This window comes from Bradyrhizobium sp. SZCCHNS3016, assembly GCF_032484535.1.
Lineage (GTDB): Bacteria > Pseudomonadota > Alphaproteobacteria > Rhizobiales > Xanthobacteraceae > Bradyrhizobium.
Genome location: NZ_JAUETE010000012.1, coordinates 1 through 230,686, shown reverse-complemented (window position 1 = coordinate 230,686; position 230,686 = coordinate 1). Strand labels below are relative to the sequence as shown.

Below are 230,686 nucleotides of genomic sequence, written 5' to 3'. Positions count from 1 at the left end.
CTGCTCGGGCACCGTCAACTCGCCTTCACCGCCCTCGATGGCGATGGAGCCGCCCGCCGGCAGCAGTAGGCCGGCAATCAGCCGCAGCAGTGATGTCTTGCCCGCACCATTGTGTCCGGTCACCGCCAGCGCCTCGCCCGCGACCGTTTCGAACGCAAGGCCTGCGAACACCTCGCGGCCGCCGCGCACGCATCTGACGTCGCGGCCGAACAGTTTCGGCGACTGTGTTGGAGAAAGCTGCATGGCCCGTCGTGACAGCCCTTACGAAATTGATGGCTAGCGCGTGAGAATTTGTGGGTGATGCCACGTCGCGGCTTGCTTGTGGCTGTGGCGGCGCAGTTAGAAAGCTTCTATAAGCCCGACCTTGATGCAGCACACAATCGCCCGCTGCAAGCCATCCGGCGCCTCGCGCTGACGGTTCTTAAATACCCCCTCCGGGTATACAGATCAATTGGGATTTCCACGCATGACCTCGCTCGACAGCTTCAAGTGTCGCAAGACCCTCAAGGTCGGAACGAAGAGCTACATTTACTACAGCTTGCCCACAGCCGAGAAGAACGGTCTCAAGGACATCTCCAAGCTGCCCTATTCGATGAAGGTGCTGCTCGAGAATCTGCTGCGCAACGAGGACGGCCGCACCGTCACCAAGGACGACATTGTCGCGGTGTCGAAATGGCTGCGCAAGAAGTCGCTGGAGCACGAGATCGCCTTCCGTCCGGCGCGCGTGCTGATGCAGGATTTCACCGGCGTGCCTGCGGTGGTCGATCTCGCAGCGATGCGCAACGCGATGCAGAAGCTCGGCGGCGACGCCGAGAAGATCAACCCGCTGGTGCCGGTCGATCTCGTCATCGACCACTCGGTGATCGTGAACTACTTCGGTGACAACAAGGCGTTCGGCAAGAACGTCGCCGAGGAGTACAAGCAGAACCAGGAGCGTTACGAATTCCTGAAGTGGGGCCAGAAGGCGTTCTCGAACTTCTCCGTCGTGCCACCCGGCACCGGCATCTGCCACCAGGTCAACCTCGAATACCTCGCGCAGACCGTCTGGACCAAGAAGGAGAAGATGACCGTCGGCCGCACCAAGGGCACCTTCGAGGTCGCCTATCCGGATTCGCTGGTCGGCACCGATTCGCACACCACGATGGTCAATGGTCTGGCCGTGCTCGGCTGGGGCGTCGGCGGCATCGAGGCTGAGGCCTGCATGCTCGGCCAGCCGCTGTCGATGCTGCTGCCCGACGTCGTCGGCTTCAAGCTGACCGGCGCGTTGAAGGAAGGCGTGACCGCGACCGACCTGGTGCTGACCGTCACCCAGATGCTGCGCAAGCTCGGCGTGGTCGGCAAGTTCGTCGAGTTCTTCGGCCCCGGCCTCGACCATCTCTCGGTCGCCGACAAGTCGACCATCGCCAACATGGCCCCCGAATATGGCGCGACCTGTGGCTTCTTCCCGGTCGACGCCGCCACCATCGACTATCTCAAGACCTCGGGCCGCAAGGGCCCGCGCGTCGCGCTGGTCGAGGCCTATGCCAAGGCGCAGGGCCTGTTCCGCACCGCCAAGTCGGCGGACCCGGTGTTCACGCAGACACTGACCCTCGATCTCGCCGACGTCGTGCCGTCGATGGCTGGTCCGAAGCGTCCCGAGGGCCGCATCGCCCTGCCGGCGGTGGCCGAGGGCTTCGCCACCGCGCTGGCCGGCGAGTACAAGAAGAGCGATGCCGCGCAGCGCTTCCCCGTTGAGGGCAAGGACTTCGACATCGGCCATGGCGATGTCGTCATCGCCGCCATCACCTCCTGCACCAACACCTCGAACCCGAGCGTGCTGATCGGCGCCGGCCTCTTGGCCCGCAACGCCGCCGCCAAGGGCCTCAAGGCCAAGCCGTGGGTGAAGACCTCGCTCGCCCCGGGCAGCCAGGTGGTCGCCGAGTACCTGGCTAACTCCGGCCTGCAGAAGGACCTCGACAAGGTCGGCTTCAACCTGGTCGGTTTCGGCTGCACCACCTGCATCGGCAATTCAGGCCCGCTGCCGGAGGAGATTTCGAAGTCGATCAACGACAACGGCGTCGTCGCGGCGGCCGTGCTGTCGGGCAACCGCAACTTCGAAGGCCGCGTCTCGCCGGACGTGCAGGCCAACTACCTGGCCTCGCCGCCGCTGGTCGTGGCCTACGCGCTCGCCGGCACCGTGACCAAGGATCTTTCGGTCGAGCCGATCGGCATCGGCAAGGACAAGAAGCCAGTCTACCTGAAAGACATCTGGCCGACGACCAAGGAGGTCAACGACTTCGTCAAGAAATTCGTCAAGGCGTCGATCTTCAAGAAGCGCTACGCCGACGTGTTCAAGGGCGACACCAACTGGCGCAAGATCAAGACGGTCGAGAGCGAGACCTATCGCTGGAACATGTCGTCGACCTACGTGCAGAACCCGCCGTATTTCGACGGCATGAAAAAGGAGCCCGAGCCGATCAAGGACATCGTCGAGGCCCGCGTGCTGGCGCTGTTCGGCGACAAGATCACGACCGACCACATCTCGCCGGCCGGTTCGATCAAGCTGACCTCGCCCGCCGGTAAATTCCTCAGCGAGCACCAGGTCCGCCCGGCCGACTTCAACCAGTACGGCACGCGCCGCGGCAACCACGAGATCATGATGCGCGGCACCTTCGCCAACATCCGCATCAAGAACTTCATGCTCAAAGGTGCCGACGGCAACATTCCGGAAGGCGGCCTGACCAAGCACTGGCCCGACGGCGAGCAGATGTCGATCTACGACGCCGCGATGAAGTACCAGGAAGAGGGCGTGCCGCTGGTGGTGTTCGCCGGCGCCGAATACGGCAACGGCTCGTCGCGCGATTGGGCTGCGAAAGGTACCCGGCTGCTCGGCGTCCGCGCCGTGATCTGCCAGAGCTTCGAGCGCATCCATCGTTCGAACCTGGTCGGCATGGGTGTGCTCCCGCTCACCTTCCAGGAAGGCACGTCCTGGTCCTCGCTCGGCCTGAAGGGCGACGAGAAGGTCACCATCAAGGGCCTGCAAGGCGACCTGAAGCCGCGTCAAACCCTGATCGCCGAGATCGTGTCGGCCGACGGGGCGGCGCAGCAGGTGCCGCTGCTCTGCCGGATCGATACGCTGGACGAGCTGGACTACTATCGCAACGGCGGCATCCTGCACTACGTGCTGCGCAAGCTCGCTGCTTAACCAAAGCGCGACGCGACAGTTTGGCTCACTCTGAAGTGAGTAGCAGGTGATGAAGGAGGCGGCCTATGACAAAGGCCGCCTCCTTTTCGTTTGCAATCTATTAACTACGAGGGCGGCTTTGCAGATCATTGACGCGGCAGGGCGCAGCGGACCATGTTCCAGACAGGACAGTGACGATGAGTGGACAGATGTCGTGGTGGTCGCGCGCGGCGCTGAGTGTCTGTGCGGTCATCGCTTTCGTCCGGCCGGCCGCGTCCGATCCGCGTGCGGTGATCGAACTCTTCACGTCCCAGGGCTGTTCATCCTGCCCGCCGGCCGACAAGATCCTCGGCGAGCTCGCCAGAGATCCCTCGGTCATCGCGCTGTCCCTGCCGATCGACTACTGGGACTACCTGGGCTGGAAGGACACGCTGGCCGACTCCCGCTTCACGGCCCGGCAGCGGGCCTATTCCAGGGCGCGTGGCGATCGCGAAGTCTATACGCCGCAGGCGGTGGTCAACGGCTCCGTGCATGTGATCGGCAGCGACCGCGAGGCGATCGAAGGCGCCATCGAGGAGACCGTCCAGGGTGGCAGCGTGATGTCGGTGCCGGTGAGGCTGTCGGTCGACGGCCAGGACCTCACTGTCTCTGTGGCCGCGGCCAACGACCAGATGCCGCGCAAGCACGGCGAGGTCTGGGTCTGCTCGATCTCGCGGGTGGTCCCGATCTCGGTCGGCCGCGGCGAGAACAGCGGCCGTGATCTGACCTATTACAACGTCGTTCGCGGTCTTCAGAAGCTGGGTGACTGGAATGGGTCGCCGGTCAGATGGAGCGTGCCGCTGGAGAAGATCGCCCGCGAGGGCGTCGATGGCACCGTCGTCTATGTGCAGGACGGCAGTCGCGACCGCCCCGGAGCGATGCTCGGCGCCGCCTTTTCCGAGTTGCCATTGGTCGGACGGGCTTCAGCAACGGCGCGTGGTCCCGAGCGCTGATCTTCCGTCGTCCTGATCTTCGTTTCCGTTGACCTGCGGTAGGCGCGTCACGTCCATGGGACGGAGGCGCGCCACAACATGTTCCGTGCAGCTCACGCCAAAAAAGCAAAAGGACCAACTTGCGTTGGCCCTTTGCCTTACTTGTGAATGGACCCGATCCTGACGACCCCGGGGGGCTGGGGGCTGAGGAATCCGGAACCGAAAGGACCGGGCCAACGCACACGAATCTTATGCCTAAGGTCGGGGGCGGTCGGTGGGCGGAAAGACGGCGCGATTATGATTCTGCTAACGATCCCGTGACGCTTGCGTGTTCGCGGAGTTCGCGCGGTTGGCATGCGCGGCCGAACTTCAACAATGAAAACGGCCCCTTGCGGCTTCCGGCGGATGGCGCGATCATGTCACACAGATGACAGGAGGACGCTCATGAACCTCACTCCGGAGGATGCCGACCCCAGCGAGAACCGCGCGGCGGCGCGCAACGCGGCCGCGGCGCCCAACCGGGTGACGTTCGATCGCCTCGAGCTGAATCGTATCCTCAACCTCTACGGCCGCATGGTCGCCGACGGTGAGTGGCGCGACTATTCGATCGACTTCCTGCGTGACCGGGCCGTCTTCTCCGTGTTTCGCCGGGCGTCCGAGGTCCCGATCTACCGCATCGAGAAGGACCCGCGGCTGGCGCGCAAGCAGGGCATGTACAGCGTGATCTCGGCCACCGGCCTGATCCTGCGCCGCGGTCATGAGCTCGAGCGCGTGCTGCTGGTGATCGCGCCGAAGCCGGCGCTGGTCTGATCCCACGCGCTCCGGCTGATCATGACATTCCGACTGGCGTTGCTTACGCCGGGACGTCGCTGCTCCCGGCCCCGAGCGGGCGCTGCATCATCACAGTATCGAGCCAGCGGCCGAATTTCAGGCCGACGCTCGGGTGGGTGCCGATCATCTGGAAGCCGCAGGCGGTATGCAGCCGGACCGAGCCGGCATTGCCGGAGTCGCCAATGACGGCGATCATCTGGCGAAAGCCTCCCTCCTCACAGGCGTCGATCAGCCGCCGCATTAGTCGCATTCCGATGCCACGACGCTGGCTGGCGGGGGCGAGATAGATCGAGTTCTCCACCGTGAAGCGATAGGCCGGGCGAGGCCGGTAAGGCCCCGCATAGGCATAGCCGACCACCTCTCCGTCCAGCAGGGCGGCGAAATAGGGAAAGCCGTCGTCGGTGAGCGCCCGGAAGCGGCGCGTCATTTCCGTCAGATCCGGAGGGTCGAGCTCGAAGGTGGCCGTGCCCTCGCGGACGGCCTGGCCGTAGATGGCGGTGATGGCGGGAAGGTCGGCCTCCCGGGTGGGCCGGAGCTCAATGTCGGTCATGGTGGAAACATACCAAAGCGGATGCGGCGATCAATCCGGCCTCGCGGCATGGCTGCCGTCGCGCCCGCGCCGCGGTCGCAATTGGCTTGCGCAAACGAAAAGCCCCGGCGGTGAGGCCGGGGCTTCGAAGGTCGCTCGTGTGAGCCGCTGGATCAGTCGCGCTGGCCGAGCAGTTGCAGCAGCAGCGTGAACAGGTTGATGAAGTTCAGGTACAGCGACAGGGCGCCGGTGATCGCTGCGCGCTCGGCGATGTCGCCGCCCGCGGAGGCGTAACCGTAGATGTACTCGTTCTTCAGACGCTGCGTATCCCAGGCGGTCAGGCCGGCGAACACGAACACGCCGATCACCGAGACGATGAACTGCAGCATCGAGCTCGCCAGGAACAGGTTCACGAGGCTCGCCAGCACGATGCCGACCAGGCCCATGAATAGGAACGAGCCCATGCCGGTCATGTCGCGCTTGGTCGTATAGCCGTACAGGCTGAGCGCGCCGAACGTCGCCGCGGTGATGAAGAACACCCGCACGATCGAGGTGTGGGTGTACACGAGGAAGATCGACGACAGCGAGATGCCCATCAAGGCCGAGAACACCCAGAACAGGATCTGCGCGGTCGACGGCGCCAGGCGGTTGATGCCGGCCGAGATCGCGAACACCATGACCAGTGGGGCCAGGATGAACAGCCACTTCAGCGGGCTCACGAACATCGCGTAGCCGAACTGCGTCAGGTACGCGTTGCCGAACTTGAATACGCCGGCAGCCGGATCGCCGGTCACCGACGCCATGTAGACGCCCAGCGCAGCGAGGCCGGTGATGGCCAGGCCGATGCTCATGTAATTGTAGATGCGCAGCATGTAGGCGCGCAGACCGGCGTCGACGGTCGCGGCATCGGCGCGCCCGGCCACCCGGCCAAAGGGTGAAGCATAATTGCGGTCTAGGTCCGACATGGTCGATTCCCGTTGGTTGCCCGGCGGTCCGGTCCTGGCAGGACCTTTAGCCGGTTCTCGAAAAACCCTATCTCATACCCGCTGCCACAGATATTAAATTTGCGTCATCGGCAAAATCGCCATCTTTTGGCAGGTCTCTGAGCCCATTCCCTAGATGGGAAACTAGCATATCCGCCGCAAGCTTCCACGCGCGGCTGAATGTCGCTCCGCGCGCGTCCCAGCCGTATAAATCGCGTTAACCGTGCGGCATGAGCGCGCAAGCCGCTAGAGATTCCGAAGGACCGTCGCCGGCTTCTGGTTGAGCGCAAGCAGGGTGCCGGCCAGACCGAGGCCGACCGTCACGATCAGCGCGGTCAGGACGACCAGCGCGGCGCTGCCCGCCTGCCAGGCGAAGCTCAAGGTCATCAGCCGGGTCACGATCAGCCACGCGGCGACCGACCCCGCGACGACGCCGAAGGCGGCGGTGGCGAAGCCGATCATCAGATATTCCAGCGCGTAGGCGCCGAGCAACCGCAGCCTGGTGGCGCCCAGCGTCTTCAGGATCACGGCATCGTAGACCCGGTGGCGGTGGCCGGCGGCCAGCGCGCCGCCCAGCACCAGGATGGCCGAGATCAGCGTCACCGCGCTGGCGCCGCGGATGGCGAGCGCAAGGTTGGAGACGACCGAGCCGACCGTCTCCATCACCTCGCGGACCCGCACGCTGGTCACCATCGGGAAGGCGTCGGCCACCTTGCGGATGACGCGCGCATCCTCGACGGCATCGGAGCGCGCCTCGGTCAGGGTGGCGACATGGGTGTGGGGCGCGCCCTTGAAGGCATTCGGGGAGAACACCAGCACGAAATTGATGCCGAGCCCCTGCCAGTCGATGGTGCGCATGTTGCCGATCCGCGCCGTGATGTCGCGTCCGAGCACGTTGACCACGATGTCGTCGCCGAGCTTGAGGCCGAGACCGTCGGCGATCCGCTTCTCGATCGAAACCAGCGGCGGACCGCTGTAGTTCTCGCCCCACCACGCGCCCTCGACGACCTTGGATCCCTTGGGAATCTCGGCGGTATAGGTCAGGCCGCGGTCGCTCTGCAGCACCCATTCGGTGTCCGTCGTCGCCTTGAGGTCCTCGGCGCGCACGCCGCGGGCGGAGACGATGCGCCCGCGCAGCATCGGCACGTCTTCGACTGCCGATTGCGGGGCGAGGTCCCTGAGGAAGCCGCGGAAGCGGTCGGCCTCGCCCGAGGGGACGTCGATGAAGAAAAACGACGGCGCCTGCTCCGGTAGCTGTGCCAGGAACTGGCGTCGCAGATTGCCGTCGATCTGGGTGATGGTGACCAGCACGGCGAGCCCCAGCCCGAGCGACAGCACCACGGACGGTGTCAGCGCGCCTGGGCGATAGATATTGCTGACCGCCAGCCGCAGCATCGGGAAGCGGCTGCGCGGCAGGGCGCGCGCAATCGCCATCACCGCGGCGGCAATGCCGCGCAACAGCACGAACACCAGCGCGGCGGCGACGACGAACACCGCGGCGATGCGCTTGTCGTAGGACAGGCCGATCACCACCGCGATCAGCAGCGCGACTGTGCCCGCGATCAGCATCAGATAGCTCCAGCGTGGCCGGTGCCATTCGGCGATGACCGCCTCGCGGAACAACGCCGCCACCGGCACGTCACGCACGCGCCCGAGCGGCCACAGACCGAACGCGAGTGCGGTGAGCAGGCCATAGACGAAGGACAGCGCCAGCTCGTCCGGATGAATAGCCGGGATCACGGGCAGCGGCAGGATGTTGCCGAACAGCCCGACGATGGCAAACGGCAGGGCTGCGCCGGTGCAGAGTCCGATGATCGAACCAATCGTGGCGAGCACCATCACCTGCACGAGGTAGATGCCGAACACGTCGCGGCTGGTGGCGCCGAGCGCCTTGAACGCCGCGATCACCTCGGTGCGGCGGTCGACATGGCTCTTGACCGCATTGGCGACGCCGACGCCGCCGACCAGCAGGGCGGCGAGACCGACCAGGGTCAGGAACTGGGTGAAGCGGCCGATGGTCCGCTCCAGTTGCGGCGAGGCGTTGCTGCGGCTGCGGATCTCCCATCCGGCCGACGGCAGTGTCAGGCGGGTATCGGCGATGAAGGACGCCGCGGCGTGATCGTCCTTGGCATTGTCGGGCAGCCTGACCCGGTAGGTCCAGCGCACGAGACTGCCCGGCTGCAGCAGCGGCGTCGCCCGCAGACCCGCCTCGCTGATCAGGAAGCGCGGCCCGAGGCCGATGCCGCCGGACAATTTGTCGGGCTCGGCCTGCAGCGCGCTGCGAATCTGGAAGCGGACCGTGTCGATCGTGACGATGTCGCCGACCTTCAGGTCGAGCCGGGCCAGCAGCGCCGGATCGGCTGCAGCTCCGTAGACGCCGTCGCGCTCGGCCAGGATGTCGGCCATCGGCAGATCGGGCTGGAGCTCGGCGTTGCCGAGCAGCGGATAGGCGTTGTCGACGGCCTTCAGCTCGACCAGGGCCAGCTTGGCGTCGCTGGAGCGCACCATCGCGCGCAGGGTTGCCGCCAGCGACAGCTGTCCACGCGAGCGCAGGAAGTCGATCTCCTCCGGCTTGGCCTCGCGCTGAAACAGCGAAAAGGCAACGTCGCCGCCGAGCAACGTGCGGCCTTCGCGAACCAGGCCGTCATTGAGGCTCGCCGCCACCGAGCCGACGCCAGCGATGGCGAGGACGCCGAGCGCGATGCAGGCGATGAAGACATAGAAGCCGCGCAAGCCGCCGCGCAGCTCGCGCAACGCGTAACGAACGGGCAGGAGGGCGATCCGGCCGCTCGCGACCGGTTCTGACATGGCGCTCATGCGTCAGCCGGCTCGCGGGCGTCGCTCTCGCTTTCGATCCGCCCCGAGCGCAGCCGCACGACGCGGTCGCACCGGTGCGCGAGGCTGCTGTCGTGGGTCACCAGCACCAAGGTCATGCCGCGCTCGGCGTGCTTGGTGAACAACAGATCGACGATCTGCCGTCCGGTGGTCTCGTCGAGATTGCCGGTCGGCTCGTCGGCCACGAGAATTGCAGGATCGGGAGCGAGGGCGCGGGCCAGCGCCACGCGCTGCTGCTCGCCACCCGACAGCTGGGTCGGATAGTGATGCAGCCGGTGGCCCAGCCCGACCGAGTCGAGCTCGCGGGCCGCGCGCTCGGCGGCGCCGGCGTGGCCGGCCAGCTCGAGCGGCACCGCGACGTTCTCCAGCGCCGTCATGGTCGGGATCAAATGAAAGGACTGGAAGACAATGCCGACCTGGCGGCCGCGGAACCGGGCCAGGGCGTCCTCGTCCAAGACATTGAAAGCGGTCCCGTTGACCACCACCTCACCGCTGTCAGGACGTTCCAACCCCGCCATCACCATCAGCAATGTGGACTTGCCAGAGCCCGACGGTCCGATCAGACCGATCGTCTCGCCCTGTCCGACCCGCAGGCTGACGTCCTTGAGGATATGGACCCGCGCCGCGCCGGTGCCGAGCGAGAGGTTGACGTTCGAGATGGTAATGGTGTCCGGCGCGAGGCCGGCCAAACGCGAGGTTTCGATGAGACTGTCCATGGCTCGGTCATATGGCAACTCCGCAAGCCGGGTCGAGAGGCGCGGACACATCTTCGTGCACATACTCGTGTTGATGCTCGCCTTGATGACAGTCGGGTCCGCGTTCGCGGCTGCCGAGGCTGTCAAGCCGATCAAGCTGGTCGTTCTCGGCGATTCCTTGAGCGCGGGACTCGGCCTGTCTGCCTCAGATGCTTTTCCAGCCAAGCTGCAGAGGGCCTTGCAGGCCCAGGGGCTGCCGATCGACCTCACCAACGCCGGCGTATCCGGGGACACCTCGTCCGGCGGCCGCGACCGGCTCGACTGGTCGGTGCCGGAGGGGACCGAAGCGGTCATCGTCGAACTCGGCGCCAATGACGCGCTGCGCGGCATCGATCCCGCCGTGACGCGCAAGGCTTTGAGCGAGATCGTGACCCGGCTGAAAGCCAGGGGCATCGCCGTCATGCTCTGCGGCATGCTGGCGCCGCCGAACTACGGCAGCGACTATGCCGCGAAATTCAACGCGATCTATCCCGAGCTCGCCAAGGAATTCGGCGTGCCGCTGTATCCGTTCTTGCTCGACGGTGTCGCCGCCGACCCCAAGCTGAACCAGGCGGACGGCATTCACCCCACCGCAGCGGGCGTCGACATCATCGTGTCCAGGCTGTTGCCTACGGCGGAAGCATTCCTGCGTCCGCTTCGTGGGCAATGACGGAACGGAGCCCTGCGCCGATCATTTGCGATAGCCTTAAGGGCCGGGTTTTCCGCAGCTTTTACCGGCGTTAACCCACCTTCCGTCGCGGAGTCATATAAGTTCGGTAGGAATTATGCATTGGCGATTCGTCGTCGATCATTTCTCGAAGGCATGATCTCGTCAATTTTCGAGATCAGCCTCCAGCATCGGGAGTCCTGAAACGATGCCGCGTCTGTTTACTGGACTGGAAATCCCGGCCGAGGTTGGCCACACGCTTTCCGGTTTGCGGGGTGGCCTCCCCGGCGCCCGCTGGATCGATCCCGAAAATTACCATGTGACGTTGCGTTTCATCGGTGACATCGACGGCGCCTCCGCCAACGAGATCGCCTCGATGCTGTGGCGGGTGAACCGCAAGCCGTTCGAAGTGACGGTGCAAGGTCTCTCCAGCTTCGGCGGCCGCAAGCCGCGGGCGGTCGTCGCCAACATCGCGCCGAGCCGGCCGCTGATCGAGCTGCAGGCCGAGCTGGAGCGGCTCATGCAGCGGATCGGGCTCGATCCCGAGGGACGCAAATTCGTGCCGCACGTCACGCTGGCGCGGCTGCACGATGCGTCGAGCCAGGACGTCGCCGACTATCTCTCCGTCCGCGGCTATTTCCCGAGCCGCGTGTTCATGGCCGAGCGCTTCGTGCTGTTCTCGTCGCGTGCCTCGACCGGCGGCGGGCCCTATGTGGTCGAGGACGCCTACGATCTCTCCCCGGGATGAGGTCTGCAGCGCGGTCGTTCAAGCCGGCCGTTCGCTGAGGCCAAGAGCGAAGACGAGCGTCGTTAGCCCCGGGCTAACGATCACGGCGGCGTTTGCGTGCCATATACCAAGACATCACGGCTCCGACGCATGGCGGCTTCCACCATTTGCGGATTGCATTTTCCGTAAGTCTCATGACCTAGAGTGGACTCATGCTGTCCACTCCGTCAGACGCGTTCCGCGCGCAATATCAGTCTTTGGTCGATACCGGTGCGATCGAGCCCGACCCCGCCCAGGCCGAGGTCGCCGACGCGCTGGCGGCGCTGGAGCGCCGGCTCTCCACCTACAAGCCCTCGCGCAAGCAAGGCTTGTTCGGTCGCCTTTTTGCCGACAAGAGCGAGCCGCCGAATGGCCTCTATGTCCATGGCGAGGTCGGCCGCGGCAAGACCATGCTGATGGACCTGTTCTTCCAGAACTGTCCGGTTGAGCTCAAGCGCCGCGCGCATTTCCACGAATTCATGGCCGAGGTGCATGAGCGCATCTACGGCTACCGCCAGAACATCGCGCGCGGCGAGCTCGCCGATGCCGATGTGATCGGGCTCACGGCGCAGGCGATCTTCGACCAGGCCTGGCTGCTCTGTTTCGATGAATTCCATGTCACCGACATCGCCGACGCGATGATCCTGGGCCGTCTGTTCGCCAGGCTGTTCGAGCTCGGCACGGTGGTGGTGGCGACCTCCAACGTCGCGCCTGAAGACCTCTACAAAGGCGGCCTCAACCGCTCGCTGTTCCTGCCCTTCATCAAGCAGATCGCCGACCACATGGACGTGATGCGGCTGGACGCGCGCACCGATTTCCGGCTGGAGAAGCTGGCCGGCGTGAAGATGTGGCTGGTGCCGGCCGATGTCGACGCGCGGGCGGCGCTCGACAAGGCCTGGGCGCGGCTCACGGGTCATGCCAAGTGCAAGCCGCGCGACATGACGATCAAGGGGCGCATCCTGCATGTCCCGTGCTCCGCCAACGGCGTCGCCCGCTTCGGCTTTGCCGATCTGTGCGGAAAGCCGCTGGCAGCCTCGGACTATCTGCGGCTCGCGCACGACTATCATACGATCCTGATCGATCATGTTCCGGTCATGGATCTGGCCGAGCGCAATGCCGCCAAGCGCTTCATCACCCTGATCGATACGCTCTACGACAACGCCGTGAAGCTGATCGCCTCCGCCGAGGCTGACCCGGTTTCGCTCTACATCGCGACCGAGGGCGTGGAGGCCATGGAGTTCAAGCGGACCACCTCGCGCCTGATCGAGATGGGCTCGGACTCCTATCTGGCCCTGCCGCACGGGCGGAAGGACTCGGCGGCATCTGGGACTTCCACGGGGTTGGTCGAAACCTGACAACCACCGGAGCTTTGGCGAGCGCCTGCCGCCGGGCACACAGCCGCGAAAAGGCCACGTCAATCATGCTGAAAGGATCATCAGCGCCCGTCGCCCGGTCCTGATCGAAATCAAGGCACGCCCGCCAATTGGCCATAGCGTGACTTGAACGGCCCGGGCGAAAGGGATAACCACCACTCGACTTTTCAACCTCCCTCACTCCTTCGGGTTCAAAGGAAAATTTGCCATGGCGCGCGACAAGATTGCTTTGATTGGCTCCGGTCAGATCGGCGGAACGCTGGCTCACCTCGTTGGCCTCAAGGAGCTCGGCGACGTCGTGATGTTCGACATTGCCGAAGGCGTTCCGCAGGGCAAGGCGCTCGACATCGCCCAGTCGTCGCCGGTCGACGGCTTCGACGCGCACTATACCGGGGCCAACTCCTATGAGGCGCTCGACAACGCCAAGGTGTGCATCGTTACCGCCGGCGTGCCGCGCAAGCCCGGCATGAGCCGCGACGATCTGCTGTCGATCAACCTCAAGGTGATGGAGCAGGTCGGCGCCGGCATCAAGAAGTACGCCCCGGACGCCTTCGTCATCTGCATCACCAACCCGCTCGACGCGATGGTCTGGGCGCTGCAGAAGGCCTCCGGTCTCCCGGCCAAGAAGGTCGTCGGCATGGCCGGCGTGCTCGACTCGGCGCGTTTCCGCTACTTCCTGGCCGATGAGTTCAACGTCTCGGTCGAGGACGTCACCGCCTTCGTGCTCGGCGGTCATGGCGACACCATGGTGCCGCTGACCAAGTACTCGACCGTTGCCGGCATTCCGCTGCCCGACCTCGTCAAGATGGGCTGGACGTCGCAGGCCCGCATCGACGAGATCGTCGACCGCACCCGCAACGGCGGCGCCGAGATCGTCAACCTGCTGAAGACCGGCTCGGCCTATTACGCCCCGGCGGCGTCGGCGATCGCAATGGCCGAGAGCTACCTGCGCGACAAGAAGCGCGTGCTGCCCTGCGCGGCGCATCTCAACGGCGAGTTCGGCGTCAAGGACATGTATGTCGGCGTGCCCGTCGTGATCGGCTCCAAGGGTGTCGAGCGCATCGTCGAGATCGAGCTCGCGGGCAAGGACCGCGAGGCGTTCGACAAGTCGGTTGCCGCAGTCCAGGGCCTGGTCGACGCCTGCAAGAAGATCGCGCCCGACCTGCTCGGCCGCTGATCAGGGGTCATTCACGGGGCGTAATCTCGCCCACATCGAGTTGCAGGATGTTTGGTATATGGTATACCAGGCATCCTAACAACAATTCTGGTCGTCACCCCATCGCGGGTTCGGGGAGCAAGCGCTTATGAACATTCACGAATATCAGGCCAAGGCACTGCTGCACGAGTTCGGCGTGCCGATTTCCAAGGGCGTGCCGGTTCTCCGTCCGGAGGACGCGGATGCGGCGGCGAGGACGCTCGGCGGCCCGGTCTGGGTCGTGAAGAGCCAGATCCACGCCGGTGGCCGCGGCAAGGGCAAGTTCAAGGAGGCCTCGGCCGGCGACAAGGGCGGCGTCCGCCTCGCCAAGTCGATCGACGAGGTCAACACTTTCGCCAAGCAGATGCTGGGCGCGACGCTGGTGACGGTGCAGACCGGCCCCGACGGCAAGCAGGTCAATCGCCTCTACATCGAGGACGGCTCGGATATCGACAAGGAGTTCTATCTGTCGCTGCTGGTCGACCGCGAGACCTCGAAGGTCGCCTTCGTCGTGTCGACCGAAGGCGGCGTCAACATCGAGGACGTCGCTCACGAGACCCCTGAAAAGATCGTCACCTTCTCGGTCGACCCGGCCACCGGCGTCATGCCGCATCACGGCCGTGCCGTCGCCAAGGCGCTGAAGCTCTCCGGCGATCTCGCCAAGCAGGCGGAGAAGCTCACCACCCAGCTCTACAATGCGTTCGTCGCCAAGGACATGGCGATGCTCGAGATCAACCCGCTGGTCGTCACCAAGCAGGGCCAGCTCCGCGTGCTCGACGCCAAGGTGTCGTTCGACTCCAACGCGCTGTTCAAGCATCCCGAGGTCGTCGCGCTGCGCGACGAGACCGAGGAGGACGCCAAGGAGATCGAGGCCTCGAAGTACGACCTCAACTACGTCGCGCTCGACGGCACCATCGGCTGCATGGTCAACGGCGCCGGCCTTGCCATGGCGACGATGGACATCATCAAGCTCTACGGCATGGAGCCCGCCAACTTCCTCGACGTCGGCGGCGGCGCCAGCAAGGAGAAGGTCGCGGCGGCGTTCAAGATCATCACCGCCGACCCGAACGTGAAGGGCATCCTGGTCAACATCTTCGGCGGCATCATGAAGTGCGATGTCATCGCCGAGGGCGTCGTGGCCGCGGTCAAGGAAGTGGGTCTGAAGGTGCCGCTGGTGGTGCGCCTCGAAGGCACCAATGTCGATCTCGGCAAGAAGATCATCAGTGAGTCCGGTCTGAACGTGCTGCCCGCCGACAATCTCGACGACGCCGCGCAGAAGATCGTCAAGGCCGTCAAGGGAGGCTGAGCGCCGGTCCAGGCGCTCGCTCATTCCTCACCGCAACGCTTTTAGAGAAAGCACGATGTCCATCCTCATCGACAAGAACACCAAGGTCATCTGCCAGGGCTTCACTGGCAAGAACGGCACCTTCCACTCCGAGGCGGCGATCGCCTATGGCACCAAGATGGTCGGCGGTACCTCGCCGGGCAAAGGCGGCTCGACCCATCTCGGCCTGCCGGTGTTCGACACCGTCAAGGAGGCCCGCGAGGCCACCGGCGCCGACGCCTCGGTGATCTACGTGCCGCCGCCGGGCGCCGCCGACGCGATCTGCGAAGCGATCGACGCCGAGGTCCCGCTGATCGTCTGCATCACCGAAGGCATCCCGGTGCTCGACATGGTCCGGGTGAAGCGCTCGCTGCAGGGTTCCAAGTCGCGCCTGATCGGGCCGAACTGCCCGGGTGTCATGACCGCCGGCGAGTGCAAGATCGGCATCATGCCGGCCAACATCTTCAAGCCGGGTTCGGTCGGCATCGTGTCGCGTTCGGGCACGCTGACCTACGAGGCGGTGTTCCAGACCACGTCGGAAGGTCTCGGCCAGACCACCGCGGTCGGCATCGGCGGCGACCCGGTCAAGGGCACCGAGTTCATCGACATGCTGGAGATGTTCCTGGCTGACCCGAAGACGACCTCGATCATCATGATCGGTGAGATCGGCGGCTCGGCCGAGGAGGACGCGGCGCAGTTCATCAAGGACGAAGCCAAGCGCGGCCGCAAGAAACCGATGGTGGGATTCATTGCCGGTGTCACCGCCCCTCCCGGCCGTCGCATGGGTCATGCCGGCGCGATCATCTCGGGCGGCAAGGGCGATGCCGGCTCGAAGACGGCCGCGATGGAAGCGGCTGGTATTACAGTGTCTCCGTCGCCCGCACGGCTCGGCAAGACGCTTGTCGAAAAGTTGAAATCCTGATTCAGGACTTAGTGCTTTTCGGCGCGAATATTTACAATAAATAAGGTAAACGGTCCTAACCGGAGCCTGATCCGCTTTGTCAGCGGGTCAGGCATTGCGCCGTTTTGATTGGGCGCATCGAAATTACCAGGACGCCATCATGTCTCGCCAAGACGCGAACGCCGCCTTCGCCCTGTCGTCTTTTCTGCAGGGCACCAATGCCACCTACATCGATGAGATCTACGCCCGCTACGAGAAGGATCCCGCCTCGGTCGATCCCGAGTGGCAGGAATTCTTCAAGAGCCTGAAGGATGCGCCGACCGACGTGCAGAAGAATGCGTCGGGTCCCTCCTGGGCGCGCAGCAACTGGCCGGTCGCCCCGCGCGACGAGCTGACCTCGGCGCTCGACGGCAACTGGGCGGTGGTCGAGAAGAAGGTCGGCGAGAAGATTGCGCAGAAGGCGCAGACCAAGGGCGTCGAACTGTCGCTGGCCGACGTCAACCAGGCCACCCGCGACTCCGTCCGCGCGTTGATGCTGATCCGCGCCTACCGCATGCGCGGCCACTTCCACGCCAAGCTCGATCCGCTCGGCATCGAGGCGCCGCGCAACCGCGAAGAGCTCGACCCGCGCTCCTACGGCTTCACCGAGGCCGATTTCGACCGCAAGATCTTCCTCGATCACGTGCTGGGCCTCGAATACGGCTCCCTGCGCGAGATCGTCGCGATCTGCGAGCGCACCTATTGCCAGACGCTCGGCGTCGAGTTCATGCACATCACGAATGCGGCGCAGAAGGCCTGGATCCAGGAGCGCATCGAGGGGCCGGACAAGGAGATCTCGTTCACCCGCGAGGGACGCCGCGCCATCCTTCAGAAGCTGATCGAATCCGAAGGCTTCGAGAAGTTCTGCGACGTCAAGTTCACCGGCACCAAGCGCTTCGGTCTCGACGGCGGCGAGTCGCTGATCCCGGCGCTGGAGCAGATCATCAAGCGCGGCGGCAATCTCGGCGTGAAGGAGATCGTGCTCGGCATGCCGCATCGCGGCCGCCTGAACGTGCTGACCCAGGTCATGGGTAAGGCGCACCGGGCGTTGTTCCACGAATTCAAGGGCGGCTCGGCCAATCCCGACGCGGTCGAAGGCTCCGGCGACGTCAAGTATCACCTTGGCGCCTCCTCGGACCGCGAGTTCGACGGCAACCGGATCCATCTGTCGCTGACTGCCAACCCGTCGCATCTCGAGATCGTCGACCCCGTGGTGCTCGGCAAGGTCCGCGCCAAGCAGGATCAGCACGGCGATCCGCCGGACATGCGCATCTCGGTGCTGCCGCTGCTGATGCATGGCGACGCGGCGTTCGCCGGCCAGGGCGTCGTTGCGGAGTGCTTCGCGCTGTCCGACCTGAAGGGCTACCGGACCGGTGGCTCGATTCATTTCATCGTCAACAACCAGATCGGCTTCACGACCTATCCGCGCTATTCGCGCTCGTCGCCCTATCCGTCCGACGTCGCCAAGATGATCGACGCGCCGATCTTCCATGTGAACGGCGACGATCCGGAGGCGGTGGTGTTCGCGGCCAAGGTCGCCACCGAGTTCCGGCAGAAGTTCCACAAGCCGGTCGTCATCGACATGTTCTGCTACCGCAGGCATGGCCACAACGAGGGTGACGAGCCGGCTTTCACCCAGCCGGTGATGTACAAGAAGATCGCCGGTCATCCGTCGACCCTGGAGATCTACTCCAAGCGCCTGGTCGCCGAAGGCGTGATGACCGAGGGCGAGGTCGATAAGGCCAAGGCCGACTGGCGCGCCCGTCTCGACGCCGAGTTCGAGGCCGGCACCTCCTATCGTCCCAACAAGGCCGACTGGCTCGACGGCAAGTGGGCAGGGTTCAAGTCTGCCGACCAGGAAGAAGAAGCGCGCCGCGGCGTGACCGGCGTCGAGCTCGGCCGTCTCAAGGAGATCGGCCGCAAGATCACCAAGGTGCCGGACGGCTTCCGCCTGCACCGCACGATCCAGCGCTTCCTCGAGAACCGCGCCAAGGCGATCGACAGCGGCATCGGGATCGACTGGGCGACCGGCGAGGCGCTGGCGTTCTGCTCGCTGCTCCTGGAAGGCCACAAGGTTCGTCTGTCCGGCCAGGACAGCGAACGCGGCACCTTCTCGCAACGTCACTCGGTCTTGATCGACCAGGAGGACGAGAGCCGCTACACGCCGTTCAACCATCTGGCGCCGGAGCAGGGCCATTTCGAGGTCATCAACTCGCTGCTCTCGGAAGAAGCCGTGCTCGGGTTCGAATACGGCTACTCGCTTGCCGAGCCCACTGCGCTGACGCTGTGGGAGGCGCAGTTCGGCGATTTCGCCAACGGCGCCCAGGTGCTGTTCGACCAGTTCATCTCGTCGGGTGAGCGCAAATGGCTGCGCATGTCCGGCCTCGTCTGCCTGCTGCCGCATGGCTATGAGGGCCAGGGCCCCGAACATTCGTCCGCCCGCCTTGAGCGCTATCTGCAGATGTGCGCTGAGGACAACATGCAGGTGGTCTATCCGACCACGCCGGCGAACTACTTCCATGTCATGCGTCGGCAGCTGCATCGCGAGATCCGCAAGCCGCTGATCGTGATGACGCCGAAGTCGCTGCTGCGCCACAAGCGCGCGGTGTCGCGGCTCGAGGAGCTGGCCAAGGGAACGACCTTCCACCGCATCCTGTACGATGACGCCCAGATGCAGGCGGACGACAAGACCAAGCTGGTGCCGGACGATCAGATCCGCCGCATCGTGCTGTGCTCGGGCAAGGTCTATTACGACCTGTACGACGAGCGCGAGAAGCGCGGGCTCAACGACGTCTATCTGATGCGCGTCGAGCAGCTTTACCCGGTACCGCTCAAGGCGCTCGTCGCCGAGCTCGGCCGCTTCAAAAACGCCGAAGTCGTCTGGTGCCAGGAAGAGCCGCGCAACATGGGCGCCTGGCATTTCATCGAGCCGTATATCGAGTGGGTGCTGAACCAGACCGGCGGCAAGAGCAAGCGTCCGCGCTATGCCGGCCGCGCCGCGTCGGCGGCCACCGCCACGGGCCTGATGTCGAAGCATCTTGCGCAACTGAAGGCGCTGCTCGACGAAGCCCTGAACTGAACCTGCCTATAGAGGCGCCCCGCAAGCCATGCGGGGCGCAAGTACATCGCGTTGATCGTCCGTCCCGCATCGCTTGCTCGCTGCAAGGCGATGGCGGACGGACTTTATGGCCGCACGGGTTATTGAGGATAAAAGACCATGACTGAAATTCGCGTTCCGACGCTGGGTGAATCCGTCACCGAAGCTACCATCGGCCGCTGGTTCAAGAAGGCTGGCGACGCGGTTGCCGTCGACGAGCCCCTCGTCGAACTCGAGACCGACAAGGTCACGATCGAGGTGCCCGCGCCGTCGGCCGGCACCTTGGGCGAGATCATCGCCAAGGATGGTGAGACGGTCGCCGTCGGAGCGCTGCTCGGCCAGATCACCGATGGCGCCGCGGCTGCCAAGCCGGCCGCTGCTGCTCCGGCTCCGGCAAAGCCCGCTGCCTCCGCGCCGCCGGCTGCGGCACCTGCGCCGGCCAAGGCGCTGCCAGCCGATACGCCGCAGGCCCCGTCGGTGCGCAAGCTCTCGGCCGAGAGCGGCGTCGATGCCACCACCGTGCCCGGCTCGGGCAAGGACGGCCGCGTCACCAAGGGCGACATGCTGGCCGCGATCGAGCGCGCCGCCTCGGCGCCGACTCCGGTCAATCAGCCGGCCGCCGCCGTGCAGGTGCGTGCGCCGTCGCCCGCTGACGATGCGGCGCGCGAGGAGCGCGTGAAGATGACCCGGCTGCGCCAGACCATCGCGCGCCGCCTCAAGGACGTCCAGAACACCGCGGCCATGCTCACGACCTTCAACGAGGTCGACATGACCAACGTGATGGCGCTGCGCAGCCAGTACAAGGACGTGTTCGAGAAGAAGCACGGCTCGAAGCTCGGCTTCATGGGCTTCTTCACCAAGGCGGTGGTGCAGGCGCTGAAGGACATTCCGGCGGTCAACGCCGAGATCGACGGCTCGGACCTGATCTACAAGAACTACTATCACATCGGCGTCGCCGTCGGCACCGACAAGGGCCTGGTCGTGCCGGTCGTGCGCGACTGTGACCACAAGTCGATCGCCGACATCGAGAAGGGCATCGCCGATTTCGGCCGCCGCGCCCGTGACGGCCAGCTCAAGATCGACGAGATGCAGGGCGGCACCTTCACGATCACCAATGGCGGCATCTACGGCTCGCTGATGTCGACCCCGATCCTGAACGCGCCGCAGTCCGGCATTCTTGGCATGCACAAGATCCAAGAGCGGCCGGTGGTGGTCGGCGGCAAGATCGAGGTGCGGCCGATGATGTATCTGGCGCTGTCCTACGACCATCGTGTCATCGACGGCAAGGAGGCGGTGACCTTCCTGGTGCGCGTCAAGGAGAGCCTGGAGGATCCGGCGCGGCTCGTGCTGGATCTCTGAGCAACGTCATATCTGATGCTCGAGAGGCGCGCCGAAAGCGCGCCTCAAACCTAACGGGGGCCATCATGACCGATCGAGTTGCAGTGATCACCGGCGGCAGCCGCGGCATCGGCCGTGCGACCGCTATTGCGGCCGCATCGCGCGGCTTCAAGATCGTGGTCGGCTACGCCTCCAACGAGGCGGCGGCGCAGAGCACGGTGGCCGCGATCGAGGCCAAGAACGGCAAGGCCATCGCGGTCAAATGCGACGTCGGCCGCGAGCACGACATCCTCGCTCTGTTCAAGGCGGCCGACAAGTTCGGCACCCTCGGCGCTCTCATCAACAACGCCGGCATCGTCGGCCCCACCACGCGCGTCGACGAGATGAGCGCGGAGCGCATCGAGCGGTTGATGGCGGTCAACGTCACCGGCAGCATCCTGTGCGCACGTGAGGCCGTGAAGCGGATGTCGACGCGGCATGGTGGTCAGGGCGGCGTCATCATCAATTTGTCGTCGGTCGCGGCCAAGCTCGGCTCGCCCAACACCTATGTCGACTACGCCGCCTCGAAAGGCGCGATCGATTCCTTCACCGTCGGCCTCGGTCACGAGGTCGCGAACGAAGGCATCCGCGTCGCGGCGATCCGCCCGGGCCTGATCGACACCGAGATCCATGCCTCCGGCGGCGAGCCCGATCGCGCCCACCGCCTTGCCCCCATGGTGCCGATGAAGCGCGTCGGCACCGCGGAGGAAATCGCCAATGCCATCGTCTGGCTGCTGTCGGACGAGGCCTCCTATGTCACTTCGGCCATTCTCGACGTGTCGGGCGGACGCTGACGACCGTCGTCATCTTTGACTGCAAGCTTACGGAACATTCGATCATGGCATCTTACGATCTCGTCGTCATCGGCACCGGACCCGGTGGGTATGTCTGCGCCATCCGCGCGGCGCAGCTCGGCATGAAGGTGGCCGTAGTCGAGAAGAACGCCACCCTCGGCGGCACCTGCCTCAACGTCGGCTGCATGCCCTCGAAGGCGCTGCTGCATGCCTCCGAGCTGTTCGAGGAGGCCGGGCACTCCTTCGCCAAGATGGGCGTCAAGGTGTCGCAGCCCGAGCTCGATCTGCCGGCGATGATGAACTTCAAGCAGCAGGGCATCGACGGCAACGTCAAGGGCGTCGAGTTCCTGATGAAGAAGAACAAGATCGACGTGCTCGTGGGCAAGGGCAAGATCCTCGGCACCGGCAAGCTGCAGGTGACCGGCAATGACGGCGCGGTGCAGACCGTCGAGACCAAGAACATCGTGATCGCGACCGGCTCGGACATTGCGCGCCTGAAGGGCATCGAGATCGACGAAAAGCGCATCGTCTCGTCGACCGGCGCGCTGTCGCTGGAGAAAGTGCCTTCGAGGCTGCTGGTGGTCGGCGCCGGCGTGATCGGGCTCGAGCTCGGCTCGGTGTGGCGCCGCCTCGGCGCCAAGGTCACCGTGGTCGAATTCCTCGACCGCATCCTGCCCGGCATGGATGGCGAGATCGCGAAACAGTTTCAGCGCATCCTCGAGAAGCAGGGCTTTGCGTTCAAGCTCGGCGCCAAGGTCACCGGCGTCGATACGTCCGGGGCTACGCTCTCGGCGACCATCGAGCCCGCCGCGGGCGGAGCGGCTGAAAAGATCGAAGCCGATGTCGTGCTGGTGGCGATCGGGCGCGTGCCCTACACCGACGGTCTTGGCCTGCAGGAGGCCGGCGTGGTGCTCGACAATCGCGGCCGCGTCCAGATCGATCACCATTTCGCGACCAGCGTGCCGGGCGTCTATGCCATCGGCGACGTCGTCGCCGGGCCCATGCTCGCGCACAAGGCCGAGGACGAGGGTGTTGCGGTCGCCGAGATCATCGCCGGACAGGCCGGCCATGTGAACTACGACGTCATTCCCGGCGTGGTCTACACGACGCCGGAAGTCGCGTCCGTCGGCAAGACCGAGGACGAGCTGAAGCAGGCGGGCGTCGCCTATACCGTCGGCAAGTTTCCGTTTACCGCGAACGGTCGCTCCAAGGTCAATCAGACCACTGACGGCTTCGTGAAGATCCTTGCGGATGCGAAGACGGATCGCGTGCTTGGCGCCCATATCATCGGCCGCGAGGCCGGGGAAATCATTCACGAGGCCGCCGTATTGATGGAGTTCGGTGGCTCTGCCGAGGATCTCGCGCGCACCTGCCACGCGCATCCGACGCGGTCGGAGGCCGTCAAGGAAGCCGCGCTTGCGGTGGGCAAGCGGGCCATCCATATGTGATGGACGCCCGGAGACGCCTTCGGTGGGTGCGACAAAACGCCCGCTGGTGACGCTGAACCGAACGGCAAGGCGCGAGGTCGTATCGTCATAGCGGCCTCAACCCGCGGGGCCTGGCGGAGATGGAGTCCGATGCTGCGCCGCCTGCTTCAGCCGTTCTGGGTTCTGCTTGCGATCATCTTCCTGATCGAAGCTTGGTTGTGGGACCATCTCGAGCCGATCGTGGCGCGCATCGTCGCCGCGATACCACTGCGTAGCTTCAAGCACTGGCTGGCCGCGCGCATCGAGACGTTGTCGCCGGCGCTGACCCTGATCGTCTTCGTCGTGCCGGTCGTGCTGCTGTTTCCGCTCAAGCTGATCGGCATGTGGCTGCTGATGCACCAGCAGTGGAAGTTTGCGCTGGCCACGATCGTGTTCGGCAAGATCGTCGGTGTCGGCGTCACCGCCTTCATCTTCGATGTGACGCGCAGCAAGCTGCTGCAGATGTCCTGGTTCGCGTGGCTCTACGAGGCCGTGCTCGCGCTGCGCAGGAAAGCCGCGGCGCTGGTCGATCCGATCAAGCAGCGCATCCGCGAGATCATCCGCGGCAATGCCGATGGCTGGTCATCGCGCGTGCTGCGCGTGATCATGCGCTTCCGCAGGAGCGTGCAGCAGGCGCGCTGACCTCGGACGTCATCACGCGGCTTCGTTCGACCGGGCCACATTCTTCGTCATTCCGGGGCAATCGGCTGCGTGCAGTCGCAACGCGGCTGCGCGCTGACGATTGAACCCGGAAGCTCGAGATGAAAGAGAACGAACGCAAGCCAAGCTCGAGATTCCGGGTTCAAGGCCTGCGGCCTTGCCCCGGAATGACGGCTTTCCTGACTAATGCAGATGCAGCAGATGCGGCTGGAACAGGCCGAGCAACGTCATGGCAATACCGATCAGCGCGAGCCCTCCGGACGCCCAGGCCAGCACGAGCATGCCCGTGATGATCGTCGCTGACGCCAGCACGATGCCGATCTGGAAGGCGGCCGACGCCAGCTCATAGTGGTGATATTTCGCCGTCGCCTCGTCGCGTTCGTGCTCGGCATGCTTGGCGCGCTCGGCGAGTTGCTCGCTGCCTTCGCCGGTCTCGGGCTCGGAGCGATAGCGCGCGGCATTCTTCTGCCAATCGTCGATCTGCTTCTGCAACGCCGCCTTGGCTGCCTCGTCAGGCAGCGCCGGCAAGCTCAGCTTGCCCTGCTCGGCGGCGGTCTGCACCACGGTGCGGCGAACTGTCTTGGCCTGGAAGAAGGCCCAGAGGTTCGAGGCCTCGACGTTCTTGCTGATCGATTCGGTCTGCGCGCCCTTGCCGAGCGTCTCCGAGAGCGCCAGGAACAGGGCTATGACGGCGATCAGCAGCGCGATCTTCTTGTTTTCGCCCGACGCATGCTCGGCATGCTCCGCATGCTCCATGCTCTCATGTGCGCTCATCTGTTCCCCTCCGGATCAAGCAACCAAGACGATTGCCGGAACCGGGCGGACAGCGCAAGCGAAACGATATGAACGAAAGATGTCACCGCCGCGGATGCGCTGACGCATACACCTGCAGCAGGCGCTCCGAATCGATGCCGGTATAGACCTGGGTCGTCGACAGCGAGGCGTGGCCGAGCAACTCCTGGATCGCACGCAGGTCGCCGCCGCGCGACAGCAGATGCGTCGCGAAGGAATGGCGCAGCGCGTGCGGCGTGGCGCTGTCGGGCAGGCCGAGCGCGCCGCGCAGCCGCTCCATCGTCAGCTGGATGATGCGCGGGCTCAACGGGCCGCCCTTGGCGCCGAGGAACATCGGCCCGTCCGCAGACAGCGGATAAGGACAAAGCTTGGCGTACTCGTCGATCAGCTGCAGCACATTCTGCAGCACCGGCACCATGCGGGTCTTGTTGCCCTTGCCGGTCACGACCAGCACGTCGCCTTCGCCCGGCCGTGGCACCTCGCGGCGCTTGAGGCCGAGCGCTTCGGAGATGCGTAGGCCGGAGCCGTAGAGCAGGGCCATCACAGCGGCGTCGCGCGCCAGCACCCAGGTCTCCCGGGTCTCGCCGGCGCGCTCGTCGGCATCGGCGAGCCGCTTGGCGGCATCCATCGGCAGGGGCTTGGGCAGGCTCTTGGCGATCTTTGGCGCGCGGATTCCGGAGAGTGCGCCGACCTTGCCCTTGCCCTCGCGCTCGAGGAAGCGGCCGAACGAGCGCAGGCCCGCCAAGGTTCGCATCAGGGAGCGTCCGGCGATGTCGTCGGCGCGGCGCATCGCCATGAAAGCGCGGATGTCGGCCGCCTCCAGCCCGGCGAAGCGCGCCAGCGTCACCGGCTCGCCCCAATGGGTGCAGAGGAATTGCAGGCACTGCCGCAGGTCACGGGCATAGGCCTCGACCGTCTTCGGCGACAGCCGGCGCTCGCTGCGCAGATGCGCCAGCCACTGCATCATGACCCGTACCACGCCCTCGTCGGCGCCGATGAGGTCGGTTTGCTCGGGCTTCTCCGCCGCTGATGTCGTGGTCGCAGCCATCGCGAACAGCTCGATCTCGTCTCGTCGAGTCATGTATATCGCACTGTCGTCCTTTATCGTTCGCTAACTTTGCCGGGCGGCTTTCGCTTCAGCCAGAGCAAGGCTATCTCCGGCCTCATGGACCGCCCGACCGATCTCTTTCCAGGTGCAGCCAGCGCGACCGGCGTGGTCGACGTGCTGGTTCCGGTCGCGCTGGACCACACTTATTCCTACCGTGTGCCGCGCGGCATGGATCTGAAGCCTGGCGATGTCGTCGGCGTGCCGCTGGGCCCGCGCGAGGTGCTGGCGGTGGTGTGGGCCGAGAATGCCAATCCCGATCCGCGCCTGCACAACCGGCTCAAGGATGTCAGCGAGAAGCTCGAGGTGCCGCCGCTCAAGCCCGAGCTGCGGTCCCTGATCGACTGGGTCGCCAATTACACGCTGTCGCCGCGCGGCATGGTGCTGCGGATGTCCCTGCGCATGGGCGAGCATCTCGGCCCGGAGCGCGTTCGCCTCGGCGTCCGGCTGGTCGGCGAGCCGCCGAAGCGGCTGACACCGGCGCGGAGGCGGGTGATCGAGGCGGTGTCGGACGGCCTGCTGCATGGAAAGTCCGACCTCGTCCGCGAGATCGGCGTCTCCAGCAGCGTGATCGACGGCCTGGTCGATGAGCGGACCCTCACGGTCGAGGCGATGCCGCGTGCGCTGGCGCCGCCGGCGCCCGACCCGTCCTTCGTGCAGCCCGAGTTCTTCGACGCGCAGCTGGCCGGCGCCGAGGCGATGCGGGCGCTTGCCGCCAAAGGCGGCTTCCAGGTTGCGCTGCTCGACGGCGTCACCGGCTCCGGCAAGACCGAAGTGTATTTCGAAGCGGTGGCCGAGACGGTGCGCCGCGGCCGGCAGTCGCTGATCCTGATGCCCGAGATTGCCCTGACCGGCCAGTTTCTTGACCGTTTCGCGCGCCGCTTCGGCGTGCGACCGCTGGAATGGCACTCTGAGCTCACCCCGCGCAACCGCCAGCGCAACTGGGCTTCGATCGCCGCCGGCGAGGCGCCGGTGGTGGTCGGCGCGCGCTCGGCGCTGTTCCTGCCCTATGCCGATCTCGGCCTCATCATCGTCGATGAGGAGCACGACCAGGCTTACAAGCAGGACGAGGGCGCGCATTACCACGCCCGCGACATGGCCGTGGTGCGCGGTCATATCGCCAAATTCCCGGTGGTGCTGGCGTCCGCGACACCCTCGGTCGAAACCGAGGTCAATGCCCGCAAGGGCCGCTACCAGCGCGTGGCGCTGCCGTCGCGGTTCGGCGGCCAGCATATGCCGCATATCGAGGCCATCGATCTCCGGCGCGAGCCGCCGCCGCGCGGCCGCTACGTCTCGCCGCGGCTGGCGGGCGAGATCCGCACCGCGATCGAGCGCGGCGAGCAGGCGCTGCTGTTCCTGAACCGCCGCGGCTATGCGCCGCTGACCTTGTGCCGCGCTTGCGGGCATCGCTTCGCCTGCACCATCTGCGACGCCTGGCTGGTCGATCACCGCTTTCGCCAGCGGCTGGTCTGCCACCATTGCGGCTTCTCGATGCCGCGTCCGCCGACCTGTCCGCACTGCGCGGCCGAGGAATCGCTGGTCGCGGTGGGGCCCGGCGTGGAGCGGCTGCAGGAGGAGGCGGCGGCGCTGTTTCCGGAGGCGCGCAGCATGGTGCTGTCGAGTGATCTGATCACCTCGATCGAGACCATGCGCGCCGAGCTGACGGAGATCGCGGAAGGCCGCGTCGATCTCATCATCGGCACCCAGCTCGTCGCCAAGGGGCATAACTTTCCGCGGCTCAATCTCGTCGGTGTGGTCGATGCCGATCTCGGCCTCGGCAATGGCGATCCGCGCGCCGCCGAGCGCACCTGGCAGCTCCTAAACCAGGTGATCGGCCGCGCCGGCCGTGAGCAGGGGCGAGGCCGAGGCTACCTGCAGACCCACCAGCCCGAGCATCCCGTCATGAAGGCGCTGGTCGCCTGCGACCGCGAGGCCTTCTACACCAGCGAGATCGACGTCCGCGAGCGCACCGGCTATCCGCCGTTCGGGCGGCTCGCGAGCCTGATCATCTCGGCCGGAGACCGGCCCACCGCAGAAGGCTTTGCCCGCCGGCTGGTCGCGTCGGCGCCGCGCGAGGAGGGTGTGCTGCTGCTCGGCCCGGCCGAGGCGCCGCTCGCGGTGATAAAGGGCCGCTACCGCTTTCGGCTGCTGCTCAAGTCGGCACGCAATTTCGACCTGTCGGATTATCTGCGCCACTGGCTGGCGCATGCCGAGAAGCCCAAGGGCAATCTCAAGCTCGAGGTCGACGTCGACCCGCAGAGCTTCCTGTAGCGCTCGGCGCGCTCTCCACCGTCATCGCGAGGAGCGACGCGACGAAGCAATCCAGAGTCCAGACCCGGCCCTGGATTGCTTCGCTGCGCCGCTGCGCTCGCAATGACGCGTAAATAGATTCTGGTGCCTTACGACACGACCTCAGCGGTGACGCGGCCGACGCCGGCGCGGGTCAGGCCGATGGCGCGGGCGGCGCCGGTCGAGAGGTCGAGCACACGGCCACGGATGAACGGACCGCGGTCGTTGACGGTGACGATGACGCTGTTGCCGCCATGGGTCACGCGCAGCTTGGTGCCGAACGGCAGCGAGCGGTGCGCGCAGGTCATGGCGTTGGCGTTCATGCGCTGGCCGGAAGCAGTGCGGCTGCCGGACTCGTTGCCGTAGTACGACGCCATGCCGGAGAAGCTGCGGCCGGTACCGGACGACGGCGTGACCGCTGCGTTGGAGTTCATCCACGAGGAGCCGTTGGACGACCATCCGTTCGAGAACGAGTCGGCCGCGGGCTGAGCAGCATGGCGCGACATGTGGTGATGGTGGTGGCGAGCGTGGTGCTGGTGGTGCCTGGACCGGGCCGAGGCTTCGGTGGCGCTGCCGCCGACGATCAGCGTCACGGCAACAGCGAGCGCGGTGCGCGAGCCGGCGATCTTGCCAGCCGAGATGTTCTTCAGTTTCAGCATCTGTGTCCCTCGAACAGTATTGCCGCGTTCTGCGGCCAGTGAACCCCCGTCAGGTGTTGAGGCGGGCGCCGTTTGGTGGGGCAATGAGGCGTGAATGGGGCAGTAGAAATTGTTTCGCTCTGATCGAAACATCTTGCATCGCGGTCTACTCATCACGGAAAATTCCGTAATCCGTTGCTTTAACGTTTCCTTAACAATCAAATACTTTCAAATACTGTTGAGTTAAGTTCTCGCTTAGGACGCCAAGATGTCAGCAAGTAATGTCGATGCGGGCCGGCCGGCGGCCGCCGGGCACCGCCGACGGGAGTCAAGGCCAAACCCGCATGGCGGCCATGCAGCAACAGCTGGAACCTTGTCCAAAGTGATTGGTATTGGGGTCGGGTCGCGTGTTGGGCGCGATCAGCGTGGCCGTTGGACGGGCGCTTACGCTCCGACCGCGGCGCGGCAACAAGGTGCCGAATAGCGGGCCACCGCTTGTTGCGGCTGCGCGTACGCTATGTTAGCAAAGCGCCGCTTTTCGTGATCAAGCTGCTCCCGCGGCGATCGAAAATCAAAGTCCTGCTTGAATTCCAAGGGCTTAACTGGTTTGCGCCGCAGCGGCGCGCCGGTGTCCCTCTTGTGGGTTGGGCACATATAAAAAGAGCACGTCTGTGGCTGCTGAAGATCCCTCCGTATCCGGTGTGTCCGGTCGTTACGCGACGGCCCTGTTTGAACTGGCCCGTGACGAAAAGTCCGTCGATGCGGTCAAGGCCGATCTCGACAGGTTCAATGCCCTCCTCGATGAGAGCGCCGATCTCAAGCGCCTTGTCCGCAGTCCGGTGTTCGGTGCGGACGTGCAGCTCAAGGCGCTCAATGCGGTGCTGGACAAGGCCGGCATCGCCGGCGTCGCCGCCAACGTGCTGCGCGTGCTGACCGCCAACCGCCGCCTGTTCGCGGTGACCGACGTGATCCGCGCCTTCAATGCGCTGGTCGCCAAATACAAGGGAGAGGCCACGGCCGACGTCACCGTCGCCGAGCCGCTCTCGGAGAAGAATCTCGACGCCTTGAAGGCCTCACTGAAAACGGTGACCGGCAAGGACGTCGCGCTCAACGTGAAAGTCGATCCAGCGATTATCGGCGGGCTCGTCGTCAAGCTCGGCAGCCGCATGATCGATAGTTCGCTTCGCACCAAACTCAACTCGATCAAGCACGCGATGAAAGAGGCAGGCTGATGGACATCCGCGCCGCGGAAATTTCCGCGATCCTCAAGGACCAGATCAAGAATTTCGGGCAGGAAGCCGAAGTCACCGAAGTCGGACAGGTGCTGTCCGTCGGTGACGGTATCGCCCGCGTCTACGGTCTCGACAACGTCCAGGCCGGTGAGATGGTCGAGTTCGAGAACGGCACCCGCGGCATGGCGCTGAACCTCGAGACCGACAACGTCGGCGTCGTCATCTTCGGCGCCGACCGCGAGATCAAGGAAGGCCAGACCGTCAAGCGCACCCGCGCCATCGTTGACGCTCCGGTCGGCAAGGGTCTGCTCGGCCGCGTCGTCGACGCGCTCGGCAATCCGATCGACGGCAAGGGCCCGATCCAGGCGACCGAGCGCAAGCGCGTCGACGTCAAGGCCCCCGGCATCATTCCGCGCAAGTCGGTGAACGAGCCGATGTCGACCGGCCTCAAGGCGATCGACGCCCTGATCCCGGTCGGCCGTGGCCAGCGCGAGCTGATCATTGGTGACCGTCAGACCGGCAAGACCGCGATCGCGCTCGACACCATCCTGAACCAGAAGCCGCTGAACGTCGCTGGCGCCCCCGAGAGCCAGAAGCTGTATTGCGTCTATGTCGCGATCGGCCAGAAGCGCTCCACCGTCGCTCAGTTCGTCAAGGTGCTCGAAGAGCAGGGCGCGCTGGAGTATTCGATCGTCATCGCCGCAACCGCGTCCGATCCGGCCCCGATGCAGTATCTCGCCCCGTTCACCGGCTGCACCATGGGCGAGTACTTCCGCGACAACGGCATGCACGCGGTCATCATCTATGACGATCTGTCGAAGCAGGCCGTCGCCTATCGCCAGATGTCGCTGCTGCTGCGCCGTCCGCCGGGCCGCGAGGCCTATCCGGGCGACGTGTTCTATCTGCACTCGCGCCTGCTCGAGCGGGCCGCCAAGCTCAGCAAGGACCATGGTCTGGGGTCGCTCACCGCGCTGCCCGTCATCGAGACCCAGGCCAACGACGTGTCGGCCTACATTCCGACCAACGTCATTTCGATCACTGACGGCCAGATCTTCCTGGAGACCGATCTGTTCTTCCAGGGCATCCGTCCTGCCGTGAACGTCGGTCTGTCGGTGTCGCGCGTCGGCTCCTCGGCCCAGACCAAGGCGATGAAGAAGGTCGCCGGCAAGATCAAGGGCGAGCTGGCGCAGTACCGCGAAATGGCGGCGTTCGCGCAGTTCGGCTCCGACTTGGACGCCTCGACCCAGCGCCTGCTCAACCGCGGCGCGCGCCTGACCGAGCTCCTGAAGCAGCCGCAGTTCTCGCCGCTGAAGATGGAAGAGCAGGTCTGCGTGATCTGGGCCGGCACCAACGGCTATCTCGATCCGCTCCCGCTCAACAAGGTGCGCGCGTTCGAGGACGGCCTGCTGTCGCTGCTGCGCGGCAAGAATGCCGACCTGCTGAACGCGATCCGTGACAGCAAGGATCTGTCCGACGACAGCGCCGCCAAGCTGAAGGCGGTGGTCGAAGGCTTCGCCAGGACCTTCGCCTGACGGCAAAGGATGGCCGGACTTCGCCCGGCCATCAACGTCGTCGACGTGGGACAACAAGACATCTCATGTCCGGCACCAGGCCGGGCATGACCAATCTCGAGGGTTGAACGGCAAGGTCCCAAGGGGATCCGGCCGCCGGGGTGAGATCGACGAACAATGGCGTCACTGAAAGACATGCGGGTCCGCATCGCCTCGACCAAGGCGACGCAGAAGATCACCAAGGCCATGCAGATGGTCGCGGCCTCCAAGCTGCGCCGTGCGCAGCTCGCGGCCGAGGCGGCGCGTCCCTATGCCGAGAAGATGGACGCTGTGATCTCCAACATCGCGAGCGCCACCATCGCCTCCGCCGGCGGGCCGAAGCTGCTCGCGGGTACCGGTCGCGACCAGGTGCACCTGCTGCTGGTCTGCACCGGCGAGCGCGGCCTGTCCGGCGCGTTCAACTCCTCGATCGTCCGCCTGGCGCGCGAGCGTGCGCTCGCCCTGATGAACCAGGGCAAGGAGGTGAAGTTCTTCTGCGTCGGCCGCAAAGGTTATGAGCAGCTTCGCCGCCAGTTCGACAAGCAGATCGTCGAGCACATGGACCTGCGCTCGGTGCGCCAGATCGGCTTCGCCAATGCCGACGAGATCGCCAAGAAGGTCATCGCCCGTTTCGATGCCGGCGATTTCGACGTATGCACGCTGTTCTATTCGCGCTTCCGCTCGGTGATCGCGCAGATCCCGACCGCCCAGCAGATCATTCCGCTGGTGGTCGAGGCGCGCCCGGCGAATGCGGCGCCGCTGGCGCCTTACGAATACGAGCCGGAAGAGGACGAGATCCTGGCCGGACTGCTGCCGCGCAATCTCGCCGTGCAGATCTTCCGCGCGCTGCTGGAAAACAACGCCTCGTTCTATGGTGCGCAGATGTCGGCCATGGACAACGCCACCCGCAACGCCGGCGAGATGATCCGCAAGCAGACGCTGATCTACAACCGCACGCGTCAGGCGATGATCACCAAGGAACTGATCGAAATCATTTCGGGCGCCGAGGCGGTCTAACCGGATCGCGTCGCGCCTCGTTGAAGCGCAACCCAAGGTCATATCCCGGTCGAGCCGACCGTGGTTTCGTATACGGATCGTAAGGAGAGACACTCAATGGCTACCGCAGCCAACCAGATCGGTCGCATCACCCAGGTCATCGGCGCCGTCGTCGACGTGCAGTTCGAAGGTCACCTGCCGGCCATTCTCAACTCGCTCGAAACCAAGAACGGCGGCAACCGCCTCGTGCTTGAGGTCGCCCAGCATCTCGGCGAGTCCACTGTGCGCACCATCGCGATGGACACCACCGAGGGCCTGGTTCGCGGCCAGGAAGTCAGCGACACGGGGTCGCCGATCCGGGTGCCGGTCGGCGTCGGCACGCTCGGCCGCATCATGAACGTGATCGGCGAGCCGATCGACGAGGCCGGTCCGGTCGAGGCCGAGGGCCTGCGCCCGATCCACGCGGACGCGCCGAGCTACACCGATCAGTCGACCGAAGCGGAAATCCTCGTCACCGGCATCAAGGTCGTCGACCTCCTGGCTCCCTACGCCAAGGGCGGCAAGATCGGCCTGTTCGGCGGCGCCGGCGTCGGAAAGACCGTGCTGATCCAGGAGCTGATCAACAACGTCGCCAAGGCGCACGGTGGTTATTCGGTGTTCGCCGGCGTCGGCGAGCGTACCCGTGAAGGCAACGACCTCTATCACGAGTTCATCGAATCCAAGGTCAACGCCGATCCGCACAATCCCGATCCGAGCGTCAAGTCGAAGTGCGCGCTGGTGTTCGGCCAGATGAACGAGCCGCCGGGCGCCCGCGCCCGCGTCGGCCTGACCGGCCTGACCGTCGCCGAGCACTTCCGTGACCAGGGCCAGGACGTGCTGTTCTTCGTCGACAACATCTTCCGCTTCACCCAGGCCGGCTCGGAAGTGTCGGCGCTGCTCGGCCGCATCCCCTCGGCGGTGGGCTATCAGCCGACGCTCGCCACCGACATGGGCGCGCTGCAGGAGCGCATCACCACCACCAACAAGGGCTCGATCACCTCGGTGCAGGCGATCTACGTGCCGGCCGACGACTTGACCGACCCGGCGCCGGCCACATCGTTCGCCCACTTGGACGCCACCACCGTGCTCAACCGCGCGATCTCGGAAAAGGGCATCTACCCGGCCGTGGACCCGCTCGACTCGACCTCGCGCATGCTCTCCCCGCTGGTCGTCGGCGAGGAGCACTATCAGACCGCGCGTCAGGTCCAGCAGATCCTGCAGCGCTACAAGTCGCTGCAGGACATCATCGCCATCCTGGGCATGGACGAGCTGTCGGAAGAGGACAAGCTGACTGTGGCCCGCGCCCGCAAGATCGAGCGCTTCCTGTCGCAGCCGTTCCACGTCGCCGAAATCTTCACGGGATCGCCGGGCAAGTTCGTCGACCTCGCCGACACCATCAAGGGCTTCAAGGGCCTGTGTGAAGGCAAGTACGACCACCTGCCGGAGGCCGCCTTCTACATGGTCGGCAACATCGACGAGGCGGTCGAGAAGGGCAAGAAGCTGGCCGCCGAGGCGGCCTAAGGGCGAATAGCGAATAGGGAGTAGCGAATAGACGAACTGTTCGCTGCTTCCTCCTTCACTACTCGCCATTCGCTATTCGCTATTCGCAGGTTTCCCAATGGCTACTTTCCATTTCGATCTCGTCTCGCCGGAAAAGATCGCCTTCTCGGGCGAGGTCGACCAGGTCGACGTTCCCGGCCAGGAGGGTGATTTCGGCGTGCTCGCCGGCCATGCGCCATTCGTGGCGACGCTGCGGCCGGGTATCCTGACGGTGACCGCTGGCGGCTCGCAGCAGAAGATCATCGTGCTCGGCGGCCTCGCCGAGATCTCGGACAAGGGTCTGACGGTTCTGGCCGACGTCGCGACGTCGCTGAAGGAGCTCGACCAGACCGCTTTCGCGGCCGAGATCGCCGGCATGGAATCCAAGCTGAACGAGAAGCAGGGCAACGAGCTCGATCGCGCGATCGAGCGGCTCGATCACTTCAAGACGATCCAGCAGCAGCTCAACACGACCGCGCTGCATTGATCCAACAGCACGACGTATGAATGAACGTTCATGGCCGGGCTCTGCCCGGCCATTTTCGTTTTCCGGCTCGAACGTCCGGGGCCGGCGGATGACTACTAGCAAGGGATGCCGGTTGCGTGCTCGCCGATCTGACGGCATGCTCCCGGCCGTTCGACTGGGCGTGGTGACATGGCAGGGCAGATCGTGTTGAAGCGCAAGATCGCGGCGATTTTTGCCGCCGATATTGCCGGCTATTCCCGCCTCGTCGCCGAGGATGAAGAGGAGACGCTGCGGCGTCTGGCGGCCTATCGCGAAGTGGTCGACGACTTCATCGCGCGCGCCGGTGGCCGCATCTTCAACACCGCGGGCGATGCCGTGCTCGCGGAGTTTCCCAGCGCGGTCGAAGCGGTGCGCTGCGCGATCGACATCCAGGAGAGCCTGCGCACGCGCAACATGGCCTATCCGCCGAACCGGCAGATGAGCTACCGCATCGGCATCACCATCGGCGACGTCGTCGAGCGCGACGGCGATCTGCTCGGTGATGGCGTCAACATCGCAGCCAGGCTGGAGGGACTCGCCGATGTCGGCGGCATCTGCATCTCGCGCGCGGTGCACGAGCAGGTCGCCAATAAGCTGTCGGTGCAGTTCGCCGACATGGGGGCGCGGGAGGTCAAGAACATCCCGACCCCGGTGCACGCCTATCGGGTCGCGATGCGCCGCGAGGACGGCACCTACGCGCCGCCGGAACAAAAGAAAGTCGCCCGCGGCGGCGGGCTCCGCCTGATCTGGCGAATTGCGGCCGCCCTGGTTGCGCTCGGAGCCGTCGGGGTCGGGACTGAGCTCTATCTGGACTACCGCGATCCGCATCCTGTGCAGCGCGATGCCGCCAAGGCGGCGGCGGAAGCGCTGGCCCGGCTGTCGGCCACGCCGGCTTCGCCTTCCTCGGCCCCGTCTTCATCTCCGTCCCCCGCGGCGACGCAGTCATCCGTCGCCGTGCAGCCCGCTGCCTCGCCGCAGCCGTCGCCGCAACCTTCGTCCGTTGTCGCCGCCGAGAAGTTCGCACCTGAAGCCGTGCCGTTCGTGAGCGAGCGGACCCGCATTGCGCTGGCGCGCGACTACGTGCTGGCACCGGATCACAAGGCGTTCGCGACCACGATCAACGGCGTTAGCGCCTATGTCACCGGACAGGCGAGCGATGAGGCCGCGAAATCGGCTGCGCTGGAGCAGTGCCAGCAGCGCGCGGAAAACGCGAACGGACCGCGCAAATGCGAGCTCTATGCCGTCGGCGACAGCGTCGTCTACGTGCACAGCAAGCCACCGTTGCCGCCGCAGCCCTGGGTGCGCCACGACCCGATGACCGAGCGCGCCTTCAGCGCGGCAGAGATGCCGCTGGTGCGCGATGCAGGCCGAGCCCGGCTCGAAGCGAACTACGGCACGGCGCGACGGACCAAGGCCATCGCGCTCGGGCCCGGCGGGCAGTTCTTCTATAGCGTCGGCGGCGACCTCGTCGACGACGTGGTTCGCCGCAATCTCGAAGCCTGCGGTGCCCAGGCGGGGACCGCCTGCATCATCGTTGCGCTCGACGATGCCTTCGTGGTGCCGGTGCCGACGGTGATGAAAGCCACCGGCTTCTTCCGCGCGGTCAGCCATCAGGCGATCGCCCCGGAGGCGCGCGAGGAGGTGGCGCGGCGCCTCGAGGCCGCGCCGTCGGGCTGGAACGCGATCGCGGTCGGAACGGCTGGCCGTCCCGGCTTCGGCCTCAACGGCGATCGCGAGGAGACCGCGATCGGCGGCGCGCTGGCCGATTGCGCCACGCGCGACAGCGATTGCCGGGTGATCGCGATCGGCCCGTTCACGGTCGAGGACAATTAAGCCGGCGAACTCTCTCGACCTCGTCTTTCCGAGGCGCGCGGAGCGCGAGGCCGGAATGACGGTGAGCCTCACTCTTCGTTGATCAGTCGCCAGCTTTGGCGAGATGCGCAAAGGCCTGCGCCACCGCGCGGTAGACCTCACGGCGGAACGGCACCACCAGATCCGGAATGCGCGCGAGCCGCTCCCAGCGCCAGGCGTCGAACTCGGCCGGCTGGTCGTTGCGCGGCGTCACCGGATCGATGTCGTCCTCGCGTCCGGTGAAACGCATCGCGAACCATTTCTGGCGCTGGCCGCGAAAGCGCGCGAGCCGGTGGTTCGGATCCCCGAATGGGGGAAATTCGTAAGTCAGCCAGTCGGTCTCGCCGAGGATGTCGGCGTCGCGAATGCCCGTCTCCTCCCACAGCTCGCGCCGCGCCGCCGCCTGCAGATCCTCGCCGGGGTCGACGCCGCCTTGCGGCATCTGCCATTCGAGGCCGGGCAGGACGATCTCCGGCCCGTCGTCGCGGAAGCGGCGCCCGAGGAAGACGAGGCCTTCGGCATTGAGCAGGGCGATGCCGACATTCGGCCGGTAGGGTCTGGTTTCGGTCATGCTCATATCCGTGGGGCTTCGTCTCGCATGGCAACGCATCGTGACGGCGTTGTCGCGACGGATCTGCAGAGATTCTTTGCAGTGCGAGCGTATGACACGGTTTCGGCCACGCGTCGCGGTCGGCCCGCGATCGCGAGTCAGCCGCCAGCGAGCGTGGCGAATTCCTTCACCACCCGCTCATAGACCGGCCGCTTGAACGGCACGATCAGCCCCGGCAGGTTCTTCATCGGCTCCCAGCGCCAGCTGACGAATTCCGCCTTGTGGTGGCCGCCGCCGGGCCGCTCGACGTCGATCTCGGCATCGGCCCCGGTGAAACGCAGCGCGAACCATTTCTGGCGCTGGCCGCGATAGCGGCCCTTCCAGGCGCGACCCGCGACCGTGCGCGGGATGTCGTAGGTCAGCCAGTCGCCGACCTCGGCCAGCTTCTCGACGGAGCGCACGCTGGTCTCTTCGTACAGCTCGCGTTTGGCCGCCTCCCAGGCATCCTCGCCGGGATCAACGCCGCCCTGCGGCATCTGCCAGACATGGGTGTCATCGACATGCTCGATCCCGCCGGCGCGGCGACCGATGAAAACCAGCCCCTCCGAATTGATCAGCATGATGCCGACGCAGGTGCGGTAAGGCAGGTCCTCGTAGCGCGTCATTCCGGTCTCGGCCTTCCTGCGGGACCCTGCGCCTCGCTGCGCAGGCCTCACGCTGTCATGTCGCCAGTCGGGCCGGCGCACGTTCGTTCAGTTCGATTTTGATTTCAGCATCGCGGTTGTCAATGGCACCAGCAGAATGCCCTTGCGGTCGAGCCCCTTGATCCAGGTGCCGATGCGGTCGATCGAGACCGGCAGCGCCGAGGCGGTCCCGACGGCGACGCCACGCTCCTTGGCCAGGCTCTCGAGCTTGGCGAGGGCATTATCGATCTCGACCGGGGTCGGCACCGCGTCGACGGCGACGTCGCCCTTCGCGAACGGCATCGCGCGTCCCGTGGCCAGCGAGGCCGCCACGCTGCGCGGGGCTGCGCCATCGTCGAACAAGGCCAGACCGCGCTTGGCGGCCTCGTTCACGATCGGCTGCATCGCCGCTTCCGTTGCGACGAAGCGCGCGCCCATGAAGTTGCCGATGCCGACGTAACCCTGCAGCCGGCTCATGTGCCAGAACAACCGATCGATGTTCTGGTCCGGTGCGAGTGTAGCGAGCAGCGTCTGCGGACCTGGATCGTTGTCGGGATAGTCGTAGGGCTCCATCGGGACCTGGAGCAGGATCTCGTGGCGCTGCGCCCGGGCGCGCTCGGCGAGTTTGGTCGGATCGGAGCCGTAGGGCGTGAAGGCCAGCGTGACCGCCGGCGGCAGCTTCATGATCGCGTCCACCGTCTTCGCGGCGCCGACGCCGAGACCACCGATCACGATCGCGACGACCGGCATGCGCGCCGCCTTGGCGCGGTCAGCCTCGGCCGCATAGGCGGTGAACGGCTTCAGCCCGTCGGCCATCACCGGGATCATGCCGTAGCGCGACTTCTCCAACAGCCGCGGGTCCACGCCGGGCATCTGGCTCGCCGGAGCCGCCGATCCAGGCTCCGCCGTCTCGCCGCCGGCACCGATCGCGACCTCCTGGCGGGTGCCGCTGGAGCCGTCGATGATGGTGACCGTCTTGCGCTCGCCGCCCTCCTGCTTGGCCGCGGGGGCCGCGCCGTGATCGACCTTTGCGTCAGACTTGCCATCCGGCTTGGCGGCCTTGTCGTCGGCAGGCATTGCGCCTTCGTTGATCGCGACGCGGGCGACCGGCTCGCCACCGAGCGGATTGTCGTTGAACATCGCAAAGCCGGCGAACACGACCAGGAACAGGCCGAGCAGCATCGCAAGGGCCTGCAGGGCCGTGAAGGGAAGCCGAATGCGGCGCCTGCGACGCTTTTCCGTCTGTCCGAGCGGGGCGCTCAGCTCGTCGGCCGTCTCTGTCATCGAAATTCCCGAATCAATCGGGTCGACGATACCACGGCAGGGATTCGGACGCAGGGCCAGTCTCCCAAAGCCCGTAGATCGGCGGAGCGGGAAAGCAACAAGCCAAAGAGAAAAGAAAAGGGCGGCCCGGAGGCCGCCCTTCAAACCCGATGCGCGTCTGTCGGCTGCCGCCTAGTTCGCAGCCTCTCAGTTCGCAGCCTTGGCTGGCTTGTCGGCCGCGGCCTTCTCGGTCGGCGCCGGCGTGTTGGCGCTGTTCTTGATGCCGTGGAGGAGGTCGGCGGCCATTTTGAGCGCCTTGTCGTCCTTGGCGTCCGGCGGCACGTAGGATTGCGAGCCGGTCTTCTCGTCGCCGTCGTTCTTCAGATGGCCGCGCAGCGAAGCCTCGCCCTTGGTGTCGGTGCGCGACTTCAGCTCATCCGGCACGTCCTGCAGCACCTCGATGTCGGGCACGATGCCCTTGGCCTGGATCGACTTGCCCGACGGCGTGTAGTAGCGCGCGGTGGTCAGCCGCAGCGCGCCATTGCCGGCGCCGAGCGGGATGATGGTCTGCACCGAGCCCTTGCCGAACGAGCGGGTGCCGACCAGGGTCGCGCGCTTGTGGTCCTGCAGCGCGCCGGCCACGATCTCCGACGCCGAAGCCGAGCCGCCATTGATCAGCACGATGACCGGCTTGCCCTTGGTGAGGTCGCCGGCATGCGCCGCGCGGCGCTGCGTCTCCTCGGCATTGCGGCCGCGGGTCGAGACGATCTCGCCGCGCTCCAGGAACGCGTCGGAAACGGTGACCGCCTCCTCGAGCAGGCCGCCCGGATTGTTGCGCAGGTCGATGATGTAGCCCTTCAGCTTGTCACCGATCTGGTTCTGCAGGTCGGCGATGCTCTTCTTCAGGCCCTCGGTGGTCTGCTCGTTGAAGGTGGTGATGCGGACATAGGCGATGTCGTCGCTCTCGGTGCGCGAGCGCACCGAGCGGACGCGGATGTTGTCGCGGGTCAGCGTCACGTCGAGCGGATTGTCGGCGCCCTTGCGCACGACCTTCAGCTTGATCTTGGTGCCGACCGGGCCGCGCATCTTCTCGACCGCCTGGTTGAGGGTCAGGCCCTGCACGGCTTCGTCGTCGAGATTGGTGATGATGTCGTTGGCCTGGATGCCCGCCTTCGAGGCCGGCGTATCGTCGATCGGCGACACCACCTTGATCAGGCCGTCTTCCATCGTCACTTCAATGCCGAGGCCGCCGAACTCGCCGCGGGTCTGCACCTGCATGTCGCGGAAGCTCTTCGCATCCATGTAGCTCGAATGCGGATCAAGGCCCGAGAGCATGCCGCTGATCGCGGACTCGACCAGCTTCGAATCGTCGGGCTTCTCGACATAATCGCTGCGCACGCGCTCGAACACGTCGCCGAACAGATTGAGCTGGCGATAGGTATCGGCGGTCGCGGCGCGCGCCGTCGATCCCATCAACACCGCGCGCGGTTGCGAGACGAACAGGGTCAATGCCGCACCGGTGGCCGCGCTCAGGAGAATTACCGAAGTCTTACGCATCATCCGCGTACCTTTTCGCCTTCATTTGCGGCCCACCATGGGCCTGGATCGATTGGAGTGCCGTCCTTACGGAACTCGACATAGAGCACTGGTTGACTCGCGTTGGTAGCGAGAATGGAGGCGACCTGGGACGAGTTACCCATGGTCGCGACCGGCTCTCCCGTCTGAACAAACTGCCCGATATTGACGGAAATGCGCTCCATCCCGGCGATCAGGACATGATACCCGCCACCGGCGTTGAGGATCAAGAGTTGTCCGTAGCTGCGGAAGGGACCCGCATACACAACCCAGCCATCACACGGGGTTGTGACCTGGGCGCCCGGCCGGGCTGCCAAAGAAATGCCTTTATCGGAGCCTCCGGCGCCGTCCGACGCGCCAAATTCGCGAATCTTGGTGCCGTTGACGGGAAACGTCAGCATGCCCTTGGTCGAGGCGAACGCGATCGCGGGCGCCTTGCGGCCCGGGTTGCGCAGCGCATTCGCGTCCGGCTTGCTGTTGACCGGCACGCCCTGCAGGCTCGCCGTCGACGCGGCCTTGGCGGCGCTCTTGAGATCGAGCTCCATCGTCGTGATCAGCCCTTGCAGCGAGTCGATCTGCTGGGCCAGCACAGCCGCGCGCGCGCTTTCGGCTTCCATGTCTTTCTCGGCCGAGCTCTGCTTGCGCTGGCGTTCCTCCACCAGGGCCGCGAGACGGGTCTGATCGGTCCGCAGCCTGTCGCGGTCGCCGGCGAGCTTGTCGCGTTCGCTGGCGATCGTCTTGCGGATGGCGACGAGCTCGCCGAGATCGGTCGAGAGCTTTTCGGCGCGGCCACGCATCTCCGGGATCACAGCGCCCAGCAGCATCGCGGTCCGCAGCGACTGCAGCGCATCCTCGGGACGGACGAGCAGGGCCGGCGGCGTGCGGCGGCCGGCGCGCTGCAGCGCAGCCAGAACCTCGATGATCTCGGTGCGCCGTGCCTCCAGTGAGGTGCGCAGATCCTGCTCGCGGCCGTCGAGCCCGCGCAGCCGCGTTTCGGCCTCGCCAACCCGCACCTCGACGCTGCGCACCTGCGCGGCGACGTCGATCAGCTGCTGATTGAGCTTGCCGCGATCCTCGCCGAGCGCGGCGATGTCGGCCTTCAGGCGCTCCTGGGCCTCGGCGGCGGCCTTCTGGGCCGCGCGGGCGGCCTCGAGCTCCTGCTCGCGCTGCTTCAACTGCTCGGGTGTCGCCGGTGTCGGTGAGGCGGTACCGGCGAGGGAAGGCCGAAGTCCGGTCTGCGCCGTCGCCGGCAGACCGGGAACGACGATCAGTAGCGCGACCAGCGACGCGCGGCACGACCGGCCGCTGCGGACGGTTCTTGAGGAACGGGAGAGGGGCCGCGCAGCGAACATCGAGGTCCTTATTGTGCTCCCATCGTCCCCTATTCAAGCGCGGTGATAGGGGTGACCGGCCAGGATCGTAGCAGTACGGTAAATCTGCTCGAGCAGCAGGACGCGGACGATCTGGTGCGGCCAGGTCGCAGCGCCGAACGCAACCCCAAGCTTGGCTCTGCGCCGTAATTCGGGCGAAAGTCCGTCGGCGCCGCCGATTGCGAAGACGGCGGCCGGAATGCCTTCGTCCCGCCAGCGGCCGAGATAACCCGCAAAGGTTGTGCTGTCGACGTTCTGGCCACGCTCGTCGAGACACACGAGCACGGACTTGTCCGGGATTGCCGCCGACATCGCGGCGGCCTCCTCGGCGATGCGCGTTGCCGCGTCGCGGGCGCGGCTTTCCGGAATCTCATGAATGTCGAGGCCGCGAAAGCCGAGCTTGCGGCCGATGTCATCAAAACGCCCGCGGTAGCGCTCCGCGAGCTCCCGCTCGGGACCCTGCTTCAACCGGCCGATGGCGACCACGATCAGGCGCATGCGCACGGACTAGCACGTGCGCCGCACGATTCGCATCCGGCGCGGCGTGGGACCGCCTAGACCGTCTTCGCCGGGTTCGGCCCTTGAGTCCACAATCGCTCGAGATTGTAGAACTCGCGAACCTCGGGTCTGAACACGTGCACGATCACGTCGCCGGAATCGATCAGCACCCAATCGCAATTGGGCAGGCCCTCGATGTGGAGTTTCTTGGTGCCGGCTTCCTTCAGGCCCTTGGCGACGTTTTCCGCGATCGACCCGACGTGCCGGTTCGAGCGGCCCGTGGTGATGACCATGTAGTCGGAATACGCCGATTTGCCGTGAAGATCGATCGTGACCGTCTCCTCCGCCTTCATGTCTTCGAGGCGGGAGAGGATGGTGCGCAGGGTCTTGTCGGCGTCGGGTTGCGCCTGCAAGGCCGCATCTCGGGTCGACGTCTTACGCGCAGACTTGGCAGTGGCCGACTTGGTCGTCGTTGCCTTCGTCTTGGGTAAGGCCGACTGGGACAATACAGATGTGGTCAGGGACCATTCCTTTCACTGTATCGCAGGCCGAATCCAACCCGGCCTGCTGACCATACTAGGCATGTGGGGTTAACGGTTTCAACAATCCAGTGCCCCGACTGCCCGGCCCGACATTCTCGACCGGCCGCCCCGCTTCGGACCGTAACGGGACGGCAAGTTCCATGCACATCCGATGCCGCGCGACAGCGAGCGCGGCTGTTCAGAACGACTTCCAACTGCCGTCCGGGTTCCTCAGGCCCGTCGACGACAGGCTGAGCTTGAGGCCGGTGAGGTAGACCCAGGCTGGCGCGGCGCTGTCGGCGAGACGGCTAGCCTGCGCTTCGGGAATGCGATACCGCGCCAGGGCGCGTGCGGCGGGTGCGTTCAGGGCGCGGAAGCTGCGGGGCGGACGATCGACCACGGCCATCGGAACCTGGGCCGCGATGTGCTGCCACTTCTGCCAGCGATGGAACTGCGCGAGATTGTCGGCGCCCATGATCCACACGAAGCGCAAGCGCGATGCACGCCGGCGCAGATAATCGATCGTGTCGGCAGTGTAGCGGGTGCCAATGACGGATTCGAGACAGCTGATCTCGATGCGCGGATCGGCGGCGACTTTGCGCGCCGCCTCGGCGCGCTCGGCCAGCGCATGCAGCCCGCCATTGTTCTTGAGCGGATTGCCCGGCGTCACCAGCCACCAGACACGGTCGAGCTGCAGCCGCTTCAGCGCGAACAGGCTGATCGCGCGGTGCGCCTGGTGTGGCGGGTTGAACGAGCCGCCGAGCAGGCCGATGCGCATGCCGTCGCTGTAGGGCGGCAGCGCCTGGCGGATCGCAGGCCGCATGGCTGTGGCGTCGGTCACGGCGGCCCCCGCCTGCTGCTCGTGTAACTCAACCACAGGATGCGGCGGTCATGGCCGCGTCTGACCAGTGCCGTGAATGCGGTATTTGAAGCTCGTCAGCTGCTCGACCCCGACCGGCCCGCGCGCATGGAACTTGCCCGTGGCGATGCCGATCTCGGCGCCAAAACCGAACTCACCGCCGTCGGCGAACTGGGTCGAGGCATTGTGCAAGACGATGGCCGAGTCGACCTCGTTGAGGAACTTGTCGGCCGCGGCGTTATCGTCGGTGACGATCGCGTCGGTGTGGTGCGAGCCGTGCGCGTGGATGTGGGCGATCGCGCCCTCCACGCCGTCGACGACCTTGGCGGCGATGATCGCGTCGAGATATTCGGTGTCCCAATCCTCGTTGCTGGCCGGCTTCACCCGCGCATCGGCCGCCCGCACCGCATCGTCGCCCCGCACCTCGCAGCCGGCGCCAATCAGCATGTCGACCAGCGGCTTGATCTTGTCGGCGCTGGCGCGGTCGACCAGCAGCGTCTCCGCCGCGCCGCACACGCCGGTGCGTCGCATCTTCGCGTTCAGCACGATCGACTTGGCCATCTCGAGATCGGCGGCGCCATCGACATAGACGTGATTGACGCCTTCGAGATGCGCGAACACCGGCACGCGCGCCTCCGCCTCGACGCGGGCGACAAGGCTCTTGCCGCCGCGCGGCACGATGACGTCGACGCCGCCGTTCAGGCCCGACAGCAGCAGGCCGACTGCGGCGCGATCGCGCGTCGGCACCAGCGTGATCGCGGCCTCCGGCAGGCCCGCCTCGCGCAGCCCCTCGACCATACATTCATGGATCGCCCGGCAGGAGCGGAATGAGTCCGAGCCGCCGCGCAGGATCACCGCATTGCCGGACTTCAGGCAGAGCACGCCGGCATCGGCCGCCACATTGGGACGACTTTCGAAGATCACGGCAATGACGCCGAGCGGCACCCGTACGCGCTCGATGGTCATCCCATTCGGCCGCTGCCAGCTCTCGGTCACGACGCCAACCGGATCGGCGACGCCGCGTACCACGGCGATGCCGTCGGCCATCGCGGCGACGCGGGCCGGGGTCAGGGTGAGGCGGTCGAGGAAGGACGACGTCATGCCGCCGGCCTTGGCCTCGGCGACATCCTCGGCGTTGGCAGCGATGATGGCGTTTGCTTGGACCCGGATTCGGCGCTCCATCGCCTCGAGCGCCCGGTTCTTCTGTTCGGCCGGCGCCAGCGACAGCACGCGCGCAGCCGCACGGGCGCGCGTGGCGAGGTCGTTCATCAGCGCAGGCAGATCGGCGCTGCCGTCGATGGCTTTGAAAGGCGCGGTCATGGGCTTTTCAACCTTGAATTAAGGCTCTCCAGTAGCACGGAACGAGGCCGTTTGCGAACGCCGGTGCCTTGGCCTCAGGCTGGGCCGGCGCCCGCCGGCCCGATCACCAGGTCGTCGCGATGAATCATCTCGGCGCGGCCGGAGATGCCGAGGATGACGGCCACGTCCGGCGACGACCGGCCCTTGATCCGCTCGGCATCATCGGCGTCATAGGCGACGAGGCCGCGGCCGATCTCATGGGTGTCGGGGCCGCGCACCACGACGGCATCGCCGCGGGCGAACTGGCCGTCGACACGGATGACGCCGGCCGGCAGCAGGCTCTTTCCGGCGCGCAGTGCGGTCACTGCGCCGGCATCGATCGTCAGCGTGCCCTTCGGCTCCAGCGAGCCCGCGATCCAGCGTTTTCGCGCGGTGACCGGGTTCGCTGGCGTCAGGAACCAAGTGCAGCGGCCGCCATCGGCGATCGCCCGCAGCGGATGCTCGATCTTGCCGGACGCAATCAGCATGTGGGTGCCGCCGGTGGTGGCGATCTTGGCGGCTTCGATCTTCGTGCGCATGCCGCCGCGCGAAAACTCCGAGGCGGCGCTGCCGGCCATGGCCTCGATGTCGGCGGTGACGCTCTCGACCACGGGGATCAGCCGCGCATCCGGATCCTGCGCGGGCGGCGCGGTGTAGAGGCCGTCGATATCGGACAGCAGCACCAGCAGATCGGCGCTCGCCATGGTCGCGACACGGGCGGCGAGGCGATCATTGTCGCCATAGCGGATCTCGGCCGTCGCAACCGTGTCGTTCTCGTTGATGACCGGCACCGCGCGCCATTCCAGCAGCTTGGCGATGGTCGAACGGGCGTTGAGATAGCGCCGGCGCTCCTCGGTGTCCTGCAGCGTCACCAGGATCTGGCCGGCATTGACGCCGTGGGCGCCGAGCACCTCCGACCAGGTCCGCGCCAGCGCGATCTGGCCGACCGCGGCGGCCGCCTGGCTCTCCTCCAGCTTCAGCGGTCCGCGCGGCAGTTTCAACCGGCTGCGGCCGAGCGCGATCGAGCCTGAGGACACGACCAGCAGCTCGCAGCCGCGGCTGTGCAGCCTGGCGATGTCGGCGGCCAGCGCTGTGAGCCAGGAGGCGCGCACCTCGCCGGCGTCGGAATCGACCAGCAGCGACGAGCCGACCTTGACGACGATGCGGCGGAAATTTTCAAGACGGGGAGAAGCCATGGTGACAGTTCGGCCAGAGTCGGTGGCATTGAGCGCACATTGCGGGATTCATCGGAGCCGACGCCGCGAAGCCAGTCGCCTCCCCTCCCCCACAAGGGGGGAGGGAGTGCACCGAATGCGCGGTGAGAGCTTTCGAAAATCTGATCGAATGCCTGCTCCGGGCAGCCCTTCAGGGTGATGAGATACGAATTTGTTGCTGCGACATATGCGCCGGCCGCAGCCTGTGACGCAAGGTTCGGCGTGAGCGTCAGCCCTGCGGTGGCAGCGGCGCGGCCCATGGCTCCTCGGTCGCCGCGCTCTCGGTCGTGCTCTTGGCCTTGAGGGACACCGGCTGTTCGCCGACCACGTCGGCGAGCTTGCGCAGCGCTTCCTTGACGCCCTCGCCGGTGGCGCCGGAGATCAACAGCGGCGTCTTCTTGGCGGCGCGCTTCAGCCGGTCCCTCTGCTTCTTCAGCTCGTCCGGGTCGACCGCATCGATCTTGTTCAGCGCGACGATCTCCACCTTGTCGGTCAGCTCGCCGCCATAGGCTTCCAGCTCGTGCCGCACCGTCTTGTAGGCCTTGCCGGCATGCTCGCAGGTGGCGTCGACCAGGTGCAGCAGCACACGGCAGCGCTCGACATGGCCGAGGAAACGGTCGCCGAGGCCGGCGCCCTCATGCGCGCCCTCGATCAGGCCGGGAATGTCGGCCAGCACGAACTCGCGGCCGTCGGCGTTCACGACGCCGAGCTGCGGATGGAGCGTGGTGAACGGATAGTCGGCGATCTTCGGCTTGGCGGCCGAGACCTTGGACAGGAAGGTCGACTTGCCGGCATTGGGCAGGCCGACCAGGCCGGCGTCGGCGATCAGCTTCATGCGCAGCCAGATCCAGCGCTCCTCGCCGGGCTGGCCGGGATTGGCGTGGCGCGGCGCCCGGTTGGTCGGCGACTTGAAATGCGCGTTGCCAAAGCCGCCATTGCCGCCCTGGGCCAGCACGAAGCGCTCGCCGACCGCGGTAAAGTCGTGGATCAGCGTCTCCCGGTCCTCGTCGAAGATCTGGGTGCCGACGGGAACCTTGAGCACCACCGACTTGCCGCCTGCGCCATGACAATCCTTACCGGACCCGTTTCCCCCCCTCTGGGCCTTGAAATGCTGCTGGTAGCGGTAGTCGATCAGGGTGTTGAGGCCGTCGACGGCCTCAATCACGACGTCGCCGCCGCGGCCGCCATTGCCGCCGTTCGGGCCGCCGAACTCGATGAACTTCTCGCGCCGGAACGCAACGCAACCGTTGCCGCCGTCGCCGGAGCGCACATAGACCTTGGCTTCATCGAGGAATTTCATAGGGCTCTAGGTAGGCGAGGCGGGCCTCCGGGGCAACTCAAACCGCCGCGGATCGCGCGGAAAAGCGCAAGATTCCCGCCCCGGTCAGGGCCGAAGGCCGCTCGCGCAGCACCGCGACGACCTGCCGCTACGGCGGCTCGAGATCGCCGCCGCCCCTCTTTGCGATCTCCGCGATGTCGTTCGGGGACGGGACGGCGGTGGGCTGAGGCAAAGCCAAGCCGCCGCGCAATCTCGCAAATTGGCGCGCGAGTTGCGGAGCCGCAGTGCTCGTCCCGATCAGGCGCAGGACGGCGCCGCTCCGGTTACCCCCGGCACGGATTCCGGTGAGGGCGTTGTCTTCGTCACAGGGCAGCACGTAATCCGGACCGATGCGGTGGCCGCCGCGGGGCCGGCCCGCCGATGAATAAGGCGTCTTGCGGCCATCCGCCACCACGTACCCGCCTGCAACATGGACCCGGTGCTTCTTGCCGGTTGCGATCCCGTTCAGCGTCCCAAAACGATCCAACAGCGATCCGGTCCGATCGAACTCCCCGTCGATGCGCGTGCAACTGGCCCCAGCCGACCGGGTTTGCTCCCAGTTGGAATCGACAAAATGCGAGCGTTTGGCCCCCGTGCGCGCGCCCATGTTCGGATCGGTGCGCGCCACATAGGCGTGCATTTCGGCGTTTTCGGGAATGCCGTTGACCTTGATGGTCCAGTCGCCGTGCTCGTTGCTGGCCTGATCTTCTGGCCTCACCACGGTCGGGCCGACTTCGAGCAGCCACATCCTGTCTTTGCCCCAGACGATCGGGCCGATCAGCTGAGGGGTGGTGCCGCCCGGCTTCGGAAGCGTTGTTCCGATGACAGCACTGCCTGATGTCAGCTGAACTTTGCCGCTCGGCGACGTCAAGGTGACGGTGACTCCCTGGGCCTCATCGTCCTCCATCCAGATCTCTGCAAAGACCAGCACGGTATTGTCCGGCGGCAAACGCCAGATCCATTCGACGTGCTCGGGCTGCTCGCTGTCGCTGGTGAAGACGACGTGACCGTCGCTGAGATAGGCGTTGCCGGCGGAGAGCACGATGTCGAGCTTCGGCTTGTTGTTCTTGCCGTTGTATTCAGCAACCAGAGCCGACAAGGCGCTCTCGAGTTCTGCCGTGCCGTCATGCGGGCCGGTGGTCGGACCGTAGCTGAGGTTGATGATCACGTTCCTGGTCTTGACCGGGTCTGCAAACGACAGAATGTACTGGATGCCCTGGACGACATAGGTCTTAAGCCACACGCCAGTCGCATCCCGGATACATTCATCGGAGAATTGCACGAACACGACGTCAGCGTCGCACGCAGGATCAGTCGAGGGGCGACCAGGTGTCCAACTCGGCGGATCGCGGCGGTCCTTGCCTGGTTTCGACGGGCCGATACGAGAGGAAATCGGAACAGGCCCCGCCAGGACGTCCATGACATGGCCCCCATGCGAGTCCCGGCGTGCGAGGGTCGTGAACCCGGCGGCTGCGTAACAGCCATCCTCGTCGACGCCATCGGTAGCTGTCGCGTGCAGCGAGATCCAATCGTCGAGTCCGATCTGCTGCGGCTCTATGCCGGCGGCGAAATCGCGTCGGTACTCGAGACCGTAGGCAAAGTCGGTGAGCTCCATTCCGAACTTGCGCGTTCCGATCGCGACCGGCTGCTTATTCTGGTTCTGATCCCAGATGGCTCGGACCCGCGTGCTCAGTGGGCCGCTGGTTCTTAGGAAGCGCGCCGCAGAAAACGGGCAGCCATCGTCCAGCATGCCGATCAGAAGCGGTCCTGGCGCCTCCTTACCTTCCTTGAAGCGGTGGCGGATGGGCGCACTCTTTTGGAAGGACTTGGGAGATGGCGGTTTGACCGGCAAGGATAACGCGACCCGGTTGACATAATTGCCCCAGACGGACTCGTGCAATGCGCTATCCAGCACCGCGCTCGCGCGGCAGCGCATCGTCAGGTACCGCGAGTCTGCCGCATAAGGCGCGAGTTCGATGCCGTACTTTGTCTTGGCGAACTCGGGCTGGGTTGGTTCCAGCTGGCCCGCCACTTTCGCGAAATCTGCGGCCGTTCCAGCCTCTTTCAGCTCGATCAGGAGCAGGAGCCTGTATTTGTCATCGTCGAAACGATCCCATTTTTCCTGGAGGTTTTCCTCGAAGTTCTTGAATTCCGTCGAGATCGCGTATCGGAGATAGGGATCGAAGCATCTCGGATAGCTCTTGGGCGCCCCGGGCTCGGCCATGGCTCGCTCTCCGCCTGAATTATGGGTAGCTCGGAACGCCAAATCTGCCCTTCCACTCCGCTTGAGCCTCACACCAGACGTGATGCATCAGAGGGGACTGGGTGACGTTCACGCCGGCAGATTGCGAGAAGTAGAACGGACCCTGGTCGAGATCCTGGGCCGGGACGATCGTGGTGTTGAACGGATTGAAATCCGTCGTCGGGTATTGGTCGATTCCTGCCGCAAGGAAGGTCCGCTTCATGAAGGGCTGGCTCGTCTCGTCCCCATCGCAACGCCCGACAAAGTACTCGCCCAGGGCGACGCCCAGCATGCGTCCCGCCATGCTGTCAGCCGGAAAGTGGACGCCGGCGATGACGCGGTTGGTCGTGATCCGGGCACACACGCGATCGAGCTGATCGATGACCCATTTGTGCCGCGTCGGATCAAGCTTCAGCAACTGCTTCAACACGTAGGTGACCGCATAGGTCTGCGTCGCGTGCCCCATCGGGAAGCTTCCATGCCCCGGGGTCGTGATCATCGGCTGGACCTCGGCGTTGTATTCGACCGGACGGTAGCAGCCCAGCGCGTGCTTGACGCGCATCTCCACGTAGACGCAAAATTGCAGCACCATGTTGATGAGTTCGAATGTGCGCCGCGTCCGCTCGGCATGGAGGTAGACGATCGATGCCCAGAAAGCGAACTGCGGATCGATCTGCGCCAGGATTTCCGTGGCGCGCTCGTTGCGCAGTTCGGCCCAACTGAGGACCAGGGGGATCTGCTGTTCGAAGGTGGTTTGTGCCGGCCGCTGAATTTCGGCGATCAGCGATCTCTGTCCGGATACGGACGACCATATCTGGAAGGCGTCAGAGCTTGACGGTTGAGAGTTTGCCGTGATGCCCTGGAAGGTGATGCCTTGCAGCATCTCTCCGATAGCAACATAGGCGCGAACCCACGCCTCCCAGCGCTCCATTTGGGCGGGGTCATCGATGACCGGGAGCGCCGGCTCATAAAGCACGAGCGGTTTTTCGGTGACGATGCTGCCCTCGCGCACATGGATCAATGCATCGACCATCACCGGATTGGCATAGACATCGCCAAGCGTGCCGAGTACGGCACCGCCCGCGCCGCCGACGCCACCGGCACCACCCGCGCCGCCTGCTCCGCCGGCGCCTCCAGCACCACCCGCTCCGCCCGCTCCGCCGGCACCACCTGCGCCGCCCAGTTGGCCCATGTCCGCCTCCTATGATTGAGTCAGCTCACAATGGTAGGGTCGTCCTTTCAGTTGCAGTTCGCCGGGCGATACTCACTCAGCTGTCGACCAGTTCACACGCCCGGATCCTTTTCGTCCTCAATGCCGCTTGGAGTTGCCGTTACCGGATGGCAGGCCGGCTAACGCCAGACAGCGCGCCCATTCCCGACCGGTTTCGAGCTGAGCGTTCGGCATGCGGGCAAGATAGGTTTCGACCGTCAGCGTCGGGTCGACCTCCCGCACCTTCGCTAGTGTCGATCGGGCCTCCTCCATTCGGCCCTGCAGCACGAGCGCAATGGTCAAGGCTCGCCACGTCGAGGGGTGCATGCGGTTGAGTGCCAGCGATGAGCGCGCAAGTCTTTCAGCGGTGGCATAGTCATGAGCGGAAAGTGCAGCCGTCGCGCTGAGCGACTCGAAGTAATAGCGCATCGGATCAAGCGGCGAGAGCTCCATGGCGCGCTGGGTCTCGTGCACTGCAGCGGCACCGTCACCCTTGAATGCGTCGACCGTCCCAAGGAACAGCCAGCCGAGCGCGTGGCTGGGGTTTGCGAGGACGGCCGCCTCGCAACGCCTGCGCGCCATGTCGAGGTCTTTGAACAGATGACAGTAGACGAACCCCTCGGCTGCGAGCGCGAGCGCGTCGGACGGGTCGCGATCAAGCGCGGCATGGGTCGTCGCCAGGGCCTCGGCTGCGTCGCGGGTGCGGTCCTCGGACCAGCCTCGTGTCAGTCGCAGGATGTACCAGTGGCCGAGCCAGGCGCGCGGGGCCGCAATACGGCCGTGCCGGTTGATCAGCTCCTCGAGGATATTGCGTGTCTGGAGAAACTCTTCCCTGGTGGACCTGTGCATGAGCTTGATTGCGCCGAGCAGGAGCGAGTAGCTCTCGAGCGTCGGCAGCGGCTGGGTCAGGATATGGTCGACCTCGGCGTCGAACACGGCGAAGTGTACGGCTCGTGCGATGCGATCGGCCATCTCGCTTTCGGGCCGAAGCAAATCCTCGACGGATCCACTGAGCCGATCCGTCCAGATCACCTGATCGTCGCGGGCGGCGGAGAGCTCAGCAGTCACCATGATCTGGCTGCCGTTGGCCACATAGGCTCCACTGAGGACGTAGGCCGCACCCAGATGCGCCGAGACCTGGCCAAGGTCGCTGGTCCGACCGCGGAACACGGCGGTCGAAAGCCGCGAGATCACCTTGAGATTCGCAGACTTCGACAGGCGCCAGATCACGCCGTCGGCGATCAGGTTGCCGACGTCCACGAGCCCAGGCGCCTCGGTTCGGGCTGCGAATGGAATCACGGCAATGCTCGGCTGCATCGCCGCTCCGTAGTCGCGCCTCCCGGCGATGGTCGGCTGCGGCCCCGGCGGACCGACGCGGTATGCTCGAACCGGCCTGTCAAAGTGCTTCAAAACGCAGTTGCCGAGATCTTCGCAGACCGCGTCGACGCCATGCGTCAATTCGTCACGCGCGGCGGCGCTCCCGATCGTCTCGCCTGGGCTGGCGAGGCTAGCCAGAGCGGCAGCCAGCTCCTCCTGCGCCGATGCGCTTGCGATCGTCTCGCCGGGTCCGGCCAGAGTTGCCAGCCGTGCCGCAAGGTTGACGCCGGTCCCGTAGATGTCGACGCCATCGCTCCAAGCCATTGCGGCGTTGATGCCCGCACGCAAGTGAAGATGTCGATCCTCCGGGAGCCCGGCGTTCTGCGCAGCCGCCGCTCGATGCATCTCGGCAACGGCATTCACGGCATCCCTGACGGTCTCGAAACGAGCAAGCAAGCCGTCGCCAAGGCTTTTCACAAGAGTGCCCTGATGCCGGGGCAATATTTCCGACGCGATCAGGCGGATGAGTTCGGTCCAGCGCTGAACGGTAGCAGCCTCATGCGCGCTCATCAGGCGCACGGATTCGACCACATCGACCAACAGCACCACGGTCTGCTGCAGCACCAGACTTGCCGCAGCATTCCCCATCGCGGGCGGTTCCGCCCGGAGATCCAGCTCGTTCTTGCCCTCCGCATCACTGCTCATATCGGACTCGAAACGGGCGCACGCCCTGTTTCATGACGCGGCGGCCAGCCGAGATGTCGCGCGGGTTCAAGCGATGCGGTGCCGGCGCTGCCCTGCTGCCGACGAATGTGGGTATGGGGATATGCTGCGTTGGCATGACCAGATACTCGAACCGCTTCTAGAGCCGCCATCGCGCGTCAGATTCGGAGCGCCTCGTCCCAAATGCAACTGCATATGATGGGTTTTGCCGAGCGCCCGAATGGTTCAGCAAAATCGCAGGTTGAAGAACCGGATCGAAAAGAAGCTGCAGTATGAGGCCCGGGCGAGTGTGGTGCGCCGGAACCCCGGCTCGCTTAATCGTGATCTTGTGATCGGCGCCTGTGTTTGCGCATCTTCCCGCCAAGGGCTTGTCGCGCGCGCTCACGACTCCTAAACGAGCCGATGAAGAAGTGAAGGCCGGGATACCGCGACCATATCGCACCCGGGCTTCAGCCAGAACAACCAGCCCATTGCGCAATGACCCTCCTCTCCCGGATCTCCGTCCAAAACGATGTACGATCGGCGCGGCTGGCCGGCATCGGCCTGATGCTGCTGTCGATTTCGATGTTCTCGTTCGGCGATGCCTTGGGCAAGTTCCTGGTGTCGACCTATGCCGTCGGCCAACTGCTGTGGCTGCGCGCCTGTGCGGCGCTGCTGCTGCTCGCGCCGTTCATCTGGCGCAACCGAGCCGCCTTTCTGCAGCTCGAGCGTCCCTGGCTACAGCTGGTGCGCGTGATCCTGTCGACGCTCGAGGTCGCGGCGTTCTTTCTCGCCACCGTCTATCTGCCGCTCGCCGACGTCATCACCTACTATCTCGCAGGTCCCATCTTCGTCACCGCGCTGTCGGCGCTGGTGCTGCGCGAGCATGTCGGCTGGCGACGCTGGACCGCGATCCTGATCGGCTTCTGCGGCGTGCTGATCGCGCTGCGGCCCTCGGCGCAGACCTTCAGCCTGCCGGCCCTGATTGCGCTCGGCGGCAGTCTGTCGTTCGCGGTGCTGATGCTGATCACGCGCAGCCTGCGCGCAACGCCGGACATCGTGATGGCGTCGTCGCAATTCGTCGGGACCTTCCTGCTCGGCGCGGCGATGTCCTCGTTCGGCTGGGTGACGCCGACGCCCGGCAGCCTGGTGATGTTCGCAGCCGCCGGCATCATCTCGGTGACCGCGCTGTTCTGCGTCAACCGCTCGCTGAAGCTCGCGCCGGCCTCAGTGGTCGTGCCCTATCAGTACACGATGATCGTCTGGGCCGTGCTGTTCGGCTTCGTCGTGTTCGGAGACGTGCCGCATCCCGCGACGATCGTCGGCGCCACCATCATCATCGGCGCGGGGCTGTACATCTACTTGCGGGAACGAAGCCTGGGGCAGGGACAGGGTGCGGTGAATCCGCCGGCCTGAGATGCCACCCTCCCCTGGAGGGGGAGGGTTGCCTCACCCGGAGCGAAGCGACACGTGAGGCGGGGTGGGGTGATCCCTCCACACGCGCCAGCGTCCGCGGAGAGATCACCCTACCCCGCTCGCCCGCTTCGCGTGCGATCGACCCTCCCCCTCCAGGGGAGGGTGGCCCGGCCTAGTTCCGCCGTCCCGCGTTGGCCCAGGCCTTCAGCGACCCCCAGACACCGCGGGTGAGGCGGAAGGCGTCGACCGGGGCGGACGAGCCGAGCACCTCGAAGCGGTGCAGCTCGACGCCGGTCCATTGGAAGCCGCACTTTTCGAGGATGTTGCGCGAACCAGGATTGCTGACGCGGGCGTGCCCGATCAGCACGTCCTCATCGCCCTCCTCGAAGAAATAGTCGATCGTGGCGCGCGCCGCCTCGGTGCCGAAGCCGCGGCCCCAATGATCGACGCCGAGCCAGTAGCCGAGCTCGGCCCGCCCTTGCGCAGGACGGTTAATGCCAACCATGCCGATCGGCGTGTCCAGGTGTTCGATCAGGAAGGCGGTCTCGCCTGCCTGCTCCGCCAGCGCGCGCACGAAACGGGCGGCATCGACCTCTGAATACGGGTGCGGCAGGCGGCGGGTGTTCTCGGCGATGCGCCGGTCGTCGGCGAGCCGGGCGATGGCAGTCACGTCCGCGAGCACCGGCGCACGCAGCGTCAGCCGGGGGGTCTCGAGGACGCAAGGTCTCGCCTCGCGCAAGGTGGGAGTCGTGATGTCCTGCAGCATGTCGGGCTCCATCGACGCTTCGGGATCAACTGATCAGCGAAAAAGAAAAGGGGAGGCCGGTTGTCCCGCCTCCCCTGGAGCCATCTGGCGCTCCGCCGGTTCATCAGGACCCGGCGGACGCATGTTGTTCCACCGTTATTCTATTCGGCAGCCTGGGCGGCTACCGGTCGCACCGAAATGAACGTGCGGTTGGCCCGGTCATGGAACTCGACGACGCCCTCGATCTTGGCGAACAGGGTGTGGTCCGTGCCCATGCCGACGTTGAGGCCGGGGTGCCAGGTCGTGCCGCGCTGACGCGCAATGATGTTGCCGGGAATTACACGCTCGCCGCCGAACGCCTTGATGCCGAGGCGCTTGCCCTTGGAGTCGCGTCCGTTGCGGGATGAACCGCCTGCCTTTTTATGAGCCATCGCTCGTCTCCGATCTCGCGATCACCTTTAGCGCGATTCCGCCAAGGGATCATTCACATTTGCTGGGCGCGGACGAAAAATCCGCGCGATGAGGGTTCAAGCCAATGCGGCGCGGCAATCGCGCCGGCACGCTTACTCGGCGGCGTCGGCCGCCGGGGCTTCCGCCTTGGCCTTCTTCGGCCGCGGGCCCTTGGTCGGCTTGGCGTTGCCGGTCAGGATTTCGCTGACGCGGATCAGCGTCAGCTCGTCCCGGTAGCCGCGCTTGCGGCGCGAATTCTTGCGGCGGCGCTTCTTGAACGCGATGACCTTGGGGCCGCGCTTGTGGTCGAGCACCTCGACGGCCACGGACGCGCCGGCCACGGCGGGCACGCCCAGCACCGGGGTGTCGCCACCGACCACCAGCACTTCGTTCAGCTGCACGATCGTACCGGGCTCACCGTCGATCTTGCCAATCTCGAGCACATCATCCGGGGCGACGCGGTATTGCTTGCCGCCGGTCTTGATGACTGCGAACATCGTTCTCATCCTTCGTGTTCGATCCCGGCCTCGAAGCACCATGGCCCCGGGTCGGCTTCTTGTTCAGTCGTTATGGTTCATGAAGTCCGGCCCGATCGGGACCGGCGTCGCGCCCTTGGGCTCAACACCCGCCGGATACGCGCAACGACAAACGGCGCGAGAACACCCGCGCCGGTCGATCGGGTGCTTATAGCCGGGTCGGCTGACGAGTCAAGGGAAAGGGGCGAATAGGGAGTAGCGCGAGTAGGGAACGCAGGTGGTGGCTAACTGTGGAGCCTCAGGAGGTTGTCCTCGGTTAAACCGAGTCTGCTGATAGGCGGCTGGGAGTTTATGCCGCCGTGAGGCCGGTGCCAATTATACTGGTGCAGCCAGATGGGCAGTTGCGCGGCGCGCTGATCGGAAGTGGGATAGGTGTGTGCATAGGCCCACTCCCGGAGCGCTGTCTGGATAAAGCGCTCAGCCTTGCCATTGGTTCTGGGCGTGTAGGGCTTGGTGCGGATATGCTTGAGACCAATATCGCGGCAGGCCTTATCGAAATCGAAGCCGATATAGCAGCCACCGTTGTCGGTCATGACGCGGGTGACGGTAACGCCCAAGCTCTTGTAGTGAGCGACAGCGGCCTTGAGAAACGCAACAGCACTCTCGGCGGTCTGATCAGGCTTGAGCTGTGAAAAGGCGACACGGGAGTGGTCATCGATGCAGACATGCATGTACTCCCAGCCAAGTCCGCGACAATGACTATAGCCGTTCCGATTGCCGGTGACGCGATGGCCGCTTTGCGCGAAACGGCCGAGCTTTTTGATATCGATATGGATCATCTCGCCCGGCGCAGCGTGCTCATAGCGACGCACGGGTTCGATCGGCTCCAGATCACGGATTCGGTTCAACCCCAGTCGTCGCAGAACGCGGCTGACCGTGGCCGGCGACACCTTAACCTCAGCCGCAATCTGCTTGCCCGTGTGGCGCTGACGGCGCAAAGCCTCGATAGCGGTACATGTGGCAGCAGTGGTTTGGCCTGGCGATGAGTGCGGTCTGGAGGAGCGATCGAGCAATCCCTCGACACCTTCCTCGCGGAACCGCTTCACCCATTTGGCTACGGTCTTCGGCGTCGTATTGTACTGGTAAGCAGCTTCAGCATAGCTCAGCCCACCCTCAACGACACTCCGCACCATCGCCTCTCGACCTTTCGGTGTCATAGGCGCATTCTTGTGGACGTCCATCTGGTCTCTCCTTGGAACACTGAAGCTTCGCAACCTCAGCTTCCTCGGTTCAGACCGGATGGACAACCTCCTGGAAGACCACAGCTAACCTCGACCCCTATTCGCTTCTCCCTATTCGCCATTCGCCTCTCCCGCCGCAACCAAACTGTCGCCTGCGCCGTTGTCCGGGCCAACGCACAGCACGGCAGGGATCCGATGGCCGACGACGTCATGACCACCACGGGCATCGCCCGCCACGGCGCGGCGCGGCTGCCGTCGGTCGAGATCGACAGCTTCAACATCGAACTCAAGGACGAAGATGGCTTCCTCGGCGATCGCGCCTCCAAGGGCGCGTTCCGCAAGATCCTCGAGCGCTGGCGCAAGCCGTTGCGCAAATCCGACAAGGACCCGTTCGGTGACGAGGACAGCGACACCATCAGCAAGAAGGTACTGGACGCAATCTTGGTCGGCGACGACACCGAGGCTTCGGCGGTGGTGCATTCGGCGATCGAGGAATTCGCCCAGGAGCTCGCTTATGTGACCCGGCGCTTCCTGCGCACCAAGGCCTGGGCCAAGACCGAATGCATCGTGGTCGGCGGCGGCTTTCGGGATTCCCGGCTCGGCGAGCTCGCCATCGCGCGCACCGAGATCATCCTCAAGGACGAGGGCTTCGGCGTCGAGTTGGAGCCGATCCGCTACCATCCCGACGATGCCGGGCTGATCGGCGCGCTGCATCTGGCGCCGTCGTGGATCTTCGAGGCCCATGACAGCATCCTCGCGGTCGACATCGGCGGCACCAACATCCGCTGTGGCGTCGTCGAGACCGCCCGGAAGAAGGCGCCGGACCTGTCCAAGGCGTCGGTCTGGAAGTCCGATCTGTGGCGCCATGCCGACGACGAGCCGACGCGGGAAGGAGCCGTCAAGCGGCTCGCCAAGATGCTGAAGGGCCTAATCGAGGAGGCCGATACCGAGGGGCTCAGGCTCGCGCCGTTCATCGGCATTGCCTGTCCCGGCGTGATCAGCGAGGACGGCTCGATCGAGAAGGGTGCGCAGAACCTGCCGGGCAATTGGGAGAGCAGCAAGTTCAACCTTCCGGCCAGCCTGGTCGAGGCGATCCCGATGATCGGCGATCACGACACCGCGGTGCTCATGCACAATGACGGCGTCGTCCAGGGCCTGTCCGAGGTGCCGTTCATGCAGGAGTTCGAGCGCTGGGGCGTGCTGACCATCGGCACCGGGCTGGGTAATGCCCGCTTCACCAACCGTCGCAAGGAGAACGGTCGCAAGGACAAGGATGACACGTCGAAGGACGAGAAGGGCGACGACAAGAAGGCGGCCAAGAAGAAGAAGGATTGAGCGTCGGCGCGGCCGCACCACTGTGTCTCTCGGCGGCCGGGAGGGAGCGATGCTGCGTTGCAGCGGGGGTGCCTCCCCGGTCCAAGACGTGCGGAAAACCGCCGTGCAACCAATCGGATGGCCTGAAACCCGGTAACCTTGACTGGTTAGGTTAAGGAACGGTTCACATTGCGATGCACGCGCAGATGGCCCAGGGTCGCCGGCGTCGCTCAGGCCGGCCGGATTGACCCCCGTCTCTTCCGTCGGTTTCCCCAAGATGTAGCGACACGGGACCGCCGGTATGTGTCAGCGTACGGCGGTCCCACCCTCTTGCTTGTCCTTTGTCCTTTTCGACCTCCGCCAGCCATCGCGGCCTGCAACGACCAAACAATCATCAGCATGGTGCCAGTCCATATTTACGAACCGTCTAGTCGGTTTTATAAGAAGGCATCCCAAATGGGGTGGGATTTTGACGGCGCGCTCGCGCCCAATATGAGCAGATGACGACCAGAGGCGCGAGATCTTGGCTGGCCGCCCTGGCGGTGACCGCGCTGGCCTGCGGCGGGGCGCAGGCGGCGGACCTGCCGGCGACCGCGTACAAGGCGCCGGCCTATGCGGCGGCGCCGTTCTCCTGGACCGGCTTCTATGCCGGCGCCAATCTCGGCGGTGCCTTCACCGGCAATGATGGGTTCGCCAATGCTGCGAGCGGCAATGGCGGCAAGCTGTCCGGGGTTATTGGCGGTCTGCAGGCCGGCTACAACTACCAGCTCTCGCCGCTCGTCGTGGTCGGCAGACCTCCGGCCGCGCCCGCGCCGGCGTCACGCTGCTCGACCAGCGGCTGTTTCTGTACGGCACTGCGGGCCTCGCGGCCGGCGAGCTGAAGGACGGTCCGATCCGCAAGGTGAAGATGGGATGGACCGCGGGCGGCGGTGCCGAATGGGCGTTCCTGCCGAAATGGTCGGCCAAGCTCGAATATCTCTACACCGACCTCAAGCACGACGGTCTGCCGGACTGGCGGGCAGCCAAGATCCACACGGTGCGGGCCGGCGTGAACTACCATTTCGACCTGTTCCGCTGACCGGAGCGCACCAGTGTCGACAGTGTTCGAAGGGCCCACGCGTCAGTCTCGGGCCTTCGGGACGCGCGGGTCGGGCGGTATAGCCGACTGACCCGCGCGAGCGGTTCGCTTCCCCGAGCGACCGCAACCGGCCTGCGCGCGCCGCGCGACGGTCCGGGGAAAAATTCGGCCGGCTGCCTTGTCACCCCCTGCATCGTGCCCTAGAACGACGCCCGACCCGGGGGCTCGCCCCTGATTTGCGCCTGGAGAGGTGGCAGAGTGGTTGAATGCACCGCACTCGAAATGCGGCATAGGTGCAAGCCTATCGGGGGTTCGAATCCCTCCCTCTCCGCCAGTTCCCCCGTCCGCCACCTCCCAGCGGGGCTTCATATGGGCCGTGATCGGTGAGCCAGACGTTCGATCCTGCCGCCTCCGATCCTGTTGCGCTCGACAAGCTGAAATCCCGCATTCAGGCTTTGCGCGCGAAGACAATCGCCAATGGCTGCACCGAGGACGAGGCGCTGTCCGCGGCCGCCAAGGTCGCCGAGCTGCTCGATCGCCACGACCTGTCGCTGTCGGACCTCGAGCTGCGGGCGTCGGCGTGCGAGCGCAAGGTCTACGAGACCCATCACAAGAAGCGCATTCCGCTCGACGACTGCATCGGCGCGATCGCGCATTTCTGCGATTGCCGGGTTTGGCGCGAGAAAAACCCGGCCGGCGAGGCGAGCTATGTGTTCTTCGGTCTCCCCGCGGATGTCGAGGTTGCGCATTATCTGGCGGAATTGATCGACAACGCCGTGCGCGCCGAGCTCGGCCGCTACAAGGCCTCGGCCGAGTACCGCCGGTTCCGGCACCAGGACCGGCATCTCGCCAACGCCTCCTTCGCGCTCGGCATGGTGGTGTCGATCGCCGACCGACTGGTGGCGATGAAGGCGGCCCGGGACCAGGTCAACCAGAGCAGCGGCCGCGGCCTGGTCGTGCTCAAGACCTCGATGGTCGATGCCGAATTCGGCAAGCTCGATCTGAAGCTGCGGTCGGCGCGCAGCACGAGCCGGATGGTGTCGACGGCGGCCTATGAAGCGGGAGGTGCCGCGGGCACCACGCTCGCGATCAGTCCGGGCGTCAGCGGAGCGCCGCAACGAAATGGACCGAAAGGGAGCTGAACTCAGTCCCTAACGGTCGTTGCCCTTATCGCTGGCATGTCCGACCCGATCGGCCGCTGATGGGGCAGGCCACCAGCGTTGGCTGCAGCAATCGTCGGTAGCGCATGCCCTCAGCTCTTCGCGCCCGGCCCCTTCAACGCATTCCAGGCCGCCTGGTTGGCCTGGTCGAACGCCTTGCGGGATTCGTTCAGGGCGGCGCTGAACACCGACCAGGATTCGCTGCCGGTCTGCTTCAGCTTCTCGAGATGAGCGCCGGCCTCCGCCGCGTCGGATTTGAGCTGCTTCAGCACGGCGTCGAGATCGGTGGTGCCGACCGTCGTCACCTTGGCCGCCGCCTCGCGAAACCTGTCGGCCGACTCCCGCCACGCCTTTGCCTGCGCAGCGGCGATGTCCTTGAAGGTCGCCTGCTGCTGCGCGGCCTGCTTGCCGGCGGCGTCGAAATAGGCCTTCATCTGCGCCTCGAATCCGGCCCAGTGCGCGTCCAGCTCGGTCTTCGCGCTGGCCATCGCGGCTTCGCCGGCCGCTGCCTGCGTCTTGAGCAGGGCTTCGAGGTCGCTGCGGCGCTTCTTCAAGTCCGCCATGATCTCCTCGGTCTTCACCTTGGATGCTGCTTCGACCTCGACTGCCTTGACCCCTAGCGACTCCAGCGCGGCATCCATCTCGTGGAGGCGCTCCCTGGCCCAGTTCAGGTAGACCTGCATCGTGCTCTGTGCCGGCATGGCTGCTCTCCTCTGATCCATCCTGCGACAAGCCATATAGAAACGGCGTCGTATAGTTTTGACATGCATCAAGGCCCCGGGGTGCCGGGCATCACGTTCGCGTGCAGGGCGGCAGTGCGCCCCGCATGGCGGACCGCCATGGCCGGTGCTAGTCATATCGTTCGAATATGATCGCACGAGGCGCGTCGAGATGACCGGTGACGAATTTCGTACGCTCGCTTTGTCGCTCGCCGGAACGACCGAGGCGCCTCACTTCGATCGCACCGCGTTCAAGCTGCACCGGACATTTGCGACCCTGGCCGCTGATGGCGCATCCGCCAACGTCCTGCTCACGCCCGACGAGCAGGAGCACTATGCCGGCCTGCTGCCCGGCGTGTTTCGCCGGGTCCCGAACAAATGGGGTGATCAGGGCTGGACCACCGTGTCGCTGGCCGATGTCGACGCCGCTTGCCTGCGCCCCGTGCTCGAGAGCGCGTGGCGCGCCGCGCATCGTCCGCAGGGATCACGCGGCCGCAGCAGGCGCTGAGCCGACCCCGCAACGAAATTCGCAGGCGGCGAAAAGGGTTCTCACACCCTCCGCCCGACCATCAGCAGGATGCCGCCGATCTGCGGCAGCAGCGCCAGCAGGATCAGGCGGAGCATGATGAAGTCCTCGGCGGAGGGCTTCACCACGCCGCGCGACACCCACGCCACAAGCTTGATCGCCGCCTCGGTCTGCGGGTCGGCGGTCTGGCTCACCGTGGATATCGCCGCGTCCAGCGCCAGCCGGCGTTCGGCGACGGCGGCCTCGCGCTCCCGACAGAACTTGCCAACGCCGCCCTTGCACTCGCGGTCGCGCGCGGTCATGGCATCCGCAAGCGCCGTCTGCGCGGCCTGCACCGCGGGCGTGACCCGGGAGGCGCGCGCCAAGGTGACGTCGCTGATGTTGGTCGAGGCGAAGCCGATGCCGGCGGTGACCGCGAACACGAAGGTCATCAGCCACACCGTCCAGCCGGTCAGTGCCGAGGCGCGATGGCGCCCCTGCCATAGCCTCGCGGCGCAGGTCGGCATCACCAGCGCGACGAGGTCGGCGGTGACCCCGACCGCGAGAAACATCCAGCCGGCCGTGCTGTTCGAGCCGAGCGAATGCGCGAACCAGCCGTTCATCGCCATGCCGACCGCGGCGAGCGCCAGCGCGGCCAGTTGCAGCAGGATCGACGAGGCGGTGAGGCGTCCGCGTGCGACCTTGGCCGGAGTGACCGGCGCGGCGGCCGGAACGACCTCGCCCTCGATCACCGCGGGCGTTTCCCGCGGTGTCATCGTCGTCGGCGCGGTTGCTGCGGGGATCGCCGCGGCGGCCGCGCTCGCGGCGGCCTCCGTCCGTGCCGGCTCGGCCGCCGCCCGGCTCTTCGCCGGCTCGTTCACGAACTCCAGGAAGTCCGGCATGATCAGCGTCTCGGAGGCCAGCATCTCGTCGTCGAGCGCCGCCGTCTTGGCCTTCTCCGCCTTGTCGGCTCGGGGACGCGGACGCGGCTTGACCACCTTGGCCCGCTTCGGACGCGGCTTGGCCGTCTTCGGCTGCTGCCAGGGAATGATGGATGCGACTACGGACTCATCAGCCATCGGGGCTGCTCCAATCGGTGGTGATGGGCGCGACGCTGCGTTTGCACGCAGCGCGTCTCGCGCCGGCATCGGGTGCACGTCTGATCGGGAATCGAGAGCGGCCCGCCTCGAGGCGGGCCTTCGTTCTTGCGGCCGGGCTGGCGTCGCGCGAAGAAATCGTTGGCGTCTCACGCGCCCTGATCCGCCGATGATGCGGAGGGCTTGCGGTCACAAGCGCCACGTAATGAGGCGGCGCCCGGAAGGTTCTGGTCCGCGCGGGGCCGGGCCGGTCAGCCGTGCGCCCAACACCCTTGTTCTTAACCAATGGTTAACACGGATTCGCCGGTTTCGAAACCACGCCGGGCCGTCGTCGGGATGTCAGCTCGCCGGCAACGGAGAACTGCGTCTTTGTGGTCACAACCGGAGGTGACGAGTTCTTTGTTCGATGGACGAACGCAGGGTGCCGCGCGCTGGCCAACGGGCTATGGTGGAATCTCGGAATCGGAGCTCTGTCGTCGTCTCATGCAATGTCCCTGCGGATCGGGTCTTCCCTATGATCGCTGCTGCGGTCCCTATCTCCATGGTGACGATCAGCCGCCGACCGCCGAGACGCTGATGCGCTCGCGCTATACGGCCTATACACGCGGCGACATCGGCTATGTTGAAGCGACGCTCGCAGCCGACCGGCGCGGTGCGTTCGATGCGGTAGCCGCGAAGGATTGGGCGACACGCGCGACATGGCTCGGCCTGCGCATCGTCTCGTCGGTCCGCGGCCAGCCCGGCGACGCCGACGGCGTCGTCAGCTTCGTCGCCAGCTATCGCGAGGCCGGCAAGACCATCGAGCACCACGAGGTCTCGCAGTTCCGCCGCGACGCCGACGGTGCATGGCGCTTCGTCGAGGGTGACGCGCGAGCCGTCGTCACGGAGCCGAAGCGGGCGGCTGCCACCGCGAAGGTCGGCCGCAATGATCCATGCCCGTGCGGTAGCGGCAAGAAATACAAGTTCTGCTGCGGGCGGTGAGCGCAGCGGCATTTCTCGATCGCGGTGCGTCGCTGGGTTGATAGGAGGGGGAGCCGCGACGGCGGGCTCGTCAGGTGCTTCCGTGCCCCGCGAAGGCAGGCGCGCGGGCACTCAAGCCGTTGGTGCCGGCGCCAATCTGGCAACTCCAGCGTCGCCGGTCTTCCCGTGCCCGCTTAGTTGCGAGCGCGAATGAGGTGCAAAGATCGGAAGTATGCGGCGCGAACGATCGCGGCTACCTCATTGTGGCTGGCCGATGTCTGCTCGTTTCCGTCGCGCGTCAGAGCTGGGGCGCCACGACGCCAACAGAGCGGAGGACTTCTCCGCCGCCGCCTTGACTCCGCCCAACCGGGCTGGCCTAGAAGGACGTAGTTCCTAACAGGGGTGGTATCAGGTGGCGGAGTTGGACGAGCAGGTCCGGCAGGACGAACGCGAGCGGTCGCAGGTTGCCGCAACCCTGTCGCCGGTAACGAAGGCGCTGTCACCGCGCAAGGCAGCCATCCTCGACCATGCCAACGATTTCGCCGATGCGCGCGCCAGCTGGCGCGACAAGGCGGCGTTCTTTCACAGCGAGGACGCGTGCTATCTGCGCTTCCTGATCCCGCCGGGCAGCCGCGTGCTCGAGATCGGCTGCGGCCTCGGCGACACCCTGGCATCGCTCGCGCCGTCCTACGGCGTCGGCATCGACTTCAGCGAAAAGCAGATCAAGATCGCCCGCAGCCGGCATCCTGAGCTGACCTTCATTCTGGGCGACGCGGAGGATCCGGCCACGCTCGCCGCCGCCACCGGCCCGTTCGACGTCATTCTGGTGCTCGACACCATTGGTTCGCTCGATGACTGCCAGCAGTTCATCGAGCAGTTGCACCCCTTGTGCACGCGCGAGACGCGCCTCGTCATCGGCTACTTCTCGCACCTCTGGTATCCGTTGCTGAAGGCTGCGGAGGCACTGGGCCTACGGATGCCGCAGCCGGAGCAGAACGTGCTGTCGCCGGCCGACCTGCGCAATCTCGCGCAGCTTGCCGATTTCGATCCGGTGAAATCCGAGCAGCGCGTGCTGTCGCCGCTGCGGCTCTACGGCCTCGGCCGTTTCGCCAACCGCTTCCTCAGCGTGCTCCCGATTCTACGCGCCTTGTCGCTGCGGCACTATCTGGTGTCGCGCTCGCTCCGCTGCGTGAGCGACGACGTCCGCTCGGCGACCGTGGTGATCCCCGCGCGCAACGAGCGCGGCAACATCGAGCCCGCGGTGCAGCGCATCGCCGCGTTCTGCCCGGACATCGAGATCATCTTCATCGAGGGCCACAGCAGGGACGGCACCTATGAGGAGATGGAGCGGGTGCGCCAGGCGTTCCCGGACCACGACATCAAGCTGATGCGGCAGCCCGGCAAGGGCAAGGCCGACGCGGTGTTCACCGCGTTCGACGCCGCGCGCGGCGACGTGCTGATGATTCTGGACGCCGACCTCACCATGCCGCCGGAGCAGTTGCCGAAGTTCTTCGAGGCGCTGCGTTCGGGCAAGGGCGAGTTCATCAACGGCTCGCGCCTGGTCTATCCGATGGACGAGGGCGCGATGCGCTTCCTCAACCTCATCGCCAACAAGACCTTCTCCTATCTGTTCTCGTGGCTCTTGAACCAGCGCTACACCGACACCTTGTGCGGCACCAAGGTGCTCCGCCGCAGCGACTATGTCAGGCTCAAGGCCGGCAAGGCCTATTTCGGCGATTTCGATCCGTTCGGCGATTTCGACCTGATCTTCGGCGCCTCCAAGCTGAACCTGAAATCGATCGACCTGCCGATCCGCTACGCCGCGCGCAGCTATGGCGAGACCCAGATCTCCCGCTTCCGCCACGGCTGGATGCTGCTCAAGATGGTCGTGTTCGCGTTCTTCAAGATCAAGGCGATCTGAGGATGACGGGAGTTCGCGGTGTCCAGCCTCAGAGGAGGCTGCGCCGATCGTTCGCCAATCGACCTACGTCGTCAAGGCCGGGCTTGACCCGGCCTTCCACGCCTTCGTTCGCCGAGGAAGGACGACGTGGATGCGCGGGACAAGCCCGCGCATGACGAAGAAAACGATTACGAAAACATCGAATCCGCCTCGTGACGCCTTCGATCGCCTGATGCGCTTCGGCTGGCACGGCGGCGTCGCGGTCGCGCTGCTGCTGTCGCTCGTGTCGTTCCTGGCCGTCGGCTATTTCACCGTCTATTGGCGCAATGCCGACATGGACTTCATGGTGATCTACAACGCGCTCGCGATCAACGATGGCGGCGCGCAGGCCTTCTTCGATCACCCGGCCTATCTCACCATCCTCTCAGTCAAGACCTGGTTCGCGCTGCTGCATCGGCTCGGCCTGCTCGAGGCCTGGACATTGTCGGCGATCCCCGCCGATCACGCCGTCTTCGATGTCGCGATGACCGGCGCCGTCCATGCCGGACGCGTCGCCGCGCTGCTGACGGCGGCGGGCCTCATCCTGGCCTTTGCCTGGCTGGCGCGCCGGCTGGTGTCCGATTGGCGCATCGCCATGCTCGCCGTCACGGCCTTCGTATTTTCCGGCGGCGTGCAGATGCATCTGCGCATCCTGCGCAGCGAGATGATGGCGGCGTCGTTCTGCATCCTCGCGCTGATGATCCTGATCGCGGTCGCGCGCCGCGCCAGCCTGACGCGGCCGCTCGCCGTCGGACTCGCCGCGCTGCTCTGCATGCTCGGCCTGGAGAACAAGGTGCATGCGATCCTGCTGATCGCCGCCATTCCCGTGCTGCTGTTGCCGTTCGGGACGGGGACGAGCGCAAGCGTGGCGTTCTGGCAAAGCTCGCGCGCGTGGGCGGCCGTCATGGTCGCAGCCGTGGCGGCGATCGTCGCCGCGATCGCCGCCTGGCCGCTGGTCGCCGCCGGCTTCGACCCCGTCAATGCGACGGCTGCCGGCCTCAAGCCGATGCTGCTCGGCCGCTTCGGCCTCTATCAGTTCGCGCTGCTCGGCGTGGTCGCGGTCTGCATGGCCGCCTTCGCGTGGTTATGGCGCGTGAGCGCGGCCGAGACCGTCGCGGCGCTGCTGGCGGTGGTGGCCGGCGCAAGCCTCGGCCTGCTGGCACTGAAGTTGAGCTACGACATCAACGATGTCGTGGTCGTGCTCAATCCGCTCGAGAAGATGATCACCTATGTCGATGCGCCCGAGGCCGCCGGCAGCCTGGGCGGTGCGATCGGCCTGTTGCTGTCCGGCGTCCTCGGGGTCATCCGGCGCTACACCTTCGTGCTGCAATCGTCGGCCCGCCCCGCCGTGTTCCTGACCTGGCTGATCATCCCCGGCATCGTCATGGCCTGGCGCCGCGGTGAGCGGCAGGCGGCCATCCAAGCCGTCCTCCTGATGCTGGCGGCCATCAGCATCGACACGCTCGGCGTCCGCCGCGGGCTGAAGGTCGAGTACTTCGTCGTCACCGATCCCCTGATCATCATCGCCGGCATGGTCCTGCTCGATCGTCTGTCGGACCTGCGCTTTTCCCGCTTCGCCTATCCGATCGGCGCGGTGCTGCTCGCGCTCCATGTCGGCATCAGCCAGGCCGAGCCGGTCAAGATGGCGCTCAAGCGCAGGGGGCCTGAGGAGGTCTGCGCGTGGAGCGGCCACTACATGCCACGGATGGCGCTGCCCTGGTGCGCGCCGCCGAACAGCCCGCCGAGGACGTGACGGCCGACGCTCAGGAGCGTCAAGACAATCCTGATCGCACCCTGCGGCGTGGCTTGACCGGCGCAAAGATCGCCGCGAGATCCGCGCCGTCGGGCGCCGGGCACTCGTCGAGCCGCAGCCGGCCCTCGACATGCAGGAAGTGCTCGCGCGACACCGCGATCGCGCGCATCAGGTCGCGGTCGCGCAGCGCCGCGACGATGGCGCCATGCTCGTCGACCGCGCAGATCGACTGCGCCGCCGGCTCGTACACCGACACCATCACCGAGGAGCGGCTGAGCAGATCGCCGAGCATGCGCGACAATTCCGGATTGCCGATGGAGTCGACGAGGTGGACGTGGAAGGCGCCGGACAGCCGCACCGAGGTCGCGCGATCGCCGCGCCGCGCCGCTGCGCGCTCCTCCGCCAGATGCGCGTCGAGCCGGGCGAGCAAACCATCGTCGATCCGCAGCACCAACTGGCTGAGCACGCCGGCCTCGAGCACGCGATGCGCCTCATAGACCCGTCTGATATCATCGAGCGTCGGCCGCGGCACCCGCGCGCCGCGGTTCGGGATCATCTCCAGCCGCCGCTCGGCGCCGAGGCGGTGCAGCACCTTGCGGATGCGCTCGCGCGACACGCCGAAGATCGCCGCCAGCGGCGTCTCGGCGAGCTTGGTGCCGGCCTTGAGTTTGCCCTCCAGCAGCGCGCGCAGGATGGCCTGATACACCGCCTCGTCCTCGGCGGGATTGGCCTTCCCGATTCGCTGCGCTCGCTTCGCCATGCTCCGTAGCTAGGCCCAAAGCCGCGGCAGGTCACCTCCAAAAAATGTGCACATTATGCTCGCGACCGGGGAGGGGGCCGGTCGAGAAGCGGATCGAGAAATAGCTCAGAGCGATGGTCTCATTGATGAATCAAAAAATGTGCACATTTGGCACGGCGCTTGCTGACTCCTCGTGACACGTCACGCGACAGCTCACACGGGATCCTCTCATGCACCCCTTCTCCCGCCGCAGCCTCCTGAAAACCGGTGCGGCCTTCGCCGCCACCCTTGCCGCGCCCGCACTGGTGCGCGCCGCCCCCAAAGAGATCGTGATCGGCGGCCCCGCCGGCGCCGCCAAATATTTCAACGCCGATCTGTTTCCGGTGCTGGAGAAGAAGCTCGACTGCAAGGTGCTCTATGAGGGCACGAACTCGCTGACCAATCTGCAGAAGATGCAGGCCGACAAGGCCAGCCCGAAGATCTCGGTCGTGATCATGGATGATCCGGTGATGCTGCCGGCCGCTGCCGAAGGGCTGATCACCAGGATGTCGTCGTCGGCCATTCCCAATCTCGGCAAGCTGGTCGACGACGCCGTGCACCAGGACGGGATGTGGGCCAACTACCAGAAGCCGTGGGTGGGCATCGCCTATTCCACCAGGCGCATGAAGACGGCACCTAGCAGTTGGGCCGAGCTGTGGGATGCGAAGTACGACTCCAAGATCGTCGTGCCGTCGCTGTCCAACACCGAAGGGTTCTGGACGCTGCTCGCTGCCGCGCATCTCGAGACCGGCAAGCCCTACAAGGAAGCGCAATACGAGATCGATGCCGGATTCAAGAAGATCAAGAGCCTGAAGGCCAATCTTCTGAACGTCTATACCAATGCGCCGCAGGCCATCAATCTGCTGGAGCAGGGCGAGGCCTGGATGATCGGCGGCCAGTTCTCGGCCTACACGCTGATCCGGAAAGCGGACGGCTCGCCGGTCGATCTCGCGATTCCCAGGGATGGCGGCTTCTCGATGCCGTCGGGCATCGCCAAGGTGAGCGGCGCGCCGGCCGGCGATCTCGCCGACGCCGTGATCGACTTCTATCTCAGCCCGGAGGCGCAGAGCATTCTCGCCAAGACGGCCTTCATCGCGCCGACCAATCAGGCCACGCCGTTGCCGGCCGGCTATCCCGATCCCGCGACATTGTTCGCGCCCGACTGGGCCTTCATCGCGAAGAACCGCGCCGGCTGGGTCGACCGCTGGAGCAAGGAGATGACATGAGCGCCGCGCCGCATCTCGTCATCAGCGGGGTCTCGAAGCGGTTTGGCGCGGCGACCGTGCTCGATCGCGTCGATCTCACCATCCGCCGCGGCGAGCTGGTGACCCTGCTCGGCCCGTCCGGCTGCGGCAAGACCACCTTGCTGCGCGCGATCGCCGGCCTCGCGCCGCCCGACACCGGAACGATCGCGCTCGCCGGGCGCGACGTCACCCATGTGCCGCCGCACCGGCGCAATGTCGGCGTCGTGTTCCAGAGCTATGCGCTGTTTCCGCATCTCACCGTCGCCGGCAACGTCGCCTTCGGACTGAAGGTGCGCGGCACGCCCAAGGCCGAGACCGACCGCGCGGTCGAGCGCGCGCTCGCGCTGGTCAAGCTCAGCCATCTCGGCGGCCGTCGCATCTCGGCGCTGTCCGGCGGCCAGCAGCAGCGCGTCGCGCTGGCGCGGGCGATCGCGGTCGAGCCGGACGTGCTGCTGTTCGACGAGGCGCTGTCGGCGCTCGATCGCAAGCTGCGCGAGGAGATGCAGGTCGAGCTGCGCCGCCTGCTGCAGGAGGTCAAGGCGACCGCGATCTTCGTCACCCACGACCAGGACGAGGCGCTGACCATGTCGGACCGCGTCGCGGTCATGAACAGGGGCCGCATCGAGCAGCTCGCCGAGCCGCGCGAGCTCTATGCCCGGCCTGCGAGTTTGTTCGCGCTCAACTTCGTCGGACTGTCGACGCGCATCGCGGGCCAGGTGGTCGGCGCGCATGACGGCACGGTGGACGTCGTGACGCCGGTCGGCCGTCTGTCGGCGCGCGGCGCGTTTCAGCCCGGCGCCTCGGTGATCGTCGCGACGCGGCCGGAGCAATTGCGTCTCGGCGCCGGAGACGGTGCCAACTCCGCGGCCGGACGGGTGCGCTCCGTCGTGTTTCAGGGCTCGCGGACTCTCGTGGATGTCGATGCCGGCGCCGGCGCGAGCCTGCTCGCTGAGCTGTCGGGGCGCGAGGCCGAGCTGCCGCGCGTGCACGACGAGGTCCGCTTCGCATGGCCGGTGACCGAAACCTTCGCCTTCGCCGCCGAGGCCTGACCATGACCGATGCCGTGTTATCAGCGCCCATCGTCAAGCCCGCGCCGGATCGCGAGCGGTTCGCCGCGTTCGGCTTCGTCGCGCCATCGGCGCTGATCATCGCGCTGGTGTTCGTGCTGCCCTTGGCGCTGCTGCTCGGCGTCAGTGTTCTCGATGGCAAAGGCGGCATCACGTCGGCGAACTACACGAGGCTGCTCGGTACGCCCTATTATCTCGGAATCATCTGGAATTCGCTGCGGCTCGGCCTGCTGACGACGCTGATCGCCTTCCTCATCTCTTATCCAGCCGCCTTCGCGCTGGCCCGCGCCCGCGGCGCGTTGCGTTCGATCCTGCTGGCAACCCTGTTCCTGCCGCTCGCAGCCTCCGTTATCGTCAAGGCGTTCGCCTGGACCATCCTGTTGCGCAGCGACGGCCTCATCAACACCGTGCTGATCGCGCTCGGGATCATCGAGGATCCGATCCGCATGATCTTCACCCAGACCGCGCTGATAACAGGTGCCGTCAACATCTTCCTGCCGTTCATGGTGCTGCCGATCTACGCCGTCGTCGCGCAGCTCGATGGCCGCTACGCGGAAGCCGCGGCGACGCTCGGCGCCTCGCCGCTCGTCGTGTTCTTTCGCGTCATCCTGCCGCTGACCTTGCCCGGCATCATTGCTGGCGTGGCGCTGGTGTTCTCGCTGTCGGTGTCGGCCTATGTGGTGCCGACGCTTCTGATCGGCGAGAAATATCCGACGCTCGCCACCACCATCGCCAGGGCCTATCTGCTGGCGCGCGAGCCCGGCTTCGGCGCCGCCGCCGGCGTCGTGCTGTTGGCGATTGCGGTCATCGTCGTCGCGCTCAGCACGCTGCCGTCGCGGGAGCCGAAATGACGACGCGCGTCGCCATCATCATCTGCTGGCTGCTCGCGATGGGCCTCGCGCTGTTCCTGGTGCTGCCGCTTGTGGTGATCGCGGCCGCGTCAATCTCGCCGACGCCCGTGTTCGACCTGCCGCTGTCGGGCGCCTCGCTGCGCTGGTATGGCCGCATCGGGCGGCTCGACGGTTTCTGGCCGTCGTTATCTCTGTCGCTGCAGATCGCACTGCTGTCGACCGCGCTCTCGCTGGTCGCCGGCACGCTTGCCGCGATCGCGATCGCCCGGGGCAGACTGCCGGGTGCAACCGCGATCGGGACGCTGCTCGTATCGCCTTTGATGATGCCGGGTCTCGTGCTCGGCATCGCGCTGTTGCAGTATTTCCGCATGATCGGTTTCACCGCGACCTGGAGCGCGCTGCTGGTGGCCCATCTCGTGGTGACCTTGCCCTATGTCGCCCGCACGATGATCGCAGGCCTCTCGCGCTTCGACTTCACCCTCATTGAAGCCGCGCGCACGCTCGGCTGCACCTATTCCGGCAGCGTGCTGCGCGTGATGGTGCCGGCGCTGGCGCCGTCGTTCCTGATCTCCGGCCTGTTCAGCCTGTTGGCCTCGTTCGACAACTATCCCGTCTCGATCTTTCTCACCGACGTGCGCTCGAAAACGCTGCCGATCCGCATGCTGCAATATCTCGAGGAGGCGCCCGATCCGACGCTCGCGGCGCTGTCCACCCTCATTCTCGCTGGCACCCTGGTGCTGCTGCTGATCAGCGACCGCCTGGTCGGCCTGCACCGCATGGCAGGAACCGCGGATTGACACGATGACCCCACAGCCTGTTTTCCGCCGCGATCTCACGGGTTATGCCGGCAGGCCGCCGCATCCGCGCTGGCGCGACGACGCACGCGTCGCGGTGTCGCTGGTGGTGAATTTCGAGGAGGGCTCGGAATTCTCGGTGTGCGACGGCGATCCGAGCAACGAGGCGATCTACGAGGTCGTGCATCGGCTGGACGGCCCCGACCCCTGTATCGACAGCCATTTCGAATACGGCACGCGCGCGGCGTGGTGGCGCATCATGGACCTGTTCGACGCCCACGGCGTCAAGGTCACGGTCAGCGCCTGCGGCCGCGCCGTCGAGCGCTCGCCGGAGCTCGCCCGTGATGCCGTGGCGCGCGGCCACGAGGTGTCGGCGCATGGCTGGCGCTGGCAGAGCCACGCCGGCATGGGCGAGACTGAGGAGCGCCGGGTGATCGCGCGCACGGTCGAGACGATCCAGCGCGTCACCGGAAAGCGTCCGCTCGGCTGGCATACGCGCTCGGCGGCGTCGGCGAACACGCGCCGGCTGCTGGTCGAGCAGGGCGGCTTCCTCTATGACAGCGACGCCTACAATGACGACCTGCCGTACTATGTCGCCGTCGCCGGCCGGCCGCATCTGGTGCTGCCCTACGCCTTCGACAGCAACGACATGCAGTTCTTCAACGGCTCGCGCTTCCGCGGCGCCGATTTCGCCGACTACGTCATCGACGCCTTCGATTGGCTGGCCCGCGAGGGCGCGACGGCGCCGAAGATGCTGTCGATCGGGCTGCATCTGCGCATGATTGGCCGCCCCGGCCGGATCGGCGCGCTCGACCGCATCCTCAATCACATCACAGGCAGTGGTGCGGCGTGGATCGCGCCGCGCGCGGACATCGCCCGGCACTGGCTGGCGACGGTGCCGCCGGAATCGTGAGCGCGGTCAATCGTCGTTGGCGATGTCCTCATCCCGCAGCGGCACCTCGATGGTGCCGCCCTCGCCAGTGTCGAGGTCGCGCTCGTCGTCGATCGGCGCGCCATCCCGTTCGTCCGCGTCGAGCGGCCACAATCCGCGGTCATGTCCGTTGCGTGGTGTCATGGCAGGGTCCTCCCGCCGGGATAAGATCGGGCGAGCGCAATGGTTCATGCGATCCCGACGCAGGCGTGGCGGACTGGCGCAGGCCGGTTCCGGCGACTACATCTGCGCCATGGTCGATCCCACCGCGCTGAAATCCTTTCTCGACAATCACCGCCGCATCGTCGTGCTCACCGGCGCCGGCTGCAGCACCAATTCGGGCATCCCCGATTATCGCGACAATGACGGGCAGTGGAAGCGCACCCCGCCGGTGACCTATCAGGCCTTCATGGGCAGCGACGAGACGCGCCGCCGCTACTGGGCGCGCAGCATGGTCGGCTGGCGGCGCTTCGGCCGCGCCCGGCCGAACGGCGCGCATCACGCGCTGGCGCGACTCGAGGCGCAGGGCCGCTGCGCCTTGCTGGTGACGCAGAATGTCGACCGGCTGCACCAGGCCGCAGGCAACAGCAACGTCATCGATCTGCACGGCCGGCTCGACCGCGTCCGCTGCATGGGTTGCGGCGCGACGCTGTTGCGGGCCCAGTTTCAGGACGAGCTGGCGGGCGCCAATCCGCGTTGGCTGGCGCATGATGCCGCCGATGCGCCCGATGGCGACGCCGATCTCGACGGGGTCGATTTCGCCGGGTTCTCCGTTCCGGCCTGTCGCGCCTGCGGCGGCATCCTCAAGCCCGACGTCGTTTTCTTCGGCGAGACCGTGCCGCGCGAGGTCGTCGCCACGGCGCGCGAACAGGTCGATCAGGCCGATGCCATGCTCGTGGTCGGCACGTCGCTGATGGTCTATTCCGGCTTCCGCTTCGTCCGCGCCGCCGCCGACCGCGCGATCCCCATCGCCGCCGTCAATCTCGGCCGGACGCGTGCGGATGATTTGTTGTCTCTGAAGGTCGCGGCGCCCTGTGACGAGGCGCTGGCGTTCCTGCTGAAAGGGTAGGGCGGGCCTACTCTCTCCGCCGTCATGGCCGGGCTTGATCCCCGCCATCCAGCTGTCTTGTCGCGGTAGAGATGGATGCCCGGGTCAAGCCCGGGCATGACGAGAAATCAAGTCCAGGGGGCTGCCTCACCGCGACTGCGGCTTCTCGCGGTTCTCGATGCGGTCCTTGTTGTTGACCTGCTCGCTCTCGGGCTTGCCGACCTCGACCGTCTTGCCGGCCTGGTTGCCTGGATTGTAGTGGAACTTGCCTTCGTGATGCTCGCCCGGCTGCTTCTGATCGGGATTGACGTTGTCGGCCATGGAACTCTCCTGTCGCTGTGTCGGACAACGTCGCGGGCGTGATGCTTGTTCCGCGGCGGAGCGCCGCGGCCCCGTCCATGCGGCATCATCGCTCTCTGTGCGGATGATCACGGAAGCCGCGCGCCCTGACCGTCATGATCCTCGCATGGGCTGCAGGGGCAGCCTCAAGCAACGAGGGACAAGGTCATGACGTCCAGCATTCGTCTTTTCGCCGCCGCCGCCATCGTCGCGGGCGCGAGCCTGCTCGCATCAGCATCGACATCGCCGGCGTCTGCCGGCTGGGAATGGCTCGGCAACAAGAACTACGTCAACTGCCTGCAGCTGTTTGCGAGCGGCAACTTCCTGATCCCGGCAAACGCCACGCCGGCCCAGCGTGCGGCGAAGCACGAAGCCGGCCGCCGCTACTGCAATCGCCAATACTACGGCCACGACTGAGCATGGCGGCACATGCGCAAGGCCGAGGCCGATCGCGGCCTCGGCCTTCGCTTGCGAGGCTCACGCCCCGGTCACGCGCCAGATGCAGTTGCCGACGTCGTCGGCCACCAGCAGCGATCCGTCCGGGCCGATGACGACACCGACCGGCCGGCCATAGGAGAAGCTCTCGTCCGGCGCCAGGAAGCCGGAGAGGATGTCGCGCGCCGGGCCCGACGGTCGGCCGTTCTCGAACGGAATGAACACGACCTTGTAGCCGGACAGCTTGCTGCGATTCCACGAGCCGTGCTGGCCGATCACCATGCCCTCGGGGAAGCCGGGCAGGGTGCCCGCCGGCAGCCAGCACAGGCCGAGCGAGGCGGTGTGGCCGCCGAGCGCGTAGTCCGGCGTCAGCGCGGTCGCGACCAGGCTCGCGTCCTGCGGCACCCGGTCGTCGACCGTCCTGCCCCAGTAGCAATAGGGCCAGCCATAGAAGCCGCCCTCGCGCACCGAGGTCAGGTAGTCCGGCGGCGTCTCGTCGCCGAGCCCGTCGCGCTCGTTGACGACGGTCCACAGCGCCCGCGTCTGTGGCTCGAACGCCAGCCCCACCGCGTTGCGCAGGCCCGCCGCGAAGATGCGGCTCGCACCGCTGGCGATGTCCAGCTCATAGATGCAGGCGCGGCCCTCCTCGACCTCGAAGCCCTGCTCGGCGATGTTGGTGAGCGATCCGACGCCGGCATAGAGCTTGCTGCCGTCAGGGCTGACCAAAAGGCTGCGCGTCCAGTGTCCGCCCGGCTTGAACGTCGTCAGCCGCTGGCCCTGCGCAGTGATGCGCTCGGCGCCCGCAGAATAGGGGAAGGCGACGATGCCGTCGGTGTTGCCGACATAGAAGGTGCTGCCGACCAGCGCCATGCCGAACGGCTGGCTGAGATTTTCCATGAAGGCATTGCGGCGCTCGGCCGCGCCGTCGCTGTCGGCATCGACCAGCCGGGTGATGCGGTTGGCGCTGACACCGAGGGCTGCGGCGCGGCGCATCGTCGCCTGCATCGCGTAGCCGAACATGTTGCGCACCGGGCTCGGAATCTGGGTGGCCTCGGCGATCAGCACCGACTTGTCCGGCATCACGTAGATCCAGCGCGGATGATCGAGCCCGGTCGCGAACGCATTCACCTTCAGCCCCGCCGCCGCCACCGGCTTTTCGCCGTCCTGCCAGCCGCGCGCCGTCGGCATCTTCAAGGTCGGCAGCAGCCCCTGCGGCTTCGCGACGGGAATCTGCGGTTGCGCGCCCCAGGCCGGCTGCGGCGTCTCCCCCTGCAACTTGCGCCACTGCAGCGCCGCATTGCCAACCAGCGCGACACCGCGCGCGACGATGGAGGAGAGGGTTGTCATGGGAGTCCTGTGGGGCTTGGCAGAAGACGGATACGGTGGATGACGGGCCATCGCGGGATGGCGGAAAAGGCCGAGCCGTTATGATCTACCATGCTCAACGTGACAACTGCGTGCGCCGCGGATGGGGGCTGCGGAACCGAGGCGACGCCACCCAACAACGAGCTGCCAGCGCTCCCCTCCCCCTTGCGGGGAGGGGTCGGGGGTGGGGGTCCACGAGGGCGGTCTATCGATTTGGTCCCAATCCGCAACCGTGCGATCTTCCAACGCGCAATCTCCACAGCGCCTCAAGAGGGACTTGCATCCCCCTCTCAAATCATCGACCACCAAACTCCCGGATTGTTAACCCGCTCCCATCGAACCAACGGACGACATGGCGCGAACCCCCTCCAAGAAAAAGAGCTCGTCGGACCAAGCCCATCAGGCCAGCGACGGCGTCGCCTTCGAGGCCAAGCTGTGGGCCGCGGCGGACGCGCTGCGCAACAACATGGATGCGGCCGAGTACAAGCACGTCGTGCTGGGGCTGATCTTCCTGAAATACATCTCCGACGCCTTCGAGGCCAAGCATGCCGAGCTGGAGGCCCAGCGCACGGATGGCGCCGATCCGGAGGATCCCGACGAGTACCGCGCGGAAAACATCTTCTGGGTGCCGCCGGAGGCGCGCTGGAGCTATCTGAAGGGCATGGCGCCGCAGCCGACCATCGGCCAGCTCATCGACGACGCCATGGCCGCGATCGAGCGCGACAATCCATCGCTGAAGGGTGTGCTGCCGAAGGACTATGCCCGCCCCGGGCTGGACAAGCAGCGCCTCGGCCAGATCATCAATCTCGTCTCCGACATCGCGTTGGGCGCACCGGCCGATCGCGCCAAGGATACGCTCGGCCGCGTCTACGAATATTTCCTCAACCGTTTCGCCAGCGCCGAGGGCAAGAGCGGCGGCCAGTTCTACACGCCGTCCCATGTCGTCCGCGTGCTGGTCGAGATGCTCGCCCCCTACAAGGGCCGGGTCTACGATCCCTGCTGCGGCTCCGGCGGCATGTTCGTACAGAGCGAGAACTTCATCCACGCCCATGCCAGCGGCAACGGCAATGGCGGCAAGGCGCGGCACGACATCTCGATCTGGGGCCAAGAGTCGAACTACACGACCTGGCGGCTCGCCAAGATGAACCTCGCCATCCGCGGCATCGACGCCCACATCGCCCATGGCGACACCTTCCACAATGACGGCCATCCGGACCTCAAGGCCGACTACGTGCTGGCCAATCCGCCGTTCAACGATTCCGACTGGCGCGGCGACCTCCTGAAGGACGACAAGCGCTGGGTCTATGGCGTGCCGCCCGCCGGCAACGCCAATTTCGCCTGGGTGCAGCACTTCATCCACCACCTCGCACCATCAGGCCTCGCCGGCTTCGTACTCGCCAACGGCTCGATGTCGTCGAACCAGTCCGGCGAAGGCGAGATCAGGAAGGCGATCGTCGAGGCCGATCTCGTCGACTGCATGGTGGCGCTGCCCGGGCAGTTGTTCTACTCGACGCCAATTCCGGTCTGCCTCTGGGTCCTTACGCGCAGCAAGAGTAATGGCCGCTTCCGCGACCGCCGCGGCGAGACGCTGTTCATCGACGCGCGCAAGATGGGCACGCTGGTCGAACGCGTTCGGCGTGAATTGACCGACGCAGACATCGCCAAGATCGCTGGCACCTACCACGCATGGCGCGGCGACAAGGATGCCGGCGTGTATGAGGACGTGCCGGGCTTCTGCAAGTCGGCCGCGCTGGAGGACATCAAGCAGCACGGCCACGTGCTGACGCCCGGCCGTTACGTCGGCGCTGCGGCCGCCGAGGAGGACGATGAGCCGTTCGAGCAGAAGATGGGGCGGCTGGCGTCGACGTTGCGGGAGCAACAGGCGGAGGCGGTGAAGCTGGATGCGGCGATTGCGGCCAACCTGAGGGAGCTCGGGTATGGCGGGTGAGTGGACAGAAACGACAATCGGGGAATTACTCGCTACGAAAGGTGGAAGCGTAAAAACTGGCCCCTTTGGCACTGCATTGAAGGCGAAGGAATATTCGACTGAAGGGGTGCCGCTGATTTCCGTGGGAGAGGTAGGGTATGGGACGTTGCGTGTTCATGCCAAGACACCCAGAGCACCTACCGAAGTTGTTAAGAGGCTCCCAGAGTATGTCCTTGAAGCGGGAGATATTGTATTCGGACGGAAGGGCGCAGTCGATCGTTCCGCCTTGGTTAAGCCCGACCAGGCCGGCTGGTTCTTAGGTTCGGATGGGATAAGGCTCCGACTTCCGAATACATGTGACGCAAGATTCGTCGCGTATCATCTCCAGAGTTCTGAGGCGCGTTCCTGGCTAATTCAACATGCGACCGGCACAACTATGGCTTCCTTAAATCAAGCCATAATCGAGCGCATGCCATTGTTCTTGCCGTCCATCGGCGAGCAGCGTGCTATCGCCCACATCCTCGGCACGCTCGACGACAAGATCGAGCTGAACCGGCGCATGAACGAAACGCTGGAGGCGATGGCGCGGGCGCTGTTCAAGTCGTGGTTTGTGGATTTCGATCCGGTGCGGGCGAAAGCGGCGGGAGGGTGCGTGGGTCTACCCGATGACATGAGCGATCTTTTCTCAGGTGAATTTGTTGAGTCTGATCGCGGGGAAATTCCTAAAGGATGGCGAATTGCTTCGCTCCTGGACCAAGCAACACTCCTGAGTGGCGGAACGCCCAAAACGGAGCGATCGCAATATTGGGATGGGAACATCAAATGGGCGAGTGCGAAGGATGTCTCTCAATGCAAAGAAGCGTTCTTGATTGAAACGGAAAGAACGATTACCGAGAACGGACTGAACAACAGCGCTACACAGCTCATTCCTCGTTTCGCTTCTGTGGTCGTTGCCCGAGGAGCGACAACAGGCAGGATGGTCTTGTTCGGTCGCGAGATGGCAATGAACCAGACATGTTATGCGCTCTGGAGCGACATTGGCGCGCCGTTTGCGCTGTATTGCCAACTGAGTGAGGAAGTTCGTGAACTCGTCCATGCCGCTCATGGCTCAGTGTTCGATACGATCACTACCAGCACCTTTAAGAACGCCCGCTCTGTTCTTGCTCCTGAGCCAGTGATCGCCCGCTTCGAGCAGATCGTAAGTCCCTGGTTCGGCCGCATACTGGCCAATTGCGAGCAGTCCAAAACTTTAGCCGCCCTGCGCGACACTCTCCTCCCCAAGCTCATCTCCGGCGAATTGCGGGTGAAGGCCGCCGAGAAGATCGTCGAGGCGGTGGCATGAGCGAGAGTCCGTCCCGCGCCGAGTTGATCCTCGGCCGCACCGAGGACGGGCGCGTCGCGATCCAGTTGCGGATGGTCGGCGGCACGGTTTGGTTGGCCCAGGCCGAGATCGCCCGGCTGTTCGAGACGACCAAGCAGAACGTCAGCCTGTACCTGAAAAACATATTCAAGGACAAGGAGTTGTCGGAGAGTTCAGTTGTCAAGGAATCCTTGACAACTGCCCGCCACGGCCTGGGGCTGAGTGGCAACTTGTAAATATTGCTTACAAGTTCAGGCCGGCTGCTTCTCCTTATGCTGCCCGCGAGAGCTGGAGGCCACCGTATGACGGACGATATCTGCCGCACGTTCAAGGAATTGGCTGAGGAGACTTGGCGGCGGATTTTCACCGCTGACGAGGTAGGCCTGCCGTGGAGCGAGGAATCGAACACGGAGAACATTCTCCTCGCTCTTCGCACGCGCCACCCTCACGAGGTGGCAGTCGCATCCTTCTCCAAACGGAGGGAGGCGGCGATCGGTGCGGATTGGGAGTGGTGGTTTGTTGGGCGATCAAGTGCTTACGGCATGCGCGTGCAGGCCAAGCGAATCAAGCTATCAAGTGAAATTTTTAGCCATCTTCACTACCACCCCAAGGGGCATCTGCATGACCAGATGACGACACTCATCATGAATGCAGGCAAGGATGGCTTGTTGCCGGTCTACTGCTTTTACGTTGCCTCCAAAAGGCGCAGCACGGAATCAGTTTGGCCGTCAGCTCTCAAGCTAAACCTCCAGCCGATTAGCGGCTGTCTCATTGGTCATGCGCAATGTATTCAGGGGGCTGGAAGTAACGACTTACACATCCTCGCCCCGTATCTTCTCCCTTGGCATCTTTTGGTTTGCGGTCAGAAAATCGGAAAATCTAAAGATTTGGCCCAGACCGCAGAGGCAGCGATTAGGGGAGCCTTGTCTGGGTCGTTGACTATCGCGCCTCGCTTCGATGACGTTGATTTAGACAAGGTGTTGTTGCCACAGCGACGTGACATTCCGAACTACGTTAGAGAGCTACTTGCCGGAGATCCCGCACAATACGACGTTGAGTCGATCCTAAAGGAAGCCAGGGCATCGGCCAGGGGCATTCGGGGGGTAGTTGTTTTCAAGAGCTCTAGCGGCGACTAGTCTCGTACGCAACGTAGACGAGAAATCTACTCGCGGGCGGCCACCAAATGTGGAAAGATGCGAGGCAATCAGCGGTACCAAAAAGCCAGCCCCCACTTGGCAGTGGCGAGTCCGCTTAGCCAGAATGGAGCCACCCCGTCGGAATGTCCAGCGCCTTCACCGAGTCGGTCGTCGAGGAGGCTGCGCTCGAATGGCTGGGCGTGCTTGGCTATGCCGTCCGGCACGGTCCTGACATCGCGGCCGGCCAGCCGGACGCCGAGCGCAGCGACCCCAACTACCGCGACGCGGTGCTCGATGGCCGGCTGCGGGCGGCGCTGGTGCGGCTCAATCCGGGCCTGCCGCATGAGGCGCTGGAGGAGGCCCATCGCAAGCTGATGCGGCTCGATGCGCCGTCGCTGGTCGAGCGCAATCGCGCGGTGCATCGCCTGCTGGTCGATGGCGTCCCGGTCGAATTCCGCCGCAAGGACGGTTCGATCGGCGGCGCGCAGGCGCGGCTGATCGACTTCGACGATCCCAGCCAGAACGACTGGCTCGCGGTCAACCAGTTCACGGTGGCCGAGGGGCAGCATCTGCGCCGGCCGGACATCGTGCTGTTCGTCAACGGCCTGCCACTGGCGGTGATCGAGCTGAAGAACGCGGCCGACGAGGACGCCGACATCTGGGCCGCGTTCAACCAGCTCCGCACCTATCAGGCGCAGCTTCCGGCGCTGTTTGCGACCAATGCCGCGCTGGTGGCCTCCGACGGCGCGCATGCGCGGATCGGCGCGCTCGGGGCCGACCGCGAATGGTTCAAGCCCTGGCGCACCACCAATGGGCGGGACGAGCCGAAGGGCCTCGCCGAGCTGCAGGTGGTTCTAGAGGGCGTCTTCGAGCAGCGGCGCTTCCTCGACCTGATCCGCTATTTCATCGTGTTCGAGGCGCCCGAGCGCGGCGGCCTGATCAAGAAGATGGCCGGCTATCACCAGTTCCACGCCGTCAACGTGGCTCTGGAGGAAACCTTGCGGGCGGCGATCCCGAAGCAGGGCTGGTCTCCGGCTCTGAATGCATCAGAGCCGGGAGGCCGCTTCGAGTCCGGGCCAATGGCCGGCGGCGAGGAGGGCGACCGTCGCGTCGGCGTGGTCTGGCACACCCAGGGCTCGGGCAAGAGCCTGACCATGGCGTTCTACGCCGGGCGCGTGATCCTGGCGCCTGAGATGGAGAACCCGACCATCGTCGTGCTGACCGACCGCAACGATCTCGACGATCAGTTGTTCGGCACCTTCGCCCGCTGCCGCGAGCTGCTGCGGCAGCCGCCGGTGCAGGCGGCCGATCGCGCCGAGCTGCGCAGCCTGCTGTCGGTCGCCGGTGGCGGCGTCGTGTTCACGACGATCCAAAAATTCTTTCCGGAGGAGCGCGGCGATCGCCATCCGATCCTGTCCGAGCGGCGCAACGTCGTCGTCATCGCCGACGAGGCGCATCGCAGCCAATATGATTTCATCGACGGTTTTGCGCGCCACATGCGCGATGCGCTGCCGCACGCCTCCTTCATCGGTTTCACCGGGACGCCGATCGAGCAGGCCGATGCCAATACGCGCGCCGTGTTCGGCGACTACATCAGCGTCTACGACATCCAGCGTGCCGTGATCGACGGCGCCACAGTGCCGATCTATTACGAGAGCCGCCTCGCCCAGCTGGCGCTGAAGGAGGCCGAGCGCCCGCACATCGATCCTGATTTCGACGAGGCGACCGAAGGCGAGGAGACCGAGCGCAAGGAACGGCTCAAGAGCAAATGGGCGCAGCTCGAAGCGGTGGTCGGCGCCGAGGCGCGGATCGCGTTGGTGGCGCGCGATCTGGTCGAACATTTCGAGACCCGGCTGTCGGCGATGGACGGCAAGGCAATGGTCGTGGTGATGAGCCGGCGCATTGCCGTGGCGCTCTATGACGAGATCGTCAAGCTGCGGCCAAACTGGCACCATCCCGACGACGACAAGGGCGCGCTCAAGATCGTGATGACCGGCTCGGCCTCCGATCCGCTGCCGATGCAGCCGCATCTGCGCAGCAAGAAGAAGCGCGAGGATTTGGCCGACCGCTTCCGCGACGCCAAGGACCCTTTTAGGATCGTCATCGTCCGCGACATGTGGCTGACCGGCTTCGACGCGCCGTGCCTCTCGACCATGTATCTGGACAAGCCGATGCGCGGCCATGGCCTGATGCAGGCGATCGCGCGCGTCAACCGCGTGTTCAAGGACAAGCCCGGCGGCCTCGTGGTCGACTACCTCGGCCTCGCCGACGAGTTGCGCCGCGCGCTCGTCACCTACACGGAAGCCGGTGGCACCGGCCGCACCGCGCTGGATCAGGCCGAGGCCGTCGCCGTGATGCTCGAAAAATATGAGGTCTGCGGCGGCCTGTTCCACGGCTTCGATTGGTCGCATTGGCTGACCGGCACGCCGGCGCAGCGTCTCACCGTGCTGCCCGCAGCGCAGGAGCACATCCTTGCGCAGGAGAACGGCAAGGCGCGCCTGATGCAGGCGGTGATCGAGTTGTCGAAGGCCTTTGCGCTCGCGGTGCCGCATGCCGAGGCTTTGCGCATCCGCGACGATGTCGGCTTCTTCCAGGCCGTGCGCGCGGTGCTCGCCAAGAACGAGCCCGGCGGCAGCAAGAGCAGCGAGGACATCGATCACGCGATCCGTCAGATCGTCTCCAAGGCGGTCGCGTCCGACGAAGTGATCGACATCTTCGCGGCTGCGGGCCTGAAGAAGCCGGACATTTCGATTCTCTCGGATGAATTCCTGGCCGAGGTGCGCGGCATGCCGCAGCGGAATCTGGCGGTCGAGCTGTTGCAGAAGCTCCTGAAGGGCGAGATCAAGACGCGCTCCCGCCGCAACGTCGTGCAGGCGCGCGCCTTCTCCGAGATGCTGGAGCAGTCGCTGCGGCGCTATCAGAACCGCGCCATCGAGACAGCCAAGATCATCGAGGAACTGATCCAGCTCGCCAAGGACATGCGGCATGCGGCGCAGCGCGGCGAGGCGTTGGGATTGAGCGACGACGAGGTGGCATTCTACGATGCGCTGGAGACCAACGACAGCGCCGTGAAGGTGCTCGGCGACGACGCGCTGCGCACCATCGCGCGCGAGCTGGTCAAGGCGGTGCGCGCCAATGTCACGATCGACTGGACCATGCGCGACAATGTCCGCGCCCATCTGCGGGTCCTGGTCAAGCGCATCCTGCGCAAATACGGCTACCCACCCGACTTGCAGGAGAAGGCGACTCAGACGGTGCTCGAACAGGCCGAGGAGCTGTCGCGCGAGTGGGCGGCGTGAGCGCTGCGCCGGATACGGAGCTCGCCCCTCTCCATGAACACGCCTCTCGGCGTGTTCATGGTCCCGTGTCCAGCGCCACCCTCGGCGCCTGATCCTCATGGTGAGGAGCGTCGCCCTTGCGACGCGTCTCGAACCATGAGGCCACAGTACGGGCCTCGCCCTTCGAGACGCCCGCCTCCGGCGGGCTCCTCAGGGTGAGGGTGTGGAGGTCGTGCAGGGCGACAGGGATGAGATCGAAGAAAACTCTCACTGCGGCTCGGCAAATTTATCTTGCTATTTTTCCGAATTCATGATCTTATCTCCGTATCCCGTCCTCATGCAGAGGGGCGTACGCGTCGTCACGATACGTTGAGGCGGGGAGCGGTGGCCGCGGGCCTGTCAGGTGCTGATGCGCTGGACGATTGGCAGCTCGCGGACGTTCAAGCCGTGTGGTCCTGGCGCCCCGATGCTGGCGCTAAGCCTTGATGACCTGACGTGTCATCAGGTGACGGGGGCAAACAAGCCCGGTCCCCGGGGAGAGCTCGGAGCAGACGTTAAACCCATCGCGCAGGGAGGGCCGGGTCTGTCCGGCTGAACCTGTGGTTCCTGCCCCGTGCAATTTTTCCGCACGGGGGCCACGGGCCTCAGTCGAGGTCCGGCCTTCCCTGCGCCCTCGGCATTTGAAGAGGGTCTTGGTGATGATGATCTCGGGCGCGATCGCGCCGCGGGAGGTGTTGGTGTGTCTGCGTGCATCATGATCGACTTGCCGTGGTGCTGAGAGAGCCGCCAGCGCGCACAACATCGCCGCAGCCGTGGCGCCGTCATCGAATTGCGCTACACTGGTGTCACACGCTGCCGGCGCGTTGGCGGCCGGACGACAATGGAAGTCAGGGGGATGCACGGCATGACGGGGGTGATCAATTCAGGCGCAGCGCGATCGTCTGCGTCAGGTGTCGCTCTCACGCGCGGACTTTCCCGATGACGTCGCTCGACAAGTCCGCCTTCACGCCGCATGCCCTGCGCGAGAGCGTGCTGAACGAGGTGCATGCGCGGCCGTTCACGCCGCTGACGCAGCCGGTGCTGGTGATCCGCTTCGCCTTCATGGCCAGGAAAGGCGTCGAGGGCGACAGCGCGGCGGCCGACCGCGCCAGCCTGGCGGCGTTCTGTGCGCAGCATGGCGCGCCGCCGCCGGAGCCGGGCGTCAAGCATCACCAGGTCGATCTCGGCGCCGTCAGGCTGCGCTTCGAGCAGCATTCGGAATTTGCCACGCTGACCTGGATCTGGAGCCCGCCGGCCGGCGCCGGAGCGCGTCGCTTCGGTGCCATCGCGCCCGAGCTGCAGGCGTTGATCGCGGCGCTGCCGCAGGCCGGCGAGCTGCTGGTGGCGGTCAAGCTCGAGGTCGAGAACGCCGCCGATCCGGTGGCGCGCGCCGAGGAGATCTTCGACAAGAGCAGCCTCGCCATCGTTGCGATCAAGGGCAGCGCCGGCGCGGTCGCCTCCGACTTCCGCCTCGACGACGACGGCTTCACCCGCATCCTGGTCTGCGCCGATGGCCCGACGCCGGAGCGGCTTGGCGCGCTGGTGCAGCGCGTGCTGGAGCTCGAGACCTACCGCACCCTGGCGCTGCTCGGCCTGCCGGCCGCGCTGGCGCTGGCGCCGGACGTCGACCGCATCGAGCGGCGGCTGGTCGAGGTACTCGCGGAGATGCAGGGCGCGCAATCGTTCAAGCTCAACAACCACCTGCTGCGCGAGCTCACCGAGCTCGAGGCGCTGCTGGAGCGCGGCGCCACCGGCAGCCTGTTCCGGTTCGGCGCCAGCCGCGCCTACTACGACCTGGTGCAGGCCCGCCTGTCGGTGATCGAGGGCGAGCCGGTCGCGCCCTATTCGAGCTGGTCGTCGTTCCTGGCGCGGCGCACTGCGCCGGCGATGCGCACCTGCAACGCGCTGGAGGGCCGGCAGTCGAACCTGTCGCTCAAGCTGGCGCGCGCCGCCGATCTGCTGCGCACCCGCGTCAATGTCGAGCTGGAGCAGCAGAACCGCGATCTGCTGCGCTCGATGAACGAGCGCACCAAGCTGCAGCTGCGCCTGCAGAGCACGGTCGAGGGCCTGTCGGTGGCCGCGATCGGCTACTACGTCGTCAGCCTGTTCGGCTATCTCGCCAAGGGCGCGCATGACAGCGGCCTGCCGGTCGAGCCGACGCTGGCCACCGCCGCCTTCGTGCCGGTCGCGATCGCGCTGATCTGGTTCACGACCCACCAGATCCGCAAGCGGCATCTGAAGGAGGACCACGAGGCGGAAAAGGCCGAGCACGAGTGACGCGCGGCGCTTGCCAGCGCGCGGCGAGGCGGCTAAGCGGCGGTCTGACGGGACAGAGGCGATGAGACGATGAGCGGCACGACAATCGAATTCCTGGTTCACGCGGATGGTGCGGCGACGCGGCAGCAGGTGACGCTGAGCCGCCTCGTCATCGCCGGCTGGACCGGGCGCGATCCGGTCGCCCGCGACAAGCACATCGCCGAATTGGAAGAGCTCGGCATTCCCCGTCCGGCGACGACGCCGATCTATTACGAGGCTGCGGCCACCCGGCTGACCACATCCGACAGCATCGAGGTCAGCGGCGGGGAGTCCTCCGGCGAGGTCGAGTTCGTGCTGGTGAAATCGCGCGGCCGGCTGTTCGTCGGCGTCGGCTCCGATCATACCGACCGCAAGGTCGAGACCTACAACATCACCGTCTCCAAGCAGATGTGCGACAAGCCGGTGGCGCCCGAGCTGTGGCTGGTCGACGACGTCGCCGCGCATTGGGACCGGCTGACGCTGCGTGCGTTCGCGACCATCGGCGGCGAGCGCGTGCTGTACCAGGAGGGCGCGCTGAGCGGCATGCTGGCGCCTCTGGAACTGATCGCGCGTCGCTACGGCGAGGCCGGCCTGCCCGAGGGCACCGCGATGTTCGGCGGCACGTTTGCCGCCAAGGGCGGCATCCGCCCCGCCGACCGCTTCGAGTTCGAGCTCGCCGATCCCGTGCTGAACCGCGTCATCCGCCATGGCTACGCGATCGAGCAGCTCGCCATCGCCGGCTGATCGGGACGCGCGCGATCACGATCGTGTGCGGCGAGGCTGGACCGAGTGAGCGTCGCCGCGGCAAGGGCCTGTTAAGCAAGACGGCCTAGGGTGTCGAAGTGTGCCGAAGCGGGACCTCCGCGCATCAGGCGTTCGCGTCCGGCACGATCCTGTCGCGACATGAGACGCCGAGCGGCTGGCAAATCCTTAACCGATCCCTACCTGATCATGGCTCATTCGACGGATCGGAGGACAAGGGCGATTAACTAGAAGTTTAGGAAGTGGTTGTGCGCGTGGATACCTCCCTTAAGGGTTTTATTAAATACCCCGGGAATTGGGAGAGTGCGATGCGCGTCGCGATCGTCCACGATTGGCTTTACGTTCTCGGCGGCGCCGAGAAGGTCCTGCAGGAGATCTTGCGCTGCTATCCCGGCGCCGACGTCTTCACGCTGTTCGACCTGCTGCGTCCCGAGGACCGCGCTAAGCTGGGATTCGAAAAGTCGCATACGACGTTCCTGCAGAAGATGCCGTTGTTGCGGAAGTATCACCGCTCCTACCTGCCGCTGATGCCACTCGCGATCGAGCAGCTCGACCTGTCGAGCTATGATCTCGTGATCTCCTCGAGCTGCGCGGTGGCCAAGGGCGTGCTGACCGGGCCGGAGCAGGTTCACGTCGCCTATGTGCATTCGCCGATGCGCTACGCCTGGGACCTGCAGCACCAGTATCTTCAGGAGAGCGGCTACGCGACCGGCGTCAAGGGCCTCATCGCCCGCGCGTTGCTGCACAAGATGCGGATCTGGGACGCCCGCACCGCCCACGGCCCCGACGCCATCTTCACGAATTCGCAGTTTGTCGCCCGCCGCATCAAGAAGATCTACGGCCGCGACGCCAAGGTGATCTATCCGCCGGTGACCATCGCGCAGCGCGATGCGATCCTGCCGGTCGGCAACCACTTTCTCGCCGCCAGCCGGCTCGTGCCCTACAAGCGCATCGAGCCGATCGTGCGCGCCTTCAATACCATGCCGGACCTCGAGCTGGTCGTGGCCGGTGACGGCCCGGAGGCCGCGCGTCTGAAGTCGATCGCGGGGCCGAACGTGAAGTTCGCCGGCTTCGTGCCCGACAAGCAATTGCGCGATCTGATGACCACCGCCCGCGCCTTCGTGTTCGCGGCGGAAGAGGATTTCGGCATCATCCCGGTCGAGGCGCAGTCCGAAGGCGCGCCGGTGCTGGCGCTCGGCCGCGGCGGTGCACGCGAGTCGATCCTCACCACGGGGCCGCGGCCGACCGGCATGTTCTTCGGCTCGCCCGAGCCCGCGGCGATCGCGGCCTGCGTGCGATCGTTCGTGGCCAAGGAGAAGTCGATCTCGCGTCTCGATTGCCGCCAGCGCGCCGGCTTCTTCTCGGCCGAGCGCTTCCGCAGCCAGTTCGTCGCGGCGGTCAACGAGGAGCTCGAGCATTTCCGCGCCGGCCATCAGGGCCGCGCGACACGGCTGATTGCGTAACGTTCGGATGTGGTGCGGGTGCAGATCATGAGGCAGGCGGGTCTTACGGAAGCCTTGTCCGGCCTCGACGCGTTGGGGCGGATCTGGCGCCGTCGCGGCGTGTTCGCCATCGTGGCCGGCGCCGTCCTCGCGATTGCGGTGATCGCCCTCGTCGTATTGCCGGTGCGCTATCTCGCCACCGCCTCGGTGATCATCGCCGAGCAGGAGCCCGGCGCCAACACCTCGGCGGCATGGGCGCAGAAGGTCGGCGACCCCGCCGACATGGAAAGCCAGCTGCTGGTGATCCGCTCGCCGCGCCTTCTGCGGCAGATCATTTCGTCGCCGGGTGTTGCCGACGCTGTCGTCAGCGAATGCGAGCGCGGCCGCCTGCTCGGCTCGACGGATGCGTGCCAGCGTCTCAAGACGGATGTCGGCGCGTTCATCGACCACGTCGAGAGTCGTTTCAGCGTCGCCTCCGCCGGCCGCTCGCGCGTCATCAACATCTCCTATCAGTCTGGTCTCCCCGACGTCGCGCAGACGCTCGCCAACGCGCTGACGCAGACGTTTCTCGAGGATCAGCGCACCGAAGGCGCCAACAGCCGCGAGGTCGCGAGCTCCTGGCTGTGGCAGGAGCTGAAGCAACTCGATCAGCAGTTGCGCGAGGCCGATGACAAGATCCAGAAGTTCCGCCGCACCAAGGGGCTGATGCGCGGCGCGAACGCGCCGATCTCCTCGGAGCGGCTGACGAGCATCGGCCAGCAATTGTCGCAGGCGGAGGCCGCGCGGGCCGAGGCTGCGGCGCGGCTGCAGGAGATCAAGTCGGAGCAGGAGCGCGGCCCGACCGATGCGCCTTCGGTGCTGCAGAGCCGGACCATCGCCGACCTCAAGCAGCAGCTCACGACAGTGAGCGCGCAGCTCGCGAGCGCCGCCGGCGTGCTCGGTCCGAAACACCCGTCGATCCTGGCGCTGACCCGCGAGCAGGCGAGCATCCAGCAACGTCTCGTCGAGGAGATGCAGTCGATCGCGGCCAGCGCGCAGAAGGCGTTCGATGCCAACACCGCGCTGGTCAATTCGCTCAAGAAGCAGATGGAGACCGCCAAGGCGGAGGCCGGCTCGGCCACGCTGGATGAGGCCTCCATCGAGAGCATGGTGCGCGACACCGAGATCAAGCGCCAGCAATATGCCGAGCTCTACAAGAAGGCGAGCGAGCTCGAGACCGAGCGGCGCGTCCTGCGCGGCAGCACGCGGCTCGTCAGTCTCGCCGAGCTGCCGAGCAAGCCGTTTTTCCCGAAGAAGATCCCGTTCCTCGCCGCCGGCATGACGCTCGCGTTGATCTTCGGCGTCGGCGCTGCGCTGCTCGCCGATCAGCTCGGCGCGCGCCTGATCAGCCCGCCCGTGCCCGTCACTCCGGAAGCGCCGGCCCAGCAGGTCGAGGCGCCCGCTGTCGACGAAGCTCCGGCCATCGTCCCTGAATTGGCCGAGAGTGTGACCGCACCGGAGACGGCGACGCCACCGGCAGCGCCCGAACGAAGCTCTCATCTCCCGAGCGTCGCCGACGTTTCGATCCTGGCCTGCTTGCCGCGCCTGAAGAGCCTGCGCGAGATGTCGGCGCTCGGCGCGATCCTGCAAGGCCATCAACCGCTGGCGATCCCGCGCGTCTTGCGCCTCGCCTCCGAGGACACTGATTTTCAGCATGCGCTGCACGATCTCGTCCACGAACTCGGTTTGAAGCGGTCCGCGCGATCGCAGCGCATCGTCGTGACCTCTCCCGATGCAGGAGATGGCAAGACGACCACGGCCTGTGCGCTGGCAGAGCACCTCGCGGCCGCAGGCCGGCGCGTGCTGGTCGTCGAGTGCGACGTCTCGCATCCCGCCTTTGCCGAGATCATGGCCCTGCCGGCAAGCCCCGGATGGCTCGGCGCGCTGGAGCGCGGGACGCCGCTCCGGGACATGATTCTACCGACCGCGCATCCCTCGCTCGACGCGCTGCCGATTGGTGCGACGACCGGTCCGGTCGGCGACATTCTCGACGCGATCAGCCTCGACGGTCTCCTCGCTGGTCTCGATGGCTATGATGCCGTGATCGTCGACACGCCGTTGCCGTCGCAACGGAACGATTTCCTTGCCGGTACGGACTGGGCGATCGTCTGTGTACGCAGTGACCGGTCGTTGATCGAGCCGGCGGTCGCGACGGTGAACAGAAGCAGAGCGTTTGGAGCCCGGGAAGTCGGCATCGTCGTCACCATGACCGCCGTCGAGCACCACAGCACGCCTGTCGTCCAGACCGCGCCCGTGGCAGCCTACGCCGGAGCCGGGTGATGCCGACCGAGCGTGTCCTGTTCGTCGATCACACCGGGCAGATCGGCGGCGCCGAGTTGATCCTGCTCGATGTCGTCCAGGGTCGCAAGGATTCCGCGGTGTTCCTGTTCGAGCCGGGCCCGCTCGGCAAGGCGCTGGCTGAGCGCGGCATGTCGGTCATCACGTCGCGCTGGGGCCGCGGCCTGGGGCAGTTCAGACGCGACAGTTCGTGGCTCAAGGCGCTGCCGCTAATCGGCCGACTCGCGGCAATCACGGCGGAGCTCGCTCATGTCGCACGCAAGCATGACGTCCTCTATGCCAATTCGCAGAAAGCCTTCGTCCTGTCGGCCATCGCCAACATCGCGGCACGGCGGCCGTTGATCTGGCATCTGCATGACATCATCAGCCCGGCCCATTTCGGCGCGCTGCAGCGGCGTATGCAGATCATTCTTGCCAACCGCTTCGCGGCGAAGGTCGTCGTCCCCTCCGAAGCCGCCGCAGCCGCCTTCATCGAGGCCGGAGGTCGACGCTCTCTCGTCGAGGTTGTGCCCAATGGCCTCGCCGTCGAACCCGTGCCCGCATCGCGGCAGGAGCTGCGGCAGCGACTCGGCCTGCCGTCCGCACCTCTGGTCGGCGTCTTCAGCCGGCTCGCCCAGTGGAAGGGCCAGCATGTCCTGATCGAAGCGCTGGCCAAACTGCCGGGTGTTCACGGCATCATCGTCGGAGATGCCCTGTTCGGCGAGCAGGACTACGCGGCTGAGCTGAGACGGCTCGTCGCGGAGCTGGGCCTCGGTGATCGCGTTCACTTCCTTGGGCATCGCAGCGACGTGCCGCTGCTGATGCAGGCGGTGGACGCGATGGTGCATCCGTCGATCGATCCCGAGCCGTTCGGCCGCACCCTCGTCGAAGCCATGCTCGCCGGCGTGCCGGTGATCGCCACCGATGCTGGCGCTGCGCCGGACATCCTCGAACATGGCCGGGCCGGCCTGCTCGTGCCGCCTGGTGATGCGCGTGCGCTGTCCGAGGCTCTGGAGGCGGTGCTGGCTCAACCCGAGATCCTCGCGCCACAGCTCGACTACGCGTCGCGCCGCGCGCGCACCCATTACAGTCTTGCACGCATGCTGGACTCGATCGGGCTTCTGATCCGCAATGTCGGTGCGGGAGCGGCGGTGTGAGCACGATCGTCACACCTGCCCCGTCCTCCGAGCGGCGTATGGTCGATCTCGTCGCGGATTGCGAGCCGCTCGGCCCGCTGTTCGCCATTCTCGCGCCGATGCTGTCGTGGCCGAAACTGCTCGAGGACGGACAAGTCTCTGCGCGATGGAAAGGGCGGCCGGCCGTGTCGGAGGATGCCGCATGAGCGCCTCCGGTCCTTCGCTCAAGCGCTTCAGTGCGCTGCTGATCAGCGGTGCGCTGGCGAGCAAGATGCTCGGCTTCGGCCGCGAGGTGCTGATGGCGCATGTGTTGGGTGCCTCGCTCATCGCCGACGGCTTTCGCGCCGCCATGGCGGCCGTGCTCATCCCGCTCGCATTCCTGCAGAACGAGAGCGTGCCGGCGATCATGATCCCGATGCATCGCGAGGCGCTGCAGCGGCCGGATGCCGCGCGCAGCCTCGGTGCGCTGACGATCGTCATTGCCATCGTGTCGAGCGCGGTGACCGCGATCATCCTGCTGCTCGGTGAGCTCTGGGTGAACGCCGTCGTCGGCGGCTTCTCGGCGGAAGGGCGTGAGCTCACTTTGCATTTCGTGCGCATGATGGCGTTCGGCATGCCGGCGTCCGCGGTCCTCAACGTTCTGGCGGCCGGCGAGATCGCGCTCGGGCGCACGCGGCTGACCAATGTCCGCGCCAGCCTGCTCAACGTCGCAGTGATCGGCGGAATCGGCCTGCTGGTGCTGACCGGCGACGCCTACATGCTCGCCTGCGCCTTCACCGTCGCTTTCAATGGCCTCGCCGCCTGGGGCCTGGTCTCGCTGTGGCGCGAGGGCGCGCTGAGCGTCTCCGGCCTGACCGCCGGCATGGTGGTCGACAAGGGTGTCGAATTCTTCCGCCGGCTGCGCGTCCTGCTTGCGCTGCCGCTGGCCGAGCAGGGCAATGTCTGGATCGAGCGCTTCACGGCGTCGCGGCTGACGACGGGCGCCGTCGCCTCGCTGGACTACGCGCGCTCGCTGACCGAGAGCGCGCTGCTGCTGATCAGCCAGCCGCTCGGCATGGCCGTGCTGTCGCAGCACGCCCCGCACGATCCGCGCGCGCAGACCGAGGCGCTGCTGCGGCCGCTGCTCGCACTGACCTTGCCGGCCTCGGCGTTCCTGCTGGTCTTCTCGACCGACATCGTCCGCCTGATCTATTTCCGCGGCGCGTTCGGCGACGAGGCCCTGCTGCTGACCTCGCATGCGCTCAAGGGCATCGCCTGCGGCGTCTGGGCCGCGACCCTCGGCTGGATCCTGATCCGCCTGCTCAACGGCGCGGGGCGCAACGGCGTCGCCGCGCTGATCATCGTCTCTGCCTATCTCGCCAACATGGGTTTCAACCTGCTGATGCCGCTGTTCGATCCGTCGCCGGCGGCCGGCATGCAGTTGCTCGGAGTTGGCGAAGCGATCCGCAGCCTCGTGCTGCTGTCGGGCGTGGTGTTCGTGCTCGGCGATGCGCGAAAGCTCCTGCTCGTGATCGGCTTGGCCCTGCTGCCGACCGCACTGATGGCCGTGCTCGGCCTGATGATTCAGACCTCCGTGCCGGGCCTGCTGCCGCGCCTGTTCGCCGGCGGATTGGCCTATATGCTCTGCCTGGCCTTCGCGATCGGCATCCTGCTGCCGGCCGTGGTGGGCACGGCGCTCCGCCATGTTCGTCGTACGTTCAAGATGAAGGGAGAGCTGAGTTGACCCTGTTGGCCCTCGCTGCCGCCAAGGCCATGATGGCATCCGGTGCCTTCGTCCTTCCGCTCGCCAAGGCCGCCGATCGTGTGCTCGGCCCGCGCGGCTGCTGCCTGACCTTCCACCGCACCGCGCCCGCGGAGCAATGGGAGCGTCTGCCCAATCGCGACTTCTACGTCGATGCCGACTTTCTCGATCGTTTCCTCGGCTATGTCCTCGACCAGGGTTGGGATGTCGTGACGATCAGCGAGGCGCTGCGCCGGACGGCAAGCGCCGAGCCGCCCGGCCGCTACGTCAACTTCTCGATCGATGATTGCTACCGCGATACGTGCGAGCTGCTGGTGCCGGTGTTCCGCAGGCACAAGGTGCCGGTGACGCTGTTCGTGACGACCGGCATTCCCGACGGCACTTTGCCGCTGTGGGCCGCTGGCCTGGAGGATGTGCTGCTGCACAGGGACCACGTCACGGTCGACGATGAGCGGATCGCGCTGTCGAGCGCCGAGCAGCGCCGCGCGGTGTTTGCGCAGGTCGCCTCGCGCTGGGATGGCCCGCAGGCCGCGGATCGTTACGCCGCGTTCTGTGCCGCCAACGCCATCGACATCGATGCAATGCATTGGAAACATGCGATCTCCTGGGACATGCTGGAAGTGCTGGCGGGGGATCCGCTCATCGAGATCGGAGCCCACACCGTCTCGCATGCGCGCATCTCGTCGCTGTCTTCCGAAGACGCCCTTCGCGAACTGGCCGGCGCGCGGCTGCGATTGAACGAGCGGCTCGGCATCGACGTCCGGCACTTCGCGTTTCCTTACGGGCGCGCCGCCGATTGCGGACCGCGGGACTTTGCGCTGGCGCGGCAGGCCGGATTCGCCAGTGCCGCGACCACGCGCAAGGGCCTTGTCAAAGCAGGGCAGGATGCGTTCTCAATTCCGCGCAACACCATGAATGGCGCGCATCGTACGCTTGCGGCGATGGAGCTGCATCTCACCGGCTTCAGCGGGACTGCAGCGAAGGTGATGGGCCGTGTCTAGCAGGGGGCGCTTGCGGATCGTCTCGATTGCGCATCCGGCCACCAGCAGCGAGGCCGGCCGGCTGCGCTACCGCCATCTCGCGTCCCGGCCCGACGTCGATCTGCATCTCGTGACGCCCGAGGTGTGGAAGGAATTCGGCCGCACCATCACCGCGGCTCACTCCAACGAAGCCTTTCCTATCCATCGGCTCCCGATCCGACTCCCGGACGCGGGTCCGATGAAATGGTACCTGCACTTCTATCCGGCGCTGCGCCGCCTGCTGCGCGAGCTCGATCCCGACGTGATTCACCTTTGGGAAGAGCCCTGGAGCATCGTCGCGCTGCAGGCGCAGATGCTGCGCGGCCGTGCTGCGCTCGTGCTCGAGGTCGACCAGAACATCCTGAAACGGCTGCCGCCACCATTCGAGGCGATCCGCAGATTCGTCCTCGGCCGCACCGCCCACATCCTGTCGCGCAGTCCCGATGCGACTGAGGTCGTGAGGGCGCGTGGCTACACGGGTCCGGTGACGCCGATCGGCTATGGTGTCGATCTCGCGACCTTCATGCCGGCGGATGATCGATCGAATGCGACGGCCGGCTCGCCGCTGCGGCTCGGCTATGTCGGCCGGCTGGTGGTCGAGAAGGGCCTCGACGATGCGCTCGAAGCGCTCGCGCGCAGCAAGTCGGCGGCGACGCTGAGCATCATGGGCGAAGGTCCGCACGAGCCGCATCTGCGCCGGCGCGTGGCCGAACTCGGCTTGAGCGGGCGCGTCACGGTCCAGGGCTGGGCTTCACCCGCCGCGGTCGCGGCCTTCCTGCGCGGCCTGGACGCATTGCTGCTGCTGACGCGAACCACGGACGCGGTGCGCGAGCAGTTCGGCCGGGTGATCATCGAGGCCCAGGCCTGCGCCATTCCGGTGATCGGATCAACCTGCGGAGCGATTCCGGATGTCGTCGGCGACGGCGGCTGGATCGTGCCGGAGCAGGATCCCGGCAGTCTGTGTCGGCTCATCGATGAGCTCAGCGGCCAGTGGGCGGAGCTCGCCGTTCGCAGTGAGGCGGCCCGCGCGAACGTGCTCCGGCGCTTCACCTATGATGCGGTCGCGGCGGCGATTGAAACGGCATGCCGTGCGGCCCATCAGTCGACAACCGCATCCCGCCTCGCCCGCCCACAGCGGCTGCAGACGAATTAGCTAGGCCTTCAGCGGCAGTGCAATCACTGCGTGGCCAGGCTGTCGCTTGGCGGCATCGATCTGCTTGAGCAGCTCGATGTATTGCAGCCCGATCTGGTCCCAGCCATAGGTCTGCGCGGTCGCATGGGCGCCGTCCTGCAGCCGGCGCATCAGTGCGGGATCGGCGAAGACCGCCGCGAGCTTGGCCGCGATGTCGTCGGCGTCTGCTGAAATGCGGAAGCCGTTGACGCCGTCGCGCAGATAGTCCTCGATGCCGCCGACCGGCGTTGCGAACACCGGCACCGCGCAGGCCATGGCCTCCATGCAGACGAGCGAGAAGGTCTCATAACTCGTGGGGAGCACGAAGGCATCGGCCGCCGAGTACAGCGCCGGCAGGTCCGAGCGTGGGCCGGCGAAGATCAGTCGTTGCTGGGCGTTACGCGTCAGTCTGCGGTAGGGCGCGGGATTGTCCGAGCCGACGACCAGCAGCCAGACGTCGTTGCCGAGCCGATCGAGCGCGCCGATCGCATGCGCCAGTCCCTTGCGGTTGAATTCGTGGCCGACGAACAGCAGCAGGCGCGCGTTCTCCGGGATACCGAACTCGCGCCGGATGGCCTGGCCGCCGACGGCGTCGCGCTTGAAGCGCGCGAGATCGATGCCGTTGGAGATGACATGGATGCGGGCGGCCGGTACGCGGAAGAAGCGCTGCAGCTCCGCGGTGACGCGGGAGGACACCGCCACGAACGCCCGATACCGCAGGCCTCCGATCATGAACCGGTCGCGCAGCGCGACCCACAGATGCATCGGGTTGAGTATCCAGCGCCAGCTGCCGGCGGCGCGCTTCTCGGCCAGGCTCTGCGCATTGACGGCATGCACGATCAGCACGTCGCCCTTGAGACTATCGCCGTGGCTGACGACGACGGCATCGGGGTGTCGCGCCAGCGCCCGTGTCGCGGCGAGCGTGAACAGCGGCACGACAATGGCGCGGCCGATGTGCCGGAACAGTCCGCGAGTCGGAATCCGCGCTAGCCATGGCGCAACGCGCTCGACCCTTATCGTGTGTTCGAGATTGTCCGCGACGGCGCTCGCGAGCACGACGTTCGATAAACCATTCCGGCCGAAAACGCGCGCCAGCTCGATAGCAACGGTTTCCACGCCGCCCGCATTGCTTATCTCTTGAACGATCTGGACAATCTCAAACGTCATAACGGAAATCTAAGGGATCAGACATTGCGACTTCGTTCCAATCTGCTGGTCATTAGCACAGCCCTGTTAACGTTTGTCACGTCGCCATGGTCGAGCGCCGTTCGCGCCGGCGAAACGAACGCCTCGGCGTTGCGGATCGACGAGCGCATCGGCGGCGGCAATCTGGTCACGCATCTGGCCGGCAAGAGCACGCAGATCTATCAGGCGCTGCACGGCGTCGGTGCCAGGATGGGACGAATGGACTCCTATGGCTGGCGGACGTTGGCGCGGGTGCCCACGCCGCACGACTTCGATGCCGCCATGCTGGAGGCGCACAAGAACGGTATCATACCGCTGATCCTGCTGGAGTACGAAGGCAGCTATCAGAGGTTGGATCCGCCGCAGCCGATCGGATCCTATCAGGACTGGTTCGCCGCCGGGCAGGCGATGGCGAGGCGTTTCCGTCCCGGTGGCGATTGGGGCCGCGAGAACGGCATTCCCGATTGGGGCGCAACCGTCTTCACCGCGATCAACGAGCCCGACGTGCAGGCCGCGATCCCGCGCCGGGACTATCACGACGCGCTGGCCGGGTTTGCGGACGGTGTTCACAGCGTCGACCCCAAGCTGCGGGTCGTTCCCGGCGGCTTTGCCACCTGCAACTCGCATGGCGATGCGACGTTGCGCGGCTACGGTCCGGCGATCGCCGATCTGCTCGAGGACGGCCGTCTCGACGGCATCGACCTGCATACCTACTACAATGATAAATGGTATCCGATGACCCGCGGCCGCGAGTTCTCGGTGCAGACCTGCTTCGACCGCATCAAGCAGGCGATGGGGCTGAGCCGTGACGTCAACTTCTACGCAACCGAGTTCAACGTCGCGCGCGCCGGCGCGTGGGACAGCGATACGGACGCGGCGAGATTGTTTCTCAATGCGATCTGGGACCAGCTTGCGGTGGTCGGCAAGGATGGCAGCATGCCGGTGTCCATGCTGGCGTTTCCTTGGAATCTCGGCGACACGCCCGACGTCGACGGTGTGGCCTATGCGATGGCGACGGGCAAGGATCCCTGGACCCCGGAGGCGCGCAGCCTCGTGGTGAAGACGGTGTTGCAGCTCGCCGGTCACATGAGGATCGTGTCCATCGACCGGCGGCTGGCGCTGTACACGCTGCGCGGATCGGATGCCGATTTGATCGTGTGGCAGAACATTGCCGGCTGGACCGACCGGCCGGGCCGCGCGGTCGAGCTCGAGCTGCCCGCATGGACGCGCAGCCTCGAGGTCTGGGGCTGGGATGGGCTGCGGCGCCGGATCGAGGCAAAGCCCGGACGTTTCTTCGTCGACGGCCTCAATGCCGATGAAACCTACATGTTTCGCGTGCCGCGGCCGTGAGCGGCGGCCCGGATCGCGAAGATCATGTCGGCGCTGATCGAAGCATGACGGGTGCGGCTCGCGTGTTCCATTAACTGAAAAGTAAGGCCAGCGCGACGTGGTTCACTGCCACCTGACCTTTCTACGATAATTGCAGCCACGACAATCCCGCCGCGCGACGGGTGACGCGCTGGACCTCTCTCGGGTGATGCTGGAATGCAGCCGACCAAAAAGGCCGAGATTGCGAACGACAAGCCGATGCCGGCGCAGGCCGTGACCGGGGTTCGCATCCGAGAGATCCGCACGGCGGATCTGCCGGCGGTCGCTGCGCTGCTGACGCGCGGATTCGCCTTCCGCAGCGAGGCCTATTGGCTGCGCGGACTCGAACGTCACGCGGCGCGCCCGCGGCCGGCCGGCTTTCCGGCATTCGGCTATTGTCTCGACCATGGCGGCGTTCCCGTCGGCGTGATCCTGCTGCTGTTCTCCGAGCTCCACAGCGGCGGTAAGCCGATCGTCAGGGCCAATGTCTCGAGCTGGTATGTCGAGCCGGCGTTCCGTGCCTTCAGCTCGATGCTGGTGCGCGCGGCGACGCGCGACAAGACGGTGACCTATTTCAACATCACGCCGGCCCCGCACACTTGGCCACAGGTCGAGGCTCAGGGCTTTTCGGTCTACTGCAAGGGACAGGTCTACGCCGCGCTGGCCCTGTCGCGACCGCGCTCGGATGTCCGTATCGAAGAATTCTCCGAGGACGATGTGCACGGGCTCTCTCCCGATGAGGCGGATCTGTTGCGGCAGCATGCGCAATGGGGGTGTCTCGGTCTCGTCGCGCGCGAGGCCGATGCGGCGTATCCGTTCGTGTTTCAGAAGCACCGGGTGATGAACGCGCTGCCGGTGTATCGCCTGCTGTATTGCCGGGATGTCGCCGACCTCGTGCGGCTGGCCGGCAACATCGGCCGGTTCCTGCTGCGGCGGGGCGGCCTGCTGGTGCGGCTCGATGCGAACGAGCCCGTTGCCGGGCTGGCCGGCTGGTACTCGGACAAGCGCGGACGCAAATATGCCAAGGGTCCGCATCCGCCGCGTCTCGGCGATCTCGCCTTTACCGAGGCCGCGCTGTTCGACGGCTGAGAGGTGGCAATTGATTGGGTTGCATGGTCCCGCTGCGGCGGCCGGGATACTGGCTCGCGTGGTCTATGGGACCGATGTGACGGCACGCACAGTCTGGGCTTCCGGCCTGCGCCATCCTCCTGGCAAGGGAGGTGGTCATCCATGTCTTACGTTTTCGAACTCGCGCTGGCGGCGATGCTGCTGTTCTTCTTGTTCCTGCCGATCACCGATCGCAGGACGGTCGTGATGAAGCTCTGCATGATCGTGGCAGTCGCTATCCTGTTCACGGTTGCGCTTGCCGTCCCGCATGGCGCTACACCCTCCGTCCAGGCTCTGCGGCTGACGGCGAACTGACGTGGCGCGGGTGGGCTCGGGCCTTGCCGCTCCAGCATGAAGTTTGGACGGGGCGATCCGGACGGCACGGCTCGCGGACCGAACGGCCGGCGGTTGGCAGTCCGCCCCTCATCGTGTAGCACCGGCTGAACGTCACGCCACGCTCAGGGGATCCGGATGCCTGCTCTTGCCCATGCGCTGCTCGCCGCCCTGAAGGACCATGGCGCCCGCGAGATCTTTGGCATTCCCGGCGACTTCGTGCTGCCGCTGTTCAAGGTCATCGAGGAGAGCAACATCCTGCCGAGCTTCACGCTGAGCCATGAGCCGGCGGTCGGCTTCGCTGCGGACGCGGCCGCGCGCTATCATGGCGGCCTCGGCGTCGCCGTCGTCACCTACGGCGCCGGCGCCTTCAACGTCGTGAACGCGGTCGCCGGCGCCTATGCCGAACGCTCGCCGGTCGTGGTGATCGCGGGCGCGCCCGGCGCGCGTGAGCGCGTCTCCGGTTTTCTGCTGCACCACCAGGCCCGCACCGTCGACACGCAGCTCGCGGTGTTCAAGGAGATCACCTGCGATCAGGCGGTGCTGAGCGATCCGGCCACGGCGCCGGCCCAGATTGCGCGCGTGCTGCGCAGCGCGAAGGAGATGTCGTTGCCGGTCTATCTCGAATTTCCGCGCGACATGGTCGATGCCGAGGTCGAGCCGGTGGTGCCGCTGCCGCCGCGGCGGGCCAGCCGCGAGGCGCTCGACGAATGCGTCGAGGAGATCCTCGCCCGCATCGCGCAGGCGGAGCGTCCCGTGATCGTCGTCGACGTTGAAATCCGCCGCTACGGCGTCGAGGACAGGATCGCGGCGCTCGCGCGCAAGCTCGGCCTGCCGCTGGTGACGACCTTCATGGGCCGCGGCCTGCTCGACAGGGCCGACGATGTCGTCGCCGGCACCTATCTTGGCGCCGCGGGCAATCCCGCGATCACGGAGCTGGTCGAGAATGCTGATCTCGTGCTGATGCTGGGCGTCATCCTGTCGGACACCAATTTCGCGCTGTCCAACCGGGCGCCGGACCCGCGCCGCATGATCCTGGCCGCCAGCCGTGAGGTTCAGATCGGCCATCACGCCTATCGCGACATGCCGCTCGGCGATCTGATCGATGCGCTCGACGAGCGCGCGGCACCGCGGGCCGCAGCTCCCGGCCTGCCGCGGCAGCGCTCGGTCTATCCGCGCGGCCTCGCGGCCGATGGTGCGCCGATTGCGCCTTCGGACATCGCGACCGCGGTCAACGACATGTTCGATCGCCATGGCCGAATGCCGATGACCTCCGATATCGGCGACTGCCTGTTCACCGCGATGGAGATCGACAATACCGCGCTGGCCGCGCCGGGCTACTACGCCGGGATGGGCTTCGGCGTGCCGGCTGGCATCGGCGTGGCCGCGACCGGCCTTCGTCCGCTGATCCTGGTCGGCGATGGCGCATTCCAGATGACCGGATGGGAGCTCGGCAACTGTCGCCGCTACGGCCTCGATCCGATCGTCGTGCTGTTCAACAATTGCAGCTGGGAGATGCTGCGCGTGTTCCAGCCGGAGTCGCGGTTCAACGATCTCGATGACTGGCACTATGCCGACATCGCCAATTCCATCGGCGGCACCGGCGAGCGCGTCGCCACCCGGAGCGAGCTCGTCGCTGCGCTGGAGCGCGCGGTGCATCGGCGCGGACGCTTCTCGCTGATCGAAGTGATGCTGCCGCGCGGCAAGACCTCGGACACGCTGGCGCGCTTCGTGGCAGGATTCAAGTCGGCGCGCGAGCGCATGGCTCAGGGCTAGGATGGCCGGAAGGGCGCTCTGAACGCGCGGCCGTCAACCGGTTGCCGACCGCAGCACCGTCTTGATCGCGTCACGGCCCTTCCAGGCGAAATAGGTGAGGCGGCCGCCGAGCGAGCGATGGCTGCGCAGCCTGTTGGAGCCGAGCACGTGCCCAACTTCTGCGGGGAAGCGCTTGACCTCGGCCTGCACCATTCTGTCGGTATTGGCCATGATGGCGTTCAGGCGCGTGCCCCACTCGGACTCGTCGATGCGATCGATGCGGACCTGGATCGCATACTCGATGTCATAGATGCTGGTGAGGATTTCCTTGGCGGTCACGACGCGGTTGTTCTTCAACGCGACACGAAGCGCGAGCCGCTTGTCCTCGAGCTGATCGAGCACCATCGGCACGGTCATGGCGTAGGGCGCAGCGATGACGTCCGCGACGTTCTTCGAGCGCGCCGCCTTGGTCGCCAGCCGCAACACCTGCCAGGGCTCCTTCAGACGCTTGGCGACCAGCGTCAACGCAAAGGGCACGGCTTCCGGCTGCCTCTTGCGCAGCGCATCGAGCAGCAGCACCATCTTCTTCACCTGCGGATCGTCGAACTCCACGATCCGGTCCGGCAGCGAATCGGCGAACTTTGCGAGTTCCTCGCGGGCGCGCAGCGCCTTCAACAGCTTGACGACGTCGTCGAACACCGACGGCGAGGCCGTATAGGCCTTCAGCTTGCTGCGGACCTGCTCGATGCCCTCGGCGCGCGCCAACGTGCCTTCCAGCGACTTCGTCACCTTGGTCTGGAACGCGCTCGCAACCTGGCGGATCTCGCGCTGCTTGTCCCCGGCGATCAGCTCCTTCATCTGCGCGTTGTAATCTCGCGCCATGGTCGGCAGCAGATCGCGCGAGATCCATTCCCAGATCGGCGTGAGGGAGCCGCGGGCAATGCGGCCCTCATTGGCGTGCTCCGGCGAACCGTCGATGAGAAGCTGCTCGACGGGCATGAAGAAGTAGCGCGAAGGATTGATGGTGCGGTGGCCGCCGGCGCCATTGTTGTTGCGGATCTCGGCGCGCAGCCGGGCCTGGAGGTCGGCGGATCCCGGCATGTCGACGCCGCTCAGCTCCAGCCGTTCGAGCTCGCTGAGCAGACAGCTTCGTGTCAGCGGTGACAACCGCTGCAGGAATTCCCAGATCCGGTCGACCGGTCCCATTGGCGTCAGGCTGTCAGCTATATGTCAAGGTCGCTCGTCTCCACGGACGAGCACGGAGCTCATCGAAGCACGAAACAGTTGGTGCGAAATTAATGTCAGTAAACAATCGTAGCATTGCACGACATCGTGGACAGGCGTCGCGGCACGCGCCGGGGACGGGTCTCCCGAAGCGCGGCATCACGCCCCGGCTTAACCATTTCAGATTGTAACTTTTGGGAAAATTATTGGCGGTTGCGCGAGTTGCCGGGAAAAATCCCGTATTGCTACGGACGGCATAATTAACCATGTTAAAGCTGCCGCCGCGTCAGAATGAGGCATGGCACAGCTGAACAACAGCCTTTCCGACGCTCACGCCGCACCTGCTCCGGGCGGCCAAGGGGTTAACGACCCGGACCTCCTGGCGACCCGTTCCGGCACGTCTGCGCCGCTCGCGATGGGACGTCACGACGACCAGGCCACGCTCGCTTTGGCGCGTCAGCTGAACGGTTCGCTCACCGCCCTGATGCTCTACATGGAGGAAATCAAGCAGCGCAGCGACGAGATCGCCAGGACGCCCGGCGAGCGCCGGCATGTCCAGGTGGTCGTCGACAACGCGTTGCTGCAGACAGAGCGGATCTGCGCCCTGGTCAACCAGATGTCCGGCGCGCACGGGCAGTTAAGACCGCTGTCGCGGACGGTGCCGGCTCACGAGCAGGGCACGGCGTCCGCGCGACCACCCGGCCGGGCCAGCAAGTCGCTGACCCCGCGCGAACACGAGGTCCTCAAGCTGATCAGTGAGGGGCATTCGAACAAGGAGGGCGCCTTGCGCATGGGCATCAGTCCCCGCACCTTCGAGAGCCATCGCGCCGAGGCCATGCGCAAGGTTGGCGCGCGCAACACAGCCGAACTCGTTCGCGCAGCACTTCTCAACCAGATCGGATGACGGCGGACGAGCGCGAATGCCGCGCTCGCGCTTTCGACCCCCGCGGTGCCCCGCGCTGCAGGCAATGAAGATCGGCGTCCGACCGGCTCGGTCGAACGCGCTGATCGGGACGCGGACGTCCGTGCTGTCAGAAATAATCCTCGGCGAAGGGGCGAACCCGGGAGGTCGGGCGCAGCGGCGCTTGCGCCTTGGGCGGTGCCGGCACGATCGTAATGGTCCAGCGCGGCGGTACGCTCGCTTCGTTCTCCATGACTGAACGGACGTGGCCGGTGATCGTCGATCCGCCGGATTTCACGGTCGCGGTCCGGCCGTTGAACTGCGCAATTCGGAAACGCCTGACTTCCTTCTGGTCGGCGGTTTCAAAAGTAAACATGGGACACATCTCCTATGTGACCCCGAGTCTCGCAGCTCATGATTAGTTGATTGTGAAAATCGTGAGCCGTAGAAGTACGGCGTCAACCTATTGTAAGGGAATATGAAGATCAGGTTCGGCGAATCCGCGTCGTGAACGTCTCGTTTGCCATCTCGATCGTCCGAGCCCGTCCTCGTTGCGGCGGTGCGGCGTGCGAGACGCCGCGCAGATCGGATTGCGCCATCGAGGCCTGCGGCCTCCCCGCTTCAATATTGCAGCTCCTGGGCGCGGGCGGCGGCGTAGGCGGCCTCGATGTTGTCGAGCAGCTCGGCATACTCCTTGGCGGACAGGCGTGGCGCGCTCTTCTCCAGCGCGAGCGCGTAGGTCGCAAGCCGACGGTAGCCGAAGGTTCCGGCTGCGCTCTTGAGCGAATGCGCCTCGCGGCCGATCTTGATGCGCTCGCCGTCGAGCGTCAGCTGGCGGAGCTGCTTCAGCCGCGCATCCGTCTCGCTGAAGAACACGTCGCGGATCTCCTCCGCGGCCTCGTCTCCGATCTCGCCGACCAGCTCGGCATAGGCTTCGCGGTCGAGCGCGGCTTCGGGAGCAATTTCGGTGTCGGTGGCAATGTCGGCGGCCCTGGCATCCGGCTGGGCCGGCACCAGCGGGGCGTCTGACGCCACGGTGTCCAGCACCGGCACGGGCAGGGGCAGCACGCGCAGGATGGCCTCCACGAGCGCTTTCTTGCGGGCCGGCTTGACGACGAAGTCGTTCATCCCGGCTTCCCGGCAGGCCCGGATATCCTCCATGAAGGCGTTCGCCGTGAAGGCGATGATCGGCACGTTGGAACGGCGCTCGCCTCGCGCGCGAATGGTCCGGGTTGCCTGGAAGCCGTCCATCTCCGGCATGCGGACGTCCATCAGGATCAGGTCGTAGTTGAAGCGGCTGGCGGCGGTGACGGCCTCGGCGCCGTCGCAGGCCGTGTCGGTCTGGATGTCGAAATCCTTGAGCATCTTGGTCGCGACCAGGCGATTGGTCGGATTGTCGTCGACCACGAGGACGCGCAGCGGCCGGCCGAACGCCGCGATCCGGTTCTGCAGCGAGGCGTAGATGCCGTCGTCGTTCTGCTCTGGCACCGCGATGGTCTCGGCAATCGGCAGCGTCAGGCGGAACGAGAAGGTGGATCCGCTGCCCAGCGTCGAGGTGACCTTGATGTCACCCCCCATCTGCTCGATCAGGCGCTTGCAGATCGCAAGCCCGAGTCCGGAGCCGCCGAACCGGCGGCTGATCGAATTGTCGGCCTGGACGAAGTTCGCGAACAGCGAGCCGATCTTGTCGGCGGCAATGCCGATGCCGGTGTCGGTCACCGTCCATTCCACCGTCGCCTTCTCGTCATCCTTCTCGATGCCGCGCGTCGTGACGACCACTTCGCCGGACGAGGTGAACTTGACCGCGTTGGACACCAGGTTGAGCAGGATCTGGCGAATGCGGCCGGCGTCGCCGACCAGCGCCGGCGGCACGGCCGGGTCGCTGACGCTCCTCAGCTTCAGGTCCTTGGCGGAAGCCCGCGGACCGATGATGCTCAGCGTGTTGTGGACCAGGGCCTCGGCGGAGAACGCGATGTCCTCGAGCGAGAGCTGGCCGGATTCGAGCTTGGAGAAGTCGAGAATGTCGTTGAGGATCTCGAGCAGATTGTCGCCGGCATTGTGGATCGCCACCACCGAGCGGCGCTGCTCGGGATCGAGATTGGTCTCCAGCAGCGTCGTGGCGAGGCCGAGCACCGCGTTCATCGGCGTGCGGATCTCGTGGCTCATCATCGCGACGAAGGTGGACTTCGCCGCGTTCGCGGCCTCGGCGGCCTCGATCAGGTGCTCGTGGCGTTCCCACCAGCGGGAGATCAGGACGGCGGCCGCGAACACGGCCATCGCGCTCACCAGGGACACGATGACCAGAAGCGTCGCCATGTCGCGCCAGGCCTTCAGGACGTCGTGCTCGAACACCGACACCACGATCATCGCGGGATAGTTCGGCAGCATCTTTGCCGCCCGCAGGCGCATCTCGCCGGTTCGTGCGGAGGGTTCGCGCAGCACGCCGCCGGCCGACAGCGCGCGCTGACCGAAGCCGGAGGTCGGCTTGCCGATCTCGCTCGTGGGCGGAAAATGCGCGAGCAGCGTACCGTCCTCGCGGATCAGCGACACCGCGGCATCGAGACCCTGCGCGGTAGAGCCGAAGAAGTTCTCCAGATAGGGCACGGACATGGCGCCGAGCATCATGCCCATGAACTCGCCATTGGAATCGTCGAGCCGGCGGGCAAAATAGATGTTCCAGGTGCCGTCGCCGCGATTCTGAACCGGCGTGCTGAGGAAGGTCTGCAGTGCAGGGTCGGCCTTCAGCGCCTTGAAATAGTCGCGGTCGGCGATGTTGACGTCCGGGATCGGCCAGTAGCGCGAGAAGTTCAGGAGCCCGCCTTGTGCGTCGATCAGCGTCACCGCATCGATCTGCGGCAGTCCTGCGATTTTCTCCTTGAGCAGGAGGTGGGTCTGATGGTCCGACGCGACCTTGCGAAACGTCGCAGCGTCGATGGCGCCGCCGCGCACCAGGTAGTCGCGCACGCTCGTGAGCACGAGGTCGACCGATTTCACCGAGCGGTCGGCGTTCTCTGCAAGCGTGAGACTATGGCGGCTGAGATCTTCCTCGGCGTGCTGAAGCGCGTTCTCGCGCAGGTTGGTGAGGAAGAACAGGTTGCTGCCGGCAATGACGCAGATGAGGATCAGCGCGATCGCTGCAGGCGCTCCCAGAAAGCGCTTCTTGTTGCTCATCGCCTGCTACCAGCCCGCCGCTCTGACCAGCCGCCGGCAATCGGTCTCCTGCGCGATCTGCTTCAGAGTCTGCCGGAGCCGCATCAGATCGATCGGCTTCGAGAAGGGAGGATATACGTTGAGCTTGAGACCGTTGCTGACACGAACCGAGGCGTAGAGCGCGTCCTCCTCGGCGGCGCTGACGATCAGCACCGGTCCCCGAAACTTCAACTGTGCGAGGCGACCGAGAACCTCGGTGCCGGAGCGGTCGCCCAGCGAGAGGTCCAGCGTGACGCAGTCGAAGTGCCCTCTCTGCAGGACGATCGAGGCGGCGTCGACCGAGCTCACGCCCGTCGTGTTGAAGCCGGCCTGTGCTGCGATCTTTCGCAAGATGGACAGATGCACGGCGGCATCTTCGATCACGAGGAGGTCGTTGCGCATGAATTCCCTGTCCCGTTGCCACCCTGACGGGGTCATCGGCAAGCAGGATTGTGTCTATCGGCCGGCTCTGACCCCCTCGTAAATTTTGGTTTCCGTACGACTACGGGGAGGGCACGGCGATGTATGCGTCCTGCCGTCGTCAACCACGCGGAGTTCGCCCGCCAAAGAGAAAGCGGCCGAACACCGGTCCGGCCGCCGCGCAGGACATTCCCAGGGAGCTCGGCTATTCGGCCGGGCCGAACACGGCTTCCATCTTGGTCTTGAGCGTCGCCGCATTGAACGGCTTGACGATGTAGTTGCTCACGCCGGCCTTCTTGGCGGCGATGACGTTTTCGGTCTTCGACTCGGCTGTGATCATGATGAACGGGGTCTTCGACAGCTCCGGGCTGGCGCGCACCTCCCGCAGCAGGTCGTAGCCGGTCATCGGTTCCATGTTCCAGTCGGAGATCACCAGACCGTACTTCTTCGCCTGCATCTTCGAGAGCGCGGCCGATCCGTCGCTGGCGTCGTCGACGTTCTCAAATCCGAGCTGCTTCAGCAGGTTGCGGATGATCCGGATCATAGTGGCGTAGTCATCGACCACCAGGATCGGCATCGACAGATCAAAGGCCATGTCATTACTCCGCGCGTTTGGTCAAAAGCCGAACACGGGCGAGGTATATCAGCACGAAGATTATTCGACGCTTCTTGGAACTCGCGCTCGTCAGCACGTCGACAATTATCAGCGCCCGTTGAACAGCGCGTTAATTCCAGCGGTGCCGACGACGGGGATCACGCGATGGGCCGTAGTTGTACGGAGGCAAGGGCGCTCGGCGAGGCAACGGCGCGCGACGAGCGAGGGCCGGAACGACGCCTGCTCACGGCACGCTGCGTGGCCGGACCAGATTCTCGTAGTGGGCCTTCACCGCACCGTAGCACTCGCACGCCGTCTTCTTCAGCCCGTCCAGATCGATGATCTCGATATGGCCGCGGCTATAGTGGATGAAGTCCGCCTGCTGCAGCGTGCTCGCCACCAGCGAGACGCTGTTGCGCCGGGCGCCGATCATCTGCGCCAGGGCCTCCTGGGTGATGTAGAGCTTGTTGCCGCCTGAAAGGTCATGCGTCTGCAGCAGGCAACGGGCGAGACGCGACTCGACGGTGTGGGCGGCGTTGCAACCGGCGGTCTGCTGGCTCTGCACGTAGATGGCGAGTGCGTGGCGCAACATCAGCGCGCGAAACGAGGGGCTCTGTTCGGCGGCCGCCCGTACCTTGTCGATGTCGACGACCGATGCCGCACCGGGAACGAGGACCACCGCGCTGTTCAGCACCACCGGATCGCCGCCCGCGAGCAGGGACATGCTTCCGAAGAGACTATCGCGACCGATCATCGCCACCTGAACGCGCTCTCCGCGCGCGAGGTTCACGACCAGCGAGATGACGCCGCGATGAGGAAAGTAGATGCGCGAAAGCTTTTCGCCGACCTCGGCGAGAATGGAGTCTTGCACCAGATCCACGGTCCGCAGATAGGGTCGGATCAGCTCGAAGTCATCGTCGGTCAGTGACGACAGGAAGCCGTTCGGAGAACGCAAGCTGGGGTCCAAAGCCATCTCCTGCATTGCAGTAACGGAGCCTCGCAGATCTCAATGCACTCATGGTTCCATAGAACTGCGTCCCATCCGCTGACAAGAAGAATTACGGGTAATATTCCCAGTAAAGGCCATTCGTTCCTGCTGTGCTCGTTGTCGTGCAGACGGGCGCGGATGCGCGGTTGCGCATTTGGCCATCAACATGTGTGCGATGTGCTGATCTGATAGCGCGCTGTTGTATACAGTCGGCACGCATCAGCCTCGCCTCGGCTGGTGAAAGCAGCGTAACGCGCTTGCGGCGAGCCTCCTTCTTGCTCCGGCCGCCGCAGCTCCGGCGGGCACGAACACCACGTAGCATGCGGCCGCAATTGACAGCGGACATCTTGAAGCCAAAATCGCTAATAAGCGCGCTGATTCGTTGACGGATCTTTTCCTGTCGGATGCAACCCTCGTCGCGAGTGGAGGCATCGGCCGGTGTTTTGCGACTGGCGGTGACGAGGTTGTCGTCATTGCAGGAGCAGGAGTCCGCCTGATGCTGCATCCAGCTGGAGCGCGATCGATGGTCAGCGATGAGACTGAGCGCCAAGACGAAGCTGAACGTTGCAGCGGCGTCCGTTCGTTTGCGTCCCGGTAGCCCCGCCGTCCTCCCCCCAACAGGTAATGCAGGATTCATGGCCTCTTCCACCTACCAGCGGTCCAACCAGTCGTTGCCGAGCGCGGGCGTAGACATTCCGGCCGCAGCGACGCCGGACATCCACCCAGGAATGGCGATCGTCGGTCAGGTTGCCGGCGGTCTGCTGCACGACTTCAACAACATTCTCACCGTGATCACGGGGACCATCGATATTCTCGCCGAAGCGGTCGAGGACAAGCCCGAACTGGCGGCCGTCGCGCGTCTGATCGACGAGGCTGCGACTCGTGGCGCTCGATTGACCTCGCAGCTTCTGTCGTTCGCAAGAGGCCGGCCGCCGCTGCCATGTGCGGTGGAGTTGAACGAGCTCCTGATCGACGTCGCTCGTCTGCTTCGTCCGACATTGGGCACCGAGGTCGAGGTGACGACATCGGTGGGCGCGGACGTGCCGGCCGTCTTCGCCGATCCGGGACAACTGATGGCGGCACTGCTGTGTCTTGCGATCGGGGCCCGACATCGATTGGAGCATGGCGGCCGCATCGACATCGAGGCAAGGCGCATGCGTGCGGACGCCTCGGGTGCCGACGGCATTTCCTCCGACGTGCTGATCGTGTTGACGGCGTCAGTGAGCGCGGCGGAAGCCTCTCCGGCCGATCCCGCCTTCTCGGAGATCCGCATGGTCGAGGATTTCGTCAGGCGTTCGAACGGACGTCTGGGGCTCAAGGAGCCGCGCGGCCGGACCGCCGGCGTCGAGATCGTCCTCCCGCGCGCGGACCGCGTCCCCTCGTAGTCGGCCGCTCTTCCGCAAGCTCATAGTTAGCGCTGCCTTAACGGTCGCACCGCGCATCGGCGCGCGCCGACCGCGAGACCGTGTCAGCGCGCCATTTTACCGCGAGTCCCTGCGGTCTGCGCGCATTTGATCGAACTGATTAGCGGCCAATTAGGATTAACGGCGGCGGCGGACGCCGCGCGCGGCCGTTCCGGGATCAATTTAACGAACGGGTAGGATTCCGCGGACCAGTCTGCGCCATCGCCGACAGAACGGTGCGGCGATGTCTACTCATGTTCATCCAGAAGGGAATGACAATGTCAGGTATCGTCCTCTCCGCGTCGGTTCGCCAGAACCTGCTCTCGCTCCAGTCGACGGCTCAGCTCCTCGCGACCACGCAGAACAACCTCTCCACGGGCAAGAAGGTCAACTCGGCGCTCGACAATCCGACCAACTTCTTCACCGCCCAGGGTCTCGACAACCGCGCTTCCGACATCTCCAATCTGCTCGACGGCATCGGCAACGGCGTGCAGGTGCTGCAGGCCGCCAACACCGGCATCACCTCGCTGCAGAAGCTCGTCGACAGCGCCAAGTCGATCGCCAACCAGGTGCTGCAGAGCGCGGTGGGTTACTCCACCAAGTCGAGCGTGACCTCGGCGGCTCTGACCGGCGCGACCGCCACCGACCTGCTCGGCTCCAGCTCGACGGCTGTGACCGGCTCGGTCGTGAACAACGACAATACCTCGAGCGCGGTGGCGATCACCGGCTCGACCAAGCTGTCGGGTACGGCAGGCACCGCGTCGAACAACCTCGCCACCGGCATCACCTCCGGTGAGACGCTGGTCGTCAACGGCACCACCTTCACCTTCGTCACCGGCACGTCCTCGTCCGGCACCAACATCGGCATCGGCGACAGCGTCAGCAACCTGCTGTCGGCGATCCAGACCCAGACCGGCGTGACCGCGTCGATCACCGCGGGTGCGATCACCCTGACGCCTCCGGCGGCGGGATTGACGCTCTCGGGCAGCACCGGCACCTTGGGCAAGCTCGGGCTGACTGCCGTCGGCGATGGCTTGTCAGGTCAGACCTTGACGGTCGGCGCCACAGGAGGTGGCACGGCGACCAGCATCACGTTCGGTCTAGGGACAGGACAGGTCAAGTCGCTGAACGATCTCAACGCCAAGCTCGCAGCCAACAACCTGCAGGCCACGGTCGACTCGTCCACCGGCAAGATCTCGATCACCACGACCAACGACGCGGCTTCGGCCACGATCGGCGCGATCGGTGGTACGTCGGCTGCGGCCAGCCAGGCCTTCAATGGTCTGACGGCGGCGGCTCCGGTGGCGGACGCGACCGCGCAGACGCAGCGCGCAAGCCTGGTCTCCCAGTACAACAACGTGCTGGCGCAGATCAACACGACCGCTGCTGACGCTTCGTTCAACGGCATCAACCTGCTGAACGGCGACACGCTGAAGCTGACCTTCAACGAAACCGGCAAGTCGACGCTGTCGATCACTGGTGTCACGTTCAACTCGGCGGGCCTCGGCCTCTCGACGTTGACCTCGGGCACCGACTTCCTCGACAACAGCTCGGCGAACAAGGTCATCGGCGTGCTCAACTCGGCGAGCTCCACGCTGCGCAACGAGGCCTCCACGCTGGGTTCGAACCTCTCTGTCGTGCAGGTTCGTCAGGACTTCAACAAGAACCTGATCAACGTGCTGCAGACCGGCTCGTCGAACCTGACGCTGGCCGACACCAACGAGGAAGCGGCCAACAGCCAGGCGCTGTCGACCCGCCAGTCGATCGCGGTGTCCGCGCTGTCGCTCGCCAACCAGTCGCAGGCGAGCGTGCTGCAGCTCCTGCGCTAAGGCGCGGGCGGCACCTACGAACATCGGAGGCGGCGGGGCTTGCCCCGCCGTTTTCGGCTCTAGAATAATCGAAGATTGACGTCGCTCGGCTTCGGCGTCTGCGGCGCCGGATCAGCCGGACAGCGAGCACGAGAGCAACGTCGTGTCGACGCGAATGCAGCCTGCCGACGACGCCGCTCCCGAGAGGAGACTCCCGAGAGGAGCCTTCTGAGAGGAGAGTTGGGCCATGCCCTTGCGGGTCGAGCTGAAGCCTTTCGAGCGCATCGTGATCGGCGACAGCGTCATCGTGAATTCGAACACGCGCGCCCGCTTCATCGTCGAAGGCGACGCGCCTATACTCCGCGAACGTGACACCGTCACCGCCGAGACCGCCGATACGCCGGCCAAGCGCCTCTATCTCTGCGTCCAGACAATGTACCTGAAGAACGACGCGATCCGCTATCGCGCGTCCTATCTCGCCTGCATGAACGAGTTGCGTAGGGCGATTCCGGAAGCCGCCGGCCAAGCCGAGACGGTGGATCGCCATGTCACGGAAGGAGCGCTGTACAAGGCGCTGAAGGAGATCAGGGCGCTGATCGAGCGAGAGGATCGCGCAGTCGCGCCGGCCGAAGCGATGCCTTGACATTCCGGCCGCCGAAGGGGCCGGGCTCGCCGCAGCCTGAGAGGTTGATGCTACGTCCGTATTAGCACGGACAATAAAATTAACGGGACGGATAAAAGCCCCACCTAACGATGGCACGGACGAAAGTCTGTTCAGCCCAGTCAGCGAGGGCCGGGTATCGATCCGCGCGGCTGGTGAAGGCTGGGACCGACCGTTGCTCTGACAGGGATCAGCGGTCGCCCCGTGACCGCGGCGCCAATTCTTGGAAGGCCAGTTTCATGGACGATCTGTTGCGTGAGTTCCTGACGGAGACCAGCGAGAGCCTGGACACCGTCGATAATCAATTGGTGCGGTTCGAGCAGGAGCCGAACAACGCCAAGATCCTCGATAACATCTTCCGGCTGGTGCACACGATCAAGGGGACCTGCGGCTTCCTCGGCCTGCCGCGGCTCGAAGCGCTGGCGCATGCCGCCGAGACCCTGATGGGCAAGTTCCGCGACGGCATGCCGGTCACCGGCGAGGCCGTGACGCTGATCCTCACCACCATCGACCGCATCAAGGACATCCTGGGACAGCTCGAGGCCAACGAGGCCGAGCCCGAGGGCGAGGACCGCGACCTCATCAGCGAGCTCGAAGCCATGGTCGAGCGCGGCATGGCGGCAATGGCCGCGTCGGCGGAGCCGATCGCGATGGCCGGCGAGACCGCGCCACCGCTTGCGCCTGCAGCGCCGGCCGCGCCCGCGGTCACGCACGGCTCGCTGATCGACCAGACGCTGGAGCGTCCGCTGCGTCCGGGCGAAGTGTCGCTCGACGAGCTCGAGCGGGCCTTCCGCGAGACCGCGATCGAGTTGCCGCCCGCGCATGAGAAGGCGCCTGAGCCCAAGGCCGCTGCCCCGGCGCCGGTCGCCAAGGCCGGGCCTGCCAAGGCGGAAGCAGAGGCCAAGGCCGAGGCGCCGAAGAAGGCGGCGCGCGCCAAGGCCAATGCCGATGGCGAGGTGCACGAGAACGACAAGGTCGCCAACCAGTCGATCCGCGTCAACGTCGACACGCTCGAACATCTGATGACGATGGTCTCGGAGCTGGTGCTGACGCGCAACCAGCTGCTCGAGATCGCCCGCCGCAACGAGGACACCGAGTTCAAGGTGCCGCTGCAGCGGCTGTCCAACGTCACCGCCGAGCTGCAGGAGGGCGTCATGAAGACGCGCATGCAGCCGATCGGCAATGCCTGGCAGAAGCTGCCGCGCATCGTCCGCGATCTCGCCACCGAACTCGGCAAGCAGATCGAACTCGAGATGCACGGCGCCGACACCGAGCTCGACCGCCAGGTGCTCGACCTGATCAAGGACCCGCTCACCCACATGGTGCGCAACTCCGCCGATCACGGCCTGGAGACGATGGCCGAGCGCGCCGCGGCCGGCAAGGCCGAGCAGGGCACGATCCGGCTGTCCGCCTATCATGAAGGCGGCCACATCATCATCTGCATCGCCGACAACGGCCGCGGCCTCAACACCGAGCGCATCAAGGCCAAGGCCTTGGCGAACGGCCTCGTCACCGAGGCCGAGCTCGAGAAGATGACGGAAGCGCAGATCCACAAGTTCATCTTCGAGCCGGGCTTCTCGACCGCGGCCGCCGTCACCTCGGTCTCGGGCCGCGGCGTCGGCATGGACGTGGTGCGCACCAACATCGACCAGATCGGCGGCACCATCGACATCAAGTCGGTGCTCGGCGAGGGCACCTCGGTCACCATCAAGATCCCGCTGACGCTCGCGATCGTCTCGGCGCTGATCGTCGAAGCCGGTGGCGACCGCTTCGCGATCCCGCAATTGTCGGTCGTCGAGCTGGTGCGCGCGCGCGCCAACTCCGAGCACCGCATCGAGCGCATCAAGGACACCGCGGTGCTGCGCTTGCGCAACAAGCTGCTGCCGCTGATGCATCTGAAGAAGCTCTTGAAGATCGACGACGGCTCGTCGACCGATCCGGAGAACGGCTTCATCGTGGTGACGCAGGTCGGCAACCAGACCTTCGGCATCGTGGTGGACTGCGTGTTCCACACCGAGGAAATCGTGGTCAAGCCGATGTCGACCAAGCTGCGTCACATCGACATGTTCTCGGGCAACACCATCCTGGGCGACGGCGCCGTGATCATGATCATCGATCCGAACGGCATTGCGAAAGCGCTCGGCGCCGCCGGCTCGGCCTCGCAGGCGGTATCCGACGAACACGCCGCGCATCACGCGATCGGCGGCGAGCAGCTCACCTCGCTCCTGGTGTTCCGCGCCGGCACGGCGCAGCCCAAGGCGGTGCCGCTGGCGCTGGTCACGCGCCTGGAGGAGATCGCGGCCGACAAGATCGAGATCTCCAACGGCCGCTACATGGTGCAGTACCGCGACCAGCTGATGCCCTTGGTGCAGATGGAAGGCGTGTCGGTGCAGACGTCAGGCTCGCAGCCGATCCTGGTGTTCGCCGACGAGACCCGGGCGATGGGCCTCGTGGTCGATGAGATCATCGACATCGTCGAGGAGCGGCTCAACATCCAGGTCTCCGGCGCCAAGGACGGCATCCTCGGCTCGGCGGTGATCAAGGGCCAGGCGACGGAAGTGATCGACGTCGGCCACTTCCTGCCGATGGCGTTCGCCGACTGGTTCATCCGCAAGGAGATGGCGACCGAGTCGCAGACGCAGTCGGTGCTCTTGGTCGACGACTCGCCGTTCTTCCGCAACATGCTGGCGCCGGTGTTGAAGTCGGCCGGCTACAAGGTGCGCACGGCGGCATCGGCGATCGAGGGCCTCGCCACGCTGCGTTCCGGGCACAGCTTCGACATCGTCGTCACCGACATCGAGATGCCGGAGATGAACGGCTTCGAGTTTACCGAGGCGATCCGCGCCGACCAGAACCTGAACCAGATGCCGGTCATCGCGGTGTCGTCGCTGGTGTCGCCGGCGGCGATCGAGCGCGGCCGCCAGGCCGGGCTCTACGACTACATCGCCAAGTTCGACCGGCCCGGCCTGATCGCGGCGCTGAAGGAACAGATCGAGGAACGGGCGCGCGCCGAAGCCAACCGGCGGGCCGCGTGACAGCAAGCGGACAGGAGTAGCGTGCGATGAGCAGCAAGATCGAAACCACCGAAGGCGCCGCCGTCGAATACGTCACTGCGATGATCGGCGGCCAGCTGTTCGGCCTGCCCATCTCGCGGGTGCAGGACGTGTTCATGCCGGAGCGGGTGACGCGGGTGCCGCTGTCGTCGGCGGAGATCGCCGGCGTCCTGAATCTGCGCGGCCGCATCGTGACCGTCGTCGACATGCGGGCGCGGCTCGGCCTCGCCCGCGCCGAGGACGGCAAGCCGCCGATGGCGGTCGGCGTCGATCTGCGTGGCGAGTCCTATGGTCTCCTGATCGATCAGATCGGCGAGGTGCTGCGGCTGCCCGAGGAGGGCCGGGAGGAGAACCCGGTCAATCTCGACCCGCGCATGGCGAAGCTCGCCGGCGGCGTGCACCGCCTCGACGGTCAGCTGATGGTCATCCTCGATGTCGATCGCGTGCTCGAACTCCTGCCGAAGGCAGCAATCGCCGCCTAGTCCGTCAACCGTCCCATAGGGGAGACAACAATGAAGAGCTGTCTGGTCGTGGATGACTCCAGCGTCGTGCGCAAGATCGCACGCCGTATCCTGGAGGAGCTGGGCTTCTCCGTCGTCGAGGCGGAGGATGGCGAGCGGGCACTCGAGATCTGCACCAAGAGCCTGCCGGACGCCATTCTGCTCGACTGGAACATGCCCGTCATGGACGGTTATGATTTCCTCGGGCGCCTGCGCCGGCTGCCGGGCGGCGAAGGCCCGAAGGTGGTGTTCTGCACCACGGAGAACGACATCGATCATATTTCGCGCGCGCTGAACGCTGGCGCCAACGAATACATCATGAAGCCGTTCGACAAAGAGATTGTCGCCGCCAAATTCCAGGAAGTCGGTCTCATCCAGGCGCTGTCAGCCGAATCCGCCTGATCCCTTCGTCTGCCCAGAAGAGGCCGTCCGTGAACCAGCCTGATTATGAGTTCCTGCGCAAGCTGCTTCGAGACAAATCGGGTCTCGATCTGTCTGCCGACAAGCAATATCTGATCGAGAGCCGCCTGCTTCCGCTCGCGCGCAAGGCCGGTCTCGCCAGCATCAGCGATCTCGTCCAGAAGCTGAAGGACGGGTCGAACGCCCTGATCAGTCAGGTCGTCGAAGCGATGACGACCAACGAGACGTTCTTCTTCCGCGACAAGGTCCCGTTCGATCACTTCCGTGACGTGATCATGCCGGAGCTCCTCAAGGCCCGCGCCAACCGCAAGTCGATCCGGATCTGGTGCGCCGCGTGCTCGACCGGCCAGGAGCCGTATTCGCTGGCGATGTCGCTCAAGGAGATGGGATCTGCGCTCAGTGGATGGCGCATCGAGATCATCGCCACCGATCTCTCCCAGGAAGTGCTCGAGAAGTCGAAAGCGGGTCTCTACAGCCAGTTCGAGGTACAGCGCGGGCTGCCGATCCAGCTTCTGGTCAAATATTTCAAGCAGGCAGGCGAGCTCTGGCAGATCAATTCCGACGTGCGCGGCATGGTCCAGCATCGGCAGCTCAATCTGCTGCACGACTTCTCCCAGCTCGGCACGTTCGACGTCGTGTTCTGCCGCAACGTGCTGATCTATTTCGATCAGGACACCAAGATCAACATCTTCGGCCGGCTCGCCAAGCAGATGGAGCCGGACGGCTTCCTCGTACTCGGTGCTGCGGAGACCGTCGTCGGCCTCACCGACGTGTTCAAGCCGCTCACGGACCGGCGTGGCCTGTATCGCCCGAGCGGGATCGCTTCCGCGGCGAAGGCGCCCGCTCCGGGAATGCCCAGGATCGCGGCCGCGGGCAACTAGATGTTCCCGCAGCCCAACAGAGCAGGACGCGAAGATGTCTGACGAGAACAAAGGTACGGAGCGCGTCACCTTCAGCCGCGGCTACGATGTCTGCATCATGGGCATCGACGGGACCTGGCGCAGGGACTGCCAGCTCAACGCCATCTCGGACAACGACGCGGTGCTGACGGTCGAAGGATCGATCCAGGGATTGAACCTGAAGGAGTTCTTTCTGCTGCTGTCCTCGACGGGGCTCGCCTACCGCCGCTGCGAGTTGGTCCGGGTCAACGGCTCCGAGATGGACATCCAGTTCATCAAGGGAAAGAACAAGAAGAAGCGTGGCAACGCTTCCGGCGGCCAGGAAACGACCGTCAACTAATTCGCCTTCCGGCAGCGCGGCGCATTGCTCGCCCACCGCTCGGGAAGCTTCCGCGCGCGAAGCGACGAGGAGACGCGCCGCCCCGGATCCTGCGCAAGTCCTAAGACCGGGAGCCTTTTTTCGGAGAACCGCTTTACGCCGCCGCAGGGTCGGACGTGTATGACAATGACCTCGGTCAAATTGTCCAGGAACGACCAATGCCGGTCATGAGTTCGGAACTTGCACCCAGCCGGCCGGAGCGCGCGGACGATGGCGGACGGCGCGCGTTGCAGCTCTTGGTCGTCGACGACGACGCTGCGCAGCGGACGCTGATCGCGCTGGCGGCCAAGCAGGCCGGCCATGCCGTGACGGTCGCGGCCACCTGCAGCGACGCGATCCGCGAGGTGCGCAACAAGCGCTTCGACTGCGTGACGCTCGATCTCATGTTCGAGGATGGCGACGGGACCGAGGTCCTCAAGGTCATCGCAGATACCCGCTTCGCCGGTTCCGTGATCGTGATCAGCGGCATGGATGCGGCGAAGCGAATTGAGGCCCGGCTGTTCGCGCGCTCGCTCGGGATCGACCTGCAGAGTCTGCCGAAGCCGGTCGATCTGGCGGCGCTGCGCATCTGCCTTGCCAATCTCGGCAAGACTGCGCTCGGCCTGCCCGTGGTTCACACCTGGGGCGGCGTCGCAGCCGAAAGTGTTGCCGCGAAGCATCGGTCCTGAGAGACCTGCATCGGAACAAGCCGCGGTCCAGAGTGCACATCCTGTGCAACGTCCAAATCCCGCCGATCTCCGATCAAGACGAGGGCAAGGCTGGCTGACGGCTGGACGTCTTGTGTCAAATGCCGTGCAGATTTTCGTGGCAAGAGCCGTGCAATGGCCTGGCACCGAGCATGCCCGTTCGGCGTGGTGCAAGCCGGCAACGCCGATGCGATCAGAGTTTGATGTCGATCATGACGCTGTCGACGTTGATGTGTTTTGCAAAGCAGCATGCCGCTCACGACGGCTGCCTTGAGATCGTGTCCAGATCGTGGTCTCGTGAAGGCGGTCACCGATCTGCAGCTACTACTTGTGGGTTAGGATCATAAACCGTACAAATACGGGTGCCCAAAGCACCCGACGAGTATGGTATCATAAGACGCGCTTTCATTGTTTCTTCTCCTTTGCAAGAGCAATCGCCCATGGCCGAACAAACAGCTTCCCGCGGTGAGATCTTTGTCGTCGATGACGATCCAGCCGTGCGTGACACCCTCTCGATGGTCTTGTCGGCAGGTGGGTACGAAGTGATCTGTTTTGCGGACGGCGCCGCGCTCCTGGCGGTGGCGCGGAGCAGGACACCGGCCTGTATCCTGCTCGACGTGCATATCCCCGGAAAGTCGGGTCTCGACATTCTCAGGGAACTGCACGGCGAGGACTATCCGGCTCCGATCTTCATGATCTCGGGCCAGGGCGACATTCCGATGGCCGTGAACGCGATCAAGAACGGGGCGCTCGACTTCATCGAGAAGCCGTTCCGCGGCAGTGAGATCGTGGCCCGTCTGAACGAGGCGATCGGTGCGTTCGCGCGGCGGCAGAAGGAGAACGCCTCGCCGAAGATCGGCTCGCTGCATTTCCCCGGCCGCGAGCCGCTGACGCGGCGCGAGCGCGAGGTCCTGGAACAGTTCACGGCGGGGGCCTCGAACAAGGAGGCGGGGCGCACGCTGGGCATCAGCCCGCGCACGATCGAGGATCACCGCGCCAACATCATGAAGAAGCTCGGCGCACGCAACGCGGCCGATCTGATCCGCATCGTGATGACGGCGTCGCGCGCCAATTGAGCCGATGGCCGGGCCGCCCGCAGGTGGCCTCGCTCTGGAGCAGCGGCAATCGCAAGCGCCAGGCCGCATGGTCAAGCCGCATTGCTCAAGCCTCGGTGGCGGCGAGCGCCTTGCGGATCATCTTGGCGAGCTCGGATTTGCGGTACGGTTTCGGCAGCAGAAGAATTCCCTCGTCGAGCCGGCCGTGATGCACCACGGCATTTTCGGTGTAGCCGGAGGTGAATAGGACCCGCTGCGCCGGGCGAATCCGCTGGATCTCGGATGCGAGCTGGCGGCCGTTCATCGTCCCCGGCATGATGATGTCGGTGAAGAGCAGATCGAACGGCTCTCCGGCATTGGTGATCGCCAGCGCTTCGGCGGCATTGGCCGCCTCCAGCGTCGCATAGCCCAGCGCATGGAGCTGGGCGAGAACGTAGCCGCGCACCAGCCGATCGTCCTCCACCACCAGGATCGTCTCCTGGCCGCCCTGGATCGCCGGCGCGGCGCCCGATGGCTGCGTGACCGCCTCTTCGCTGCCCGGCGGCAGGTACATCCGGATCGTGGTGCCGTGGCCTTCTTCGCTGTAGATCCTGATGTGTCCGGCCGATTGCTTCACGAAGCCGTACACCATCGACAATCCGAGCCCCGTCCCCTTGCCCGGCCCCTTCGAGGTGAAGAACGGATTGAACACCTTGTCGATGATGGCGGCCGGAATGCCGCTGCCACTGTCGCTCACCGCGATCATCGCGTAGCGACCGGGCCGCACGTCGTCGTAGAGACTTGCGTAGTTCTCGTCGAGGTCGGCCCAGCCGGTCTCCAGGATGAGCTTGCCGCCATTCAGCATCGCGTCGCGGGCATTGAGCGCGAGGTTGATGACCGCCGTGGCGAGCTGGTTCGGATCGACATGCGCCACGCAGGTCTCGTCCTGGAAGACGGACTCGATCTCGATCTGCTCTCCGAGCGTCGGCCGCAGCAGCTTGGCCGTGTCGATCATGAGCGTGTTGACGTCGACCTCGCGCGGCTGCAGCGGCTGCCGGCGCGCAAAGGCGAGCAGATGCTGGGTGAGATCGGCACCGCGCGCGGCGGCCTCGTCGATCATCCTGGTGATCGCGGCGAGCTGCGGCTCCTTGGCCACGGCCGCGGCGAGAATCTCGATCGTGCCGGTGATCACGGTGAGGATGTTGTTGAAGTCGTGCGCGATGCCGCCGGTGAGCTGGCCGATCGCCTCCATCTTCTCGGACTGGCGGATCCGCTCCTCGGTCGCGATCTTGTCGGTGAGGTCGCGGAAGAAGCCGTTCAGCACGAAGCCGTTGCGGGTCTTCAGCGCGGTCACGCTGAGCTCGGCCTTGAACTCGCGGCCGTCGCGCCGCTTCACCATGACCTCGCGCCGACGGCCGACCCCGAGCGCGCTCGCTTGTCCGGTCATCAGGATGCGGCCGAGCGCCTCGCGCAGCTCCTCGCCGACGTCCCCGACCGTGATCACGTCGAACACGTCCTTGCCGATGATCTCGGCGCGCGACCAGCCGAAGATCTTCTCGGCCTGGGAGTTCCAGTTGAGAATGGCGCCGTTGTCGTCGACCTGGACGAAGGCATCGAGCGCGGTCTCGATGATGTTGCGGGCGAGCTGCTCGCTCTCCCGCAGCGTCTCCTGCGCCAGCCGGCTCTCGGTCATGTCGCGCCCGATGAAGAAGTGGCGCTGCACCGGCTCCGACCAGTTCGAGGTCCAAGACAGGGTCACCACGCGGCCGTCCTTGTGGACGTAGCGGCAGTCGGAGGTGCGTGCGCGCAGGCCGAGGCGCGAGGCACGAAGCTCCTCGCGTGCTTTGAGCAGATCGCCGGAGTGGATGAAATCCGCGCCGCTGTGGCCGATCATCTCAGCCGGCGTATAGCCGAGAATCGTCTCCACGCTCGGTGAGACCTGGACCAGGATGCCATTGCGGTCGGTGATGAGGATCAGGTCCCGCGACGTCTCGAAGATGCGCCGCCGCTCCTCGGTCTGCTGGCGCAGCGCCAGCTCGGTCCGGCGGCTCTCGGTGACGTCGCGTGCGATCTTGGAGGCGCCGACGATCTGGCCCGTCGGTGATTTGATCGGCGAGACGCTGAGCGAGACCTGGACCAGCTCACCGTCCTTGCGGATCCGCACCGTCTCGAAGTGCTGGATCCGCTCGCCGCGGGCCATGCGCGCCAGAATGTCCTGGGCCTCGGCCATGCGCTCCGGCGGCACGAGGAAATCCGCACGGCGGCCCACGGCCTCCTCGGCGGAGTAGCCCAGCATGGCCTCGGCTGCCGGATTCCACGCAGTGATGGTGCCGTCCAGCGACAGCGTCACGATCGCGTCGTTCGACGATTCCACCGCTGCACTGTACAGGCGTTCGCGGGCGGCGAAATGGTCGCGCGCCGCTTCGGTCAGGTAATGCTCCTGGACTTCGCGCTCGAGCTCGGCGGTCTTGGTGCGAACCTCGTCCAGCACGCGGGCAAAGGCGCGCGCCAGCACGCCGGTCTCGCCGACCGCCTCGAGCGGAATGTTCACCGCCTCGCCGCGGCCCACGCCCTCGACGGCCTGGGTCAGCTGGTTGATCGGCCGCGTCAGCGAGCGCGCGACCACGAAGGCGAGCGCGGCTGCGCACAGCATCGCGATCAGGCCGACCTCGATCGCCGTCTTGCGGATGGCGAGGGCGGGCGCCATGAAGGCGGTGTTCGGGATCGTCTCGATCACCGCCACCCATTCCTGTCCCGCGAGCAGCGCCGGTGCGAAGGCGACGCCGCCGGGACGATCGGCCTCGTCGTGCAGGATCTGCGCGAAACCTTCGGCGCTGCCCGTCGCGCCGGCGAGCGTCGGAAAATCGTCCTGCCATCGCGTCGATCGGCCGCGCTTCGAGGCGAATTCCCGGTCGGATTCGGGATGGAAGAGATAGTCGCCGCGGGCGTTCACCACGTAGAGCTGGGCGCCCGGCCGGGCCGCGACGCGCAGATGCGCGAAGATCGGGCGCATGTCGAGATCGATCATCAGGATCGCGTACGGCTTGCCGTCCGGTGCGAACACAGGCGTGCCGACGCACAGCATCGGCACGCCTGTCTTGGGATCCGTCGTGTTGCCGTCGAGAATGATCGGCGAGAGCCGGATGCCGCCGGGCGGCAGGCTCAGCGTCTCCTTGATGTAGTTGCGCTCGCCGCGCGTGATCAGCTCGTTCTCCGGAACGATCCGCACCGTGTTGCCCGGCCCGAGCCGGTCGACCCGGATCAGCTCGCGATAATTGTTCTCGATCCCGACAAGGCGGATCATCGCGTAGGTCTGCTTGGCCTGCAGCTCAGCGAAGTAGCGCATTGCGACCCGCTCGCGCCACGACTGCGCCGGCAGCCCTTCGCGGGGATCGGGAGCCCCCGTCTTCAGCGTGCGTATCAACGTTGCCAGATTTGGCGAGGCGCGATAGCCGTTGATGTCGTTGCGGGCACCGCCGACATAGTTTTCGAGCTCGGTCGCCATCAGGCGCGAATGCGACTCGATTCGATCGAGCGCGCGCGGCAGCAGCGCCCGCTCGAGGCTGCGGTAGCCGAGCCAGCCGACGGCGAACACCGCGATCGCGACCAGCAGGATCATCGCGACAGCCAGTCGCGTCGTCAGCGTGATGCGGCCGCCGAGCCGCGGACCCTCGCTCGCGGGCTGCGCGCCGCTCAGCAGGGGCTCTTTGCTTCGGCTGTCAGGAGTTCGGAACAGCATCGTGGCCTGGCCTGGGTCGAGTAGCCTGATCGCCTGCCGATGCCAGGCAATCGGAAACCATCGTCAGGAGGGCTGCCGGCTTGAACGGCTTGGGCAATGCGGAAACCGCTCCCAGCTTGGTAGCCATGGCAAGATAGTCGGGCTCTGACATCGAGGTCGGGGTGTGGGGACGTCCCGAGGTCATGATGATCGGAACACCCGGCGTTTGCTTGAGGATCATGCGCATCGCCTCCAGCCCGTCCATGCCCGGCATGAAGATGTCCAGGATCACCAGGTCGAAGCTCTCGCTTTTGAAGCGGACGAGCGCCTTCTCGCCGTCACCGGCGATGCCGACGACGTGACCGGCCCGTTCGAGCACGCGCTGAATTGTCAGCTGCATGAGCGGATCGTCGTCCACGACCAGAATCTTCGCCACGCTCCGCATCTCCCGATTGGCTGGCAGCAAGACCAACGGTCAGTTGTAAAGGTTTTGCCCAATTCGCGGCGCACCGCAAGCGCTTCGCCGCGCAAGTCACATGCAGGATGGGACGCGGTGATCGATGTCCCGTGCGGGCGAAGGGTGGACCGTCCGGGCGCCGTGCCTGCATTCGAGGCGCTCGCGCCGTAGTTGCATGGCGCGGAGCGCTTCACAATCGCCTCGTCCCGGCGAGGGCAGTCGCGCTGAATGCACAATATTTGAGCATATGTCTAAGGTCGACGATCCCGGGCAGCGCGACGGGTGGGAGACGATGCGGACCTGCACGGGACGGAGCGGCCACAGAGCGACATGCCGGGATGCGGCGTGACACCGCTTACGTCCTCCGATTGGGCGGGCCGCTAGCCGCTGAGATAGTCCGGCCAGCGGCCGCGAATGGTCGCGAGGTCGCTCAGCGTGCCGGTCAGGTGCTCGCGCAGATGCGTCTGCGCCTCGTCCGGCCGGCCCGCGGCGATCGCGTCGACGATCTGCTTGTGGTGGCGCAGGATGGTCTGCGCCTTGCCGGGCGAAGGCAGATGCAGCCGGCGCAGCCGGTCGATGTGACCGCTGCGGCTGCGGACCAGACTCCACAGCTCGTGCTTGTCCGCGGCGGTGTAGAGCCGCTCGTGGAATGCGTTGTCGACGATCGTGAACGAGGTGAAGTTGCCGTCCTTGGCGAACCGTCTCTGCTGGGCGATCAGGGCATGTAGTTCGTCGATCGGGGCCGCCGCCGGTTTCAGTGCGAGCAGACGCACGATCTCTAGCTCCAGCGCCTGGCGCAGGAACTGCGCCTGCTGCGCGCGAGTCACGTCTATGCGGCTAACCAGGGTCGCATGCTGCGGGAAGATGTCGACCAGGCCCTCTTCGGCCAGCCGCATCAGCGCGTCCCGGATCGGTGTCGAGCTGAGGCCGAACTCGGCTTGCAGCGCCGGCCGCGACAATGGCGCTCCCGGCGGCAGCGCCAGCGCGATGATCTGGTCGCGCAACCGCTCGAAGACTTGCGGTGCCGCGCGTCGGCTCGGATCGAGCCGTTCGGGCGGGAGAACCGCAGCAGGCGTCGCGGGCAATGCCATTGGTCGGACGTCCGGCTCGAATGTCGCAGGGCAGAACAGCCCTTGTCAGAGATGCACTAATGCATTAGTGCATCTCTCCGCCGGCCGTCAAGAAGGAGCCGGCATGCGAGGAGGGATGTCCCATGTTCGAGAAGTTCGGGCGCTCGGCCGCACGAGCCGCCGGCCTGCTGGCCGCGCTGCTGGTCGCGGCGGCCTGGAATGACGCCGCACAGGCCCAGCAGAAGACCGAGGTCTCGCTGTCGCGCCAGCCCGGCATCTTCTACATGCCGAGCCACATCATCGAGAAGAACAAGCTGATCGAGAAGCATGCTGCCGCGCTTGGCGTGCCCGGCGTCACCACCAAATGGCTGACCTTCTCCGGCGGCGGCGCGCAGACCGATGCGCTACTGTCGGGCAGCGTCGACATTCTCAATACCGGCACCGGCAATCTGCTGTTGTTGTGGGACCGTACCCGCGGCGGCGTGAAGGGTATCGTCGCGACCTCGGCACAGCCGATGACCCTGATCAGCCGCGATCCCAACATCAAGTCGATCAAGGACTTCGGTCCCAGCGACAAGATCGCTGTGCCGACCGTCAAGGTCTCGACCCAGGCCATCGTGCTGCAGATCGCGGCCGCCGAGGCGTTCGGCGCCGATCAGTGGAACAAGCTCGACGCCAACACCGTGCAGCTCGGTCACCCCGACGCCTATACGGCGCTGTCGAACCCGCAGCACGAGGTGCACAACCATTTCTCGATCCCGCCCTACACGTTCCTCGAATTGAAGAACGTCCCCGGCGCGGACGTCGTGATGAATTCGCCCGACGTGATGGGTGGACCGCTCAGCCAGGCGCAGTTCTTCACCACGACGAAGTTCGCCGACGCCAACCCGAAGATCATCCAGGCGGTGCGCGACGCCACCAAGGAGGCGCAAGACCTGATCCGCAGCGATACCCGGACGGCGGTGGAGATCTACAAGGAGATCACCGGCGACAAGACCTCGGTCGAGGATCTGCTCGCCTGGCTCAAGGAGCCCGGCATGATGGAGTGGAACCTGGAGCCGCAGGGCACGATGAAGTTCGCCGCGCATCTCGCCAAGATCGGCACCATCAAGACCCAGCCCAAGGCCTGGACCGACTACTACCTGCCGGTCGCGCATGATCTGAAGGGCAACTGATGTCTGCGCTGCTCGATGTCGATGGCGTCACTTTGCGCTACAAGACCTCCAGCGCCGTGATCACGGCGACCGAACGCGTCGGCTTCTCCGTCGACCGCTCCGATCGCTTCGTGCTGCTCGGACCGTCCGGCTGCGGCAAGTCGACCCTGCTGAAGGCGGTCGGTGGCTACATCAAGCCGAGCGAGGGTCGGATGCGCATCAACGGCCGCGAGATCACCGGTCCCGGCGCCGACCGCATGATGATCTTCCAGGAGTTCGACCAGCTGCTGCCGTGGAAGACCGTGCTCGCCAACGTGATGTTCCCGCTGCTGACGGCGCGGCGCATGCCGCGCAAGGAGGCCGAGAGCCGCGCCCGCGCCTATATCGAGAAGGTCGGGCTGACGCGCGTCGTCGATGCCTATCCGCATACGCTGTCGGGCGGCATGAAGCAGCGCGTCGCGATTGCCAGGGGCATGGCGATGGAGCCGGACATTCTCTTGATGGACGAGCCATTCGCGGCGCTCGATGCGCTGACGCGGCGCACCTGCCAGGACGAGCTGCTGCAGTTGTGGAACGAGACCAAGTTCACGGTGCTGTTCGTGACGCATTCGATCGCGGAAGCCATCAAGATCGGAAACCGCATCCTCCTGCTGTCGCCGCATCCGGGCCGGGTCAAGGCCGAGGTCATCGACGTCGACAAGGTGTCGGCCGAGGATGGCAGCGCCGCACGCCTGGAGAAGCAGATCCATGACCTGCTGTTTTCTGAACCCGCAACGGCACATTGAGGGCCGCTCCCATGGCTGAAGCAAAGATCATCCTGCGCGACACGGCCGCGGTGAGCGCGTCCCCGGCCGAGGTCGAGCGCAAGCTCAGCATGCTCGAGCTGCTGTGGAACGACGGCTTTGTGCGCAAGACCCTGATCATCGTCGTGCTGGCCGCGATCTGGCAGGCCTACGGCAGCTATCTCGACAATCCGCTGCTGTTCCCGACCTTCTCCGACACCATCGTCGCGCTCTGGGAAAAGGTGCGCGACGGCACCATTCCGATGCGCGCCTGGACCTCGCTGAAGGTGCTGTTCATGGGCTATGCCGCTGGCATCATGCTGGCGTCCATCCTGACCGTGCTCGCGATCTCGACCCGCATCGGCACCGATTTCCTCGAGACCGTCACGGCGATGTTCAACCCGCTGCCGGCGATCGCGCTGCTGCCGCTGGCGCTGATCTGGTTTGGGCTCGGCAGCGGTAGCCTCGTTTTCGTGCTGATCCATTCGGTGCTGTGGCCGGTCGCGCTCAACACCCATTCCGGCTTCAAGAGCGTGTCCAACACGCTGCGCATGGTCGGCCGGAACTACGAGCTGAGCGGCCTTTCCTATGTCATTCGCATCCTGATTCCGGCGGCGTTCGGCGCCATCCTCACCGGCCTCAAGATCGGCTGGGCGTTTGCGTGGCGCACCCTGATCGCGGCCGAGCTGGTGTTCGGCGTCTCCTCGGGGCAGGGCGGCCTCGGCTGGTTCATCTTCGAGAACCGCAATTTGCTGGAGATTCCGGCCGTCTTCGCCGGCCTGCTAACCGTGATCGTGATCGGCCTCGTGGTCGAGAACCTGATCTTCCGCACCATCGAGCGCCGGACCGTGCTGGCCTGGGGGACGCAATCATGAGCGAGCGCAAGCAACCCGATCAGCTGCGCAGCGCGCGCTGGTTCGCACCCGACGATCTCCGCTCCTTCGGCCATCGCTCGCGCGTGATGCAGATGGGCTACGCCGAGGAGGAATGGAAGGGCCGGCCGGTCATCGCCATCATCAACACCTGGTCCGACGCGCAGCCCTGCCACATGCACTTCAAGCAGCGGGTCGACGACGTCAAGCGCGGCGTGCTGATGGCCGGCGGCTTCCCGATCGAGCTGCCGGCGCTGTCGCTGTCGGAGTCGCTGTTGAAGCCGACCACGATGCTCTATCGCAACATGCTGGCGATGGACGTCGAGGAACTGTTGCGCAGCCATCCCGTCGACGGCGCCGTGCTGATGGGCGGCTGCGACAAGACCACGCCGGCGCTGCTGCTCGGTGCCACCAGCATGAACCTGCCGGCGATCTATCTCCCCGCAGGACCGATGCTGCGCGGCAATTGGAAAGGCAAGACGCTCGGCTCCGGCTCCGATGCCTGGAAGTACTGGGACGAGCGCCGCGCCGGAAAACTGTCGGACGCCGACTGGAATGCGATGGAGGCGGGCATCGCGCGCAGCCACGGCACCTGCATGACCATGGGCACGGCCTCGACCATGACTGCGATTGCTGAGGCGATCGGCATGACCTTGCCCGGCGCCTCGTCGATCCCCGCCGCCGATGCCGAGCACATCCGCATGAGCTCGGAGTGCGGCCGCCGCGTCGTCGAGATGGTGTGGGAGGACCTGACGCCGTCGAAGATTCAGACGCGGCCAGCGTTCGAGAATGCGATCGCGGTCGCGATGGCGATGGGCTGCTCGACCAACGCGATCATCCACGTGATCGCGCAGGCACGCCGCGCCGGCGCCGATATCGGCCTCGACGATTTCGAGGCCGCGAGCCGCAAGGTGCCGGTGCTCGCCAATGTCCGGCCGAGCGGCGACACCTATCTGATGGAGGACTTCTACTACGCGGGCGGGCTGCCCGGCCTGATGAGCCGGATGCCGGAGCATCTCCATCTGGATTGCATGACCGTCAACGGCCGCACGCTGGGCGACAACATCGCGAGCGCCGGCGTCTACAATGACGATGTGATCCGTCCGCAATCCAACCCGATCTACCGCGAGGGCGCGCTGGCCGTGCTCAAGGGCAACCTTGCGCCGGGCGGCTGCGTCATCAAGCCCTCCGCCTGCGAGCCGCGCTTCCTGAAACACACCGGCCCGGCGCTGGTATTCGACGACTATCCGTCGATGAAAAAGGTGATCGACGATCCCGATCTCGATGTCACCGCCGACCACGTGCTGATCCTGCGCAACGCCGGCCCACAGGGCGGACCAGGCATGCCGGAATGGGGCATGCTGCCGATCCCGACCAAGCTCGTGAAGCAGGGCGTGCGCGACATGGTGCGGCTGTCGGACGCCCGCATGAGCGGCACCAGCTACGGCGCCTGCATCCTGCACGTCGCGCCGGAAGCCTATGTCGGCGGTCCCCTGGCGCTGGTGAAGAACGGCGACCGCATCACGCTCGACGTCGCCGCGCGCACCATCAATCTCGATGTGCCGGAGGACGAATTGGCGCGCCGCCGTACCGAGTGGCAGCCACCGGCACCGCGCTTCGAGCGTGGCTATGGCTGGATGTTCGCCCGCCACATCAAGCAGGCCAATGACGGCTGCGATTTCGACTTCCTCGAGACCGGCTTCGGCGCTCCGGTGGGAGAGCCGGCAATTTATTAGTTCATAGCGCCGCGTTAGCCCGCGCTGTTTCCGCGCTCCCGGTGCGCTCCCTCCCCCCTTGCGGGGGAGGTCGGGGAGGGGGGGTACCCCAAGCGACACCGTTGATGTGGACCCCCACCCCCAACCCCTCCCCGCAAGGGGGAGGGGCGTGCAGCGAGCAGGACATGACCAAACTCAGCACCACCACCCGCAACAAGCTCAAGACCGTCTCGACCGCGACCGTCGCCACCGCGCTGTTCAAGCGCGGCCTGCGCATCCAGTGCATCCAGAACGTCCATCCGCTCAGTCCGGACGCCCCGACCATGGTCGGCGAGGCCTTCACGCTGCGCTACATCCCGGCGCGCGAGGACCTCAACACCATCGAGGTGTTCCGGGATCGCGGCCATCCGCAGCGCAAGGCCGTGGAGGAATGCCCGCCCGGCGCCGTGCTGGTGATGGACAGCCGCAAGGACGCGCGCGCAGCGTCCGCCGGCGCCATCCTGGTGAGCCGCCTGCAGCAGCGCGGCGTCGCCGGTGTCGTCACCGATGGCGGGTTTCGCGATGCGGCCGAGATCGCCAAGCTCGGCATCCCCGCGTTTCATCAGCGCCCGAGCGCGCCGACCAATCTCACCCTGCATCATGCGATCGAGATCAACGGCCCGATCGCCTGCGGCGATGCGCCGGTGTTTCCGGGCGACGTCGTCCTCGGCGATGCCGACGGCGTCATCGTCATCCCCGCCCATCTCGCGGACGAGATCGCGGAGGAGACGGTCGAGATGACCGCGTTCGAGGATTTCGTCGCCGAGCAGGTCGCGAACGGCCGCTCCATCCTCGGCCTCTATCCCGCGACCGATCCGCAGACGCCGCATGATTTTGCCGCCTGGCGCGCGAAGCACGGCCGCTAGCTTACCCCACACTCCGCTGGCGTCCCGGCCTTGAGCCGGGACCCAGAAACACAGGCGGATGTGACTACGAAGAAGGTGGCTCCAGCCTGCCCAACAACCGAGGACGGTGGTTATGGGTCCCTGCGTTCGCAGGGACGACACTGTTGGTCGGGCGAGATCCCGCTACACATCTCGCTGTTGCTGTCAGTCGCCGCGCTCACGCGCTTCTATCAACTAGACCCACCGCCCACAGTGCGAACGCATAGACGATCGCGACCTCGTCGAGGCGGTTGAAGCGGCCGGAGGCGCCGCCGTGGCCGGCGCCCATGTTGGTGCGCAGCACGACAGGGCCGCCACCGGTCATCGTCGCGCGCAGCCGGGCGATCCACTTCGCCGGCTCCCAATAGGTGACGCGCGGGTCGGTGAGACCGGCCATCGCCAGGATCGCGGGATAGGGCTTGGCGGCGACATTGTCGTAGGGCGAGTAGGACAGGATGGTGCGGAAATCGGTCTCGCTCTCGATCGGGTTGCCCCATTCGGGCCATTCCGGCGGCGTCAGCGGCAGGCTGTCGTCGAGCATGGTATTGAGCACGTCGACGAACGGCACCTCGGCGACGATGCCGGCGAACAATTCGCCCGAGCGGTTGGCGACCGCGCCCATCAGCATGCCGCCGGCGCTGCCGCCATGGCCGACGATGCGCTTGGCGCTGGTGTAGTTCGCCGTGATGAGGGCCCGCGCGCACGCCGCGAAATCGTCAAAGCTGTTGGTCTTCTTCTCGCGCTTGCCGTCGAGGTACCAGCCCCAGCCCTTGTCGGTGCCGCCGCGGATATGGGCGATGGCATAGACGAAGCCGCGGTCGACCAGCGACAGCCGGTTGGTGGAGAACGATGCCGGCATGGCATGGCCGTAGGACCCGTAGCCGTAGAGCAGCAGCGGCGCGGCGCCGTCGGCCTTGAAGTCGCGCCGATGCAAGAGCGAGACCGGCACCTCGGCGCCGTCGTCCGCCTTCGCCATGATGCGCGTGGTGACGTAGTCCGCCGGATTGTGCCCCGACGGGATTTCCTGGCGCTTGCGCAGCGTTCTAGCGCGCGTCACCATGTCGTAGTCCCACACCTCCGACGGCGTCGTCATCGACGAATAGGCAAAGCGCAGGTTGGTGGTGTCGAACTCGTAGGAGCCCATCGCGTCGAGCGAATAGGCGCCCTCGTCGAAGGCGATCGCGTGTTCCTCGCCGGATTTCAGGTCTCTGATCACGATCGACGGCAGCGCATTGGCGCGCTCCAGCCGCACAAGGTGGCCGGCATAGAGATCGTGGTCGAGCACATAGATGCCGGCGCGATGCGGAATGAGGTCGCGCCAATTGGCGCGCTCGGGCGCGGTCAGCGATGCGGTCACGATTTTGAAGTCGATCGCGCCGTCGGCATTGGTGAGAATGAACAGCTCGTCGCCGCGATCCGCGATCGAATATTGCACGCCGTTCTCGCGCGCGGCGACCAGACGCGGCGGCGCATCGGGATCATCGAGATCGATCAGCCGCTGCTCCGAGGTCTCATGGTCGCCCCCGGCAATCACGCAGAACCGGCCGGAGGTCGACTCGTGCACATGGGTGAACCAGCCGGTGTCCTTCTCCTCATAGACCAGCAAATCGTCTGATTGGTTGGTGCCGAGCTTGTGCCGCCATACCTGCATCGGGCGGTGATTGTCGTCGAGCTTGACGTAGAAGAAGCTCTTGCAGTCACGCGACCACACCACGCCGCCGTCGGTCTCCTCGACGAGATCGACGAGATCGTTTCCACCGTCCCAGTCGCGGACGCGGATGGTGAAATACTCCGAGCCCTTGGTGTCGGCGCTCCAGGCGGCCAGCTTGTGGTCGTGCGAATGCCGGCTGCCGCCGAACTTGAAATACTCATGCCCGCGCGCCAGAGCATCGCCGTCGAGCCCGATGGTCTCCGCCCCGCCGTTGCGCGGCGTGCGGCAGAACAGCTCGTGCTGGCCGCCCTCGCGGTACTTTCGGAAGTAGGCGTAGGGCCCGTCCGGCGATGGCACCGAGGAATCGTCCTCCTTGATGCGGCCGCGCATCTCCGCGACGAGCTTCTTCTGCAGCGGTGCGGTGTGGCCGAGCACGGATTCCGCATAGGCGTTCTCGGCCTCGAGATAGGCGCGGATGTCGGCGTCGAGCAGCGACGGATCGTGCAGCACCTCCTGCCAGCGCGCATCCTTCAGCCAGGCATAATCGTCGCTCACGGTGATGCCGTGGCGAGTGAAGGAATAAGGGCGGCGCGGCGCCACCGGCGCCTGGGTGCTGCTGTCGGTCATGTCGTCCTTTACGGGGTCACGCTCTCGCCGAGCCATTGGATCGCGGCGTCGAGGCCGCCGCGGCCATGCGGAATCTTCAACGCCACCAGCGCCATTTCGATCACACCGAGCGTGCCCAGCACCATCGGCGCGTTGACATGGCCCATATGGGCGATGCGGAACGCCTGGCCCTGGAGGTCGCCGATCCCGGTACCGAGCACGACGCCGCACTGCTCCTTGCAGTAGGTCTGCAGTACGGCCGGATCATAGCCGCCGCCGACCAGCACCGTGGTCACGGTGTTGGAACGCTCCGCGGCGTCTGCGATATTGAAGCCGATCACCTGGCCCTCGCTCCACTTCGCCACGGCGCGACGCACGGCCTCGGCGAGCAGCGCATGGCGCCGGAAGGCGTGCGGTAGCCCCTCGGCGAACAGCATGTCCATCGCCTGGCGCAGTGCGAACAACAGATGCACCGGGGCGGTGCCGCCATATTTGCGATAGTGCTCGGCGCCCTCGCGCTCGCTCCAGTCCCAATAGGGCGTGCGCATGTTGGCGCGCTTATGCGCCTCGAGTGCGCGCGCGTTCGCCGCGACGAAGCCGAGACCGGGCGGTGTCATCAGGCCCTTTTGCGAGCCGGACATCGCGACGTCGATGCCCCAGGCATCCATCTCGAACGGCATGCAGCCGAGCGAGGCGACGGTGTCGACCATATAGAGCGCCGGATGGCCCGCGGCCTTGATGGCGCGGCCGATCGCCTCGACATCGTTGACGACGCCCGAGGCGGTGTCGATCTGCGCCACCACGATGGCCTTGATGGTGTGCTCCTTGTCGGCGTGCAGCCGCGCCTCGACCTCGGCCGGGCGCACCGCGCGGCGCCAGTCGCCCCTGAGAACCTCGACCTCGGCGCCCATCGCGCGCGCCGCTTGGCCCCAGCCGATCGCGAAGCGGCCGCTCTCCAGCACGAGCAGCTTGTCGCCGCGCGACAGCACGTTGGAGAGCACGGCCTCCCAGGCGCCATGGCCGTTGGCGATGTAGATGTAGGTCTTGCCCTTGGTCGCGAACAGGCGGCCGAGATCGGACATGATGCCGTCGGTCAGCTCGACCATCTGCTTGGAGTAGATGTCGAGCGCCGGGCGGTGCATCGCCTGCAGCACCTCGTCGGGCATCGTGGTGGGTCCCGGGATGGCCAGAAACTCCCGGCCCGCGCGAACGGTCATTGTCAGTGTCCTCGGCGATGTGGTTTGGCGGTTGAGGGTGGTGGCGGGCTCTCGCACACGGCTGGCCCATGGTCGTTTTACGTGGCGCGGCGCATCAAGAAAAGCCGGAGAAGCCGGGGGGCTGGCATGCCCCGGCAGGCCGGCGCGTCAGGCCGTCAGCGCCTCGTCTCGCGGCAGCCGGCGGCCTCGGCCTCCTCGACCGAGCAGAACCAGCGCGTGCCCTTGGCGACGTGCATCTTGATCTGAGCGTACCAACGGCTCTTCGGCGTGTGATAGATGCACTCGCCGGCGCCGTTGACGTTGCCCTTGATGGTGCAGTCCGGTGACGGCGCAACCGGGCCCGAAGCCGAGGCGAGCAGGATGTTGCGCGCGCTCTCCGGCGGCTTGGTAGCGCCGAGGATCGTGGTCTTCTTGTTGCGCACCCGCCAGTCCCACGGTGCGATGAATGCGCCCTGCCACATGCCGGCCTTGGCGGCCCGCGCCTCCGCCTCGTCGGGCTCGTAGTCGTGCGAGAGCGTGCGATAGGCCAGCGCCCAGCCGCTGCGCACCAGCCATTTCTGGATGTCCTCGCCGTCGACGTCGCAGCGCGCGACCTGGCGACCGCGGCGATCGATCGAACGCGGATGACAGGTCCAGCTCTTGCCGTCCGCGTGCTTGATCAGCTCGTCACGCGCGGCCACGCCGCAGGTCCAGCGCTCGCCGTTCTTGTTCAGGCAGAGCTGATCGACGGCGGGCGCGTCGATGCCGCCTAGCCGGATGCGGGTGGTCCCGATCGTGATCCCATCGGCCTCACGGATCTTGGGAATCCCGGCGATGTCGGCCGCGGACGCGACGGACGGCAGCAGCAGGAGGAGCGCGAGCAGGGCTGGTTTCATCGACATGAACGGGCGCGGATCGTCCTTGGGGAGGGCTGGGGCAATTGTGCGGCGGATCGCCCGGTTGTTCCAGCGCCGTGATTGCCTGACCCGCTCAACTTCGCGCGATGGTGGGGATGTTTCGACTCGAGCTATCACCTCGACGGCAGTGCGCTCCCCTCCCCGCACGGGGGAGGGGAGTCGACCGCCATCAACTCCCTCACCGCATCACGACCCTTCGCGCCAGCGCCAGGCCCATCAGCACGAAGGCGGATGTCACCTCGGGGCCGCCGACCAGGATGCGGGTCGGGGTCTTCATCTTGTTCCATTCATAGGCGCGGTACGGATGCCGCCGGCCGCCCTCGCCGAACGACGTCACGATGCAATGCACCGCGGGCGCGAAGCTCGCCGCAGCGCCGCCGAGATGGCCGAGCGCGATCAGCGCCAGCGCGGCGTCGAACGGGTTCATCTCGCGGCCGATCAGCTCGTCCTCGACATAGCCGAGCACGCGCAGACGAATGAGCTCGAACGCGCCGTCGGGATCGATCGCCCGCCGCGCGGCGGGCGGCAGTGCCATGAAGGCGTGGTAGCAGCGGCCGAAATAGGCGCAATACAGCTCCGGCAGATAATAGATGTGCGCGCGCGGGTCGGCGAAGGCGCCGCTCAGCACCAGCCGCTGCTGGAAGCCGACGATTCGCCTGACGACGTCGAGCCGGGCTTGTGTCTCCAGGACCTGCCAGCGTGCGAGGTTGCGGAACGACACTTCGAGCACGTCGAGATTCAGCGTCGGATCGAGATCGTTGCCGTAGGGCCGCTCGCCGGCCAGGCTGTCGATCCAGGTCGCGACGCCGCCCTCATAGTCGATGTTGTCGTTGATCGGCACCGTCACGCGCGGCTCGTTGCCGCCGGCGCGCACCTGGTAGCCGGCATAGAAATCCAGCAGCGGCTGGTTCAACATCGGGTCGTCCGAGCCGGCCTGCGTCGCCGCCGAGAACGAGCACGCCGTGGTGTCGCAATCCGGCACGTAGACGCCGAAGCCGAGGTCCTGCTTGATCTGGGTGAAGAAGCGCGAGAAGCGCGGATGCGGCGGCGGCGCCAGCGCGGTGACGACGTCGTAGCTCTTGCCGTCGGCGCCGCGCACCTCCTCGCGGCTGACGGTCAGGCAGAACTCGACCATGGCCGAAATCGCCGTGCGCGCCGCGGTCGCCTGCTCCGACGAGGCGAGGCCGGTCTCCAGATAGCTCAGCAGCGCCTCGGTGAAGAACGCGTCGTAATAGGCCGAGCGGTGGCGGATCTGCACCGGCTCCCACATCGGCTCGGCGATGCCGCGCCACGGCGGATTGATGACGGCCGCCGCCGGCGAGCGCGCGATGAAGACGCGGGCGAGGTTGAACAGCAACGTCGAGTTCTTGTAGCCGCGCGCGTCCAACCCCTGCAGCGCCATCAGCACCTCGCGGCCCTTCATGTCGGGATCGCCGATCAGGTTGAAGGCGGCATAGGTCGGGATGAAGCCATTGCGGCTGAACGAGCCGAGCAGGTCGGCGCCACAGGCCCGGATCACGCGGTCGATCTCGGCTTCCGGCGGCATGGCCGCCGCGGCGGTCCGGCGCGGCGGGGCAGGGTGATGCAAGGCGACGCTGTCGACCAGATCGGCGATCGGGCGGCCGACCTGCTCCCAGTCCGGCGTCGGATTGTCGCGGGCGAGAACCAGCGCGTCGCGCAGCGCATTGAGAACAGCGGGATCGTTCAACTCGGGCAGGCCGGCACGGCGCAGCAATGCGCGCAGCGCGGGGTTCCCCAGCGCGGTCCGGTAGAATTTCGACAGATGCGGGTCGCCGCTGCCGGGCCGGCGCAGGATGGGATCGCAGACCTCGTACAGCGAGGGCCCATCCTTCCGGGCCGTCAGTGCGCGGCAGGCCGCGCCGGCGAAATACTGGAAACTCAAGCGAGGACTCGCAGGTTGTCGGAGGCGGGACGGACGGCATGCGCTGCTCGAAACGCCCGGCAAACGGCGCGTCACGCGCATGCATGGGGCAAACTGACACGCTGGACGGCCAAAGACAACGTGACGGCGGTCACGGCGCGCGAGGCCGATCTGGCGGTATTATGGCTTCCCGGCGGTCCGCCCAGGGCCCTTTGGAGATCGGCGCCATGGTTAAATTTGCGTTTCTCTTCAAGTGCTTGAAAAGTCAATGCTGTTCCGATGTTGCTTGGGATGCGGGTTCGGGTTAAGCCTATCTTCGTTGCGGTGCCGCAAATTGCGCGCAATTCGACGACACATCGTCTCGCAACCCCTCAAACCTCAGAGGCGCCAGCGCGACCAAAGGGTGCGCCCCTTTGGCCACGCTTGGGCAGGCTCGGACCAGGATTGACGTGATGACCGCAAGGCAGCCTTCTCTCTCCCGCCGATCGGCCGTGATCGCCGCCGCGCTTCTCTGTACGGTGTCGCTCGCGATCGGTGCGCATGCTGCCCTCAACAAGCGTTCGCTCGAGGCGCCCAAGGCGGCAGCCTCCGAGCAGAGCAGCGTGGCGACCGGCAACGGCGCGCGCCTCGCGCTGGTCATCGGCAATGGTCATTACCCCGATGCGAATGCGCCGCTCGTCCAGCCGATCAACGATGCCCGGGCGCTGACCGGCGCGCTGCGCCGCGACGGCTTCGACGTCGATGTCGTCGAGGATGCCAACAAGGACGACATGATCCGCGCGGTCGAGCGCCTCAAGGCCAGGATCAAGCCCGACTCGGTCGTGATGCTGTTCTTCGGCGGCTACGCCATCCAGGCGGGACGCGAGAGCTACATGATCCCGGTCGATGCCAAGATCTGGAAGGAGGCCGACGTGCGCCGCGACGGCACCAGCATCGAGGGCCTGCTCGATACGGTCCGCGAGCAGGGTGCGCGCGCCAAGCTGGTCGTGATCGACGCCGCGCGCCGCAATCCCTATGAGCGCCGCTTCCGCGCCTATTCGCACGGCCTGGCGCCGATCAATGCGCCTGCCAATGCGCTGATCCTGTCGTCGGCGACGCCCGGCAAGGTGCTGGACGATCCGAAGGGCCAGAACAGCGTGCTGGTCGGCGAGCTGCTCAATCAGCTCGGCAAGAGCCCGAGCGCCGAGGCGGTGTTCAACAAGACCCGCAACGCCATCGCGCGCAGCTCCGACGGCGAGCAGGTGCCGACCGTGTCGTCCTCGCTGGTCGAGGACATCCGCTTCAGCGCCGACGTCGCCAACGCCGGCAGCTGAGCTTAGCCTGTCCCGCTCCTGAGATGCTCCGCCCTCTCGGCGGCCTCCCACCCTCCCCTGGACGGGGAGGGTCGCCTCTCGGCGAGCGAAGCGAACCGTGGGGCGGGGTGGGGTGATCTCTCCACTTGCACCGTCATCCGTGGCTCCACCCCACCCCGCCGCACGTCGCTGACGTGCCGCGCGACGACCCTCCCCCTCCAGGGGAGGGTGGGGCCGCGTGCCCCTCAGACCCTGCGACGTTACGTCGGTCAATTGCTCGCCATCACAGGCCGCACCGGGTCGCCTTCGCGCAGCAGCGCGCCGGCGCGGGTGACCACGACGTCGCCCTCGGCGAGGCCGTCGCGGATCTCGACCTGGCCGCCGGCCATCAGGCCGATCTCGACCCGCTTGGTCTCGATGCGCTGGGCGCGGACCACCTGCACCACCGTGCCGTCCGGGTCGTACAGCACGGCGGTCAGCGGCACCGCGACGCCGCAGCTCTGGCCGATCTTGATCACGGCGCGCCCGAACGAATTCACCAGCAGCCGCGCCGTGCCGTTGATGCCGATGAAGGCCTGGCCGAGCTGGCTGTTCGGCTCGACGGTCGGCGCGACCCTTCGAATCTTGCCTTCGACCTCGCCGGCCCCGACGATGCGGATCCGCGCCGTCTGGTTGACGGCGAGCTTGGCGAGCTGCGCGCTCGGCACCAGGCCGACGAGATCATATTCGTTGCGGGCGAGAATGGAGAACAGCGCCTCGCCGCGACCGGAGGCAAACGCGCCGATGGTGGCGCTCGACGACAGGATGGTGCCCGCCACCGGCGCCTGGATCATGATCGTGCCGCCCTCCGGCGGCGTCAGCCGCGCCAGGTTCTGTCCGGCCGTGACGGTGTCGCCGGCATCGACCAGCACCTCCGCGACCTTCAGTCCGGGACGGTCGGGCCTGACCGCGGTCTCGTCGCGCGCCAGCACCATGCCGGACACCTCGACCGTGTTGTCGAAGCAGGCCTTGGTCGCCTTGAGCACGCTGACCGCGGCGCCCCTCGGCGCGGTGTCCTCGGCTGCCGCCGCAGCCTGCATCATCGCCAGCAGGCCCGCGGCGGCGAGCATCGGCATCCGGCGCAGCGTGGCGGCAATTGCGGCATGTCCCATGCGAAACGATCCTCGCGAAAATCCATTCATTCAGCGGCCGCGGTCGGGATAGCAGACGCGCCGCCGCCGGGCCAGCCGACCCGCGTCCCTGGTAGTCGCGCCAGGGTGCCGCGACGTTCAGCCGACGGTGCCGAACTTCTCGGCCGGGTCCACGTTGACGCTGCCGAATGTCAGACGTCTTTTCACTTGGGACTCACGACCATGCTTCGGCTCTGGATACCGCTTCTGCTCTGCGCCGTCGTCGTCGCGCCTGCGGTCTCCGCCGAGCTCACCGCCGACGCCGTCAACGGCGCCGAGTTGCGCAAGCGGCCGCCGGCCGAGGAGAAGATGGATCCGGTGGCGATCCGCGCCCAGGTGCTGCTCGATCGCGCGCGCGTCTCGCCCGGCGAGATCGACGGCCGCTTCGGCGACAATGCGCGCAAGGCGCTCGCCGCATTCGCGCGCGCCAAGGGCCTTGCCGGCGATCAGGGCCTTGCCGGTGATGCGAAGCTGACGCCGGAGCTGTGGGATGCGCTGCTGCGCGGCGACCAGGGGCCTGCCATCGTCTCCTACACGATCACCCGCGACGATGTGAGAGGGCCGTTCCTGAAGAAGCTGCCGCAGCACATGGAGGACATGAAGGACCTGCCGGCGCTCGGCTACACCTCGCCGCGCGAGGCGCTGGCCGAGAAATTCCACATGAGCGAACAGCTGCTGTCGGCGCTCAATCCGAAGGCCGGCTTCGACAAGGAGGGCGAGCAGATCGCCGTCGCCAATGTGATCAAGCCGGACGAGGCGGCACCGGAGATCACGCGGCTCGACATCAGCAAGGACGCCGGCACCGTGCAGGCGTTCGACCGGGACGGCAAGCTGGTGGCGGTGTTTCCCGCCACGGTCGGCAGCGAAGAGAAGCCGACGCCGGTCGGCAGCTTCAAGGTGATCTCGATCGATGCCAACCCGAACTACCGCTATAACCCCGACTACAAGTTCAAGGGTGTGAAGGCGCGCAAGCCGTTCACCATCAAGCCCGGTCCGAACAACCCGGTCGGCGCCAATTGGATCGGCCTGTCGGTCGGCATCGGCTACGGCATCCACGGCACCGCCGAGCCGTCCAAGGTCGGCAAGTCGGAATCACACGGCTGCGTCCGGCTGACCAATTGGGACGTGCGATTTCTCGGTGACCACCTCGCGAAGAAGGCGAAGGTGGAGCTGCATTGAATGTTCACAATCATTCCGGGGCGGTTGGATTGCTTCGTCGCTTCGCTCCTCGCAATGACGGAGCACGTCAATCTGCATCTGCGCGTAGCGGCCGATTTATCCAGTCATCTCAACTTGATCTGGGCTGTCCAGATGTTCGGTAAAAAAGAAATAGCTTGCGCCGTCGGGCAAATCAGGAGGAGATTTGCGCCCGTCCCGCCTCATTGAAGAGGGGCGCCTTCGCGAACGTCACGATGCGTTGAGGTGGGATGCGATGGCCGCGGCGGGCGCAGCGTGTTCGACACGCGGACGTACGCCATGCTGCGGACGGTGAAGTCGCAGGGTCCTGGCCTCCCGACGCTGAGGTCCGCGCAATGCGCGCGTCATGCGCGCGTTGTCGCCACGGTGGCAAACAAGCCGGTCACCGAGGAGACTGCGTATAAATCGTAAAGCCATCGCGCAGGGAGGGCCGGGTCATTCCGGCTGTACCTGTGGTTCTGCCGCCTGCATTTTTTCTCGCAGGCGGACCGCAGGCCTCAGCCGAGGCCTGGCTCTCCCTGCGCCCTCTGCTTCAAGAGGGTGTCCCGATGAGCACAGCTCGGACGCGAAACGCGCCGCGAGAACGCTGGCGCTCAGCCGCGTGGGCTGTTTGACAATCACATCAGAACTACAGGCTCGGCGCCACTATCTCGCAAACGACCGCGACGGCGCCACATGCAGCGCATAGGCATCGGCCGCCTCGCTGACGCGCGGATAAAGTTCGGTCACCAGCGGATCGTGGCCCGGAATGAAGCGGTCGGGATGCCCGGCGAGGCGCTCGATGATCTCCCAGCCCTGGATCATGTCGCCGATATTGAGCACGATCGGAAACGGGCTGCGGCGCTGCAGATTGGCGTAGTAGTGCGCGGCGTCGGAGGCGAGCACGACCGGGCCGCGCGCGGTCTCGACGCGCACCACCTGCAGCCCGTCGGAATGGCCGCCGACCCGGTGCACGGTGACGCCGGGCGCGACCTCGCCGTCGCCGTTGTGGAAGGTGACGCGGTCGCCATAGATGTGGCGCACCATGGTGGTCACGTGCTCGACGGTGAACGGGTAGCGCAGCATGCCGTTGCACATGCAGCGGCCCGTGGCATAGGCCATCTCGCGCTCCTGCAGATGAAAGCGCGCGTTCGGGAAGCGGTCGAGATTGCCGGCGTGATCGTAGTGCAGATGGGTCACGATGATGTCGCGGATGCCGCCCGCGTCGACGCCGAAGGAAGCGAGCGCGTCGATCGGATCGCGCGTCAGGGTGCGGTGGCGGATCTCGGCCTCCGCGGCGTTGAAGCCGGTATCGACCAGGATGTCGCGCCCGTCACGGCGGATCAGCCACACGAAATAGTCGAGATCCTGCGCCGTGGCGTCGTGCGGGTCCGGCTGCAGGAAGTTCATATGCGGCGTGCGCGGCGACATCGTCGCATAGCGCAGCGCGTAGATCTCGGCAGCGTTCCCCATGATGGCCTTCTCGTTGGTTGGGCACGGCCGCCATCGAGCCATCGGCAGGGATGGAGGTCAATCGCGGTGCTCGTCGAACCGGACGGCGCGCTGCCGCGACACAGCGTGAGGCATCTCACATTTCAGGCCATTGGGATCGTTGCATGGTCCACTCGTGTCATGACCCGCAGCTCGCAAGAGGCTCCTGCGGGCGGTCGCCGCCTCAGACGATTCTTCAACCTCTGCAAGCGGTTGACGTGCCGTCACGGCGATTTGATAATGCCTGACGCGTGGGATATGGTCGCCGCGGCGCAAGCTGGACGGCGCCTGATTGCTGACCGCTGGACCGCCATCGTGATGACTTTCCGCCTGCTGTTGCCGCTCGGCCTGATGTTCTCCGTCGCGTTCTCGGCCGTGGTCTCCTGGCCCGCGCGCGCGGCCGGCGACCGTTTCGCGCTGGTGATCGGCAATGCAAAATATCCGGATGCCGAGGCGCCGCTCAAGGAACCGGTCAACGATGCCCGCGATCTCACCGACGAGTTGAAGCGCGACGGTTTCAGCGTCGAGACGCTGGAAAATGCCGGCGGCGACGCGATGCGCCGCGGCCTCGATCGGCTCTATGGCAAGATCAAGCCGGGCTCGGTGGCGCTGCTGTTCTTCTCCGGCTACGGCATCCAGTCGAGCCGGCAGAGCTACATGATCCCGGTCGACGCGCAGATCTGGCAGGAGGCCGACGTGCGGCGCGACGGCATCGGCCTCGAGCAGGTGCTGCAGGAGATCAACAGCCGCGGCGCCGGCGTGAAGATCGCGCTGCTCGATGCGTCCCGGCGCAATCCCTATGAGCGCAGGTTCCGCACCGCCTCGGCCGGCCTCGCGCCGGTCATCGCACCGAGCGGTACTTTGGTGATGTATTCGGCGGCGCTGTCCGCTGTCGTGACGGATGGCGGGCGCGATCGCAGCCTGTTCGTGCAGGAGCTCCTGAAGGAGATCCGCGTTCCCGACCTCACCGCCGAGGAGACGCTGAACCGCACCCGCGTCGGCGTCACCCGCGCGTCGCGCAGCGAGCAGGTGCCGTGGATCTCGTCGTCGCTGGCGGAGGACTTCTCCTTCGTGCCGGGCAATGGCGTCAGGCCGACGCCGCCGGCCGAGAGCAGTGTCGCACCTGCACCTGCGCCGACCCCGACACAGGTCGTGGTGGCGCCGCCGGTACCGTCACCGCTGCCGCCGGCTCCGCCCGCGCCGCAGCCGACGCCGGTGCAGAAGGTGGATACCCCGCCGCCCGCGCCGCCGGTTGCTCCAGCGCCGCCGGCGCCATCTCCTGTGATCGCGAACGTGGCGCCCGCCGCTCCGGCTGCGCCCGCGGCCCCCGCCGCTCCGGCAGCGCCTGCGCAGGATCCGTTCGCCGACGATCCGACGATCAAGAGCCTGAGCGCCAAGATCGCGGCCAATCCGGAGGATGCCGGCGCGCTGTACCGGCGCGGCCAGGTGTATGCGAGCAAGGGCGCCTACGCGCAGGCGATCCGCGATTTCGACGACACCATCCGGATCAATCCGAAGGACGTCGAGGCGCTCAACAACCGCTGCTGGGCCCGCACCGTCGTCGGCGAGCTGCAGCCTGCGCTGCGCGATTGCAACGAGGCGCTGAGGCTGCGGCCGAATTTCGTCGACGCGCTCGACAGCCGCGGGCTGGTCAACCTCAAGAGCGGCGCGGTCAAGAACGCACTCGCCGATTTCGATGCGGCGCTGAAGATCAATCCGCGCCTGACGTCATCATTGTACGGCCGGGGTCTCGCCAAGCAGCGCAACGGCGCCGCGCAGGAGGGTGCGCTCGACATCGCCAACGCCAAGGCGATGGACCCCAACATCGCCCGCGAGTTCGAAGCCTACGGCGTGCGCTGATTTGTTGCGCGCGTCGGCCGGCCGGCTCGAACCATGCGGCAGGCCGGACCGACATAACAGCGAACAGCCGGGTGTCGCGAGCGGGCCTTCGCGGCGGAGACCGGGATGATCAGTTCGCGTGAGGAGGGATGGCAATGACCGCACCGAAAACGAATTCGACCAGGACCGCCGGCCTGACGGCTCTCCTGGCCGTGACAGTTCTGAGCGCAGCCGCGTCGCTGAGCGCGATGCCGGCCTTCGCCGCCGATGATGTCAGCGAGGATCAGATCGTCCGCGCGTTGGCCGGGCCGAAGAGGCCGCTGACCCGCGGACTGTCGATGTCGCCGCCGTCCGAGGCCGCGCCTGCGATCGCGCCGGAACAGGACAAGTTCCTGCAGAGCATTCGCGGCCGCTCGACGCGCTCGCTGTCGTCAGCCGAGCGCGAGGAGATCGCGGCGGTCGCCAAGACCAAGCCGAACATCGATCTCGAGATCACCTTCGACTACAACTCCGCCAACATCAGCCAGAAGTCGCTGCCGTCGGTGCAGGCGCTCGGCCGGGCACTGACGAACGCCGAGCTGAAGGGGTCGACCTTCGTCGTCGCCGGTCATACCGATGCCGCCGGTGGCGAGGCCTACAATCAGGATCTCTCCGAGCGCCGCGCCGATTCGATCAAGCGCTATCTGGTCGAGAAGTTCGGCATCGCCGGCGCCGACTTGGTGACGGTGGGCTACGGCAAGAGCAAGCTGAAGGATCCGAGCCAGCCGCTCGCCGAGGTGAACCGCCGCGTTCAGGTCGTCAACATGCAGAGCAAGACGGCGGCGGCCAAGTAGCGCCGCGTCCATCAAGCGCCGTCGGGGGTCGCGTGGCCGGAGATCGAAGTGAACGGATGCGTCCCGCAGGATTGTGGGGCGCATCGCCTTGTCGGAGCGCCCCGCGCCAAATTCGCAGCATCCATAACCCGCATCTCGCGCCGACCGGATCCCCCTGCCGATGAAGCTGCCAAAATCCCTCAAGTCCGCGGCCAGCGCGGTCGTCTTCGTGGCCCTGTTCGCCGGCTATTACTGGTATGAGCATCGTCCCCATCACGCTGCCGAGGAACCGCCGATGCAGGCCCAGGTGCTGGTGACCAAGGCGGTGAAGGCCTGCTTCTCCGATCTGGTGCGCGTCACCGGCTTCGTCATGGCCCGCCGCGAGGCGGTGGTCGGCGCAGATCAGGAAGGCTCGCGGGTCATCGACGTTCTGGTCAAGGAGGGCGACACCGTTACCGAGAACCAGGAGTTGGCGCGCCTGACGCCGCCACCGCCGCAGCCGGGAGCGCCAGCGGCGGCCGCGAACCGGCCGGTGTCGCTGCGTGCGCCGGCCGCAGGACTCGTCACCGAGGTCCGCACGATCGCCGGTGCGCCGGCCTCGCCGCAGGCCGGTCCGATGTTCCGTATCGCCGTCAACAACGAGCTGGAGCTCGACGCCGAAGTTCCGAGCATTCATCTCCTGAAGCTCGGCGCGGGCGCGCCGGTGCGCATCACCCGTGACAACCTTCCCGACATTGTCGGCCGTCTGCGCGTGGTGGCACCGCAGGTCGACCGGACCACCCAGCTGGGCCATGTCCGCATCGCGCTGACCAGCAATCCGTCGCTCAAGCCCGGCATGTTCGCGCGCGCCAATATCGATGCCCGGCGGAGCTGCGGCGTCGCCGTGCCCAACACGGCAATCGATCATCTCACCATCCAGGTCGTGAAGGGCAACACGATCGAGACCCGCCGGGTGCGGGTCGGCCTGGTGTCGGATACATCGAGCGAAATCCTCGACGGTCTGACAGAGGGTGAAATCGTGGTGGCCGACGCCGGCAGCTCGCTGCACGATGGCGACCAGATCAAGACCATGTTTGCCGAAGACATCGATCGCACGCGGGTACGCTGATGGCACTGAATATTTCGGCATGGTCGATCCGGAACCCACTGCCGTCGATCCTCTTCTCCATCATCCTGCTGATCCTGGGCTGGATGAGCTTCACCAAGCTCGCGGTCACGCGGCTGCCGAACGCCGACATTCCGGTGATCTCGGTCGCGGTGGCGCAATTCGGCGCGGCGCCGTCGGAGCTTGAATCCCAGGTCACCAAGATCATCGAGGACGGCGTCTCCGGCGTCGAGGGCGCGCGCCACATCCAGTCGCTGATCACCGACGGCCTGTCGGTGACGACGATTACGTTCGCGCTCGAGACCAACACCGATCGCGCCATCAACGACGTCAAGGACGCCGTGACGCGGGTGCGCTCCGACCTGCCGCAGAACGTCACCGAGCCGCTGATCTCGCGCGTCGACAAGATCGGCCTGCCGATCGTCACCTATGCGGCGATCTCGCCGGGCAAGACGCCGGAGCAGCTGTCGTTCTTCGTGGACGACGTGGTCAAGCGCGAGCTGCAGGGCGTGCGCGGCGTCAGCCAGGTCGAGCGCATCGGCGGCGTCGAGCGCGAGATCCTGGTCTCGCTCGATCCCGACCGGCTGCAGGCCATGGGCCTCACGGCGGTCAATGTCAGCCAGAGCCTGCGCGGCACCAATGTCGACGTCGCCGGCGGCCGCGCCGAGATCGGCAAGAACGACCAGGCGATCCGCACGCTTGCCGGCGCGAAAACGCTGAACGAGCTGTCCAACACGATGATTCCCCTGTTCGGCGGCGGCGAGGTCCGGCTCGCCGATCTCGGGACGGTCACCGACACGATCGCCGATCGCCGTACCTTTGCGCGCTTCAACGGCGAGCCGGTGGTCGCGCTCGGCATCAAGCGCTCCAAGGGAGCCAGCGACGTGGTCGTCGCGGCCGCGGTGCAAAAGCGCATCGACCAGGTGAAGGCCGCCCATCCCGACGTCGATCTGAAGCTGATCGACACCTCGGTCGAGTTCACCAAAGGCAACTACGAGGCCGCGATCTCGACCCTGTTCGAGGGCGCGATCCTGGCCGTCATCATCGTGCTCCTGTTCCTGCGCGACTTCAGGGCCACGGTGATCGCGGCGATCTCGCTGCCGCTGTCGATCTTCCCCGCCTTCTGGGCGATGGACATCCTCGGCTTCTCGCTGAACATGGTCTCGTTCCTGGCGATCACGCTGTCGACCGGCATTCTCGTCGACGACGCCATCGTCGAGATCGAGAACATCGTGCGCCACATGCGGATGGGGAAGTCGCCCTATCGCGCCGCGCTCGATGCCGCCGACGAGATCGGGCTCGCGGTCATCGCGATCAGCCTCACCATCATCGCGATCTTTGCACCGGCGAGCTTCATGTCCGGCATCGCCGGCCAGTTCTTCAAGCAGTTCGGCATCACCGTCTCGGTGCAGGTGTTCTTCTCGCTGCTGGCGGCGCGCTTCGTCACGCCGATGCTGGCGGCCTACTTCCTCAAGCATCACGACCATGACGATCCGCCGCCCGGATTCATCCTGCGTGCGTATCAGCGCATCGTCACATGGTCGGTGAAGCACTACTTCGTCACGGTTCTCTTGGGCATCGGCATCTTCGCAGGATCGATCTGGAGCACGACCCTGCTATCGCAAGGGTTCCTGCCTGCCCAGGACGCCGCGCGATCGCTGCTCGCGATCGAGCTGCCGCCAGGCGCGCAACTCGCCTACACCGAGAAGGTCACCGAGGACATCGTCGCGCGCCTGCGCAAGCGGCCCGAGGTCCGCAGCGTGTTCGTCGACGGCGGCCGGCTTCAGGGCGCGATGGAGGTTCGCCGCGCCGGGATGATCGTCAACTACACGCCGAAGACCGAGCGCAAGATCACCCAGAAAGAGCTCGAGCTCGAGATCACCAAGGATCTCGAAACCATTCCCGACATCCGCTTCTGGTTCACGGACGAAAACGGCTTGCGTCCGATCAAGCTGGTGCTGACGGGCTCGGATCCCAAGCTGGTCGACAACGTTGCGAGCGAGCTCGCCTCGCAGATGAAGCGGATTCCGATCATCTCCAACGTGGTGTCGGACACTTCGCTCGACCGGCCGGAGTTGCGGGTGCAGCCGCGCGCGGATCTGGCGGCACGTCTGGGCGTGTCGACCGAAAGCCTATCGCAGACCATCCGCGTCGCCACGATCGGAGATGTTGGACCTGCGCTGGCGAAGTATGACGCCGGCGGCCGGCTGGTCCCGATCCGGGTGCAGCTCGAGGACGCGGCGCGCAGCGACGTGAAGATCCTCGAACAGTTGCGGGTGCCGCTCGGGCAGTACGGCGAAAAGGGCGGCGTGCCGCTGGCGGTGGTCGCCGACATCAAGCTCGACCAGGGGCCGACCAGCATCAGCCGCTACGATCGCGGGCGACAGGCCACCGTCGCCGCCGACCTCGTCGGACTGGCGGCGCTCGGCGACGCCACCAAGCAGATCGACGAGCTGCCGGTCAGAAAGAGCATGCCTGCCAGCGTCAAGCTGATCCCGTCCGATGATGCCGAAAGCCTGAACGAGCTGGCCTCCGGCTTCATCACGGCGATCACCGCTGGCTTGATGATCGTCTACGCCGTGCTGGTGCTGCTGTTCGGCACCTTCCTGCAGCCGATCACGATCCTGTTCTCGCTGCCGCTGTCGATCGGCGGAGCGATCGGCGCGCTGATGCTGACGGGCAAGCAGCTGACCATCCCGGTCTATATCGGCATGATGATGCTGATGGGCATCGTCACCAAGAACGCGATCATGCTGGTGGAGTTCGCGGTCGAGGCGATCCATGCCGGGATCAGGCGCGACGAGGCGATCATCGATGCCGGCATGAAGCGGGCGCGTCCGATCGTGATGACCACGATCGCGATGGTCGCCGGCATGATGCCGAGCGCGCTCGCGGTCGGTGCCGGCGGCGAGTTCCGCTCGCCGATGGCGCTGGCGGTGATCGGCGGGCTGGTGTTCTCGACCGTGCTGTCGCTGTTGTTCGTGCCGGCGATGTTCCTGGTGATGGACGATGTCGGCGCGTTGTTCGCCCGGCTCGGCCGCAAGCTGATCGTCTCCTCCGGCGATGCCGCCGACGAGGCGCAGTCTGGCCATGGGCCGGAGGCGGGGCATCAGCCAAAGCCGCCGCCGTCGGCGATGTCGCCGGCTGCGGAATGAGATGACGTGCTTGGAACGAGCTGTTTCAGTTCGCGGTCGAGGGCGTACGGCGGCGGGCGCTGAGATCGTGGGCCTCGCTCGGCGTGCTCTCGAGCGGCGCGGCGGTCTCAGGCGGAACGATCAGGGCAACGAAGCCCTGGCTCGCGCCCTCCAGGCCGAACAGCTTGGTCCGGAGCGTGAAATCGGCCCGCACCGAACGTCGCGCCTGCGCCGCCGCGGCTTGCATGCCCGAGATGCAGGAGATGTCGGAGTCGTAGCACAGCGCCGCCCAGCCCTGCGCGGTCAGCACTTTGGACGGAGGCTGCAGCTCGTGCGGGTGCACCAGCGCCATTTCATAGCGCGGATGGTCGGGACTGTAGAACGCAGCGGCAAAAGCAAGGCCGTCATCGCCGCCGACGGCGGGAAGAATGCCGTTCGACGCCGTCCGCCACAGGCGGTCGAGCTCAGTCACGGCCGGCTCATAGAAGTTGCGGCCCTCGTTCAACGGAACGTAGTTCCGGTACAATGCATGGAGGGGCGCCACGACAGTGGCCGCGAATGCCGCGATCGCGATCGTCGCCGCGGCGAGATTGATCGTGATGTCGCGGGGAGCGTGATAGCTCGCGCCGCACACGATCACGATGACGAACAGGAAGATGCCCTGCAGGCCCCACAGCGGCGGCATGTCGGTGCCGAACACGACCGAGACCAGCGCGGGGAACACAATGGTCCAGATGCTGATTGTCGCCAGCAGCCGGAGCCCAGGTTCGAGGCTGAGCGCATCGTTCAGCACGCGGGTGGGGCGAGGCCGCGTCATGGCGAGCCATATGAGGCCGGGGATACCGGCGATGCCGGCCATCGCCAGCAGGAAACCGCTGCCCTCGACCAGGGCGGCCCCAGCGGTCTTGCCGACGTGATGCTCGATCGCATGCGAGAACGGCTGGGCGCCGGTCGTGGCCAGCCAATAGATGTGAGGTGCGAGCGCGGCCAGGCCGGACAGCGCCGCGATCCAGGGCGCGGACGAGGTGAAATAGGCGCGACGCTCGCCGTGACACAACGCTGCGACCGCAAAGCCCGCGATCAGGAAGACCGCGTAGTACTTGCCGAGCATGGCGAGTGCCGCGGTCAGGCCGGCCGCGACGGCCCAGCCGACGTGACGCGTCTCGAACGAGCGCAGGAAGCACCACGTCGCCAGCGGCCAGCTCGACAGCAGCACGGCGTTGGCGTTGAAGCGCTGCGCATGCAGTTGATAGACCGGCAGCAGCATGAGCAGCAGCAGTACGACCAGACGTTTGTCACCGCGCGCGAAACGCCGGGTGATGAGGTCGACGGCCCAGAGGCCGACGGCCGCGTTGGTCAGCGCCAGCAGGTTGAACGACCAGTTGGTCAGCGGAAACACGGTGGTCCAGGCCCACGCCGCCCAGCCCATCAGCGGCGGATGCTTGGTCGAGCCCCAGTCGAAGCTGCGTCCGAGCGACCAGGTCTCGATCACGTCCTGGTGGAGATCGCCTCCCAGATAGGCGATCGAGAAATACACCATCCAGACCGCGACGAACCCGACGATCAAGGCCGGAACGGCCCAACCATCCTCCACGGCGTCGATCCAGATCGTGAGCGCTCTGCGCCAACGGCCAACCGAACCACTGGCCTCGATCGCGATCGCCGGCAACGCAAGACTCATGACTTTACTTCCAACCACGCTCGCCTGGCGCGTAAAACTCCACCCCCGCGCGCCGGAGCGCGCGATCTCATGGAGTTCTCCGCTGCCGGATTGAACCCTGTTAGAATTGTTAAAAAGAGTTCATGTCGCAAATTGTGAGGCGTGGTGGCCCAATTGCGATCATGTTTGGCCGATGCTGATACGAAACGATGCACGACGGGCAGTTCCCGCCATGGACTGGACCCGCAATCGACAAATTCACGGCGAGCGACGCTGCGCGCTCGCCGCGCTCGGCCAACTAATCGTTGCGTGCGATCGTGTTCAGCTTGGTCAGGTCATGCAGCAGGATGCGGCCGCGTTGCAGATCCAGGATCTTGTCCTTGCGCCAGGCCTGCAACTGGCGGTTCACGCTTTCACGCGCCGCGCCGACGAAGACGCCAAGCTGTTCCTGCGAGATATGAACCTCCGAGCCGAAATCCTCCGCCAGCGCGCACAGCCGGCGTGCCAGCCGGACCGGCAGCGGCTGCAGCACCGATTCCTCCATTCGCTCGCTCTGCCAGCGGATGCGCTGGCACAGCAGCTGAATGATCCTGATTGCCACCTTGGGCTCGCGCTCCAGGAAGCTGAGGAAATCCTCGCGGCGAAGCACGAACAGCTCGGACGCTTCACCGGCCGTGGCGTCCGCCGTGCGCTCCTGCCCGTCGAGCACGGCGACCTCGCCGAACAGATCGCCGGGTCCCATGAAGTTGAGGGTCAGCCGGCTGCCGTCGGTGGCGCCGGTCTCGATGCGAATTTGGCCGCGCCGCACCCCGAACAGGGCATTGCCGGGATCGCCCTTCTGGAACAGCACCTCGCCCGACGACAGATGCTGGGTGTGGCAGAGGCTCGAGATTCGCTGCAGCTCGTCCGCGCCGAGGTCGGCGAACATCGGGTTCATCTTCAGAATGACCGCAAATTCGGCCTGCTTGCTCATCACTATACCTTCGGCAGTGGTTCAAAGCCCGAGTTACAGAATCCGCCCGGGCGGAAGTGTGTCATAAGTCACATAATGGCGCACGCGCTCACGACTATGTTGGTCGCTCTCGGAGCGGTCTTCGTTCCGAGAAAAATTCGGATTGAACCGGGTCGGCGTTGCCGCACGCTAACCCGTGGAGACCGCTCGCGCCTTGCGCTTGGGACATCGACATGAAGGCATTGAAGATCGCAGGCGGTTTGACTGGCGCCGTCATCGTCGTGCTCGCTCTGGCGCTCGCTTTTGGACTTCCGGCGAGCTTCCTCACGGTCGCCATTCAGGACCGCGTCGAGCGCGACACCGGCTATCGCCTGAGCATCGCCGGCTCGGCGAGCGTCAGCCTGTGGCCGTCGCTGCATGCGACCCTGACGGACATCACCCTGCAGGATCCGAAGGAGCGGGACGGCAACAATCGGTTGACGATCGGCAAGCTGCAGGCCGACGTGGCGCTGTCGAGCCTGTGGTCCGGCCGGACCGACATCGGCGAGATCATCATCGACAAGCCCACACTTTATCTGCCGCTGCTGCGCGAACGGCTGCGGGACAACGCGCCGCGCAGCCGTGCCTCGGCGAAGTCGGAAGCGGCGCCTGCGGTCCGGATCGAACGGGTCACCGTCAGGGACGGCGCTGTCATCTTCTCGAACCCGCGCGACCGCGTCGAGAATCGTCTCGCGGGCATCGGCGCGACGGCGTCTCTGTCCGACGGCAAGGTCAAGATCACGGGCGTGGCCCGTGCCGGCGACCGCCCGGTGACGTTCGACGTCACGGCGGCGGCGCCTGCACTGCCAATTGACCGCCAGACGCTGCCAGTCGACTTCAAGATCGACGTGGCCAATGCATTTCGCGGAGTCCTTGCTGGCCGCGCCGACGTTCGGCTGAATGGCCCGGTGGTGATGATCAACGGCCTCAGCGGTACGCTTGGCGATGGCGATTTCAACGGCTGGGCCTCGGTCGATCTCGCGAGCAAGCCGCTGGTGAAGGTCGATCTCGACGTTCGCCGGCTCGACTTGGGAGCGCCTGCGGGGCAGGGCTCTGCCGGCGCGTCGGGATGGAGCACGGCGGCAATCGACTTGCGCGGTCTCAACTACGTCGACGCGCGCGTGAAGCTGTCGGCGACGGATGTCGTTCTCTCCGGGGCTCGCCTCGGTCCGCTCGATCTCGAAGCCTCGCTGGCCGGCGGCCTGCTGAAGGCGACCGTCGCCAATCTCGGCGCCTATGAGGGGCAGGCCAGCGGCGAGGTCGTGATCGACGCCTCCACGGGCAATCCGGCCTATGCGATGCACTGCGATCTCGTCGGCATCCGCGCGCTGCCGCTGCTCTCGAGCGTCGCCGGATTCGACAAGCTCGATGCGCGGATGCAGGGCAAGCTGGCCTTGCGCTCCAGCGGCGCCAGTCAGCAGGCTCTCATGAGCAACCTGAGCGGTTCGGCGTTCCTGCTGTTCCAGGACGGCGCGATCCGCGGCATCAACGTCGCGCAGATGATCCGCTCATTGACGGCCAATCCGCTGTCGGGATGGCAGGATTCGAAGGAGCTGACGACCGATCTCACGCAGCTCTCGGCCTCGTTCCAGGTCGAGCGCGGGCAGGCCGCCACCAGTGACCTCAACCTGGTCGGACCGCTGGTCAAGGTCACCGGTGCGGGAACGATCGATCTCGGCAATCGGGCGCTGGCGATGCGCGTCGAGCCGAAGCTCGTGATGACGACCGAGGGGCAGGGCCGCACCTCGGAGCCGGTTGGCCTCGGGATTCCCGTTGTCATCGACGGCCCCTGGAGTCAGCCGCGCTTCTATCCCGACATCGCCGGCATCCTCGACAATCCGGATGCTGCCTACGCCAGGCTCAAGCAGATGGGCCAGGGCCTGTTCGGCAAGGACGGAGCCGGGCTGAACAATCTGATCAACGGCATCGGCGGCCTCATCGGAAATGCTGCGCCCAACGCCGGTTCGAACGGCGCGCCATCGACGGTGGCTCCGAACGCGCAGGCCCCGGCGGCCGGCCAATCCGACCTGCTCGGCGGCGATCTCGGATCGGCGATCGGCAATCTGATTCAGCAAGGGCTGCAGCAGGGCGCGCAGCCGCAGGCCAAGGGCCGCGGCCGTACGCTGGTTGCGCCCCAGGGCGGCGCTGTTCCGCCGTCTTCGGGCGATGCCGGCCAGGGCTCGGCGGAGGCCGCCCCCGCCGAGCCTCGGCAGGACGGCGCGCAGGACAGTCAGCCGATGAACGATGTATTGAAGCGTATCTTCAATAGGTAATATAGAACCGTGTGAGCAATCGAAGCCGCGGTGATCTCCTCCGCACGGCGGAGGGGGGTGAGGGCCAACCGCGCAAACGATGGCCGGCGCGGGTGCGCACTGCACGCGCGGCTCTGCTTGTCATTCTGTGCTAAACGGATGCCGGCGACGGACCGTCTCGCACCCGCACGGTCCCGTCTCCGAGGTGTCGCTGCCGCGAGGACGGCAGCGGACGCGCTTGTCCGAGGCTGACCTCGGCGATGACGCGCGTGAGGGGTCCGGATGAAAGAGGTCGAGGATAGAGGCTGGTCGTTGCGGCAGGGCCTGTTCGCCAAATATGTCGTGTCGCTGGTCGGGCTCGTCGTGTTCGTCCTGGCCGTGAATGGCGCGACCGAAACCTGGATCAGCTATCAGTCCACCAAGGCGAGCCTGATCGCCGCCATGGCCGAAAAGGCCGACGCCAGCGCCCGGCGGATCGATCAGGCGCTCTCGGATCTGCAGCGACAGATCAGCTGGGTGACGAGGGCGAGCGCCAATACGCTGGAGCTCCGCCGCGCCGACTATGTGCAACTGCTGAGCCAGGCGCCGGCCGTGCGGCAGCTCTATCAGCTCGACGGCCAGGGTCGCGAGCAGCTCCGGGTCTCACGCACCTCGATCGCGTTCTCCTCGGGCAACGATCTGTCGCGCGACCTGCGCTTCACCGACACGCTCACGCACGGCAGCAATTTCTCCGCTGTGACCTTCAAGGGTGCGCAGCCGACGATGTCGATCTCGGTCGCGCATTCCGGCTTCAATGCCGGTGTGACCGTGGCCGACATCGACCTCGACTTTCTAGAAGACTTCATGACCGAGGCGCAGATCGGCAAGGTCGGCACCGCCTACGTGGTGGATCCGCGCGGCCAGGTGTTGGCGAGCTCGGCGAGGGGGCCGGCGGTCGGTCAGGACCTCTCCAAGCTGCCGCAGGTCGCGGCGGTGCTCACGCCGGATGGCCAGCCGCTGGCCTCCGGTACGGACAGCACCGGCCACGCCGTGCTCTCGGCGGTCGCGACGCTCCCCAAGCTCGGCTGGTCCGTGTTCTTCGAACAGCCTACCGCGCACGCATTGGCGCCGATCCGCGATCAGCTGTTGCGCGGTGCGCTGTTGATTGCGCTCGGTCTTGCCGTTGCGATCCTCGCGGGCTCGCTGCTGGCGCGACGCATGCTCGTCCCGATCACCGCGTTGCGCGCCGGCGCGCGCAAGCTCGGCGCCGGAGATTTCGCCCATCGCATCGAGGTGAAGACGCATGACGAGCTGGAGGAGCTCGCCGATCAATTCAACAGCATGGCCGGCCAGCTCGCGCAGTCCTATGCCGTGCTGGAAGCCAAGGTCGAGGAGCGTACGCGCGATCTGGCTCAGTCGATCAATGAGCTGAAGGTGCTCGAGGAGGTCGGCCGCGCGGTGGCCTCCTCGCTCGATCTCAATGCCGTGCTGCCGACGGTGGCGGCCCGGGCGCTGGAGATCACCAAGACCGACGCCGTGCTGATCTATTCTTACGATGCCGCCGAACGCCGCTTCAGGCTGGTCGAGGCCAAGGGTGTCGAGCGGGACGGCGCGCACAATGTGCTCGACGAGCGGACGAGCCTGCTCTCCGACTCCGTGCGCAGCGGTGAGCCGATCGCGATCGCCGAGCTCGAAAGCGCACCCGATCACCCGCTGCGTGACGTCGCGGTCGCCGCCGGTTTTCACGCCGTGCTGTTCACGCCGCTGGTCGATCAGCAGGGCGTGCTCGGCGCGCTCGTGGTGCTCCGCCGGTCGGCCGGTACGTTCCCGCCGAACCTGATCGGACTGATGCGAACGTTCGCCAACCAGGCCGTGCTGGCGATGCGCAACGCACGACTGTTCACCGAGGTCGATCAGAAGGGCCGCGAGCTGGCGCTGACCCACGCAACGGTGCAGCAGCAGGCCGAAAAGCTCACCGAGCAGACCGAGCAGCTGCGCGAATGGAACAAGTCGCTCGAGGAGCGCGTCGAGAAGCAACTGGCGGAGATCGAGCGGATCAGGCGGCTGGAGCGCTTCCTGGCGCCACAGGTGGCGCAGATCATCGCGTCGTCGGACGGCCATGATGCGCTGCTGGAAAGCCACCGCCGCGAGGTCACGGTGGTGTTCTGCGATCTGCGCGGCTTCACAGCGTTTACCGAGACGACCGAGCCCGAAGAGGCGATGAACGTGCTGCGCGAATATCACGCCGCGCTCGGCAAGCTCATCTTCAAATATGAGGGCACGCTCGATCGCTACGCCGGCGACGGCGTGATGATCCTGTTCAACGCGCCGATCCCGTTCGAGGATCACACCAGGCGCGCGGTGAAGATGGCGCTCGAAATGCGCGACGAGATCGGCCAATTGACGGAGCGCTGGAAAAATCGTGGCCACAGCCTGGGGTTCGGCGTCGGCATTGCGCTGGGGTATGCGACGCTCGGCCAGGTCGGCTTCGAGCACCGACTCGAATACGCCGCGATCGGCAGCGTCACCAATCTCGCCTCGCGGCTGTGCGACGAAGCCAAGGCAGGCCAAGTGATCGTGTCGCGCCGGGTGTTCGGCGTGGTCGAACAGTCGGTCGATGCCAGGCCGATCGACGACCTGCATCTCAAGGGCTTCAATCACCCGGTGCTGGCGATGGAGATCCTGCGCTGGCGTGGGGAGGGCGCCGATGTGGTTGAAGTCGAGGAGCGGCGGCGATCGTCGGCGACTAACAAGTAGGGCGGGCTAAGGCGTGCGGCGCCTTGCTCGTCGTCGACGGCAGTCTCGCGCGCCCCCGTGCCCATCGCTGTCGTTTGACCAAGGATGTGGGCACCGGTCGCCTTCGGCGCTTTGCCCACCGGACGAAGCGCGGCTCAATAGGCCTGCTTCGCATCGGCTTCCTCGCTAGTCTGGATCAGGTCCAGGCTCTCCTCGATCTTGCCGATCAGGCGGTCGAACGTCTTGCGCTCGTCTGCCGACAGGCATGCCATGATTTCGCGCTCGCGCTGCTGCAAACGCGGAATCAGCTCCTCGTAAAGCGTCTTGCCCTTACGTGTCAGGCGCAGGCGGAACTCGCGGCGATCCTCGGCGTTCTCGACGCGCTCGATCAGCCGCCGCTCCAGCAACGACGTCACGGCCCGGCTGATGGTCGATTTGTGCGTGCGGGTGCACGCTGCGACATATTGCGCGCTGCAGGCCTCGCGGCGGAAGCCGAGCGTCGCCAGCACGCGCCATTCCGGAATGTCGAGCCCGTAGCGCTCCCGATATTCGATGGCGAGCGCCGCGCTGACCTCGGCGGCCAGACGGTTGAGCCGGAATGGCGCGAACTTGAACAGGTCGAGCCGCTCGTCTTCCTGCGGCACTGCCGCATTTCGGTCATCCTCGACCGGCTTCGCCTGCCGCCTGGACGCCGCGGTAGATGGCTTCGCCAAAATCGCGCTCCGATTTTTGAGTTGACGCGGCCGAAGCCGTCGGCTTTAGAATAGTTGCAGGTGAGACTATCTGGCAAGACGGCCGAATGGCCTCACCCGAGGAAATGTCGGTCGCTTCGAAAGTCCAAGAAAACCACAAGGCGAGCAAGCCATGGTGCAGGCCAATCCGGGGCGGGGCGCGAGCCAGGCGAAGGTTCAGTTCGGCTATCATCGGCACGAAGACCAGGATCAGGCCACGCCGGCCGCGCATCCGGTCGTCGTTGTAGGTGCGGGTCCGGTCGGGCTGTCGTTCGCCATCGATCTTGCGCAGCGCGGCCATGCGGTCGTGGTGCTCGATGATGCCGATCGTATCGGTGAGGGCTCGCGCGCGATCTGCTTCTCCAAGCGCTCGCTGGAATATTGGGATCGCCTCGGCGTCGGCGACCGGATGGTCGACAAGGGCGTGGTGTGGAACGTCGGCCGCATCTTCCACGGTCCGTCCGAGCTCTATCAGTTCAACCTGCTGCCGGAGCCCGGGCACAAGCGGCCGGCCTTCATCAACCTGCAGCAGTTCTACGCCGAGGCCTATCTGGTCGATCGCGTCAACGCGCTGCCGGAGATCTCGCTGCGCTGGCGCAACAAGGTGACGGCGCTGGAGCAGCGCAACGATCATGTCGTGCTGACGATCGAGACGCCGGATGGCCCCTATCGGCTGTCGGCGCAATACGTGATCGCCTGCGATGGCGCGCGCTCCTCGCTGCGCCAGATGGTCGGCGCGGGTTTTTCTGGCAAGGTGTTCGAGGATCAGTTCCTGATCGCCGACGTCAGGATGACGGCTGAATTCCCCACCGAGCGCTGGTTCTGGTTCGATCCGCCGTTCCATGCCGGGCGCTCGGCGCTGTTGCACCGGCAGCCGGACAATGTCTGGCGCATCGACCTGCAGCTCAGTCGCTATGCCGATCCCAACGTCGAGAAGCAGCCGGAGAATGTGCGGCCACGGATCGCGCGCATGCTCGGCCATGATCAGTTCGAATTCGAATGGATCTCGCTCTACAAATTCCAGTGCCGGCGCATGGAGCGCTTCATTCATGGTCGCGTCGTTTTTGCCGGCGATTCCGCCCATCAGGTCTCGCCGTTCGGCGCGCGCGGTGCCAATTCGGGGCTGGAGGATGCCGAGAACCTGGCCTGGAAGCTCGATCGCGTGCTGCGCGGTACCTCGCCCGCGGCGCTGCTCGAAACCTATCATCTGGAGCGAAGCGCAGCGGCCGACGAAAACATTCGCGAGTCCACGCGGGCGACGGATTTCATGGCGCCGAATTCGCACCAGGAGGCGCGGCTGCGCAAGGTGGTGCTCGCGCTCGCCAGGGACACCGAATTCGGCAAGCGCATGGTCAATGGCGGCCGGCTGTCGGTTCCCTCGGTCTACCAGACGCCGCTATCGACCGAAGACGACGAGGTTTGGCACAGTGGCCCTCGTCCGGGAACATCGATGCCGGACGCGCCGCTTGAGACGGCAGACGGACGGCACCTTCATCTCACCGATGCATTCAATGCTCAGGGCCGGCGTTTCACCCTGCTGTCCTTTGCCAATGGTGAGGCGATCGATGTGCCCGACGATGTCGGTGTCGTCAGCATCGGCGGTCCGAATGGACTTGCCGATGGCGAGGGTTTCGCGGGCAAGCGTTACGGGGCCGAACCCGGCACATCCTATCTGCTGCGTCCGGACGGCTATGTCGCGGCGCGCTTCCGGCATCCGCGCCGCGCCGCGATCGCGGCGGCGGTCGCACGCGCCTCCGGCCTGAGCTGAGGAGCCGCAACGATGACACTCTCGACCGCTTCCAATTTCGCCAAGCCCGACGATGCCTTTCGCGCCATCGTCGAAGCCCATCGGGGCCTCTCGGACCTCGAAAGCGCCGACCTCGATGCGGCATTGGTCCTGATCCTCGCCAATCACATCGGTGACATCGGTGTGCTGCGCGAGGCGATCACGCTGGCGAAACGCAGCATGGCCGATACCGGTCAACAGCAACAACAGCAGCAGCAATAGCCTGCTGCGCAGACAGGGAATGAACTGATGGCGAAGGGTTTCGCATCCACCACCGATCTCGCCGAGAAGAAGATCACTTTCTCCGAGATCGGCCCGGATCTCTATGCATTCACTGCAGAGGGCGATCCGAATTCGGCGGTCATCGTCGGCGACGACGGCTGCATCGTGTTCGATGCCCAGGCGACGCCGGCGATGGCCAACAAGGTGATCGAGCGCGTCAGGACGGTGACCGACAAGCCGATCAAATATGTCGTGCTGTCGCACTACCACGCGGTGCGCGTGCTCGGCGCCTCGGCCTATCACGCGCAGGGCATTGTTGCGTCGCAGGAGACGCGCCGGCTGATCGTGGAGCGGGGACAGCAGGACTGGGACTCCGAATACGGCCGCTTCCCGCGCCTATTCCAGGATGCCGAGAGCATTCCCGGCCTGACCTGGCCGACGCTCACCTTCGAAGGCGAGATGACGATCCATCTCGGCAAACGCGAGGTCCAGCTCATCCAGCTCGGCGCCGGCCATACGTCCGGTGACATCGTCGCCTGGGTGCCGGATGCCGAGGTGATGTTCTCCGGCGATCTCATCGAATATCACTCGGCCTGTTATTGCGGCGATGCCTATTTGCGCGAATGGCCGTCGACCCTGAACGAGATCCGCGACTTCAATCCCAAGGCGATCGCGCCCGGCCGCGGCGACGCGCTGAAGGGCGAGGCCACGGTGCGCGAAGCGATCGCGATGACGCGCGACTTCGTCTCGTCGTTGTATGGCGCGGCGGAGATGTCGGTCGCCAAGGGACGCAGCCTCAAGGAGTCCATGGCCGCCACGCGCGAAGTGATGGATCCGAAATTCTCGAGTTTCGCCATCTATGAGCACTGCCTGCCGTTCAACGTGTCGCGTGCCTATGACGAAGCCAGCGGCATCGACGATCCCGTGATCTGGACCGCCGAGCGCGACCGCGAGATGTGGGCCCGCCTGCAAGGAGAAGGATGATGAACATCAACACATCGCCTGACCAGCTGCACCGCGCGTCGGGACAGGTCACGCCGGGCTACATGTCCGGCTTCGGCAATTCGTTCGAGACCGAGGCGCTGCCGGGCGCGCTTCCGATCGGCCGCAACTCGCCGCAGCGCTGCGCCTACGGGCTCTACGCCGAGCAGCTGTCTGGCTCGCCGTTCACCGCGCCGCGCGGCTCCAACGAGCGCTCCTGGCTGTACCGCATCCGGCCCTCGGTGAAACACTCCGGCCGATTCGTAAAGGTCGATGCCGGGTTGTGGCGCACCGCGCCGTGTCACGAGCAGGAGATCACGGTGCAGCAGCTGCGCTGGGATCCGACGCCGCTTCCGGCAGGCGATGTGACGTTTCTGCAGGGTGTGCAGACCATGACCACGGCCGGCGATGCCACGACCCAGGCCGGCATGGCGGCGCATGTCTACGTCATCACCAAGTCGATGGTCGACCAGCACTTCTACGATGCCGACGGCGAGCTGATGTTCGTGCTGCAGCAGGGCCGTTTGCTGTTCGTCACCGAGTTCGGCCGCATCGACGCCGAGCCTGGCGAGATCGTCGTGATCCCGCGCGGCGTCAAGTTCCGGGTGGAGATTCCGGCGGGACCGGCACGTGGCTATCTCTGCGAGAATTATGGCGGCGCCTTCACCTTGCCGGAGCGCGGCCCGATCGGCGCGAATTGTCTTGCCAATGCGCGCGACTTCCTGACGCCGGTCGCCTCGTATGAGGACAAGGACACGCCGACCGAACTCTACGTGAAATGGGGCGGCGCGCTGTTCAAGACCGAGCTCAGGCACTCGCCGATCGACGTCGTTGCCTGGCACGGCAACTACGCGCCGTATAAATATGACCTGCGCACCTTCTCGCCGGTCGGCGCCATCGGCTTCGATCATCCCGATCCGTCGATCTTTACCGTGCTGACATCGCCGTCGGAAACCGCCGGCACGGCCAACATCGATTTCGTGATCTTCCCCGAGCGCTGGATGGTGGCCGACAACACCTTCCGCCCGCCGTGGTACCACATGAACATCATGTCGGAGTTCATGGGCCTGATCTACGGCGTCTATGACGCCAAGCCGCAGGGCTTCGTGCCCGGCGGCATGAGCCTGCACAATTGCATGCTGCCGCACGGGCCAGATCGCGAGGCGTTCGATCACGCCAGCAATGGCGAGTTGAAGCCGGTCAAGCTCACAGGCACCATGGCCTTCATGTTCGAGACGCGCTTCCCGCAGCGGATCACCAAGCACGCTGCGGAGTCCGGCACCATGCAGAGCGACTACGCCGATTGCTGGAACGGGCTGGAGAAGCGGTTCGATCCGAACCGGCCTTGAGTTCGCTGTCATTCCGGGGCGCGTCGAAGACGCGAACCCGGAATCTCGAGATTCCGGGTCTGGCCCTGTCGGGCCATCCCGGAATGACGATCGAGAGAGTGTGCCGCCTTTCATGGGAATAGAAGCTTGCCCCATCCCAACGATCCCTCGCTCCGCTCCTTCATCCCGGTCGATCCGGCCTCGGACTTCCCGATCCAGAACCTGCCCTACGGCGTGTTCTCCGCCGCCGACTCGCCGAAGCCGCGCGTCGGCGTGGCGATCGGCGACGTCGTGCTCGACCTCGCCGTGCTCGAGGACGAAGGCCTGCTCGATCTGGCGCCGGCTTATGAGGTGTTCGCGCAATCCTCGCTGAATGCCTTCATGGCGCTCGGCCCCGCCGTGTGGTCGAAGACGCGGGCTGCGATCAGCGCACTGCTGCGCCACGACAATCCGCGGCTGCGTGACGACAAGCCGCTGCGCAGCCGGGCGCTGCTGCCGCGCTCCGACGTTACGCTGCATCTGCCGTTCCATGTCGCCGGCTACACCGATTTCTATTCGTCGAAGGAGCACGCCACCAATGTCGGCGTCATGTTCCGCGGCAAGGACAATGCGCTGCAACCGAACTGGCTGCACATGCCGATCGGCTATAATGGCCGCGCCTCGACCGTGATCGTCTCCGGCACCAAGGTGCGCCGGCCGCACGGGCAATTGAAGCCGCCGAGCGCCGACGTGCCGAGCTTCGGGCCGTGCAAGCGGCTCGACTTCGAGCTCGAGATGGGCGTCGTCATCGGCCAGTCGTCGCCGCTCGGCGAGATGCTGAGCGAGGCGCAGGCGGAGGCGATGATCTTCGGCTTCGTGCTGCTCAACGACTGGAGCGCACGCGACATCCAGCAATGGGAATATGTCCCGCTTGGGCCGTTTCAGGCCAAGGCGTTTGCGACGTCGATCAGCCCGTGGGTGGTGACGCGGGAGGCGCTGGAGCCGTTCCGCGTGTCGGGGCCAACGCAGGATCCGACGCCGCTACCCTACCTGCAGCAGAAGGCCGCGCAGAACTACGATCTCTCCCTCGACGTGGCCTTGCGTGCCTCCGGCAGCAACGCCGCGCAGACCATCGCGCAGACCAATTTCAAGTACATGTACTGGTCGAGCGTGCAGCAGCTGATGCACCACGCCTCCTCCGGTTGCGCGATGAGCGTGGGCGATCTCCTCGGGTCCGGCACGATCTCCGGCCCGGAGAAGCATCAGCGCGGCAGCCTGCTGGAGATCAGTTGGAATGGTACCGAGCCGGTCGAGCTCGCCGGCGGCGTGAAGCGCACGTTTCTCGAGGACGGCGACTCTCTGGTGATGCGCGGCTGGTGCCAGGGGCAGGGCTATCGCGTCGGCTTCGGCGAGGTCGAAGGCACGATCGTAGCGGCCGTGTGATGCGAGCTGCCCTTGGCTGAGCTTTCGATGCACGATGTCACGTCGTGGTTATCGATTCCGGGCTCGCGCTGCGCGCGCCCCGGAATGACGAGGAGAGAGGTCAGCGCTCTTCCGGCGCGACGTTCTTCACGCCTCCGACGAACGCCGCGACCTCCTCCGCCGCATATTTCAGATGCACGCGCTTGTCCGACGGCAGCTGTTTTGCGACGCAGGCCCCTGGCCGCCACTCGCGCGACGGCCGGATCGGCCGTGGCGCAAAGCCGCCGCCGCAGTTCGGGCAGACGTTGAACAGCTTGGTCTCGACGCAGTCGGTGCAGAAGGTGCATTCGTAGGAGCAGATGCGCGCGTCCGTTGCTGCCGGTGGCAGGTCTTTGTCGCAATATTCGCAGTTCGGGCGAAGCTGCAGCGCCATGTTCGTCTCGCAGATGTTGGAATGATGTGACTGTCGCAAAAGCCGCGACGGTGTTGAATGGCGCAATTCCCTCGATTTGCGCCACGTCGTCAGCCAGCAGACAGCGACGCCAGCGGCAGCTTCGCGCTCTCCTTCAGCCGGTCGAGCACGATCGACGACCGCACATGCGCCACGCTCTGGTGTGGCATCAGCACATTGTTGACGATGTCGGACAGGCTCTTGAGGTCGCGCAGCACGACCTTGAGCAGATAATCGGAGTCGCCGGTCAGCGCGTAGGCCTCCTGGATGTCGTCGACGCGGTTCACCAGCGCACGGAATTTCTGCGCGTTGTCGGGCGAATGCGTCGCCAGGGTGATCTGGATGAAGGCGATCAGCTCGAAGCCCAGGGACGTGCCGGATAGCTGCGCGCGATAGCCCGCGATGACGCCGTCCTCCTCCAGCCGCATCCGCCGGCGCGAGCATTGCGAGGCCGAGAGCCCGGCGAGGTCGGCCAGCTCCTGGTTGGTGAGCCGGCCGTCGTCCTGCAGTGCGGCGAGGATGCGGAGATCGAAACTGTCGACGAAAATCATGCGTGAGATCCTCAAAATGTGCACGGATCGTGCATATCTGGGCGGAAATGACAATGGTTTGCATGCCCCATGCATGACTTCTCGACGAGACTGGCCGCAATCCGGCGTCATTGCGAGGAGCGGAGCGACGAAGCAATCTAGACGTCGTTCTCAGCCCTGGATTGCTTCGCTTCGCCGCTTCGCTCGCAATGACGACGGCTCTCGTTGAACAGGAGCTTCCCATGGGTCCATTTCCGCACGATGCGCCGCCTGCCACCATCTCCACCGAAAACCCGATGGGCACGGACGGCTTCGAGTTCGTCGAATATGCGCACCCCGAAGCAAGCGAGCTGCACGCGCTGTTCAAGCTGATGGGCTTCGCCGCGGTCGCGCGCCACAAGACCAAGGCGATCACGCTGTACCGCCAGGGTGACATCAACTACCTCGTCAACGAGGAGCCGGGCAGCCACGGCCACGACTTTGTCGCCGCGCACGGGCCGTGTGCGCCGTCGATGGCGTTTAGGGTGGTCGACGCGAAGAAGGCCTATGCGCGGGCGATCGCGCTCGGCGCCGAGCCGGCCGATCTGCCGCCGGCCCAGAAGACGCTGGACGTGCCCGCACTCAAGGGCATCGGCGGCAGCCTGCTCTATCTCGTCGATCGCTACGGTGCCAAGGGCTCGGCCTATGATCTCGAATTCGGGTGGATCGGCGAGCGCGACCCGCGCCCCATCGGCTCCGGCCTCTACTACATCGATCACCTGACCCACAACGTGCATCGCGGTCGCATGGACGTCTGGGTCGGCTTCTACGAAAAACTGTTCAACTTCCGCCAGATCCGTTTCTTCGACATTGAGGGCCGCGCCTCCGGACTGTTCTCGCGTGCGCTGACCAGTCCCGACGGCAAGATCCGGATTCCGATCAACGAGGATGCCGGGGATTCCGGCCAGATCGAGGAGTACCTTAAGATCTATCGCGGCGAGGGCATTCAACACATCGCCTGCGGCGCCCGCGACATCTACGCCACCGTCGAGGGCCTGCGCGCGTCGGGCCTGCCGTTCATGCCGTCGCCGCCCGAGACCTATTTCGAGCGCATCGAAGCGCGCCTGCCCGGGCATGGCGAGGACGTCACCCGCCTCAAGCGCAACGGCATCCTGATCGACGGCGAGGGCGTGGTCGATGGCGGCCACACCAAGGTGCTGCTGCAGATCTTCTCGGCCAATGCCATCGGCCCGATCTTCTTCGAGTTCATCCAGCGCAAGGGCGACGACGGGTTTGGCGAAGGCAACTTCAAGGCGCTGTTCGAGTCGATCGAAGAGGATCAGATCCGCCGCGGCGTGCTGAAGGTGGAAGCGGCGGAGTAGGGGAAGTCTGTCGGCTCGTCATTGCGAGGAGCAAAGCGACGAAGCAATCCAGGGGCCCGACCCGGCCCTGGATTGCTTCCGCCTTCGCTCTTCGAGCTTCGGCGGACAAGTCGCTTCGCTCGAAATGACGGCTTGACGGATGGCAGGACGTTGCCAAACAAACAGTGTCGTCCCGGGCAAGCCCGACGACGCGCTAGCGGCGTCGGGCGCCGACCCGGGACCCATACCGCGTGATCTCGCGGTAGGCATAGTCGCAGATAATCTTCGCCAAACGACGGCCGGTGGTTATGGGTCCCTACGTTCGCAGGGACGACATCGAGGTTGAGGCGACGGCATCGGTCGCATCGCCCAGCGCGCGACGGGGTAGGGCCGTACTATGCGCAGAAGCGATCGAGCTTATCGTCCCGCCTGCCACGCACTCACCACAGCCCCGATCTCCGTCACCACCGGCTCGCGAATGGTCGACGGCGTGCGCGAGAAGCGGGGAGCAGGCGCCGGCTGCGTGATGCCATGCCGCTGGACGAACACGCCGCGCGCCGCCATGTGCGCGTGCTTCGGTGCCTCCGACATCGTCAGCACCGGCGCGAAACAGATGTCGGTGCCCTCCATGATCGCGCACCATTCCTCGCGCGTCTTGCTCTTGAACACCGCGACCAGCTTCTCCTTCAGCGCCGGCCAGGCGCGCGGGTCCATCTGCGCGTCGAAGGCGGGATCGGAGAGGTCGGCATGCTGCCGCAGCAGCGCGTAGAACTGCGGCTCGATCGAGCCGATGGAGATGAAGTTGCCACAGGCGCATTCGTAGACGCCGTAGAAGTGCGCGCCGCCGTCGAGGAAGTTGCGCTCGCGCCCCTCGGTCCAGCGGCCCATCGCAGTGAGGTCGAAGAACATCGCGAGCAGCGAGGCCGCGCCGTCGCACATCGCGGTATCCACCACCTGCCCCTTACCGGACTTCGAGGCTTCGAGCAGTGCGGCGAGCACGCCGACGACGAGGTAGAGCGCACCGCCGCCGAAATCGCCGACCAGGTTGAGTGGCGGCACCGGCCGCTCCTTCGGTCCGATCGCGGCCAGCGCGCCGGTGATCGAGATGTAGTTGATGTCGTGGCCGGCCGCCTGCGCCAACGGTCCCTGCTGGCCCCAGCCGGTCATGCGGCCATAGACCAGCTTGGGATTGCGCGCGAGCACGACGTCGGGGCCGAGGCCAAGGCGTTCCATCACGCCGGGACGAAAGCCTTCGATCAGCGCATCGGCGCCGGCGAGCAGGTCGAGCACTTCGGCGATGACGGCCTTGTCCTTGAGGTCGAGCTCGATGACCTTGCGGCCGCGACCGGCGACCGACTTCATGGTCTTGCGCGCGCCGACGCGATCGAGCGTCACCACCTCCGCGCCCATGTCGGCCAGCAGCATGCAGGCGAACGGTCCCGGTCCGATGCCGGCGAACTCGACGATGCGAAAGCCCGCGAGTGGTCCGGTGGCGCGGGTCTCGGTCTGTGGGGCGGTCTTGTCGAGCACGTTGTCTTGTCCCTGCGGTGCTTCGGCGCGTGATGAGGTCGATCGGACAAAGATGGTCGCCGCGACCTTCACCCTCCCCCTCCAGGGGAGGTGGGTGTGCTTGGCTGCTGTCCGCATCAACCAGACATCATCACGCGCGATGCGTTTCCTGATCCGCGATTGTCCCGCGTGTATCCGGCCAACGCAAGCGCGCCGTATGCCGCAAAGCAAAACGGCGCGCATCGCTGCGCGCCGTGTGGAATTTGTTGTGCCGTTTCGCGGAATGCTGAGCGTCGCGCGCTCAGCCCGCGGCTTGCACCGCGCGCTGCGCCATCACCTTCACCAGATTGGCGCGGTAATCAGCCGAGCCGTGGATGTCGCTGAGCAGGCCGCTCGCCGGGATGCTGACGCCGTCGATCGCCGAGGCCGACCAGTTCGACTTCAGCGCCGCCTCGATCGCGGCCACGCGCATCACGCCGCTCTGCGAGGCGCCGGTGGCGGCGACGCGGACGTCGCCGCCCTTCGTCTTGGTCACGAACACGCCGGTCAGCGCGAAGCGCGACGCCGGGTGGCGCATCTTGGCATAGCCCGCCTTCTCCGGCACCGGGAACGACACCTCGGTGATGATCTCGCCATCCTCGAGCGCGGTCGTGAACAGGCCCTTGAAGAAATCATCCGCCGAGATCGCGCGCTTGTTGGTCTTCACGGTCGCGCCGAGCGAGATCAGTGCCGCCGGGAAATCCGCAGCCGGATCGTTGTTGGCGATCGAGCCGCCGATGGTGCCGCGGTGACGCACGGCGGGATCGCCGAGCACCGAGGTGAGGTAGGAGATCGCGGGGATCGCCTTCTTCACGTCGGCATTGGTCATGATGTCGTAATAGGTCGTCGCCGCCTTGATCACGAGCGTGTCGCCCGACAGCTGCACGCCGATCAGATCCTTGATCTTGCCGATGTCGATGACGTCGGACGGGCTGGCGAGGCGCTGTTTCATGACCGGAAGCAGGGTGTGGCCGCCGGCCAGGAACTTGGCCTCGCTGCCCTTGGCGAACAGCGCCGTCGCTTCGTCGACCGAGGAGGCGCGATGGTAGGTCGTCTCGTACATGGGAATCTCCCTGAATTTTTCATCGAGATCATTCCGGGGCCGCGCCTTCGCGCGCCCCGGAGCGATGATCAACCGTGGATCGCATGCCAGACGCGGTCGGGCGTCGCCGGCATTTCGAGCTTGTTGTTGCCGATCGCATCCGTGATCGCATTGATCACGGCGGCGGATGCGCCGATCGCGCCGGCCTCGCCGCAGCCCTTCACGCCGAGCGGATTGCCCGGGCACAGGGTCGTGGTGTGGCTCAACTTGAACGACGGCACGTCGTCGGCGCGCGGCATCGCGTAGTCCATGAAGGACGCGGTGACCGGCTGGCCGTTGCTGTCGTAGATCGCGTGCTCGAGCAGTGCCTGGCCGATGCCCTGGACCAGACCGCCATGAACCTGGCCCTCGACGATCATGGGGTTGATCAGCCGGCCGAAATCGTCCGCCGCGACGAAGTTGACGAACGACGTCTTGCCGGTGGCCTCATCGACCTCCAGCTCGCAGATATAGGTGCCGGCCGGGAAGGTGAAGTTGGTCGGATCGTAGAAGGCAGTCTCCTTCAATCCGGGCTCCATGCCGTCCGGCAGGTTGTGCGCGGTGTAGGCGGCGAGCGCGACCATCGGCAGCGCGATCGACTTGTCGGTGCCGGTCACCTTGAACTCGCCGTTCTCGATGACGATGTCGCCTTCCGACGCTTCGAGTGCGTGGGCTGCGATCTTCTTGGCCTTGGCCTCGACCTTCTCCATCGCCTTCAGGATCGCCGTGAGACCGACGGCGGCCGAGCGCGAGCCGTAGGTGCCCATGCCGAACTGCACCTTGTCGGTGTCGCCATGAACGATCGAGACCTGGCTGATCGGCACGCCCAGGCGTTCGGCGATCAGCTGGCAGAAGGTGGTCTCGTGGCCCTGGCCGTGGCTGTGCGATCCCGTGAGGACCTCGATGGTGCCGACCGGGTTGACGCGGATCTCCGCGGACTCCCACAGGCCGACGCCGGCGCCGAGGCTGCCGACCGCCTTCGACGGCGCGATGCCGCAGGCTTCGATGTAGCAGGACAGGCCGAGGCCGCGCAGCTTGCCCTGCGCCTTTGCCGCCGCCTTGCGGGCCGGGAAACCGGCATAGTCGATCGCCTTCATCGCCGCGTCGAGCGAGGCGTTGAAGTCACCGGTGTCGTAGGCCATGATCACCGGGGTCTGGTGCGGGAACTGGGTGATGAAGTTCTTCCGCCGGAGATCGGCCGAATCGACCTTCAACTGGCGCGCCGCCGTCTCGATCAGCCGCTCCAGCAGATAGCTCGCCTCCGGGCGTCCGGCGCCACGATAGGCGTCGACCGGCGTGGTGTTGGTGTAGACGCCCATCACCTCGGCATAGATCGCCGGAATGTTGTACTGGCCCGACAGCAGGGTCGCGTACAGATAGGTCGGCACCGACGACGAGAACAGCGACATGTAGGCGCCGAAATTGGCGTGGGTCTTGACCCGCAGGCCAAGGATCTTGTTGTCGGCATCGAACGCCATCTCGGCCTTGGAGATGTGGTCGCGGCCGTGCGCGTCGGTCAGGAACGCCTCGGTGCGGTCGCCGGTCCATTTCACCGGACGGCCGACCTTCTTGGAGGCCCACAGCGCGACCATCTCCTCGGGATAGATGAAGATCTTGGAGCCGAAGCCGCCGCCGACGTCAGGGGCGATCACGCGCAGCTTGTGTTCTGGTGCGATGTTGTAGAATGCCGACAGCACCAGGCGAGCGACGTGCGGATTCTGCGACGTCGTATAGAGCGTGAAATGCTCCTCGGCCGCATCGTACTCGGCGATCGCCGCGCGCGGCTCCATCGCGTTCGGTGCCAGCCGGTTGTTGGTCAATTCCAGGGTGACGACGTTGGCGGCCTTGGCGAAGGCAGCGTTGACCGCGGCCTCGTCGCCGATCGACCAGTCGTAGACGACGTTGCCGGGGGCTTCCGGGTGAAGCTGCGGCGCGCCGGGCTTCAGCGCGGAGGGCATGTCGGCGACGGCCTGCAGCTCCTCGTACTCCACCACGACTGCCTCGGCGGCGTCACGTGCGAGGTTCTTGCTTTCGGCGATCACCACGGCCACGGCCTGGCCGACGAAGCGCACGGTCTCCGGCGCCATCGCCGGCCATGCGCCCATCTTCATCGGCGAGCCGTCCTTGGAGGTGATGGCCCAGCCGCAGATCAGGTTGCCGACCTTGTCGTCGACGATCTGGCGGCCGGTGAGCACCGCGACCACGCCAGGCATCGCCTCGGCGGCCGAGGAGTCGATGCTCTTGACCTTGGCGTGCGCGTGCGGGCTGCGGATGAAATGGGCAAAGGTCATGCCCAACAGCTTGACGTCGTCGACGTAACGGCCTTTGCCGGTGATGAAACGCTTGTCCTCCTTGCGGACGACGCTGGCGCCAATGCCTTCCATACCCATGCGAATCTCTCCCCTACCGGAGTTCTATTGTCCCGCCGCGGCCATCGCGCGCAGCGGTCGTGGTCTCGGTATTGCGGTAAACGGCGGCTCTCGCCGGCCTCATTCGGCAGCTTGCGCGACCTTCATCCGTCCGGCAGCGTCGAGCACGGCCTTGACGATGTTGTGATAGCCGGTGCAGCGGCAGATGTTGCCTTCCAGCTCCTCACGCACCGTGCTCTCGTCGAGCTCGCCTCCGTGGCGGTGCACAATATCGATGGCCGACATGATCATCCCCGGCGTGCAATAGCCGCATTGCAGGCCGTGATTGTCGCGGAAGGCCGCCTGCATCGGGTGCAGCTCGTCGCCCTTGGCGATGCCTTCGATGGTGGTGACGTTGGCGCCGGCGGCCTGGCCGGCCAGCACGGTGCAGGATTTCACGGCACGGCCGTCGATATGGACGACGCAGGCGCCGCATTGGCTGGTGTCACAGCCGACATGGGTGCCGGTGAGGTTCAGATGATCCCGCAGGAGGTGAACGAGCAGGGTGCGATCCTCGGCCTCGACCGAGACCGCCTTGCCGTTCACCGTCAGTTTGACTGTCGACACGAGTAACCTCCCGATGAATTATTCTTGTTCTGATTAGAAACAGCGCCCTCAGGACTTTGCAACTCGAATTTTCGTCTCCGATGTCATTGCGACGTCTTGCGCGCGGCATCGGCGATCCGGTCGCATGTGGCGCGCCACGCGAGGCCGGCACCGGCGCAGGTGAAGCGCAGGCCGTAGGCCGATGCCGTCCATTTACCGCCCCTTAGCCATTGTGACGTAGTTTTGATCACGCTCTGGTGCGTTGCCGCCGGGCGGTTTGGTTTCTGGCCAATATAAAGAATGGCGTGTCGGGGGTGGGAATGTCTGCGCAGCTTGCGCCGCAGTCGCGGCGTGCCAATTTTCTGACCCTGCGTTTTCGCGGCAAGATCGTCCTTGGCTTCGCCGTTGTGCTGGCGATCTCTGCTGCCAGCATCGGCTTCTCCTATCTGGGATTCGAGCGGGTCGCCGCAGCGGTGGCAGCCTATCGCGGCAGCGTTGCCGAAGCCGACACCACCCGCACCATCGATCGCGAGCTGGTCTCGTACCAGGCGCTCGCCCGCTATTATGCCCTGACCGGCAAAGCCGACGACGAGGCGGCGGCCACCGCTGCCCAGCAGGCACTCCAGGCCGCGATCGACAAATCCATGGCGGCGACCGGCGCCGAGCGGCGGGCGCAGGTCGGCAAGCTGCAGGCGCAGTTTCAGGCCTTCGCCAAGACATTCTCGAGCATCGTTGCTCTGACCCGCGAGAACGCGAAACTGGCGACCGACCAGATCGGCCTCATCGGCAACAAGATCCGCTTCAAGTTCGATGATCTGGCAGACACCGCCGCGCTGGCCGGCCTGCCGTCGGTGCAGACCACGGCCAAGGACCTCACCGGCCAGTATCTGACCGTGTCCGCGCTGGTCGGGACCTACATCGCCAAGCCCGACGCCAAGATGGCTGACGGCGCCATCGCGCGCACGCGCTTCCTGGAAACCTCGCTGGTGACGATCTATGCCAATGACGAGAAGATCACCCAGCGTGTCGCCGAGCTCGGCGACCTGATCAAGCAGTACCGCGCCGCCTTCATCAAGCTGTCGGAGAACATGAAGGCGCTCGGCAAGCTCGAACAGGAGATGAGCGTGGTCGGGACCGAGATCATCGCGCTGTCGAACGGGCTGAAATCCGAGGTCGCCTCCGACCAGCAGCGCATCGAGGCCGCCACCAACACCACCATCGCGGACATCGAGCGGCTGATCGCAATGCTGGCGATCGGCGGGCTGACGCTCGGCGCCGTGCTGGCGCTGATGCTCGGCAACGGCATCTCCAAGCCGATGATCACGATGTGCAAGGCGATGCGCGAGCTCGCTTCGGGCAATTTCGACGTCCGGCTGCCCGGCCTCGGGCGTGCCGATGAGATCGGCGAGATGGCGGCGGCGGTCGAGGAGTTCAAGGTCCAGGCGGTGGCCAAGGCCGAGCGCGACGCTGCGACGCAGGACGCCCAGAACAGGGCGGCGGGCGCCGCGCGGCGGGCCGAGCTCATCCGCTTCGCCGACGAGTTCGAGACCGCCGTCGGCTCGATCGTGTCTAACGTCTCGACCTCGGCCGAGCACCTCGAGCAGGCGGCCTCGACCCTGACGCGCACCGCGGAGACCACGCAGTCGCTGGCGAGCCGCGTCAGCGGCACCTCCGACCAGGCCACGGGCCGCATCCACTCGGTGGCGAGCGCGACCGACGAACTTTCGGCCTCGGTCAACGAGATCGGCCGCCAGGTCCGCGAGTCCAGCCGCATCGCGGAGTCCGCCGTGGCCCAGGCCGAGGAGACCGACGGGCGCATCGGCAAGCTGTCGCGTGCGGCGCAGGAGATCGGCGACGTCGTCAAGCTGATCACCGCGATCGCCGAGCAGACCAACCTGCTGGCCCTGAACGCGACCATCGAGGCGGCTCGCGCCGGCGATGCCGGCCGCGGGTTTGCGGTGGTGGCTTCCGAGGTCAAGTCGCTGGCCGAGCAGACCGCCAAGGCGACCGACGACATCTCCAACCACATCTCCGGCATGCAGGCGGCGACCCAGGAGTCGGTGACCGCGATCAAGCAGATCGGCGGCACGATCCGTCAGATCTCGACCATCGCCGCGTCGATCGCCACCGCGGTCGAGCAGCAGGGCGGCGCGACCCAGGAGATCGCCAGGAACGTGCAGGGCGTCGCGGCAGGCACGCAGGCCGCCGCCACCGACATCACGCAGGTCAATCGCGGCGCGACCCAGACCGGCGAAGCCTCGGAGGAGGTGCTGCGCTCGGCCCAGTCGCTGTCCTCGGAGAGCGCGCGGCTGCGCGCGGAGCTCAACCGCTTCATGGCCAACATCCGCGCGGCGTGAGTTTTGCGGCGACAGGCTGGTCTTCACGCCGCTCGCAAGTGCGTTGGCGAGCCTGCGGCCAAACCCTCCGCTGTCATCCCGGCGAACGCCGGGATCCATACGCCGCGGCAGATGTGTGGCGGGCGGTATTGATCGCGTGCCCCAATCTTGCATCACGCGGTATGAATCCCGGGTCGCGCTCGCTTCGCTCGCTTGCCCGGGACGACAGCTGAAATGAGGCGCGCCTGGGCCTCACCCAGGAAACGCTGCGCCCCCCAGGCGGGTCGAGCGCCGAACCCCGCCCCACTCCGGGAACCCTGCGCCCGACGAGACGTTGAGTCGCAGCGGCAGGCATTCGCTGCCGCATTTGCTTCATCCTCTCGGTCGAGCATGCGGTGCGACCCGCGCCGTCGCATTGGGATTCCATGGCACCGCGACAGGCATCCTCTCCCAACCTCCGCGTCGTCACGTCAGCGCCGCAATCCGGCGCTCCGCCGGGCGACATGGCAGGCCGGGATCGCGTCATCGAAACCAACATTCCCGCCCGGCTCGACGATCTCCGCTGGAGCGCCTTTCACACCCGCGTCGTGCTGGCGCTCGGCATCACCTGGGTGCTCGACGGGCTCGAGGTGACGCTGGCAGGCGCCTTGTCGGGCGCGCTCAAGCAGAGCCCGGCGCTGCATTTCTCCAACCTCGACATCGGGCTTGCCAACAGCGCCTATCTCGCCGGCGCCGTGCTCGGCGCGCTCGGCTTCGGCTGGCTGACCGACCGCATCGGCCGCCGAAAGCTGTTCTTCGTCACGCTTGCGCTCTATCTGTCCGCGACGGCCGCCACCGCCTTGTCCTGGAACATCGCGACCTACGCGCTGTTTCGCTTCCTGACCGGCGCCGGCATCGGCGGCGAGTATACCGCGATCAACTCGACGATCCAGGAGCTGGTGCCGGCGCGCTATCGCGGCTGGACCGATCTCATGATCAACGGCAGCTTCTGGCTGGGTGCCGCGCTCGGTGCGGTCGGCGCCATCGTGCTGCTCGATCCCGACGTCACCGGCCCGGATGTCGGCTGGCGGCTGGCCTACGGCATCGGCGCCTGTCTCGGCCTCGTCGTGCTGGTCATGCGGATGTGGATTCCGGAAAGTCCGCGCTGGCTGATGATTCACGGCCATCCCGAAGAGGCGCATCGGATCGTCGCGGAGATCGAACGCGACGTCACCGGCCACGACCGCGAGGCGCGCGCAAAGGAATTGCCGAGGATGCGGCTGCGGATGCGCAGCCACACGCCGTTGCGAGAGGTCGCGCATACGCTGCTCTCAGTTTATCGCCAGCGCTCCCTGGTCGGGCTCACCTTGATGACCGCCCAGGCGTTCTTCTACAACGCGATCTTCTTCACCTTCGCGCTGGTGCTGACCGACTTCTACGGCATCAAGTCCGATCATGTCGGCTGGTACATCCTGCCCTTCGCGGCCGGCAACGTGCTCGGGCCGCTGCTGCTCGGCCGCCTGTTCGATACGCTCGGGCGCCGCGCCATGATCACCTTCACCTACGGCGTCTCCGGCGTGCTGCTTGCGCTCACCGGCTATCTGTTCTCGATCGGCGTGCTGAGCGCCGCGACGCAGACCGCGGCCTGGATGGTGATCTTCTTCTTCGCGTCACCGGCGGCGAGCGCCGCCTATCTCACCGTGTCGGAGAATTTTCCGCTGGAAGTGCGCGCGCTCGCGATCGCGCTGTTCTACGCCATCGGCACCGGGATCGGCGGCGTCGCGGGACCCGCGCTGTTCGGCGCGCTGCTCGACAGCGGGGCGCGCGGCGCGGTGTTCGGCGGCTATCTGTTCGGTGCCGCGCTGATGCTGGTGGCGGCGCTCGTCGCTTGGCGCTATGCCATCGCGGCCGAGCGCAAATCGCTCGAACAGGTGGCGCGTCCGCTCGCTGTCATGGAGTAGTTGATGATGTCCGAAAACTCCGATCTGATCGCTTCTCCTGCGTCGGAGCCCGCCGAGATCGTTCCGGCGCCCGCCAGTCTCGTGCCGCATCTTCGCGAGGTGGCGATCCTGCTCGATATCGACGGTACCCTGCTCGATCTCGCGCCGACGCCGCGCGAGGTGTGGGTGCCGCCGGGCCTAGCCGAGACCCTGACCGCATTGCTGCAACGAACCTCCGGCGCGCTGGCGCTGGTCTCGGGCCGCTCGCTCAACGACATCGATCTCATCTTCGCGCCGGAGGTCTATCCCGCCGTCGGCGGCCATGGCGCGGAGATGCGGCTCGGCAGCGGCGGCGAGGCGGACGCCATCAAGGCGCCGCCGCTGGACAAGGAGCTGAAGCGCAGGCTCGCTGCGATCGCCAGGCTCAGCCCCGGCATTCTGCTCGAGGACAAGGGCTACTCGCTGGCGCTGCATTATCGCCTCGCGCCGCAGGCTGAGAAGGCGATCTACAAAGAAGTGTCGCGCATCCGCGCCGAGTTGCCGGGGGCGCCGATCGAGGTGCTGCCCGGCAAGTGTGTGTGCGAGATCAAGCATGCCGGCTTCACCAAGGCGAGCGGCGTGCGCGAGCTGATGCGGAACGCACCGTTCAAGGGACGCAAGCCGTTCTTCATCGGCGACGACGTCACGGATGAGACGGTGTTCGCGATCATGCCGGATTTCGCCGGCCTCTCGTTCTCCGTCGGCCGCCGTGCGCTCGGCGTCGACGGACATTTCGACGCACCGGACGACGTGCGCGCATTCCTGGCGCGCCTCGCCGGTGGTGGAACTAATTCATCGACCTAGCGATCCGTGCAGTGGTTCCGCATCGCTACGTTGTTAGTTCCATTCGCCATGCGGTCGCATGTTGAATGCGTCGCTGTTGATTAGAACAGTTCTGACTTGATTTGACGCTGTGATTACACCGCGCGAATGCCCGAATTTGGTTTCAATTGGTTGAAAGGGTGGCCCGGAACCATATTGATGAACAGCTGTTAACCGACATGACCAACAGGAGGGAGCTGTGAACCTCGTCGTGGTTTCGAATCGGGTGGCTCGTGGCAAAGCTAACGAGCCAATGACCGGCGGACTTGCGGCAGCATTGCTGCCCGTTGTGGAGAAATCGGGGGCAGTATGGGTGGGTTCCTCGGGTCGTGTGCGCGACGGCGCGCAGACGGAACCGATCGCGGAGATCGAGCAGATCGGTGAAGGCGCGCTCGCGCTGCTGGATCTGCCGGCTGCGCATTATGCCGGCTACTACGAAGGTTTCGCCAATTCGGCGCTATGGCCGGCGCTGCATTCACGCAGCGATCTGATCAGCGTCTCGCATGATGATTATCGCTCCTATCGCGAGGTCAACGCCTTCGTGGCGCGCGCGCTGCTCCGGTTCCAGAAGCCGGACACCTTGTTCTGGATCCAGGACTATCACTTCCTGTCGCTCGGCGCGGAGTTGCGCACGCTGGGCGTGAAGAGCCCGATCGGCTTCTTCCTGCATACGCCGTGGCCCGCGCGCAGCGTCATCGACAGCGTGCCGAATCACCGCGATCTCGTCACCGCGATGCTCGCCTATGATCTGATCGGCTTCCAGACCGAGGATGATCGCGAGAATTTCACCGCCTGCATCCGCGCCGATCTCGGCTTGCAGGTGCGTGACGGCGTGGTCAGGTCGCTGCACGGCCGCACACGTCTGGCCGTGTTCCCGATCGGCATCGACGCCGACAAGTTTGCGCAGCAGGCGGCAAAGGCGGTGGCGCATCCGGATGTGTCGCGGCTGCGCCGCAGCCTGAATGGCGAGAAGCTCGCCATCGGCGTCGACCGGCTCGACTACTCCAAGGGTCTGGTCAACCGCATCAACGCCTTCGACCGGATGTGGACGATGCACCCGAGCCTGCTGCGCGCCGCGTCGCTGCTGCAGATCGCAACGCCGTCGCGCGAATCGATCGAGGCCTATGGCAATCTGCAGAGCGAGGTCGCGCGCCTCGTCAGCGAGGTCAATGGCCGCCATGGCGAGGTCGACTGGACGCCGATCCGCTACCTCAACAAGGGCTATGGTCAGGGCGTGCTGGCCGGCCTCTATCGCAGCGCCCAGGTCGGCGTCGTCACGCCGCTGCAGGACGGCATGAATCTCGTGGCGAAGGAGTATGTCGCGGCGCAGAGCCCGGTCGATCCCGGCGTATTGGTGCTGTCGAAATTCGCCGGAGCCGCCAACGAGCTCGATGCGGCGCTGATCGTCAATCCGCATGACATCGACGGCATGGCGCGGACGATCGCGATGGCGCTGTCGATGCCGCTCAACGAGCGCCGCATGCGCTATGAGATCATGATGACGAAGCTGCGCCGCCATTCGATCCAGCAATGGTTTGCCGACTTCGTCGAGGCGCTGCAGGACGGTGACGCTGCCGAGGTCGAGATCGAACCCCTGCCTGCCACTCCGGCGGGTTTTCTGGCCGGCCGCATGCTGTCGCCTGGCGCGCGCTATCACTGAACCGGACTTGCGCCTCGCCGCTCCGTGCGGCGAGGCTCAATGGCAGTAGGAGACGCCGTCGAGCACGGCGCAGCGCAGCTTGTTCGGCGAGCTCGGATTGTCCATCGGCACCATCCCGTTGCCCTGTCCGACGAACACGCCGGGTCCCACCACCACGGATGCCTTGTTGCCGACGATGACGGACGGGTGCGGCTTCAGGCTCGACTTCGTCCCGTCCGGCCACAGGATCGCATCGCCCTGCCAGATCCCCTTGCGGCCGTCGTCGCAGGTCACGTCGACGCCCTGCTTGGTGCATTGATCGGCGCGGGCCGGGCCGGCGGCGAGGCTGAGCACCGCCGTCAGCAGGATGGCGAGACGGGCAGGGGAGGATGACGGCATCGCGAATCCCTCAGTCGACAGCCGGACCGACGGGCTGCAAAACAGTGGTCGTGCCGCCCGGCCGGCCGGTTCATGATGGGCCGGCCGGGCGGCACGGCCTCCCGATCGAGCCCGCGACCAGGGCGGATTGATGATTTTTATCAGCGATTTGGGGGAAATTTAGCCCTTGAGCCCCCGCCCGGCTTGCAAAACGCCGCCGACCCCGCCAAGAGAGGGCCGCCGGAGAGATGGCCGAGTGGCTTAAGGCGCACGCTTGGAAAGCGTGTGTGCGGGAAACCGTACCGTGGGTTCGAATCCCACTCTCTCCGCCATCCCAGCGTTCGCATCTGTTCGCAGTCGTCCGCCAACCTCCTGAAAAATCGCCGCAATTTTGGAGTTTGATGCCCTCAAGCGTCCGCGCGGGTTCGCCCCAAAACGTGGGTATACGCGTGAAGGATGTGGGTAGCATCGTGGGTAAGGCTGCGAGGCAAAGATGGCGCATCTGGTGGGCCGCCTGACGGCACTGAAGGTGGTCAAGGTCAAGAAGCCCGGCATGTACGCCGATGGCGCCGGCCTCTATCTGCAGGTCACGGGCGACGGCCAAAGCACCCCTGCCAAGTCCTGGATCTTCCGCTTCACCGTTCGCGGCCGCTCCCGCGAAATGGGCCTCGGTTCCTTTTCGATCTTTGGGCTGGCCGAAGCCCGCGCGAAAGCAGCCGAATATCGCCGGCAGGTGTACGAAGGGATCGATCCGATCGAGGCGCGCCGAACGCAGCGCGCCCAGGCTGCTCTTGAGGCCGCCGCCGCGCTGACCTTCAAGGAGTGCACCAAGCAGTATCTCGCCGCTCACAGCGCCGGCTGGAGAAATGCCAAGCACGCGGCACAATGGAGCTCGACGCTGAAAACCTATGCCGAGCCGGTGATTGGTTCGCTCTCGGTCCACGCCATCGACACCACGCTAGTCATGAAGATCATCGAGCCACTATGGTCGAAGAAGCCGGAAACAGCGTCGCGGCTACGCGGCCGGATTGAAGCCGTGCTGGATTGGGCAACAGTGCGCGGCTTTCGCAAAGGGGAAAATCCAGCTCGGTGGCGCGGTCATCTAGACAAGCTGCTGCCGGCACGTGCCAAAGTGCGCAAAGTCAAGCACCACGCGGCCTTGCCATACGATGAGCTACCCGCATTCATGAGCGGCTTACGTGCGCAAGAAGGTGTCGCGGCGCGTGCGCTCGAGTTCCTGATCCTCACGGCTGCCCGTACTGGTGAGGTGATCGGAGCGCGACCGGACGAAATAAAGGACAAGGTCTGGACGGTGCCGGCGGGGCGCATGAAAGCTTCCAAAGAGCACCGCGTTCCGTTGTCAGAATCTGCGTTTGCCGTTGTCGAGACTCTTCGCAATGGGCAGGGCGGCTCCCACCTGTTTCCGGGTAGCAAGCGCGACAAGCCGCTCAGCAATATGGCCATGCTGGCACTGCTGGACCGCATGGGACGATCGGATCTCACGGCGCACGGCTTTCGCTCGACGTTCCGAGATTGGGCCGCCGAGTGCACGAACTACTCGAATGAAGTGGTCGAGATGGCACTCGCGCACACGATCAGTAGCAAGGTCGAGGCCGCTTACCGGCGAGGCGATCTATTCGATAAGCGCAGAGCGTTGATGTCTGATTGGGCAACATTTTGTGCGTCAAGCGCAGGCGCGGATCAAAAAATCGTCTCCATCCGTGCATGAACTGCCCAATTGCCTGTTTAGCTGTGCAGCCTTCGCACTCGGCGGCCCACCCCTGGTGGCCTAGACTAGCAGGGCGGATCTCCAGCTGAGTGGTCCGATGCACGAGGGAATTTCTGCCCGGCGCCTTTACGCGCGACGCGTTGAAGCTCGCGGACAAGGAGCCTGAACAAGCTCCAGGTTTGAGGATCCAGCAGCCGCCCCGATCGTATTCGTCAGCGTGGGATCATGCTTTATAGTACTTGCCGAGGTGCGCAGATGACCAGCTACCGATCGCCTTTGATTGACCGACCGTGACGTTGGAATTCGCCGACCAGTAAAGCACCCTAGGCTCCGTGAGAAAATGGCAACCGCACGCCGGCAACATTGCAGATCGCATCGATCAGGAGCCGAACGGCTCGGGCATCCCATTCCATGTGCTCGATGGGCACATCCCAGTACTCTGACACTACGTAGGCTGCATGGCGGGCCTTTATGCCTAGACCTACGATCGTCTGCGCCGGTGCAGCCATGATAGCCCGCTCAATAGGCGCCAAGCGAGCCAGGATCGCTTCGACCTTCTGCGTTCGGCTGGCCTCGTCCGAGCAGACTTGCTCCGCATCTCGGGGCTCCCGATCATGAACGTGCGGCGACTCTAACGCGAAGATCTCTGAAAGTAGCGTGACGAAGGTCGTGTCCAACTGGACAAGGGTGAAATCGGGCTCAAGCTGTTGAGCTGGGTCTGTTTGATCCGCTGAAGGCTCGTTACGTAGGTTCAATTTCTTCGCTCTCAGAGAGGTCGTTGAATTCATCACCCGCTCCGCCGGTACGTTGCCTATTTGCCCTCGATACTGATTGGAGGAAGTTGCATTTTTCCCGTCAAGGTGTGCGTCGGAGCAGGCGCCGCAGCCACGCTGCGAGGGAAAGATCGGCACTTCCACTGAGAACACCGGAAAGGAAACCGGCTCTATCCCGTAGAATACCGAATTTATCGGTATCTGAAAAGTCGTTTTATGTCTCCGGCCCCCTTCGGGAGCCCGGGATGCCGAAAACGGTGACATCACCCCTGCAGAAAAAGCTTGCTGCCATGCTGGTCGAGCATAGGAAGGCTGCGGGGCTGAGACAGGTCGACCTTGCTGAAAAGATGGGTGTCTACCAGTCCTGGGTGACCCACATGGAATCTGGACAGCGTCGGATTGATGTCGTCGAGCTCATCGAGCTGGGCAAGATCCTGGGATTTGATCCGGTCGACGTGGTTAGGAAGCTGAGTCGCAAGTAGGCGTTGCGGTTTAAGCTACTCGCCTAATCGGAGACTCCGACAATCAAATGGCTCTCTAGAGGAACTCGCCCAACTACAGGAGGACTTCGCCCCCCAACTGGATTGCGGATCTCCCCCTCACCGGTCGGCGCAACGCGGTCATCCGGAACGACATCGTAGTTGTCGGCATGGATATTCCGGACGTTGGGCGGGAAGCCGTAGGCCACACTTCATGATAGGCATTGGACATCATCCTCCCATCCGCCCGCCGCCTGCGCCCGCAACGCGCTATTGCGTTGACCTCTACTGCTAACACACGGACGAAAAGTTCGACGGCCTCGTCAATTTGTGGAGCGATGAGTGGGCAGCTCGGCCCGGACGAGAAGCTGGGCTTCATAAGATCGCGAGGTATCGCGGCGGTCCTCCCATGGATACGATGCAGCCACTTTGTCCTCGCGCCCTTCCCTCCCAAGTCAATAGCGTCAGGATGCGGGTCGATCGCTGATGGCCAACAGGAGGTTAGCAACCGCTAAACCGTCAGGGTCTTCAAATTCCGCAGCACGACCGCCGCAGTTTCCTCGCTCGACAAGCCTCTTGCCGTCGCCAATTGTTTCACCGTCTGCCCAACATTACGCGGCCGGGCGGGCCCCTCTCCATGGGCCGTAAAAGGACCGTCGGTTTCGGTGAGGAGGCGGTCGATCGGCAGGGAGGAGACCAGCGCGCGCCCGCGATCCGTCTTCAGCATCTGGCTGTTGACCGAGAAGTAGCATCCGAGATCCACAGCTCGTCTGGCGTCGGCGGTCGACCCCGTGAACCAGTGGAAGACGAATTTCGCTCGGCCCTGCGGGATCTCTTCCTCGATCAAGTCCAGCACCTTGGGCGCCGCACGGACGCTGTGGATGGACAGGATCTTGCCGCCGGCCCGGGCACAACAACGCAGCACGTGGCGGAAGACTTCCGTCTGACGATCCATCGACGAGTAGTAGCGGGGACCGGCATCGAGTCCCACTTCGCCGATGTATCTCGTTTCGTCGAGAAGCCTCTCCCAGAGATCGATTTCTCTCCAGCGTTCACCCATCAACTGCGGATGCAGGCCCAGCGCGGCCCTGACGTATTTGGTCGATGAGGCCAACTTGTTGTTTCGTGGCCAGGCCTTCGGCGTCGTAGTAACGGCGAGCGTGAAGATTCCCAGCCGGTCGCTCTCGGCGACGAGCGCTTCGAAGTCGGGATATAGGTCGAGGTGGCAGTGGAAGTCGACGAGCCTCATGCCGTCATCTCGGCCTCGGCCGCCGGTGAAAACGTCTTTACGTCGCGCAGCAATTCGCCGACCTCCGCGATGCCCCGCGAATAAACCCCTGCGAGCGCGTCGAGGTGGGCGATGTCCTCGAGCAGGGGTCCCGGCTCGTGCACTATGACGCGGGCGAGATCGGGGCGCCCTGCCAGGCGCGCGACAGCGTATTGGAACGCTCGCACCTGCTTGCCTTCCGCCGTCTGCGTGCTCAACCGGTTCTGGTGGATGTCGATCCGATATCCTGTGGGATCGCTGCCTCGGCCCCATGCGTGCTCGAACGCAGCCTGGCGGATGATGCACGGGACACAGTGGCCGCAATGGGTATGCCGGCCCGCCGCCGACTTGACCCATCGGCCAGCCGCAGGGTGGGCGCATGAAAGGGACTCGCCGGCGAGCTCCCTCAACAGCTCCTGATTGAGGCAGTTTTCCATCATCTCGCCCTTTGTCTTGTCCCAGTACCGATTGACGATGACACCGTCGATTCCGACCTGCGACAGCAATTCGTTCCAGCGACGCAGATAGAAGGGGTGGGTCGTACGGGTACTTAACGACCCGAGTCTGACGGCATCGAGTGGGACGTTCAGGGCGATCAGGCCGTTCTCCGGGACTTCGAGGGAAAAGTGCCGCGCAAGACCCGATCCGACCATGGCGGCAAGAGCGATGAACAGGAAAGATCGGCCACGGGTGCTTTCTTCGCGACCTACCCCCGGGGAGACCTTGTCGGTGAAGGCCATTCCCAGGCGGACGCGCCTCGGTTCGCGATCGCCGTCCCGGTAAGCTGCGGCCAGGTCGAAGAACAGGTCTTTCTGGGGCTTGCTGATCGCTCCGTCACCTCCGTGGCTCACGAACAGGGGAAACGACCCTTGCTCAAGACGATCGATCGCGCCGATCAGGCTGTCCAACCCACCCGAGAAGAGGGCGACGCCGTCGAAGCCATGATCCTGCAGACCTGCGACTGGGCGTCGGATGAAATCGGCCATTCCTTCCGGCCGCGCCCTGAACGAGACCGCCCAGTGGTCTCCGGTCAGAAACCTGAGCATCTTTTCGAGCAGCGCACGCTGCCCGGTCCACAGTTCGGGATCGGACACCGGCACGCAGATGCCGAGCTCGCGCGTCCACGCATCCTGCGACGTCTGCACGCGGTTGATCCGCGTGTCGGCGGCATGCACCATCGCCGCGAGAACCAGGACGTCGACGCCGACTTCACTCGGATAGAGGCCAAGCCTCCCGAGGCTCCGGATGACGCCACCCATCCCGTATCCCAGTGTCCGGTTGCCGCTCAGGAGATCGACACGGAATTGAGCTTGCCAGCGACCTGCGAGATCCGGTGCGTGGTCAGTTGGTCCCATGTGACCGATCAAAGCGTAGGCCGTCATCACGCGATCTCCTCATGGGCTTCCGCCTCGAAGTCGTCATCCGCTCCGAGGTTCGGGCCCTCTTGATCCGGCCCCTCCAACAGGACGACCGAGCGTTCGTAGATGTCGTCGATGGCCGAGACGATGCGCTCGACAGGAAAATCCTCGCCGGCCTCGGTTATCGCGTCATTCACCTTGCCGCGGATGTAGTCGTTGATCTGCTGTTCGACGTTCTGGACGGATGCGACGTCGCGCGGAATCGCGACGACCTTGTTCCCGACTGCGTTGAGCAGTCGATTCTGGATCGCGTTGGTGATGAAGGACGCAAGAAACGAGACGGTGGTCTCGGGGGAGGGACGTTCGAGATCCGGCCGCGCTTCGCTGATTTCGGCCAATGCTTTGATGTAGGCCTCTCTGGCGAACGACTCGTCGAGTTCGCCGCCGGGTTCGCAGATGACGTCGACCAACGCAGCGTAGATGTCCCGGACCGGCAGTGCCGCCAACTGCGCGAAGCCGAGTCGGCGGACGGTTTCCTGGATGCCGGCAGTGCCGGCGGTGGAAAGGATCCGTCCCAAGCTTGCGGTGGCGCTGCGTTCCGCCGCCATGCGCTGCGTCGCCCGGCGCGCACCGCCGCTCGACTTGCCGACGAACGACCGGACCGAACGGCGCAGGTTGCGGTTGGTCCCACCCCCGCGGCCTTCGCCTCCGCCGCCCCCTCCGGATTTGGCGAACTTGAAAAAGTTGGTGCGGGCGCTCTGGAAGCGGTTCGGTACCGGCGCGTCGCCCTCGCCCGCGCCGCCGGGGTTTCCACCGCCGGGGGGCGCGGCGCCCGGATTGCCGCCGCCTGGGCTCGCGCCGCCGGGATTTCCGTTGCCGGGGTTGCCTGCAGCAGCTGCGCCGGGCGCACCGGGCGCGGGAGCGCCGGGGGGAGGGGGACCCAGTCCGGGCCCGCCGACCCAGTCAGGCACGAGCGGATTCCGATTGTTGCCGCCGTTGAAGGGGTTAGACGTTCCCATGGGCGCGGCCCCCTCGTGCCGGCCTCTTCGGCTCCAGTTCGGCCCTCAGCAGCGGGTTCTTGGTGGCTTTCCTCCACTTCTCGCGAAGGGCTTCGATACGGGCCTTCGGAACTGCTTCCGTCACGAAGGCATGTCCGGATGCCACCCACAGGCCGACGCGATCGGGCGGCAGGGCTTCGAGGATGTCAACGTACCGGCCCTGAAGGGAAGGGTGAGCCTCCACGACCACTGTGACGCCCGAAATCGCTGGTGGTCGCGCCTCGAAGTTCGACGTCTCGCGCACCTTCTTGCGCAGCGCATCGAATAGCAGGACCGCCTCCGGGAGATTGAGGCTCCTGACGTCGGCGAGTGCACCCCTGGCTGACATGTCGCCGCCGAGCAGCTTTTCCAGCAGCGCCGCGAGCTTGGACGGAAGGGGAGCGGCGGAGCCGAGGTAGTTTTTCCTGTCCTTGATCACGAAGAGGTACGGCTTGAGCGAGACCGCGCCGAGGTCCGGCTTGACCGCCGCCCAGCGCATGACGTCGGGGCGCGTCTTCCATTCGTCGATCACGGGGTTGCCAGCTTCGGTCGCTGCCCCTTCGTCCTTCGCAGCCGGAGGTTCGGTGCCGCCGGCGGCGATCTTTTCGATCAGCGCGATCTCAGGACATATGCCATCCTCCGAACTGGCGGCCGTCGTGGCGATGTGATCGAACACGGTCGGATGCAGGAACATCTCGGCCAGCATGACCTTCGCCAGACGGGGTTGCTCGATCGCGTTGCCGAAGCCGCGAGCTTCTGCGACCGCGAGCCTTAGAGCGAGCGCGTTCAGGAAGCGCTTGATCTGCCGCGGATTGCCCTTCGTGCCGGCCGCCAGCACGGGGCTTACGCGATCGGCCAGAGTCATGGCGTCGACGATCTCGTCGAACCGCTTTCCGACTGCGGTCTTTATCGCATCGTGATCGATCCCCTTGCCCTCCCACGGCTTGCCGAGGGCGGCCTTGCCGAGAGCCAGCAACTTTGCGAATTCGTCCGAGTCCTCGCCGAGTGCCCGGCCGAGCAGTAGAAGAGTGACGTAAATGCCAGTTTCGGTCTCGCCCAGCGCCGGAATACGGAATGGTACCTGCAGCAGCTTTTCGAGATACGACCGCGTGTAGTTCTGATTGGAATCGCGCGCGTTGTTCGGCGAGAGGTCGATCTCGGGAAGGTTCCTGAAGTGATCGCGGACCGCGATCTCGATCATGCCTTCGTCGGCTCCGACGATGAACGCCGTCTTGTCCCAGAGCACGAACAGCCTGATCGCCTCGAGCGTCTCGATCGCGGTGTGAGGCAAACAGCGGTCGAGATCGTCGATGAGGACGACAAGCCGCTTGATGCCGGCCTTCTTGATCAATTCCTTATAGGCCTCGCGGAATTCCCTTATCTCGGTCGGCACGCGTTTGCTGGCTGTCTCGTCGCTCTTTTCCTTCTTGAATTCCTCGATCCGCTTGATGGTCGCTTCGCGCGCGTCCTTGTCCGTCACCACCTTCTTAACATAGTCGACCGCGGAGCCGACGAGGTCGTCGAGGCCCACCATCGGGATGCCCGTGTAGGCCGTCAGCGCCAGCCCGCCCCCCTTCTTGGCGACCTTCAGCCAGTCGACGCTTTTCAGAATGCGCTTGACCTCTTCGGCCGCCTTGGTCGCGAGCGAGCGCTTCTCGATGAGGCCGTTCACGACGCCTTCGATCAGCGCGATCTTGGCATCCTCAAATCCCTGGAACTGCCAGCCGCTGAACTTCAGGCAGAGGACATCGCCCCCTTCGGGGAAGGCGGCCTCGACCATCTCCAGCACGCTAGATTTTCCGGCGCCCCAGTCGCCGTGGACGCCGATCGTCACCGCGGAATCGACCGTCTCGTCGATCAGCCGGACGATGGTTTTCGCGATCGCCTCGTTATTGAGGAGATCGACCTTGGTCTCCTGGTCGCTCAGATAGCCAAGCGGCGTGATTTTCCCGGTCGTCGTCACGAACACACTCCCAGCGGCGGTGCGGCGATGGCGCCATCGGGCTCTATCGCGGCCTTAATTGCTACGCAACCGACGCGGTAGTGCTGGCGGTTCCGGATGCATAAATTTTAGCACGACGCCCAAATGTAGTGGCTAGAAAATAACGTTGCCGCACATCTTGCGTCGGAACGGCGCAACCTTATGTAGATCGGTCGGGTTCGGCTCGAGGTTTTGGGGGCCGGAGTCGAGCGAAGTGCGAATCTGGGGGGCGGATGTGAAGCGTCTGGCGATCTTTCTGGACGGAACCTGGAATACGCTGAACAACAACACGAACGTATGGCGCCTGAAGTCGCTCACGGCGGAGACCGCCGATCAGCGCGTCTACTACAGCCAAGGCGTGGGTACGCAACGCGGTGAGTCCGCGCGGGGCGGCGTCACCGGCTGGGGCATCGATGACGAAATCATCGGAGCGTACACGTGGCTGATCCAGAACTTCGATGATGGCGACGAGATCTTCATCTTCGGGTTCAGCCGCGGCGCGTACACCGCGCGCAGCCTGTCGGGACTCATCTGCAAGTGCGGCGTCCTCAAGCTTGGCGCGCCGCTGTCGATCGAGCAACTCTACGCCCGGTATCGCATCTACAACGCGCCGACGATCAGATCGCTGTCGGCGAAGCCGTTGCCTCAGAACGCATCCATCGAGGAGCAGTGGCTCACCAAGTATTCGCGCCCGGCCAAGGTAAAGTTCGTGGGAGTCTGGGACACGGTCGGCTCCCTCGGGCTTCCCCTGGCAAGCGCCGCAGGCAAGGTCCGCAAATACCGATTTCTCGATACGCATCTGCGGCTCGACAACGAGTATGCATTTCACGCCCTCGCCCTGGACGAACACCGCAAGAACTTCGAGCCGACGTTCTGGACCAGGACCGATAAAATAGGTCACGAAGGGGCGGCCGAGCGGCGGATCGACAGCGTAGAGCAGCGCTGGTTCGTCGGAGCGCACGCGAACGTCGGAGGTGGATACGCGAGCGACCCGCTGGCGCAGCGACCCCTGATCTGGCTGATGGACAAGGCCGCTGGCCTCGGGCTCATCTTCCGCGACCGGGTCGCGATCGACGTCTCGCAGATCGCACCCCCCGTCACGGATTCCTATCGCGACTTTGCTTGGGGCCTCTACCGCTTCATCAGCCGACCCTTCTATCGGCCGGTCGGCTTGGCGCCGGAGAAGGGAACGCAGGCCACCACGTCGCGCATTAACGAGACCATCGATGGCTCGGTGTTCGAGCGCTGGCGCGCGGACGCGGCCTATCGTCCGCAGAACCTCGTCGCGTGGGCGAAAGGGAAGGGCGTCGATCCCGCCAACTTCACCAGCGCGGTCCGGGCGACCGACCCCAGCGTCGGCGTGCCTTGATGCTCGACATCCTGCGGATGGACATCTCGGAGGATCTGCTCCGCAAGATGGCGAAGGAGGAGCGCGCGCTCTTCCTCGCACTCGGCCACGCGTCGAACCAGGTGAACGCACTCTGGAAGCTGGTGATCGTCCTGACCAACGGCGACGCCGAAGATCCCGTAAAGCAACTGCTCGAAGGCGCGCAGACCCAAGTCTTCGTGCGGCTCACGATCGGAGCGATGTGGGAGGCTTGGCGCCTGGTGGAGGACCGATTCCTCAAGCGGCCGCTGGGCAAGGAATTTCTGCCGCTGTTGGACGGACCGGCTGCCGAGGCGCTGGACCGACTGAAAAAGCGCTTCGGCAAGGGGAGCGGCCTCTCGACGATCCGCAACAACTTCGCCTTCCACCATCCCGCGATCGACGATGTCGACGCGGCCTTCGAGAAGGCGGCCGGCGAGGCCGACGGCGAAGAGGCAGACTGGGCCGTCTACTTCAACACGGCGCTGCTCAACACTTTCTTCTTTGTCTCGGACTATGTGGTCGTCCACGGCATGGCGGATGCCCTGGGCGAGCCGGACGTCAACGAGGCCCACCGTAAGCTGCTTGGCGAGATGGCGCCGGTCGCGAACGACCTTTCTGAGTTCGCATTCGGATTCACCGCCGCGATCTTTAAGCGGCACGTCGGCTCCGAGCTGACTATGACGGTGGTGGCGAAGGTTTCTGACGCGCCGGATATCGAGGGCATCCGCTATCCGTTCTTCGTCGAGACGCCGGGCCTGCGTAACAACTGACATCGTGTTTGTCCGGGCTCAGTCCATGCCGTGCTGTTTTCGACCAGCAAGCCATTCGACGGCAGCTTCCTTCGGGGATGGGTTAAAAGCAGGCAACGCCGACCTCACCGCACATCATCGAATTCGCCTTTCGAAGGCCATCCGACTGGATCGGCAATCCACCTGTTGACTTCGGATTCATGCCAGCCGGACCCGTTGTTGCTGATTTTGAGCTGGGCCGGGAACGTGCCCTCGACGATCTTGCGGTAGATGGTAGACCGGGACAGCCCGGTCCTGGCAAGGACGGTTTTCAACCTGATGATGCGGTCTGGTTCGCGCATGGCCGTGGTGCCCTTCGCTGGTCGCTTCTGAGGTGTTGTGAGACCAAAGAGGCCAAACAGATGCAGGCGCACAATAGGAGTTCGCGCGTTGCCAAGCGTGGCGTAGAGTCGGCGGCAAACGGGACGGGTCAAATTCCAAGGCCTCGGCCTCTGCCGAGACCGATGCCATGGACGAAGGCCAAATCCTGGCCGAGCCGTCGGCCTGACTCGAAGCCGATGCCGAGATCGTTCTTGCGGCCGGCGAGGATGGATTCCAGTTGCGGGTCGCGTTCGAGGCTTTTCGCCATGTCGCCCATCGCTGAGCGCGTAGCCTTGTAGCCGGACAAGTCGCCCGCCTGATATAGGCGCTGGCTGGTCTGGTCGAGCTTCCGCCACCGCTCAACAAAGTTTTCGGCGCGACGGGCAGGATCGATGCGCAGTTCGGTCTCTAGCTGAAGCGCGCGGATAACGCCGCTGAGACGTCCGCCGGCAGCTTCCTGGGCGAGCTCCGGGTTCTTCCTATAGGCGGCTTCAGCGTCGTGCGAGCCAAATGGGCGCACCTTCTCGAAAGCTTGACGCGCCTTTTGCAACTCTTTCACCTGTTCGCTACTCGCTCGGCCGCTCGTCTCCCGCGCCGCGAAGATCGCATCCACCGCGCGGGCATGGCGCACCAGCGCCCGGGTCCGGACGCGACGTGCGTCCGCTTCGGGATCTGGCGCCACGTTCCTTGCCGGGACTATGGCTCCGCGCCGGTCGGCTGCGGGATCGCTGCTTTCCGTTTCCGGCGTTGCCCGTTCGGGTCTCTGTCCGATATGCAGTCCGGCCACATCAGCCGAAGGGCGCAGGCCGTCGAAGATGTCACGCAGCTTCTCGGGCATGATCTTGCGCACGATCTCGCTCACGCGATCGCGGAAGGTGATCCCGCGCCGCTCGGCGTAGCTCTGGAGCGGATCGGCGCGCTCGTAATCCGAGGCCATGTCTTTGGCGCGGTCGCGCGACAGGGCGCGGGTGAGCCGGTCTGCATTGGCAAAATCATCGCGACTATAATGCAGGTCCACCTCGTCGCGATGCCGCGACAGGGCGACATAGCTGCTGTGGGCGTCCATGCCGGGCGTCGCCAGGACATGGACGCGGTCGACCGTCATGCCCTGCGCCTTATGGATCGTCGCCGCATAGCCATGGTCGAGCCGATTGTAATCCTTGAGGTTGAAGCGCACGGATCGGCCATCGTCGGTCTGCACGGCTATGGACTGGGCGCTGACCTGCTCGATGGTCCCGAGCGTGCCGTTCTTGACGCCAAGGCCGCGCTCGTTCTGCAGGAACATCACCCGATCCCCGCTGGCAAAGTTTCTCGCGCCGCGCTCGACCGTCACCTCCACCTCGTCGCCGAGATCGCCCGCTGCCCGCATCCGCTCGCGCGCTGCCTCGTTCAGGATGCGGACCTCGTCGTTCGTGTGGGTCAGGATGATACGGCTCCGATCCAGTGATGACTGCCGGTCGCGATCCCAGTGATCAATCAGATCGCCGCGCGCCTGCTCGCGACTCTCGGCCTCATGCACCATGCCGTGGGCGCGGTACGCCTCAAGCGCGTGGCCCACCTTGCCGGTCGCCAGATCACGCGTGGCGTCGCGTTGCCAGTCCTCCCTCTGACGGCGCACGTCACCGATCTCGGCGCCGCCGTTACGCTCATAAATCGACCGGAATGCCGCGCCGGCTTCGATGGCCTGCAACTGTTGCGGATCACCGACCAGCACCACCTTGGCTCCAGCCTCGGCGGCATAGGACAACACGCGCTCGAGCTGCCGCGTGCCGACCATCCCCGCCTCGTCGATCACAAGCACATCGCTCGATTTGAGCAGATCACGGCCCTGTCCCCAGCCGTGTTCCAGGCTGGCGATCGTGCGCGACGCAATGCCCGATCCGCTTTGAAGGTTTTCCGCGGCAATGCCGGACAGTGCCACGCCCCGGACCTCAAAGCCGGCTGCTTCCCAGGCCTCCCGCGCCACCCCCAGCATCGCGCTCTTTCCCGTCCCGGCATGGCCGACCACGACGCTGAGATCGCGTCCATCTGTGACGTGCGCCAGCGCCTCAGCCTGCTCGGACGACAGCATCAGGCCGCGCGCTTCCGCACCCGCCAAGGCGGCCTGGCGATCCGCGTCGCGCACCTGGTGGCGCTCCCGTTCTGCCATCAGCTCAGCGGCCCGGTGCAGGCGTTGTTCTGCCTCGATCATTCCGCGGGTTGTGAACCGATCGTCGCCGCGGGCGTCCTTGCCGAGTTCGACCAGATCGGGTGCTCCCTGCATCGCGCCCATGACCTGGTTGAACTGGTCCATCCCATCACTGTGCCGGTGCGCGAACTTCGCGATATCGCGGCGCGTGAAGGTCGATTGCTGCTGGGTGATGGCGTCCAGTCCAAGGGACGGATCGGCGATGATCCGCGCGCCATTGTTCCGCGCGATCTCGCGGTGCATCTCGGCGCGATCGGCCTCACCACCTTCGCCTGCGATGCCTCGAACCTCGATCCGTTTCGCCGCCGCGCCAATTTGAGTTTGCGGCTCCAGCGCAATGCCCTGGGCTTGCAGACTGCGATGGTCGATCCGCGCGTCGATGTCGAGCTCGGCCAGGCGCTCGTTGGCAAGCTCCGCCCAGCGTTCGCGCCAGCGCTCGACCATCTCCGTGCGGTTCCACTCTCGCACCTTCTGGCCAAAGCCGTTCTGATCGACCGAGCGCATCGTCAGCATGACATGGGCGTGCGGCTTGGGCAGGCCGTCCTCGGCCCTGTCCCAATGCACATTGAGGTCAGCGATCATGCCCAGGCCTACGAACTCGCCGCGAACAAAGTCGCGGGCAAGCTCGATGCCCTGCGCCTCACTCAGCTCGCGCGGAAGGGCGAACTCGATCTCCCGGGCCAACTGGGCGTCCTTGCGCACTTCGAATGATTCGACATCGTTCCAGAGCCGCTCGCGGTCGCTCCACGCCTCCGGCGCATTCTCCGGCAGCATCACCTCGGAATGGACGACGCCGCGCTTTCCAGAAAAATCCTGATCACGGCCGAGCCGCTCGTCGTGCAGCCGCGAGGCGGAGCGGTAGGCGGCCGATGCCACCGCGCTGCTCCCGGCCTTTCGGCCAATGATCTTGACGTGAAGATGATAGATTGCCATCGCGACCAGATCATCTACACGGCGAAGCGCACGTCGGAACGACGTATAAGCGCGCCCTCCCTCGAAAAAATCTCGGGGGGAACTAGCGCGTCCCAGGATGTCCTGACGACCTCACAGCATTTTGCCGATCGCCTAGCTATCATTTCGTCATCGAACTCATGGAGACGACCATGCGCAAGCCACGCGACTTTGATGCGGATCTGAAGGTACTCGAAGACAAGGCACGAGGCCTGAAAACCCGCAAGGTGCGCCAGTTGGGTGAACTGGTTATCGCAACGGGGGCAGACACGCTCACCGCTGAAGAACTTGCCGGCGCGCTGATCGTGCTGGCCGAGACAAAAGAGGCCGGAAGGAGGGAGGCATGGGCGAAGCGCGGCGCCGCTTTCTTTCAAAGCCGGGCGCGGCGAAATCTGCCAGCAGCTGACCGCATTAGGAACGGCTCTGGCGCGCAACCAAGTGGCGCGGAAGCGGCACCAAGCCGCAAGGGCACGGCATGACATGCGCACGTGGCAGGTCGAGCGTCGCAAGCGAACGCGGCATCTGATCGAACTGGGTGGTCTGATCGTCAAAGCCCGTATCGTGGAACTGTCCAGCGGTGATCGCGCAACCATCTACGGTGCGTTGCTCTGGATAGCTGACGAGCTCCAAAGCGCTCAAGGCGGGCACGCCCGCAAGCTATGGACCGCGAAAGGGAAGCAAGCGTTTGAGGCGGATCCGGCAACGCACGTCCTTATAGGTCGTACGGTTTCAACAGATCATCGTTGATGGACGACAATGGCCCCGCGAGAAGACCGCGCACACGAAGGAAGCGTGCAGCACGCGACCGGCGTTGAAAGCCGCGATCCGCCTAATGTGATTAGGCTCCGAACATTGCCCCAAAAGGTGCAGAGCGAACTCCCGGACTCCACGCCGATCTAAAATCGAAGGCCGGCTGATCGTATGGCGCCTCCTGCAAAGCCGCCGACCGTTTATCTCTCCCTGGCCTGTCAGTCGTCTTAACGATCGACAATCCCGAAGACAAATGGATCGCGCTTGCGCCAGCGGTCGATCAGAGAATCGCGGGCGCGCGCCTTCGTCGAAGGTAAAGGTAGAGCGGGGTCGGCGCGGGCTCGTGACAGATGAGGATGCGTAGCAAATGTCCTTCGGCGAGATCCGCCTCAACTTGCCAAAAACCGGGCGTTGAACATCGTGCGATAGGCGAAAGGCAAGACTCGCTGCTGTTGGCGGCCTAAGGACCGCGCTCTGCAGACGGCGCTTCGCCGTGGGCCGATTGATCGGAAGGCCGCGGCCCCCCCCCGGTATGCTATTGAGCGCCGCTCGAGGAAAGCCGATGGACCGGTCGGACAAATTTCGCGATCGATCGCAGCCGCCCGCGCGGTAATGATCGTCCGCCCAATGGGCTTGGTGGGAAGAAGCAAGCTCTGGTCAGCAGATTGGCGAGACGCGCATCGGCAAAGCTCTGTGCTCGCCTGTTGATCTCGGTCGCGCCGCAGCTCACGCTATCGGCTAGTAAGATCGGGCCAGATTCTCTCCGCGCCCCTCCGTCGAAGGAGGCATTGTGGGCGATGATGGTGACGGCCTCGCCGATTGGCGCGTACAGCTCAATGCTCTGCAAAGAGTTCATCTCGTTGATGATGCCGGTCGGAGTGATCACCCCGGGGGCACAGACGGTTGGCCTCGCCTCGAACGTCCCTTTTTGCAAAAATCGATCGAGCAATTCGAGGCAATTTGAAGTAGAGTGCGTGCACGTCTTCTCGCGTTTCCCGGAGGGCAAGGATGTTCGGGTGCAGGCGATCAAATCCGGATCCGTTGGTTCGGATCGTTCTGAAAAAGTATCATTTACATTTGCTGCAATGGCCACGTGAGGGCATCGAGCCCGGCCACATCATTATCGAAAAAACAGACGGCACGACCCTTTGCGTTCCGCCGGACTCAATTTTCGCGAGCGTCCCGCCGTCGACAGCAGTAAGACGTTCCAAAATGACGGACCTGGAGGAGCAATTTTCGGGCAAAGTCGAGGCGAAAGCAGCCGTCGGGTTGGTCGAGAAGCTTGCGGTCCTATTCGGGGTTACGGCTAGCAATCTCAAATCCGCTTATGAAGGCGCCTCGACCGTCAGAATGCGCATTGGTATGTCCGAGCGTCGTGAGTTCTCGCCAGCGGCCCTCAACGACTTCGTTTCGAAGGCTCGCCTTAAAGCGAGCTCCGCGGTCTTCTCCGAGTCCGACACGCTGTATTTGATCAACTCGGTCGCTGCGGCGCGTTCTATCGAGATCGTCGCTCTGGACGCGAAAGATGTGACGCTTCAATTGGAAGCGAACGCCGCCGGCATTGGCTCAGCCGACGGCAGTTTCAAGGCGGCCAAACACGGCGGTGCCGGCATAGCCTACGAAGGTGCGCGCGCGATCCCGTTCGGTGTGGAGCTTCTTAAGCTCGAAAACACAGCGAACGGCTGGAAGCTGGTCGGAGCAGAAAGGTACGTTCCCGTCCGGGGCGATGAGGATCGGTTTCCCGATGAAGCGTTCGCATTCATCGGCGACCCTGAATCCGGACCGGTCGAATTGAGTCTCGCGCCTCAGTAGGAGACGCGCTCTCGCTTGAGGTGACGATCGGCCACGACGAAATCGACGTACAGCTTGTGCGTCGATTTATCGCTCACCTTGCATTCGACTACCACCGAGCCGACATCGCCTTTTTCCTTGTGCCCCTGGCTAAACTTTACACTATCGAGATCCACGCCGCGGCCGCTGACTTGAACCTGCAGATCGTTCGCGTTTTCTATCCACTTCGGCATCTTCAAAGTGGCGCTCTGCCCATCTTCCGTAAGCGGAAGCTCTTTCGTCAGCCTGGCGAGTACCCTGACTTTGTCGCGGCTGATCTTTTCGGCGGTCACGAAAGTCGCGAAGTTGCACCTTCGTTCATCCAAGGCCATTGGCAGATCTTCCTTCACGCGCGCTAGAGTTTCCGCCTCGGAGATGTCTCCATAGCGGTGGGGGTACGTGAGGGCGCAGATGGTGACCGCAGCGTCCAGCGCCACGCTCCTGTTCACGGAGAACAATTGGGGAACGAGCTTTGAGACACCGTAATCGGCCACGGCGGGGTCTAGTGTTGTCCGTTTCAGTTTGGCCATGGCTGCAATCCGAAGGTTGTCGTCGTCCGCCTGGAGATCTCTCAAAAGTTGAACCTCAGCTCGGGATCTTGACGGCAAATCCTTTCCCTTCGTTTGCGGTGGCACCGGGGCGGCGGAGTGACGGACATCAATCTTACCCGGAAACTCGACGACGTCGCCCGCATTATTTATAGGCTGCCTCCGCTTCTGGGAGGGCACATGCGGCCGAATGACCTCAACTCTGCGTTCGGCCAGCACCGTCAGGATCCTGGCGATTTCGCGCCTAGTGGTCCGGATGTTGGAGGGGTTCTCCAGCTGTCCGGTAGCCTGCTGGAAGCGCAGATTGAACTGTTCGCGCTTGAGCTGTTGAAGGTATTCGGCGAGTTCGTCCTTCGATCTGGCTCGAATTTCAGCCGCCTTCATCGCGACACCGAATAACGTGACATAGGGTAAACTCTTTCTGGCCAACTGGTTTCAACGAAAATCGGGCGAAGGCTCCTTGCTGGGTGGCCAGACGTCGCTCAGCCTGTAATTGCCGAGTTCGATGGCGGCCTTGGCTCCGGGGGACGCGTCGCTCAGGTCATGAGAGAAGTCGCCGTACAACCCGTAGAATAATACCGAAGGATTGTGGTCCTGAGCCAGGATGAGCCGGCGCGTCTTGAGAAGTGCCTCGGCGATCTCGGTACTTTTGCGCGCAACCCGGTAAAACAGTGATGCAAAGCTGACCGCGAAATCGTCGCCGATCCGAGCTTCTGCGGCGACGACGGCCTTGGCGCCGTGCGACTGGAGCTTTTCGGCATAGCCTTCGGTGTGCTTAACGCCCACGGTTCCCCCTTCGCAGGCGTTCAGAAGAACAAACGGGTTGTTCAGAACGACGAGAGACTGCATGTCGTTGAAGTGATAAGGGAAGGCTTGGCTAACCCGCATGTGCGAAGTGCGGACATCCTTACTCGGATTGTCGATATGGCAGTCGAACTGGTAGATATTCCGTAGATCCTGCGTATCGGCGAAGAACTGCTCAAGAATCTGTATGTCGCCGGAGCCCGCGAGCGGGGGAAGAATCTTCATCCTTGTCGACGGTCCGATATGCGCGGCCGCTGCCCGGTTTGAAGCGTTCACCACGCTTGGCAGTCCGTCGTCTTCGATCAGTCCGACTTTCGGTGTGTTTCCAGCCTTCCCGGCGTCCCTTCGCGAATAATTGTACTCAACAGTCTCTCTGATAAGCGCGTGATTCCAACCGAGGAAGTCTCGATGCGTCGCGCTACGCAGGTCTTCGGCGAGACAGAGTGCTTCCCACGGAAAACACGCCGCCTCTTGGATCACGCGGATCGGAATCCCCGCGTGGGCGGCCAGAAGGCGGCGGAACTGTTCCCGCTTGAGGGCATCGGGCGCCATGGCTCGGAAGAGTCCCCAGCCTTGCCTCATCACCGTCCTCATGTGACGGTCTCTCTCGGGTGCGCTCAGTTTCGCGAAGTCCGCGCTTTTCCGGCACTCTGGTGGGATCGAATTGCGTACAGCGTCGGCCAGAGCATAGACCCTGTCGATCTGCTCCTGCGAGGTTATCTTGAGACTGCCGTTGGGGCCCGCGAAGACGACGAACCGGAAGTTACCCATCGACGGCACATCGGTGATGATGAGTTCGTGAAGCGCGCCGGATTCATCTTCCGCAGCCATTCAAATTCCTCGACGAAACGCGCGAAACGAAATCTTCGTGCTGATCAAGCGATGACCTTCTGCGACGAAGGAAACTTTGATGTCTACCGCTCCCGGCTTTTGGGGGATCACGGTGAAGAGCAATGGTCTTCCGACATGGCCACCGATTAGTGGTTCTTCAACCGTCGCATTGTTCGCCTCCAGCCAAGCCGACAGCGAGGCACCGGGCCGGCCGTACATGCCCGCGATGCCGAGGGTAGTTGCCAACTCCCCGTCGAGCACGGCGCGGATGCGGACCGGGACGCTGACAACGGGCTTTCGCTCGACCGCAGTGATTGAGGGACGCAGAGTGTCATTCTTCAGCCCCTCGACAAGCGGAGCCGCCACAACGGTGTCGGCCGCAAGATGTGCCACTATCTTTCTCCGCTCCGAAGAGATCATCGAACGGCCCTGCGCTCGCGGCTCATGGATGCGGATCGGCACGCCCACGGCATGTCTCGAAGCGAAGCCGATCCTGGGCGCGCCGGCGGATTTCTTTCTAAGTTTGGGGGTGCCGCTGTCGGGATACGCTAAGGGCAATTCGGGCTGTAGCTCTCGGAGCGCTAGGGCGAGGATGTGTCGCCGAGCATCAGCGATCGAGCGGGACGGCGTCTTAAGGTTGTCGCTTGCGAAGGCGTGGTAGGCTCGCTTGAGGAACGACAACGCCCGGTCGCTATCTTTGTCTTGACTGAGCGAGACCTCCGCAAGGGCACCACAGAATATGCCTTCGAGGGCACCATCAAGTTGCTCGAAGAAGGTTAGGCTTCGGGCGCAGAGCCGCGAAGTCGCAGTCGGATCCGTCTGATTGGCAAGTCGGTCCACAATCGTGCTGATCGGACTGGCGCCACGTTCGGCGCGTGAGAGCTGAGCGCCGCCGCGGAACGAGATGAACAGCATTTCTTGAGAACTGCCTTCCACCTGGCCGGTGGAGATCGCCTGCCGCACCCCGTCGATTTCGGTTTCGCTTAGAGCCGGACGATCGTAATTCACGCCGTAGGCGAACCGTTCAGATGCGATGTCGTAGACCAGCACGTCGTCGTTAGGCCCCACGAGGCGCTCGCCGGAGTTGGCGCAAACCATTCGCCCCTCCAACCTTAGTAGATCGGCCAACTTCAGAGGCCGTCCTTCGCCTGGCTGGATCGCAATTAGCCACACGCGATGGGCTGGTCTAAACGATGTATCGCGGCTATCCGCCGAGGTCATCGGTGCGAGACAAGCTTCCAAGATGGGCCGACCCCGGAATTTGACTGCGAGTCCGCGAATCGTGCCTGATCCGTTTCCTGGGCACAAGGTGTTGTGTTGGTTTGCCCCAGAAAATCGGAGCGGCAATCGGCCAGCGATACAACGGCCGCGACGCCGGCTATTGGACAACACTGTCAGGCGCGGACTAATGAAATCCGCGCGACGCGTGATTACCGTGCCCACGGCCCCACCCCGCCAATACACAAGCCCACCAAATATTGAACGTAAATCTCATCAAACGCAACCGTCAATTGAATAGGAGGGAGCCAAGGCGTTGCAGCGGCCGCTCCTTTAGTCGGCGCGCCGCGGATCGTAGCAAGAGGGGCAGGCAAGACCCGCCGCCGGGAAGCAGTCTGCGAACGCGGCGAATGATTGGATCGAAGGCGCCTCCGCACAAGGCAGTGAACTACAACCTCAAAGGCGTACATCGAGTGCCTCTGTGCTATGGTACCGTTAGCGAGTATAATTGTCTGACACGTCTTGTAATTGAAAAATGGATTGTGCAGAATTTTGCGGCGTCGTGATTGGGGCGAAACGTACTGAGTTTCTGCCGCCGGTCTGAAAGCCGCGTGGGTTCTTCGGGAGAAAGTTCGTAGCTGAAGCTGCCGCTGCGGACAGGTTGTCATTTGACGGCTCGAGCGACTGCTTTTGCCTCGGTCGCCGCTTTAGCTTTTCTATTCTTTCTGATCTCTCTGAATTCATTCCTGAAATATATTGAGCCGGTCCATGCGTAAAAGAAGCAAGCCAACCGATCCCTTTCCCGCCCTTGCAATCGCCGGTAGCCACGTTGTGCTACTGGGATGGGACTACCCAGCCGCCTCTATCCGGAAGGACAGAGTTCTGGGGTTCGCCATCGAACGAACTCGTCACTCGGACGGCGAAGTCATCTGGCTGCCGGGCATGAAGACGTTCCAAGCTGTCGAACCGAACCCGGCACCCGGGGTCCCCGTCACCTCCTACAAACATCCGCTGCAGACCTTCCAATGGTCGGACTATACCGTTGAGGAGGTCCACGAGTACACCTATCGCATTGTCCCGCGCTGCGGGACGCCGACGGCACTGACAGACGGGCCCGGCGTCTCGCTGAAGGTCAAAACCGAAGGCACGAAAATCGGCAAGCATGCCGTGTTCTTCAACCGCGGGGCCGTCGCGTCCCAGGAATATGCACGTCGCTTTCAGAACAGAACGCCCGACGAGGTCGGCCAGGCTGCATTCGACTGGCTTTCGCGCGGCCTGATCGAGGGGCTCGAAACCTATATCGAGCAGGCCGGAGATGGCGACGAACTCTACGGCGCGTTCTTCGAATTCAAGAACAAGGAGATCTATACTGCGCTTAAAGCGGCCAAGAAGCGCGGCGCGGCGGTGAAAATCCTCTACGACGGAAAAACGCAAGGCGACAAGAACCGGGAGGCGATGGAGGGGACCGGCGTTGGCAAGATGGTCAAGCCGCGCATCCATACCGGGCAGTTCGCACACAATAAGTTTCTGGTTCTCCGCAAAGACGAGACATCAGAGCAGGTTTGGACCGGCTCGACCAATCTCAGCGAGAACGGCATCTATGGCCATTCCAACAATGCCCATATCGTCCGCGACCGTGACGTCGCCGAGAAGTATTTCGAGTTCTGGACCTTGTTGGACAAGGACCTAACAAAAAAACCCACGGCGGAAGCCAACGACGAAGCGACGCCTGTGCCGGCGGATCCCTGGGACAAGGAGGTCACACCCGTGTTCTCGCCGCAGACCGAGCTTGCCGCGATGGACTGGTACGCGAAGATCGCCGGCAAGAGCGAGCGGGCCCTCTTCATGACCTTCGCTTTCGGTATGAACAGCCGCTTCGTCGAGGCCTATGATCGCAAGGACGATGTGCTGCGTTTTGCCCTCATGGAGAAGAAGGGCAACGGCAAGACGATGAAGCAGCAATCGGCCGAGATCGACCGTATTCGAAAGCTTCCCAATACCGTCGTTTCGGTGGGACTCAAGGTTGAGCTCAACAACTTCGATCGCTGGCTTGAGGAAATCGACAAGATCACGGACGAGCAGCACGTCCTCTACGTGCATACCAAGTATATGATCTCCGATCCTCTCGGCTCAAATCCGGTGATCATCGTGGGCTCAGCGAACTTCTCCGACGCCTCGGCAATCACCAACGACGAAAACATGCTGGTCATCCAAGGTAACGAAATACTGGCGGACATTTATCTGGGCGAATTCATGCGGCTCTTCTCTCACTATGCCTTCCGTGAATCGCTGTCGTTCAAGGACAATCAGTCGCCGGCCGCCGCCCTTTTACGAAAATATCTGATCGACAATCCGAATTGGATCGACGGCGAGCGGCCGAGCGCCAGCTATTTTGCGAAGGGAACGGATCGAACCCTCAGGCGGCTCTATTTCTCAGGCCAATAGGACGCCGAGCGGCCATCGCAAGCAGCGTGCCCAAGTCCGAGTATTTCTCTCGAAGGGAGACGTGTCATGCGGGTTCTTTCGCTTGCTACCATCATCTGGGCGGCGCTTTGCGGCCAAGCCGCCGCATGGGGTGACGAGGGACACAAGATCGTATGCGAGATTGCCTTTCGCCTCGCGCAGCCTGACACGCGTGCGGCTGTTCGAAAGCTGATCAAGTCGGGAACGGAGTTCGATACATTTGCAGACTCCTGCATCTTCCCCGACCACCCGCGCATTCACCCGCCGCGCCACTTTCTGAATTTGCCCCGCGACGGGAAGCCGCTAACCACGGATGATTGCGGCGGCGCCAGCGAATGCGTCGTGACGGCTATTCTCAACGATGCCGAGAACGTAGCCTCGAAGGCCTCGAAAACCGCCGACCGCCTGATCGCGCTCAAGTCCTTGGGCCACTGGGTGGGCGACGTCCATCAGCCACTGCATGTCTCGTTCGCGGATGATCGCGGCGGAAACAACATCGACGTCTCCGGCGCCTGTAGCCGAAATCTTCATTCCGCCTGGGACAATTGCCTTGTGGTGCACGCAGTCGGACCGGATGTGAAGCTTGCGGCAGACAAGCTCCTAGACGCCATCACGAACGAGCAAATCGCGGAGTGGAATGCGTCCGATCCTCACGACTGGGCGAATGAATCATTCGCCATCAGCGAGGCGGCCGAGACCGGCTATTGCACGTTCCATGGGAAATCCTGCTATCCACCTGATAGTGGCAGCGTGACTATCGATCCTGCCTATTTGGCAAAGAGCGACATCATCATCCGGGAGCGCTTGCAGAAGGCTGGCGTGCGCCTCGCGCACCTTCTCGATAGCATTTTTGCAGATTGATGCTGCCGATGGCTTTGGCAACACAGATATAGGTGAGCGATGGAATCAGGGCTGACGCTATGGGGCTTGTACATCCCGGTGGATGTCCTCCTCACTTCGATTGCGCTCTATGTGGTCGTCTCGATTGCGCTGATTATCGCTGTTCCTGCCTATGCGGTGCCCATTGACCGTAAGGTGGGCGATGACGGTAGGCGCCTTCCCATTCCGCCGGATGACCTCGGGAAGATCATCGAGATGCGATCCAAGGTCCGATCAGCGGTCGTACAGACGCTAGGGGGCCTCGCCGTCTTCGCGACCGTCATCACGAGCCTGCAGGGCATCCGCGGGACCGAAGACGCGTTCAACCAGAAAAAAGCCGAGCTATTTGCCTCAAATATCAAGCCGCTGCTGGCGACCGATGCGACGGCTGGCTCGGAGCCCGCGCGGGCCGAGGCGATCCATGTCCTGACCTTTGTCGCGCGAAGCGACCGATCCTACCATCGGGCCGTGTTCGATGCGTTATCGTCCTATGTCAAGACGGCGTCAGACAAGCTCTGCTCCGGCGAAAAGTACCGCCAACCGGGTTTCAAACTGGACGGATCTATTCAACTCGCGATGAGGGCCATCGGCGAGCGGAAAGCGCAGGACGATCCGACCGGAAAGCATTTTGACCTCGAACACGGCTGCTACGTCGGCCTCGACCTGCAAGACGAATGGGGCGTTGTCAAAGGTCTGGGCCATACGCGCATGTCGGCGTCGAAGATGCACCGTGCCAATTTCGTGAAGGCGGAAATGCAGGGGGTGGAATTCATCGGCATCGAGGCGGGCGATTGGCAGAACCCTGGCTGGTGCACGGCAATCGGCAACCGTCTGAACGAACCGGCCGAGGATGACACGCGGCCCGCGCGGTGTCGGGGCACGTGGAATGGAGACGAGCGACGGCATTACCTCACGCATTTCATCGATGCCAACCTCACGGACGCAAATTTCTCCTACGCCAACATCCAAGGTGCCGATTTCTCGGGTGCTACGCTCACCCGAGCAAAGTTCGACCACGCGACGATCTCGCGGGTTAGCTTCAAGGGGGTCACCGGACTAGATTTGGAGGAGTTGGCCAAAGCATGCGTTGGCGCGCCGGGGATGACAGCCGAACAGCTGGAATGCGAGCAACCATATTTCACCAAAGACATGCTGGCTGAGATGAAGAAGAGCACGCCGCTTGCCAAGGGCATCAAGCAATGCACGGAGCCAATTAACTATAAATATGAGCCGATTGCATGCCCTGGACCGCCTCAATAACAGGCGGCGGCATAACCGAGAAGTTAAGTGCAGTGAAGAAAGGTTGGTAAAGTAAGATATCGTAGCTTCTTAAGCTCGTTGGGGCTTACTGGCCGTACGGCCCGTAGCGACTCGATCAATTACTTCATAGTCGAAGCACTGCGTTACCTGGGCATGACAGCATACTTGTTAGGAATGAGACGTGGGCCGTTCTCGAGCGGCGGCTTGATGTCGAGCATCCGAGCACCGTTCTGGAAGTGGAAGACCCTACGAACGCGGTAGGTCGACGGATTGCGGGCAGCAACCTCATACCGGGTGCGCGACAGCCAGAATCGGGTTCGTGCATGCCCGTTCGTGAATTTGATCTCGAGGAGCCTCTCTTCGCCGTCGGTTTCGAAGGACCGAACGTCACAGCGCCGGTGGTCTTCAATGAGGCGCGCACGGTCTGGCTTTTGGCTTAGTTCGGCGGTTCGGGTTGGTGGGCCTGGCTGTAACTGGCTCAGTTATTCGGTCCGTGATCGATCGTCATTTCCGGTACAATCCGCCGTTCTGATGCGGGTGACACAACGGGTAGCCGGCCGCAAATACACCTAAGTTATTGAACAAAAATAGAAATTTTTTGTCCTGTACGAGCTCCCTTTCCGCCATCCCAGATCTCCCGCAAGACGGGCCCGGGGTCTTTTTCCGTGGAGGAAAAGAAGAAAGGTAGCGGCAGGTCTTTATATCTATTTTAGCTTGTACGCCCGATATGCCAAATTTGCTGCGTGACCGGTGAGTCGCAAAACCCAACCACTTTAACTGTCGTCGATATGCTTGAGACGAGCCCCTAAAGCCAAGCCGCCTTGTAACATTCAAGTTGGGACTTGTGCCTTTACAGCCATCTAGTTTCTAGTCTCAATAATCAGAATGATAAATAATCAATCAGATTCGGAGGAAGACGTCGAGATCACGCTTCGCGTGCTGAGCAGCGGACTTGTCGATCTTCATCTGAGTGTTCGTGCCGGCGAGATGGTCGACCCCTATTCGCTGCCACAGACCATGGGCGAAGGCATGCGGATGCTGTCGAGGCTCTGCATCAAGGCAGCCACCGAAGATCTCGGCGACAGCGTTCATTCGGTTTCCGACATCGCCCGACGTATGCCAGTTGGCGAGTGGGGAGTTCCCCAGTTCGCCCCTCCATTCCGCTTTGCTGAAGCCAAGCTACTTACCTCCGAACCCGTCGCTCCCACCGAGGAGTGCCGCGCGCTGGCGGCCAAAGGCAGTACGGACGGGATCCTGGAGGGTGTCCATCATCTTCAGTTGCGCGAGATCGTGCAGCGGGTCCGGAGCCAGAGCCGTCTTCAGATCTATTCCGTGCTGCGCGAGCGGATCGTCCGCAGGCCGGTGTACGAGCGTCGCGAACTATCCGGCTTCCTTGAAGACGAAGGCATCGTCGTCGCTGACGAGGTCATGCGTCAATGGTCTTCCGAGATCCCGCTCGGCGCGCTGCGGCGTGATGGCTCGTTCGCCATCTGCGCGAACTGTGGAGGTCTTCTTTATCCTCATCGCGACACGAACCGTTTTCCGAACGGCCGGTGCAGGATTGGGCCCTGCCGGGAGGAAGTGCCCTCATCTACAGCGCGAAAAATCGTCGAGGACGCCGCGGGCTGGCGCGTCTTCAAGGACGACATTCTGGCCTACTGGGTCGGGCCCGGCCTCGCCGAAATCCGGCTATACGATGAGCTCCGAAGAGGCGGCGTCGACGTGCAGCTATATCCGCGCGATGATGCCGCCGATGTCGGCCGCACGCACGAGCTCGGGATCGACGTGAAGAGCTACGCCTGCCCGCGGCTGCTCGGCGACACACTATCCGAACGCCTCGGGGGCCTGGCGACATTCGACGAACGGTACGTGGCCATTCCGGACGCCATTGTGAACCGCCGGCCAAGCTATCTCGAGGATCTGCGATATGCCTACCACGGCTCAATTAGCGTCGTGTTCGGAAAAGTCAGCGAAATCGCCGCAAGGATACTCGGATGAGGGTCGCTCCGGACGGTTTCAGGCCAGCGCTTCGTGCCCAGTGGATGGCGTGCGTGATGCACGACATCCTCGGACTGCAGTCGCTCGCCGGCGCACCGGCTCTGTTTTCAGGGTATCGGTCGATCGTAACTCATCCTGCCTTGGCCCAGGCGCGCATCGCACTACGCAACCTTCGCCTTCTCGGCGTCAACATCGAGTCCGAGGCGCATCTGCAGGAGGCGGTGACGGAAGCTCGCGCCTGGGAGGAGGACCACTCGATGGCCGACGATTACGTTGAGCCGCCTTTCGAAATCTCTACCGATCCGGGCACGGGCTTTGCGATTCGAGAGCGCGTCCGGCGTGACGACCCGCGCCGCGCGGCCATGCTCGCCGCCCTGTTGGGCGTGCTGCCTCACGAGGTCCAGAAAACGCCGACCGCCGATCACACGCGGCGTTTCCGCTTCCGCGTCGACGGGGATACCGGGCCCGATGTCATCTGCGACACCCGCGAGATCCCCTCGTTGCCGAGTCCTCCCCAGACCGCTCCAACGTTGCGCGAGCGCGCTCCGATCAGCGTAACAATCCAGGAGCTTGAGCAGGTCGCCAGAGAGCTCGACGAAGAGGATGCCCGCGACCCGACGCGTGTGCCGCGCAATTTCTACACCAGATTACGGTCGGAGCAGGGTGAGGCCGTTTTTTCATTGCTATCGCCCCAGGACGCAGGGCTCGCGCCGACCGACCGGATTGAGCTCGACGACGTCAGCCATATGATCGGCCTTCCCGGCGCGGGCAAGTCGACGTTGATCTTCCTTCTGGTCGTGCTTCTCGCGCGACAAGGCCGGCGCGTCACACTACTTGTTCCCTCGATTGAGTTCGCCCTCGCGCTTGATGCGGACCTCAGCAGGTATGCGGTATCCACGGCGTTGCTCGTGGGTCAATCTCCCGATGCGCGCAGACGACACGCGACACGGCTGGCGGAACGCATCGCAACGCTCGACAGCGCCGGCTTCGGTCAGACCGCGCCGGGGGCAGAGCTGCTCGGAACCCGTTGCGCTTTAGCCGGGTTCGTCTCGGTTCCTCCGCCAGGATTCGAGTTTCCGCACGACCGTCCGCCTTGCAGGTCACTACGCCAGGCTTCGGTGAACAAGGACGGAAAGGAAGGGCAGGAGGGAAACAGGCTCTGTCCGCTCGCCGTCGCATGCGGCCGCCAGCGATCGTCGCGGCGTCTGGCCGACGCCGCGGCGCTGGTTCACATCGGGCATGTGATCTCGACCGAAGTCGTCGCCTCACCCCACTTTCATGCGGACCGGATGAGGGAGTTCGAAATGCTCGCCCGCACCAGCGACCTCGTCATTGTTGACGAGGTCGACGGCGCCCAGTCCGCACTGGATCAAAAGGGCTTCGCCGAGTTGGATCTGTTTGGATCCTCCGACTCCTACGAATCTATTCTTCTGAACGATGTCTTCGATCCGGTCGCATCCGGACGCGGGTTTGCCTTATCGAACTCGATCGAGAACTACACGCTGGCTTCAAACCGCTTCATGCGCCTCAATCGCGGGCTGCGCGCGCATCTCCTCGAGCGCATGATCGAGGAGGGCGGTGTCCTTTCCCGATTCAAAGACGCGTTCGTCACGGGAAACTCGATCCTCGCCAGCATGTATCTCGACCCGGAGATCGACGAGGAGGAGCACGGGAGCGTCCGGTTCGAGCTGATCCGGCGCCTGTTCGAGCAGCTGGTCCGATCCGTCCTGACGTCAGGCGTCGGAGGCGACGGCGAGGACGAGCTGTCGGATCTCGACCTCGATCGGGTCGCAAGGGATCTGGGCGTAGAGCACGCGGAGCTGATCGCCGCCGCTACGCGCTTCCGCGACGCGCTGTTCGCGCTGCTCAATGCCCGTCTGGTCGAGCGCTTCGCCGAGTACTACGACCAGATGCAGGAAGCTTTCTTTGGAATCCTCCCGCCGCGTGCCGAGCTGGACCCGCAGGAAGCGCGCATCCTGTTCCGTTTCCTCGTTGAGGTAACCACGGTCGTGCTGCAGTTCCTGGCGCTGGTGCCCGCGCAGTACGCGATGATCGCCGAAGGTGTGCATACGGACCGAGTTTTCGGGCAGGGCGTCTCACTCGATCTGCGCCGTCATCTGCCGGAATCACTGATCGGCCGCCTGTCAGGAATTCGCTTCTCGTACGAGACCGACGAGCGCGGCAAGCGCAAGCTGGCGCTGCAGTACCTCTCCTTCGCGGGAGTGCCCCGGCTTCTGTTGTACCACCTGTCGAAACTGCTCAGAGAAGACGGCATCAAGGGCCCTGCCGTACTGCTCGCCTCGGCAACGAGCTACCTGCAACCCTCTCCGAGCTATCACGTCTCAGTCCGGCCAAACTACATTCTACGCCGCGAGGGCGAGCGTGAGGCTTGGCGCGAGAGCGCGTACGCGTTCCGACCTGTCCGGGATCCCGACCGGCCCGGAGAATTCGTCAGGGTCAGCGGGGCTGGTACCGAGCGCGAGCGAAATCACGCCCTTCAGCTTCTCACGGATCAGTGGTTCGGTGGGGCAGAGCCGTACGTGCGCCAGCTGCGCGAGGACCAGTTCGATCCGGGCCGTCGGACCGGCATCGTGGTGAACTCCTACGAGCAAGTCCGCCTCATCAAGGCGCACCTGAAGCGGACGTCATCGTCCGCCCAGCGGGTTATCGGCGTAACCTCGGATATCAGCAAGCTTCCGCTCCAAGAGCGCGCGGAGTGGGTATCGGCCAGTCAGGTCGAGATGCTCGGCACGCGCGACGACTGGGACGCGATCATCTTTCCGATGAAAGCCATCGGCCGGGGCGTAAACATCGTGTTTCCCGACGGGGAACGGGTGCGTGACGCCGTACTGGGTTCGGTCGCTTTTTTCGTCCGGCCGCACCCAACCGTCGACAGCCTCGCGTTCACCGGTGGCTTGGCCGGTCAGCTGGCCATGCAGTTTGATCAGAGAGTGATTCCGGCCGGCGCAGACATATCGCGCTTGACCCGAGAATGGCGCAACGCGCGCGACGAGGCGCTGGATTCTCTTCGAAGGTTGTTGCGCCGACCACAGCAGATGAGCCGGCTCGGGCCGATGATCCGGCCGTTTGTCGCTGACGGCATGGTCGATCTGCTGCAGACCATCGGACGCGCGATGCGCAACGGATGCAAGGCTCGCGTCTTCTTCGTCGATGCGGCCTTCGCGATGAACTCGACACAGAACCGGCGTGACACACAACGCTCCAGCATGATCGTCGCGATGCGCGATGTGCTGCAGGAGTTGCTCTCCTCTGCCGACCCCACTGAGCGCGAGATTTACCGGCTTCTCTACGAGCCGTTCCTGCATCCTTTGCGAAATTGCGCAAACGTGATTTTTCCGGAAATGAGCCCCGAATGACGGACACGGAGCCGCTCTTCGTCAGATCGTACGGGGACCAGAGCATCCTGGAGAGTGCGTTCGTCTGGCGCGGGCTACCCCCCTCGACTCCTTCTCCCGTGCCGCCACTCCGCTACGGTTGGACCTCAACCACCAGGGACCTGCTCAAGCGCATCGCGCGCCTGGCGGCCGGAACGAACAGGGCGGAGGGAAAGGAGCTTCCGTACTTGGACTTGAGGGCGGCGCTGCAGGCGCGGGTGGGGGGCTTGGTGCTGCTCGACAGCAGGTTCTCGCGGACCGACGAGGGGCCGCTGTTCGCCGCATCCGGCGACGCCACCGACGTCGAAGCCGCGGCGCACCGTTCCGTGGCAGCGTGGGCCCAGCTGACGCTGCGACCCTGGGCAGAGCACCTCGGCACGGACTGCGGTGACATCGATCTTCTCGAAGAAAAGGGGCGGCGTCGAGAGCTGTTCGCCAGGCTTCCGTCACCTCCCGTGCCGGAGCCTGCCACGGTGCCAGATGCTCTGCGCTCCGATTTCCGGCAATACGCCGACATCCTGCTCGCGATGGTAGCCTCGAGCCTCGAGGGCATCGAGCTTTTCGACGGACTTGGGCCCGTCTACCGAGTGCTGGATCGCGAGTACGGAAATTCGATTGCTTTCGAGACGTGGCCCTCAGCCTTGCCTGGTGGCGAAGACCTCTTCTCAATGGTAGCCAACCTCAGCATCGAGACGCGTCCGTCGTCCCGTTTGCCGTTTCTGGTCGTCAAGGCAGCGAAGCGCATCTGGTGTCGCGAATTTCCCGCCGCCAATCGTTTGTACGGACGCCGCCGGATTTCGGCCCGCGTGCTAACGCGGAATTCTGCGCCTCGGGCGGTGACGCTGTCGGTCAAGTTGGAGCAGGGTCTGCCGAAGACGCAGATAAACGCGATCGTCTACGAAGCTGGCCGCGAAACCGGGGAATCGTTCGTGGAGGATCTTTCAGCCTTGGTCGCGTCGCGCGGGCGCGCGCCGGATCTCTTTGTCGGGGTTCCCTTCCGTTGGGGTTACAGACCAGAGCCCAAAATCGCGTCAGGTGTGACGCTGCAGGATCAGGTCGATCTCTTCCGGAAGGTCCAGGAACGGATCGCAACGTTCGGATTCCAGGAGCCGAGATTTAGGGAAGTCGACGCAAGAATCAGACGTCCGAAGGAATTTCATGTTCAGGCGAGCCTTCACAATCTGATCAACCATCATTTCGGACGGGTCGAAGAAAAGGACGTCCCGGCGCGTGTTGGGGAACTGTTCGGCGCTCCGGAGAAGAAGCGGCGAGGTCGCGAAAGTCCCGAGACCACCGTTTCGCTAGAGCCCTTGGTAGCGGCTAACCGTGAGAGGCTAGACAAGGCCTTCGGCAAGGCCGCCCCAATCGATCTGATGTTCGTTTGCCGGCGCGAGGACGAGGCAAGCATCTTTGCTTCCGTCGTCTCGCTGATATTCGGAGATCGGGTGAAAGTGGTCCGTCATGCAATGCCCGAGCGCGTGCACGGCACGCGTCAGCAACTGGACGGCGACCTTAGGAACAAAAGAACCGAGCGGGCCGCCGCCCGCCGCGAGGCGTGGCTACCGCTCGCCGAGCGGATTCGGACCGAGTTTCCCGGTGCGCCAGTGATCGTGCAAGCGGCGCTCAAATACGACGGGCGAGACGAAGACGAGGTGAACAAGAGCGTCGGCCGCAACACGCTCGCCACGGTCGCCGGCAGCAACGTCCAATATCTCCTTCCGCCGGCGGCAGGCCATGCCGCGGAATACATGCACCGGGTTCAGGCGGCTCTCTATGATCTCCTCTTTGGTCACGCTGGCCTCGGACCCGTGCCGGCGCCCATCGTCGACACCGCATTTGTGGACTGCCCACACCCGCGCACTATCCTGGGCATCTCGATCGTGTCGCAGGCCCCATCCCGTGCCGGCCGACCGGAAGGAGCCACGATCGCAGTCGCGATGAAGACTGACGTCACCACAGGCAAGATATTCGGGAGGGTCGGATTTCTGCGCAATGGCGCCATGGATACGGGCAAGTTCGAGCCGCTCTCGAAGACGCTCGTCGCCATCGCTGCGTCTGGCATAACTTCTCTCGGAGAGAAGCAACCCGAGCGGCGCACGAACTTTCTCTTCTTCGTGCGCCAGGTCGTAAACGAGGTGGCGACAGAGGATCCTCATGCGCTGGTCCTTGTCGACTCGACCTCTACCCGGTCACTCTGGACCTGGCTATCCGACGAAAACATCTCGTCCGACATCTATCTCGAGGACGTCGCAGCGACGCCTCCGTCATCATGGAAAGGCCTGCGCTTCGTCCGGGTGAGGGAGGGGTCTGCGGGACGACTGTCCGTTCTCACCGAGAGAAAGTGGACACCGGTTACGCAGGACGGCCGGCGAGTCGCCACCGACCCGGTCGAGGAGGTCTATGCGACAGCCGTGGAGCGGCTGATCGAAAGCCTGCCGGAAGGGAACGCGCGGGCGCGCCACTATCTGACGACGCACGGTTTCGACGTGCGCAATCGCGGAGCGCGGGGGCAATCGGTCTATCGCGCCAAGACCGGTTTTCAGAAGTTCGGGGCATCAACGCCCGCGGACTCGCCGGTCGGGAAGAAGATCCTGATGCGCTCGGCCCAGGTCAAGCCGTGGGACATCCCATCGAGAATTCCCGTCACCCTGGAGGTGACCGTGTTGCCGTCGCAGAGCGGCGATAGCGAGGATGCGATCGCTGCTCTGATCGCCGGACTCCGTAACGGCTACGCCCATACTGGTGATGGCACTTTCCTGCCGGCTCCACTGTCGTTCAGATCGAAGATCGCCGACTACATGGACCGATACGGCACCGGTGCAGCCGAAGACGAGCCGGATCCAGATCCGATCGACGATGGCGATGATCGCCGCGACGAGAGCGAAGAGGTCGGTGATCGGGCGGATGTGATCGGCTACGCCGAGACGCGCCGGTGGTTCGAAGGGACAGTCAACCTCGAGGAGGACGAGATTCCAGATTTCGTCGAGCCTCCGCCGGAGGAGACGGCCGAAGCGAGAACATCAGTCGGGGTGCAGGCCCCTTCCGGGGCTGCAATTCTGCACCTTCCGATCCGCACGGACGCCTTCGCGCCCGTTGCGCAAACATCGATTGTCAAGGCATCAGCCATGCTTGAAGCGCGTGAACCAGGCGCCGCCGCGGAAAGCCACAAGCCGGACCAGGGTCCGATGGACTTGGATGACCTCCTCACGCTGCTGCGGAGCAGGTCCGCACCACTGCCAGCGTTCGCGACAGAGGCATTTATTTCGAACGCGATCCACATTGTGCCGCGCGACACGCGGCTCATGCATGACGACCGCGAGTGGATACGCAAGGCGACCGGCTATCCTTGGCCTGAAGAACGTCCGGCCGTCGAAGACATGCCACGGCTCTATCAGGAAGCGTTGCGGTATCCCGCCTTCGCCATCGTCTTTCAGCATCAGTTCTTTCCCGACGATAACAACAGGGGACATCGCGGGCTGCCGAAGAACCAGATCATCTTGCGGAACGCCGACGCCTGGAAACGGCTACGGACAAAGGGGCCGATCCCAAAAGAAGTACGCGAAGTCCCCTTTCTGCGCATGCTGCATTGCGCGCAGAAGGGATGCGACAAGGATTCCCAACTCGCCGAGGCTCTAGGCCTGCCTGGCCACGACGCCTGGAGCGCGAGGTGCTCGACCGCGACCGACGGTCTGGAAAAGTTGGAAGCCGCAGCAGGAGAGTGGGCCGATCTGGCCAAATATCTACGGGCCGTGCTGGGGCCATTCCGGCAGTTCGGCCCGGAACGGACGATCGGGGAGATCATGGACGAGGTCGTGATTCCCCAAGCGATGAGGCAGAACCAGGTCGTACCGATCCCTGCGGCGGAGCCGCACGAGCCGGTCAGCCCGGTGGTCGCGCCTGACCCGGAAGCGCAAGTCGTCGCCCAGGAGACTGACGCCGTCCACAACGCGATGGATGATCTGGCGACCATCGAACAAGCTTGGCGTTCGGAATGCGAAAAACTGATGGCCTTGGTCAGCGCGGCTTCACCCGTCGGACCGCGAGGCGAAGGTATCGACCTGATTAAGGCGAGCGTCTCGGTTCTGGATAGTTTGAGAAGCCGGGCGGTAGACCTGCAGCCCGCTACAGTGTCAACGGCCGATCTCCACCAAGACCTTCAGCGCCTCACGGTGAAGGCCGCCGAATCTTTGAACTCGCTGCTCGGCGAACCGTTGAATGCCCCCGAACTTCTGTCCCGGCTATTCCATTTGCCGAAGGAAGCGACCGAATCCGAATTGGAAGCGGCCAATTCCATATACGCGCAGGCCAATGCGGTCATGCGGGAGGCCGACGCGGGCGCAGCGGAGATCGAACGCCTCGAAGCTACGCTTCCCAGCAAGATCGCTCGAGCTCAGGCCGTTGCGATCGACGAAGAGAGAGAACGGGCGTTGCGCCGGGTCCTCGAGCACGTCGGCGCCGCGATCGATGTCTTCCCGCAAGAAAGCTCTTCCGCGCCTTCGGGAGCTACCACCCAGGAGCCGATCGAACAGGCCGCCGTCACCGTCCTGCCGCTCATTCCGGTCGTCAACGAACCTGCCCTCACGTCTTCTCCGCCGGCGGTGCCGCCGCAGTCCGTAGAGGACGCGGAGGCCGAAGCAGCGGCGGACTTTGGTGATGGGGTCATGTTGGACCTGGAGGTCAACCCGTTGCCGCCGGCACCGCCGGCTCCAACGGTTGCGACGGAGACAGCCGAGGAGGCCATTGAAGATCCGCTGGTGCGGGAACTCGTGGCACGTCTCGACGCGCTGTTTGCAGTCGGCGAATTCGGTCTAGCCTACCATCTTCGCCAGTGCGCGAGACCGGTCCTGCCCCCAGCTCGCGACGTCTACACGGAAGAGGAGCTCAGGCTTGCCGCTGCCCACGGCCGGGCCATGGGGCTTTCCGGCCAAGACGTCCATGTTCTGACGTCCTCAAGAAGCGAGGCCTTGACCGTTGCGCAGTCGCTGGCTGATCAAGAAGACGATCGCTCGATCGCTAGGCTGACGATGCTGCTCGCTGGCGCCATTCCTGCCGCCCTTTTCCGGCCGGACGACGGCGCTGCGGTGCCCTTGATCGATGTCATCACGTCGTTGAAGCCCTTCGAGCATCTGCGCAACATCTTGACGATTGTGGAGGAGAATCGTCGCTTCAACTTTCCGCTTACGGCAGCCAACCTGATGGCTGTTGAAGCTCACTCGCGCGAGAGCTCGTTCGTAAGTGAAGCAGTGGCGGCGATTAACGAATCTGTTGCGGGCCTGCGATCGGCCAAGTTCCGCTTCCAATACGGCTTGCGGATCAAAACGGCCCTGCTGCAGCCCGAAGGACTTTTGGGTCGTCTTTCGAGTCTGACGGAGACGAGCCACGATGTGGCTCGCGAGGTTGCCGAGCAGCTTCACAGTCGGGAGGACATCCTCCGGATCATCGATTCGGCCGGCGCGCAAGGCGGGAGTCAGGAGGTCGATCTGCCGGCGCGCGAGCGAATCTTCGCGGTCTTGTCCAGCGTCGGTCAGCAGTGCGCCGACTTGGTCAGGGCGTTAGAAGGTTTGAGTACGCTGCGCAAGAGCCCGCAGCGGCTCGAGATAGTCAAACGGCTGCGCGACAGCGCGCTCGCGGAGATCGATGCCGTTTTGGCGCGGCCACACCTGGACGGTCCTCGCCTGACTGCCGCGGCGAGCGATCACGCCGCCACCATTCTCCGATCCGTGCGGGACACCCTGAAGGGACTTTCTTCCTCCGACCGGAACGTGCCGCCGCTCGCCGTTGGACTTCATACGCCGCTGCTGTGGCTTCCTAACATGACCTGGACCGGCGGTTGGATGCCTGCTCCCTACACCCAGGAGCGCATACTGCAGGAGATCATGAACGCCAAGATTCCGCTGATGGGCATCGATCCGGGCAAAGCGATCGCGGACGCGTTCGAAGCTCGCCGCGCGGAATCGGCTTTCGTACCGGCCTACATGCTCGTGAACATCGCGCACTGGTTTGGCGTGAGCGAAGCGGCAGCGGAGTCGATGCGGGCTAAGCTGGACGCTGACCGCGAGACAAAAAAGAGCCAGGTCAAATCCCGGCTTGCAGCGGCAGAGCGCATGATCGAGCGGATGCGTCGCATGGCGGTGGGTTCGCTGGACCAGTCGGCGCGATTGCAGGAGACGCTGTCGGCCATCAATCCAAACAATTTGCCAGCAGAGCTGTCGCCTTCGTTCCTTCCCGAGACCTTGGCGGGAGACCGCGTAGAGGACTTCAATTCGGCCTTCGCGAGGATGAAGGAGGTCGAGAATGAAGCGCAGCGGGAGTTCGACAAAACTGCCGCCGATTTCACCGCCCGGATCGCAGCTCTCGACGAAGAGCACAAACTGGACCCGCAGACCGCCGTCGAACTCCGCAATCTCCTGCAGCGGCGCGAGTTCACCACGCTGGCCGACTGGTTGAACATGTTGCGTACCGGCGCTCCCCGTCGGCATCCTCTTCCAAGCGGCATTCTCAACGTGAGATTGGCCGAGTTCAAGAAGCTACTGCCTCTGCAGCAACTGTCGGCGGTCGACATCATTCAGGCGGCCCGCGCCATGGATGACGGCAGATCTTACGGCCCGCTCGACTACAGCCATCTCGAAGCCGAACAGAGGCAGCAAGCGGCAAACATCGCCAGAAGCCTGCTGCCTGCGCTGAAGCGTCACATCAAGGCTTCGTCCAGAGCGCAGGTGAAGGACACGCTCCAGACAGTAGTTTCGCAATTGCTGTTCGAGGTGACGAAGCTCGAACAGGACGAGGTCCTCACCAAGGTAAAGCAGCAAGTATACGTCTTCGACGCAAAGGTATCGCTGCCTCCTGTGGATTCCGAGTCGCTGCTGCTCCCAGAGTTCGGTAGCCTGACGCAGGGCTCTTGGCGGATTTGCGTGGCCACCTCTACCATGTCGCAGCAGTCCATGCTCGACCTCGCCGAGGGCGCATCCCCGCGCGGCGTTCTTCTGATCTATCTCGGCGTGCTCAACCCGGAGCGGCGCAAGAACCTGCGGCTGGAACTCTTCAAGCGCAGAAGGTCGATGCTCGTCGTCGATGAAGCGATTGTCGCAGTCGCGCTGGCGGACAAGTCGGACCACCGGAAGGCGGTGCTGGAGATCGCACAAGGTTATTCAGGCGCTGCTCCCTACAGAGATTACAATCGCTCGGCGGTGCCGCCTGAGATGTTCAAGGGTCGCTCCTGGGAGAGAAGCCAAATCGAGCATTCCTTCGGATCACATATCGTCTTCGGCGGCCGAAGGCTTGGCAAGACGGCGCTACTCCGGCAAATCCATGCCACACCGCCCGCAAATGCCATTTTTGCCTACGTCGACATGGACGGGTCGAATGCAGTCGAGCAGATGTCTCGCCGCATCTCGATCTTTGCCTCGCCCGTTCGAAGTGAGGAGGAGTTCGCGGCTACTATTACGACCTGGCTGGATCAAGACGAGCGGCGTCGGCTGCTTCTGCTGATCGATGAGGCCGACAACTTCGTCCTCTACGAAAGCGAAACCGACTTCCGCTGCATCCGGGCGCTGCTTCGTCTGATGGCTGACACCGGCAACCGCTTTAAATTCGTGTTGGCCGGTCTTCATAATGTGTCGCGCATCGCGCGGACGGAGAACTCGCCGCTCGTCCACATCTCCAACGATCCGCTCCAGATCGGCCCGTTGCTGGACAAGGACGTTGACGACGCGGAATTCCTGATCCGTGGTCCACTGGCCGCCATGGGATTCGAATTCGAGAACCGGGAAGACGTTTGGCGGATTCTGAGCTTCACAAACTACTATCCAGTGCTCATCCAAGTGTTCTGCGAGGAGCTGCTCCGGATCATCCACGACCGCGCCCAGCAGACCAACCGGCTGCCCGATCCGATCCCAACCTCCTTGGTGGAGCAGGCTCTCGATTCGGTAGACGTCCGTGGCAAGTTGTTTGCGACGTTCGAGAAGACGATAAAGTTCATCGAAGGCCGTTACGAGCTACTTACTTACATCCTCGCTGCGCGCGAGCTGCTAGACCACGGGTCGGGCATGTCAGCTGAAGGCATGATGCCAGCCGAAGTAGCCGAACGGGCCATCGAATATTGGCCGGCGGCGTTCCCCAGGGGCAGCGACCCGGTCGAGATCGAGTACCTGCTCGAAGAAATGGAGGGGTTCGGGATCGCCCGGCGCACCTATTCCGGCGGCTTCGCGTTGCGTTCCCGTAGTCTGCTCGAGCTGATGGCGTACGACGAGGCCGATCTGACGAGCAAGCTCGAGCAATATCACAAGAGGCGACGAGAGCGGATTTTCGATCCAAAGAACAACCGCAGGATCATCGCAAGGCCGCTTGCTGCGGTCGACAGCGACGGCCACCTGTCGCCACTGACGAACGGACAGGAGGCCGATCTCCTCGCACCGTTCGCCCCCGCCGCGGCCGTCAAGCCCGATGGCTCGCCGACGTCTCCGCGAGCTCACGGCATAGGAGTGGTCTTTGGCACAGAGTGTGCGGGTGTACGATTTGTCGAAGCCGCCCTGATGGATGCCGAGAGGACGAAGGATGGATTGATCGAGGTCGATCCGCGGACCTACGAAGGGAAGAAAGATCTCTTCGACGATGCCAAGCGCCCCTCCCGATCGGGACGACCTCGCGTTCTCGTGGTGTCGCCCACCACGCCATGGCGTCCCGACTGGATATTCGAAGCAGAGCGGCTCGGCCGCGTGCGCAAGGGCGAGGTGAGGATCGTCTTCGTTGGCGATCCGCTTCACGCCTCCGCGTGGTCCGAGGATTCTGCCCTGCTGCGGCGCATCCGGCCCCTGGTCAAGTTGGTCAAGCTTCGACCAGTCGCACGGTCGTATCTTGGATCGCGTCTGGAGTCGCTTCAGCTTTCCAGCGATTTGATGGATCCGATCATCGATGCGACCGGCGGATGGTCGGATGCAGTCGGACCTCTCTTGGCACGCATATCCGAGAGGCCGAGCCAGGCCTCCGCCCTGATCGCTTCCGAGAAGCAGACTTTGCTGGCGGCACCAGGACTGTATGGCAAGTTGGGTATCCCGCCCGAACTGGTGTCATTTTTCCGCGAGCTCGCCCAGTACGCGGATGGTTCGGTCATCACTTACCGCGATTTCCAGCACCTCTGCACGAGCGATGGCCGGAAGATTTCCCCCAGCATCTTGGCAGTCTACTGCGACGTTCTGGGGATCATCTCGTTCTCTCCGGATCAATCGGGAAATCGCGGCCTTCACAAGGTCGATCTGAACCAGCTGGTCCACGCTGCGCTGCTGCGACCGGAGTGAGCATGGAACGCGAAGCTCTGTGGTGGTCGTTGGCCGGCCCGTCAAGCGTTCTCGGCAAAATCGCGCTCGCGGTCTCCAGAAAGGAGAGGGTGGTCTGCATCTGGACTCCCTCTCCGAGGGCGTCCGGGCTGACTGCGGCGATCGAGCGGCGGCTCCGCACCGAACTCTCGCTTGAGAGTGTGGCTATCGATCTGACGGCCGAAGATCAATCCCAACCCATTGCCCACCTGCTCGCCGGCTTCGTGGACGTCTCGCCGGTCGAGATCGGGACGGTCGCTGACTTCGCGGTGCATCCAAGGCTGATTGATCGGGTGCTGATCGTCGATGGACTCGATCGCACCGAACTGCGTCGCTGGAGTCTGTTTCTGCGGCAGCTGATGGCTGAGCCCGCTGAGGAGACCGTCGTCGGACCGGTCCTGCTCGTGATGCTGCCGACCGGGCTCAGCCGAGACGACCGCTCAACTCTCTGCGGGCCTGCAACTCTCATTTCGACCCAAGGAATGTGCGACCGCTATGACAGCGCAAGCTATGTGGCCGCGATCGGCGCCCGTCCTGCGCAGGGCCTGACCTCTCGCGTGGGTCACGCGTCGGCCATCGAAGTGGCGGCATGGTCGCGTGATCTCCTTGAGGAAACGGTGGGTTGGGACGCAGCGGATCAGATCGCGCCGTTTCCCTTGCTCGATCGACTGGCAGCGCGAAAACAATATCCTTTCCCCTGTTGGGAAAATGGTCTTGTCGACATTTGGGACGACGAGCCGGCCGCACATGCCGTTGCCGCGATCAAGCACGGATATGTCGATCATATCCGCCGACGGGTCTGGAGCGCACAGGCGAGCATTCTGCTGCCGTTCACCTATCGAGTGCTGAGAGCGCTTATCGCCAGATATCAGCACTTTCTCGCCGAGAAGGTTTCACCAGAGCGGCCGTACATTCGAGCGTTCAACGGTCGCACCAAGACGACCACGGACTTCTGGAAGCTCGAGTTTTACGACTTCCGGGATTTCACCAAGGATCTCCTGTCGCCCAACGAGGCCAACTTGTTAAACCTGGCGGGCTGGACACGCAACAAGGTCGCGCACTTCGACCTGATCGAACCCGACCCAATCGCTCGATTTTCTGACTATTACGAAGTGACCATCGGCGACGTTGACTTCGATATTCCCGGTTGGAATTGGCCGCGCTGTGGTCAGACCATGACACTCACCGTCGGCCCTTCGGGGGCCGGGAAATCCACTTGGTCGGGAGCGCAAGGCTTGGACGTCGTATCGGCCGACGAAATCAGAAAGGAACGGAGTCCGGACGGCGAGGTTCGAGGGGTGCAGTCCGAGATCTTCCACGAAGTACGGGTGCGAAGCGCTAAATTACTAGCCAATGGCCGGTCAGTTATCGTTGACGCGATGCATATCGAGCCAAACGATCGGCTTCGGCAATTGGCGATCGCCCCGACCGACATCCAGAAAACTTATGTGCTCATCGACCGGCCGCTTGAGGACAAGCAGCGCGACGGCGGTTGGAGAGGTCAGAAGGGTCTCGTTGAAAAGTATCACCGGATTTTCACCGATAACGCGGCCGACGCAATCGCGGGGGATGGGAGAGCCGACGTGGAAGTCATCGATCTCCGAACGCAACTCGGCGAAGACAAGGCCAGATAAGGCTCCAAAAATCCTTCGAACGCGAAGCAAACGAGGTCACCCGGTTGGGATGATTTGATGACACTTCGTGAGACTTGGCCGCGGTTGTCCGTCTGTTTCCGTTCCAATCCGCCGAGTGATTGGGGGTAATTCTGTGGAACAGCTCGCGTACAAATCAGCCAACTGTTTGATAATAAATCGATATCATGCGTTGATTCGCGGACACTCTCTCCGCCACTCCGCCAGATGGCTATCTCACTTAACAAAATCAGTAACTTAGGTGGGCGCGGGATCGATGTGTCCCCCATGGAGCCCCCCAATGTGTCCCCCACGGCGACCGCTATGAACCCGGTTGCGGCTGATCGCGCTGCTCCAAATCGAATAGGTCTGGGTCTCGGGGCTTCGGGGCTGGAGGCAACGGAAGAGCCGCGATCCCGATGACTGCGACTGAAGAGCCTGCCATCTTCGCGATGTCGGCATCGTCCGAGTAGATGACCGATGCCCTCTCAACTCGGGCAATGGCGACGATCTGGTCATCGAACTTGGCCTTAGTCCGACTTGCAGTAGACTTTGTCGTCCGCGTGGATTGCATCAGCGAAAATTCGACAGCGGCCTTCTCGTCGAATGGAACGACCTTGAAGTGCTTCGAGGAGGTGAGCTGGGTCAGTATCTTGGAGGCGTTTGCAGCACGCATCAGAACCTCACCGAGGGCCGGTGTCGGAATGATGATCTTCGCGCCATCCTTCTGCAGCTCGTTGATGAGATGCTCAACCCGTTCCTTACACTGCGGCACACTCTGCCCTGTAGCGGTGTCGATAGGGGCAGGGGCGTTCGGGTCAATGATGTAGATCAGGACGGAAGCGTCGAAGACAACAGTCATTGAAGGTCGCCCTCGTCGCGGCGCTGCTCCATCAAGAGCCGCACGGGATCGGGCAGTTCATTCCACGTGCTGCCGCTCTCCGCTCGAATGTTGCGAATGACATCGGCGAGCGGCTCGTCACCGAGCACCTCGAACTCTGTGATCCGAAACGACCTCAGTTCCCAGATGCCCTCTGCAGTCCGAAACCAAGTGCCTGTTCCGTGAACCCGCACTGTAGGCCCGAACAGGTGCTGCGCGATCCTGCGAGCGACGTCGGTGGAGCCGTAGAGGTGCGAATGGATCGTGTCGCCGTCGCGCAGGTGAACAGGTATCGTGTCGCCCGTTCCTCCGACCCGGATGACCTGTCCGTCTACAGTGCCGTCCTGCTTAAAGGGGCCGAAGACGACTGGCTCGGGCCGGTCCTTCCCCCGGAACGGGATCACAATGCCCATCTCCTCGCTGACGAGGGTGGCTGTTGCACCGTCCTGCCACAGCAAGGCGTCGAGCTGCCCGTAAGCCTTCAGGGCATCGGAAGGGCCGTGCCCCGCGTGAACCGCTCGAACCCGCTCGACAACCGTTTTGGTGGCGGCGTCATCGACTTTGACCGCGACTATCGCGGAGCCAGTGATTAGGTCCGAGAAATGGACGTTGGGGGGTTCTCCGAGCAACTTGGCCAGTGCGGACAGATACTCGCCCAGCCGTTCCATCGGGAAGGTGGCAGGCGTCAAGTCACCGTCGATGCGAAGGCGATACTCAGTGCTCATGACCTGCTTCCTCGGAAGTCGAGCCTACTCCTACGCGAGCATTGTTGAGCAAGAATTATGGTCGTGCGTCAGCTTTAAATGGGAGGCGTGTACCTAGGAGGGCGGGCTTTCTTCCAAGATGGAAAGGAGTGCGACCGCGCCGGCCACCGAGAGTATGATCTTGTGAGAGTGGAGAAGCGCGTCTAGGGCGTGACTCGATACGCTAGCCCCCATGAGGAGCACCAAAGGAAACAGGGCGGCCCCATGAGCTACAGCCTGACCGGTCTCTCTTGAGATATATCGTTGACCGGGCTCACGGTGACACTCATAGGCAGCGTAAGCGACGGCAACAAGTAGGGTCAACACGTCAACCCAGTTGCCGTCAAATACACCTACGAGGTCAGCCCACCACGCAGCCACGTTCAGGCACGATGCACGGCCTTAGCGGCGATAGCTAATGCGGCTCCGCCGAGTGCCCCAAAGATTCGCGGGTCAAATGGCAAATGATCCATCCAGCCGACTCCGATGCCGCTGACAACCGCGCCGAGCAGCGCAAAGGACGCCACAAACCTAAGGGTGTGTACGCCGGGGAGCATCGAATCGTCTTTGCCAGACATCGAGATCAGCCGCATTGTTGCACCGTTAGAATGTCCGAGGATGGGTAAAGGTTCGGGGAGGAAATATGGTTAATTAAAGGTTAATTCCAAGTTAAGGCTCTTGTACAGCCGGATGATGATCTAAGTCACGGTTTTAGTTCCAATAGAAGGAAGCTAGGTCCAAGGCGGAAAGAGGTGCTTAGGCACCGTCAGGAGGAGTGTGACCTGGATGGCGAGCAAATCAGGGGTTTGTCGGCTGTCGCATTGTGGCGTCCCCCAGGCTCAGTCCCAATGTGTCCCCCAGGACGCAGGCGGCTACACCTTCGGGACGACCTGTATGGTATAGCCCTGCGCGTACCACGCGAGCCGAGCACCATAGCGGTCTTCGTAGTCCTGGCGCCTTGCTGCTGTCCGGTCCCACATCGCGAGCTGGGCTGCGCAGCCCTCTAGATCTTGGAACATGTTAACGGGGATGTAGGCGCCCTTCCAACTGATGATCTCGCCCGTATCGGAATTCACGATCCGAAGCCGCCCGTTCCCGAATAGCTCTTGCTCGAATCGTCGCACCTCACGCACACGTCGTGCTGATGCCGCACTTCCGGTGTCCATGATGCCAACATCGGTGAATGGCGAGAACAGCAGCCGTTCTTCTGCGAAATCCAGACCCAGGCGGAACCGAACCGTCTCGTCAGCGGAGCTGAACAGGATGTAGAGCCTCGACTTGTCGTCACGCTCCATGACGCGCGGGGTCAATTTCTTGAGCGGCTCGTAAGGTGGCTTGTCGAACAGCTCGACGTTGATGTCGGGAATGTCGATCATCCGCTGCACAGTGTCTTCCTTGTTCTTCTGCAGCAATTCGATCACCTCGGCGCCGAGTATCTTCTTGAACCCAGCAAGCTCGTGTAGGTGATTGCGATAGACCGTGTTGCGCGTTTCGACGCCTAGTCCCTCTTCGATGGCCTTCTGTGCCAGGGCGCGAATGAGAGGGGCTTCGGAGGTCAAGCGTCTAAAGTCGTCGGGCTTATCCGGGTCTACGATCGGCTGCTCGCTCGCATGGGCAATCGCGCACCTTCCTGACTTGTAGAGGTGGTTGCCTATGTCCTGAATGCCTTTCGCGCGGAGCATCCGCACGACCTCCTGGGCACCGTAGCCGTTCACGGTGTCAATGGCTGCTTCAACCCATCTCTTCCACTTGTGGCGGCCGAAGACGACTTCAAGGACACGGAAGAACGACAGGAAGGAATAGGCAGGGTGATTCAAGCCCCGCCCCTCACGCATTAAGGCCAGCGCCAGCGGGGCCCGGCTGTCGGTCGGGGTCGGGAAATAGGAAAGATCGAAGCTCTCGCAGGTCACCATGCCCTTTTCCCTAAGCAGGACAAGTGGAGCAGGCGGGTTGCTGCGTGAAAGCTCGACGACAATGTGACCACAGCTCTCGACCCAGGACAGATTGCTTACGAAGCGCATCAGCAACTCTTCGCAATCAGATCGGCTAATCCCCGGCACTACCTTCATCGCTACGGCAGGATAGTGCTTCTTCATCAGCGGGATGATCCAGATCGCATGCCCGCGCCACTCAACTCGCTGCGCATTGACCGGCCAAGAGCCATCGGGCTGAATGTTTGCGACGACCCATTCACCGGGTTCAGCGAGTTCGCCCTTGATCACGTCGTTAGACGTGGGGAGTTCTCTTGACCAGAACGGTTTGTCGATCTTCGGAGAAGCTTCCGCTTGGGGCGCTGATGCGTTCACGGTCTGCTGCTATTTGTTGTTATGCCGAATCGCTACAATCTCAGATGATAGCCGGGGCACCGAGCGCAGCCGACAGAAAACACTGATCGGGACCGAAGGATTGGAATGTTGCGCGAGTGTTCAGGCCGCCCAGTTCGACAGAGACGCCTCCGCCGCTGCTCGGTCATCTCTGATCCTGTAGATGGTCTGGCGGCTCAGGCCGGTCGCCGCTGCGATCGCTGCGATGCCTGTGCAGAGGTCGAGCATGTCACAGACCGCTAGGAACTGATCCCTTGTGAAGCTCGGCTTCCTGCCCCGGTACTTGGTCTCTGCCTCGGTCGCCTTCGCGAGCGCGATCCCGCCCCGCTGGGCTTCCTTAATTGCCTCCGCATTGGCCTGTGCCGTTGCTGCCATGAAGGCAATCAGCGCGTCTCTGACGGCCATCTGCATAGGGTCCTTGGTCGCGCCGTCGAAAGTCATGTTGTTGATCACCGTGCGGATGATGACGCCCCGTCGCATAAACTCGCGGATCGCATCGCAAACATCGCTGTAGTTGCGGCCTAGCCGATCAACCCACCGCACCACCAACGTGTCGCCGCTTCGCAGGATGTCGAACAGGCGCTTGCCTTCAGGGCGGTCAGCAAGACGGGTGCTGATCCCCGAGACCCCATGGTCTGCCAGCTCTTGGTCGATCTTAAAGCCTGCGGCCTCAGCCTGAATGCGCTGATGTTCGAGGGTCTGGTCCTTGGTCGAGACACGAGCGTAGAGAACGATAGCCACTACAGGCCTCCATGTACGATAGGGTGATGTCCGTTGAATAGGGCGTCCGTTGAGGTGTGTCAACCCTATCGGACGCGGTTTGACCAACTTGGTTTGTGTCCGCAAGCCTAAACCCTAGCGGACAACCTGCGGCAGACCACACAGCAGGAGGCGCTGGATGGGCTGGTGTGGCAGCTGGCGCCGACTAGCGATGTTCAGGATTGTCGTCGGCAAAGCGACAGATCGGACTCATCGGCGGCGGCTCGTAGCCGCGCCTTCTGCGACCGCCGCCATGGCTGCGCCACCTGATCGGGCTGCGGCATTGTCGGACGAGGCAACGACCATCGGGCGGTTCGTGCGAACAGCCAACGGCGGGGCATAACGAAGGTCGATCGACCCAGCTGAAGCAAGACCGGTGCGATCCCGGCCGGGGCGGGGGACATTAGACCGAAATTGCAGTCGATGTGCCCCTTCAAAGATTTTCGTCAGAAAGTCGGGCGTCTTCAGAGGCGCTGCGAAGGCCGTAGACGCGGAGAGACTAAGCGGCGGCAAAACCGGGCGGCTACTTCGGGAGAGCTTCCCAGCGACTCTGTGGACGGCAAGCAGCGGCCCTGAAGCGGCGTCGGGGAGGTCGGGGTCTAGGTGTTGCCCCTGATGGCGCTCATTATACGAGACCCCTTCGAGGGTTGTCTCTCGATGGGCATCTACTTGGGTTGGCTTCTAATGGGGGATGATGATCTAGGCCGACATCAAGATCGCCTTCACCGACCAATCACCCCCCCCCCCCCTCCACCCTGCACTTTCGGTTACCCTATAGGGTGTAAACCGGGGGCGCATATGCAGTAGTGCAACCTATTTATCAGGGTTGTGCCCTTCGCGTCTTACACGTCGATGGAAATTGCAGGACGGGGGAGGGACCTTCCCTCGCTCCTTGTCGAGGGGCGGCGCCGTCCTTGCTTGACCAAGACGAAGTCGTGCCGCTCCGCTAGGGTATCCTTGGGCAGCGTCACGGCGTGAACGCATGCTGTCATCGCCTCCCATGAAGCCGCCCCAGCGTAGACGCCCATCGTCATCCCTAGCGGCAGCGCTTGACCTTCGATCGTGCCGTCCTCCACCTTGTGGCCGACAACGTGGGCGATGGTCCACGGTGTGTACCCGACGCCGCCCCTCTCCAAGGCCTCAACGGCCCGGCGAACGAACCACCGCCGCCAGCTGTGGAAGTCGATATTGGACTGTCGTTGCTTTTCGCTTCCCTTTTCCTCGATCCCGAGTCGTCGTCGTTCGCGGGTGAATGCTTGGCTCACCGGCGCTGAACGCTCTCGCTTGGAGCCGTGGCGTTGCTCCGGCAACTCATCAAAAAGGAAATCAGTGGGCTTCTTGCCCTCGGAGCGCCGCTCGATGATTTTGGTCAACAGAGGGTGTGCGGGGATGGTTCGCACGCCGCTCGGCGTTTTGGACTTGGTCACGGCGATCCTGCGCTCCGAGCAGTCTTTGACGCGGAGGGCAGCGATCTCATGAACGCGCAGCCCGCTAAGCGCCGACAACAGCGACATATCCCACTCACGTCGAAGACGTATTCCGCCAAGTAGGGTCCGAACCTCGTCGTCCGTGAACGGACGCTTATCGCTATCCTGCTCCGCTGCCTCTCTCGAATTCTTTTCCGCGAGCCGCTGTCCGATCCAAGGATTTTCTTGAATGCCTGCCCGCTTCTTCATCCATTTCCAGTACGAGTGAAGACAAGAGATTTCCTTGTTGGCCGTTCCGACGTCGACTCCCGACAGCACATAGTGCTCATGGACGAATAACCCAGCCACCTCTGTTCCTATCGCTTCGATGGTGGCTGGCCTTGCGGCTCCGAGGCACCACGTTTCCAGACGAGCGACAGAGCGGCGGATGTCTTGTTCGTATCCGATCGAAAGCTTCTTCTCTGCAAACATGCGGTCCAGCAACGCGGCAACGGGCGTAGCTGCGCCCGACGCAACGGATGCGAATGCCGCCGCAGCGTCGTGGCCGTGCTCGGCCCTGACGAGATCGACACGAGCATCCAGCGCGAATCCGATCGTTCCTTCGCTACCGCTTGCCTTCGCTCGCCGTATCTCCTCCCTCCACGTCAGTGCCTCTTCGGCAAGTGGCTTCTGGACGATCGTTACGCGCTCGCCCCGCAGTTCGCCTCTCAGCCGCCGGATCACGTCCACCTTCTCGCGCTCGGCTTCCAGCGGGTCGTTGGTCGCGAGCGTCTCACGCAACTTGGTCCGCTTAATCGTCGGCACAAGCGATGGGGGTACCCTTACGACCACGCGAATACGGTTGCCGTGCCATTCGAGGTGTCTTCCCAGTCGGGGCTTGGTGCGCATTCGGTACCTTGGAGGATTCGGGATGTGTCCCCCAAATTGTCCCCCAATATGTCCCCCAATTTCAAGTCAATAACCATTTGAAATCATGCAATTTCATGGGGTTGTACGTGCATTGGCGGATAGTCCCACTCTCTCCGCCAGCCGGCCATCCCAGCCATTCCGTTCAGTTGCGAGAAGATGAAATCGCTGCGGGCTGTCAGCCCTCCGGCCTCTTCCGCGCGAGCGTGCGCGGGGGCACGCCGTATCGACGGCGGAAGAGGCGGCTAAAATGCGAGGGGTCGTTGAAGCCCCAGCGCAGGGCGATGTCGGTGATGCTCTCGGTTCGGCGCGCGGCTTCGAGGTCGCGGCGGCAGCGGTCGAGGCGGCGCTGGCGGATGCATTCCGAGGGCGTGGTGCCGTGCTCGGCGAACAACAATTGTACGGAGCGGACGGATAGTCTGAAGTGGGCGGCGATCTCGGCGCTGTCGAGATCGGGGTCGTGCAGTTGTGCGTCGATGTAGCTCATGATGCGCGCGAACTGTGTGGATGTGCGTCGCGGTGCAGCGTCGCGGCGCATCAGGCGCGCAGCCCTGGCGACGATCTCGAGCCCGGCATCGACAGCGGCATGGACCTCGCTGTCGTCCATCTCGGCCAGTGTGCCGGCGAAGCCCTCGAAGTAACCGGACACGGCGGCGCCGAAGCCGTGTCGGCCGGGCAGATGCAGGCGGCCGCGTCCGATCAGGTCGGGGTGAAAATTCCGGATCACCGCTTCGGGGCAGGCGATCATCATCTTGCGCAGCGGACTGAGCGTGGCGAAGGCGAGCGTCTCGCGCGTGTTCCAGACGATCACGTCGCCGGGTTCGAACAGCACCGTGCCGGTGGAGTCCTCGCCGCGCTCCCGGCCTTCGATCACGATCATCACGACCACCAGACCGGCATCGGAAGCGCGGCGCATCCCGGCGCAGCCCTGTGCGACCTCCGTTTCGATCACGAGAGCATCGCCTAGCCGCCTCAACTGCTGACGGTGTGATTTGGCCGCGTGAATGCTCCAGCCGAGCAGTGGGTCGAGGGAGGTCGTGGGCGCGGCAAACCCTTGCACGTTCGGCATCTGCAACGCTCTCCCTTGGTCGCCCGAGACCCTCGCTTGCGGCGGCTGCGTCCGCCCACCTTTCGCTTTCGTCCGGGTTCGCCTTCGCTGCCGTCCGGGACGTCGGTGCCGCGCTTGGCCTAGAGCCTAGGCTGAGACCGCCGTGCAGACAAGGCGGAGAGGCGAGAGCACAGGGAGGTTGCAATGGTCGGTTCGGATCTGCGGGCTGGGTTTGAGAAGGCGGCCTTCAAGGCCGACGATGGTACGGTGCTGCGCGGCTGGCACGTGCCGCCGCAGGGGGACGCGCCGACGGCGCCCATCGTCGTGCTTCATCACGGCTTCAGCGCGCTCAAGGACAGCTATCTCGACAAATATGCGGCCGCGTTCAGCGCAGCCGGTCTCGGCGCGCTGGTCTATGATCCCCGCAATTTCGGCGAGAGCGAAGGACGCGTCCGGCAGGAGATCGACCCGATGCAGCAGCTGGCCGACTACCGCGATGCCATCACCTTCGCAATGACCCTGCCGCGCGTCGATCCCACCAGGATCGGCGCCTGGGGCTCCAGCTATGGCGGCGGCGTCGCCATCCAGGCGGCGGCGATCGATCAGCGCATCCGCTGCGTGGCAGTGCAGGTCCCGTTCTTCAGCGGCGGCGCGATCTGGAGCCACATTCCGGCGGAGACGAAGGCGCAGCTGTCGCAGCTGTTCGTCGGCGAGCGATTGGCCCGTGCCGCGGGCGAGCCGCCGATGACCATGCAGGTGGTGGCGCAGGATCCGGCGACGACGCCGTGCATCCTGGGGACATCGGACGCCTACGACTGGTGCATGGAGGCGGCGAAGATCTCGCCGCTGTGGCGCAACGAGGTTACCGTGCGCAGCCTGGAGCTCACCTTCAGCTTCGAGCCGGCCGCCTTTTTGCATCGCATCGCGCCGCGGCCGCTGATGTGGATCGCGGCCGAGGGCGACATGCTGATGCCGATCGAGGCGTCCCGGGAGGCGTTCGCACGCGCCGGCGAGCCAAAGCAGTTTGTCAGTCTGCCTTGCGGGCATTTCGCGCCCTATGTCCAGCACTTCGAACAATCATCCTCGGCTGCGCGTGACTGGTTCCTATCACACCTCCTGTAGGCGCGCGAAGCTCGAGCTCCGGAGTTAGGGTAGGGCGATCGCAGATGAGGCAACAAGCTATGGCGAGCGCTCGTTTCGCGGCCATCCTTCGCGACGGCCGCCTACGGCGGCCTCTCGGGGTGAGGGTCTTTTCGCGGCCAAATCCAAACCGTCATGGTGAGGAGGGCCGCTCTGCATCGCCTTGAGACCCATGGGGGCTGACGATCGGCTGCTCCCGTGCGGCGCTGCTCATGCTGCTCCTGCTCCGGGGCCGGTGGCCCGTGCGTGCAGTTGCCGGCACCTGGCACGAGCACCCCGCCGGTGGCGGGGCGGCAATTCCCAAACAGCGGGGCTGATTCGGCGCGAATGGTCTAGAATTATGATTGCAACGCGCGTCGCGCGTCACCTCCGTGCAGTGCCCCCGCCCGAAATGCCCCCCGTCATCGCCGACCCCTCCCTCCTGCGCGTCCTGATCGTCCTGGCCATCACCCAGCTCATCGCCTGGGGCACGCTCAGCCTGCCGACGGTGATCGGCCGGGCCATGGCGGCGGATCTGGAGATGGAACTGACGGCGATCTTCGCCAGCACGACGGTGCTGTACATGTCGATGGGGCTGTGCTCGCCGCTGCTGGCGCGACCGTTCGTCAAGCTTGGTGGGCGGCGGGTGATGATTGCGGGCACTCTGCTGGCGGCGCCGGGCTACGCGCTGCTGTCGGCCGCGCAGGGGCCGCTCTCCTACTATGCCGCATGGCTGCTGCTCGGCGTGGCCGGCAGCGCCACGCTCTCCACCGCCTCCTACATCGTGCTCAACGAGATCGCCGGCCTGCGCGCGCGCAGCGCCATCGGCGCGCTGATGCTGGTCACGGGGCTGTCGAGCAGCATCTTCTGGCCGGTCACCTCGGCCCTCTCGGCGCATATTGGCTGGCGCAGCACCTGTCTCGTCTACGCCGGCCTGCTGCTGCTGGTCTCGCTGCCGCTGTTCGTGTTCCTGCTGCCGCGGCGCGTCCATGATCATCTGCCGCCGTCATCGGATGCGGCGGCGTCCGTCCCCGCAGCGACGCCGTCGCGCGGCACGTTCTATCTGCTGGTCGGCGCCTCCGGCCTCAACGCCTTCGTCGCGTTCGGGATGGGGGCCGTGCTGATCGAGCTCCTGAAGGCCGAAGGCCTGTCGGCGGCCGAGGCGGTCGGCTTCGGCTCGATGCTGGGGGTGATCCAGATCAGCGCCCGCGCCATCGATTTTCTCGGCGGCGGCCGCTGGGACGGCATCACCACCGCGATCGTCGCCGGCCTGGCGCTGCCGGTGGCGATGCTGCTGCTGATGCTGAGCGACGGCTCGCATGCCGCGATCGGCGCCTTCATCCTGATCTACGGCCTCGGCAGCGGCGCGCTCGCCGTGGCGCGGGCCACCATGCCGCTGGTGTTCTACGACAAGGCGGCCTTCGCCAAGGCGTCCGCCCAGATCGGACTGCCGCTCAACCTGTTGTCGGCGGTGTCGGCGCCCATCCTCGTCGAGCTCTTGACCCGCTACGGCAGCAACGCGCCGCTGGCGCTGAGCTTGGCATGCTCGTGCGCGGCCGTGGTCATCCTGTTGCTGCTGCGGCAGCGCCGTCCGATGCGCGCGGCGGTCTCGTCCTGAGACGTCCGACCGAGTCGCCCGTCGGGCCGGACCTGCGCCCGCCGGAAGCGCCGGGACATGCCGCATTCGCCCTGCGCCGAAACACGAAGTTCATTCGCCGCCTCAACGACATCGCCGCAGCCGCACCCGCCTGCGCAAATTTTGCTCTTTCGTTTTATCGGAATTCGTGCTTCTCTATCGCTGTCCCGCCTCATCGACGAGGGGCGCTGCGCATCGTCAGGAGCGTTGGGGTGGGATGTGATGGACGGGCAGGCGCCGACTGACGAGCGGCGCCGGCACGGACGGTCAAGTCGCATGGTCCTGGCATCCCGATGCTGATGCCTGCGTGGCGTGCCTTTGGCGCGCTGTCGCAAACGGGGGCAAGAACGCCGGTCCCCGGGGAGAGTGCGAAGCAGCCGTAACACCATTGCGCGGGGAAGGCCGGGCGGCGGGCTCAAGCGGTGGTCGCAACACCAAGTGTTTTCATTCGTGACAGCAGCTCGTCAAGCGCCTCTGCTGGAGT

The 230,686-nt window shown here is 64.9% G+C and carries 180 protein-coding genes, 2 tRNA genes and 2 pseudogenes (1 of these 184 cut by a window edge); 108 read left to right on the top strand and 76 right to left on the bottom strand.

Annotation, left to right across the window (positions count from 1 at the left end):
• On the bottom strand, nucleotides 1–243 hold the start of the coding sequence (gene ccmA / locus QW881_RS22940) for a heme ABC exporter ATP-binding protein CcmA (protein WP_315757136.1). The gene continues 387 nt to the left of window position 1, outside the view; only the first 243 of its 630 coding nucleotides appear in the window; the start codon lies at nucleotides 241–243; its stop codon lies beyond the left edge, outside the window.
• A 223-nt stretch (nucleotides 244–466) separates the two neighbouring features.
• Between ccmA and acnA the strand changes: the two genes are divergently transcribed.
• The 3 genes from acnA (at nucleotide 467) to QW881_RS22925 (ending at nucleotide 4,944) form a co-directional block, all read left to right on the top strand.
• The gene (acnA, locus tag QW881_RS22935; RefSeq protein WP_316158685.1) at nucleotides 467–3,184 is read left to right on the top strand and encodes an aconitate hydratase AcnA; all 2,718 of its coding nucleotides are present in this window, start codon (nucleotides 467–469) and stop codon (nucleotides 3,182–3,184) included.
• Nucleotides 3,185–3,372: 188 nt separating this feature from the next.
• Complete coding sequence (locus QW881_RS22930) at nucleotides 3,373–4,155, top strand: DUF1223 domain-containing protein (protein WP_315757267.1); 783 nt, start codon at nucleotides 3,373–3,375, stop codon at nucleotides 4,153–4,155.
• A 423-nt stretch (nucleotides 4,156–4,578) separates the two neighbouring features.
• A complete protein-coding gene (locus QW881_RS22925; protein ID WP_315757137.1) occupies nucleotides 4,579–4,944 on the top strand; it encodes a DUF2794 domain-containing protein in 366 nt (121 codons plus the stop codon).
• Between the two features lie 43 nt (nucleotides 4,945–4,987).
• Here the strand turns inward: QW881_RS22925 and QW881_RS22920 are convergent, their stop codons facing one another.
• From QW881_RS22920 to QW881_RS22905, 4 genes are all read right to left on the bottom strand, one after another.
• Nucleotides 4,988–5,515, bottom strand: coding sequence for a GNAT family N-acetyltransferase (locus QW881_RS22920; RefSeq protein ID WP_315757138.1), 528 nt, complete (start codon nucleotides 5,513–5,515; stop codon nucleotides 4,988–4,990).
• Nucleotides 5,516–5,667: 152 nt separating this feature from the next.
• Nucleotides 5,668–6,459 (bottom strand): Bax inhibitor-1/YccA family protein, encoded by a 792-nt coding sequence (locus tag QW881_RS22915; protein WP_315740702.1) that lies wholly within the window; start codon nucleotides 6,457–6,459, stop codon nucleotides 5,668–5,670.
• Nucleotides 6,460–6,723: 264 nt separating this feature from the next.
• Entirely contained in the window at nucleotides 6,724–9,294 is a 2,571-nt protein-coding gene (locus QW881_RS22910; protein ID WP_315757139.1) for an ABC transporter permease, read from the bottom strand.
• Complete coding sequence (locus QW881_RS22905) at nucleotides 9,291–10,028, bottom strand: ABC transporter ATP-binding protein (protein WP_315757140.1); 738 nt, start codon at nucleotides 10,026–10,028, stop codon at nucleotides 9,291–9,293. Before QW881_RS22905 ends, QW881_RS22910 begins: the two co-directional genes overlap by 4 nt.
• Before the next feature lie 55 nt (nucleotides 10,029–10,083).
• Here QW881_RS22905 and QW881_RS22900 point away from each other — a divergent pair, with 55 nt between their 5' ends.
• The 11 genes from QW881_RS22900 to QW881_RS22850 all read left to right on the top strand — a co-directional run bounded on the left by QW881_RS22900 (nucleotide 10,084) and on the right by QW881_RS22850 (nucleotide 23,687).
• Entirely contained in the window at nucleotides 10,084–10,716 is a 633-nt protein-coding gene (locus QW881_RS22900) for an arylesterase (RefSeq protein ID WP_315757268.1), read from the top strand.
• A 205-nt stretch (nucleotides 10,717–10,921) separates the two neighbouring features.
• Nucleotides 10,922–11,461 (top strand): RNA 2',3'-cyclic phosphodiesterase, encoded by a 540-nt coding sequence (gene thpR / locus QW881_RS22895; protein ID WP_315740705.1) that lies wholly within the window; start codon nucleotides 10,922–10,924, stop codon nucleotides 11,459–11,461.
• A gap of 191 nt (nucleotides 11,462–11,652) precedes the next feature.
• Nucleotides 11,653–12,834: a cell division protein ZapE gene (gene zapE / locus QW881_RS22890; RefSeq protein WP_315757141.1), complete on the top strand. Its 1,182-nt coding sequence runs from the start codon at nucleotides 11,653–11,655 to the stop codon at nucleotides 12,832–12,834.
• Nucleotides 12,835–13,060: 226 nt separating this feature from the next.
• Nucleotides 13,061–14,029: a malate dehydrogenase gene (gene mdh / locus QW881_RS22885; protein WP_009031546.1), complete on the top strand. Its 969-nt coding sequence runs from the start codon at nucleotides 13,061–13,063 to the stop codon at nucleotides 14,027–14,029.
• 127 nt (nucleotides 14,030–14,156) lie between these two features.
• Nucleotides 14,157–15,353, top strand: a complete 1,197-nt coding sequence (gene sucC, locus QW881_RS22880) for an ADP-forming succinate--CoA ligase subunit beta (protein ID WP_315757142.1) — start codon at nucleotides 14,157–14,159, stop codon at nucleotides 15,351–15,353.
• Between the two features lie 55 nt (nucleotides 15,354–15,408).
• A complete protein-coding gene (sucD, locus tag QW881_RS22875) occupies nucleotides 15,409–16,293 on the top strand; it encodes a succinate--CoA ligase subunit alpha (protein ID WP_172184319.1) in 885 nt (294 codons plus the stop codon).
• A 139-nt stretch (nucleotides 16,294–16,432) separates the two neighbouring features.
• Nucleotides 16,433–19,390: a 2-oxoglutarate dehydrogenase E1 component gene (locus tag QW881_RS22870; protein ID WP_315757143.1), complete on the top strand. Its 2,958-nt coding sequence runs from the start codon at nucleotides 16,433–16,435 to the stop codon at nucleotides 19,388–19,390.
• A gap of 138 nt (nucleotides 19,391–19,528) precedes the next feature.
• Entirely contained in the window at nucleotides 19,529–20,767 is a 1,239-nt protein-coding gene (odhB, locus tag QW881_RS22865) for a 2-oxoglutarate dehydrogenase complex dihydrolipoyllysine-residue succinyltransferase (protein WP_315757145.1), read from the top strand.
• Between the two features lie 65 nt (nucleotides 20,768–20,832).
• Nucleotides 20,833–21,579 (top strand): SDR family oxidoreductase, encoded by a 747-nt coding sequence (locus tag QW881_RS22860; RefSeq protein WP_315757146.1) that lies wholly within the window; start codon nucleotides 20,833–20,835, stop codon nucleotides 21,577–21,579.
• Between the two features lie 44 nt (nucleotides 21,580–21,623).
• Entirely contained in the window at nucleotides 21,624–23,027 is a 1,404-nt protein-coding gene (gene lpdA, locus QW881_RS22855) for a dihydrolipoyl dehydrogenase (protein WP_315757147.1), read from the top strand.
• Nucleotides 23,028–23,156: 129 nt separating this feature from the next.
• Nucleotides 23,157–23,687 carry a hypothetical protein gene (locus tag QW881_RS22850; RefSeq protein WP_315757148.1) on the top strand — a complete coding sequence of 177 codons (531 nt, stop codon included), beginning with the start codon at nucleotides 23,157–23,159 and terminating at the stop codon, nucleotides 23,685–23,687.
• 201 nt (nucleotides 23,688–23,888) lie between these two features.
• Here the strand turns inward: QW881_RS22850 and QW881_RS22845 are convergent, their stop codons facing one another.
• Together QW881_RS22845 and QW881_RS22840 are read right to left on the bottom strand one after the other, a co-directional pair.
• A complete protein-coding gene (locus QW881_RS22845; protein ID WP_315757149.1) occupies nucleotides 23,889–24,479 on the bottom strand; it encodes a DUF4337 domain-containing protein in 591 nt (196 codons plus the stop codon).
• A gap of 82 nt (nucleotides 24,480–24,561) precedes the next feature.
• Nucleotides 24,562–25,545 carry a tyrosine recombinase XerC gene (locus QW881_RS22840; RefSeq protein WP_315757269.1) on the bottom strand — a complete coding sequence of 328 codons (984 nt, stop codon included), beginning with the start codon at nucleotides 25,543–25,545 and terminating at the stop codon, nucleotides 24,562–24,564.
• A gap of 117 nt (nucleotides 25,546–25,662) precedes the next feature.
• Here QW881_RS22840 and QW881_RS22835 point away from each other — a divergent pair, with 117 nt between their 5' ends.
• The gene (locus QW881_RS22835) at nucleotides 25,663–27,873 is read left to right on the top strand and encodes a primosomal protein N' (protein ID WP_315757150.1); all 2,211 of its coding nucleotides are present in this window, start codon (nucleotides 25,663–25,665) and stop codon (nucleotides 27,871–27,873) included.
• A gap of 128 nt (nucleotides 27,874–28,001) precedes the next feature.
• Here QW881_RS22835 and QW881_RS22830 read toward each other — a convergent pair whose 3' ends face one another.
• On the bottom strand, nucleotides 28,002–28,550 hold the full coding sequence (locus QW881_RS22830; RefSeq protein WP_315740717.1) for a septal ring lytic transglycosylase RlpA family protein: 549 nt from the start codon (nucleotides 28,548–28,550) through the stop codon (nucleotides 28,002–28,004).
• Nucleotides 28,551–29,200: 650 nt separating this feature from the next.
• On the opposite strand from QW881_RS22830, the gene QW881_RS22825 reads away from it, so the two are divergent.
• From QW881_RS22825 to QW881_RS22800, 6 genes are all read left to right on the top strand, one after another.
• Entirely contained in the window at nucleotides 29,201–29,761 is a 561-nt protein-coding gene (locus tag QW881_RS22825) for a F0F1 ATP synthase subunit delta (RefSeq protein WP_315757151.1), read from the top strand.
• Nucleotides 29,761–31,293, top strand: coding sequence for a F0F1 ATP synthase subunit alpha (gene atpA, locus QW881_RS22820; RefSeq protein WP_315757152.1), 1,533 nt, complete (start codon nucleotides 29,761–29,763; stop codon nucleotides 31,291–31,293). Before QW881_RS22825 ends, atpA begins: the two co-directional genes overlap by 1 nt.
• 156 nt (nucleotides 31,294–31,449) lie before the next feature.
• Nucleotides 31,450–32,328 carry a F0F1 ATP synthase subunit gamma gene (locus QW881_RS22815; protein ID WP_315757153.1) on the top strand — a complete coding sequence of 293 codons (879 nt, stop codon included), beginning with the start codon at nucleotides 31,450–31,452 and terminating at the stop codon, nucleotides 32,326–32,328.
• A 96-nt stretch (nucleotides 32,329–32,424) separates the two neighbouring features.
• Nucleotides 32,425–33,867: a F0F1 ATP synthase subunit beta gene (gene atpD / locus QW881_RS22810; RefSeq protein ID WP_315740720.1), complete on the top strand. Its 1,443-nt coding sequence runs from the start codon at nucleotides 32,425–32,427 to the stop codon at nucleotides 33,865–33,867.
• A 97-nt stretch (nucleotides 33,868–33,964) separates the two neighbouring features.
• Nucleotides 33,965–34,372 (top strand): F0F1 ATP synthase subunit epsilon, encoded by a 408-nt coding sequence (locus QW881_RS22805; protein WP_315740721.1) that lies wholly within the window; start codon nucleotides 33,965–33,967, stop codon nucleotides 34,370–34,372.
• A gap of 168 nt (nucleotides 34,373–34,540) precedes the next feature.
• Entirely contained in the window at nucleotides 34,541–36,223 is a 1,683-nt protein-coding gene (locus tag QW881_RS22800; protein WP_315757155.1) for an adenylate/guanylate cyclase domain-containing protein, read from the top strand.
• 82 nt (nucleotides 36,224–36,305) lie between these two features.
• On the opposite strand, the gene QW881_RS22795 is transcribed toward QW881_RS22800, so the two are convergent.
• From QW881_RS22795 to QW881_RS22730, 14 genes are all read right to left on the bottom strand, one after another.
• On the bottom strand, nucleotides 36,306–36,812 hold the full coding sequence (locus QW881_RS22795; protein WP_315757156.1) for an RNA pyrophosphohydrolase: 507 nt from the start codon (nucleotides 36,810–36,812) through the stop codon (nucleotides 36,306–36,308).
• Nucleotides 36,813–36,949: 137 nt separating this feature from the next.
• Nucleotides 36,950–37,456: an RNA pyrophosphohydrolase gene (locus tag QW881_RS22790; protein WP_315757157.1), complete on the bottom strand. Its 507-nt coding sequence runs from the start codon at nucleotides 37,454–37,456 to the stop codon at nucleotides 36,950–36,952.
• Between the two features lie 87 nt (nucleotides 37,457–37,543).
• Entirely contained in the window at nucleotides 37,544–38,758 is a 1,215-nt protein-coding gene (locus QW881_RS22785; RefSeq protein ID WP_315757158.1) for a divergent polysaccharide deacetylase family protein, read from the bottom strand.
• Nucleotides 38,759–38,944: 186 nt separating this feature from the next.
• The gene (locus QW881_RS22780) at nucleotides 38,945–40,297 is read right to left on the bottom strand and encodes a S41 family peptidase (RefSeq protein ID WP_315740726.1); all 1,353 of its coding nucleotides are present in this window, start codon (nucleotides 40,295–40,297) and stop codon (nucleotides 38,945–38,947) included.
• Nucleotides 40,294–41,664 carry a murein hydrolase activator EnvC family protein gene (locus tag QW881_RS22775; RefSeq protein ID WP_315740727.1) on the bottom strand — a complete coding sequence of 457 codons (1,371 nt, stop codon included), beginning with the start codon at nucleotides 41,662–41,664 and terminating at the stop codon, nucleotides 40,294–40,296. The genes QW881_RS22780 and QW881_RS22775 overlap by 4 nt, the downstream gene beginning before the upstream one ends.
• A 33-nt stretch (nucleotides 41,665–41,697) precedes the next feature.
• Complete coding sequence (rlmH, locus tag QW881_RS22770; RefSeq protein ID WP_315740728.1) at nucleotides 41,698–42,180, bottom strand: 23S rRNA (pseudouridine(1915)-N(3))-methyltransferase RlmH; 483 nt, start codon at nucleotides 42,178–42,180, stop codon at nucleotides 41,698–41,700.
• 56 nt (nucleotides 42,181–42,236) lie between these two features.
• Nucleotides 42,237–42,593, bottom strand: a complete 357-nt coding sequence (gene rsfS / locus QW881_RS22765; protein ID WP_315757159.1) for a ribosome silencing factor — start codon at nucleotides 42,591–42,593, stop codon at nucleotides 42,237–42,239.
• A gap of 307 nt (nucleotides 42,594–42,900) precedes the next feature.
• Complete coding sequence (locus tag QW881_RS22760; RefSeq protein WP_315757270.1) at nucleotides 42,901–43,524, bottom strand: nicotinate-nucleotide adenylyltransferase; 624 nt, start codon at nucleotides 43,522–43,524, stop codon at nucleotides 42,901–42,903.
• Nucleotides 43,525–43,590: 66 nt separating this feature from the next.
• Nucleotides 43,591–44,880 (bottom strand): glutamate-5-semialdehyde dehydrogenase, encoded by a 1,290-nt coding sequence (locus tag QW881_RS22755; RefSeq protein ID WP_315757160.1) that lies wholly within the window; start codon nucleotides 44,878–44,880, stop codon nucleotides 43,591–43,593.
• A gap of 74 nt (nucleotides 44,881–44,954) precedes the next feature.
• A complete protein-coding gene (gene proB / locus QW881_RS22750) occupies nucleotides 44,955–46,094 on the bottom strand; it encodes a glutamate 5-kinase (RefSeq protein ID WP_315757161.1) in 1,140 nt (379 codons plus the stop codon).
• Between the two features lie 247 nt (nucleotides 46,095–46,341).
• The gene (obgE, locus tag QW881_RS22745) at nucleotides 46,342–47,412 is read right to left on the bottom strand and encodes a GTPase ObgE (RefSeq protein WP_315757162.1); all 1,071 of its coding nucleotides are present in this window, start codon (nucleotides 47,410–47,412) and stop codon (nucleotides 46,342–46,344) included.
• 127 nt (nucleotides 47,413–47,539) lie between these two features.
• Entirely contained in the window at nucleotides 47,540–49,654 is a 2,115-nt protein-coding gene (locus QW881_RS22740; protein WP_315757163.1) for a hypothetical protein, read from the bottom strand.
• Between the two features lie 19 nt (nucleotides 49,655–49,673).
• Nucleotides 49,674–50,864 carry a phosphatase PAP2 family protein gene (locus QW881_RS22735; protein WP_315757164.1) on the bottom strand — a complete coding sequence of 397 codons (1,191 nt, stop codon included), beginning with the start codon at nucleotides 50,862–50,864 and terminating at the stop codon, nucleotides 49,674–49,676.
• 117 nt (nucleotides 50,865–50,981) lie between these two features.
• A complete protein-coding gene (locus QW881_RS22730) occupies nucleotides 50,982–52,904 on the bottom strand; it encodes an adenylate/guanylate cyclase domain-containing protein (protein ID WP_315757165.1) in 1,923 nt (640 codons plus the stop codon).
• Between the two features lie 495 nt (nucleotides 52,905–53,399).
• Here QW881_RS22730 and QW881_RS22725 point away from each other — a divergent pair, with 495 nt between their 5' ends.
• Nucleotides 53,400–54,317: a DMT family transporter gene (locus tag QW881_RS22725; protein ID WP_315757166.1), complete on the top strand. Its 918-nt coding sequence runs from the start codon at nucleotides 53,400–53,402 to the stop codon at nucleotides 54,315–54,317.
• A 172-nt stretch (nucleotides 54,318–54,489) separates the two neighbouring features.
• On the opposite strand, the gene QW881_RS22720 is transcribed toward QW881_RS22725, so the two are convergent.
• From QW881_RS22720 to QW881_RS22705, 4 genes are all read right to left on the bottom strand, one after another.
• The gene (locus QW881_RS22720) at nucleotides 54,490–55,083 is read right to left on the bottom strand and encodes a GNAT family N-acetyltransferase (protein ID WP_315757167.1); all 594 of its coding nucleotides are present in this window, start codon (nucleotides 55,081–55,083) and stop codon (nucleotides 54,490–54,492) included.
• A gap of 140 nt (nucleotides 55,084–55,223) precedes the next feature.
• Nucleotides 55,224–55,493: a 50S ribosomal protein L27 gene (rpmA, locus tag QW881_RS22715; RefSeq protein WP_008961804.1), complete on the bottom strand. Its 270-nt coding sequence runs from the start codon at nucleotides 55,491–55,493 to the stop codon at nucleotides 55,224–55,226.
• 132 nt (nucleotides 55,494–55,625) lie between these two features.
• Complete coding sequence (gene rplU / locus QW881_RS22710) at nucleotides 55,626–56,009, bottom strand: 50S ribosomal protein L21 (protein WP_315757168.1); 384 nt, start codon at nucleotides 56,007–56,009, stop codon at nucleotides 55,626–55,628.
• Nucleotides 56,010–56,272: 263 nt separating this feature from the next.
• Nucleotides 56,273–57,229 carry an IS481 family transposase gene (locus QW881_RS22705; RefSeq protein ID WP_315755561.1) on the bottom strand — a complete coding sequence of 319 codons (957 nt, stop codon included), beginning with the start codon at nucleotides 57,227–57,229 and terminating at the stop codon, nucleotides 56,273–56,275.
• 195 nt (nucleotides 57,230–57,424) lie between these two features.
• Here QW881_RS22705 and QW881_RS22700 point away from each other — a divergent pair, with 195 nt between their 5' ends.
• The 4 genes and pseudogenes from QW881_RS22700 (at nucleotide 57,425) to QW881_RS22685 (ending at nucleotide 60,763) form a co-directional block, all read left to right on the top strand.
• Nucleotides 57,425–58,564, top strand: coding sequence for an ROK family protein (locus tag QW881_RS22700; protein ID WP_315757169.1), 1,140 nt, complete (start codon nucleotides 57,425–57,427; stop codon nucleotides 58,562–58,564).
• A 479-nt stretch (nucleotides 58,565–59,043) separates the two neighbouring features.
• Nucleotides 59,044–59,621, top strand: a pseudogene (locus tag QW881_RS22695) (outer membrane protein).
• A 244-nt stretch (nucleotides 59,622–59,865) separates the two neighbouring features.
• Nucleotides 59,866–59,955, top strand: a tRNA-Ser gene (locus QW881_RS22690).
• Between the two features lie 49 nt (nucleotides 59,956–60,004).
• Entirely contained in the window at nucleotides 60,005–60,763 is a 759-nt protein-coding gene (locus QW881_RS22685) for a DUF2786 domain-containing protein (protein ID WP_315757170.1), read from the top strand.
• Between the two features lie 110 nt (nucleotides 60,764–60,873).
• Here the strand turns inward: QW881_RS22685 and QW881_RS22680 are convergent, their stop codons facing one another.
• On the bottom strand, nucleotides 60,874–61,482 hold the full coding sequence (locus QW881_RS22680) for a hypothetical protein (protein ID WP_315757171.1): 609 nt from the start codon (nucleotides 61,480–61,482) through the stop codon (nucleotides 60,874–60,876).
• 190 nt (nucleotides 61,483–61,672) lie between these two features.
• Here QW881_RS22680 and QW881_RS22675 point away from each other — a divergent pair, with 190 nt between their 5' ends.
• Nucleotides 61,673–62,008: an MmcQ/YjbR family DNA-binding protein gene (locus QW881_RS22675; protein ID WP_315757172.1), complete on the top strand. Its 336-nt coding sequence runs from the start codon at nucleotides 61,673–61,675 to the stop codon at nucleotides 62,006–62,008.
• A 41-nt stretch (nucleotides 62,009–62,049) separates the two neighbouring features.
• Here QW881_RS22675 and QW881_RS22670 read toward each other — a convergent pair whose 3' ends face one another.
• Nucleotides 62,050–63,084 carry a hypothetical protein gene (locus QW881_RS22670; RefSeq protein ID WP_315757173.1) on the bottom strand — a complete coding sequence of 345 codons (1,035 nt, stop codon included), beginning with the start codon at nucleotides 63,082–63,084 and terminating at the stop codon, nucleotides 62,050–62,052.
• A 501-nt stretch (nucleotides 63,085–63,585) separates the two neighbouring features.
• Between QW881_RS22670 and QW881_RS22665 the strand changes: the two genes are divergently transcribed.
• From QW881_RS22665 to QW881_RS22655, 3 genes are all read left to right on the top strand, one after another.
• Entirely contained in the window at nucleotides 63,586–64,083 is a 498-nt protein-coding gene (locus QW881_RS22665; protein WP_315757174.1) for a YchJ family protein, read from the top strand.
• A gap of 391 nt (nucleotides 64,084–64,474) precedes the next feature.
• Complete coding sequence (locus tag QW881_RS22660) at nucleotides 64,475–65,983, top strand: bifunctional class I SAM-dependent methyltransferase/glycosyltransferase family 2 protein (protein WP_315757175.1); 1,509 nt, start codon at nucleotides 64,475–64,477, stop codon at nucleotides 65,981–65,983.
• Nucleotides 65,984–66,134: 151 nt separating this feature from the next.
• Nucleotides 66,135–67,754 (top strand): hypothetical protein, encoded by a 1,620-nt coding sequence (locus QW881_RS22655; protein ID WP_315757176.1) that lies wholly within the window; start codon nucleotides 66,135–66,137, stop codon nucleotides 67,752–67,754.
• A 19-nt stretch (nucleotides 67,755–67,773) separates the two neighbouring features.
• On the opposite strand, the gene QW881_RS22650 is transcribed toward QW881_RS22655, so the two are convergent.
• The gene (locus tag QW881_RS22650; protein WP_315757177.1) at nucleotides 67,774–68,514 is read right to left on the bottom strand and encodes a GntR family transcriptional regulator; all 741 of its coding nucleotides are present in this window, start codon (nucleotides 68,512–68,514) and stop codon (nucleotides 67,774–67,776) included.
• Between the two features lie 209 nt (nucleotides 68,515–68,723).
• Between QW881_RS22650 and QW881_RS22645 the strand changes: the two genes are divergently transcribed.
• The 5 genes from QW881_RS22645 to QW881_RS22625 are packed head-to-tail and all read left to right on the top strand — an operon-like array spanning nucleotide 68,724 to nucleotide 73,401.
• Nucleotides 68,724–69,758, top strand: coding sequence for an extracellular solute-binding protein (locus tag QW881_RS22645; RefSeq protein ID WP_315757178.1), 1,035 nt, complete (start codon nucleotides 68,724–68,726; stop codon nucleotides 69,756–69,758).
• The gene (locus tag QW881_RS22640) at nucleotides 69,755–70,825 is read left to right on the top strand and encodes an ABC transporter ATP-binding protein (protein WP_315757179.1); all 1,071 of its coding nucleotides are present in this window, start codon (nucleotides 69,755–69,757) and stop codon (nucleotides 70,823–70,825) included. The genes QW881_RS22645 and QW881_RS22640 overlap by 4 nt, the downstream gene beginning before the upstream one ends.
• Before the next feature lie 2 nt (nucleotides 70,826–70,827).
• Complete coding sequence (locus tag QW881_RS22635) at nucleotides 70,828–71,694, top strand: ABC transporter permease (RefSeq protein ID WP_315757180.1); 867 nt, start codon at nucleotides 70,828–70,830, stop codon at nucleotides 71,692–71,694.
• Nucleotides 71,691–72,491 carry an ABC transporter permease gene (locus QW881_RS22630; protein ID WP_315757181.1) on the top strand — a complete coding sequence of 267 codons (801 nt, stop codon included), beginning with the start codon at nucleotides 71,691–71,693 and terminating at the stop codon, nucleotides 72,489–72,491. Before QW881_RS22635 ends, QW881_RS22630 begins: the two co-directional genes overlap by 4 nt.
• A 4-nt stretch (nucleotides 72,492–72,495) precedes the next feature.
• Nucleotides 72,496–73,401, top strand: coding sequence for a polysaccharide deacetylase family protein (locus tag QW881_RS22625; RefSeq protein ID WP_315757182.1), 906 nt, complete (start codon nucleotides 72,496–72,498; stop codon nucleotides 73,399–73,401).
• A 6-nt stretch (nucleotides 73,402–73,407) separates the two neighbouring features.
• Here the strand turns inward: QW881_RS22625 and QW881_RS22620 are convergent, their stop codons facing one another.
• On the bottom strand, nucleotides 73,408–73,563 hold the full coding sequence (locus QW881_RS22620; protein ID WP_315757183.1) for a hypothetical protein: 156 nt from the start codon (nucleotides 73,561–73,563) through the stop codon (nucleotides 73,408–73,410).
• Between the two features lie 46 nt (nucleotides 73,564–73,609).
• Between QW881_RS22620 and QW881_RS22615 the strand changes: the two genes are divergently transcribed.
• Nucleotides 73,610–74,488 (top strand): NAD-dependent protein deacetylase, encoded by an 879-nt coding sequence (locus tag QW881_RS22615; RefSeq protein ID WP_316158690.1) that lies wholly within the window; start codon nucleotides 73,610–73,612, stop codon nucleotides 74,486–74,488.
• A 126-nt stretch (nucleotides 74,489–74,614) separates the two neighbouring features.
• On the opposite strand, the gene QW881_RS22610 is transcribed toward QW881_RS22615, so the two are convergent.
• Entirely contained in the window at nucleotides 74,615–74,788 is a 174-nt protein-coding gene (locus tag QW881_RS22610; RefSeq protein ID WP_316158691.1) for a hypothetical protein, read from the bottom strand.
• Between the two features lie 186 nt (nucleotides 74,789–74,974).
• Between QW881_RS22610 and QW881_RS22605 the strand changes: the two genes are divergently transcribed.
• Entirely contained in the window at nucleotides 74,975–75,223 is a 249-nt protein-coding gene (locus QW881_RS22605) for a hypothetical protein (RefSeq protein WP_315777256.1), read from the top strand.
• A gap of 60 nt (nucleotides 75,224–75,283) precedes the next feature.
• Here QW881_RS22605 and QW881_RS22600 read toward each other — a convergent pair whose 3' ends face one another.
• Nucleotides 75,284–76,588: a sorbosone dehydrogenase family protein gene (locus QW881_RS22600; protein WP_316158692.1), complete on the bottom strand. Its 1,305-nt coding sequence runs from the start codon at nucleotides 76,586–76,588 to the stop codon at nucleotides 75,284–75,286.
• 370 nt (nucleotides 76,589–76,958) lie between these two features.
• Here QW881_RS22600 and QW881_RS22595 point away from each other — a divergent pair, with 370 nt between their 5' ends.
• The 14 genes from QW881_RS22595 (at nucleotide 76,959) to QW881_RS22530 (ending at nucleotide 96,210) form a co-directional block, all read left to right on the top strand.
• Entirely contained in the window at nucleotides 76,959–78,554 is a 1,596-nt protein-coding gene (locus QW881_RS22595; protein ID WP_316158693.1) for a class I SAM-dependent DNA methyltransferase, read from the top strand.
• Complete coding sequence (locus QW881_RS22590) at nucleotides 78,544–79,875, top strand: restriction endonuclease subunit S (protein ID WP_316158694.1); 1,332 nt, start codon at nucleotides 78,544–78,546, stop codon at nucleotides 79,873–79,875. Before QW881_RS22595 ends, QW881_RS22590 begins: the two co-directional genes overlap by 11 nt.
• On the top strand, nucleotides 79,872–80,129 hold the full coding sequence (locus QW881_RS22585; protein WP_316158695.1) for a hypothetical protein: 258 nt from the start codon (nucleotides 79,872–79,874) through the stop codon (nucleotides 80,127–80,129). The genes QW881_RS22590 and QW881_RS22585 overlap by 4 nt, the downstream gene beginning before the upstream one ends.
• Nucleotides 80,130–80,195: 66 nt before the next feature.
• Nucleotides 80,196–81,029, top strand: a complete 834-nt coding sequence (locus QW881_RS22580) for a DUF6615 family protein (protein ID WP_316158696.1) — start codon at nucleotides 80,196–80,198, stop codon at nucleotides 81,027–81,029.
• A gap of 143 nt (nucleotides 81,030–81,172) precedes the next feature.
• On the top strand, nucleotides 81,173–84,328 hold the full coding sequence (locus tag QW881_RS22575; protein ID WP_316158697.1) for a type I restriction endonuclease subunit R: 3,156 nt from the start codon (nucleotides 81,173–81,175) through the stop codon (nucleotides 84,326–84,328).
• 957 nt (nucleotides 84,329–85,285) lie between these two features.
• Nucleotides 85,286–86,623: a DUF3422 domain-containing protein gene (locus QW881_RS22570; RefSeq protein WP_316158698.1), complete on the top strand. Its 1,338-nt coding sequence runs from the start codon at nucleotides 85,286–85,288 to the stop codon at nucleotides 86,621–86,623.
• A 69-nt stretch (nucleotides 86,624–86,692) separates the two neighbouring features.
• Nucleotides 86,693–87,385 (top strand): DUF2848 domain-containing protein, encoded by a 693-nt coding sequence (locus QW881_RS22565; RefSeq protein ID WP_316158699.1) that lies wholly within the window; start codon nucleotides 86,693–86,695, stop codon nucleotides 87,383–87,385.
• Nucleotides 87,386–87,711: 326 nt separating this feature from the next.
• Nucleotides 87,712–88,866 (top strand): glycosyltransferase, encoded by a 1,155-nt coding sequence (locus QW881_RS22560; protein ID WP_315757194.1) that lies wholly within the window; start codon nucleotides 87,712–87,714, stop codon nucleotides 88,864–88,866.
• Nucleotides 88,867–88,893: 27 nt separating this feature from the next.
• Complete coding sequence (locus QW881_RS22555; protein WP_315757195.1) at nucleotides 88,894–91,164, top strand: exopolysaccharide transport family protein; 2,271 nt, start codon at nucleotides 88,894–88,896, stop codon at nucleotides 91,162–91,164.
• Nucleotides 91,161–92,318: a glycosyltransferase family 4 protein gene (locus QW881_RS22550; RefSeq protein ID WP_315757196.1), complete on the top strand. Its 1,158-nt coding sequence runs from the start codon at nucleotides 91,161–91,163 to the stop codon at nucleotides 92,316–92,318. Before QW881_RS22555 ends, QW881_RS22550 begins: the two co-directional genes overlap by 4 nt.
• On the top strand, nucleotides 92,315–92,503 hold the full coding sequence (locus QW881_RS22545) for a hypothetical protein (RefSeq protein ID WP_315757197.1): 189 nt from the start codon (nucleotides 92,315–92,317) through the stop codon (nucleotides 92,501–92,503). Before QW881_RS22550 ends, QW881_RS22545 begins: the two co-directional genes overlap by 4 nt.
• Complete coding sequence (locus QW881_RS22540) at nucleotides 92,500–94,020, top strand: lipid II flippase MurJ (RefSeq protein ID WP_315740804.1); 1,521 nt, start codon at nucleotides 92,500–92,502, stop codon at nucleotides 94,018–94,020. Before QW881_RS22545 ends, QW881_RS22540 begins: the two co-directional genes overlap by 4 nt.
• Nucleotides 94,017–95,039: a polysaccharide deacetylase family protein gene (locus QW881_RS22535; protein ID WP_315757198.1), complete on the top strand. Its 1,023-nt coding sequence runs from the start codon at nucleotides 94,017–94,019 to the stop codon at nucleotides 95,037–95,039. Before QW881_RS22540 ends, QW881_RS22535 begins: the two co-directional genes overlap by 4 nt.
• On the top strand, nucleotides 95,032–96,210 hold the full coding sequence (locus QW881_RS22530) for a glycosyltransferase (protein WP_315757199.1): 1,179 nt from the start codon (nucleotides 95,032–95,034) through the stop codon (nucleotides 96,208–96,210). Before QW881_RS22535 ends, QW881_RS22530 begins: the two co-directional genes overlap by 8 nt.
• On the opposite strand, the gene QW881_RS22525 is transcribed toward QW881_RS22530, so the two are convergent.
• Complete coding sequence (locus QW881_RS22525) at nucleotides 96,211–97,395, bottom strand: glycosyltransferase family 4 protein (RefSeq protein ID WP_315757200.1); 1,185 nt, start codon at nucleotides 97,393–97,395, stop codon at nucleotides 96,211–96,213.
• Between the two features lie 147 nt (nucleotides 97,396–97,542).
• Between QW881_RS22525 and QW881_RS22520 the strand changes: the two genes are divergently transcribed.
• The 4 genes from QW881_RS22520 to ipdC all read left to right on the top strand — a co-directional run bounded on the left by QW881_RS22520 (nucleotide 97,543) and on the right by ipdC (nucleotide 101,997).
• Complete coding sequence (locus QW881_RS22520; protein WP_409999003.1) at nucleotides 97,543–98,763, top strand: hypothetical protein; 1,221 nt, start codon at nucleotides 97,543–97,545, stop codon at nucleotides 98,761–98,763.
• Between the two features lie 195 nt (nucleotides 98,764–98,958).
• A complete protein-coding gene (locus QW881_RS22515) occupies nucleotides 98,959–99,870 on the top strand; it encodes an acyl-CoA acyltransferase (RefSeq protein ID WP_315757202.1) in 912 nt (303 codons plus the stop codon).
• Between the two features lie 141 nt (nucleotides 99,871–100,011).
• Nucleotides 100,012–100,203 (top strand): hypothetical protein, encoded by a 192-nt coding sequence (locus QW881_RS22510; RefSeq protein WP_315757203.1) that lies wholly within the window; start codon nucleotides 100,012–100,014, stop codon nucleotides 100,201–100,203.
• Nucleotides 100,204–100,359: 156 nt separating this feature from the next.
• On the top strand, nucleotides 100,360–101,997 hold the full coding sequence (gene ipdC, locus QW881_RS22505; protein ID WP_315757204.1) for an indolepyruvate/phenylpyruvate decarboxylase: 1,638 nt from the start codon (nucleotides 100,360–100,362) through the stop codon (nucleotides 101,995–101,997).
• Between the two features lie 33 nt (nucleotides 101,998–102,030).
• On the opposite strand, the gene QW881_RS22500 is transcribed toward ipdC, so the two are convergent.
• The gene (locus QW881_RS22500) at nucleotides 102,031–103,182 is read right to left on the bottom strand and encodes a hypothetical protein (RefSeq protein WP_315757205.1); all 1,152 of its coding nucleotides are present in this window, start codon (nucleotides 103,180–103,182) and stop codon (nucleotides 102,031–102,033) included.
• 316 nt (nucleotides 103,183–103,498) lie between these two features.
• Here QW881_RS22500 and QW881_RS22495 point away from each other — a divergent pair, with 316 nt between their 5' ends.
• Nucleotides 103,499–104,104: a LuxR C-terminal-related transcriptional regulator gene (locus QW881_RS22495; RefSeq protein WP_315757206.1), complete on the top strand. Its 606-nt coding sequence runs from the start codon at nucleotides 103,499–103,501 to the stop codon at nucleotides 104,102–104,104.
• 127 nt (nucleotides 104,105–104,231) lie between these two features.
• Here the strand turns inward: QW881_RS22495 and QW881_RS22490 are convergent, their stop codons facing one another.
• The 5 genes from QW881_RS22490 to QW881_RS22470 form a co-directional block, all read right to left on the bottom strand.
• On the bottom strand, nucleotides 104,232–104,477 hold the full coding sequence (locus QW881_RS22490; RefSeq protein ID WP_315740795.1) for a hypothetical protein: 246 nt from the start codon (nucleotides 104,475–104,477) through the stop codon (nucleotides 104,232–104,234).
• Between the two features lie 245 nt (nucleotides 104,478–104,722).
• Nucleotides 104,723–107,272 carry a hybrid sensor histidine kinase/response regulator gene (locus tag QW881_RS22485; protein ID WP_315757207.1) on the bottom strand — a complete coding sequence of 850 codons (2,550 nt, stop codon included), beginning with the start codon at nucleotides 107,270–107,272 and terminating at the stop codon, nucleotides 104,723–104,725.
• 6 nt (nucleotides 107,273–107,278) lie between these two features.
• Nucleotides 107,279–107,692: a response regulator gene (locus QW881_RS22480; protein WP_315757208.1), complete on the bottom strand. Its 414-nt coding sequence runs from the start codon at nucleotides 107,690–107,692 to the stop codon at nucleotides 107,279–107,281.
• A 223-nt stretch (nucleotides 107,693–107,915) separates the two neighbouring features.
• Nucleotides 107,916–108,305: a response regulator gene (locus tag QW881_RS22475; RefSeq protein WP_008968243.1), complete on the bottom strand. Its 390-nt coding sequence runs from the start codon at nucleotides 108,303–108,305 to the stop codon at nucleotides 107,916–107,918.
• A gap of 244 nt (nucleotides 108,306–108,549) precedes the next feature.
• Entirely contained in the window at nucleotides 108,550–109,272 is a 723-nt protein-coding gene (locus QW881_RS22470) for a Crp/Fnr family transcriptional regulator (RefSeq protein ID WP_315757209.1), read from the bottom strand.
• A 656-nt stretch (nucleotides 109,273–109,928) separates the two neighbouring features.
• On the opposite strand from QW881_RS22470, the gene QW881_RS22465 reads away from it, so the two are divergent.
• From QW881_RS22465 to QW881_RS22420, 10 genes are all read left to right on the top strand, one after another.
• Complete coding sequence (locus tag QW881_RS22465) at nucleotides 109,929–110,678, top strand: histidine kinase dimerization/phospho-acceptor domain-containing protein (protein WP_315757210.1); 750 nt, start codon at nucleotides 109,929–109,931, stop codon at nucleotides 110,676–110,678.
• Between the two features lie 296 nt (nucleotides 110,679–110,974).
• Entirely contained in the window at nucleotides 110,975–112,525 is a 1,551-nt protein-coding gene (locus QW881_RS22460; protein ID WP_316158702.1) for a flagellin, read from the top strand.
• A 226-nt stretch (nucleotides 112,526–112,751) separates the two neighbouring features.
• Nucleotides 112,752–113,147 (top strand): flagellar biosynthesis repressor FlbT, encoded by a 396-nt coding sequence (gene flbT / locus QW881_RS22455; protein WP_315740791.1) that lies wholly within the window; start codon nucleotides 112,752–112,754, stop codon nucleotides 113,145–113,147.
• Nucleotides 113,148–113,404: 257 nt separating this feature from the next.
• The gene (locus QW881_RS22450; protein ID WP_315757213.1) at nucleotides 113,405–116,200 is read left to right on the top strand and encodes a hybrid sensor histidine kinase/response regulator; all 2,796 of its coding nucleotides are present in this window, start codon (nucleotides 113,405–113,407) and stop codon (nucleotides 116,198–116,200) included.
• A 26-nt stretch (nucleotides 116,201–116,226) separates the two neighbouring features.
• Entirely contained in the window at nucleotides 116,227–116,700 is a 474-nt protein-coding gene (locus tag QW881_RS22445) for a chemotaxis protein CheW (RefSeq protein WP_315716970.1), read from the top strand.
• 30 nt (nucleotides 116,701–116,730) lie between these two features.
• Nucleotides 116,731–117,120, top strand: a complete 390-nt coding sequence (locus tag QW881_RS22440) for a response regulator (RefSeq protein ID WP_315716971.1) — start codon at nucleotides 116,731–116,733, stop codon at nucleotides 117,118–117,120.
• Between the two features lie 29 nt (nucleotides 117,121–117,149).
• The gene (locus QW881_RS22435; RefSeq protein ID WP_315757214.1) at nucleotides 117,150–118,019 is read left to right on the top strand and encodes a protein-glutamate O-methyltransferase CheR; all 870 of its coding nucleotides are present in this window, start codon (nucleotides 117,150–117,152) and stop codon (nucleotides 118,017–118,019) included.
• A gap of 34 nt (nucleotides 118,020–118,053) precedes the next feature.
• Complete coding sequence (locus QW881_RS22430) at nucleotides 118,054–118,377, top strand: PilZ domain-containing protein (RefSeq protein ID WP_315757215.1); 324 nt, start codon at nucleotides 118,054–118,056, stop codon at nucleotides 118,375–118,377.
• 197 nt (nucleotides 118,378–118,574) lie between these two features.
• Complete coding sequence (locus QW881_RS22425) at nucleotides 118,575–119,084, top strand: response regulator (RefSeq protein WP_315757216.1); 510 nt, start codon at nucleotides 118,575–118,577, stop codon at nucleotides 119,082–119,084.
• A 458-nt stretch (nucleotides 119,085–119,542) separates the two neighbouring features.
• Nucleotides 119,543–120,178, top strand: coding sequence for a response regulator transcription factor (locus tag QW881_RS22420; protein WP_315750719.1), 636 nt, complete (start codon nucleotides 119,543–119,545; stop codon nucleotides 120,176–120,178).
• An 85-nt stretch (nucleotides 120,179–120,263) separates the two neighbouring features.
• On the opposite strand, the gene QW881_RS22415 is transcribed toward QW881_RS22420, so the two are convergent.
• The 3 genes from QW881_RS22415 to QW881_RS22405 form a co-directional block, all read right to left on the bottom strand.
• Entirely contained in the window at nucleotides 120,264–123,875 is a 3,612-nt protein-coding gene (locus tag QW881_RS22415; RefSeq protein WP_315757217.1) for a PAS domain S-box protein, read from the bottom strand.
• The gene (locus QW881_RS22410; protein WP_315757219.1) at nucleotides 123,856–124,290 is read right to left on the bottom strand and encodes a response regulator; all 435 of its coding nucleotides are present in this window, start codon (nucleotides 124,288–124,290) and stop codon (nucleotides 123,856–123,858) included. The genes QW881_RS22415 and QW881_RS22410 overlap by 20 nt, the downstream gene beginning before the upstream one ends.
• A gap of 401 nt (nucleotides 124,291–124,691) precedes the next feature.
• Nucleotides 124,692–125,402, bottom strand: a complete 711-nt coding sequence (locus QW881_RS22405; RefSeq protein ID WP_315757220.1) for a GntR family transcriptional regulator — start codon at nucleotides 125,400–125,402, stop codon at nucleotides 124,692–124,694.
• Nucleotides 125,403–125,524: 122 nt separating this feature from the next.
• Here QW881_RS22405 and QW881_RS22400 point away from each other — a divergent pair, with 122 nt between their 5' ends.
• The 5 genes from QW881_RS22400 (at nucleotide 125,525) to QW881_RS22380 (ending at nucleotide 130,809) form a co-directional block, all read left to right on the top strand.
• A complete protein-coding gene (locus QW881_RS22400) occupies nucleotides 125,525–126,556 on the top strand; it encodes an ABC transporter substrate-binding protein (RefSeq protein WP_316158704.1) in 1,032 nt (343 codons plus the stop codon).
• A complete protein-coding gene (locus tag QW881_RS22395) occupies nucleotides 126,556–127,320 on the top strand; it encodes an ABC transporter ATP-binding protein (RefSeq protein ID WP_015663656.1) in 765 nt (254 codons plus the stop codon). The genes QW881_RS22400 and QW881_RS22395 overlap by 1 nt, the downstream gene beginning before the upstream one ends.
• Before the next feature lie 11 nt (nucleotides 127,321–127,331).
• Nucleotides 127,332–128,192, top strand: a complete 861-nt coding sequence (locus QW881_RS22390; RefSeq protein ID WP_315757221.1) for an ABC transporter permease — start codon at nucleotides 127,332–127,334, stop codon at nucleotides 128,190–128,192.
• Entirely contained in the window at nucleotides 128,189–129,925 is a 1,737-nt protein-coding gene (gene araD / locus QW881_RS22385) for an L-arabinonate dehydratase (RefSeq protein ID WP_315757222.1), read from the top strand. Before QW881_RS22390 ends, araD begins: the two co-directional genes overlap by 4 nt.
• 164 nt (nucleotides 129,926–130,089) lie before the next feature.
• A complete protein-coding gene (locus QW881_RS22380) occupies nucleotides 130,090–130,809 on the top strand; it encodes a ribonuclease activity regulator RraA (RefSeq protein WP_315757223.1) in 720 nt (239 codons plus the stop codon).
• Nucleotides 130,810–131,005: 196 nt separating this feature from the next.
• Here QW881_RS22380 and QW881_RS22375 read toward each other — a convergent pair whose 3' ends face one another.
• The 4 genes from QW881_RS22375 to QW881_RS22360 form a co-directional block, all read right to left on the bottom strand.
• On the bottom strand, nucleotides 131,006–133,105 hold the full coding sequence (locus QW881_RS22375; protein WP_315757225.1) for a S9 family peptidase: 2,100 nt from the start codon (nucleotides 133,103–133,105) through the stop codon (nucleotides 131,006–131,008).
• Nucleotides 133,106–133,113: 8 nt separating this feature from the next.
• Nucleotides 133,114–134,301, bottom strand: coding sequence for a pyridoxal-phosphate-dependent aminotransferase family protein (locus QW881_RS22370; RefSeq protein ID WP_315757226.1), 1,188 nt, complete (start codon nucleotides 134,299–134,301; stop codon nucleotides 133,114–133,116).
• A 155-nt stretch (nucleotides 134,302–134,456) separates the two neighbouring features.
• A complete protein-coding gene (locus QW881_RS22365; protein WP_315757227.1) occupies nucleotides 134,457–135,182 on the bottom strand; it encodes a thermonuclease family protein in 726 nt (241 codons plus the stop codon).
• A 193-nt stretch (nucleotides 135,183–135,375) separates the two neighbouring features.
• Nucleotides 135,376–137,100, bottom strand: coding sequence for a hypothetical protein (locus tag QW881_RS22360; RefSeq protein WP_315757228.1), 1,725 nt, complete (start codon nucleotides 137,098–137,100; stop codon nucleotides 135,376–135,378).
• Nucleotides 137,101–137,531: 431 nt separating this feature from the next.
• Here QW881_RS22360 and QW881_RS22355 point away from each other — a divergent pair, with 431 nt between their 5' ends.
• On the top strand, nucleotides 137,532–138,392 hold the full coding sequence (locus QW881_RS22355) for a caspase family protein (RefSeq protein WP_315740775.1): 861 nt from the start codon (nucleotides 137,532–137,534) through the stop codon (nucleotides 138,390–138,392).
• 248 nt (nucleotides 138,393–138,640) lie between these two features.
• Here the strand turns inward: QW881_RS22355 and QW881_RS22350 are convergent, their stop codons facing one another.
• Nucleotides 138,641–139,522, bottom strand: a complete 882-nt coding sequence (locus QW881_RS22350) for an efflux RND transporter periplasmic adaptor subunit (protein WP_409999002.1) — start codon at nucleotides 139,520–139,522, stop codon at nucleotides 138,641–138,643.
• Nucleotides 139,523–139,723: 201 nt separating this feature from the next.
• On the opposite strand from QW881_RS22350, the gene QW881_RS22345 reads away from it, so the two are divergent.
• Together QW881_RS22345 and QW881_RS22340 are read left to right on the top strand one after the other, a co-directional pair.
• Nucleotides 139,724–140,719 carry a L,D-transpeptidase family protein gene (locus tag QW881_RS22345; RefSeq protein ID WP_315757230.1) on the top strand — a complete coding sequence of 332 codons (996 nt, stop codon included), beginning with the start codon at nucleotides 139,724–139,726 and terminating at the stop codon, nucleotides 140,717–140,719.
• On the top strand, nucleotides 140,720–140,926 hold the full coding sequence (locus QW881_RS22340; RefSeq protein ID WP_315757231.1) for a hypothetical protein: 207 nt from the start codon (nucleotides 140,720–140,722) through the stop codon (nucleotides 140,924–140,926).
• A gap of 456 nt (nucleotides 140,927–141,382) precedes the next feature.
• Here the strand turns inward: QW881_RS22340 and QW881_RS22335 are convergent, their stop codons facing one another.
• Nucleotides 141,383–142,189, bottom strand: a complete 807-nt coding sequence (locus QW881_RS22335) for an N-acyl homoserine lactonase family protein (protein WP_315757232.1) — start codon at nucleotides 142,187–142,189, stop codon at nucleotides 141,383–141,385.
• A 336-nt stretch (nucleotides 142,190–142,525) separates the two neighbouring features.
• On the opposite strand from QW881_RS22335, the gene QW881_RS22330 reads away from it, so the two are divergent.
• The 4 genes from QW881_RS22330 (at nucleotide 142,526) to QW881_RS22315 (ending at nucleotide 149,118) form a co-directional block, all read left to right on the top strand.
• Nucleotides 142,526–144,067, top strand: a complete 1,542-nt coding sequence (locus tag QW881_RS22330) for a caspase family protein (protein ID WP_315757274.1) — start codon at nucleotides 142,526–142,528, stop codon at nucleotides 144,065–144,067.
• A gap of 134 nt (nucleotides 144,068–144,201) precedes the next feature.
• Nucleotides 144,202–144,879, top strand: a complete 678-nt coding sequence (locus QW881_RS22325) for an OmpA family protein (protein WP_315757233.1) — start codon at nucleotides 144,202–144,204, stop codon at nucleotides 144,877–144,879.
• 160 nt (nucleotides 144,880–145,039) lie between these two features.
• On the top strand, nucleotides 145,040–145,966 hold the full coding sequence (locus QW881_RS22320; RefSeq protein ID WP_316158708.1) for an efflux RND transporter periplasmic adaptor subunit: 927 nt from the start codon (nucleotides 145,040–145,042) through the stop codon (nucleotides 145,964–145,966).
• Nucleotides 145,966–149,118: an efflux RND transporter permease subunit gene (locus tag QW881_RS22315; protein WP_315757235.1), complete on the top strand. Its 3,153-nt coding sequence runs from the start codon at nucleotides 145,966–145,968 to the stop codon at nucleotides 149,116–149,118. Before QW881_RS22320 ends, QW881_RS22315 begins: the two co-directional genes overlap by 1 nt.
• A gap of 25 nt (nucleotides 149,119–149,143) precedes the next feature.
• On the opposite strand, the gene QW881_RS22310 is transcribed toward QW881_RS22315, so the two are convergent.
• A complete protein-coding gene (locus QW881_RS22310; protein WP_315757236.1) occupies nucleotides 149,144–150,778 on the bottom strand; it encodes a glycosyltransferase family 39 protein in 1,635 nt (544 codons plus the stop codon).
• A gap of 277 nt (nucleotides 150,779–151,055) precedes the next feature.
• The gene (locus QW881_RS22305; protein WP_315757238.1) at nucleotides 151,056–151,730 is read right to left on the bottom strand and encodes a Crp/Fnr family transcriptional regulator; all 675 of its coding nucleotides are present in this window, start codon (nucleotides 151,728–151,730) and stop codon (nucleotides 151,056–151,058) included.
• 212 nt (nucleotides 151,731–151,942) lie between these two features.
• Between QW881_RS22305 and QW881_RS22300 the strand changes: the two genes are divergently transcribed.
• Nucleotides 151,943–154,021, top strand: a complete 2,079-nt coding sequence (locus QW881_RS22300; protein ID WP_315757240.1) for an AsmA family protein — start codon at nucleotides 151,943–151,945, stop codon at nucleotides 154,019–154,021.
• 261 nt (nucleotides 154,022–154,282) lie between these two features.
• The gene (locus QW881_RS22295; protein ID WP_315757242.1) at nucleotides 154,283–156,736 is read left to right on the top strand and encodes an adenylate/guanylate cyclase domain-containing protein; all 2,454 of its coding nucleotides are present in this window, start codon (nucleotides 154,283–154,285) and stop codon (nucleotides 156,734–156,736) included.
• Between the two features lie 134 nt (nucleotides 156,737–156,870).
• Here QW881_RS22295 and QW881_RS22290 read toward each other — a convergent pair whose 3' ends face one another.
• Nucleotides 156,871–157,428, bottom strand: a complete 558-nt coding sequence (locus QW881_RS22290) for a MarR family winged helix-turn-helix transcriptional regulator (RefSeq protein ID WP_315757243.1) — start codon at nucleotides 157,426–157,428, stop codon at nucleotides 156,871–156,873.
• 151 nt (nucleotides 157,429–157,579) lie between these two features.
• On the opposite strand from QW881_RS22290, the gene QW881_RS22285 reads away from it, so the two are divergent.
• The 5 genes from QW881_RS22285 (at nucleotide 157,580) to fahA (ending at nucleotide 163,185) form a co-directional block, all read left to right on the top strand.
• Nucleotides 157,580–159,214, top strand: a complete 1,635-nt coding sequence (locus QW881_RS22285) for an FAD-dependent oxidoreductase (protein WP_315757244.1) — start codon at nucleotides 157,580–157,582, stop codon at nucleotides 159,212–159,214.
• Nucleotides 159,215–159,226: 12 nt separating this feature from the next.
• Nucleotides 159,227–159,454 carry a DUF2783 domain-containing protein gene (locus QW881_RS22280; protein WP_315757245.1) on the top strand — a complete coding sequence of 76 codons (228 nt, stop codon included), beginning with the start codon at nucleotides 159,227–159,229 and terminating at the stop codon, nucleotides 159,452–159,454.
• 27 nt (nucleotides 159,455–159,481) lie between these two features.
• Nucleotides 159,482–160,438, top strand: coding sequence for an MBL fold metallo-hydrolase (locus QW881_RS22275; protein WP_315757246.1), 957 nt, complete (start codon nucleotides 159,482–159,484; stop codon nucleotides 160,436–160,438).
• Nucleotides 160,438–161,784: a homogentisate 1,2-dioxygenase gene (gene hmgA, locus QW881_RS22270; protein ID WP_315757247.1), complete on the top strand. Its 1,347-nt coding sequence runs from the start codon at nucleotides 160,438–160,440 to the stop codon at nucleotides 161,782–161,784. Before QW881_RS22275 ends, hmgA begins: the two co-directional genes overlap by 1 nt.
• 126 nt (nucleotides 161,785–161,910) lie before the next feature.
• Nucleotides 161,911–163,185 (top strand): fumarylacetoacetase, encoded by a 1,275-nt coding sequence (gene fahA, locus QW881_RS22265; protein ID WP_315757248.1) that lies wholly within the window; start codon nucleotides 161,911–161,913, stop codon nucleotides 163,183–163,185.
• A 100-nt stretch (nucleotides 163,186–163,285) separates the two neighbouring features.
• Here fahA and QW881_RS22260 read toward each other — a convergent pair whose 3' ends face one another.
• Both QW881_RS22260 and QW881_RS22255 read right to left on the bottom strand, forming a co-directional pair.
• Entirely contained in the window at nucleotides 163,286–163,597 is a 312-nt protein-coding gene (locus QW881_RS22260) for a DUF1272 domain-containing protein (RefSeq protein ID WP_315757249.1), read from the bottom strand.
• 89 nt (nucleotides 163,598–163,686) lie between these two features.
• Nucleotides 163,687–164,166: an Lrp/AsnC family transcriptional regulator gene (locus QW881_RS22255; RefSeq protein ID WP_315757250.1), complete on the bottom strand. Its 480-nt coding sequence runs from the start codon at nucleotides 164,164–164,166 to the stop codon at nucleotides 163,687–163,689.
• A 221-nt stretch (nucleotides 164,167–164,387) separates the two neighbouring features.
• On the opposite strand from QW881_RS22255, the gene hppD reads away from it, so the two are divergent.
• On the top strand, nucleotides 164,388–165,506 hold the full coding sequence (gene hppD, locus QW881_RS22250; RefSeq protein WP_315757251.1) for a 4-hydroxyphenylpyruvate dioxygenase: 1,119 nt from the start codon (nucleotides 164,388–164,390) through the stop codon (nucleotides 165,504–165,506).
• Nucleotides 165,507–165,902: 396 nt separating this feature from the next.
• Here hppD and QW881_RS22245 read toward each other — a convergent pair whose 3' ends face one another.
• The 4 genes from QW881_RS22245 to QW881_RS22230 form a co-directional block, all read right to left on the bottom strand.
• Complete coding sequence (locus tag QW881_RS22245; protein ID WP_315757275.1) at nucleotides 165,903–167,015, bottom strand: CaiB/BaiF CoA-transferase family protein; 1,113 nt, start codon at nucleotides 167,013–167,015, stop codon at nucleotides 165,903–165,905.
• 280 nt (nucleotides 167,016–167,295) lie between these two features.
• The gene (locus tag QW881_RS22240; RefSeq protein WP_315757252.1) at nucleotides 167,296–168,096 is read right to left on the bottom strand and encodes a xanthine dehydrogenase family protein subunit M; all 801 of its coding nucleotides are present in this window, start codon (nucleotides 168,094–168,096) and stop codon (nucleotides 167,296–167,298) included.
• A gap of 68 nt (nucleotides 168,097–168,164) precedes the next feature.
• Entirely contained in the window at nucleotides 168,165–170,504 is a 2,340-nt protein-coding gene (locus tag QW881_RS22235) for a xanthine dehydrogenase family protein molybdopterin-binding subunit (protein WP_315740751.1), read from the bottom strand.
• 99 nt (nucleotides 170,505–170,603) lie between these two features.
• Nucleotides 170,604–171,089 carry a (2Fe-2S)-binding protein gene (locus QW881_RS22230; RefSeq protein WP_315717018.1) on the bottom strand — a complete coding sequence of 162 codons (486 nt, stop codon included), beginning with the start codon at nucleotides 171,087–171,089 and terminating at the stop codon, nucleotides 170,604–170,606.
• Nucleotides 171,090–171,388: 299 nt separating this feature from the next.
• Between QW881_RS22230 and QW881_RS22225 the strand changes: the two genes are divergently transcribed.
• The 4 genes from QW881_RS22225 to QW881_RS22210 all read left to right on the top strand — a co-directional run bounded on the left by QW881_RS22225 (nucleotide 171,389) and on the right by QW881_RS22210 (nucleotide 177,844).
• Nucleotides 171,389–173,425: a HAMP domain-containing methyl-accepting chemotaxis protein gene (locus QW881_RS22225; RefSeq protein WP_315757253.1), complete on the top strand. Its 2,037-nt coding sequence runs from the start codon at nucleotides 171,389–171,391 to the stop codon at nucleotides 173,423–173,425.
• 404 nt (nucleotides 173,426–173,829) lie between these two features.
• Nucleotides 173,830–175,344: an MFS transporter gene (locus QW881_RS22220; protein WP_315757254.1), complete on the top strand. Its 1,515-nt coding sequence runs from the start codon at nucleotides 173,830–173,832 to the stop codon at nucleotides 175,342–175,344.
• A gap of 3 nt (nucleotides 175,345–175,347) precedes the next feature.
• Nucleotides 175,348–176,166 carry a trehalose-phosphatase gene (otsB, locus tag QW881_RS22215; RefSeq protein WP_315757255.1) on the top strand — a complete coding sequence of 273 codons (819 nt, stop codon included), beginning with the start codon at nucleotides 175,348–175,350 and terminating at the stop codon, nucleotides 176,164–176,166.
• Nucleotides 176,167–176,383: 217 nt separating this feature from the next.
• Nucleotides 176,384–177,844, top strand: coding sequence for a trehalose-6-phosphate synthase (locus tag QW881_RS22210; RefSeq protein ID WP_315757256.1), 1,461 nt, complete (start codon nucleotides 176,384–176,386; stop codon nucleotides 177,842–177,844).
• A 36-nt stretch (nucleotides 177,845–177,880) separates the two neighbouring features.
• On the opposite strand, the gene QW881_RS22205 is transcribed toward QW881_RS22210, so the two are convergent.
• Nucleotides 177,881–178,222 carry a hypothetical protein gene (locus QW881_RS22205; protein WP_315757257.1) on the bottom strand — a complete coding sequence of 114 codons (342 nt, stop codon included), beginning with the start codon at nucleotides 178,220–178,222 and terminating at the stop codon, nucleotides 177,881–177,883.
• 221 nt (nucleotides 178,223–178,443) lie between these two features.
• Between QW881_RS22205 and QW881_RS22200 the strand changes: the two genes are divergently transcribed.
• Nucleotides 178,444–178,533: transfer RNA gene (locus QW881_RS22200), tRNA-Ser, on the top strand.
• Between the two features lie 161 nt (nucleotides 178,534–178,694).
• Complete coding sequence (locus tag QW881_RS22195) at nucleotides 178,695–179,930, top strand: tyrosine-type recombinase/integrase (RefSeq protein ID WP_316158710.1); 1,236 nt, start codon at nucleotides 178,695–178,697, stop codon at nucleotides 179,928–179,930.
• Between the two features lie 323 nt (nucleotides 179,931–180,253).
• Here QW881_RS22195 and QW881_RS22190 read toward each other — a convergent pair whose 3' ends face one another.
• Nucleotides 180,254–180,718: a hypothetical protein gene (locus QW881_RS22190; RefSeq protein ID WP_316158711.1), complete on the bottom strand. Its 465-nt coding sequence runs from the start codon at nucleotides 180,716–180,718 to the stop codon at nucleotides 180,254–180,256.
• 230 nt (nucleotides 180,719–180,948) lie between these two features.
• On the opposite strand from QW881_RS22190, the gene QW881_RS22185 reads away from it, so the two are divergent.
• Nucleotides 180,949–181,185, top strand: a complete 237-nt coding sequence (locus tag QW881_RS22185) for a helix-turn-helix domain-containing protein (RefSeq protein ID WP_172182118.1) — start codon at nucleotides 180,949–180,951, stop codon at nucleotides 181,183–181,185.
• Nucleotides 181,186–181,693: 508 nt separating this feature from the next.
• On the opposite strand, the gene qatD is transcribed toward QW881_RS22185, so the two are convergent.
• From qatD to qatA, 4 genes are read right to left on the bottom strand one after another with little or no spacing between them, the layout of a single operon-like run.
• Nucleotides 181,694–182,431: a Qat anti-phage system TatD family nuclease QatD gene (gene qatD, locus QW881_RS22180; RefSeq protein ID WP_315730237.1), complete on the bottom strand. Its 738-nt coding sequence runs from the start codon at nucleotides 182,429–182,431 to the stop codon at nucleotides 181,694–181,696.
• Nucleotides 182,428–183,831: a Qat anti-phage system QueC-like protein QatC gene (qatC, locus tag QW881_RS22175; protein ID WP_315730236.1), complete on the bottom strand. Its 1,404-nt coding sequence runs from the start codon at nucleotides 183,829–183,831 to the stop codon at nucleotides 182,428–182,430. Before qatC ends, qatD begins: the two co-directional genes overlap by 4 nt.
• Complete coding sequence (qatB, locus tag QW881_RS22170; RefSeq protein WP_316158712.1) at nucleotides 183,831–184,826, bottom strand: Qat anti-phage system associated protein QatB; 996 nt, start codon at nucleotides 184,824–184,826, stop codon at nucleotides 183,831–183,833. Before qatB ends, qatC begins: the two co-directional genes overlap by 1 nt.
• A complete protein-coding gene (qatA, locus tag QW881_RS22165; RefSeq protein ID WP_316158713.1) occupies nucleotides 184,813–186,807 on the bottom strand; it encodes a Qat anti-phage system ATPase QatA in 1,995 nt (664 codons plus the stop codon). Before qatA ends, qatB begins: the two co-directional genes overlap by 14 nt.
• A gap of 253 nt (nucleotides 186,808–187,060) precedes the next feature.
• On the opposite strand from qatA, the gene QW881_RS22160 reads away from it, so the two are divergent.
• Together QW881_RS22160 and QW881_RS22155 are read left to right on the top strand one after the other, a co-directional pair.
• Nucleotides 187,061–188,194, top strand: coding sequence for a DUF2235 domain-containing protein (locus tag QW881_RS22160; RefSeq protein ID WP_315730233.1), 1,134 nt, complete (start codon nucleotides 187,061–187,063; stop codon nucleotides 188,192–188,194).
• The gene (locus QW881_RS22155; RefSeq protein ID WP_316158715.1) at nucleotides 188,194–188,964 is read left to right on the top strand and encodes a hypothetical protein; all 771 of its coding nucleotides are present in this window, start codon (nucleotides 188,194–188,196) and stop codon (nucleotides 188,962–188,964) included. The genes QW881_RS22160 and QW881_RS22155 overlap by 1 nt, the downstream gene beginning before the upstream one ends.
• A 104-nt stretch (nucleotides 188,965–189,068) precedes the next feature.
• Here the strand turns inward: QW881_RS22155 and QW881_RS22150 are convergent, their stop codons facing one another.
• Entirely contained in the window at nucleotides 189,069–189,284 is a 216-nt protein-coding gene (locus QW881_RS22150; protein ID WP_315730231.1) for an AlpA family transcriptional regulator, read from the bottom strand.
• 128 nt (nucleotides 189,285–189,412) lie between these two features.
• Nucleotides 189,413–192,424, bottom strand: a complete 3,012-nt coding sequence (traA, locus tag QW881_RS22145; RefSeq protein WP_316158716.1) for a Ti-type conjugative transfer relaxase TraA — start codon at nucleotides 192,422–192,424, stop codon at nucleotides 189,413–189,415.
• Between the two features lie 170 nt (nucleotides 192,425–192,594).
• Here traA and QW881_RS22140 point away from each other — a divergent pair, with 170 nt between their 5' ends.
• From QW881_RS22140 to QW881_RS22125, 4 genes are all read left to right on the top strand, one after another.
• Nucleotides 192,595–192,921 (top strand): conjugal transfer protein TraD, encoded by a 327-nt coding sequence (locus tag QW881_RS22140; RefSeq protein WP_316158717.1) that lies wholly within the window; start codon nucleotides 192,595–192,597, stop codon nucleotides 192,919–192,921.
• A 1-nt stretch (nucleotide 192,922) separates the two neighbouring features.
• Complete coding sequence (locus QW881_RS22135; protein ID WP_316158718.1) at nucleotides 192,923–193,189, top strand: conjugal transfer protein TraD; 267 nt, start codon at nucleotides 192,923–192,925, stop codon at nucleotides 193,187–193,189.
• Between the two features lie 800 nt (nucleotides 193,190–193,989).
• Nucleotides 193,990–194,289: a hypothetical protein gene (locus QW881_RS22130; protein WP_316158719.1), complete on the top strand. Its 300-nt coding sequence runs from the start codon at nucleotides 193,990–193,992 to the stop codon at nucleotides 194,287–194,289.
• 115 nt (nucleotides 194,290–194,404) lie between these two features.
• On the top strand, nucleotides 194,405–195,004 hold the full coding sequence (locus QW881_RS22125) for a hypothetical protein (protein WP_316158721.1): 600 nt from the start codon (nucleotides 194,405–194,407) through the stop codon (nucleotides 195,002–195,004).
• A 767-nt stretch (nucleotides 195,005–195,771) separates the two neighbouring features.
• Here QW881_RS22125 and rpmC read toward each other — a convergent pair.
• From rpmC to QW881_RS22110, 3 genes and pseudogenes are all read right to left on the bottom strand, one after another.
• Nucleotides 195,772–195,954 (bottom strand): annotated as a pseudogene (gene rpmC / locus QW881_RS22120) (50S ribosomal protein L29); the annotation flags it as partial.
• A gap of 51 nt (nucleotides 195,955–196,005) precedes the next feature.
• The gene (locus QW881_RS22115) at nucleotides 196,006–197,205 is read right to left on the bottom strand and encodes a CHAT domain-containing protein (protein WP_316158722.1); all 1,200 of its coding nucleotides are present in this window, start codon (nucleotides 197,203–197,205) and stop codon (nucleotides 196,006–196,008) included.
• Entirely contained in the window at nucleotides 197,206–198,303 is a 1,098-nt protein-coding gene (locus tag QW881_RS22110) for a hypothetical protein (protein WP_316158723.1), read from the bottom strand. It abuts the gene before it with no gap.
• Nucleotides 198,304–199,191: 888 nt separating this feature from the next.
• On the opposite strand from QW881_RS22110, the gene QW881_RS22105 reads away from it, so the two are divergent.
• The 3 genes from QW881_RS22105 (at nucleotide 199,192) to QW881_RS22095 (ending at nucleotide 203,025) form a co-directional block, all read left to right on the top strand.
• Complete coding sequence (locus QW881_RS22105) at nucleotides 199,192–200,868, top strand: phospholipase D-like domain-containing protein (RefSeq protein ID WP_316158724.1); 1,677 nt, start codon at nucleotides 199,192–199,194, stop codon at nucleotides 200,866–200,868.
• Nucleotides 200,869–200,934: 66 nt separating this feature from the next.
• Nucleotides 200,935–201,747 (top strand): S1/P1 nuclease, encoded by an 813-nt coding sequence (locus tag QW881_RS22100; protein ID WP_316158725.1) that lies wholly within the window; start codon nucleotides 200,935–200,937, stop codon nucleotides 201,745–201,747.
• A 39-nt stretch (nucleotides 201,748–201,786) separates the two neighbouring features.
• The gene (locus tag QW881_RS22095) at nucleotides 201,787–203,025 is read left to right on the top strand and encodes a pentapeptide repeat-containing protein (RefSeq protein WP_316158726.1); all 1,239 of its coding nucleotides are present in this window, start codon (nucleotides 201,787–201,789) and stop codon (nucleotides 203,023–203,025) included.
• 143 nt (nucleotides 203,026–203,168) lie between these two features.
• Here the strand turns inward: QW881_RS22095 and QW881_RS22090 are convergent, their stop codons facing one another.
• Entirely contained in the window at nucleotides 203,169–203,435 is a 267-nt protein-coding gene (locus tag QW881_RS22090) for a protein NO VEIN domain-containing protein (RefSeq protein ID WP_316172855.1), read from the bottom strand.
• Between the two features lie 475 nt (nucleotides 203,436–203,910).
• Between QW881_RS22090 and QW881_RS22085 the strand changes: the two genes are divergently transcribed.
• Genes QW881_RS22085 through QW881_RS22070 form a run of 4 tightly spaced genes read left to right on the top strand, consistent with a single transcriptional unit; the run spans nucleotide 203,911 to nucleotide 219,363 of the window.
• On the top strand, nucleotides 203,911–205,023 hold the full coding sequence (locus tag QW881_RS22085; RefSeq protein WP_316158727.1) for a hypothetical protein: 1,113 nt from the start codon (nucleotides 203,911–203,913) through the stop codon (nucleotides 205,021–205,023).
• Between the two features lie 53 nt (nucleotides 205,024–205,076).
• The gene (locus tag QW881_RS22080; protein ID WP_410052047.1) at nucleotides 205,077–208,400 is read left to right on the top strand and encodes a hypothetical protein; all 3,324 of its coding nucleotides are present in this window, start codon (nucleotides 205,077–205,079) and stop codon (nucleotides 208,398–208,400) included.
• Nucleotides 208,397–217,711: an RNaseH domain-containing protein gene (locus QW881_RS22075; protein WP_316158730.1), complete on the top strand. Its 9,315-nt coding sequence runs from the start codon at nucleotides 208,397–208,399 to the stop codon at nucleotides 217,709–217,711. Before QW881_RS22080 ends, QW881_RS22075 begins: the two co-directional genes overlap by 4 nt.
• Before the next feature lie 2 nt (nucleotides 217,712–217,713).
• Entirely contained in the window at nucleotides 217,714–219,363 is a 1,650-nt protein-coding gene (locus tag QW881_RS22070; RefSeq protein WP_316158731.1) for an AAA family ATPase, read from the top strand.
• A gap of 319 nt (nucleotides 219,364–219,682) precedes the next feature.
• On the opposite strand, the gene QW881_RS22065 is transcribed toward QW881_RS22070, so the two are convergent.
• The 7 genes from QW881_RS22065 to QW881_RS22035 form a co-directional block, all read right to left on the bottom strand.
• Nucleotides 219,683–220,222, bottom strand: coding sequence for a PIN domain-containing protein (locus QW881_RS22065; protein ID WP_315757258.1), 540 nt, complete (start codon nucleotides 220,220–220,222; stop codon nucleotides 219,683–219,685).
• Nucleotides 220,219–220,965, bottom strand: a complete 747-nt coding sequence (locus tag QW881_RS22060; protein WP_315757259.1) for a hypothetical protein — start codon at nucleotides 220,963–220,965, stop codon at nucleotides 220,219–220,221. The genes QW881_RS22065 and QW881_RS22060 overlap by 4 nt, the downstream gene beginning before the upstream one ends.
• A 401-nt stretch (nucleotides 220,966–221,366) precedes the next feature.
• Complete coding sequence (locus QW881_RS22055) at nucleotides 221,367–221,576, bottom strand: hypothetical protein (RefSeq protein WP_315757260.1); 210 nt, start codon at nucleotides 221,574–221,576, stop codon at nucleotides 221,367–221,369.
• 279 nt (nucleotides 221,577–221,855) lie between these two features.
• Nucleotides 221,856–223,289 carry a methylamine utilization protein MauJ gene (gene mauJ / locus QW881_RS22050; RefSeq protein ID WP_315757261.1) on the bottom strand — a complete coding sequence of 478 codons (1,434 nt, stop codon included), beginning with the start codon at nucleotides 223,287–223,289 and terminating at the stop codon, nucleotides 221,856–221,858.
• 120 nt (nucleotides 223,290–223,409) lie between these two features.
• On the bottom strand, nucleotides 223,410–224,048 hold the full coding sequence (locus tag QW881_RS22045; RefSeq protein ID WP_315757262.1) for a recombinase family protein: 639 nt from the start codon (nucleotides 224,046–224,048) through the stop codon (nucleotides 223,410–223,412).
• Between the two features lie 860 nt (nucleotides 224,049–224,908).
• Nucleotides 224,909–226,381: a hypothetical protein gene (locus QW881_RS22040; RefSeq protein ID WP_316158732.1), complete on the bottom strand. Its 1,473-nt coding sequence runs from the start codon at nucleotides 226,379–226,381 to the stop codon at nucleotides 224,909–224,911.
• Between the two features lie 196 nt (nucleotides 226,382–226,577).
• Nucleotides 226,578–227,468 carry a helix-turn-helix domain-containing protein gene (locus QW881_RS22035; protein WP_315757264.1) on the bottom strand — a complete coding sequence of 297 codons (891 nt, stop codon included), beginning with the start codon at nucleotides 227,466–227,468 and terminating at the stop codon, nucleotides 226,578–226,580.
• A gap of 183 nt (nucleotides 227,469–227,651) precedes the next feature.
• On the opposite strand from QW881_RS22035, the gene QW881_RS22030 reads away from it, so the two are divergent.
• Both QW881_RS22030 and QW881_RS22025 read left to right on the top strand, forming a co-directional pair.
• The gene (locus tag QW881_RS22030; RefSeq protein ID WP_315757265.1) at nucleotides 227,652–228,569 is read left to right on the top strand and encodes an alpha/beta hydrolase; all 918 of its coding nucleotides are present in this window, start codon (nucleotides 227,652–227,654) and stop codon (nucleotides 228,567–228,569) included.
• Nucleotides 228,570–228,978: 409 nt separating this feature from the next.
• Nucleotides 228,979–230,184, top strand: coding sequence for an MFS transporter (locus QW881_RS22025; protein ID WP_315757266.1), 1,206 nt, complete (start codon nucleotides 228,979–228,981; stop codon nucleotides 230,182–230,184).
• The last annotated feature ends 502 nt before the right edge of the window (nucleotides 230,185–230,686 follow it).

What these genes read in the sequence shown, in the direction of transcription:
- QW881_RS22735 (WP_315757164.1), bottom strand. Translation starts at nt 50,864, where the DNA reads ATGGGCCAACTGGGCGGCGCAGGTGGTGCCGGCGGAGCGGGCGGAGCG.
- QW881_RS22460 (WP_316158702.1), top strand. Translation starts at nt 110,975, where the DNA reads ATGTCAGGTATCGTCCTCTCCGCGTCGGTTCGCCAGAACCTGCTCTCG.
- qatD (WP_315730237.1), bottom strand. Translation starts at nt 182,431, where the DNA reads ATGAGGCTCGTCGACTTCCACTGCCACCTCGACCTATATCCCGACTTC.
- rplU (WP_315757168.1), bottom strand. Translation starts at nt 56,009, where the DNA reads ATGTTCGCAGTCATCAAGACCGGCGGCAAGCAATACCGCGTCGCCCCG.
- QW881_RS22140 (WP_316158717.1), top strand. Translation starts at nt 192,595, where the DNA reads ATGCGCAAGCCACGCGACTTTGATGCGGATCTGAAGGTACTCGAAGAC.
- QW881_RS22800 (WP_315757155.1), top strand. Translation starts at nt 34,541, where the DNA reads ATGGCAGGGCAGATCGTGTTGAAGCGCAAGATCGCGGCGATTTTTGCC.
- rpmA (WP_008961804.1), bottom strand. Translation starts at nt 55,493, where the DNA reads ATGGCTCATAAAAAGGCAGGCGGTTCATCCCGCAACGGACGCGACTCC.
- QW881_RS22260 (WP_315757249.1), bottom strand. Translation starts at nt 163,597, where the DNA reads ATGGCGCTGCAGCTTCGCCCGAACTGCGAATATTGCGACAAAGACCTG.
- QW881_RS22515 (WP_315757202.1), top strand. Translation starts at nt 98,959, where the DNA reads ATGCAGCCGACCAAAAAGGCCGAGATTGCGAACGACAAGCCGATGCCG.
- QW881_RS22680 (WP_315757171.1), bottom strand. Translation starts at nt 61,482, where the DNA reads ATGCCGGCACAGAGCACGATGCAGGTCTACCTGAACTGGGCCAGGGAG.
- QW881_RS22595 (WP_316158693.1), top strand. Translation starts at nt 76,959, where the DNA reads ATGGCGCGAACCCCCTCCAAGAAAAAGAGCTCGTCGGACCAAGCCCAT.
- QW881_RS22905 (WP_315757140.1), bottom strand. Translation starts at nt 10,028, where the DNA reads ATGGACAGTCTCATCGAAACCTCGCGTTTGGCCGGCCTCGCGCCGGAC.
- QW881_RS22835 (WP_315757150.1), top strand. Translation starts at nt 25,663, where the DNA reads ATGGACCGCCCGACCGATCTCTTTCCAGGTGCAGCCAGCGCGACCGGC.
- QW881_RS22235 (WP_315740751.1), bottom strand. Translation starts at nt 170,504, where the DNA reads ATGGGTATGGAAGGCATTGGCGCCAGCGTCGTCCGCAAGGAGGACAAG.
- QW881_RS22305 (WP_315757238.1), bottom strand. Translation starts at nt 151,730, where the DNA reads ATGAGCAAGCAGGCCGAATTTGCGGTCATTCTGAAGATGAACCCGATG.
- QW881_RS22070 (WP_316158731.1), top strand. Translation starts at nt 217,714, where the DNA reads ATGGAACGCGAAGCTCTGTGGTGGTCGTTGGCCGGCCCGTCAAGCGTT.
- QW881_RS22035 (WP_315757264.1), bottom strand. Translation starts at nt 227,468, where the DNA reads ATGCCGAACGTGCAAGGGTTTGCCGCGCCCACGACCTCCCTCGACCCA.
- QW881_RS22445 (WP_315716970.1), top strand. Translation starts at nt 116,227, where the DNA reads ATGAGCAGCAAGATCGAAACCACCGAAGGCGCCGCCGTCGAATACGTC.
- QW881_RS22525 (WP_315757200.1), bottom strand. Translation starts at nt 97,395, where the DNA reads ATGACGTTTGAGATTGTCCAGATCGTTCAAGAGATAAGCAATGCGGGC.
- thpR (WP_315740705.1), top strand. Translation starts at nt 10,922, where the DNA reads ATGCCGCGTCTGTTTACTGGACTGGAAATCCCGGCCGAGGTTGGCCAC.
- QW881_RS22285 (WP_315757244.1), top strand. Translation starts at nt 157,580, where the DNA reads ATGGTGCAGGCCAATCCGGGGCGGGGCGCGAGCCAGGCGAAGGTTCAG.
- QW881_RS22790 (WP_315757157.1), bottom strand. Translation starts at nt 37,456, where the DNA reads ATGACGCGCTACGAGGACCTGCCTTACCGCACCTGCGTCGGCATCATG.
- QW881_RS22640 (WP_315757179.1), top strand. Translation starts at nt 69,755, where the DNA reads ATGAGCGCCGCGCCGCATCTCGTCATCAGCGGGGTCTCGAAGCGGTTT.
- QW881_RS22500 (WP_315757205.1), bottom strand. Translation starts at nt 103,182, where the DNA reads ATGGGACCGGTCGACCGGATCTGGGAATTCCTGCAGCGGTTGTCACCG.
- QW881_RS22350 (WP_409999002.1), bottom strand. Translation starts at nt 139,522, where the DNA reads ATGGGACATGCCGCAATTGCCGCCACGCTGCGCCGGATGCCGATGCTC.
- QW881_RS22065 (WP_315757258.1), bottom strand. Translation starts at nt 220,222, where the DNA reads ATGACTGTTGTCTTCGACGCTTCCGTCCTGATCTACATCATTGACCCG.
- QW881_RS22675 (WP_315757172.1), top strand. Translation starts at nt 61,673, where the DNA reads ATGACCGGTGACGAATTTCGTACGCTCGCTTTGTCGCTCGCCGGAACG.
- QW881_RS22465 (WP_315757210.1), top strand. Translation starts at nt 109,929, where the DNA reads ATGGCCTCTTCCACCTACCAGCGGTCCAACCAGTCGTTGCCGAGCGCG.
- QW881_RS22420 (WP_315750719.1), top strand. Translation starts at nt 119,543, where the DNA reads ATGGCCGAACAAACAGCTTCCCGCGGTGAGATCTTTGTCGTCGATGAC.
- QW881_RS22840 (WP_315757269.1), bottom strand. Translation starts at nt 25,545, where the DNA reads ATGGCTGCGACCACGACATCAGCGGCGGAGAAGCCCGAGCAAACCGAC.
- QW881_RS22115 (WP_316158722.1), bottom strand. Translation starts at nt 197,205, where the DNA reads ATGGCTGCGGAAGATGAATCCGGCGCGCTTCACGAACTCATCATCACC.
- atpD (WP_315740720.1), top strand. Translation starts at nt 32,425, where the DNA reads ATGGCTACCGCAGCCAACCAGATCGGTCGCATCACCCAGGTCATCGGC.
- QW881_RS22860 (WP_315757146.1), top strand. Translation starts at nt 20,833, where the DNA reads ATGACCGATCGAGTTGCAGTGATCACCGGCGGCAGCCGCGGCATCGGC.
- QW881_RS22540 (WP_315740804.1), top strand. Translation starts at nt 92,500, where the DNA reads ATGAGCGCCTCCGGTCCTTCGCTCAAGCGCTTCAGTGCGCTGCTGATC.
- QW881_RS22255 (WP_315757250.1), bottom strand. Translation starts at nt 164,166, where the DNA reads ATGATTTTCGTCGACAGTTTCGATCTCCGCATCCTCGCCGCACTGCAG.
- QW881_RS22185 (WP_172182118.1), top strand. Translation starts at nt 180,949, where the DNA reads ATGCCGAAAACGGTGACATCACCCCTGCAGAAAAAGCTTGCTGCCATG.
- QW881_RS22845 (WP_315757149.1), bottom strand. Translation starts at nt 24,479, where the DNA reads ATGAGCGCACATGAGAGCATGGAGCATGCGGAGCATGCCGAGCATGCG.
- QW881_RS22405 (WP_315757220.1), bottom strand. Translation starts at nt 125,402, where the DNA reads ATGGCATTGCCCGCGACGCCTGCTGCGGTTCTCCCGCCCGAACGGCTC.
- QW881_RS22575 (WP_316158697.1), top strand. Translation starts at nt 81,173, where the DNA reads ATGTCCAGCGCCTTCACCGAGTCGGTCGTCGAGGAGGCTGCGCTCGAA.
- QW881_RS22400 (WP_316158704.1), top strand. Translation starts at nt 125,525, where the DNA reads ATGTTCGAGAAGTTCGGGCGCTCGGCCGCACGAGCCGCCGGCCTGCTG.
- QW881_RS22395 (WP_015663656.1), top strand. Translation starts at nt 126,556, where the DNA reads ATGTCTGCGCTGCTCGATGTCGATGGCGTCACTTTGCGCTACAAGACC.
- QW881_RS22450 (WP_315757213.1), top strand. Translation starts at nt 113,405, where the DNA reads ATGGACGATCTGTTGCGTGAGTTCCTGACGGAGACCAGCGAGAGCCTG.
- araD (WP_315757222.1), top strand. Translation starts at nt 128,189, where the DNA reads ATGAGCGAGCGCAAGCAACCCGATCAGCTGCGCAGCGCGCGCTGGTTC.
- QW881_RS22330 (WP_315757274.1), top strand. Translation starts at nt 142,526, where the DNA reads ATGACTTTCCGCCTGCTGTTGCCGCTCGGCCTGATGTTCTCCGTCGCG.
- QW881_RS22085 (WP_316158727.1), top strand. Translation starts at nt 203,911, where the DNA reads ATGATAAATAATCAATCAGATTCGGAGGAAGACGTCGAGATCACGCTT.
- sucD (WP_172184319.1), top strand. Translation starts at nt 15,409, where the DNA reads ATGTCCATCCTCATCGACAAGAACACCAAGGTCATCTGCCAGGGCTTC.
- hmgA (WP_315757247.1), top strand. Translation starts at nt 160,438, where the DNA reads ATGAACATCAACACATCGCCTGACCAGCTGCACCGCGCGTCGGGACAG.
- atpA (WP_315757152.1), top strand. Translation starts at nt 29,761, where the DNA reads ATGGACATCCGCGCCGCGGAAATTTCCGCGATCCTCAAGGACCAGATC.
- QW881_RS22815 (WP_315757153.1), top strand. Translation starts at nt 31,450, where the DNA reads ATGGCGTCACTGAAAGACATGCGGGTCCGCATCGCCTCGACCAAGGCG.
- QW881_RS22390 (WP_315757221.1), top strand. Translation starts at nt 127,332, where the DNA reads ATGGCTGAAGCAAAGATCATCCTGCGCGACACGGCCGCGGTGAGCGCG.
- QW881_RS22700 (WP_315757169.1), top strand. Translation starts at nt 57,425, where the DNA reads ATGGCCGACGACGTCATGACCACCACGGGCATCGCCCGCCACGGCGCG.
- QW881_RS22720 (WP_315757167.1), bottom strand. Translation starts at nt 55,083, where the DNA reads ATGCTGCAGGACATCACGACTCCCACCTTGCGCGAGGCGAGACCTTGC.
- QW881_RS22310 (WP_315757236.1), bottom strand. Translation starts at nt 150,778, where the DNA reads ATGAGTCTTGCGTTGCCGGCGATCGCGATCGAGGCCAGTGGTTCGGTT.
- QW881_RS22760 (WP_315757270.1), bottom strand. Translation starts at nt 43,524, where the DNA reads ATGCGGCCTGCGATCCGCCAGGCGCTGCCGCCCTACAGCGACGGCATG.
- QW881_RS22920 (WP_315757138.1), bottom strand. Translation starts at nt 5,515, where the DNA reads ATGACCGACATTGAGCTCCGGCCCACCCGGGAGGCCGACCTTCCCGCC.
- QW881_RS22925 (WP_315757137.1), top strand. Translation starts at nt 4,579, where the DNA reads ATGAACCTCACTCCGGAGGATGCCGACCCCAGCGAGAACCGCGCGGCG.
- flbT (WP_315740791.1), top strand. Translation starts at nt 112,752, where the DNA reads ATGCCCTTGCGGGTCGAGCTGAAGCCTTTCGAGCGCATCGTGATCGGC.
- QW881_RS22665 (WP_315757174.1), top strand. Translation starts at nt 63,586, where the DNA reads ATGCAATGTCCCTGCGGATCGGGTCTTCCCTATGATCGCTGCTGCGGT.
- QW881_RS22440 (WP_315716971.1), top strand. Translation starts at nt 116,731, where the DNA reads ATGAAGAGCTGTCTGGTCGTGGATGACTCCAGCGTCGTGCGCAAGATC.
- QW881_RS22645 (WP_315757178.1), top strand. Translation starts at nt 68,724, where the DNA reads ATGCACCCCTTCTCCCGCCGCAGCCTCCTGAAAACCGGTGCGGCCTTC.
- QW881_RS22510 (WP_315757203.1), top strand. Translation starts at nt 100,012, where the DNA reads ATGTCTTACGTTTTCGAACTCGCGCTGGCGGCGATGCTGCTGTTCTTC.
- QW881_RS22930 (WP_315757267.1), top strand. Translation starts at nt 3,373, where the DNA reads ATGTCGTGGTGGTCGCGCGCGGCGCTGAGTGTCTGTGCGGTCATCGCT.
- QW881_RS22100 (WP_316158725.1), top strand. Translation starts at nt 200,935, where the DNA reads ATGCGGGTTCTTTCGCTTGCTACCATCATCTGGGCGGCGCTTTGCGGC.
- QW881_RS22315 (WP_315757235.1), top strand. Translation starts at nt 145,966, where the DNA reads ATGGCACTGAATATTTCGGCATGGTCGATCCGGAACCCACTGCCGTCG.
- QW881_RS22030 (WP_315757265.1), top strand. Translation starts at nt 227,652, where the DNA reads ATGGTCGGTTCGGATCTGCGGGCTGGGTTTGAGAAGGCGGCCTTCAAG.
- QW881_RS22345 (WP_315757230.1), top strand. Translation starts at nt 139,724, where the DNA reads ATGCTTCGGCTCTGGATACCGCTTCTGCTCTGCGCCGTCGTCGTCGCG.
- QW881_RS22635 (WP_315757180.1), top strand. Translation starts at nt 70,828, where the DNA reads ATGACCGATGCCGTGTTATCAGCGCCCATCGTCAAGCCCGCGCCGGAT.
- hppD (WP_315757251.1), top strand. Translation starts at nt 164,388, where the DNA reads ATGGGTCCATTTCCGCACGATGCGCCGCCTGCCACCATCTCCACCGAA.
- QW881_RS22610 (WP_316158691.1), bottom strand. Translation starts at nt 74,788, where the DNA reads ATGGCCGACAACGTCAATCCCGATCAGAAGCAGCCGGGCGAGCATCAC.
- QW881_RS22910 (WP_315757139.1), bottom strand. Translation starts at nt 9,294, where the DNA reads ATGAGCGCCATGTCAGAACCGGTCGCGAGCGGCCGGATCGCCCTCCTG.
- QW881_RS22075 (WP_316158730.1), top strand. Translation starts at nt 208,397, where the DNA reads ATGACGGACACGGAGCCGCTCTTCGTCAGATCGTACGGGGACCAGAGC.
- QW881_RS22785 (WP_315757158.1), bottom strand. Translation starts at nt 38,758, where the DNA reads ATGACAGAGACGGCCGACGAGCTGAGCGCCCCGCTCGGACAGACGGAA.
- QW881_RS22485 (WP_315757207.1), bottom strand. Translation starts at nt 107,272, where the DNA reads ATGAGCAACAAGAAGCGCTTTCTGGGAGCGCCTGCAGCGATCGCGCTG.
- QW881_RS22615 (WP_316158690.1), top strand. Translation starts at nt 73,610, where the DNA reads ATGCGATCCCGACGCAGGCGTGGCGGACTGGCGCAGGCCGGTTCCGGC.
- QW881_RS22040 (WP_316158732.1), bottom strand. Translation starts at nt 226,381, where the DNA reads ATGCGCACCAAGCCCCGACTGGGAAGACACCTCGAATGGCACGGCAAC.
- QW881_RS22225 (WP_315757253.1), top strand. Translation starts at nt 171,389, where the DNA reads ATGTCTGCGCAGCTTGCGCCGCAGTCGCGGCGTGCCAATTTTCTGACC.
- traA (WP_316158716.1), bottom strand. Translation starts at nt 192,424, where the DNA reads ATGGCAATCTATCATCTTCACGTCAAGATCATTGGCCGAAAGGCCGGG.
- QW881_RS22780 (WP_315740726.1), bottom strand. Translation starts at nt 40,297, where the DNA reads ATGATGCGTAAGACTTCGGTAATTCTCCTGAGCGCGGCCACCGGTGCG.
- qatC (WP_315730236.1), bottom strand. Translation starts at nt 183,831, where the DNA reads ATGACGGCCTACGCTTTGATCGGTCACATGGGACCAACTGACCACGCA.
- QW881_RS22125 (WP_316158721.1), top strand. Translation starts at nt 194,405, where the DNA reads ATGACGGACCTGGAGGAGCAATTTTCGGGCAAAGTCGAGGCGAAAGCA.
- QW881_RS22620 (WP_315757183.1), bottom strand. Translation starts at nt 73,563, where the DNA reads ATGACACCACGCAACGGACATGACCGCGGATTGTGGCCGCTCGACGCG.
- QW881_RS22150 (WP_315730231.1), bottom strand. Translation starts at nt 189,284, where the DNA reads ATGCGCGAACCAGACCGCATCATCAGGTTGAAAACCGTCCTTGCCAGG.
- QW881_RS22195 (WP_316158710.1), top strand. Translation starts at nt 178,695, where the DNA reads ATGGCGCATCTGGTGGGCCGCCTGACGGCACTGAAGGTGGTCAAGGTC.
- QW881_RS22915 (WP_315740702.1), bottom strand. Translation starts at nt 6,459, where the DNA reads ATGTCGGACCTAGACCGCAATTATGCTTCACCCTTTGGCCGGGTGGCC.
- QW881_RS22280 (WP_315757245.1), top strand. Translation starts at nt 159,227, where the DNA reads ATGACACTCTCGACCGCTTCCAATTTCGCCAAGCCCGACGATGCCTTT.
- mdh (WP_009031546.1), top strand. Translation starts at nt 13,061, where the DNA reads ATGGCGCGCGACAAGATTGCTTTGATTGGCTCCGGTCAGATCGGCGGA.
- QW881_RS22110 (WP_316158723.1), bottom strand. Translation starts at nt 198,303, where the DNA reads ATGGTTTGCGCCAACTCCGGCGAGCGCCTCGTGGGGCCTAACGACGAC.
- QW881_RS22055 (WP_315757260.1), bottom strand. Translation starts at nt 221,576, where the DNA reads ATGCGGCTGATCTCGATGTCTGGCAAAGACGATTCGATGCTCCCCGGC.
- QW881_RS22130 (WP_316158719.1), top strand. Translation starts at nt 193,990, where the DNA reads ATGATGGTGACGGCCTCGCCGATTGGCGCGTACAGCTCAATGCTCTGC.
- QW881_RS22300 (WP_315757240.1), top strand. Translation starts at nt 151,943, where the DNA reads ATGAAGGCATTGAAGATCGCAGGCGGTTTGACTGGCGCCGTCATCGTC.
- QW881_RS22205 (WP_315757257.1), bottom strand. Translation starts at nt 178,222, where the DNA reads ATGCCGTCATCCTCCCCTGCCCGTCTCGCCATCCTGCTGACGGCGGTG.
- QW881_RS22295 (WP_315757242.1), top strand. Translation starts at nt 154,283, where the DNA reads ATGAAAGAGGTCGAGGATAGAGGCTGGTCGTTGCGGCAGGGCCTGTTC.
- acnA (WP_316158685.1), top strand. Translation starts at nt 467, where the DNA reads ATGACCTCGCTCGACAGCTTCAAGTGTCGCAAGACCCTCAAGGTCGGA.
- QW881_RS22725 (WP_315757166.1), top strand. Translation starts at nt 53,400, where the DNA reads ATGACCCTCCTCTCCCGGATCTCCGTCCAAAACGATGTACGATCGGCG.
- lpdA (WP_315757147.1), top strand. Translation starts at nt 21,624, where the DNA reads ATGGCATCTTACGATCTCGTCGTCATCGGCACCGGACCCGGTGGGTAT.
- QW881_RS22570 (WP_316158698.1), top strand. Translation starts at nt 85,286, where the DNA reads ATGACGTCGCTCGACAAGTCCGCCTTCACGCCGCATGCCCTGCGCGAG.
- proB (WP_315757161.1), bottom strand. Translation starts at nt 46,094, where the DNA reads ATGGCTTCTCCCCGTCTTGAAAATTTCCGCCGCATCGTCGTCAAGGTC.
- QW881_RS22025 (WP_315757266.1), top strand. Translation starts at nt 228,979, where the DNA reads ATGCCCCCCGTCATCGCCGACCCCTCCCTCCTGCGCGTCCTGATCGTC.
- ipdC (WP_315757204.1), top strand. Translation starts at nt 100,360, where the DNA reads ATGCCTGCTCTTGCCCATGCGCTGCTCGCCGCCCTGAAGGACCATGGC.
- QW881_RS22475 (WP_008968243.1), bottom strand. Translation starts at nt 108,305, where the DNA reads ATGGCCTTTGATCTGTCGATGCCGATCCTGGTGGTCGATGACTACGCC.
- QW881_RS22335 (WP_315757232.1), bottom strand. Translation starts at nt 142,189, where the DNA reads ATGGGGAACGCTGCCGAGATCTACGCGCTGCGCTATGCGACGATGTCG.
- QW881_RS22870 (WP_315757143.1), top strand. Translation starts at nt 16,433, where the DNA reads ATGTCTCGCCAAGACGCGAACGCCGCCTTCGCCCTGTCGTCTTTTCTG.
- QW881_RS22705 (WP_315755561.1), bottom strand. Translation starts at nt 57,229, where the DNA reads ATGGACGTCCACAAGAATGCGCCTATGACACCGAAAGGTCGAGAGGCG.
- QW881_RS22375 (WP_315757225.1), bottom strand. Translation starts at nt 133,105, where the DNA reads ATGACCGACAGCAGCACCCAGGCGCCGGTGGCGCCGCGCCGCCCTTAT.
- QW881_RS22105 (WP_316158724.1), top strand. Translation starts at nt 199,192, where the DNA reads ATGCGTAAAAGAAGCAAGCCAACCGATCCCTTTCCCGCCCTTGCAATC.
- QW881_RS22830 (WP_315740717.1), bottom strand. Translation starts at nt 28,550, where the DNA reads ATGCTGAAACTGAAGAACATCTCGGCTGGCAAGATCGCCGGCTCGCGC.
- QW881_RS22580 (WP_316158696.1), top strand. Translation starts at nt 80,196, where the DNA reads ATGACGGACGATATCTGCCGCACGTTCAAGGAATTGGCTGAGGAGACT.
- QW881_RS22365 (WP_315757227.1), bottom strand. Translation starts at nt 135,182, where the DNA reads ATGTCGATGAAACCAGCCCTGCTCGCGCTCCTCCTGCTGCTGCCGTCC.
- QW881_RS22775 (WP_315740727.1), bottom strand. Translation starts at nt 41,664, where the DNA reads ATGTTCGCTGCGCGGCCCCTCTCCCGTTCCTCAAGAACCGTCCGCAGC.
- QW881_RS22425 (WP_315757216.1), top strand. Translation starts at nt 118,575, where the DNA reads ATGCCGGTCATGAGTTCGGAACTTGCACCCAGCCGGCCGGAGCGCGCG.
- QW881_RS22650 (WP_315757177.1), bottom strand. Translation starts at nt 68,514, where the DNA reads ATGGCGAAGCGAGCGCAGCGAATCGGGAAGGCCAATCCCGCCGAGGAC.
- otsB (WP_315757255.1), top strand. Translation starts at nt 175,348, where the DNA reads ATGATGTCCGAAAACTCCGATCTGATCGCTTCTCCTGCGTCGGAGCCC.
- QW881_RS22600 (WP_316158692.1), bottom strand. Translation starts at nt 76,588, where the DNA reads ATGACAACCCTCTCCTCCATCGTCGCGCGCGGTGTCGCGCTGGTTGGC.
- QW881_RS22240 (WP_315757252.1), bottom strand. Translation starts at nt 168,096, where the DNA reads ATGTACGAGACGACCTACCATCGCGCCTCCTCGGTCGACGAAGCGACG.
- QW881_RS22755 (WP_315757160.1), bottom strand. Translation starts at nt 44,880, where the DNA reads ATGACCGCGCCTTTCAAAGCCATCGACGGCAGCGCCGATCTGCCTGCG.
- QW881_RS22495 (WP_315757206.1), top strand. Translation starts at nt 103,499, where the DNA reads ATGGCACAGCTGAACAACAGCCTTTCCGACGCTCACGCCGCACCTGCT.
- QW881_RS22850 (WP_315757148.1), top strand. Translation starts at nt 23,157, where the DNA reads ATGCTGCGCCGCCTGCTTCAGCCGTTCTGGGTTCTGCTTGCGATCATC.
- QW881_RS22340 (WP_315757231.1), top strand. Translation starts at nt 140,720, where the DNA reads ATGTTCACAATCATTCCGGGGCGGTTGGATTGCTTCGTCGCTTCGCTC.
- QW881_RS22565 (WP_316158699.1), top strand. Translation starts at nt 86,693, where the DNA reads ATGAGCGGCACGACAATCGAATTCCTGGTTCACGCGGATGGTGCGGCG.
- QW881_RS22560 (WP_315757194.1), top strand. Translation starts at nt 87,712, where the DNA reads ATGCGCGTCGCGATCGTCCACGATTGGCTTTACGTTCTCGGCGGCGCC.
- QW881_RS22655 (WP_315757176.1), top strand. Translation starts at nt 66,135, where the DNA reads ATGACGAAGAAAACGATTACGAAAACATCGAATCCGCCTCGTGACGCC.
- obgE (WP_315757162.1), bottom strand. Translation starts at nt 47,412, where the DNA reads ATGAAATTCCTCGATGAAGCCAAGGTCTATGTGCGCTCCGGCGACGGC.
- QW881_RS22740 (WP_315757163.1), bottom strand. Translation starts at nt 49,654, where the DNA reads ATGGCCGAGCCCGGGGCGCCCAAGAGCTATCCGAGATGCTTCGATCCC.
- QW881_RS22190 (WP_316158711.1), bottom strand. Translation starts at nt 180,718, where the DNA reads ATGAATTCAACGACCTCTCTGAGAGCGAAGAAATTGAACCTACGTAAC.
- QW881_RS22480 (WP_315757208.1), bottom strand. Translation starts at nt 107,692, where the DNA reads ATGCGCAACGACCTCCTCGTGATCGAAGATGCCGCCGTGCATCTGTCC.
- QW881_RS22555 (WP_315757195.1), top strand. Translation starts at nt 88,894, where the DNA reads ATGAGGCAGGCGGGTCTTACGGAAGCCTTGTCCGGCCTCGACGCGTTG.
- QW881_RS22795 (WP_315757156.1), bottom strand. Translation starts at nt 36,812, where the DNA reads ATGACCGAAACCAGACCCTACCGGCCGAATGTCGGCATCGCCCTGCTC.
- QW881_RS22805 (WP_315740721.1), top strand. Translation starts at nt 33,965, where the DNA reads ATGGCTACTTTCCATTTCGATCTCGTCTCGCCGGAAAAGATCGCCTTC.
- QW881_RS22355 (WP_315740775.1), top strand. Translation starts at nt 137,532, where the DNA reads ATGACCGCAAGGCAGCCTTCTCTCTCCCGCCGATCGGCCGTGATCGCC.
- QW881_RS22135 (WP_316158718.1), top strand. Translation starts at nt 192,923, where the DNA reads ATGCGCACGTGGCAGGTCGAGCGTCGCAAGCGAACGCGGCATCTGATC.
- QW881_RS22625 (WP_315757182.1), top strand. Translation starts at nt 72,496, where the DNA reads ATGACCCCACAGCCTGTTTTCCGCCGCGATCTCACGGGTTATGCCGGC.
- QW881_RS22220 (WP_315757254.1), top strand. Translation starts at nt 173,830, where the DNA reads ATGGCACCGCGACAGGCATCCTCTCCCAACCTCCGCGTCGTCACGTCA.
- QW881_RS22630 (WP_315757181.1), top strand. Translation starts at nt 71,691, where the DNA reads ATGACGACGCGCGTCGCCATCATCATCTGCTGGCTGCTCGCGATGGGC.
- QW881_RS22585 (WP_316158695.1), top strand. Translation starts at nt 79,872, where the DNA reads ATGAGCGAGAGTCCGTCCCGCGCCGAGTTGATCCTCGGCCGCACCGAG.
- QW881_RS22415 (WP_315757217.1), bottom strand. Translation starts at nt 123,875, where the DNA reads ATGCTGTTCCGAACTCCTGACAGCCGAAGCAAAGAGCCCCTGCTGAGC.
- qatB (WP_316158712.1), bottom strand. Translation starts at nt 184,826, where the DNA reads ATGGGAACGTCTAACCCCTTCAACGGCGGCAACAATCGGAATCCGCTC.
- QW881_RS22490 (WP_315740795.1), bottom strand. Translation starts at nt 104,477, where the DNA reads ATGTTTACTTTTGAAACCGCCGACCAGAAGGAAGTCAGGCGTTTCCGA.
- QW881_RS22095 (WP_316158726.1), top strand. Translation starts at nt 201,787, where the DNA reads ATGGAATCAGGGCTGACGCTATGGGGCTTGTACATCCCGGTGGATGTC.
- QW881_RS22605 (WP_315777256.1), top strand. Translation starts at nt 74,975, where the DNA reads ATGACGTCCAGCATTCGTCTTTTCGCCGCCGCCGCCATCGTCGCGGGC.
- QW881_RS22730 (WP_315757165.1), bottom strand. Translation starts at nt 52,904, where the DNA reads ATGAGCAGTGATGCGGAGGGCAAGAACGAGCTGGATCTCCGGGCGGAA.
- QW881_RS22370 (WP_315757226.1), bottom strand. Translation starts at nt 134,301, where the DNA reads ATGACCGTTCGCGCGGGCCGGGAGTTTCTGGCCATCCCGGGACCCACC.
- odhB (WP_315757145.1), top strand. Translation starts at nt 19,529, where the DNA reads ATGACTGAAATTCGCGTTCCGACGCTGGGTGAATCCGTCACCGAAGCT.
- QW881_RS22320 (WP_316158708.1), top strand. Translation starts at nt 145,040, where the DNA reads ATGAAGCTGCCAAAATCCCTCAAGTCCGCGGCCAGCGCGGTCGTCTTC.
- sucC (WP_315757142.1), top strand. Translation starts at nt 14,157, where the DNA reads ATGAACATTCACGAATATCAGGCCAAGGCACTGCTGCACGAGTTCGGC.
- QW881_RS22670 (WP_315757173.1), bottom strand. Translation starts at nt 63,084, where the DNA reads ATGGCTGATGAGTCCGTAGTCGCATCCATCATTCCCTGGCAGCAGCCG.
- QW881_RS22590 (WP_316158694.1), top strand. Translation starts at nt 78,544, where the DNA reads ATGGCGGGTGAGTGGACAGAAACGACAATCGGGGAATTACTCGCTACG.
- rlmH (WP_315740728.1), bottom strand. Translation starts at nt 42,180, where the DNA reads ATGCGCCTGATCGTGGTCGCCATCGGCCGGTTGAAGCAGGGTCCCGAG.
- QW881_RS22060 (WP_315757259.1), bottom strand. Translation starts at nt 220,965, where the DNA reads ATGAGCACTGAGTATCGCCTTCGCATCGACGGTGACTTGACGCCTGCC.
- zapE (WP_315757141.1), top strand. Translation starts at nt 11,653, where the DNA reads ATGCTGTCCACTCCGTCAGACGCGTTCCGCGCGCAATATCAGTCTTTG.
- QW881_RS22275 (WP_315757246.1), top strand. Translation starts at nt 159,482, where the DNA reads ATGGCGAAGGGTTTCGCATCCACCACCGATCTCGCCGAGAAGAAGATC.
- QW881_RS22380 (WP_315757223.1), top strand. Translation starts at nt 130,090, where the DNA reads ATGACCAAACTCAGCACCACCACCCGCAACAAGCTCAAGACCGTCTCG.
- QW881_RS22325 (WP_315757233.1), top strand. Translation starts at nt 144,202, where the DNA reads ATGACCGCACCGAAAACGAATTCGACCAGGACCGCCGGCCTGACGGCT.
- QW881_RS22430 (WP_315757215.1), top strand. Translation starts at nt 118,054, where the DNA reads ATGTCTGACGAGAACAAAGGTACGGAGCGCGTCACCTTCAGCCGCGGC.
- QW881_RS22155 (WP_316158715.1), top strand. Translation starts at nt 188,194, where the DNA reads ATGCTCGACATCCTGCGGATGGACATCTCGGAGGATCTGCTCCGCAAG.